Origin of the sequence: Ekhidna sp. (genome assembly GCF_965227465.1) — a bacterium.
GTDB lineage: Bacteria > Bacteroidota > Bacteroidia > Cytophagales > Cyclobacteriaceae > Ekhidna.
This window is the reverse complement of record NZ_OZ245746.1, coordinates 3,478,448-3,709,133: the sequence shown is the minus strand read 5'-3', so window position 1 is coordinate 3,709,133 and position 230,686 is coordinate 3,478,448. Positions and strand designations below refer to the sequence as shown.

The following is a 230,686-nucleotide window of genomic DNA, read 5'->3' as shown; positions in this document are numbered from 1 at the left end:
ACGAAGATGATGCTCAAAGTGAATTGAGCTACAATTAAGCCCTTTCGGAAATTGATTCCTGACAATGTTTTCAACATCTTTCCAGAGCGTAAGGCGTTGAGCGAGCTAAGTCTGGAAAAGAAAAATGAAGGACTCAGTCCGGCAATTAATCCCGTGATGATTGCGAATACTACAAATAAACCGATCAGCTCTGCTGACAGCTCCAGTCTCACCATTTCTTCAGCCCTTGGCAGCAATCCAATAAAACCAGCACGTAAAAAGCGAAAAAATACAATGCCTAGTCCTAATGAAAAGAGCGAAAGGATGATCGCTTCAACTGTGAATTGACCAAAAATGGATGATCGACTGGCTCCATTAAGTTTTCTCACGCCCACTTCTCTAGCTCTGCGAAGCGAGCGAGCCATGGACAAATTGGTATAATTGAAGATGGCTGATAATAGAATAGCTGCTGCTATGACAGATAAGATAATGATCGGCAAATAGATCATTTTAGGACCAATCGAGTCGCTGATATCTGGTCCTGGCACAATTTCATTAATAGGTTGAAGCTCGAAAGAAGCTGTGAAGTTATTCTGGTCGTAAAAGAAGGTAGGAGCGGTTGATTTCAGCCAGGACTCTACACTGGTTTTTTGCGCATTGTCAGGGATGTAGATGTAATTGTAATAGCGGTCGAGATTTTCCCACTGATCATGACTCTTAGCCAAAAGACCCTGATTTGCCAGCAGAGGTGTGGTGCTAATTGATACAATCGCCTCAAATTGAAGGTGAGAAAATTGGGGAGGATCTGCAACAATACCAGTCACCATTAAAGTCCCCACCCCTTCAATTTCAATTGTTTCTCCCACAGGATCTACGTCTTTGAATGTTTTTTCAACAAAGCTCTCTGAAAGCAGAACCGAAAAGGGCTCTCTTAAGGCCGTGTTTTTATTGCCCTGGATTAGCTCAAAAGTCAGAAAATCGAAGAAGTGCTCATCGGCATAAATGCCCTTTATGAATAGATTCTTTTCATTGGCGGTAGCAGTTCCCTGCATTCTCCTGCCAAGGTTTGTTACTTGTATTCCGGAAATGTGTTGCATCATTTCCTGACCTAAATACCGAGGAGACGAAGCTTGAACATCCAGCTTTCTTGATTGGTAAACGGGAGATGAAATAACCCGATAGATCTCATGCTTGTGCTCGTGAAACTCATCAAACTTGAGCAAATCCGTGATCATACCAATAACCAGGAGCCCGGCAGACATGGCCACTGAAAGGCTGAAAATATTGATAAAAGAAAACAGCTTGTTGCGCTTCAGATTTCTCAATGAAATGGTGACGTAACTTCCTAGCAAAGCTGTCTGATATCCCGGTCCGGAGGTTGGTTTACTCATCACAGAAGGACGAATCATTTTTAGGACTTCCCGAGTGTAAATCCTGCGAGCTTTGTTTAATCCATACTTTTCCTTATTTCTAAGAAAAGTCTCTTCAAGATCCCCTTCCAGCTCTTCAAAAAGAGGGTCTTTGCAAAACCACTTGAAGAGTCGATAGGCGAATGATGGTATCTCCGGATGTTTCATACTATTTGGGTTGCAGTCCTTTTGATTGATTAGGTGAGTTTTGGAATGAGGCCCCACATACCTTCTCGTAACTGTTTAGCCTCCTGTAATGTGGCTAGTCCCTTTTTGGTTACTTCGTAAAATCGTTTGCGTCTACCACCTCGCTCAGAGGTAGGCTCTCCATATCCGGAAGTAATAAATCCTTTTTCTTCCAGCCGGGTCAGTGCGGTATGTAAAGCTCCTCTACTTATTGATCGACCCATTCGTCGATCTATTTCTTCTTGGATTGTCACACCGTAAGCGTTCTTTTCGAGTATGAGGATACTCAGCATTACGATCTCTTGAAATTCTCCCAGATGTGTTCCTTTCATGGGGTTGATTTTTATTAGTTACTTAAATGGAGACGTAATAATAACATATATGTTACTTAAATGGAGAAAAAATTTAATTGTAAGATTAAAGTAGCTAACCATATCCTTGTAAAGGATTTGTTTTGTTAGGCTTAGAATGGTTTAATGTTATTTGTATCGCAGATTGTTAACAAAAGAGAATTTATTTTAAACACCTGAATATGAATCCGGGACAATTATATACGGGAATCTACCTCTGCATACTGGTTCAGATATGCTTCGTGTCCTTGATCAACTTTTACCAAAAGAAGCTACAAAATCGCATACTTGGGATCATTTGTTTTTTGTTTGCCATCTCAATTGTGAAGATTGCCTATTGGGAACCGATACAAGGAACCATGTTCTCCATGATCTTTGGCGGGCCTCATTTGTTCTTATTTCCACCAATCCTTTATGTCTACCTGCGTTCATTAACTAAGGAAAGGAACAAGGAATTATTGATTCACTTATTCGTTCCAATAGTCGCATATCTTATAATTCGACCGATCAGAATAGCAATCCTTGGCTGGCCATCCGATTCCTTTAGTGAGGTTATTTACCATGAATTGATCCTCATTGCGATCATGATTTTTTATCACTGGAAATGTAAAAAGATTATAAAATATGATTTGAACAGGCAATTAAAATCGCATTTGGTCGGTCGATTTAAACGCTTTTACTATTCAATGTATCTTTATTTAATAGCCAGCACATTATTTCTTCTTCCGCTTTCATTTAATTATCATTATCAGCTCCCGACACTTACAGATTTAAACTATAACTATGTTTTTCCTGCCTATTTGTTCTCGTTCAGGTATCTATTCATGATTCCCTGCATGTTCTTCATTTTTTACTCTTTGACCGAAGTTTCGTGGATGAAGCGCTTGTTTATTTCAGCAGCTATTGAGGAAAAACGAATGGATAATGATGTAGAATTCTTAGAGCTTCATCGCCTTTTAAAGGCATCCGATTTTTACACCAATCCCAATTTGAATGTGGAAATGTTTCTGAAGGATAGTAACATTCCGAGAGCCACACTAAAAGCCTTTCTTTCAGAGAATGGGTATTCCAATTTTAATGAAATGATCAATACACTTCGTGTGAATGCATTCAAACGGATGGTCTCTCAAGCTGAGAATCAGAAGTACGATCTTTTTAGTTTAGCCCGGGAAGCAGGATTCAATTCCAAAGCTTCATTTTTCAGGGTCTTTAAACAGCTGGAAGGTGTCACACCTAATCAGTATCATAGAAGCAATATCAATAAGTCCTGATTTGTCTCAAAAATTAAAAATGAGACTTGTGTGTGCTTTTGAGAGTCTAAATCCGTGTATCCCGGCGATAGTTTTACCTAGGACTAAATGAAGCCTGATTAAATAATGGCTGGTAAGACTAATGAAAGAATTAATAAAACTCACTTGCATCCTGGGGATGCTATTTGCACACATATCAAGTGCTCAAAAATCAACCTCACCTCTTTGGTTGAATTTAATACCTGGTAAATACGATGTTGGGTTCAAAGCAGAATTTTTGGTTGACACAACCCGAATGTTCCCATCATCAGATTCTTTACCGCATGCATTGAAAGGAAGACCCATCAGGGTCAAAGTGTATTATCCGGGAACGAAGCAAAACTCGAGCTTACAAATGAGTTTCGAAGATCAAATACGTCTATATCCTTCTAATCCACAGTTTGCGAATTACAATGCAGTGCTAGGGTTGAGAGACATAAATCTTCAGGGACAGTTCGGCCCTCGCTCCGACTCACTCATGAGAGTATTATTTAGAATGGAGACCATGGCATATTCTGAAATCCCTGTAAATGAAGGTACGTTCCCTATGCTGATTTATAATCTGGGATTAGACGATCATCAAATGGAAAATTCAGTGCTTTGGGAGTACCTCGCTAGTCATGGTTACATCGTGGTTGTGATTCCATGCCTGGGAAACAGCCTTGAAAATAAATATGTGAACTACAATAGCAAAGGACTTGAAGGCTTGTATTTGGATGCATTATTTGCATTAAACACTTACAGAAAGAAGGACTATATTGACAAAGAGCGGATAGGAGCCATTGGCCACAGTTTTGGAGGAGCTGTTGCAGCATTGCTGGCGTGCAGAAATTCAGATGTTAAAGCAGTAGCCTCCCTGGATGGCACGATAAATAACCCGAGATCTCAAAATTTCCTTGATTCGCTTGATATCAATGCCAATACGATGCAGGTACCACTATTAAACTTATATACGAAAGCTCATGACAAAGACCTCACTATAGTCGAATCACTAGAAACACCCGTTTATGACGTTGGCTTTCATCGTGCGTCTCATTTTGATTTTCAAAATTTTGGCCTTTTTGCTCATGTGATAGGAGTTGATGATTCGCGAGTTGTAAGAAGAAGGAGTTCCGAAGAAGGAAAAGACGTTGTATTAGGTACAATAACTTTGACAAAAAGCTTTTTTGACTATTATTTTTTCGACGATCTGAAAGGTCTTTCGGTTATCAAAGGAGAAGGCCCTGGCTCAGAAAGATTAAATGAACTTGGAGAATTTAAAAACTGATAAAGATGAACTTTAATAAAGCTGATGCACGATCCAAGCTATTCTTCGTCCTTGTGACATTTATGTTTCAGGGGCTAAGTCAGGAAGTAGTTGGAAAAGCAGAGGTTTACCTTCCTGGGATCGTTTCTTTAGAAACTACCTGGGATGAATACCTTTCCTTTTCTCCGGACGGTAATCTTTTGACATTCACTCGTTCCGGATCTGATTTGCCTCATTTTGATCGGAGAATCTACTTTTCATACAAGGTAGATGGAAATTGGTCAGAACCTGTTTTGGCTCCTTTCTCCGGTGATTTCTTTGATAGGGGATCTTCTTTCTCTCCAGATGGAAACAGGATCTACTTTGGGTCGAATAGGCCTGGTGATAGAGGGTTTGACTATGATAGCGATATCTGGTATTCATCAAAAGCGGAGGACGGGTCATGGAGTGAAGCCAAACGAATGCCGGATGTGATTAACTCGGACGAGTTCAACGAAGGACATCCCTATGTAGCCAAAAGTGGTAATCTGTATTTTGTCAGGTACAAACGGGGAGTTGAGACGGACATATATGTGAGTAAGTGGGAGAATGGGGTCTTTCAAGAACCGTACAAGCTCAATGACAACATAAACACCGATGGGCCAGATTCACACTGTTACATTGATCCGGATGAGCGCTTTTTGATATTTACGCCTACAGATCGTGAAGGAGGCATTGGTGCAGGTGATGTTTATATCAGCTACTTTGAGGATGGAGACTGGCAAGCACCCGTCTGTCTGGGAAAAGAACTCAGCACTGAATTATATGAATACAGTGCCAAACCGGGACCTGGAGGAAGACTGTATTTCACTCGCGCAAAATTCGGATCAGACGGAATCCCTGCTGATATCTACTCAATTAAGGTAATGCTGGACTGAGCTGAAATCAGAAGTAGCATTATAAAGCAGGCAAATATAAATTCAGATATCTGGTCATTAGTATGAGGATACTCAGCATGACGATCTCTTGAAATTCTCCCAGATGTGTTCCTTTCATGGGGTTGATTTTTATTAGTTACTTAAATGGAGACGTAATAATAAACGATATGTTTCATAAATGGAGATAAAATAAGTCAGAACCTTAACTATTCGGAAATTGTTTGCTACTCAAACACGCAGAATATGAATCCGTATTGCGATCCTGAAACGGGCATTTGCACGCCATCAAGCTTTGAAGACCTTCAGTCGATTGGTCAGAAAAAGCTGACTGAGAAAACAGAAATCATTTATGTTGGAGATCCTATGTGTTCATGGTGCTGGGGCATTTCACCCGACCTCATCAAGCTTCGAGATTATTATCGAGACAAGGAAGTAGGCTATCGAGTAGTAGTAGGCGGGTTACGCCCCGGAGGAGGAGATGCCTGGGATGATAAAATGAAAGATTTTCTTAAAGAACACTGGGGGCATGTCAATGAGATGAGTGGTCAACCGTTTGGATATAAATTGATGGAGCTGGAAGATTTCAATTACGATACAGAGCCTGCTTGTAGGGGGGTAGTGGCTGCCCGACCATTGGTTGGGGATAGCGAAATGGAATTCTTTGAAGAGGTTCAGCGAAAGTTCTATGTAGATTCCGAGGATCCGGGTAAAATAGAATTCTATCAAAGCATCTGCGAAAAATTTGAAATTGATTACCAAAAATTCACAACTCGATTTCAAGATGAAGAAGTTCGCTATGAAACCAGAAATGAATTTGCACTGAATCGCCAGTGGGGTGTTCAGGGCTATCCAACCATTGTTCTGCTTCATCAGGATCAACTATTCATGGTAGCTCACGGGTATGCAACATTCGATCAAATGAAATCCCAAATCACTAAAACCATGCTGGAGGTCGCAAAAGACTAATTTTAGAAAAAGTGACTTAGGCAGTCGAAAACATTACCTCCCCCAAGCCACAAGACTTTATTTTCACATTTAGTTAGATCCCTTAGGGGGTCACATATCTGGTCAGTACTTAGCACCAACCAATAAATACTGCCCCGCATGAAAATTCTTCTTTCGCTCATAACCATCTTAATTTTTCAGCTAGGAGTTGCTCAAAAAGTGGTTTACTTTCCCGGCTTTGAATTAATCAATATGGAGCCTTCCAATGGGCTGCAGTACTCTACCTCTAAACTGATCAAATCCTACATTGAAGACAATCATGACTATACCATTTTGTTGGATGAACGCATTGGGGCAAATGTCTACCTTGGACGAGAGTTACTTTCTAATTCGATAGCCAAAGCAACAGAATTAGATGCACGTTATTTCATGACGGGTGAAATCCATTACCTACAAGGGGTTTATATCATCTCATTAGGAGTTTATGAAACGGCCACTCGCGAGCAGGTATGGCATGACATGGCAAAAGGTGCTGCTGAGCAGGATCTTGATCCATTGCTTTCACGGTTGGGTCGGTCTTTTTTTACCAGCAGAACAGCGAAAACCGATATTGAGATCGATGAGGTGACGGAGTATGATCAGATGGGAGTTGAGCTGGCCCAAATAAAAGTGAATCACTTTGTTGGGGTGATGTTAGGAGGCAAAGTCATTCCGAATGAAAGCACGATTTCAGGATTTGGTCTTGCATATACCTATGATGCATCTACGGTGTTGTTCAATTTTGATTTTGAGTTGTTTCCTTCATCTACCTTATCCATTAGTCATCATTCCGGCAAACGAAAACTACAAACCGGAAACATAAGCCTGGGAGTCACTTATCCGTTGACCCGAAAACGTACCACGCTTTATGTAAATGGAGGGATGGAGTATGGTTATACCACGCTGAAAGACCGAGTGTATGATGCAGACTACTCTACAACAGAAGCAGGCATTGGAGCTTTTGCCGGAGGCGGTGTGATGATCAATCGAAACTCTACCGTCAACCTGCGGATATTTACCGCTATCTCGGTTCCTTTTTATCGGGTAGATGACACGAGTGTTACCGGGTTTAAATTTGGAATCGTGACATCCTTTGCAAGAAAAAACTGAATCAATTATCAATAACTTTTGGCCAGTTTATCTCCGCTTGCTTGATAAAATTTGTCTGGTCTGCTTCCCACTTCTTTTGGATGCCCTTGCTGTAGTTGAGGTAGAGTTTGCCTCCTACTATTTTCCATGCGTCAGGTTCTATCTTGTAAAGGCTACCTTTTGAAACACCGAAGGCACAGAATCCACCAAACTGAGGCGCATACTTTTCCGGGTTCGCTTTAAAGGTTTCTAGGTTTTCTTGTGAACTGAAATACCAGTCGGCTTCCTTCCATTTCAAAGTATATGCTGCTATTCCCTTAACAGGTTCACCCTTCACGAAATAGGCTACAGGGTCGTATCCCTTTATCGCTCCATCTTTTGTGGAGTAGATGGGACTTTTCTGTGCGAATGCAATGATACTGGCAAGAAATAGAAATGTGGATGCGAATGTTTTCATATCAGCTATTACGATCTTTTTTAAAGAAGGATTGTGTAGGCAATGCCGTTTGTCAGCTGGAAGTCACCGGTTTTGTGAGAGATGCTTCGTTCCTCAGCATGACAGAATTGAAATGTCATCTTGAGCTACAGCGAAGGATCTCTTTATCTTTAGTTAGTGAAGAACCACAACTATTTCGTTTACATAACTACCAACAAATCGAAGAAAGTCCTATATACGGGAATGACTAATGATTTAAGAGCAAGACTTGGACAACATCTTGAAGATGCAATGAATAAAAAGAAAACTTTCGCGGGTAAATACAATTGCCATTTCCTGGTTTATTGGGAAAGGCATCAATATGTAAATCATGCCATTGAGAGAGAGAAAGAGATTAAAGGGTGGAAGCGCTTTAAGAAAGAAGATTTGATCAATTCAATAAATCCCGATTGGAGATTCTTAAATGATGAGGTTGATTGAGATGCTTCCTGCGTCAGCATGACAGCACGGAACCCAGATAATAGCGATTTATTAATCATTAGCACTGAATTTAAATCGAAGTGTCATCCTGAGCCACAGCGAAGGATCTATTCCAAAAAACGGGAATTGGGTATATTTAACTATGAAAGTTCCTACCGATTTACAGATTCTTTCTGAGATTTATTCATCTTATTACGATGAATTTAGGAGCTACAAAGAAGAAAGTAGAAGAAATAAAATTCATGTTCCTATCGATGTAGAGAAGATTGCAAATAAGCTTGGGGTTGATGAAGACATTGTATTCGGAAGACTGTATTACCATCTTAATCAGAAGTATGGGTATAAGCAAGATAATGGAGTGAGAGTGGATTTTTTTCTATTGGGACTTGGAAATGAAAGGCATTGTGTTCAGTTTCCGCTCATGGCCTCTGTTTTGGCGGATCTAAAAAAGGAAAATAGAAAGTTCAAAATAGCTACCACTATTGCAATTATTTCACTCATCATTTCTCTGATATCACTCTCCATTTCGATAATGAGAGGCTGATTAACTCAACACCCTCGCCGGCAGCATAAACAGCGCCCTTATAAATGCGAACACTCCCTCAACTGCAAAACCGAGAATTCGGAATGGAAGTAACACCAACCAAATAATCGGATAGAATAAAAGGATTGCCAGTGCTAATGGCCAGCAAATCACCAACAGGATAAACCAAAGTAGTAGTTTCATACAGGGTTTTACGTTTAGGCTAACAGGGTGGTTATCTGATCGAATGTGAACAATATCACGTGCAAAATCGTCCGTTTTAGTACGAAAAAGCCTCTTTATCTTTTGTATATTTAGTACATGAAGCTACCAATCTATCAAGTCGACGCGTTTACTGATCATCTATTTGCCGGGAACCCGGCAGCCATAGTTCCAATTGGAGATGAGTGGCCGATGGATGATGTCCTACAAAAAATCGCTATTGAAAACAACCTTTCGGAAACTGCCTTTTTTCAGAATCAGGGAGATTTTTTTGAGCTGAGATGGTTTACACCGGAATTTGAAATTGACCTCTGTGGACATGCAACGCTTGCTTCCGCTCATGTGATATATAATCACCTGGGGTATACAAAAGATCAAATTGATTTTGAGACCATGAGTGGACCTTTGATCGTGAAAAGAAAAGATCACCTACTTCAATTGGATTTTCCATCAAGAAATCCAGAGAAGGCGGAAATGAAAGAGGGATTGATGGAGGCGTTTTCTTTGACACCCAAAGAGGTGCTTAAATCCAGAGATTGGGTACTCGTGTATGATAGTGAGGCAGATGTGCGCGCGCTTAAAGTAAATGAAACGTTGTTGAGTCCTGAGCACTTTGAGAAAGGTGGAGTCATTTGCACGGCGAAGGGCGATGGAGTAGACTTTGTTTCACGATTCTTCTTTCCGGGAGGAGCATTATTCGAAGATCCTGTAACTGGTTCCTCGCATTGTTCACTCATTCCATACTGGTCAGAAAAACTAGGTAAAAAGGAAATGATTGCATATCAGCTATCAGAACGTAAAGGATATCTGCACTGTACTGATCTTGGCGAAAGGGTACTTATTGCAGGGAATGCTGTGACCTACATGAAAGGAGAGATCGAAATTTAGCAAGTGATTTTACCGTCACAACGAACCTGCCCAAAGGCAGGTGAAGCGATCTTTTTTCATGAACTGCTTCGTGATCTCGTCATAACGTATGAACTACTCTACTATAAACTCAAATTGGAAAGTCTGGATTTTCAAGCACTTCATCCAGCTGCTTTATGTGTCTTTGCGTATGCGCACTGATAAATATTAGCCAGTGATATCCACTGATTTCTCCCAGTGGACCAAAATCCTTATAATATCCTTTTAGGGGCTTTTCCACCTCATTGACATAAGTAATGGATTCCCCACGCTTCTGTTTGAATTCACTAATGAACGCTTTAGGTGTGCTGAATTGGCTTTCCGGCTGCAGTCGTTCCGGGGCATTGAATTTACGCTCACGGTTTTGAAGAAAGTCTATAACGTATTGAACCTTCTCCTGTACATAATCTTCTCCTCTAGGGCTCCAGATGGTGGTGTCCATTGCATCAGCTCTGCTGATGAGGCTACTCTCCGCTTTAAAGATGTGTTCACAGATTTCTGCTGGCGACCAGGACGTTTCCGTTGCTTTGAAGGTCCATTGTTCTTGACTCAGGTTTTTAATTCTGGTGAAAAGCTCTTTCTGTGATTGCTTTAAGTAGTCGTTAATGTACTTGCGGTCTTCCTTTGTCAGATCACCCTCCTTTAATGTAAAGGACGACCCTATTACCCAAATGGCCATCAGTATGGTTGTGCTTAATAATTTTTTCATAGTATTTGATTTTTAGCCAATCCTAACGACAAGCTGATTGGTGAGACTATGAAAACTGTATCAAGAAAGTTGAATGGTCAGAGTTTTCAGGCTGAATGGTCAGCATTAAACCAGGTTTTTAACTCGCGGCTTTTGTAGCGACTGACAGTAATGCAATCCTGAATGTGGGTCAATTGCACCCTGAGTTTATTGTTTACATCCTTCTGTAAGGATTGTATCGCCGATCTTGAAATAATGGTTTGCCGATTGGCTCGAAAAAATAAGTGAGACAGTTTTTCTTCCACTTCACTGAGTGATTCATATTGGGTGATGAGTTTATTGCCTTCTTTATCAATCAGGAATACACATCCGTTTTGATGAACAAAACATGAGATTTCCTCCTCAGCTATCGTTCGTAATTCTCCATTACGAACAATTGAGAGACTTTTTGCTGAAGAGGCAAGCTTATTAAAGGTGAGCGTGCCATTGCCTCTTGCATAGCCTCGTAAAACAAATACACCCGTTTCGATTAATGATATCATCATACAAACACCAAGCAATCCAACAAATCGGAATGGGTTCATCACGTATTGAAAGATCAGCATTTGCAACAGACTAAGAATCGTGAATATAAATGTGCAATAAAGCAGGTTTGTTCTGATGATCAGTAGCACAGAATTGAGATCATAGCCAAGTTTGACTTTTTTTGAAAGCCTCCTATAGTTCCAGGTATTGGTCTCGCAGATAAACAATCCATAAATCAGGAATATAGAGAATGGAATAATAGGAAATCGGTAGTCGGGCGAGAATGGGAGCTTCTGATAAGTAATGAGATGTGTCATGATGAACGCTAAGAGCACCATCAAACTCCTTCTGACCGCATTATCGCTAACCTTGATTTTCTGATTTGAAATGGCAATCGTCATAATATGAATTTAACCATTATTTGAGGCTGCCAACTATGATTTTTACATGAGTGGATTATGCATCACTCAAGTTCCTCGGTGAGGACATATCCAAAATCTCCAATTTTGAATATTGGCATACTTTTCATTTCGATTTGTTGCAGTGAATTTGTAGGGGTCAAAGCTATTTTGTCATTACTTAGAGTCGCCACAACTTTGAAAGGAAAATTATCCGGAAATCCGGTTTTCCATTTAAAACTTAGAGTCGATTGAGTTGAATCATATGAGTACAAAAGAACCGGAGGAGATTTTTCCTCTAAATAAACCTCAAACAATGGACTATAGTCTTTTTTTGACATTTCATTGAAATAGTTAATGAAGGTACCTGTTGTGATGTTTTGTTTCGCGAATGTGGTTAACGCACCTTTTAAAATCGAGAAAAAAGCTTCATCATCACCTATTTGCATTCTCAAAGTATGAAGCAAAAGTGCCCCTTTATAGTAAATATCCCCATCTTTAGGACTTACCCAGCTATTGTACCGAACGCCACATGGTTTTAAAATTGGACGTTCATTTGCCACATTTAAGGAAAGCAGCCACATGTAATGTCCATAATAGTTGGGTTGGTATAGCTGCTCTATGACCAAAGCCTCTGCATATGTAGCCAAACCCTCATGTAACCACATATCGCAGTAGTCATTTCCAGTGAGTAGGTTGCCCCACCATTCATGGGCTAGTTCATGAATCAATGTCGTATTAACTTTTAATGAATATTTGGGTGGTGCATAATCATTGTAAAAATAGGAGCCCATGGAGATTGCTGACTGATGCTCCATTGCTGATCCCCCGAGCGTGGTTTGCACGATTTTACAACCGTCTCTCCACCAAGGGAAGGAGCCGTATAACTTTTCAAGTTCTTTTACATGCAGAGGGGCTTGCGAGTAGAAAGACCGTGCCGTATCTATTTGATGACTAAGGGCAAAGACCTGAATTTCCTGTTCCTCACCATTGATGTCTGTATAAGGGAATGTTATTTTTTCATAATCGCCAATGTTGAACGAAATGTTATAAATGTTGATGGGGTTAAGCACCGAATGATGATAAACCCGATTTTCTCCTTTGGTGGTAACACTATCGAGTGTGCCATTTGCCGCTACAACCAGTGAGCCTGGAACTTCCACGCGTATGAAGCACTGCTCCGGTTCGTCATATAATAGTTCTTTACACGGCATCATATAATGTGCTCCGATTCCCTCAGTTTGTGTAGATATCCAAGGATTGCCATTGCTGTCGGTGCGCCATTGAATAGGCCCCTCATTTGATATGTTTGCAGGCTTGCCATGGTAGGCTATATTAATGGAACCGGTGACTCCTTTTTCGACCGGTTCTGAGTAGACGATGTAGAGCAAGTCTTTTCTGTGCTTCCAGTTTTTTATTGGAAAGGAGCTTTCAATGTTGTCTACTTTCAGTTTACTGTGCAAATCTATCAGGATGGAATCCTGTTGCATTTCCATCTCAAACTCAATTGTCATAAGTCCTGCAATTCGCTCCTTTTCTGGGTCTACTTTGACATACCAATCATAAGTGGTAATATCGTAGGCCCTTAAGTTATTGGTCTCGCCTTGGAGGTAGTCAAGCTTCGAAAATCTTGGAAAACCTTCTTTCTTATTGGGGAAATAATACTTAACAAAGGGTTTGTATCTACATGAACCGGCGATCAAGGATACAATTATTAGAAGAAGTAGCTTTTTCATTTTGGCCCTATGGTTCAAATCAAGCAATTTACTGTTTCTCGAAATAAGTGCTCACATTAAGAGCAAGCATATCACCTACAAAACCTCCACAATGTGCCTCGCAACCTTCCCGGTACCATCCCAAATCTGGTGACGACAGGATGTACCTGATGCCAGAATGATGGTGTCTTCATCTGCCTTTCGAACTCTAGGAAAAAGTACCAGTTCACCAATTTTCATTGAGACATCAAAATGTTCTTTTTCATAGCCAAATGAACCGGCCATGCCACAGCATCCACTTGGAATCATTTGCACATCAAAACCTTCGGAAGCCTTTAAAATTTTCATGGTAGGTGTCATGGATGAAAGCGCTTTTTGGTGGCAATGGCCATGCACCAGCACCTTTTGTTTCTTGCGTGGAAAGTCTTCAGATTTCAGATTACCAGCATCAAGTTCTTTGGCTAAAAACTCTTCAATGGTGAAAGTTTTGTCAGCCACCTTCTCTGCCTTTTCTTTTTCCTTGCCTCTCAGCAAGTCCGGATATTCATCCCGAAATGTCAGGATAGCGGAGGGTTCTATTCCCACCAGGCAGATATCTTTTTTCAACAAACTGTGGAATAGATTCACGTTTTCCTGAGCCAGTGCTTTCGCCTCCTCTAACATTCCTTTCGATAAATAAGCTCGTCCGCTGATGGCATGATTAGCCGCTCTCACTTCATACCCCATCCGGTCCAGGAGCATGATTGCCTTTTTGCCAATTTCTACATCCAGGTAATTGGTGAATTCATCAAAAAAGAAGTAAACCGTCTTTTTTGATTCCCTGTGAAGCGAATGAAATTTGGTATCAAACCAGGAGCGGAGGGTTTGATTGGCCATCTTAGGGATTGATCGCTTGGATGCAAATCCCAACACTGGTTTTGAAAGATTACGTGTCAGGTTATACGCCCAGGGTGCTATCTCAAAGCGTTCCATGCTTTTCGCATAGTTTGCAATCATCTTCGTTCGAAACGATACACCCTTTTCCTTCATCGATTGATATTGCCACTCCGCTTTGAGTTTGCCCATGTCTACATTGGATGGGCACTCTCGCTTACAGCCTTTGCATGATAAACAAAGATCCATCACCTCTTGGATTTCAGGTTGTGTGAATGGGTTAGTTTTCTTGGATTGAGTGAGCATCTCGCGAAGAATGTTGGCTCGTGCTCGTGTAGTGTCCTTTTCATCTCGTGTGCCTTGATAGCTCGGACACATCGTTCCTCCAGTAAGTTCTGACTTTCGGCAATCCCCAGACCCGTTACAAAGTTCTGCCGAACGTACAATGCCTTCATCCTTTGAGAAGTCCAACAAAGTTCCAAAATCAGGCGTGTCCTGATTCTTCTCGTATCTTAATGAAGTGTCCATGGGAGCGGTATCTACTATTTTACCCGGATTGAAGATATTATCCGGGTCCCATGCTTTTTTTACCTTCTTAAGAAGCTGATAATTTTCATCTCCAATCATTCGAGGAATAAACTCGCCTCGTAAACGACCATCACCATGCTCCCCGGAAAGCGAGCCGTTGTATTTCTTAACCAAATCAGCGATTTCCTCTGCGACGGTCCGGAAAAGCTTGATACCTTCTTCGGTTTTAAGGTTCAGGTACGGGCGAAGGTGCAATTCGCCGGAACCGGCATGTGCATAATGAACACTATACAACCCATGCGTGTGCAAGATTTTGTTGAAATCTCCTATGTAATTTGGAAGATCCTTTACATCTACCGCCGTATCTTCAATAACCGGAGCAGGCTTAGTATCGCCCGGGATATTGGACAAGAGGCCAAGACCAGCCTTTCGCAAAGACCAGACTTTTGAGATATTGTCTCCTTTAATAATTGGAAAAGCATATCCCAGCCGCTGCTTGCCCAGCTCTGTGAGAAAATTAAGTATCCGGATGTCGACCTCCTTTTCCGTATCGCCAATCAACTCAATTACCAAAATGGCTTTTGGCTCACCTTCAACAAAGAATCTATTTGCAGCCTGTTCTTTATTCCGGGCTGTAGCTTCCAAAATGTAATGATCCATTAGCTCACAGGCGTAAGGCTGATAATTTAAAGCGATCAGATTTGCTTTTAGCGCATCATCAATGGTTTTAGTATGGACACAAACAAGCCTTTTATGTCCTTCAGGTATTTTGGTGATCTTCAGCTTGGCAGCTGTAACAAACGCAAGGGTGCCTTCAGACCCAGCAATCAGCGAACAGAAATTGAAAGGTTTTCCGTCGGGATTAAATGGTTGCATGCGCGCTAACATGTCTAGGGCATAGCCTGTGTTTCTTCTGGGAATGTTAGGTTTGGGAAATTCTTTTTTGATCCGCTCAACATGTTCTTTATCATGGAGAATTTCAGATATGTTTTTATAAACCTGAGTTTCATGTTCAGAGGAACCACTTAGATTATCAGTTTCTTTAAAATGAGCATGCGATCCATCAGATAACAAAGCCTTCACTTCCAGCAGGTGTTCTCGGGTACTTCCATAGACGACTGAGTTAGAACCACAGCTATTATTCCCAATCATTCCTCCAATCATGGCCCGATTGGCAGTGGAGGTTTCCGGAGCAAAGAAGTAGCCATGCTTTGATAGCTCCCGGTTTAGTTCATCGCGTACAATTCCCGGCTGTACCCAAACGTATTCTTCCTCAAGACTGACTTCCAGAATTTTAGTGAAATGTTTAGACACATCTACTACAATACCTCCTCCTACTACCTGCCCGGCAAGGGAGGTGCCTGCAGTACGGGGTATAAGTGAGGTTTGATTTTCTCTTGCGAAGTGAATCAACTTTTTCAGGTCATCATCATTTTTTGGAAGAGCCACGGCTACCGGAACTTCACGATAAGCAGATGCATCGGTAGCATAGATGCGTCGAATGGCTTCTCCGGTATGGAGGTCCCCATCTAACCCCTTTTTTAAAGCAGTGAAGTTCATGGTTCAAACCTAGCTGAGATTTTCTAATTTCTAGCGTCATTCCTGACGTAGTAGAACGGAGTTCAGGAATCTTTATCAAAAGATTCCGGTATTTCTCATGCCTCGAAAACCGGAATGACGATTCTAAAGAAAATTTCCGATCCAAATGTAACCTTCCGAAATTACCTCAGTTTCCCCGATAGAATGCACCGAATGAACCTACTGGAAGACCACAGTTTGATGTTGAAAGTAAAAGAGGGCGAGGTAGAAAAACTCAACCTGCTTTATAAGCGATATAGTCGAAGATTTTTTGGTTTCTTCTACGGAATGACCAATGATGGGGCTACCAGTGAAGATCTGGTTCAAAACGTGTTTATGCGGATTTTGAAGTATAAGCACACCTATAAAGAAAGTGGTGATTTTGAAGTGTGGGCCTTTCAGATGGCACGAAATGTTCATCACGATCACTACAGAAAAAATAAGCGATATGCCTTTCATGAAGACATGAATCCTTATGAAGAACGATTGAGTGAAAACAAAAATCAGGAAGTTGAAATGGAACGATCAGATGAATTGAATTACCTGAAGAAAGCTTTGGCCAGCCTTTCAGATGAAAAGAGAGAACTCATTGAACTGGTGCGGTTTCAAAAGGTGAAATACGCCAAGGTGGCGGAGATGCTTGGAGTGACTGAAAGTGCAATCAAAGTTCGTGTGCATCGAATATTAAAAGAATTACGGGAATCCTATATAAAAATGGATGTGTGAATTTCCCCTTTGAAGGCGGTCCGACGATTCGGAGGTGCGAAGGACTTGAGGAGGCAAGGGGATGTTTGAAGAAGTAAATTTTAAATCTCAAAAAAGAGATAGAAATGAAGATAAATAAGAAAAAAGCGGAGGAGTTGTGGCAGGATAAAGTAGCCGGAAACATCAGCGAGAATGAGGAAAAAGCTTTGATGCAGTTCCTTGAAGCAAACCCTGAGATGGCTTCAGAGCTATCGGATCTTCAACAAACCTGGGATTTGTTCGAGGAAATAGAACGGCCGGAACCTTCAGCATCGATGGATGCAAGGTTTGAAGGAATGATGGCCGCTTACACAGAGAAGCAGAATGAGGTTCGACCGAATGTCCTTGATTGGATTGTAGAGCGAATGACCAGGAGCTGGCAGGTAGGATTAGCGTCTTTAGTAATGGGACTTTTTATTGGATGGTGGATGCTACCATCACAAAATCAGAAAGAAGACATAGCTCAACTAAGCAATGAAATCCAGAGCATGAAGGAAATGATGATGCTGACACTCATTGAACAGCCAAAAGCGCAGGAACGAATTCGGGCGGTGAATATGGCAGCTGAACTTCCGAAGGCGGACGAAAAAGTGATTAGTGCCTTGATTTCAACCCTAAATCACGATGATAATCTAAACGTGCGATTAGCATCTCTGGAGTCTCTGGTTAGATACGCAGATCTACCAGAGGTTAGGCATGCACTCGTGGATGCCCTCAAAATACAGGAGTCTCCTTTGATTTTGGTTGCCATAGCGGATGTATTGGTTGCGATACAGGAGGATTCATCGGTAGAAGCAATGGAGGATTTGAAAGAGACTACCAAGGATGAAATAGTGAAGGAAAAGCTTCAGGAAAGCATTCAAACACTCAAAAACACATAAACTCAAACAACGGACTAATGAACTTATTATTTATACTCATAATGCTGATCAATCCCGACCTCAAGGAGGGCAAGGTAGAGATCAATAAAGAATACACCATAGAGAATCCAAGCCAAATGGCTGTAATTGTCAACAACATTAATGGTGATGTAGAGATAGAGGCATCAGGTGACAACAAAGTATATCTCAGCTTAGTCATCGAAATGTCTGCGGGTACGGATGAATTATTGGCGGAAGCTAAAAGTGAACTCGAACTCGGCGAATTGTTCGCACATGATTCTCTGGTGTTTTATACCAAAGCGCCATTCATTAAAAAATACCGGTGGGGAAATCACACGGGTTATGATATGCACGACTACCCAAAATATGCTTTCAAATATCAGTACAAACTCAAAGTACCCAAAGCTGTCAGTCTCGAGGCAAAAACAATCAACAATGGAGATGTTTTTGTGAAAGACATTGATGGACCGGTCAAAACGTGCAATGTCAATGGCGAGGTTGAGATCAAAAACGCTCGTCAGGTACTTCAGGCATCAACAGTAAATGGAGATGTAACCATAAATTTTTTAGAAAGTCCAAAAAATCCTGTTGATTTTCATACTGTAAACGGCGATTTCAATTTTGAACTACCTGAAAACTTTAGTGCTAAAGTTTATTTCAACTCCATGCATGGAGACTTATATACCTCTTTTGACTACCAGCGCATGAGCCCTAAAGTCGAAAAAAGTGAAAGCAATGGAAAATTTAAGATAGGGACAAAAACCGGAGTTGAAATAGGTTCCGGAGCATCAATGGAAATGTGTATTTAAAAAAAACTGAATAACCGCACATAAGTGTGCAACTAAATATAGAAACAATGAAAAAGCTATTAATTATATTATTTCTTGTAGCCTCAGCAAGTGTTTGGGCGCAGGATTTCAACGAACGTATTGCAATTCCACTCAGTTCTCCTGGCAACAAAGGGAAACTGGAAGTGGGCCTTGTCAGAGGTGACATCATGGTTGAGGCCTATGATGGCAAGGAAGTAATCATTGAGGCCGAAGCGAGTACTAAATCAAAAGATGATGATTGCGCAAGCTGTGATGATGATGACAGAGATGATAGATCTGTTCCATCCGGAATGAAAAGGATCGCTTCAAGCCCAATTGAGCTAAGTGCTTCTGAAAACAATAACCGGGTGAAAGTAGAAACCAACTCATGGAAAAAGCCTATCAATTTGACCATCAAAGTACCTGCAAATTTTGATCTGGAGATTTCCACAGTACATGGCCAGGTAGATGTGACCGGAGTAAGTGGAACCCATGAGATTTCAGCTGTACATGGCCCCCTGATGTTAAAAAACATGAGTGGATCTATCGTATCGAATACGGTTCATGGAGACATCATTGTCAATTTCCTAAAAGTGACACCTAATGAGCCAATGTCATTTGTTACACTCCATGGAAATGTGGATGTAACGTTTCCTCCAGGCATAAAAGCCACTGCTAAAATGAGATCTGATCGTGGAGAAATATTTACTGACTATGACATGACTGTAGACCGGTCCAAACCAGAGGTTAAGTCTGACGATGGTAAGTACAAAGTATCCATTAACTCCTGGGTCTTTGGAGCCATTAATGGAGGAGGCCCTGAGTATACGTTTAAGAATATGCATGGTGATATTATTATAAGAAAGAAGTAATTCTAACGTCCCCACCTTCCTGGTGGGGAATTCTTTTTTTTCAAAGCCCTATATGACCTAACTGCTTGGTTTTCCTTTAATTTGAGGATTATTACAAACCAAGTATGAAGAGAATTACCCTAATCACAACAATCTTTTTGTTGGCATACCAGCTGTGTGCCCAGCAAAAGAGCATTGAATTTGTAGAATATGATCTGGACAATGGACTCCATGTGATTCTACACCAGAAAAACAAAACCCCAGTTGTGGCAGTGACCATGCTATATCATGTGGGTTCGAAAAACGAAGATCCAAAACGCACGGGCTTTGCACACTTTTTTGAACACCTTTTATTTGAAGGGAGCGAAAACATAGAGCGTGGAGAATTTGCCAAGTATGTTCAAAATGCAGGAGGAACGTATAACGCAAATACATCAGCGGATCGCACGTTTTACTACGAGCTACTACCATCCAATCAACTTGAAATGGGCCTTTGGTTAGAGTCGGAAAGACTTTTGCATGCCAAGATCGATGATGAAGGAATCGAAACACAAAGAGAAGTAGTCAAGGAAGAAAGAAGGCAAAGAGTAGATAACACTCCTTATGGAAGCATTTTAGAAGAAGTATTAAAAAGAGCCTATAAAGATCATCCATATCAATGGACCACAATTGGATCACTTTCGCACTTAAATTCTGCTAAGAAGGAAGAGTTCGCCGAATTTTATAAAACATTCTATGTACCGAATAATGCAACGCTTTCGATTGCTGGTGATATTGACATAGAGAATACGAAAAAGCTGATTCAGCAGTATTTTGGTGAAATACCACGAGGAGGAGATATTCCAAGGCCAACTATTGAGGAAGCCTCATTGAATAAAGAAGTAAAGGCCACAGTAAATGATAAAATCTTTTTACCAGCTGTTGTCCATGCTTTCAGAATTCCTGAACAGGGATCAGAAGACTATTATGCTGTAGAGATGCTTACCAACTTGTTGTCTAATGGAAAGAGCTCACGTATTTATAGATCTGTTGTTGAGGAGCAGGAAAAATCTGTGCAAGCTCAGGTAATTCCACTATCCTTTGAAGACCCTGGTCTATCGATTACGTTTTGTATTGCGTCAAGAGGGGTAGATGTAGATGATCTGAATGATGCTGTAGATGCCGAATATGAGAAGGTGAGAAAGCAATTGATTTCGGAAAAGGAATTTCAAAAATTAAGAAATCAGATTGAAAATCAGAAGCTGAGTTCATTCAGCACGGTAGCGGGGATTGCGGAGGCTTTGGCCAATTACCATACCTACTATGGTGATGCAAACCTCATCAATACAGAGATAGATAGGTACATGAGTGTGACTCGAGAAGACCTTATGCGTGTTGCAAACAAATATTTTGTGCCGGACAATAGAGTGCGATTGTACTATGTACCGGGATACTAAAAACGCAATGGTCTCATTTCACCAAAAAAATCAAACATTATGAAAAATATTTTAAGCATAATCGTACTTATAGGATTTGCTGCGACCTCTTTTGCGCAAAATCCGGAACAAACAATTAAAGTCTTTGATCGGAGCAAAGCCCCCGATCCAGCCCCGGCTAAAAAAATAGAAATAGGATCCTATGATTCTTTCACCTTACCCAATGGCCTGGAAGTCTTCGTCGTAGAAGATAAGGATGCCGTAAGAGTTTCCTTTCAGCTTTCCCTACTCAAGAACGGGCCCCTAATGGAGGGTGATTTAGCAGGAGTTGGAGCCATAACCGGAGAACTATTGGAAAATGGCACGAAAAGCAGAAGCGCAACAGACATAGAAGATGAAATTGACTTCATTGGAGCAAACTTACAAAGCTATGATGGCGGAATTTTTGGAAGTTCTTTGAAGAAGTATCAGGATAACCTACTAGAAATTATGTCGGATGTTTTATTGAACCCAAGCTTTCCGACCGATAAGCTGGATAAAATAAAAAAGAGGAGAATGTCTAATCTATTAGCCAACTCGGATGATCCTAATGTGATTTCAAATAAGGTAGTTAGAAGTGCAAATTACACGCGGGAGCATCCTTACGGGGAGCAGACGACAGCTACTACTATTAGTAATATTGACAAAGAAAAATGTGTAGAACATTACCAAAAATACTATAAGCCAAACGCTGGCTATCTGGTAATGGTAGGAAATATTTCATTGGATGAAGCCAAGGAAGCGGCGAACAAATACTTTGCAGACTGGGAAAAAGGTGAGTTGAATAGCAATACGGACGTTGATGGTGGAGTAGTACCGTCTGAAAATAAGATTTTACTTGTAGATAGAGAGCAATCTGAACAATCAGTTATTGATATCACCTATCCGATAAATGACCTAAAACCAGGTACAGATGAAGCATTAACTGCAAGCGTTATGAACTCAATTCTAGGAGGAGGAAACGCCAGACTCTTTAATAACTTGAGGGAAGATAAAGGCTATACTTACGGTGCATACTCCAGGTTGAGTAGCGATGAGTATGTAGGATCTTTCAGCGCGTCAGCAAGTGTAAGAAACGAAGTGACCACAGAAGCGCTTACTGAATTCTTTAATGAGATGGAAAAAATTAGAGATGAACCTGTACCGCAGGAAGAACTTGATTTTACCATCAATAAAGTAGCAGGAAGTTTTGCCCGATCGCTCGAAAGCCCGCAGACCATTGCCAACTTTGCAATAAACACAGCCAGATATGATCTGCCGGATGACTATTATCAAACCTATCTTCAACGACTGAAAGATATCACGGTCGATGATATCCAGGCTTCAGCACAGAAATATATTAAGCCTGAGCAGGCAAATATTGTAATTGTTGGTAAAGGAGAAGAGATTGCTGATGGCTTGACGGAATTTGGTGAAATAGTCAATTATGACAAAGAAGGAGAAGTTATTGAAACGGTGGATCTTTCAACCCTTTCTGTTGATGATACCACTCCTGAAGAAGTTATTGCCAATTACATCAAAGCCATTGGAGGGAGTGACAAAGTTAGAGCCATTAATACTTTGGTGATGAAATGTTCTTCTTCAAGTGGCGAATTCAATTTGATTAGAAAGGGCCCCAATAAGGCTACCAATTCATTGATCAATGGAGAAAAGATGGTCTTTAGAACCATAATTAATGGTGAAAAGGCTTCTATGGTTACGCAAGATGGTCCTCGTCCACTGGATCTTACTACAATTACTAAGATGAGGTATGCTAGCAGAATACATGAGGAAGTATTCTACGGCGATCCGGGATGGAAATTTAAGACTAAGCTCAAGGATGTAGAAGAAGTGAATGGAAAAGCCTGTTACAAAGTACAAATACTGACACCATCCGGTGATCGAGTTACAAAGTATTATGACGCACAAAGCGGATTACTCATTAAGGAAAAATCACCTTTTAAGGGAACAATTACCTATGAAAACTATAAGAAAGTAGAAGGAATCATGTTTCCACATAAAATCTCTGTTGAGAAATCGATGCTTTATGGGACATACAGCACAGTCGTTACCAGCATAGAGATTAATATAGAGGTAACAGACTTCTTTTTCCGAATCTTTTAGTGCCGGATTCATAAAATAAGAACAAGCCTGGCCATGCGTTGTGACCAGGCTTGTTTATTTCTATCTTGCTTGTGCATGGAAGCAATTGATCAAGTCCGGCTCAATTTTAGTGAAGCGAACCTCTTCTACCTAAACCTTAGCCTTGGGTTCATCATGTTTGGAGTGGCCATTAATCTTCGCGTTGAAGATTTCATTCGAGTCATTAAAAATCCAAAATCTGCTATTGCAGGTATTCTTTCACAATTCCTAATACTTCCGGCATTAACATATCTTCTTATTCTTGTTATTGAGCCTCGTCCCAGTTTTGCTCTGGGTATGATGCTGGTGGCGGCTTGTCCCGGAGGCAATATTTCAAACTTTATGACAGCCATGGCACGAGGCAATACAGCCTTATCCGTGAGCCTTACTGCCGTATCCAGCACGCTCGCCATTTTTATGACACCTATCAACCTGACTTTTTGGGCAGGGGTGTATGCACCTACTGCAGAGATCTTAACTGAAGTGAGCTTGGATTTCTGGCAATTGTTGAAAACCATAACCACACTATTACTTATTCCAATAGTTGCCGGTATGCTTTTGCGGAAATGGAAACCTGCTTTAGCTGATAAGTTGCATCCATTCATGCATTATGGATCGATTGCCATCTTTGCAGCCATAGTTATCATGGCTTTTAGTGCCAATTTTGATTTATTTCTACAATACATCCATCTGGTTATTTTTCTGGTATTGCTTCACAATGCAACCGCGCTTACTGCAGGGTATCAAATAGCTAAACTTTTTGGTTTAGATCAGCAGGACAGAAGGTCAATCGCGGTTGAAACCGGCATTCAGAACTCTGGTCTGGGTCTGATTTTAATATTTAGTTTTTTTCAAGGACTCGGAGGGATGGCCATCGTCGCAGCATGGTGGGGAATCTGGCACATTCTTTCAGGGCTCAGTCTGGCCTACTTTTGGAACAGAAATGCCCAATTATCACCATCTGCAGTCGTAGATTCCAATGGTTGATTAAGTTATATGATAATCAAGACATTAAGTGGATTTGCTGAATATTTCTTGCGAATAGCCAATAGCAAATTATTTCCTTATTTTTGCCGACCTTATTTAAAGAGCATTTAGAAGAATATGGCACTAATAGGAATTTTGAGAAACAAGATGGGTAAGATCGTGGTGGGAGCAATCATGGTCACCATGGTAGCATTCATTGGCACGGATTTAATTGGAAACTCATCTATTTTGGGAGGAGGCGATAACCCGGACATAGGAGAGATAGCAGGACAAAGTATTTCCAACGCCCAGTTTCAAAATAAAGTAGATGAGTTGTCTTACAACTTTGCAATTAATACTGGAAGAAATCCTTTACAGCAAGAAACTGACCAGATCAGAAATCAAGCCTGGAACGGATTGATCCTTCAATATGCTTACGAGCAGCAGTTTGATGAATTGGGAATCGTAGTTACCAATTCAGAACTTGTTGACATGGTTCAGGGGAGTAATATCAGCCCTCAAATACAACAGTTTTTTGCAGATCCTCAAACCGGCATTTTCCAAAAAGAAAATGTGACCGCATTTCTTGGAAGCCTTCAGCAGGCACAACCACAACAACGAAATTCGTGGATCGCATTCGAGCAGTCGCTCGTACCTAGCAGAAAGCTGGAGAAATATGCGAACCTATTCACCAAAACAAACTACGTAACGAAATACGAGGCGAAAGATGAGTACGTAAGTCAGAATGCAAGTGCTTCTGTTGATTACATGTATGTACCATTTCTTAGCATAAGCGATTCTTCGATCACGGTTACCGATAGCGAGCTACAAGCCTATTTAGATAGCCATGAGTCTGAATTTCAGCGTGACGAAACTCGAAATATGGAATATGTGGTCTTTAACATAGTTCCATCGAGTGTTGACTCTGCAGTAGTTGCTGATGAGGTAGTAGCGTTTAAGCAATCGCTTGCTCAGGCATCAAACGATTCCAGCTTCGTTAGCATTAATTCTGATGATCCATACCCATTCATTACCTATTATGAAGATAATCTACCTGCTTCTTTGCAAGGTCAGGAGGTTGGATTTGTATCTGAACCTGAAATTGTAAACGGATCTTACGAATTCTACAAGCTGTCAAGAAAAGACGAAATCACCGCTGATAGCGTGCTTTACCGAGTGGCTAAAATGAAGAAAGAATTCTTCACATCTGACGAGACAATCAATGAAGTATACCGTCAGGCAGATCTTTTTGCAGCATCAGCCGGAAACGTGGAAGAATTCAGAAGGCTTGCAGAAGAGCAGAGCCTGAATGTTAGACAAGCTAACCGAATTGGGAAAAATGCACAGCGAGTTGGTTCAATGGTTGAGGCAAGAAGTCTGGTGCTCTGGTTGTACAATGATGCGTCGACTGGTGCGGTTTCTGAAGTGAAAGAAATCGGAGACCTATATGTAGTTGCTGCCATGACTGCAGAGCAGGAAGAAGGAGTAGCAAATCTTGATGAAGTGAAAAATCAGGTTGAGCGAAAAGTAAGAAACGAAAAGAAAGCTGAGACTATCATGAATGCACTTGGTGGACTCGACGCTTCTGATGTAGAATCCATGGCGATTGCCTACGGTGATGGTGCGAAAACCGGATCTGCAGACTTTCAGCTGTTTTCAAATAGTATTACGGGTGTTGGTTATGCACCGGAAGCCATCGGCTTAGCATTTGCTCTAGAAGAAGAAGAAATGACTAACGCATTTGGCCTTCAGGATGGTGTCATTGTTGTGAAGCTTCTCACAAAAGATATTCCGGCTGATGTGGCTGATTATTCGTCATATGCGTTGCAAGTGTCACGTCAGCGATTAGGTCAAAATGCAATGGTGGCTGACTTCCCGCTTTCGTACTTTAGATTATTTGTACCGAGAAAAATTGATCAGGCAATTAAAGAATTTGCTGAGATCGAGGATATGAGATACAAGTTTTTCTAAACAAAAGATTTTAAAAATTAAGAGCCATTCTGAACGATCAGGATGGCTTTTTTTTTATATGACTGTACACTTTAATTAAATTGTAGCTATGAGCTGGGATGAGAAATCATTTTTAGAGAAGTTGGAGGGGACGCATCAATTCCCCGAAAATTATACGTTCAAATTCATTGTGAAACCTGAGCATCAATCAAAAGTAGAATCCCTTGTGCCTGATGCAGACATAAAGCTCAAGCCGAGCTCCGGAAATAAGTATGTGAGTGTGACTTTGACCAGGAAAATGGAGAGTAGCCAGGACGTAGTGGAAGTCTACAAGGAGGCGAACAAGATCGAGGGAATAATTGCACTATAAATTCAAAAGTTATGAGCTGGAAAGAAGAAAATAACATACTGAAAAAGACGTTCGAGTTTAAAGATTTTGTAGAAGCATTTGGCTTTATGAGTCGGGTAGCGATCATCGCTGAAAAGCAAAATCATCATCCCAATTGGAGCAATGTTTACAATAGGGTGAGTTTCGAACTCAATACCCATGATGCCGGAGATATAGTGACCGAGAAAGATCATAAACTGGCAGAAGCGATTGATGGGTTGGTTTCTTAAACAATTAAATTTAATGTCATTTCGAGGGAAGTGCAACGACGAGAAATCCTTAAACCTGAATGCAAAGATTTCTCCCTCCTATGTCGGTTCGAAATGACAAAGGAAGGCTTAGATCTTACTATAAGGTCTCTTTGATAGCGTCTCTTTATGTCCTTTGTGGTTAAAAATCTAACTTAGCCCTATGACCATCGAACCCGGAAAGCTGTACCTTGTCCCTACTCCAATTGGGAACCTGGCAGATATGACCTATCGGGCAGTGGAAGTACTTAAAAATGTGGACCTCATTCTGGCTGAGGATACGCGAACGTCCGGATTCCTACTCAAGCATTATCAGATAGGCACACCAGCGCAAAGTTTCCACGCTCACAATGAACATAAGAAAGTGGAGGAAGCTATCGCAAAGCTGAAAGAAGGCAAGTCGATTGCTCAGATATCGGATGCAGGAACACCCGGGATTTCGGATCCGGGGTTTTTGTTGGTTCGGGAAGCACTCGCAAATGAGATCCTTGTTGATTCATTGCCCGGAGCTACAGCGTTTGTCCCGGCATTGATAAAGTCAGGGTTTTCATGTGAGCGATTCGTTTTTGAAGGATTCCTACCTCATAAAAAAGGGAGACAGACACGAATAGAGACAATGAAGGAGGAAAGCAGGACTGCCGTCTACTATGAATCTCCGCATCGGCTGTTAAAGACACTCCAACAATTCAAAGAAATTTTGGGGGATCGAAACGTTTCAGTTTCCAGAGAGTTAACAAAGAAGTTTGAAGAGACAGTTACCGGCAGCATCAGTGATGTACTTACCTATTTTAGTACAAAGAGCATCAAAGGAGAGTTCGTAATTGTACTGGAAGGAGCAAAATGAACCTTGAAAAAATTACCGAGAAAGTAGCCCAAATTGCGTTGGAAACCGGTGCGTTTATTCGGCAGGAACGGAAACGATTTTCCTATGATGAGGTGGAATTTAAAGGGGATAGTGACCTGGTCTCTTACGTGGATAAAGAGTCTGAAAAACAGATTATTTCAGGACTGGAAAAGGTACTGCCCGAAGCAGGGTTTATTACAGAAGAAGAAACCACCAAACAGGGACAAAAAGAGTTTACCTGGATCATTGATCCACTTGATGGTACAACGAACTTTGTGCATGGAATCCCCAATTATTGCGTGAGTATTGGCTTAATGCACGAAGGTAAGATTGTCTCAGGGGTAGTTTACGAGGTTGCAAATGATGAATGCTTCTATGCATGGAAAAATGGTGGTGCCTACCTGAATAAGCAGCCGATTCGGGTATCTCAAGCCAAATCATTTTCCGATACCGTTCTGGCTACCGGATTTCCATATTACGAATTTGAACGATTGGATGAGTACTTAAAAATTCTTCATCAGTTGATGGAATCTACTCAGGGTCTCCGACGAATGGGAAGTGCAGCAGCTGACATGGCGTACGTTGCATGTGGAAGGTATGGTGGGTATTTCGAGTACAACCTTAACTCATACGATATCGCCGGAGGAGTTATTCTTGTGCAGGAGGCTGGCGGTAAAGTCACTGACTTCAAAGGTGGAGATGACTACATTTTCGGCCGAGAGATTGTTGCCGGTGGGGCGGTGCACCCCCAGCTTTTGCATGTAATTAAGAAATACTGGTAAGATTCTTGTTGATTAGATGAGCTAAATTTAATCCTATGAAGACTCTCACTATTCTCATGATATTCCTTATGGCTGCATGTGGTGGCAATGGGGGATCCAGTTCTACGATAGCAGATATGGAAGCAGCTCCAATTATGGAGATGTCAGAATCCGATGCAAGTACTTCTAGTTTGCGAAAAGTATCTAATCAGTCACAGCAAGATTCTGAAATAGAAAAGAAAGTCATCAAAACTGGTGGTCTCTCCTACAGTGTGGAAAGCACTAAAAAGGAGTACCAGCGTATCAACAAGCTGCTCGATCAGTACGATGCTTATATCTCCTCGGAAAACGAAAACAAAGGATACGATCGGATCAACTACAATGTGAGCATCAAAGTGCCCCCTCAAAATTTTGATCCGTTGATCAATGATCTTACCAAAGACAGAAAGCTGGATAACCGATGGGTAAACACTGACGATGTGACCGATCGGTATGATGATTTGCAATCCCGGATTGCAAACAAGAAGAAATTGGAAGAACGCTATCAGGAAATCCTCCAGAAAGCTAATAATGTTCGGGATATACTGGAAGTGGAAAGAAATCTCAATCAGGTTCGCGGTGAAATAGAATCACTTCAGGGGCAGTTTAAATTACTGAGTCACCGCATCAATTTTAGCACTATAGATGTTTCATTCTACGAATTGATCCCGTATGAATTGGATCAGGAGCAGCGACCTGGCTTTGGCACTCGTTTGGTTAACTCCATTACCGCCGGGTGGCAAGGATTCCTCACCTTCCTGGTTTACACATTAGCTCTTTGGCCCTTTGGCTTACTGGCAATAGGAGTCGTTTGGGTGGTGAGAAAGGTTAGAGCTCGTAAGAAATAGTAAAACACCCCCCTGCCTTCACACATTCAGCACCCCCCCGAAACGTCGGACCGCCTTCAAAGGGGGAATATCCCCTTGAGGGGATTATAGGGGTGTTATTCAGAATGTATCTACTTTTGTTGGATGAGCAAACCCAACATACGCGTCGGTTACGGATACGATGTACACGCCCTGGCTGAAGGCGTGGATTTCTGGATTGGAGGAATCAAGATACCCCATACCCATGGAGCCTATGGACACTCCGATGCGGATGTCCTAATTCATGTCATTTGTGATGCACTATTAGGCGCTGCTAATATGCGAGACATTGGCTTTCATTTTTCAGATAAAGACCCCAAATACAAAGGGATCGATAGCAAAATTTTACTGAAGGATGTCATCAAAATCATCGGTGAAAAAGATTATAAAGTAGGAAACATCGATTCTACCGTTTGCCTTGAGATGCCCAAACTGAATCCTCACATCCCTGAAATGAAGCAAGTACTTTCTGAGGTAATGGGAATCGAGGAAGAGGACATCTCTATTAAAGCTACAACCACAGAAAAGCTCGGGTTTGTGGGAAAAGAAGACGGTGTTGCGGCCCATGCTACCGTATTGATTTATAAAGAACCCGATGGGAAAGGTACACCAACGTATCAAGGCTTATAAGAGGTATTAATCTGACACTCACACTGACCTTGAAATGACCTCCTCGGATGTAAGCCCATAAAGTGGGGGAGTTTTTATTCCTAATATGGCCAGGTACATATAAAGCTGTCCTCGATGATGAACCTCGTGCTCAATCAAAGCTCGCAACCATTTCCAAACAGTAATCTCAACACCACCAGGGGTTTTGCACTTCTTGAGCATGTCTTCATGCCTCAAGCGTTCAAATACGGTTCTCGATTCCTTTTGCATTTGAATGTAGAATTGAACAGCTGCTTCCTTTCCATCAGCTAAATCAATTCCACATCCCTGATATTTTGAAGGCTTTAGTTGGACATTCTCTACATACATGAAGCGTTCAATTGCTGCAAGGTGCCTTATCTGATCCCCAATGGTGAATTTTCCATTCTGATAAGTCCACTCTATCTTATCTTCAGGTATAAAGTCAAACAATCTTGAGGTTCTTGCTTTTACTTTGTCCAGGTATTTGACAAAGGACTGACCATCATATATTTCCATTGCATCAATTTTAATTATTAAGATAGGACATGATCAAGATAATCACTACGGAAGACGGTTCGCATAGTTTGTTTGATGATGAACTAAATGAGACCTACCACTCCACAAGAGGAGCGAAGGGTGAGTCCCTCCATGTCTTTATCAAAGAAGGACTGGAGCATTGGTTATCTCATAATGAATCACAGGAAGTCAGAATTTTGGAAGTTGGGCTTGGTACCGGATTAAATGCTTTTTTGACTGCACAATTTGCAGATGCTAAAGAGTTCAAAGTCCATTTCACTTCATTGGAACCTATTCCAATCGGGAAGGATATTTATGAAAACCTGAATTTTTATCAATCAGATGCGGAACGAGAATTGCTTTTAAGTATTCATGACGCTAAATGGGAAGAAGAGGTAAATCTATCTCCTAATTTCACGCTAGTAAAAAGTGCTACTAAACTGGAAGACTTTAGCGCTTCAAATCCCTACGACATTATCTATTTTGATGCATTTGCACCCAGCAAACAGCCGGATGTCTGGTCATTGGAGAACCTTAAGAAATGTTTCTCGCTGCTTGAAAAAGGAGGAGTGCTCACCACCTACTGTGCTCAAGGGCAATTCAAGCGTAATCTTTTGGTAGCAGGGTTTGAAGTAGAAACGCTTCAGGGAGCGATGGGGAAGAAGGAGATGGTGCGAGGTTTGAAGTCTAATTAGAACAATAGACATGTCTTGGCTAAGCCCTCTTCATCCTTAACACGGTCTGATTAGCTTCTTCCATGTAATATTCATTGATGATTGTAAAACCAGATTTTTCATAAAAAGGTCTACCTATCTTATTTTCCTGAAAAACCTCCACCTCCAGGCTTTTATGAAACTGCTCCATGTAATTGACCAAGGAAGTGCCGACCCCTTTAGATTGGTAGGTTGGATCTACAAATAGGCCACCAATTTCATTGCCCATCATAGAAATGAAGCCTCTGATTTTATCAGATTCCTCATAAACCCAGGTGTCCGAATCAGGGAGGTATTTTTCAGTCATCATCAGCTTTATCATGGCACTGAATTCATCACTTAGAAATGGATGGGCAAGTGAAGTTGCCTCTTCCCAAATAGTCATTAATGTTGGGATTTCGGGTTCTTTATATTTTCTAATCATTTTTAAATACTCTGATATTTTGATATTAATTTTTGTTTGATTGCTTCGAGCGGGTAGTCTTCAAAGACTGATAAATAATCAATTGCTACACCATCCAATTCAGCGATGAACATAAAGCTCAATGTGGTGCTGTTTTCACCGTCGACTTGATCAAAGACTTCTTTGATCGATCCAAACAGGGCATCCGATCGCTCCTTTAATTGGGAACTAAGTAGCTCCCTCGTGGATGGTTGAAACATGATGTTCAGGTTGAACTTAAAAGTAGACTTGTCTTTTTCCAATTGAGTAAAAATTGTGTCAATTAAAGTGACTAGTCGTTCTGAAGGAGTAATGTTGAGATTTGAGGAGCTCATGTTTTTCATCCGTTGAGTAGTCATCTGAAAAATCTCCACCAATATTTCGTTTTTCGAGGCGAAGTGATGGTACACTAACCCTTTGGAGACATTTGCCAAAAGACAAATGTCATTCATGGAGGTCTTTTCAAATCCTTTTTCACTGAACAAAGTAGTTGCAGCGTTAATTACCTGTTGTCTTTTATTCATAAACCGACCGTTCGGTTTGTAAATATAAACAAAAAATTTAATTAAAAAGAGAATAGCAGCTTTTCATCGGGATTCAATCATTCTATATGAAAGAGTTAGGCTTTCAGGTGGAAGCTCCAGGGTGCAATGGGTAAGAAGGAGATGGTGCGGGGAGTGAGTAAGTAAAGCATTGACTCAAGAATCAGTTAAAAATTGTATCTTTAGTAGGTTCACCATTAACCTATTTTCATGAACACTTTCCAAACACCCCTAGATGCCTTTCAGTATTGGTTAAATAAAGATCCCAACTTCATATTTCTAAGACAACCCATCAACCGAAAGTTTATTGAGTATTCCCGTCAGGATGCTTACAATCAAGCGATTGCTATGGCGGCATCTCTTCACAGCATGGGATTAAAAAGGGGAGATCATGTAGCCTTGCTATCCAAAAATTGCGCACATTGGTTTATGGCGGATCTTGCTATTATGCTTGGCGGATTCGTTTCTGTTCCCCTCTATCCTACGCTTGACAAGGATTCCATCAATGAGATCCTGGTACATAGTGAGTCCAAAGCGGTTATTGTTGGCAAATTAGACGATTACTCAAGGCAAAAAACAGGTATTCCTGAGGATATTCAACGAATCGGAGTTGAACTATACGGTGTGGAAGAACAGCACTCGTGGGAAACACTGATCAAAGACGATCATAGCAGTTTTGATCCACCAGGCCTGAATCCGGATGACTTAATTACTATTATGTACACTTCCGGGACCACAGGAAACCCCAAAGGTGTAATGCATAAAGTGAGTTCATTCAATCTCATGGGAAATACCACCATACCTACCTTGAAGATTCCTGAAAATTGCACCTATTTTTCCTATCTGCCTTTATCACATATTGCAGAGCGAATAGGTATTGAAATCGTCTCTTTCTATTGCGGAGGTCGGGTGAGTTTCCCTGAGTCATTGGAGACTTTTGCTGAGGATTTAGCAAGCGTAAAACCCATATTTTTTATTGCGGTACCAAGAATCTGGCAAAAATTTCAAGAAAAAATTCTAGAGAAGTTTACGCAAAAGAAACTTGATACACTTACCTCACTGCCAATCTTAGGAGCTATAGTGAAAAAGAAGATCCAACAAAAATTAGGATTGAATAATGCAAAGCTATGCTATACAGGAGCTGCGCCAATAGCTGTGAGTCTCTTAGAGTGGTATGACAAACTCGGAATAAATATTTTGCAGGGCTATGGAATGACAGAGGATTGCATTCTCTCCCATTTTAACATCATCGGTTCGAATAGATTTGGTTCAGTAGGAAGACCAATGCCTGGCGCTACTGCCAGGCTTTCACCAGAAGGCGAAATACAGGTAAAAAGTGATGCGCTCATGGTTGGGTACTACAAAGAGCAAGCAAAAACAGATGAAGTTTTTACCGAAGATGGATTTATTAAAACCGGGGATATTGGCGAGTATGATCACGATGGCTACCTTTCTATTACCGGAAGGATTAAAGATCAATTTAAGACAGATAAGGGGAAGTATGTCACGCCATCGCAAATAGAGCTAAAGCTTTCGAAAAATACAGATATTGAGCAAGTATGTGTGGTGGGCATGGGTATTGCTCAGCCGATCGCACTGATTGTTCCTTCAGAAACAGGCGAAGCAAAGGAAAAACAAGCATTTGAAGATTCCTTATTGCAAACATTGGATGAGGTAAATCCTACTTTGGCCAGTCATGAGAAACTGGCCAAGGCAGTAATCATGAAGGAACAGTGGACAGTAGACAATGGATTGATGACACCCTCACTCAAGGTAAGAAGACCAAGGGTAGAGTCCATTCATCAAGAAATGTACAAGTCGTGGTTCGACAGAGAAGAGCGACTGATTTATGAAGAAAAAAACAATGGGGGTGATTAATTGTCTAAATTTTCCAAAAGCGTTTCTGCTTCTTCCTTTAAAAAACCAATAGTACCCTTATGCGAATGGTAAAGATTTCGAGTGGCTAGAATTAGTGCCTGGATGTCTCGAATCGTATTCGAATTTTTATCTTTCAACCACGGATATCTTTCAACTGAAATAGGCTGATCGCCACGTAGTGTGTTGGAGATAACCCAATAGTCATTATATATTGGACTCACCATCATTGTTCGAAGTTGTTGATTGTCTCTTTCGATATATGTGCTCCACTTACTTACATCTCGATAGTAATTGATTATTCGTGTTCTGAGCTGTTTATCATCCATGGAATAAAGTCTGCCCGTATTTAACATCTCCTCATAGGTAGTGAGGTTGGACTCAACCAAAAAGAAGTTAATTAAGTGCACCGAGATCATGGAAAGTCGATCTTCTTCGGTATTTAAATTGTTAAATAATTCAAGCACAGAGTCACATTTTACTACCCGATCTCCGAGTCGATAATCCAGATATTCAAACCTTTTGATATCACTTTTGACGTCCTCGATCAACCGATTAATTGTCAGCTTTCGAGTGTTGGAAGCGATTCTGTTTTCGTTCCAATTGTTCAGAAGGAAAGCTCCTAGTATACCAAAAGTAATTACCAGTATTTCAAGAAGATACTCTGCCCATTTTTCCTTGAGTGTTGATAAAAGCTTTTTCATATACCATAAGTTGTATTTCTAAAATAAGCAAAACCAACCGAATCAAAACAGCAGGCTGATGCAACTTTTATTTACAAACATGAGTATTATACTGAATGTAATATTTACATTTATGAGGAATAATCTCATTTTTAAGTATGAAAGGAAATAATCTCGGCGAATTCGAAGAACTCATTTTACTAACGGTCGCGTCTCTTGAAACTGAAGCGTATGCTGTTTCAGTAAAGGAAGAATTGGAAAAACGCGCCAATAGAAAAGCCAATATTAGTGCTATACACTCCTCACTATACAGACTGGAAGACAAAGGCTTTCTCATCTCTGAATTTGGTGGAGCGACACAAAAGCGGGGAGGAAAGAAAAAGCGATACTTTCAGGTGACGAATTCGGGGTTTGCGGTCTTGAAAGAAGCCAAAGAGTTAAAGGAAAATTTCTACAAAACGATTCCACAGCTAGCAATCATTAGCATCTAATTTGTCGGAAGCGCATCACGATATTACCCCGCCAAAAGCAGCTGTGAAACTCATCCGCTTCATTTACGAAGATGAGTTACTCGATGATATCCTGGGGGACTTGCAGGAAATGTTTCAGGATCGTGTAGAAAGTAAAGGGTTATTCAAAGCTCGAATGCACTATTTCAAAGATGCGTTTTTATCCATTCGCAATTATGATTTAAAAAGGAGAAAGGTCAATCAAAATAACTCAATACCCATGTTAAAGAATTACATCAAAACTACCTTCCGAACTCTGGCAAAAAACAGGGTTTATTCGGCGCTTAATATTTTCGGTTTAGCTCTGGGCATTGCGGCGTGCTTATTCATTTCACAGTATGTGAGCTATGAATACAGCTACGATAGATTCCACTCAAATCACGAAAACCTCTATCGGGTCAAGTACATGGTCTACCGTGGAGAAGACCTTCAAATTAACTGTGCAGCAGCGGTTCCGCGGGTTGGGCCATTCATGAAAGAAAACATGCCTGAGGTGGTGGATTTCGCCAGGGCATATCCCATGTCCGGTGTTATTGAACGAGACAACATTCAGTTTCGTGAAAACCGTATACAAATTGCCGATCCCGCTTTTTTGAAAATCTTTGATTATCCATTAATCCATGGTGATTTGGAGACGGCACTAAGTGAACCAAATACGGTCGTTATTACTGAAAGCATTGCCAATAAATACTTTGGGCGAACAGACGTAGTTGGCGAAACATTAAATCTATATACCTGGATTGAAAAAACTCTAGAAATTACGGGAGTAACAGCTGATGTTCCGGAAAACTCACATCTCAAATACAATTTTCTCATATCCTACGAAACTCTAAACAACCAAACGCGAAATGATGATGGAACAGCATCTTCTGAGACGGCCTGGGGCTGGTACGATTTCAACACCTATGTTTTGCTGGAGGATGGTGCTGACCCTAAAGCATTTGATGAAAAATTTGAGCAGGTGTTATATGCAGAAAGAGGAGAGGATTTTGAAAAGTACAACTTCAGGTCAGATTTCCCGCTGCAACCGATCACTGATATTCACCTGTATTCAAACTTGTTGCAGGAATCCGAACCTATAGAGCAGGGAGATGGAGATACGGTATTCTTTCTTGCCATTATAGCGGTATTCATTCTGATCATCGCCTGGATCAATTACATCAATCTTTCAACCGCCAAATCTTTAGAAAGAGCTAAAGAAGTCGGCGTACGAAAATCCATGGGGGCCTATAAAAGACAGCTTGTGAATCAGTTTTTGACTGAATCTTTTGTGCTGAACTTTCTCGCATTATCACTCGCAGTTATAGTTGTGGTCATCACAACCCCATTTTTTAATCAGCTGATCGATGCTGATCTAAGTAGAGCGTTCTTTTTAGAACCCAATTTTTGGCTGGCCGTGCTTGGTGTTTATGTGCTTGGGTCCTTCTTGTCCGGATTGTATCCGGCTTTTATTCTTTCTTCTTTCCGTCCTATTCAGGTCCTAAAAGGAAAGATGACGACAAACAAGTCAGGGATTCTACTTCGGAGAGCCTTGGTTGTATTCCAGTTTGCCGCGTCTGTTACATTAATTGCAGGAACCATTATCGTCTATCAGCAGCTGAGTCACATGAAAAAACTGGATGTAGGATTCGATATGTCAGATACCATGGTCATGCGTGGACCGGAGGTTTTTGCGGTAGATTCACTTTTCGGAAATGCACTAGACGCATTTGAAAATGAAATCATAAGCAATCCAAATATTGAGGCCGTTACGAATAGCTCCAACGTTCCAGGCGATGAAATTTTCTGGACAAGAGGAATGAGGAAGCAAGAAGACACACGTGACAAAAATTTTACAGTCTATCTCGTAGGCGTTGATCAGGACTATTTTCCTACTTATGACATTGAATTTTTGGCAGGGAGGAACTATGACAAATCATTCTCTACGGACACTTCCAATGTGATAATCAACAAGGCAACCATGGAATATTTAGGTATTCAAACTCCAGATGAAGCTATTGGTCAAAGAGTTCTGATTGGTGGAAGTGACAAGCGAACCATTATTGGGGTGGTTGATAACTATCGCCAGCAATCTGTCAAAAACAGCATCAATCCGCTGGTGTTTCCATTAACGGAGAATTCTGCTTCTTACATCTCAGTAAAGCTCAATACGGATGATTTTCAATCTGCTTATGAGGAAAGTAAGGCAATATTTGATCAATTCTTTCCAGGCAATCCATTCGATACGTTCTTTCTGGATGAGTTTTACAATAAGCAATATGCCAACGAACAGAACTTCAGCCGGGCCTTTACACTCTTTGCCTTCTTTGCCATTATCGTAGCATGCCTTGGTTTATTTGGATTGACGTCTTTTACCGCTCTTCAGCGAACGAAAGAGATCGGAATTCGCAAAGTCCTAGGAGCTGATATTTCTCAAATTGTAATTATCCTCTCCAAAGAGTTTTTAATCCTTGTGGGAATTGCAAACATGATCTCATGGCCCATTGTGTATTTCCTTATGGATGGTTGGCTGGATAATTTTACTAGCCGCATCACAATTGGTGTTTCAGTATTCCTAATTGCGGCAGTCATGGTTGTGATAATTGCTTTAATTGCTGTTGGAAACAAAACGTTTTCTATAGCAAAAACCAACCCGGTGAAAGCGTTGAGGTACGAGTAAAAAGAGGATGTAGTATGAGTCAAGGCTGAGTGGCCATGAAATAATTTAGAAGTGAATAGTGAAATATTAATTAGCTATTCAACCAATCACTAAATTTACCTCATGTCTGAAAAGAAACTCTTCCTACTCGATGCGTTTGCATTGATATATCGTGCCCATTTTGCCATGAGTCAAAACCCGAGACTCACTACTAATGGTATAAATACAGGAGCAATACTTGGGTTTACCAACGCTCTTTTGGAAATCATTACCAAAGAAAAACCCTCACATATCGGAGTAGCATTTGACACACATGCACCCACTTTCAGGCATGAGGATTATAAAGAGTATAAGGCTACTCGACAAGAACAGCCCGAAGAAATAAAGGTAGCAATTCCCTATTGTCTAAAAATTGTAGAAGGGTTCAATATCCCTATACTCATGAAAGATGGCTATGAGGCAGATGATCTGATTGGAACCATTGCAAAGAAAGCCAGCAAAGAAGGCTACAAGGTTTACATGATGACCCCAGATAAAGATTTTGCTCAATTGGTAGATGAAAATATCTGTTTGTTCAAGCCCAGAAGAATGGGGAATGGAGTAGATATCATGGGTATCCCTGAAGTGCTGGAAAAGTTTGACATTGACAAAGTGGATCAAGTCAGAGATGTGCTTGGACTAAAAGGAGATGCGGTAGATAACATCCCGGGTATCCCGGGTATTGGGGACAAAACGGCTTCCAAACTGTTGAAAGAATACGGGTCTGTAGAAGGAATTATCGCACATGTAGATGAACTCAAAGGAGCGCTGCAAAAACGGGTTCAGGAACATGGACAACAGGGCATCATGTCTAAGGAGTTAGCCACAATCAAAATCGACTCTCCGATTGAGTTTAGCAAAGAAGACCTAAAATACGGTGACCCGAACGCAGATATCCTGAAACCTATTTTTGATGAACTGGAATTTAAGACCATAGCCCGTCGGGTGTTCCAGGAAGAAAATGAAATAAAAAAAGGAGACACTCAACAGCTGGGATTATTTGATGGTGGTGGTGCATCGCCTGATCCGGTGGATGACAAAGAGTCCATTGATACATCACAGCATAAATATCACCTGGTTCAGGGAACTGATGCAATCGAAACGTTGGTAAATAACCTTAAATCACAAAAATCTTTCTGTTTCGATACGGAAACCACCAGTCTCGAAACACGAGAAGCAAAATTGGTAGGGATTGCATTCGCAATCGAAAAAGGAGAAGCATGGTACGTGCCATGCTTTGAAAACGCTCAGGAAGTAGCAGATGCTTTTAAGGGGGTTTTAGAAGATGAAGGCATCCGGAAAATCGGGCAGAACCTCAAATATGATATTCAGGTCATGCGTAACTACGGCGTAGGAGTCAAGGGGGAAATCTTTGACACCATGCTCGCTCATTTTTTGCTGGATCCGGAATCCAATAATAGTATGGACTGGTTAGCCGACAAGTTTCTGAACTATAAAACCATCTCTTACGAAAGTATAGTTGGGCCAAAAGGGAAGAATCAAAAAACCATTGATCAGGTCGAGGTGGATAAGGTCAAGGACTATGCATGTGAGGATGCAGATATTACACTACAGTTGAAAGAAATGCTGGAGAAGGACATTGCCGAGAGGAAGTTGGAAAAGCTGCTCCACGATGTAGAGGAACCGCTTTCATTTGTACTGGCAGACATGGAATATCAAGGAGTAAAAGTAGATACTTCCACACTTGAAAAAATGTCCAAAGAGCTGGACGAAGAGACACGAAGGGTGCAAAAAGCTATTTTTGATACGGCTGGAGTTGAGTTCAACATTGGATCTCCAAAGCAACTTGGCGAGATCCTTTTTGAGAAGCTTAAGTTGGTAGAAAAGCCGAAAAAAACGAAAACAGGTCAATACGCAACAGGTGAAGATATCTTATCTAAGCTCGCAGATGAACATACGATCGCTGCACAGATTTTAGAATTCCGCGAGTATCAAAAACTAAAGTCCACGTATGTGGACGCACTACCGAAACTGATTAGTAAAACAGACAATCGCATCCATACCGATTACAGACAGACAGTGGCAGCTACAGGCAGATTGAGTTCGAATAATCCCAATCTTCAAAACATTCCAATACGAACAGAGAAGGGACGCGAGATCAGAAAAGCGTTTGTACCAAAAGATGATGAGCACTTAATCATGGCAGCTGACTATTCACAGATAGAGCTTCGCATTATGGCTGCATTCTCAAAAGACGAAAGCATGATGCAGGCATTTAAGGATGGCAGAGATATTCATGCTACTACAGCTGCAAAAGTATTTGGGGTAGATATTGATAATGTAGAGCCAAACATGCGACGAAAGGCCAAGGAGGTCAACTTTGGCATTATTTATGGAATTTCCGCATACGGACTTTCGCAAAACCTGAATATTTCTCGGGGAGAAGCTCAGGAGATCATTGATTCGTATTTCAAAGAGTTTCCTAATGTGAAAAGCTACATGGATGAAACCATTGAAAAGGCGAAAAAGGATGAGTATGTGGAAACGATACTGGGTCGCAGGCGTTTCTTAAGAAATATCAATTCGCGAAACTTCACCATGCGAGGCTTTGACGAGCGAAATGCAATCAATGCTCCTATTCAGGGAAGTGCAGCGGACATTATCAAGATTGCTATGATTGATATCCACCGATGGATGCAGAAAGAAAAGCTGGAGTCTAAAATGATCATGCAGGTACATGATGAATTGGTCTTCGATATGCATAAAGATGAACAGGAGCTTTTGATGAAAAAAGTAGAAGAATTTATGAAAGAGGCACACCCACTTGAAGTGCCGATGGAAATTGGCATGGGAGTAGGGGAAAACTGGTTGCAGGCGCATTAGTTGTACTCTTCCTTCTTCGCCCCCTCAAGGGGGAAATCGATTTTCGATCAGATTTTGATTCGCTTAATTTAGCCATGTCTCCTAAATATTTTGAACTCAAATGCTAACAAACATCCCCTCATTCTCAGACATCAAGCGTGCTCATCAGCGTATCTCAAAATATATCTATAATACGCCGGTGATGACATCAGCCAATTTGGATGTTTTTTCCGGATGCCAGATGTTTTTTAAATGTGAGAATTTTCAGAAAGTAGGCGCCTTTAAAATGCGTGGCGCAGCAAATGCCATATTCAGCTATCGACCAGAAGACCGAACCAATGGATTTGCATGCCATTCTTCAGGAAATCATGGACAGGCGGTTGCCATGGCTGCAAAACTCGCCGGAGCAAAGGCCTATATTGTGATGCCAAAAAACGCTTCCACTGTGAAAATAAACGCTGTTAAAGGATATGATGCTGAAGTCATCTTTTGCGAACCAAATGATGCTTCCAGAACAAAAACCTGTGAAGAAGTGGTGGCGAAAACAGGAGCGACTTTAATTCATCCATTCAATGACTACAACATCATTGCTGGTCAGGCTACTGCAGCCAAAGAACTAATCGAAGAATTAGATGATCTGGATGCCATTATCACACCGGTTGGTGGAGGAGGGCTTGCTGCAGGGACTTCATTAGTTGCTCATTTTCTCGATCCAAACATGGAGGTTTATCTTGGGGAACCGGAACTGGTTGATGATGCTTATCAATCGTTAAAGGCAGGAAAAATTATCCCAAACAAAACCTCGGAAACCATCGCAGATGGATTAAAAACCACCATTGGACAAAAGAACTTTGATATTCTCAAAGAACATGTCAAAGAAGTATTTACTGTTTCTGAAGAAGAAATTATCCAAGCTATGAAATTGATTTGGGAGCGAATGAAAATTGTCATAGAGCCTTCCTGCGCTGTTCCATTTGCTGCTATTCTTAAAAACCCGAAAGTCTTTTCGGACAAGCGGGTAGGAATTATCCTGACGGGCGGAAATGTAGACTTAACAAAACTTCCATTTTAATGGAACGCAAAATTTTCGTCATCTGGAATCCATTCGCAGGAGGAAAAGCGCTAAAAATATGCAAAACTCTCACGGAAAAATTATCTCAGGAAGACCTTGAATATCAGGTATTTGATACCAATGAGAGTAAAAGTGCAACCAAAACAGTCTCCGAATTTTTGGATGATACGTTTACCGACCTCATCATAATTGGTGGAGATGGGACTATAAATGAATCGATTAACGGATTAACGCATGACATCCCAGTGTCAGTTATTCCAGCCGGAACAGGAGATGATTTCATTAAAAATGTGGAGATTGGAAAATCACTGGAACAGCAAATACAAACAGCAATCAGTGGTACAATTATTCGAATTGATTTAGGTCGGTGTAATAATCGCAAGTTTGTAAATGGCGTTGGTATTGGGTTTGACGGACAGATTGTGGAGGACATGGCATCCAAACGGGTACCCTTGCTAACAGGACATGTGGCCTACTATTACCATGTGCTTCGAATTTTGGGAGGTTATCGAGAACGTTCGTTCGAATTTGAGATTGATGGAGTCAGCTTCAACAAAGAGTTAATCCTCCTTACAATAGGAAATGGGACAACTTTTGGAGGAGGCTTTAAACTAATGCCCGATGCAAAGGTAGATGACGGGTTACTTGAGGTTTGCGAGATTGGAAAAGTATCGGGATTACGAAGGTTCCTCAATATCAATAAGCTCTCAAGCGGGACACACGGTTCATTGAGAGAGGTAAATTTCCATCAGGCAAAGAAGGTCACTATCAAGGCAAATAAAAATCTGTTTGCACATATTGATGGTGAACGAATGGGCCAGCCACCCTATGAGATTGAAATTATACCTAAAAATTTGACACTTAGAGTGCTAAAGCAGTAAAGAATCAGGTACAATTTTTGTTGGTAATTGGATATGAAAAGCTTGTTTAGCCTGTTATTTATTTTAGTCTTACTTGCCGGATGTAGCAACGAAGTAGAGCCTGACGAAACAGGCGATTTGTTGATCAGGATTCAAAATGGGAGTGCAGTCATCTACAGCGATATTGTGGTGAATGCAGATGGTGTGGAGAAGCATTTTGGTTCCTTAAATGCTTTTCAATATTCAAGCTATAAGAGTTTCGAATATGCCTATAGATATGCTTTTGTCGAGCTAAAAATCAACGGTCAAACGTTTACAATACAACCGTTTGATTATGTGGGAGAGGAGGTGATTGAAGAAGGAAAATTTACGTACATCATCAACACCATTAACAATAATGACCGATATTCAAAGCTGACCATTGAAATGAAGGAGGACTGAGGAGCTATTTTTTAAAGCTCGCCTTCTTCTTAAATCTCAGATACATCCAGATAGTAACAGCAATTACTCCCAGGCTGATAAACTGCGAATGAGACAGCACGCCATCAACAATGTACCCTCGTTCCTCATCCCCTCTCACTATTTCAATAATTCCTCTACCAAAAGCATACAGGATGATATAGATAAAGAAAAGCTGGCCCTCAAACCGTTTATGTCTTTTGAACATAAACAGGATAAGTAGGATCGAAAAAATCAATACTGCTGAGTAAAGCTGCGTGGGGTGCAATGGCGTATGTAAGGGCTCTGCTTGTGATACGGGATCTGTAAATGTCACCCCCCATGGCAAATCAGTAGGAATCCCGTGACAGCAACCCGCAAAGAAGCACCCAATTCTTCCAAGTCCATGAATAATACATGCAGTTATAGCCAGCCTATCCATAAGTGGCCATAAAGGCCATTTTTCACTCCGGAAGTACCACACAATAATCGGAATAGCAAAAAGTAGTGAGCCATAAAAGACAAAGCCGGTCCTAAAATTACGTTTCATGTTTGCCCACGAACTGAAATAGTACCCCGGGTCTTCTAAATAGAAAAAAAGCTTACCTCCTATAAAAGCCGAAAAGATGACCAGGATAGCAAGATTCTGAATTTTGTCTCGCTCGATTCCCAGGTCTTTTTTTACCGTGTAAGACATGTAGAAAAAGCCAAGAGTGGCCCCTAGCATGATCATGAAGCCGTAAGTGTGGATGGTGAAATCGCCTATTGAGAATAATTCCGGATGCATTTCTTCAGTTTCAGTTAATGGAAAATAGGGGAAAATACGGACACAATTTATTGACACTCTGGCACACTTTTGCAAGCTTTAATAAAAATGACCACATGAGACTCTTTGATCTACTGTATCGCCAACTACAAGAAAACCCAATTTCAGATGCCTTTGCTCACAAAGTGCTCGGTTTTTGGAAAAAGTACAGCACCAGCGACTCTTTAAAGATTGTCAATCAGTTAGCACAAGGGCTTATTGAATTGGGGATTAAGCCAGGAGATAAGATATCAATTGTATCTGAAGGAAGGCCTGAGTGGTGTTTCGTAGATATGGCTTGCCAACATGTGGGTGCCGTTTTGGTGCCTTTGTATCCGACACTGAGTACAGCTGAATATGAGACAATCCTAAAGGAAGCCGAGGTAAAGATGATCTTCGTTTCGAATGGAACAACCCTTAAAAGTGTTGCGGCAGCAGCTAAAACCCTCTCGATTGATGGCATCTATGCTTTCAATAAGATTGGGGGTGTCAAGAGTTGGTTGGATGTGATGCGAGAAGGAAAGGGGAAAAACAAAGAAGAGCTAGAGGTACGAATGAAGACAGTAAAGGCTGATGATGTCTGTACCATCATTTATACCTCAGGTACCTCAGGTGCGCCAAAGGGAGTGATGCTCACACATACCAACATAGTATGTAATGTGATTGAATCTTCCAAAGTGAGTACGTTAGATAAAGGAAAGGACCGGGCCCTGAGTTTCTTGCCACTAAATCACATCTACGAAAAAACCGGGATTTATATCTATATCTATACGGGAACAGCTGTCTACTTTGCTGAAAACCTGGAGACGATAGCAGACAACCTAAGGGAAGTAAAACCTCACACGTTCAATACTGTTCCAAGACTGTTGGAGAAAGTCTATGATAAGATATTGAAGAAGGGAAGTGCACTGTCGACAGTAAAGCGCGGAATCTTTAATCGGGCTATTACACTTGGATTGAAATTCGATCCAAACAAAAACCAGGGAGCTCTTTACAACCGACAATTATCTGTTGCTAATAAGCTCGTTTTTAGTAAATGGAGAGAAGCACTAGGGGGCAATATCAAACAGATTCAATGTGGTGCTTCAGCATTACAACCACGACTGGCACGCGTTTTCTGGGCTGCTGGTATTCACGTCCTAGAGGGATATGGACTAACTGAAACTTCGCCTGTAATTTCTGCAAACAGAATGGACGCCATTAAGATTGGATCTGTTGGGAAAGTGTATGATAATCTGGAAGTAAAGCTTGGCGAGGAAAATGAAATAATAGTTAAAGGGCCAAGCGTCATGAAAGGCTATTACAAGAATGATGAGTTGACCCGTGAGGTGCTTTCAGAGGATGGCTGGTTTAAGACCGGAGATGTTGGAAAACTTGTAGATGGCTTTCTTCACATTACAGATAGGAAAAAAGAACTTTTCAAGACTTCAGGAGGATTGTACATTGCTCCTCAGCAAGTGGAGAATAAACTAAATGAAGCGATCATCATCGAGCAATCAATGGTTGTTGGCGAAGGAGAGAAGTTTCCAGCCGTACTCATTGTACCAAACATGGATGAAGTACTGACCCAATTAAGCGGAACATACTCTTTGATGGACTTTGAGGATATGCGTAAAGATCCGAAGGTGAGGAAGCTATTTCAGTCGGAACTGGATAGAGTAAATGAAGCACTCGGTAACTGGGCAAAGATCAAAGAATTTCGACTGATCAATAAAACCTGGTCGCCGGAGACTGGTGAGTTGACACCAACTATGAAACTCAAGCGCCGAGTTATTTTGGAAAAATACAAGCTAATTCTTGATACGATTTATACTACTCAGTCGGATTTTGACTTATCCAAGTTTGAAAACATGCAAATAGAAGACATGTCACTGGAAGAGTTGGAGCAATTCGAAAAAATGGAGGCGCTTTAGTATTTGATGTGGCATGAGATTTGATGCATTTATTCAAATTTTAATGCCATGAATATCTTGAGAGTCTTGGTCGTTTGCCTGGCTTTTACAGCATGTAAAAATGAAGGAGTCGCCACCAATGAAAATGAGATCACGCTAAGTTTCAACGAATCAATAGTTAAAACAATCAAGGATAAATCATGGGTTGTAACCTTCTCTGAGATAAATGAAAATTCCCTTTGCCCGGAGAACTCCGTATGTGTTTGGCAGGGAAGAATCGTAGTATCAATTGAGGTGAATGGTCGATTTATAAATCTTGGCTATGGCGACTTAACGGTAGCAGAAGGAGAAGAGGAACTATCAAATACTGCAATCATTGAAAATACCATTATTACTTTTATTCAGGCAATCGGAACGGAAGAGCCTTCAACAACCGAGATTAAGTTACGTTTTGGTTAACTCTTAAAAACGGTTTCTTTATTCTCACTACCATCAAAAACACGAATAGCAACCACATCAGCTTCTGCGGTTTTTTCACCATTAGCTGAATAAAAGTCACATTTAAGCACTGTTTTCCTTCCTTTTACTTCAATCACGCTTGCACGAAGCTCAATTTCTGTATTTGGTGTAGGTTTTAGATATTTTACTGTAAGGGTGCCTGTAGCATATCGATACTCAGGATCTGTATCCAGTGATCTTCCCTCTCGTTGATAGGCATCTGCCATTGCTGTCCCCATACAATGACAATCAATCAAAGTAGCCATAATACCTCCGTTCATGAGGTTGCTCCACCCATGATATTTTTCCTGTGAAGACCACTTGCAAACAGATTCATTCCCTTCCCAGTAACTTTTTATTTGTAATCCCTCATGATTATGTCCGCACCCAAAGCAAACATTTTCAGGCATATGATCTTGAAAATATTTTGACTCTTTCATTTTAGTAACTTTACTTCTAAACGTTAAATCAAATCAAAATACTTGTCTTTTCGACTTTAGGAGAAATATTTATAATAAAGTGGTTTTGATGAAATGTTTTGAAGTCCTTCTAGAATTAAGGGGAGATATTTCATTCATTCAATATGACAAGTTTCTTGATTTGATTTCTTCAAATTAAAAATTATGTATCACACCCTCGATCTACATTTTCAAAATTTAAATCATGCAATCGCTGCTTTCTTGATCGAAACAGAAGACGGACCCGTGATTGTGGAATCAGGGCCTTACAGTACGTTTCCAAGCATGGAAAAAGGACTTGCTGATCATGGATATAAGGTCAGTGATGTAAAGCATGTGCTGTTATCTCACATCCATTTTGATCATGCAGGTGCAGCTTGGGCGTTTGCTGAACAGGGAGCTACTGTTTATTTGCACCCATTTGGTGCAGATCATATGCACGACCCTACAAAACTGGTTGCCTCAGCTACCATGATCTATGGGGATCAAATGGATACCTTGTGGGGAAAGATGGAGGGTATCCCGAGGAAGAAATTAAGAACAGTAGCGCATGAGGAAGTACTTGAAATTGGCGGAGAGAGCTTTAGAGCTTTGCATACTCCGGGGCATGCGAAGCATCACATTGCGTGGCACTGGAAAGACACCATATTTACCGGAGATGTAGCAGGGGTGAAGATCGATGGAGGGCCGGTAGTACCTCCATGTCCACCACCGGATATCAATCTGGAAGATTGGTTGCATTCCATTGATTTAGTCCTTTCCAAGAACCCGAATAAACTTGCACTGACTCATTTCGGGGAGGAAATAAATCCCAATATCCATATGAAAGAGTTGAAAGAAATTCTGAAAGATTGGAGTTTATGGATCAAGGATAAGTGGGAAGCAGGTATGAGCAATGAGGAAATAACTCCCGAGTTTATGTCTTATACCGCTCAGCAATTGAGAGATCGGGGTGTTTCAGAAAATGGTGTCAAACAATACGAAGCGGCAAACCCATCCTGGATGAGTGTTGCCGGATTGGTTCGGTATTGGAAGAAAAAGCAGATATAAAAAAAGGCCTCATTTGAGGCCTTTCTATTTTCTAGTTGCACAATCCGGGACTTGCGTCACACTCGGACTGAGGAATTGGTAATATCAAGTCTGGGTCCAGCGGATTTATTACAGGATTCGCTCTTCCGCCTACTAAAATGCCCGTGGAATAGCCATTGACAAATTGTCTTCTTATATCATGAAGGACATGTCCCTCATAGATTAGTTCTCGATTTCTTTCCTGAATCAAGCTATCATAAAACTGATCAGGGTTACCACTTAAGTCTGCTACTGTAAGCGCACCAATGCCAGCTCTTTGCCTGATCATATTTAGATCGTTTAACGCAGTTGCATCGATTATCCCGGTGTTTTGTTCATAGATACACTCAGCTCTATTGAGGTAGACCTCAGCTAATCTTATTACTGGAACCACATCCGTATTTCTTAAAAACTTTGCAGAGCTAACAATAGCGGTGTTGATTGGATCTCTGTAATAAGCGGTACTTACATCAGTTGTCGAAGTTGTAGTGTTAAGATCTACAGTTGCACGTAGATCAGCTTCACTAAATCTTGGATTGTTGTAGAGCACATCAGAGGATATTGCGTCCTGACTGATTCTAAAAGCCGATAGTCCTTCTCCGGTAAGAGATGAATATAGTGTTGCAAGCCCTGATCCTGAGCCTGGTGTCCCGGTGTTATTACCAGGCGTTTGTTGAATAGCCAGGATATCTTCTGTGCTATTGGCCGCATTGTTGAATGCATCCATTGGTTCATTTGCTAGAGAAAACGTTCCATCCAAAATATTTTCCAAATGAGTTTGTGCTACACCATATTGGTTTTTTTGCATATTTAATCTAGCTAAGTAGGCCTGGCAGGCATAGTAGGATATCCTTGTCCCATTCGTTCCCAGCGATTGCAAATCAGTAGATGCATTAGTTAAGTCTTGCTCCGCTCTATCATAGATATCACCCAGACTTGACTTTGCTGGTAATCCAATTTCATCAACCGAAATAATAGGTTCTGTCAGAATTGGCAGCACTAAAGTTGAAGCCGAAGAAGTCGTATACTGGGGACCCCATAATCTAGCCATTTCAAAATACAATATGCCTCTCATTGCAGTCGCTTCTCCTTGTATTCTGCTTCTGGCACTGGCATTTTCTACATTGTCAATATTGGCTAAAATATTATTAACCAGATTTATGGTTTCGTATGCTCTCCTCCAGTTGGATTCAACTCTTAAATTAGTTGGGATAATACTTTTATTCACAAAGTTCTCATAGGAGGGTGCTGCAGATTCATCCCAGAATATTTCCTGAGGGATTACCTCGCTGCTCTGTGGATCAAAGCCAAACTGATCATTCCTGACCATCAGTTCTGCCATAACCTGAAAATCACCTCCTAACAATTCACCACCATCACCACCATCCGATATTCCCATCAGGTTAAAATAGGCTCCATTAAGTGCCAGCTGAATAGATTCCTCGTCTACCAATTGATCTCCGCTCAGAGAGTTCGATGCTTCAATGTCTAATAAGTCATCACATGAGATACTTACCAGTGCCAAAACCAAGGTCGACAATAGGACATTTTTCATTTTCGTAGGATTTAGTTTTATGTATCGCATGATTAAAATCCAATTTTAATACCAGTTAAAAAAATTCTCGGTTGAGGTGCTGTGAAATTGTCTATGCCTCTACTAATGTTTTGTCCGATGATTCCATCAAGTGGATCAAAGTAGCTCACATCCGGGTCGTACCCGGTATATCCTGTGATGGTGAATAGGTTCGTAGCTCCGACGTAAATGCTTAGGTTATCTAATCCCATATTACTCAGCACTGTTTGGTCAAAATTGTAAGTGATAGTAATGTTTTTCAGCCGGATATAACTTCCATCTTGAAGCCATCTTGTGGATGGGTTTGGGTCGATCTGATCAGGATTTAAAACCGGGTTGGATACCTCATCTCCCGGCTGGTACCATCTGTCAACTTGGTCTTCTGTTTGGTTGATTAATAAAATTCCACTGTTAGAAAGGAACTCACCGGTCGCATTGTAGATGTCTACACCACTGACAAATTGGAAAAGGGCAGATGCCTCCCAATTTTTATATGTCAGGGAGTTTGTAATCCCTCCAAATAGTTGAGGGTTGGGGTCTCCTACTGGTTTTCTCAGATCAAGTGACCATTCTGTGGTTCCCTCTGTGGTTCCGTCATCGTACAGCGCACGACCTGTGCTGGGGTCAACTCCAAGGTATTCTACCAGATAAAATACTCCAGCAGAATGTCCCTTTAAAAACGCATTGGTTCCAACAATTGCCTGCTCGCCAGCAAGGTCTGTAATGGTATTGGTATTGGTAGATATATTAAAGTCTGTTGTCCATACCAATCCATCTTGATCAATGTTGGTTGAGCTAATCAAAAATTCAAACCCTTTGTTTTCCATTGAGCCAACATTGTCAATGATTGAGCTTTGTCCTGAGGTTTGAGAAACCGGTACTGGGAATAAGAGGTCTTCTGTTTTTTTAATGTAATAATCTACGGAACCAGAAATTCTATTATTAGCAAAAGCAAAATCTAAGCCAACGTTAAATTGAGAGGTGGTTTCCCATTTCAAGCCCGGATTTTCCAGGTTGATGATCTCAATGCCATCTTCATCATCGTATTGAGAAATGATGTAATTCAAACGGTATAAGAAATCATCAGTAGGGGTATTTCCCACAAGTCCATAACTAGTTCTCAATTTCAAAGAGCTAAATGAATTGGAGTTGAAGAAGTCTTCGTTGTGGATATTCCATCCTGCTGAAACCGCAGGAAAGTAACCAAATCTATTTTCTTCGCTAAACTTTGAGCTTCCATCTACCCTTCCACTTACTTCAAATGAATATTTGTTATCTATTGAATAGCCAACCCTTGTATAGGCAGATAAAAACGAATTGGCAGCACCTGGAATTGGATTTTCTGGAATCGTTGTTCCTGCTTGAGATTCCAAGGTGGAAACGCTGTTAACAAGTCCTCTGATATATCTAAAATCTGCTTTGGAATCTTGATATGAACCTCCTAAAACGACTGATAAATCATCCTTGTCATAGGTGAACCAGCCATTGAAAACATGGTTCTTAATATCAGAGGTCTCAAGTTGTGAAAGTCCTGTACCCTCCCCATCAAGCGTCTGTGGACCTTGTCTTCTTTCTACCCTCACATCACTGTAATCAATCCCTCCATTTACATCAAAACTCAAATTACTAGTCAGTTGATATTTCAATCCCAGGCTTCCAATAATTGAATTATTGGTGGCATCATAATCTGCAAAGTTGATCTCTGTTAATGGATTATAAAGCAAACTGAATGTATTGAGCCGGTAATTATTTGATGGATCATACGTATCAGATGGTGGAAGTGCTATCGCTTGCATTGGGTTACCCAAATCCTGATCTTCATTCAAACGATCATCATCTGTATAGATGTAGTTCAAATTCATATTTGCTGAAAGCTTCGAACTGATTTTACTGTTCAGCGTAAGTGTTCCATTCAGCCGATCAAACTTGTTTCCAACTAATATTCCTTCTTGAGTAGTAAACCCTAGAGAGGCGAAGTAGCCTAACGCCTCTGTGCCACCTTGAAAATCTACGTTTGCCCTATGAGATGGAGCTGATCTGAAAACCTCATCTTGCCAATCTGTATTCTGACCACCGTTTAGACCAAGGTACGCTGCTGGCAAGGTTATCGAACTGTTGTTGGGAAAATTGATGACCAATTCGCTTGGGTCAGTTACCCCTTGGAATGATTCTTCCCACATTTCCAGGTTTTCTTTTGTAATGAATTGAGACAAACCAAGAATTGGATTTCTAAGTGTACTCTCAATAAACATTTGATTGAATTGAGATGGAGACATTAAATCTAGCGTTTTTGGAGTTTGGCTTAAACCAAATTGGTAATCAACGTTCACTTTTAATCCGCCAGTATTTCCACTTTTCGTTGTGATGATTATTACACCATTGGCTGCTCTCGTTCCATATATAGCAGTAGCTGCTGCGTCTTTCAATATTTCTATGGATTCAATATTGCTTGGGTTAATATTGGATTGGTTTCCGGAAACAAGAGGAACACCATCTACCACATAAAGTGGCTGATTAGAAGCCGTCAATGATGATCCTCCGCGTATTCTTACGGTAGTTCCCTGACCCAACTTACCACTTGAGTTTTGAACAAACAGGCCCGCTGTGACTCCCTGATTAGCTTGCTCAAGATTAATAAGGGGAGCTGGACTAACATCTGCCGTATTGATGCTGGAGACACTGCTTGTCAATTCATCCCTGCTTTGAGAACCTATTCCCATATTAATGGTATTGATTCCAAGTGATTTCATTTTCACATCAATATTCGTGCGTCCATTTACATAAACGCTTTGAACCTGATATCCTTCAGCACTTATGATCAATGTTTCAAATTGATAGTCAAGGTCAATTGTAAATTCTCCATTTTCGTTGGTGTAAACAGTTGTTACCGCTCCATCAACTTTAATTGTAGCACCGGCAATGCCTTGATTGTTTTGGTCTGTCACTATTCCACGGACTGTGATTTGTGCCGATAATGAAAATACCAATAGCAAGGAGGCCAGGCAGGTTAGTGTTAGTTTCATGTGGTAGTTGATTATAGTTCTTTAAAAATAGGCAGATTACTTTTTAGCAGAACTAAAAAAGGGCAGTAATCGATGATTCTGCCCTCTGATTCGATTTCCTTAGTTCAACTATTCGTATCTCAGCGAGTCTACTGGATTTTTAATAGCAGTTGCAAATATTCTTGCAGAAGCAAAAATCACAGCAATTAAAACCAGAATGAAGAATGGCAAGAAGTAAGTTATTGGTGTTCCGGGCTGATAAATATCAAAGATTGAACCCATGAGTAAATCTAGCGAAAAGTATGCCCCAAGAGCACCCATTGCAGAAGCTATCATCAGCAGCCAGAAAAACTGGTGATTAATCATTATGATAATATTGCGAATGGATGCCCCTAATACTTTTCTTACCCCTATCTCTTTGATTCGTTTTATGATATTCAGTGAAACCAATGTATATAACCCGATCAATGAAAGCACTAAAGAAATAAATGCCATGAACTCAAAAATGAGCATAATATTGGTGTTCACTTCATTTGCTGACTCTACCTCACTGTCATATTCCGCATTAAATGGTTTGTTTGGAGCCACTTTAAACCACTCAGCCTGCAATTGATCGTAAAGCTCTATTGGGTTCTTACTACTCTTTACCATTAAATAGTACATCTGGTTTGGATCAGCCATTCGGATACCTGTCGGTTCAATATCATTGAAAAACCCTTCGTCATAAAAATCATTCACAACTCCAATGACACTCAGGCGTGTTGTATCATCAATCTGTACTACTTGCCCAACAGGATCTGCCCATCCAAATTCTTTAACCAATTGCTCGTTCACAACGATTGAGTTTATGCGATCATGCTCACGCATGTTGTCATCAAAGAATCTCCCCTCGATCATCTCTAAATTCATGAGATCAAAATATTCGGTTGAGAAATCCATCATTTCTGTTTCGAGCTCGGTCTGCCCGGACTTAAGTGTTCTTGTATAGCTCCAATCCCCGATTCGATTGTAGGTAGCCGCCAATTGCTCTATTCCAGAAACCTGCTCAACCACAGGCCTGAAATTTTTATATTCTGTATGACTGTCGAACCCAATAGAAAGCAGAGGCTCTTTACTGAATCCTAAATCATAATTGGACTGGAACTCAGCATTATTATAAAATGCATAAGCTGAAACAAGTGACATGGTGGTCAGAAGGTATTGCATCCCCAATAGTCCTCTTGAAAGCCGACTGCTACTGCCGATGCGTAAATTCCCACGAAGAATTTTTACTGGCTGATACTTGCTGATGTGCAGAGAAGGATAAGCTCCTGCTATCAACGCAGTTGCCAATAACAATCCGGCTAGAAAAAGATAAATCTCCGGGTCAGAAGCGAGGCTCAATTCTATATCAATGAATCGCCATAGTGAGCTATATGCTGGAACAAGTATATCGGCAATAGCTAGTCCTACCAAAAGTGCCGCAAAACAGAGGATTATGTTTTCACCCATGAACTGAAAGATCAGTTGTCTTCTTTGGCTGCCCATGACCTTTCTTATTCCAATTTCTTTCAAGCGTTTGCTGGAAATGGCAAGAGACGTATTGGTAAAGTTGAAGCAAGCTATGAGTAAGATCATAATAGCCATGATACCCGGACCAATAATTGCCGAAGATGGCGGTGCCTCATTCAACCAGTTTGAACGGATCTTATCAGAATTTCTAGCCAGACTTGTTAGGGGCTCAAGATAATAGCCTGCCAATTGAAAATTGTCACGTGCTTTGTTTTGAACCTCGATACAGTTCTGATTAACATAGTCTAGCAGATTCTGGGGAAATTGCCCTTCTGTCATCACAAAGGTGGCTGCATTGAAATACTCCCACGAATCTTTCTTAAAATCACGTAGCTTTAAGTAGTTATCGTAATGTGTGATTGCGCCAAAAGTCATGGAAGAATTTCGAGGTATATCTTTCAATACTCCTCCGACCCGCATCGAAACTTCTTTGTCCCCTAAGTCTATTAATGTGATCATTTTGCCTGTTGGGTCTCCCTCCCCAAAATATATCTCCGCTATTTTTTCAGTTAGAATCACATTGCTTTTGTCTTTGAAAGCTTCTTTGCTCCCGTATTTAAAAGGGAATGTAAACATTTCAAAATAGTCATCTTCGGCATATCCAATATGCTGCTTCAAAACTTTATCTTCCTTCTTAAAGACCAAGTGCATGGATTCATATCGGGAGTATCGGGTAATACCTGGAATTTTTTCTTTAATCTGTTCCCCAAGTCCAATGGGTGTAATCCCATATTTTATCTGCTCTCCCTGAACCGATTTGTATGAATGTATCTTATAGATTTTATCATGATTAAGGTGATTATGATCAAAAGTTGCATCATACTTCCAATTTAGATAGCCAACTATGCAGCATGCCAAGGAGAGTCCTAATCCAATTAGATTGATTAGCACGTAGCTTTTGTTTTTTTGAAAATTGCGGAAGGTGATCTTGAAGAAATTACGAAACATGGTTAGGTTTTTTGCTTTGGCGTGAAAACACCAACAAATGTGCCACTGGATGTATACTATTGTAAATCAGAAAGTTATGACTTTATTAGTATTATAAGCTGTTCGAAAATGAACCCCTTAATCGGACACAATGAAAATAAAAGGGCAGTAATCGATGATTCTGCCCTATGATTCGATGTTATCTCTTTTTTCTACTCGTCTCGAAGTGATTCAACCGGATTTCTTACAGCCGAATTTGCAATGCGAACCGAAGCAATTGTAACCGCAACCATCAATAGGCCAAATAATGGAACTAAAACAGCAAAGTAGCTTGCTGCCTGATATACCGAGAATATAGATGCCATTAGCATGTCGATGAGAAAGTAAGACCCTAAAGCACCAATAGTAGAGAATATTAATAGGAGCCAGAAAAACTGATGATTCATCATCACCACAATTTGTTGTACAGATGCCCCCAACACTTTTCGGACGCCTATTTCTTTGATTCGCTTAATTACATTGAGTGAAACCAAGGTATATAACCCAATGGAAGAAAGAACCAATGCCAGCAGGCCAAGAAATCGGAACATTGTTTCGATGTTTTTATTAACATAATCTGTTCCGGCTAGTGACTCATCCTGAAACTGCGAGTTGAATGGCGTATTAGGAGCGACTTCATACCACTTTTCTTCCATTAATTCACGTAGCTCGGTTGACCGCATGTTACTTTTCATCACAACAAAATTCATCTCATCGTCATTTGAGAGTCGAAAAGCTGCCGGCTCTACCGGATCGAAGAACCCATACATGTAGAAGTCCATCACTACTCCGACTACAGACAACCGGGTACTGTCGTCTATTTGAACCACTTGACCAACGGGCTCATCCCACCCCATTTCCTTCACCATTGACTCGTTGACCAAAATGGAATTCTCCCGGTCAAACTCTTTTAATTCCCGGTCAAAATACCTACCCTTCAAGATGTTTAGATCCATAATGTCTTTGTAATCAACCGAAAAATTCATCATGCTGGCTTCCGCCTCATTTTCTCCAGCTCTGAGTGTTCTGCTATAGGTCCACCAACCAATATGATGGGTAGTGCCACTGACCATATCAAGCTCCGGCATCTGACTAACCAGATTGAAATACCTTTCATATTCAGATTGATTTTCTACTCTGACAGCAAGGATGTTTTCTTTTCTGAATCCTACGTCCATTTCAGATTGGTATTTGGCATTGTTACCAAAAGCCAGTGAGAATATCAAAGCAATAATGGTAAACAGATATTGCAGTCCTAAAAGTGTTTTTGAGAACCAGTTTGTCCCACCTAAAGACAGGTTTCCTCTCAGAATCTTAACCGGCTGATAGCTGCTAATGTAAAGCGACGGATAAGCGCCCGCTACAATTGATGTAAAGAGTAAAAGTCCAACTAAAAAATAAAATATTTCCGGATTGGCCATGAAATCTAGTTCCAGGTTGATGAAATCCCACATGGCGCTATAAGCTGGTACCAGAAAGTATGCGATTCCGAGTGCGACCAATAAGGCACCAAATGATAGCATGAGGTTTTCACCCATAAACTGGAAAATCAATTGTTTTCGATCACTGCCCATCACTTTTCGGATACCGATTTCCTTCAGACGCTTGCTGGATATGGCTATCGAAGTATTCGTAAAATTGAAACAGGCGATGAGTAGCATCAATCCGGCCATTATAAGAGGAGTGATTACTGCGGGGGTAGGTGGTGGCTCACTTAACCAATTAGATCGGATTTCCATTGAGTTTTGCCCCAGGTTAGTCAACTGCTCTAAATAGTAGCTGCTGATCTGAAAATCGTCTCTGGCTTCATTCTGTATAGCTATGTAATTTTCGTTAATGTTTTCTAATAGGTTAGCAGGATAGTTTTTGCCTTCTGTCATCACAAATGTTGCAGATACAAAACGGGTCCAATCATTCTGCTCAAGCTCTCGTATTTTCAGGTAATTATCCCAATGGGTAATGGCATTAAAATGAATGGAAGAATTCATTGGAATCTCTTCCAAAACACCACCGACCGTCATGGAAAGAGGTGTTCCATCCTCCTTTATAATCGTTATTAGCTCGCCGGTTGGATCTGTATCTCCAAAATATACCTTAGCAGTGTTCTCGCTTAAAATAATCTGGCTCTGATCAAGGAGTGCCTCCTTATTTCCATATTTAAATGGGAAAGTGAACATATCAAAGAAGTCGTCTTCGGCAAACCCTATTCCCTGATTGAAAACTTTTAAATCTCTTTTTAAAACCAATCCATTGTCTACATATCGGGAGTAATGAGTAATTCCTGCAATTTTACCTTTTAATTGTTCACCCAAAGGGAGTGGTGTGATACCGTAGGGAACATTATGATCTTGTACCGACTTGTTGATATGAACTTTGAATATCCGCTCATGATTAACATGGTTTTTATCGTAATCTGCTGCAAACTTCCAGTTGAGATAGCCGACAATGCAACATGCTAATGATAGCCCCAGCCCAATCAAATTGATGAAAACATAAGACTTATTTTTTCGGAAATTCCGAAACGTGATTTTGAAGAAGTTCTTGAGCATAGTCCTTTGAGTTAGTTGATTTAATAGGCACTAAGAACATGCTAAATCAACTAAACCGACTGATTAACAGGGTATTACGAGTTCTATAGTCTTGTCAGTTTGTACGATTTCGCATGACTTCATGAACACTTGTAGGTGCTCATACTATATAAGAGATTCAAAAAATACCAATAGGTTGCTTTTAGGTGAAAGAATATGCCCACCAGATCAACAGAAATTGCAATGGTAGCCTTAATGCCAGTACCCATACCATTCTCTTTTTCTTAAATCCTTTCATGAAGTGGTAAATGTTTGCAGGGTACACGGCAATGAGGAGGGCAATGACTCCCCATGCAGCCATTGAGGTGTATGAGGGAATTAGTAACAAGAAACCTAAAATAACTTCGGCAATTCCGCTCAACCAGTTGATCAGTTTTTTATTTCCCAGGAATGGAGGAATGATCTTCTCATAAAACTGGGGCATCACAAAGTGATTGATTCCAGCAATGATGTATAGAATTGCCATGATCCACAGGTTTATTGTTTCAATTGTCATAATGAGTAGGGTTATTCTGAATTTATTTCAGAATCTTTTCCGAAAAGTACATAGATCCTGAAACAAGTTCAGGATGACCAAAAATATATTGGTCGTATTTGTTAATATATTTGATAAACATCAAATTCAACCCATTTAACCTATGTACAGAATTCTCACCCTCCTTTTCATTTTATTTATTGCCTGCACCCCTGAAACTTCAAACCCGGAAGTTGAAAAATGGGAATCACAAGCCGAAAATATCACCATCATCCGAGATGATTTTGGGGTCCCCCATGTGTATGGTAAAACCGACGCAGATGCAGTTTTCGGGTTGCTGTATGCACAATGTGAAGACGACTTCAGAAGAGTGGAACGAAACTTTACCTGGGCCATTGGTCGGTTGGCAGAAGTAGAAGGAGAGAATGTGCTGTACAGTGACCTCCGGGCTCGACTTTTCATGACAGAAGAAGAGGCGAAGGAATATTACGAGTCTGCTCCGGATTGGCTCAAAAAATTATGTGTAGCATGGGCAGACGGTATTAACTATTACCTGCACACACACCCTGAGGTCAAACCTTACGTGATCAAAAAGTATGAACCCTGGATGACCATGTATTTTACCGAAGGATCGATCGGGGGAGATATCGAGCGTGTGTCAACTCGGAAGATCAAGGCGTTTTATGAAGCATTGAATGCCAATGAGATAAGCACTTTGAAGAGGTCCTCTCCCTACCCCTCTCCTAAAGAGGGATATAAGGCCACTCATCTCAATGGCAAGGAGGCAAACAACTCCCCCTTTGGAGGGGGTCAGGTGGGAGGATTTTTGGAAAATGAACTCCTCCTCGAAGAACCACAAGGATCTAATGGCTTTGCAATTTCAGGCGATCTCACCGAGTCAGGAAAAGCAATGCTGCTTATTAATCCTCATACTTCATTTTATTTCAGAGGGGAAGTTCATACAGTGAGTGAAGAGGGCCTCAATGCTTATGGGGCTGTTACCTGGGGACAATTTTTTGTTTACCAGGGGTTCAATGAAAATACCGGTTGGATGCATACTTCCACATACACTGATGTTATAGATGAGTTTAAGGAAACCATCATCGAAAAAGAAGATGGATTGTATTATCAATACGGGGAAGAAGAGCGAGCGGTAGAAGTGAAAGAGGTTACCTTGAAATATAAGAATGAAGATGGGATGAAAGAAGAAACCTTTCCAATCTACCGGACACATCACGGACCTATCACCCATAAAATTGATGATCAGTGGGTAGCCACTTCAATGATGTGGGAACCGGTAAAAGCTTTAGAGCAATCATATATCCGTTCGAAAAAGAAAAACCTGGAGGAGTTTAACGAAATGATGGATATCAGAACGAACTCTTCCAACAACACCGTCTTTGCTGATTCCGAGGGAAACATTGCCTACTATCATGGAAACTTTATTCCCATTAGAGATGAGCAATTTGATTATACGCAACCCGTCGATGGTAGTGATCCGGCCACTGACTGGCAAGGGTTACATCCGGTAGCAGAGGCAATCACTGTTTTTAATCCATCGAATGGATGGATACAGAATTGTAATTCCACGCCTTTCACTTCTGCTGCTGAAAACAGCCCCAAAAAGGAAAATTACCCACAGTACATGTACAATGCGCCCGAAAATTTCAGGGGAGTAAATGCAATAAGACTGTTATCCGGGGTAAATAGCATCGATCTGGATGGCTTAATCAGCCTTGGTTATAATCCTTATTTACCAGCCTTTGAAAAAGTGATACCGGGTTTAGTGGAGGCTTATGATGCGCTTGGCGATGAGTCCTTAAATGAGGAAATTGATTTACTAAGAAATTGGGATTTTAAAACAAGCATTGAATCGAAAGCCATGAGTTTAGCCCATTTTTATGGTATGATGCTCTATCGTCACGGCGAAATTCCTGCCAATTTGAAGGGGATAGAACGTTTCGAATATTTTGGAACGGATATGCCAATGGGAGAAAGAATTAAGATATTTCAATTAGCCATTGATGAAATGAACGAACGATACAGCACTTCAATTATTCCTTGGGGTGAGATCAATCGCTTTCAGCGGATATCTGGTGCAATTGATGCGTCTTTTGATGACTTTGCACCAAGTATTCCAGTAGGTTTTACGACAGCAATGTGGGGTCATTTGGCAGCCTTTGGAATGAGAGGCAGCCACGATGTAAATAAAATCTATGGCACAAGAGGCAATAGCTTTGTTGCTGCAGTTGAGTTTGGTGAAAAGGTTCGGGCTAAAACCATACTTGCAGGAGGACAGAGTAGCGATCCTAACTCACCACACTTTAATGATCAGGCACAAATGTATGCTGATGGCCAGTTTAAGGATGCCGCATTTTATAGAGAAGATGTTGATGCCAGAGCAGAAGAAACGTATCAGCCGGGTAAACGTTAAAAAGTATTATTATGAAGTTTTTCAAACTAGTTTCAGCCTTTTCGTCCCTGCTTTTATTGGCAAGTTGTGCCAATGAAAAGGGGCCTACTCCTATTTCTGAAATGCAGACTTATGAGGTAATTCAGACACAGATTTGGGATACTCAATGTATTAGTTGCCATGCTGCAGGGTCATCGTTCGCCAGGCAATCGGACCTTGTTCTTACGACCGGAGAATCCTACGATCAGCTGGTGGGTAGGGCTCCCAATAACAAAGCAGCGTTGGAAGATGGATTAGAATTGGTAGGTAATGAGGGACTTCCCAGTTTATTTAAAAGTTATTTGTGGGAAAAGCTCAACGCCAATGACCAGGAACATTTTTACTCGGATCATCCGCTTTACGGAGCGATTATGCCTTTGGGTGCTGATTTTTTAACCAATGGAGAGTTAGAGTTTATTATAGAATGGATCATAAATGGAGCGCCTAAAACAGGTCAGGTCGCTGATGTAGCAATACTAAATGATGAGACAAGATTTGAAGCTCTGCCTTTTGAACCACTTGCCAAACCCGAAAGTGGATTTCAATTCCACTTGGGCCCTTTTGAAATTGATCCGCAAACAGATCGCGAGTTTTTCTATTACGAACCTCCAGTCTCTGATGAAGATATCTACATCAATCAAATCGAAATAACAATGAGACAGGGCAGTCATCATTTTATTTTTTATGCTTTTGAAGATGAGACTCCTTCGGTTGCCATTCCTGAACCTTTGGAGATCCGAGATTTATACGATGAAAACCAGCAGCCAATTACAAAAAATCTTATCCCTCTTTTATATCATGAATTCATTGCGGGTACCCAGTGGCCTAGAATGAACTATCATTATCCTGAAGGTGTGGCACTAAAGTTTAATGCTGGAAAAGGACTAGACTTAAATGCGCATTATGCAAACAGAACTGATAATGTAATGATTGGTGAAGTATATGGGAATTTACACACCATTCCATTTTCAGAAGTGGAGCATGTGGCAGAAATTCTCAACCTCAATAATCAAAATTTTACGCTTCCAGCGGGAAAAGTAACAACCATTACCAAAGATTATTTTTTCAATGAACGAATAAATATTTTCCAGCTTTTCTCTCATGCACATGAGCACATGACTGAATTTAAAGTATATCATGTAGGAGGGCCAAAAGACGGGGAACTAATCTATATTTCCTATGATTGGGAGCACCCTCCTATCTTGGAGTTCGACCCGCCACATGTATTGGAACCAGGGGAGGCGTTAAGACTTGAAGCTACCTATGATAATTGGGAAAACAGAGATCTCAAATTTGGACTGAGAAGCTCAGATGAGATGATGATACTGTTTGGTGCGTATTACGTAGATTAATTTCCGTTTATTGATTCACTTTTCTCAATGTTATCGCATTTGGCTTGATCAAGCCACCTCGACCGCTTGGAACAAGGTCTTTGATATAATTCCCTCCTGAATTATACATTTTGACGGAAGCAGTCCCACCATTCCCGATAATAAAGTTCCCATTATCAAAGATGGCGATTCCTTCCACCTGACTTAGACCGGAAACGATGTTACCCTGAAAGTTGCCACTGTTGTCATACCTTCGAATAGCACCGCCAGACCAATCATTAACAATCAGATCATCCGCGGCAAACCAGATGTTGGTGGGCCCGGTCAAACCAGAAGATATAAATAAACCCATGTCACTCCCGGATGAGTCAAATTTTCTCACAGTAGCTCCATCAAATGAAGAAACGTAAAGGTTCCCTTCAGTGTCCCAGTCAAGCCCAATGCTTTGGGTAATGCCAACGGAGGTAAAATCGTCAACGAAGGTTCCGTTGAGTTCATACCTTTTAACCAGCCCGTTACCACTCCACTGAAGCACATAGAGTAAGTTGTCAGGCCCGATTTTCATTCGGGTAGGGCCTCCGATTCCTGATGCAAAGTTAGAGATGAAGTCACCACTATTTACATCATATTTTGTAATTGTTCCTGTATTTAAATTGGAAACTAAAACCACCTCCTGATCCTCCAGAATGAGAATGTCCTGAGGCCAGGCGACTCGGTCATTCGTAAATACCCGAGGGTTTGCACCATTCTCATCATAGATAAGTATTTGCCAGGGCGGACTGTCAAAGTTCCCAGCATCACTAACGTAAATATCCGTACGAGGGGCTGAGCTGTCCCACACAGAAATATCGAAAGTAGTTTCCAGCCCTTCTGCAGCTGCGGTAATCACTGAAGCACCCACTGCCAGTGCTGATACTTTACCATCTGCATCAATACTGACATTTGAGTTGTTTACGCTCCATTCTATGGAAGAGTTGATACCAATACTGTTGCCTGATTGATCCTGCCCAACCACCGTGAGTACTGTGGTTTCGTCACTTACGATATCCAACCTATTTCCATTTGTCGAGGAAATGTTCAACTGTGTTAACGTGGGTGTTTCTCTGGAATCATCTGATTCACAGCCTGATGTAGGAGCTGTTAATAGAGCAAGAAATAGAATGAATAATTGAGAAGAGAGCTTTTTCATTTTGTAGTAGGTTATGTGCATAAAACAGTCTTGCCAGTCTTATTCCCTTACTCAAGCCCATTTTGGATTTCGATCTGCATCTTTAATTCAGTAGCTTAGAGGAGGAACATTAGATCAAAGAATATGAAAAAGACATTACTTCTATCCTTGTTGTTTTTAGTCAGTCAGATTTGCTTTTCACAAAGTTTGGTGGGTGCCTGGGAGTGGTTGGAAACAGACGAAGAAGGAAAAAAAATAAAGGGAGTCGTTACGTTTTCAGAAAGTTATCAGGCGGCTGCATGGTTTGATGCTGAGACAGGAGCATTTGTAAAAACCAATGGTGGAACCTGGAAGCTGGATGGAAATAACATGACTGAAGTGGCTGAGTTTAATACAGCTGAACCTGATAAAGTAGGAGAAACGGCCTCCTTCGAGATTGAGTGGGATGGATCCGACAAAATGCGAAGAGTGGGCATGGACGCCTGGGCAACCAGGGTAGATGATGGAACACCTGGAGATCTCAATGGCGCATGGCTGATGTCCGGAAGGAAGCGTAATGGAGAGGTCCAGCAACGGGATACGGACCGCCCAAGAAAAACGATGAAGATATTGTCTGGCACTCGATTCCACTGGATTGCCTATAACACAGAGACCAAACAATTCATGGGAACAGGAGGTGGAACTTACACCACCATTGATGGCAAATACACGGAGAATATTGAATTTTTCTCCAGAGACGACAGCCGTGTAGGTGCTAGTCTGGAATTCAACTATGAACTCAAAGACGGCAAGTGGCACCACTCTGGTAAGAGTAGCAAAGGTGAACCACTGTATGAGGTTTGGAGTATGAGAGATTAGTTTTTGACGACCACAACTTCATCCCCGACATTTATCTGTCCATTTTCTAAAGAAAGTGTGTTCACACCGAAAATGACATCATTGCCTTCTCTTCGATAAGTCGCAAGTGTTTTTAAGGGCTCAGCCCCTTTCTTACCGGTTTCCTGATCAACCGTAGTGAATACGCATCTCTTACACGGATGTGTTACATGGAATTTCAATGCTCCGATTTGAATATCATTCCAATGGTCCTCTTCATAGGCTTCACTTCCTTCAACGACAATGTTGGGTCTGAACCGATTCATAGGCAGCTTCACTTCCATCCTTGAATTGAGGTCATCCAGGGAGGCCTGGCCAATGATCAGATATGGATAGCCATCAGCAAAACTCACATTTTCATTATTAAATGCACGGTCAGGATCTACTGGTCTGGTAGCGTTCTCCGGCATAAAGACGAGCTTGCAGTCTTCCCCTGCAATCTTAGAAAACCACTCATTGATATGAGGTGCCGCTTCAATAGCTTGAACCTCATCACCCCATACTGTTACCTGAATGTTGGTTTCGCTTTCTAAGACTAGTGGAAACACCAAATCAGGCAGGTCCAAATGCGAGACAATGATGTTTTGATCCTGCAACCGGATTCCCACCTGAGAAAGCTGTGGGTGTGTCCGCTGGGTCACATGACCATGATCTTTATTAACCAGCATCCAGCGCCGGTCATACCTAAAACCCCTTTCCAAAACCTCTACCTCCGAAAGCGAAATGCCTTGTAGTGATTTAATCGGATAGATATATAGATCGGATACTTTCATAAACACTACTTTTTGGCCCAGTTGTCTCTAAGTGTGATTGTTCGGTTGAAAACCAGATTTTCATCCGTAGAATCCTCATCTACTCGGAAATAACCAATGCGCTCAAACTGCATTTGGTCACCCACTTTCGCGTTTTTCAATGAGGGTTCAAGTACCGCATCAGTATTGATGTTTAGCGATTCCGGGTTCAGGTGATTTTTAAAGTCATCGTCGATTGCATTCAGATTTTCTGTTCTAAAAAGTCGGTCGTATTCTCTTATTTCTGCTTTTACAGCATGAGGAACGGAGACCCAACCAAGAGTTCCTTTTACTTTCTTTCCACTGGTATCCTGACCACTTCGTGTTTCCGGGTCGTACTCAGCATACAATTCCTCAACGGTACCATCCTCTGCTTTTTTGTATCCTGTGCACTTAATGATGTAAGCAAACTTTAAACGAACCTCACGATCAGGGCCCAGGCGATACCACTTTTTTGGGCTTGGAGGATCCTCCATGAAATCAGACTGATCGACATAAATCTCACGGGTGAACGGCATCTCACGGGTACCCGCAGATTCATCACCAGGATTGTTGACTGCTGTCATCATTTCGGTCTTATCCTCGGGCCAATTAGTAATGATGACCTTCAGCGGATTCATTATACCAAAGACTCGATTGGTCGTTGCATTCAGGTCTTCGCGAACTGCATGTTCCAGTACCGCAATGTCCGTGATCCCGTTTCTTCTAGCAACACCAATGGTATCGGCAAACTTGCGTATGGAAGCAGGAGTAAAACCACGTCTTCGGATTCCTGAGATGGTGGGCATCCTTGGATCGTCCCATCCATTTACATGACCAAGTTCTACAAGCTCTCGCAGGTTTCGCTTACTGACGATGGTATAACTGAGATTTAATCGGGCAAATTCGGTTTGCTTTGAAGGGTATATTTCTAGTTCATTGATCAGCCACTCATATAAGGGCCTGTGTACTTCAAATTCCAGCGTACACAATGAGTGAGTTACTTTCTCAATGGAATCAGATTGACCGTGCGCGAAATCATAGGTGGGATAGATGCACCATTGATAGCCGGTTCGGTGATGCGGAAGTTGTTTGATTCGATACAGAATCGGGTCTCGCATGTGCATGTTAGGAGAACTCATATTGATCTTTGCACGAAGCACCCGCTCTCCATTTTTGAATTCTCCAGCACGCATACGAGCAAAAAGATCCAGATTTTCTTCAACTGATCGGTTCCTAAATGGACTATGCTTTCCATTTTTTGTTGGAGTACCTTTTATTTCATTTTGCCACCATACTTTTCTGCGAGCCCAAAGTTTAGGCAAATGGACTTGGCATGGCCGATGTGCAAGTAGCCATTAGGTTCCGGAGGAAAGCGGGTGACAATTGCGTCATGCTTACCTTCTTGCAGATCTTTTTCGATCATTTGCTCGATGAAATTCAAAGATTTTTTTGCCTCGTCCATAATTTGAAATTAGGGTGCAAAAGTAGGGGAATGATTAGTTAAAATCTATCCATACTAAATCACTTCATTACAGAGTGGAGGGTTTTTGGAGATCACACCGTCTAAGATTGATGTTAACCATTAATTACTAGATTCAAATGATTAGATTTTTTAGAAAGCCAAACATTTCATCCCTTCAAAGACAGTATGATAAATTGATGCATGAAGCATATATTCTGTCAAAAGCCAATCCGGAACAGAGTATGGAAAAGCAAAAGCAGGCATTGGAAATCCAAAGAGAGATTGTTGCTAAAAGATAAATTACAACTATAATTATAGTAATAAAACTATTTTTATAGTTATAATTGCAATCATGAGAATGACTGTAATTTTTCTTGCTTTAGCGGTATCACAAATCGTTTTTGCTCAACAAAAAAGAATGTGTGTAACTGTTGATGACCTCCCACTAGTCAAATATGGAATAAAAACCGAAGGACATGAAGAGGCAATCACAGAAGGACTGTTAGCTGCCTTTAAGAAGCATGAAGTTCCGGCGATTGGTTATGTCAATGAAAATAAAGTTCGTCCAAATGGGCAACCGGATGAGCGTAGGGTTAAGCTACTAGAGCGCTGGTTGGAGGAAGGATACGAGTTGGGGAACCATACCTATTCTCATAAAAACTTTAATAGGGTTGCGTTTGAAGAGTATACCGAAGATGTGATAAAAGGGGAGAAAATTATCAAGGAGTTAGCATTAAAGTACGAGAGTAAAGTGGAATATTTTCGTCACCCATATCTCAGGATTGGCGAACGAAAAAGTCAGGCAGATTCGCTCAATCAATTTCTTGCTGACAATGGATACACGCCTGCACCGGTTACCATTGATAATGAGGAATACCTTTTCGCAAAGGCATATGCAGTAGCCTATAAAAATAAGGATATAGAGATGATGAAAAGAGTCGGAGAAGCTTATTTGGAGTATATGGAAAACCAACTGTTATACTTCGAAAAAGCATCTATGGACCTATTAGATCGAAACATGGACCATACGCTACTTATCCATGCAAACTATCTCAATTCAGTATACCTTGATGCACTTCTGACGATATTTGAAAATCATGGCTACATGTTCATCTCTCAATCTGAGGTCTTAAAAGATCCGGCATATGAACGGGAAATCACTAAGTACAGTGATTGGGGTATTTCATGGATCCAATGGTGGGGGATCAGCCAGGGATTAAAAGGTGAATTCTTTGAAGGCGAAGCACAAACCCCGGAGTTTGTCAAAAACTTATCCAACTAAAGAATCAGCTCCCAATAGCCCACATCTATCCATTGGTTAAACTTAAAGCCGACCTCTTTGAACTCCGCGATTTTTATAAATCCAATTTTTTCATGAAGTGCCTGACTGGCTTCATTGGGCAATGACATTCCCCCAATGATGGCATGATAGCCAAGTAGTTTCAATTGGCTCATGAGTTCGTTATACAAGGGTTTTCCATACCCTTTTCCTCCTTGATCTTTATGTAGATAAATAGAGGTCTCTACAGTTTTTGAATAAGCTACTCTTGCCTTCCACTGCGTTGCGTAAGCATAGCCTACAATTTCTTTATCTATTTCCATTACGAGCCAGGGCAGATTGAATTCCTTTTGAACTTTGTGAATTCTGCTTATCATTTCATCAGTATCAATCTCTGTCAATTCAAATGTTGCATGTGAGTGGAGGATGTAATGGTTGTAAATAGCAACAATGGATTGAGCATCTTCAGATTTAGCGAACCGAATCATAATCAAGGAAATATAGGATTTCAAGTTAAGCACGAATTCTATAAAAACTTGACTTCCATTCATTCAAGTAACGCATTTAGTAAATGACGCACTAACGTCACCTCAATTATTTGAACCACATTTGTGACTCAGGTAGCATTGTGGCAAACAATGATAAAAACATGATCGAACAACCAACGCTGGGAAGCAAACTTCTGGAACTGAGAACTCAACAAGGAATAACGCAGCATGAGCTAAGAGAAAAATGTCATGTGAGTGTTCGCACCATTCAACGAATAGAAGCAGGAGCGGTGACTCCTAGAGCTTCTACTGTAAAAATCTTGTTGGAGGCCTTGGGGGAGAATCAGGCGGATTGGTATTCTTCATCGGATGTGATTGTTGAAAATCAATTTTCAATTAAAACATTAAAACAAATGCTACTCATTAATTCTACGGAACAGCAATTGAAAAACGCAATTACTCCTGCATGGATCGGAGGTATTGTTTTCTTTCTTTTCAGCATCATCGAAATTGCAGTGGAGTCAATTCTTATGGAGGAGGTTTCTACATATCTAATAACTACTCTTGTTGCAATCAAGCTGGTCATCATTATTTCATTTTTTCTTTTTACCCGAGGGTTTCTATCACTTAGCACATTATTTGAAAACCGACTTCTTAAAATAGCATCCTATTTATCTATTGGTGTCATTACGGTTATCTATTGTTTTGATATCATCGTTTTACTTTCATCCAAAATTGAATACTTAAACAGTGCATTTGCTGTAGTTCCATTGGGAGTTATTTCAATCATTTTTGGACTCGGGTTATTGGAGTTACAAGATGGAATGGGTCGTATTGCTAAGATTGCGGGTCGTTTGGAAGTAGCCTTTGGAATTTCTTACATCACATTGATTTTCTCTTTTGTCGGATTGGTGTTGCTTGCCCCCTTACTTATTGTAGAGATTGTATTGTTATCGAAGGCAGATCAGCTAATCAAAGAGGGGCAGCTATGATAGGGATATTGATTGCCCTGGTTATTAGCTGGGTTCTGGTTTACCTGATCGAAGGAAAGCATTTGGAGGTTATCGGGATCTTTCCCAAAGCCAAAAGACTAAATCAGTTTTTTATTGGATTCATCATTACAGCAACACTTTGCTGTCTTGCACAAGGGATAGAGGTTGTTTTGGGAACAGCAGGTTGGACATTGAATCCAGGGTTTTCAGCACTGCAAATCGTTGAGGGTTTATGGTGGAATGTAAAATCAGTCTTAACCGAGGAGCTGATTTATCGAGGAGCACTTCTTTATTTACTTGTCAGATTCTTAAGTCCTAAAAAGGCAATGCTGATTTCTGCCTCAGCATTTGGTATTTATCATTGGTTTTCGTTTGGTGTCTTTGGCAATCTAGTGCCTATGATTTTGATCTTTATTGGAACAGGACTGATGGGTTATGCATGGGCCCTGAGTTTTTATAAAACCAAATCCATTTACCTCGCATTTGGGCTTCACCTGGGTTGGAACTTTACTTTGAATTCTATCTTCTCAAAAGGTCCTTTGGGAGATCAATTGCTGATTCATCGTGGTGGAGAAATGGTAGGAGATGTGGTTTCCTTAATAAACTTTCTTATTTCCATGATTCTCATTCCGCTCATTGTTTTTATCTGGGTGAAATACGTGGTAGTTCAGGAAGAATGGGAAACCAAACTTAATGGATCAGAATGAGTTCATTAATGAATGAGAATTCAGATTAGAACAAAGGTTGGTGCATCATTGAAAGAAATAAAGAAGGGGTTTACCGAGGATTTGTTTCTTTCTTTAAATCCCCCGTTTCCCCCGGTAAAGCTGAAACAATTTGATGGTTGTAGTGCAGGAGATGAGGTAATCCTTGAATTGAACTTTCTATTGTTTAAGCAAGTATGGAAGAGCGAGATAGTCGAAGAGACTGAAACAGAAGTAAGCTGGCATTTCATCGATGTAGGAGTAAAGCTTCCTTTTTTTCTGAAAAAATGGAAGCATCATCATGGGGTGGAGCATGAAGAATCCGGGTCCACCATCATTGACGACATAACCTTTAGCACGGGCACTATTTTAAGTGATCTAGTGATGTACCCTTTGTTGTACGGTCAATTCCTATATCGCAAGCCGATTTATAAGAAAACATTCGAAAAGACATAATCGCTTTCTGTGAAGGGTTAGCAAATGGTTAGCAACGCTGTTTCATGGCGTTTTCCATCGAATTATTACCCCATTTCGTGGAATGGCCATTGTTTGAGGTCAGGCATATCCTAATCTTCGCTTTGTACAAAAAAATCAATAATTCACAAAGCCAATTATGTTGAATCTATTCAAAAGAAACAGTGCTACATCACTTCAAAAGAAATACGATAAATTAATGAAAGAAGCTTATGTGCTTTCTAAATCAAATCCGGAGGAGAGCAAGAAAAAGCAAGTTGAGGCGCAGGAGATACAGAAGCAAATTATAGCGCTTCAGGCAGCCTGAGTTTAGGAGGAAAGCTTAGTAGCCGAGATCATGTGATGACGAATTAAGTTTATTGCTAACTTCAACACTTTCTAAGAGAATACAAGATGAAAGCGGCATCACTGGCAGAGATAAAAAGAGAGCTTAAGCACAGGAATCCTGAAGAGGTACTGGCTATATGCTTAAGGCTGGGAAGATTTAAAAAGGACAATAAAGAACTTCTCACATACTTGCTCTTTGAAGCGGGCGATGAACAGAGCTACATCAAGTTGTTGAAGGAGGATATAGATGACCTGATGGATGAGATCAATACGAATCACCTCTATTATGTTAAGAAGGGGCTCCAAAAAATTGTACGATCCCTGAATAAATCGCTAAGATATTCCGGTCAAAAGCAAACCGAGGTAGAGGTCCGCTTATATTTTTGTCAGCAAATCAAGGCTTCAGGTATTGCAATAAGCAGACACAACACAATCAACAACCTGTATCACCGAGAAATTAAACGAATTGAAAAGGCATTATCAAGTCTACATGAAGACCTACAGGCCGATTATCGGTTTGAACTAGAGCAGCTTTAATAACTCTGGCAATAAGTCTAATTGAACAAGAAAGAGTTGAATGGGTTATCAAACTAGAGTCCGCATAATCAGCATTCAGTCATTCTCTTTATAAATTGCAGATTATTCCCAAAACATTATCCGTTACGATAAAGCATTAAAATGAAAAAATTCAACGCCTTTATTCTTTCTTTTCTGATTACCTGCATGGTTGTTACTGTCTCATGTGACAAAAATGGAGATATCGTTTTATTCAGTATCAACAACGACATTTCACTGGGACAACAGGTAGCTGCTGAAATTGAAAGTATGCCAGAGCAATTTCCGATTTTAGATCGATCTTCAAACATAGAGGCATACACGTACCTGGAGGGTATGATGAATTCCATTTTAGCTTCAAGCAGTGTCACCTATCGTACAGAGTTTCCATGGAAGGTCAACATCATCGATGATCCTGAAACGTTAAATGCATTTGCTACTCCCGGTGGTCAGATCTATGTGTATACGGGTTTGATTTTCTTCCTGGACACGGAAGATCATCTTGCAGGGGTCATGGGGCACGAAATTGCTCATGCAGATCAACGTCACAGTTCAAAGCAGCTTCAAAGACAATATGGTGTAAGTGTTCTTCTTAGTATAATTACCGGAGGAGACCCAGGGCTTCTTACACAAATAGCGTCATCACTCGGAAGCTTAAAATTTAGTAGAGATGCGGAAGCTGAAGCAGACGATTTCTCTGTACTTTATCTGGCGGATGTAAATGATTATGCTTGCAACGGAGCAGCTGGCTTTTTTCAAAAGCTTTTGGATAGCGACGCACAAACTCAGCCGGAGTTTTTGAGCACTCACCCCAGCCCAGATAATCGTGTAGCAGACATCAATGCGAAGGCAGCTGACGAAGGTTGCGATACTACGATGGGAGCAGATGCGGTCTCTGACTATGATGAATTTAAAGCGGCGCTATCCAACTAGTAGGCATTGTCTACTCATCCTTTAGAGACTTTACTGGATTTTGACTCGCTGCTTTTATGGTCTGTGACCCAACCGTAATCCACGCAATTAGGATGGCGGTGAAAGCTGCTATAGCAAATGACCACACGGAAAGTGATACACTTTCGGCATAGCTTTCCAACCACCTCAAGCCAAAATAATAGCTAATAGGAAGTGCGATTATTATCGACAGGATTACTGCTTTTGTGAAATCATAAGTCATTGAAACGGCCAGCTTCCAGCTTTCACAACCAAGTACTTTCTTGATACCTATTTCCTTGACTTTTCGCTGAACCTGGAAAATGGTTAGGCCGAATAAACCCATACAGGAAATAATAATCGCTAAACCAGAAAATATGCTGGATAGGTTGGCAACTCTCATTTCAGAATCATACATGGCTTGATAATCCTGATCAATAAATTTTGGCTCAAATGGATAACCGGGATTGAATTTTTCATAAAGTGATTCTAGTTGTTCTATGGTTTCAAGCTCTTTGCCACTTTCGATTTTCACCATGACATAATGTGCTCGTTCGGGACGGTAGAAGAACATAGCGGGCTCCACGGGGTTGTGCAGAGATTCGGTTGTAAAATCCTTTACAATTCCTATGATTTCTTTTTTGCCAGTGTAGTGCTCCACCTTTTTACCAATGGGATCTTCAAGCCCTATCATTCGAATAGCAGTTTCGTTGAAAATGACACTTTCTTTTTCGTTGTTAAGCTCTTCCCGAAAGGTTCTTCCGGCTACTAATTCCAATCCTAAGATGTCGACAGAATTGGCATCCCCATTATTTTCCCAAACATTAACCTGCTGACCTTCCCCTTTACCAACCCAGTCCAACCCGCCGGTTCGGTTTTGCATATCAGGACTGACAGAAAAACCTGTTTGAGAAACCTGTAAAACTCCCGTGGTATTTTCAAGTTCTGAAATGAACGCTTTACCATTTTCAAAAAGCTGTCCTTCTCTTAAAAAGTAAAGCAGGTTGTCTCTATCATATCCCAGATTTTTGTTGAGTGCAAAATCCATTTGCCTGCTTACAATCAAAGTTCCAACAATGAGTATGATGGAAAGTGAAAATTGAACCAAGACAAGTGCCTGTCTGCCCCAGGTTCGTTGGTTGCCAGAAAACTTTGCTTTAAGAGCCGAAATAACCTCTAACCGTGATAGATGAATGGCGGGGTATAGACCTGCAATAATTCCGATTAGTGGGATAAATAGGAGAAAGTAACCAATCATCGAAATATCAAGATCGAGCTGTTTTCCGGTTAGTTGATTAAAGGGTTCGAGCAGGGCAAAAACCAACCCTATAGCAGTTACAGTTGCAAGAGTTGAAAGCAATAGTGACTCGAAAAAGAACTGGAAAGCCAGCTTCCCTTTCGTTGCGCCAAAAGATTTCTTTACTCCTATTTCTTTTGTTTTGAGTGAAGCAAATGCTGTAGATAAGTTGATGAAATTGATACAGGCAATAAGCAAAATGAAGGCAGCAACCATGATGGTCATGTTTACATACTCGATTCTACCTCCGGCTTGCTCACCATTTTCGTATTTTCCGTGTAGATAGCGGTCTGCATAACCCGTAAGAAATAGCTCTACACTTTCATTCGCCTGGTTGGCCTGAAAAATTGCATTCAATTTTTCTTCCACTAAACTTTTTTGATGCAGGTCATCCAGCTTCACTAATACTCTGCCGTAGAAATTACCCCAGCCCTTATAGTTGATGAGTTCGTCATGATAAAAGGTCCACGGAAGGATAAATTCGAATCGCTCTGAAGTGGCAGGTGTAACATCCTCTAATATTCCCGCAATCTGAAATGTTTTTTCAGTGCTCCAGAAATGCCAGTTTAAGGTTTCTCCGACTACATCTTCTTTTCCAAACATCTTAGTGGCCAGAGATTTTGTGATAAGAATATTCGTAGGGTCTGATAGTGCCTGAATATTCCCCTTCCAAAGGGGAAAGTCCAATAATTTTAAGTAATCAGCATCTGCAAAACGGCCTTGTACTTTGAATCCTTTTTCATCAACGCTTAGGGTATATTCATGCACATCTGTAGAAACGGCCGATTCGTTTGCTTGTGGAATCTGGGCCTCAATCTCTGGTTCTAATAGTCCACTTACACCTCTGGAGATACTAATCCCATTAACGTTGTTGAATTTGGAATACACCTGAAATAATTTGTCAGAATCAGCATGAAACCGATCTTTATTCACCTCATCAGTGACCCAAAGAACACTAAATAGCACACAGGTCAAACTGGCGACAAGGCCAATGAGATTGATTCCAAAGACCGTCTTGTGTCTTTTGAATCCACGAAGAGAGATAAGTAGATTATGTTTAAACATGCCGTAATAGTTGAATTTTTGAGCACCACTGGCGGGCTTAATAATGTCCTTTCTAAAGAATCGAATCACCGTCCAGGCGAATCTCCTCCTTGCTTTTTTTAGTCCGTATATTTGAATGTCTTCATCGAATTGCTCTTCCAGATCTCCCAGGATGGACTCCTGCAATCGGGGATTGCAATACCACTTGAAAAACCGAGTGAATAATTTTGGTGTTTGGGGAGCCTTCATGCTGAAAAATTGAGCTGTGGAGCCAATTTCCACAGGTTAGTCCTCGCATCTTTCATTTCCTGAAGGAGTGCTTTGCCGGTGTTAGTGATCTTAAAAAATCGCTTTTTTCTACCACCTCTAACGTTGGTGGCGCCTCCCATGTAGGATTCTAGAAATCCTTTTTCTTCTAGCCTATATAGAGTTATATGAACGGAACTTAGATTCACTTCACGGCCCTGATGTTCCTTGATGGCCTTAACAACCGTGTTGCCGTATGCCTCGTCCTCCAGGATTAAAACCATGGTCAGAATAAGTTCTTCAAACTCACCTAAAAAATTTGTTCTACCCATTATTATTGAATTTGTAAAACAAATATACGGATGATTTCTATTTAAGTTGTAAAACAAATAAAATCTTAACCTTTTTAGTTAGCCTTCATCATTATTAAAGTGGCATTTCGAGTGTGAGTGTACTATTCTCCAGACGCTTCTCAAGGCCAAGGTTAAATTTCAGATGCTTGGCAAGCTTGTAGCTTACGATTAAGCCAAGAGCCACGCCCTTTTCATTTTGTGACTTTATTTCATGTATTTCAGTCACATTATTAAAGAGCTCATTTATGTCTTTTTTATCCAGTACCTCACCATGGTATGTAATGGTCATTTGAAGTGCCGTTTGATCGCGAACTAACGCTACTTTTATTTGGCTATCAGGTTTGCTGAATTTGATAGAATTAAATAATTGATTTTGAATGATTAGCGACAGCATTCGTCGATCGGTAGCCACTTGATGATTACTGGGGGTAAACAAAATTGACACATCATGCAGCTTGAATGTTTTATTAAATTTTTTAATGTTTTCATCAATTAAAGAAGATACGTCGAACGTTTCTTCATAGATCATTAGTTTATCAAACTGAATGAGAGACCAGTAAAATGCATTGTCTAGTGAAAGCAGAGATTCTGTCACCCGTTGACTAGAATCACTAATAAACCTTTCAAAATCTGATTTAGGTAGTTCGTCGGAATTTTTAAGAAGTGCAACAAGTGTAGTTAGCGGAGATCTCACATTGTGGGAAAGAATATAAAAAACCTGATCCTTTTTTTTGTTTTCATTGATGAGATATTGTTCAGATTGGGTAAGGAGCTTATTCTGTTCTGAAATCTCCTTAGTGTGTTCTTTTATTTTTGTTTCAAGGTATTTCTTGCGTCGCTCCACCTTATTAATCCTTCTGTACACCAGAAGAGCTACAATGGAAGACCCTACAAGCAAGCCAAATATTCTAAACCACAAAGTTTGCCAAATACTAGGCTCTATGGTTATAAAGAGAGAGGACGCTTGTTCATTCCATTTTCCATCGCCATTGGAGGCTTTCATCATAAAAGTGTATTCACCGGGGTTCAGATTAGTGTATGTAACATTTCGCTTATCCGCATCAGTAAAAATCCAATCTTCATCAAAGCCTACAAGCTGATAGGCATATTTTGAATCTTCTGGATTACTATAATCCAGTGACGCAAATTCAATGGAAAAAGAATTGTGAAAATGTGCAAGAGTTACCTGTGAGGAATCAGATACTCTTTCCATCAATGGAGGCTTTCCATCTATAAGAATCTGACCAGGACGCACCGTTTCATTAAAAATTTTCAGATCCGTAAAGGCAAGCCGGGGTTTCTTTGAATTGTATTTGATGCTGTCAGGGAAAAAATATGTGAGTCCGTTTACCCCACCAAAAAAGAGCTCGCCCGTATAGCACTGGAAAAAAGAATTTGTATTGAATTCATTACTTTGGATTCCATCATTCTCATTGAAGCTTAGAAAGGTATTGACATTTCTATCATATTTATTTAATCCATAGTTTGTACTAATCCATACATCATTTCCATCCGGAACTGCCGCATAGACGACATCATTACTAAGGCCATTTTCAGTCGTAAATTGTTGATATTGATTGGTTTTGGGGTCGAATTGATAAAAACCATCTCCATATGTGCCGATCCAGAGTATATCATCATCGCTTTGGTGGATGCTTGTTAGTAAATGAGGAAGATTGGAATCGGGAAGTACCTTTTCGAAAACATCAACTCTTTTATTAAGTTGATACAAACCGTCACCATAGGTAGCAGCATATATTTCTTTCGATTTTGTTTCGAAGATGTTCATGACGTTATCATCACCGATACCTCCATTTTTGGTATTGTAACTTCGGATATGCTTTCTGTTCGCACTATTTATGACCGATATACCTCCGCCTAACGTGCCTATCCAGATTGAGCTGTTTTTCATTGATTTCACAGCTCTTATTTTGTTATTAGATATGATAGGATTGTCATCCTCGGCAAAATACCTTTCAAAGGTTCCGGTTTTAGGATCTAGACGATTAAGGCCAACATTTGTACCTACCCAAACCGCTCCATCTGTGGAGTAGTCCATGATCTTCACATCGTTGCTACTTATAGACTCGGAATCATTTTCGTTGTAAACAAACTTTTGATTCTTAGCTGTTTTCCTATTGAATAAATTAAGACCTCTCGATGTTCCGATCCACAACCTATGGTCTATTTTTAAAAGCCCTCTCACGATATTGCTAGTCAGTCCATTGGCATCACTTGTTTCAGTTCTAATCAGTCTGAAATTCTTATTGGAAATATTTATTCGGTATAGCCCGGCTTCTACTGTTCCAACCCACAAACAATGAGTATAATCTTCATAGATTTTATTTACAGATGAATACTTGAATAGCTCGGATTTGAAATTAGACTCAACAAGTGCTGATCTCTTCTCGTCAACCTCAAAAATTCCTTTCGTTTCTGTCCCAACCCAGATGCTATTTCTATGATCTTTGAATACACTTATGGCATGATAATCCATGTTTGGCATTCGATATTTAGTTAGCCCAGAGATTGAGGCAGTTTTGTCGGAGTTGACATTTACAGAATCGGGATCAAATGAAAAAAGCCCTTTATCAGATCCTATCCATATTTTTTGGTTTATAAGAATTAGAGATCTTACAGGTGTACTGTTGAGAAATTCAAAATTGTACAGCTTGTTCGATCCGGGCGAGAGCATGTAGAGGCCAGTATCCTTGCCTATCCATATTTTACCATTTTTATCTAGTGAAAGGGATTTAATAGGATTTTCGCTAATTGTGGATTCAATTAGTTTAAACTCAGCATTAGTAAGGCTAGACGCTTTTAATAAACCTTTTTCTGTACCAATTATGATCTTCTCATCGTCTATAAAGATGTTATTTATCTCTTTGAATATAGTTGTTGGTACATTTTGAAATCTGTCTGTTTTATATACATATTTCGAAAGACCAGTTTGTGTACCGATCCATAGATTGCCTTGCTTATCCTTTGCAATACACTTTATGAAGTTATTTGGAATTGAATTTGAGTTTTGTGGATCGGACTTGTAGACTTTGAATGTGTACCCGTCATATTTATTTAGCCCGTCTTGTGTCCCAATCCATAGGAATCCGTCATCGTCTTGTAGGATGTCTTGAATGGTGTTTTGGGATAAACCGTTTTTTACAGAAATATTGGAGATGTTGGTATTATACTCCTGGCAAAAGCTTTGTACAGTAAATAGGCACAGTATGCCAATTAATACAAGTGAGTATGTATTGGCTTGTCGATGATTCATCTTAGTTAAAGATAACATCCATGAAACAAACAGTTCAGCTAAAAGTTTACATTACTTCCATTTGCATAAAGCTTGTTTTTTAAAAATGAACATGTGCTACCATCTTTAAAAGACTTGACCGGATTTTAAGAGTTCTTACCTCCTTGTATGAAGACCTAGAGACAGATTATCAATTTGAATTAAATAAGCGTTAATTACTCATCTCTAAGTGTAAAGAATTAAAAAGCCTCTCTATTGCTTAGTGAGGCTGAAATCTATGTTTGGCTTTTTCACTCGTATTTAAGGGACTCCACCGGATTTGCTTGCACTGCTTTGAAAACAAAAATATAGATCGTTCCCAATGCCAATATCAAGATAATCCCTAAACCCATAGATATAGTGTAAAATGAAATTTCTGGGGCATTGTATACTTTACTTGTCCAGGCTATATTGATAAGCACAGCCAATGGTGTGGATAGTGCGATGGCAATGACAATAACCCATATGAATCCTTTGGATAGGCCGAACATTAGGCTAGCCAGTTTACAACCCAATACTTTTCTAATCCCAATTTCTTTTGTCTTAAGCTCTACATGGTGAATAACCATACTAAATTGACCGAGGCATGCAACTAGAATTGCAATGAAACCAACAATACCAATGATATTTACAAGCTCAGAGAATTCTGAATTTATATCTTCCATTTCGTACGAATATGTTTCATAATCCATTCTGCGATTATTGTCAAATTTGTTCCAAACGGATTCAATTATTTCTGCACCCTGCTTCGGAGAAATTCCTGCAATCTTTATATTGACAGTAGAAAGTGATTCTGGCTCGTACTGCATAATTAGGGCCCCACTTTCGACGAAGATAAATTGATAACTGAAGTCTTTCACCACTCCAATCACTCTCTTTTTTTCAGAGGTTATTTTACGTGTGTCTTTATCGACAGAATGTATTTCAACAATTGTGTTTAATGCACCAAGTGCATTCTCATGTCCCAGAGCGCGCATGGCTTTTTCATTAATAATAACATTGCTGCTCTCATTTTGTGGACGAGTAGAAAAATTCTTTCCTGCAATTATTTCAATACCTAAGTTATCGAGTGCGTACGCATCTATGGAAAAAATAGAAGACTTAATATTTCTATCTGTGGAATAGCGATTAGTTATTTCTACATCTTCAAAGGAAGAGATAACTGGAAGGTTTGAGACCGCAGAAACGCCAGCTACTTGTGGGTTCTTCAACAATTCGATACGAAATGTTTCGTAAGGAATATTATTTGTTTTGGGTACGTTTATAATATTGGTATGATCAAAACCGTAATCAGTGGTGATAAAAACCCTAGCCTGCTGATACAGTATGATGGTGGTTATAATAAATATTACCGAAAAGGAATACTGAAAAAATACCAGAACCTTTCTGAATACGAATGAGGGAGATTTTCTTGAGCCGGTAGATCCTTTCAAAACTGAAATAGATTTGAAAGAAGAAAGGTATAGTGCCGGATACACACCAGACACAAAACCTACGGTAATTGCAAAAAAAATGAATGAAATATAGATTTTGAAGTTGCTATTGAAATTCATGGTAATAGCTCCATCAATATCACGCAAAATCTTCAGGTCATTAAAGATTGGAACCAAAACCTGAAGTAATAAGAAGGCACAGATAAGTGATATGAAAATGACAATTTGGGCTTCCATTAAAAACTGAGTAATAACTTGTCTTCTGCCAGCACCAAGCACTTTTCTTACACCAACTTCTCTTGCTCGTTTTAAGCCTCTAGCAATAGCCATATTCATGTAATTAAAACTGGCGGAGAGGATCAAAACCAGACCGAGAATACCAAAAAAATAGGCAACAAAACTAGGCGTTGTAATTCCAATTTCATTTCGGATCAACGAACCCAGGTTTATTTGATCGAGTCTTTGCGTTTCAAAATGATATAGGCCTTTTTTCTCTTCAGGTATTTTAATATCCAAACTGGCAAAGTAGTTTTCAAGAATTTGATCAGAAGTTTCCTCTTTTAACCTGAAATAGTTGTAAAACACCTTTGAACCTTCTTCCCAGTCTGTAAGTAACCTTTTGTTTTCCTCCTTATTTGAAAATGTGCTGATTGGTATGACTATATCATAAGAAAGATGAGTTTTATACTCAGTCCTATCGATCACTCCCGACACAATGAAATCACCTAAATCTTGAATGGTAATCGTTTTTCCAATCGCAGTGCTTTCACCAAATATTTTGTTTGCCATTTCTTTCGAGATAATCACATTGGTGTCATTGTCTAATGCACTAACCTTATTTCCTTTCACCAAATCGAAATGAAAGAAGTTTAGAAAATTGCGAGATGCGTATAATCCGTTAAATTGAAATTCATCTTGATCGATTGTCAAAAGCCCTGTTTTTTTGATAATTTGTGTTGATGCTTTAACTGACTCTACATTAAGTGAAACAAGCTGGTTAACTTCATAAGGAGAAGTTCCGTAAGAATGATTTATATCTTTAGCAACATCGTGAATTACTGTGATGGTACGGTAGGTGTTGACCGCATTTGGGTTGTGTTCATCTTGAGTGTCCTGATCAAAAATGAATAGTATGATAAGCATTGCTATTGCCATGCTTACTGTCAAGCCAAACACATTTATTGCTGTAAAGCCTTTTTGCTTTAAAAGGTTTCTAAGTGAGATTTTAAAGTGATTTTTTAACATGCCGTAATAGTTGAGTTTTTGAGTGCCCTTAGAAGGCTTAATTATGTCCTTTCGAAATAGCAGAATTACGTCCTTTATAAATTTTCTATCTGCTTGTTTTTTACCCAGTTCTTGTATTCGCTCCTCGTATAGTTCCATCAGGTCTCCTTCGATAGGTCTGACCAAATCTGGATGGCAATACCACCGAAAGAAGCGAAGGGGATATTTAGGAGGTGTTTTATTCATCTTTCAATGTTTCTACTGGATTTTTAAATGCGGTCTTAAATGCCTGCTGGCTGATTGTCAAAAGCGTTATGAAAATGGCGATTGCACATGCTGCGCCCAAAACCCACCAACTGATCTCTGTTCTGAATGTGTATCCCTGTAACCAGTTGTTTAAGAAATAGTAGGATAACGGAATAGCTATGCTGCTGGCAGTGACCACAAGCAATAGAAAATCCTTTGAGAGCATTTTCCAAAGTGTGAAAACCGATGCTCCAAGTACTTTTCGAATGCCAACCTCCTTGGATCTTTTTTCTACTACGAAAGATGAAAGACCGAAAAGGCCAAGGCAACTAATCAATATTGCCAGCATGGCCAATATAGCTGCTAATCTACCTATTGACTCTTCCGCCTGGAATAATCGATTGTATTCATCATCAACAAATTGATAATCAAATGGAGCCGATGGAACAACCTTCTCAAATACTTCCGCTAAAACCGGAAGCGCCTCTTTGGCAGAGACATTTTCTTTTATCCTAAGATAAAAATTTTGCATCCCACCGTCAGAGAGGAACATGATTGATGGAAACGTTGGCTCATATGGCGAACCTTTTATCATATCTTTTACTACACCAATGATCTGGAAACTAGGATGCCCAAACCAATCTTCTCTGAATTGTATTGATTTACCAATGGGGTCTTGGAAACCCATTATTCTAAGAGCAGACTCATTGATAATCACATTTGCACTTTCATTGGCAAATTCAGCGTTAAAATCTCTGCCCTGCACAAACTCTAATCCAATGGTCTTTCCATAATCATGAGAGATTCTAATGGTATTGAATGCTGGATTTGAGTCAGTGTTCTTACCGTCCCAGTCAAACCCTGTGTTCCAACCTAGAGTACTCAGAACCGAATAGTTGGCACTTCCGGTATTCTCAACCAGCCCCGTATTTTTCAATTCGTCTTTAAGCACATCGTACTTTTGATAATATTCAGGAGACCTGGGGATTAAAGAGACCAACTTAGCCTGATTATAACCTACTGGTAAGCTTTTGGCAAGCAATATTTGCTTGTAAACAATGGTGGTTCCTATAATCAAGGAAATAGAGATGGTAAACTGAAAGACTACCAGCACTTTTCTTGGAAGCTCTGTCAGGAGAGTGGAAGCGTTCGATTTTCCTTTTAAAGAGTTCACCGGATTAAATGAGGAAAGAAACAATGCTGGATATCCTCCTGCTAACAGACCGGTGAAAAAAATGAATGCCAGAATACTTAACCAAAACCGATAATCATCCCACATGATCGTCATTTCTTTGGCCGCTATGTCATTAAAGTATGGAAGAAGCGATGAAACAAGTAGTAGCGAGAGAGTAACAGCAATTGTGACTAAAAGCATTGATTCAGTCAAAAATTGGGCAATTAATTGTTTTCTGTGGGAGCCCATAGTTTTTCGAATACCAATTTCTTTTGCCCTTTGCTCAGAGCTGGCCGTGCTTAGGTTCACGAAATTGATACAAGCAATACCAAGGATGAACACTCCAATGATTCCAAAAAACCAAACGAACTTTAGTTGTTTGCTTGAGACAAGTTCTCCCTTGTCAAACTGAGCGTACAAATGCCACTCTTTCATTGGCATAAGGAAAAGTGTGGGTTCAAGACGCGCTGTATTTTCATCAACGTGGGGTAGCATTGCCTTTTCAATTAATGATGAAACCATGCGCTCATCTACTCCATCTTTCATTTGCACATAAATGCGCATGTTGTAGTTGTCCCAAACATTCAACGAGGACCATCCCTCCAGATACCTATTCAGTGGAGCAAAATAGGTAGCGTCAGCAAATTCAGAATTTCTGGGAAGGTCTTCATAAACACCTTTGACGGTGAGCCGCCACCTTGCATCCATTATCACTTCCTTCCCGAAAGGATTTTCTTTCCCGAACAATTTTTCAGAAAGTGACCGTGAAAGAAAAATACTACTTAACCCGTCCAAGTCCTGTACTCTTCCATGAACCATTTTTAGAGAAAACATTTCCGGAAACGCTTGCTGTACGAAATAACCACCCTGAGTGAATATCTTGTCATCAACAGCAATAACTCGATTCTCAATTCTCTGCCGCACCAATGCAATTGACTCAAAATAATCGCCATATTCATTCTCAAGTAAGGTACCCAAACCTGTAGGGTGAACTTGACTCACCTCTACTTTGGAACCGGACTCTATGCAATAGAGCTTTGCTATGGAATCGTAATTGTCATGGTTCTTATTGAAAGAAAGCTCATCAAAAATCCAAATGCTAATTAGAATCGCAACTGTCATACCTATGGCCAATCCTCCAATATTGATTATGGAGTGCGCCTTATTCCTAGTCAAGGTGCGATACCCTATTTTAAAATTATGTTTTAACATGCCGTAGTAGTTGAGTTTTTGAGTGCCCTCAGTGGGCTTAATTATGTCCTTTCGAAATAGCAGAATTACATCCTTTATAAATTTCCAATCTGCTTGTTTTTTCCCCAGCTTTTGTATTCGCTCCTCGTATAGTTCCATCAGGTCTCCTTCGATAGGTCTGACCAAATCAGGATGGCAAAACCATCGAAAGAAACGAAGAAAGAGTTTTGGGGGATTATGCATTGAAGAGTTTTGCAAATTTCACATCTAAAGAAATGGATGGTATGGCATCCCAAAGTGAGTTTCTGGTCTCTTTGGTGTACTCCATGGCTTCTTTACCAAGTGCTGTTATTTTGTAATAACGCTTAGGTCTCCCGGCCCGCTCTTGTGTGGCATTTTTGTCATGCGATTCCAAATAATCTTTATCCTCTAGCCTTTTTAAGGCAGACTGTAAAGCCCCGACACTTACGCCGCGGTTCAATCGGTTTTCTATTTCTTTTTTGATAGAAACGCCATATGCATCATCATAAAGAATGGCGACCGTGAGCATTACGATCTCTTCGAATTCACCTAGTTGAAATTTTTTCATTTGTCTAAAAGTTGAATAATGAGCGATTTACTGCCCCTTTTGATTAGTTCGATTCGTGTTCTCAATAATTGGATTAAGCCTGTCTGCCGATAGGCAGGTGGCACGCTTATAATTAATTCCTATTTGTAGAGTTTACGAATAAAGGAAATTTTAGTTATAAATTCCTAATTGTAGTAAAATTATTTTCCAATATGATTTGTAATATTGGATATGGATCTACTCATCCTTCAGCGTTTCAACCGGATTTCTATTTGCTGACCTCATAGCCTGAAAACTGATGGTTGAAATAGCTATAAATAATGCAGCAGCAATTGCTGACACAAATACCCAAATTTCAATAGGTGTGCTATAGGCAAAGCCTTGCAACCATTGCCTTACAAAATACCAGGCAATAGGACAAGCCAATAAAATAGCTAAAACCACCAGTCTTGTGAATTCTTTTGAGAAAGAAGCGGCAAGTTCTGCAACGCTTGCACCCAATACTTTTCGTATTCCAAGCTCTTTGGTGTGTTGTTCTGCTGAAAAAGCAGCTAGACCAAAGAGTCCAAGGCATGCAATGATCATGGCCATGACGGTAAATAGATTAAGTATGGTAGCCATTTTTTGTTCAGAGCGAAAGGTGGCATCAAATTCCTGATCCAAAAAGCTGTATTCAAATGGGATAGAAGGATCGATTTGCTTCATTTCTTCTTCCAATAAAATCAATAGCTTATTCAGATCTTCTTTGGTAGGAATGGCATCCGGGTTTAATCGCATTGAATAAAAGGACAGTCCCGCTCCATATTCCCAAACATGATCATTTTGATGATGGATGAGTATCAAAGGATCAATTTCTGATTTGACACTTTGAAAATTGAAGTTTTTGACCACTCCAACTACCTCATGTGCTTCTTCGCCACCAGATGCCAGAGCTACAGATTTGCCAACAGCCTCTTCAATCGTCCAACCTAGCTTATTAACGGCCTCTTCATTCAGGATGACTTTGTACTTGTCATTTTCGCGATCAGCCTCAAAATTCCTTCCTCGCAAAAATTCTAAACCGAGAACGTCGAGGTAGTCTTCATCCACTCTAAGGTTACTCAGTTGAACGACCGGACTTTCCGGATCATCCGCTCGGTATCGATCTCCGGTTGACACATAAGGGGGTATTCCAAAGGATTTTCCCACCGCAGTGAATTGTGGATTTGAGGCGAGTCTATTCTTTACTTTTTCGGTATCAAATCCCAATTCTTGCACATTGTGTAGCTGCAAAATATGCTCTTTAGCAAATCCAACATCTACGTTTGATGTGTATGAAAGCTGTTTTTGAACAAAAAATGTACAAATTATGAGAGTGATTGAGATCGTAAACTGAAATACAACCAGCCCGTTTCTAAAACCTTTTCCCTTAAATCCGGCCTTCATTTTCCCTTTGATTGACTCAATAGGCATAAAAGCTGATAAGTAGAATGCGGGATAGCTTCCTGCCAGTAAGCCCATGATTAGTATGAAGGCGATTGTTGTTGCATATAATATTGGATTGCTTACGTACGGCAGCAATTCAATTTGCTTGTCCGCTAAATGATTGAATGGTTCTATTGCCATTTTGACCAGAATGAACGCTAGCATGGTCCCTGCACTTACAAATAGTATGGACTCCAAAATGAACTGTCGAATGATTGATGATCGCCTCGATCCCATTACTTTCCTCATGCCTACTTCTTTCGATCGGTTTGTTGCTCGAGCTGTTGACAAGTTCATGAAATTGATTGCGGACAGAATGAGTACCAGTAGACCGATAGCTCCGAATAGTTGAACGAAGAGTGGGTTGCCCATAGGTCCGAAAGCATTGGTTGTCGGAGTTCCTGAAATGTAGATATCTCCTAGAGGTTGTAGATCCAGTTTCCATGGATTGCCAGCAGTAAACTCCTCGTAGCTTTGATTGAAAATACGTTCAGTAGTTGGGGGAGCCCATTTTGGAGGTATCGCTTGTAAATCATGTTCCAATGAAGCGATGTTCACTCCTTCGTTGACCAACCCGTAGGTAGAGAAGGCTGTCCATATCCACTTCCAGCCATGCGCCTGCATCATTTCGGACTCACTTTTTATGGAGACTAGCGCATCAAATTGAATGTGTGAACGAGAAGGAACATCTTGAAGAATACCTTTGACGACAAAGGATTTCCACGAGCCATCGTATTGTTTGATCTCCACGGTACGTCCCATGGCGTCTGAAGGAGTTACGTGCAGACCAAAATATCTCTTCATTGTTTTCTTTGTCAGCAAGATGGCTAGAGGGTCTTGTAGTGCGGTTTTGGAATCTCCAATCATCAAAGGGAAGGTGAAAACTTTAAAGAAATTTTCTTCTGCAGCATATAGCCTGTTTTCCTTAAAGGCATTATCCTGATTTCCATTGGCAGATGTGGTAACGGTCATTGATCCAAGAGACATTAGACGAGTTACCTCTTCAAATTCTGAAGCATCTTCCCTTAAGGCTGTTGCGACATTGGGCCCTGTAGTGGACATGGTACTAGCCCAGTCGCCCCAAATAAAAGGTTGATTTACACGATAGATTCGATCTCCTTTTTCATGAAAAGCATCGTATGATAGTTCATCATGAATATAAAGACCAATGAGGAGGCTGGTACTTATACCTATGGTGAGCCCTAGTAGATTGAGAACAGTAAATTGCTTTTGTCTCAGCGCATTACGACAGGCGATTTTGAAATTGTTCTTAAACATTCCGTAGTTATTGAGTTTTGTAGTTCCTTCGAAATTTTTGATAAGGGATGGCCGTAGAAGCTTTAATACCTCCCCAAAAAATATCCAGTTGGCCTTCCATCTATTTTTAGTCCTTGTGTTGTATTGATAGAGTTCGATTAGGTCGCCTTCCACGAAGCTCACCAGTTCCGGGTCACAAAACCATCGGAAAAAACGCATAAGTAATTTGGGAGGGTATTGAACGCTCACGATTGAGTGAATTTAAGATCTAGCGCTACCTTGGGAATTTCGTTATAAAGCTGATTGCGAACTTCTCTGGCATGCTCAATGGCACCCTTTCCAGATGAAGTCAATTGAAAATAGCGTTTTGGCCTACCACCTCGCTCGCCAGTAGACTCTCCCTCTTTGGAAGAAATATAGCCTTTTTGCTCTAGTCTCTTTAATGCAGATTGAAGCGCGCCAACACTGACGGATCGCTTTAATTTTTCTTCAATTGATAGTTTGATGGAAACGCCGTATGCATCTCCAAACAACACTCCAACCGTCAATAAAACGATCTCTTCAAATTCACCTAATTGATATTTTCCCATAGTTGTTTCCTAATTGCAGTGTTGCAATTCTAGAACATTATTGAGTTAATTCCTAATTGTAGTGTTGGTTTAAACTCAAATTAAAATTCGACTTCCCCCAAGTCGGATTTAAAAAATGGCTTTTGAGTCTGTCAAGGTTGATTATTCATCCTTCAATATCTCAGCGGGGTTTTGATGTGCGGCTTTTAGGATTTGGAAGCCCATGGTGATACAAGCCAGCAAAACGGTGAGAATGCCAGAGATTGCAAAAACCCACCAATGAATTGCATCATGATACGTGTAGTTTTCTAACCAACGATCAATGACAATCCAGGCAAAAGGAGATGCAATAAGAAAACCTAACCCGATAAGCTTTATGAAATTCACGGAGACAAGGGAAACAATACTTTCCACTGATGCTCCCAAGACTTTTCTCACGCCTATCTCTTTGATCCGGAGGTGAATGGAGTAGGTAGTTAGACCAAAGAGTCCGAGCGACGCAATGATAATACCCAATACAGTAAAGAAACTGAAAATTTGACTTTGCCTTAGTTCATCTTTATATAGTTCATTGTATGTATCTGATAGAAACTGAGCCTCGAAGGGATAGGTTGAAAACTCTCGTGTAGTCTCATCCAGAAAGGCAATCGTCTCAGCTAGGTTATTTGCATCTGTTTCGAAAGATAAAAAGCGATAATTGTCAGGATTTGTTCTCACGATCATCAGGGGTTCAATTTCAAAGTGTGCGGAATGAATGTTAAAATCCTTCACAACTCCTATGACCTCACGATATGGGATATTCCAGTCTTCTGTAAAACGCTTCCCAATAGCCTCTTCAGGTGTCCACCCTGCTGCTCTGGCAGCTGTCTCATTGATTATACAGACATTGAGAGAGTCTTTAAAATCACGTGAAAAATTCCTGCCGGTCAGTATTTCCATTTCATACAGATCAATAAAATCATAATCGATACTCATTTCATAAACGGGAAGGTCATCACCCGGATCTCCTCCAATATCGTCGTTGACTATCGTTGATTGAATGATGTCTATCGGAAGGTTTTGTGATCCGGCCACACTCAGTATCCCAGGGTTACTTAACCATCGATTTCTTAAGGATTCGTAGTGATTTTTTACTTCGTTGCTTCGAACTCTTAAAGTGATAATGTTCTCCTTCTGAAATCCAAGGTCTTTCGATTTCATAAATTGAAATTGTTGATTCGCCTCCATGGCACAAATAATCATGGCTATTGAAATAGCATATTGACCTACGATTAGCACCTTCTGAGTGATTCCTCCCTGAGCTTTAGATTTTCCTTTTAATGCTTTTACTGGTTTTTGTTTAGAGATAATAAGGGCCGGATAGTATCCGGAAAGAATCCCTAACACAAGCATGAGCCCTATTAAAGCAGGCAGAATTGAAAGGAAAAGATCGGTATCAAAATACAGTTGCCGATCAAGCAACTGACTGAAAACAGGGGCTATACCCCATGCTAGAAAGCAGGCGACTAAAAGTGCGAGAAATGTTAGTGTAACAGACTCAAGTAGAAACTGAAAAATGAGCTGTGACCTGCTGGCACCAATGGTTTTTCTCAAACCCACTTCTTTGAATCTGCTGATAGATCGCGCAATGGCAAGGTTGGTATAATTTACTGCGGCAAGCAGCAAAATGATGCCTGCAATAATGGAGAAAAGTCTTAATTGTGCTTTATCTCCTTTCAGTCCAACGTCAAAATTCAGATCTGTTTGAAGGTGAATATTTGCGAGCGATTCAAATCGGTAATTCTGAGGATATTTTTCTGTGTCAATCCAGTACTTCTCAAGAAGGCCTGGCATTTTATTTTCAAGCTGCGTTACATCAATACCTTTTCCAATACTGAAGAAAGTATAATAGCCATTGCTGCGCCACCTTTCACGCTGCATTCGTTCCTTATACCAATCCCTACCTTCAACATTGACAACAAAATCAAATTGAATGGAGGATGTGATCGGAGGATCGTTTATGACGCCAGTTACCTGGCATAACTGATCTCCCTGCATAAGCTGTTGACCAACTGGATTTATTTCATTGAAAAGTTTTTTGGCTAATGATCGGGTAATCACAATGCTGGATGGATCATCAAGGGCTGTTTCAACATCACCGTCGAGAAAAGTGTATCTGAATACATCCAAGAAACTTCGATCTGAGAAAACACCCTTTTGCCAATAAAGGGACTCTTCACTTTTTCCAAGCAGCCCGTTGAAATTGGTAAAAGCCGTAGCGGCATCAACTTCTGAGAATTCTGAAGACATTGTGGATGCTAGCTGCAGAGGAGTCACAGCATAAGTGTCTCCATCTACCAAATAATTTCCCGGTTGATGATTATATACCCGATAAATCCTGTCTGCATTTGGAAGAAATTGATCGTAGGAATATTCATGCTTGATGTAGGAAATGATAAGTATCAAACAAGTTATACTAGCAGAAAGACCACCAATATTTACTGCTGCATAAAGTGGTTGCCGTCTGAGATTTCTAATGGTTGTTTTAAAATAATTTTTGACCATGCCATACTGATTGAGTTGCTGAGTTTCTTCAAAATTTTTGATGATACCAGGCCGAAACAGCCTCATGACATCCTGTGTGAACAGCCATTTAGCCGCTTTATTTCCATTAGTCCGTTTTTCAAAGCGTTCCAACAGATCACCTTCTATGTCCTCTACATAGTCCGGATGGCAGAACCAGCGGAAGAAGCGGAGTGGATATTTTGGTGGACGCTTATTCATCTTTTAGAGATTCAACCGGATTGACAGTTGCTGCTTTGATTGTTTTCGTGCTTATGATCAGCCATGCGATCGCGAGAGCGAGCAAAGCCCCGATAGCGAAATACCACCACTCCAAATCGATGTGATACGCAAAATTTTGAAGCCATTCTTGTGCACCTAAGTAGCTGAGTGGTATGGCGATCAGGATTGCTAATAAAACCAATTTTGTAAAGTCCGTAGACAAAAGCATCACGATTCTGGTAACCGAACAGCCAAGCACTTTTCTGATTCCAATCTCTTTTATTCGTCTCTCGGTAGTGAAGGTGACCAATCCCAATAAGCCTAGTGAGGAAATAATAATAGCGAAGACCGCAAAATATCCGGACAAACTACCGATGCGTTGCTCTGAGGCATAAAGTGCCTCATATTCATCCTCCAGAAATTGCGATTCGAATGAAAAATTCGGATGGACTTCTTTATACAATTTTTCGATCTCCTCAATTACTCTCATTTCTGATCCGGCATCAATACGGACCATGTAGTTTTGGCCCCAGTCCCTGAATCGAAAAATAAGTGGCTCAATCGGCTGATGCAGTGAGCCGTATTGAAAATCTTCAACAACACCTATGATCTCCCGGTATTCATCATCGCCGTATTTCAATTTGAAACCAATCGGTTCTTCCAGTCCCATCATTTGAAGGGCAGATTCATTAATGATTACTTTGGTTCTGTCATCATTGAAGGCACGATTGTAGGACCTCCCAGCTACTAGCTTTAGCTCCAAGGTTTCAAGGGTGTTGTAACCAATTTTTGGTGACTTAAATAAGTGATTTCGGTTCGCTTGATCGCCGTTCCAATGGAACCCACTTCCATTGTCATTTCCCCATAAAAATGGACCAGCCATACTGGTAGCGTTCTTTACTCCCGGAATTTTCTCAATTTCTGAAATAAGGATGTTGGGGTCTACTCTATCCGATCCTTTTCCTTCGAAGGTTAGCAGATTAGCACGATTATAACCCAATGGTTTATTCTGGATAAAGCTTAGTTGCCCATTGACAACCAACATTCCTATAATGAATATGACTGAGAGACTGAACTGGGTAATTACGAGTCCCTGTCTCATCCATTTTTCTCCAGACATGGAAGGAAGTTTCCCCTTCATGATGGAGATTGGTCTAAACGAAGAAAGGTAAAATGCCGGATACAATCCTGCGATTAGACCCAGGCTGATAGCTGCAATTAATATGGTAGGGATGATATCAAGAAGTGCAAAAGTGAGCGACTGATCTATCAGCTGGTTAAAATAAGGGAGCAACGAATATACTAGAACAACAGCACCTATCATTGAAAAAAGGGACATGAGGGTAGATTCTGTTAAAAACTGAAAAACCAGCTGTTTTTTGTTTCCGCCCATCGCTTTTTTCACCCCTATTTGCTTCAGCTTCATAGATGCCTGCGCAGTAGATAGATTAATAAAGTTTATCGCTGCAATCAGAATAATTAATAAAGCGATATAGCTGAACAGCCTCACATTTGCAATACGCCCGCCTACCAGCTCACCATCCTCAAACTGACCAAACAGGTATCGATCAGAGTACTTCTGAAGGAAAATGGTAAACTTCTTATTGTGTACCTTATCGTTATAATGATCAGCGATCTTTTTACTAAATGAGTATGGGTCTACCCATTCAGCTAGTTCTATGTATGTTTCCGCATACCCACCATTCCAATGATCGGCCCAAGGGTCCGCATCAATTAAATTTTCATAGCTGACCATTAGCTCAAACTGTCGTGTAGCATTTTTTGGGGGAGGATTGAAAACGCCGGTCACAACGAAGGGCTTATCAAAGAATTCACAATTCCAATTAAAATTTTGTCCCATGGCTGCTTTTGGATCACCAAAAAGCTTTTCTGCAAGAGGTATAGAGATTATAACAGCATTTTTATCAATCAAGGCAGTTTTGGGATCCCCACTAATGAGATCATAAGACATAATCGAAAAGATGGTTGGATCTGCAAACTGTCCGGTCACCTCCAGGTGTTGGCTACCATTTGTTATCACGCCCTTAGGGATGAAAAACTTGTTATTCACTCGTGTGCTTTTCACCACTTCAGAATGAGCCTCTTTTAGGGAGTTTGCCATTCTTCCGGAAGTATATTCCCATGTCACCTTGTTGTTAGGAAGTTGGAAATGACTCATTACCCTGTAGAGCCTTTCATCGTTGGAATTAAAATGGTCAACAGCTTTTTCATTATTGATCCAGAGAAAGATCAGAAATGCAGAGGCCAAGCCTGTGGCCAGACCCGTGAGGTTTATTAAAAATGAAGCTTTGTGTTTTTTAAACCCTCTAATTGAAATAAGTAGATTGTGTTTAAACATGCCGTAATAGTTGAGTTTTTGCCCGCTACTGGCGGGTTTAATAATTCCAGGGCGCAAGAGCTTCAGAACCTCCCATGTAAAAAGCCATCCGGATGGTCGTTTTTCAAACCGCTCCAGGAGGTCTCCCTCTATGTCTTCTACATAGTCCGGATGACAGAACCAGTGAAAGAAGCGAAGGGGATATTTTGGTGGTTGCTTATTCATCCCTCAATGATTCTACCGGATTGGCTAGAGCTGCACTGACCGTCTTAAAGCTCATGGTAACAAATGCCACGATGAGCGTAATGACTGCTGAGATAGCAAACACTTCATAGCCTAGTGGTATGCGATAAGCAAACCCATCCAACCAATTATTCATCAGGTACCATGAAAAAGGAATGGCAATGGTCAGTGCTATGATATATAACCTGATAAAGTCTTTCGATAGCAGGGCTATTATGCGACCGGTGGAAGCACCTAGTACTTTGCGTACGCCGATTTCCTTGTTGCGTTGAGCGGTGCTGTAGATTGTCAGCCCAAATAGACCAAGACACGCGACAAATATGGCCAGCGTAGAGAACACGGAGAAGATCATCCCAAATCGCTCGTCCGCTTCATATTGTGCATCAAAATTTTGATTGGCAAATCGAGTATCAAATGGCCGGTGTGGAACTATTTCTGTCCAAATAGACTCAAGCTCTGATAAGGTTTTGGAATAATCCTGGCTGTTTAGTTTGAGGGAGACAACCGAGACATTAAACTGTGTTCCGAATCGAATGGAGAGTGGTTCCACTTCTTCATGTAAAGAGACATAGTTGAAGTCTTCCACCACACCAATCACCTTACCTTCTCTTCCCCACTGTTCAAAAGACTGACCAATGATGTCTTGTGTGTTCGGATACCCATAAAGTTTGGCAGCTGATTCATTTAAAATCAGGGCATTGGCAGAGTCCAATGGAAAGTCACCGGAAAAGTTTCTTCCTGCGACCATGGTCATCTGATAGGTAGGGATAAAATCTTCATCTACTTCATAGATAGCTGGACCTTTATAGGTGATTTCACCTGTTTCGGGATCAGCAACTCCCGTTCCTGCATTAGGGAAGAAGTCACCCGGAGTAGCCCTGGAAATGGAGACCATTTCCACATCTTTATGATTTAAAAATTGTTGTTTTAGGTACTCCCGCTTTCGCTGTACTTCACCATCATAGCCAAAATCAATAACGAGCACTTGTTCAGAGTTAAAACCTAAATCCTGTCTTTGGAGGAAGTCCAATTGTGAGGAAACCACAGTGGCACCTGCCAATAAAATGATGGACAAAGAAAACTGCAGAACCACCAATGATTTTCTAAGCCAGATACCCTTGGATGAGGACTTGAATGCACCTTTCAGCACCGTAATTGGTTTGAAGGTGGAAAGCACAAAAGCCGGATAGCTACCAGCTACAATTCCGATGAACAGTATGGCACCTAGAGCGATGAATGCATTTTGAGCGCTGAACAACCATTTAATTGGTAAAGTTTTACCTGAAATCTGTTCAAGAAGAGAATGACCAAAAAACACTAAAATGGCAGCCATCATGGAGGCAATAAATGTCACCAGGATGGCCTCTACCAAGAATTGGTAAATCAATGCACCCCGGTGTGAACCAATGGTCTTACGAATGGCCACTTCTTTGGCACGCTCTACTGATCGAGCAGTTGAGAGATTCATGAAGTTGATACAGGCAATTAATAAGATGAAAATGGCTACCGATGTGAAAATGTAGATATTTCCCATACTACCCACTGGCCCAGGCTGACGCCCCGCATCTGAGTGAAGATATGCATCTGAAAGAGGTTCATATTTAATATGATAGAAAAAGTCGCTTGTAAAATTCTTGTCAAGAAAGTCTTCTGTCTTTTCTCGCAATTGCTCAATACTGGCGCCTGGCTTAAGGGTGAAGTAGGTGTAAAAATCCACATAACCCCATGAATCGAAAATTTGTGGACGTGAATTTCTAAAGGTGCTCATGGAGATGAGAGCATTGAAGGAGAAATGGGAGTTGGTTGGTACTTCGATTACACTTGTTATTTCATAAGGATCTTGATTGTCCATGATAATGGACTTACCAATGGGGTTTTCGTTTCCAAAGTATTTCTCGGCAAGTCGCTTAGTTAAGACCATCGTATTTGGTCTTTCCAGTGCAGTTTTAGGATTTCCCGCTAGTACTTTCCAGTCAAATATGTCAAATGCGGTAGAGTCAGCAAAGAGAACATCTGACTCTGAATAGGTGACTCCATTGTAGGAAAAGAGCCAAGGCGCATCACTCGTAAAACGAAAAACCTTGTCTACTTCAGGGAAAAATTGCTGCATGGCAGATGCTATCGGGGCATTTCCCCATACCTGATATTCACTCGTTGGTAATGAATCCCAATCTTCAGGTTTTTCATCATCAGAGCCAAAATTATGAATCACCCGATAGATATTCTCATACTTACTGTTGTACGTGTCATATGATAGCTCATTATTCACGTATATCAGAATCAGGAGACAACTGGCAATCCCAACACTTAGTCCGGAGATGTTGAGGAAAGAGAATGTCTTGTTGCGGAGTATGTTTCGAATACTCACTTTGTAGTAGTTAGAAATCATGTCGTAGTTATTTAGTTTTTGACCGCTTTTGACTGGTCTGATTATTCCTGGACGAAAGAGTTTTAGTACGTCCAGAGTGAATAGCCATTTTGCAGCTTTATTTTCATTAGTCCTTTTTTCAAAACGCTCCAAAAGATCACCTTCTATGTCTTCCACATAGTCCGGCTTGCAGAACCATTGAAAAAAGCGAAGTGACCATTTAGGTGGAGGAGTATTATCCCTGTTTGTCATTAATGACTGAATTTCACTACAAACTCAGGAACCGCATTCCAAAGCCCTAGTCGCTGTTCTTTGGTTTCTTGCAGAATGTTCTTCCCTGCCGATGTGAGATGAAAGAAACGCTTTCGCTTACCACCACGAACGGCAGTCGCTTCTCCCATTTCCGAAGACAGATAGCCTTTCTTTTCCAATCTTCGTAGGACCGTTTGCAATGCACCAATGCTCACCTTTCTGTTGAGGCGCTGCTCCATCTCTTCGATGATGGCGAACCCGTACGCTTCATCGGTGAGAATGGCTACCGTTAACATGACCACTTCTTCAAATTCTCCCAATTGATGTTTTCCCATGATTTTACATTTTTACCTTAAATGTAGTAATAATAAATACCTTATACCTTAATTGTAGTTTTAATGTTTCATTTTAGTATTAATTATTGAATGTAGTCCAGCTTACTTATTCATGTAAAACAAGTTTTATAGGTCTTGACAGCCTTTTTTATACGCTACATTTGAAAAAAATATTTTTTATGAAGAATCTCACTTATTTAGTTTTATCTGTATTTATAGTCGCTTGTCAATCAGGGAAACAAGACCAGGAACAACAAAAATCAGAGGCTACTTACAAAGCTCCTGATCATCACTCAGAATCGCTTACTAGCGTGTTGGATGCGCATGGTGGCTATGAGCAATGGTCAAAAATGAAATCACTTTCTTATATGAAAGGAGAGGAGTCAACGATCACTAATCTTCAAAACAGAAAAATCCGTTTGGAGTCACCCAAGCAGACCATTGGCTTTGATGGTGAAAACGTCTGGGTAACTCCTGACACGGTTGATGCCAGCAGATCCAGATTCTACCACAACTTATATTTCTATTTTTATGCTATGCCTTTCGTTGTTGGAGATCCGGGAGCATTTTACGAAGATGTTGAACCTCGAGAATTACAAGGCAAAACATATAATGGGATCAAAGTATCCTACGGTGATGGGGTTGGTGATGCTCCGGATGACAACTACATCATTTGGATGGATTCAGAAACGAATCAAATGGAATGGCTAATGTATACGGTGACCTACCGAAGTGGAGAGCCGAGTGAAAACTACAAGCTGATCAAGTATAATCAATGGGATAAGTTTGAAGGCTTGGTGCTTCCAACTACGCTGCAATGGTATGAATACGATGGAGAAACTGTTGGCGAACCTAGAGGAGACGCAGCGGTCTTCAAGAATATTGAAATTTCAACTGAGTCACCAAATGCAGGACTATTCGTAATGCCGGAGGGTGCACAAATAGCTCCGTTAAACAACAACTGATTTTTGAATTCCTTTTAGAAGAGGGAGAGTGGTTAGATTTGAAGAATCAAATCACCCATATCATGAAAAAATTGTTTGCTCTCCTTCTTCTTTTCTGTTTCGGAAATCTTTCTGCTCAAAGCGACAGGTCTCCAATGGAGGATCTACCTGATTACATTTCACAGCTGACTCAGTTTGGTCAGCGGGCGGATTGGTCGCACGACGGAGAACGAATCCTATTCATTGAAAAAACTTTTGGGGACGTATTTGAAGTAGAGGTGGCAACTGGAAAAATCATTCCCATGACCCATCATTTTTTTCATGAGGGATTTGTTAGGGCCCTTTATTTGGCTAATGGAGACATCCTTCTTTCAGGGGCTAAAAATTTCAATTCAGAGGACCCCTGGAAGAGCAGGGACGCCAGAAACACAGAGCTCTGGGTGCTAAAAAAAGACTTAAAATCTGCCCCTTTTGCTTTAGGTGTGCACTGCAAGGAAGGTCCTGCTGTTTCAAGATCTAAAATGAATATCGCCTGGGCACTCGGGACAACAATATATCAGGGGGAAATTGACTATGAAAATGGCAAGCCTAAACTTAAAAACTGGAAGCCCCTTTTTACTTCCGGAGACCTCCCCTCTCCAGCCAAGGGCTGGGATTTAGAGACTCAAAACTTCAATCCGAAGAATGAAAAGGAGTTATTCTTCTATGCTTTTGGAGGTCAATTTGGTTTTCAGGCAGAGGTGTTTAGTTACAACACGGAGGAGAAAAAGTTTGTAAACTTTTCCAAAAGTAAAGGCACCTATGATGAAGCGGAAGGAATATTTCCGGACGGGCTGAGCATGCTTATTGAAAGCAATCGTCACAGGGTGAATTATAAAGGGATGAAAGAATTTTTGACGTTAGATCTTTATAAAATGAAACTGGATGAGACCGGAGATGTGGAGCGAATTACTTTTTTTAATGATAATCCTGAGTATAAAGCATCAAACGGAGTGGTAAGTGATGATGGTCGGTATATGGCGTTTCAGTATGCGCATGCGGAAGATCCGGCAGGAAAGGGAAGAGGAATCCTTATTCTTGATCTTCAAAAATGGGAAAAGAAAAAGGGAAAGCGGTAAGCCTTCCCTTTTTTTAGTCTTACTGATTTTCTTATTCGCCAATCATTACAAAAGCACCCCAGTAATAGGGCTTTTTATATTTTTCTCTCAATTTTTTCTGTGCTGTATTAAATGCCAATTGCTTATCTCCATGAGAAAGCCATTCTTGATAAAATGTAGTCATTAGCTCTTGGGTAGCATCATCATCAACAGTCCACATAGACATAATTATCGCATCAGCACCGGCAATTTGAAAAGCTCTTTGGAGGCCGTAGACGCCTTCTCCATTTTTAATTTCTCCTAATCCTGTTTCACAGGCAGAGAGCACTACCACATCAGTTTTGTCCAGGTTCATGTTCATGGCTTCAAAGGCAGTGAGAATTCCATCATTTCCGTCAGACTCATCAACCGTTCCTGTCTGGATAAAGTTGTTGGCACCTGCTAAAATAAGACCTGATCTCAGTAATGGATTTTGAACATATGCATCATCTGATTGTGCATCAGGATCCTGCTCCAGGAAAAATCCGTGAGTAGCAATGTGTAGGATATTCGGATTATCAACACCCTTTACAGTCCCCTCAAGTGCATCATTTAGAAAATAGGTGTCTCTATTTCTGTTGTTGGCTGCATATAAGCTATCAATGAGTTCTACTTCCTTTTTCGTACCGGGGAGCATTCCTAAACCATTAAACGACTGCATGTATCTAACTAAGTTTCCACGCACGCCTCTAGGGATCCCTCTGGATAGTTCTTCTTTACTGGTCTTGCCACGAGATCCTCTTGCACCTCTAACTCCTCTTACGCCACGATCTTCTGCGCTTTTGTCATCAGATAAATTGGCACCCATTGAGTACTGCGGATAGCCAAAAAACACACTTCTACCACCATCTTCAAACGGCTGACTTTCTTCTAATAAATCTTTGGTATTAGTAACTAATGCAAGATCAATTTCATTCAAAAGATAATCCTTCGTTCCGGGGTTTTGGAGGGTGTATATGCTGATTTGATTGTATACTCCGTCAGGGGCGAAATAAATTTTATTGATCCCCTCAAGCCGACGGGCAATTGGTTCCCAAAACAGTCGGTAGCTGTAGTTTTCCGAAATCTTGTATTTAATAGCGTTTCTATAATTGGCTAGAAACTTATTCTCCATTTGGGCGCCATTTCGTAAGATGACCATTTCAGGATAATCTTCAGTGTCATGCCTAACGATCATTGCTGCATAGTGAACTTCGTCTGTAAATACACCGGCAGAATCTGTTGAAAAATTACGGTATCGCACCATTTCAACAGCTGCTTCTCCGGGCTTCAGGACATTCTTTATGTCCTTCCATGAAATAGACTTATTGGCAAAGTTTTCACCGAATGCCTGCGACACTTTGCTTAGTTCTTCTTCAAGTTTGTCTGATGATGAAGTAAGAGAATCAATTTTTAGATTTCTTACCTGAATGTCCATGTCAGTAGCGCTAAAGAGCTTTGCCAATTGTTCCTTTTGACTTATCCATGTTTCAAACTTTTCAATAAGGATATCATCACCACTTGAAAGAATACTCTCTCTAACTTTTGAGGTGGCATACATGATCAGGCCCTTTAAAGAAAGCTGATAGTCATAGATTTCACCTAGTAGTTCTTTCTCTTCACTGGACGTCTCTTCTATAAAGGAAACATACTGCTCAAAAGCAGGTCTCAGGTTGGTATAATAAAAAGTAGCTTTTTCTTCCTCCGTGAGCACCGGGAAGAATGTGTTGATCTGATTAAAATAGTTATTAAATGTTTCTTTATAGTAGCCTAACGCTTCATTTGTATTTCCTTGCTTCCAATTGAGAATGGCTAATTGGTTTGTGCTTCGAGCATAGTAAGGATGCCTATCACCAAGCGATTTTTTACGAATGTCATAAGCCCTTTTTGCTAATGGAATTGCTTTATCTACTTCCTCATATCCAAGGTGAGCGTTTGCCAGGTTAAAGTATGGAAATGCCGTCTCCGGATGATCCTTGCCCAGCGAAGATTCATACGTCTTTATGGCTTTTTTTCCGTACTCAATTGCATCATCAATGTTGCCTCGCTTCGAGTTGAGTAACGCCAGATTATTTTGTACCCTGCCGTAATCTATACTTTCAATTCCAGCACTGGCTTCAAAGACATCCAGTGCTTCCATGTGAAGTTTTTCTGACTCGGTATATTGACCATCATAAAGCAAGGTAAGCCCCAAATTGAGAAGGTCAAGACCATAAGTGAATGAATCCTCACCGAAGTACTCTTTGTCTTGAGAAAGAATTTTTCTTTGTAGCTTAGATGCTCTTTCATAGTTGCCTAAGTTGAAATAGACAATTGCAAGATTGTTTTCCAATCCAGATACCGCATCATCATTCTCCCCTTGCATCCTATTTACGATGCTTAGTGCTTGCTGGAAAATTTCCTCGGCCTCCGGTAGTTTTCCCTTATCCATGTAGAGTACACCCAGACTGTTTAGTGTAGATACATACTCAAATGTTGATTCAAGCCCATTCTCTTCAAAGGTACTAATGCCCCTGAGTATATTTCTTTCAGCCTTTTTAAACGAACCTTCAATCGCATAAGCGTCTCCGATCCATTTATAAGAGACACCCTCTTCAATACTATTCTTATCAACTTCTTTTTTTATTTCTTCGGCTACATCAAGACCTTTTTCTACTTGCTCAGTTTGGAGATACAATTCGATGAGAGCTCTCGAAGAATCAAAATATTCTTCACTTTTCTTGCCAAACTGGTTTTCATCAGATTTACGAATCGTAGTTAAAAACTGCTCTGCTTCTGAATAATACCCTAGCTCTGTTTGAAGGGTTGCCATATTATATAAAAGATCTTTTCTATCTCCAGTCGGATCGATTTTTTCTCTGAGTTGAAGCTCTAATTGATAAAAGTCAAGCGCTTTTTGATAGTCACCCATCTCATAGTCATAGGCTTCAGCCAGGTAGCTATAGACGTTTGCTGCAACTGAATCTTCTTTAATCAGGAATGCCTCCTTGGCAGCTTCCTCATTATCCAGTATGGTTTCGTAATCATAATCCAGATAAGCATCATCCAGCTTGTAATAAAGCTTCTCCGCTTTTTTGCTCTCAAAAGTGTATTGAGAGAAAACAGGAGCCGAAATGAGTAGTAAAAGAAGAAGTTGTAGCAGTTTCATGGTAGTGTGTTTACAACAAATAAAATAAGTGCTGAGACAATTGAAAAATCGTATAGCGAAATAAAGACTAAAGATAGCATATCCCATTGCTCAAAAATTAACAGTTCGTAGCACGATCAGGAATGTTGATCGAAATAATAAATGGTAAAAAATATTAATGAAGCATATCAATGTATTTTAGTAGTTTGTTCGTATTGAAATACCGTTTTTAGGGTATTTCAAACCATTGAATTATCTAATTACTTTGACCTCTAAGATTTAATCGCTTTAGTCATGCATACTACCACCTGTTTTAGAAAGTCACTTTTTCTCACTTTTATATTATTATCTAGTTTTTCGCTTTTTGCCCAGAATCAAGCCCTCGACTTGTCAGGAGCGGGTAATGAAGTGAATGTCACCTATAATCTTAATACGGTTAGTGGTTATACCGTTGAGCAGTGGATCTACTTGCCTTCGTTATCAGCTGGCACTTCCCTTCTAAACCAGACCTCATCCAATGTTGCGGCTCCATTAGATCTTTATGTAAATCCGAATGGAAGCGTCTCATTCTGGCTGGGAAATGGTACTTTATCCAATGATACTACTACAGCACCCGGTGTTATATCAGCTGGAGTCTGGCACCACGTTGCGGCAGTATATGATCCAGCCTCAACGGGCTCGGAAGGTAAGCTATATATAGATGGGTCGTCCACTCCTGTGGCCACCATGGCAGAGCCAGCGGGCTTTCTAAATATTGGACCTATTAGAATTGGAAGAAGAGCTGATGGTTTTGAGGGAGATGATGTTTATTTAGATGAAGTTAGAATATGGAACGTAGCAAGGCCAGGGACGGCAATAAATACTGACTTTGATGCCAAGCTTCACGGAGGTGAGACCAACCTGGAGGTTTATGTCCAATTTGAAGGAAATCTTTTAGACGATGCATTAAACAACGGTAGTCAGGATGGCTCTATTGGTGCAGGATCAATTGGTTATGTGAATGGCGCTCCACTACAAAACAATGCACTGAATTTTGATGGGACTGATGACCGTGTTGTGTTGCCAAGAAACAGTCTGCCAACTGGATTGACATTTGAGGCCTGGGTGAATACAGTATCGGGAGATGCTGCTTCCGGATATGCAGGAAATGCGGCATTATCGGTAATTGGAGATGTAAATAACAATATTAGAGGTTCATTTGGGATCAATGGTGGTGAAGTTTGGTATTTGCACTGGACTGGAACCTCGACGGATTTTGATACCATAAAATCTGTTCAAACGGTAAATGACGGTAACTGGCACCACATTGCCGTTACTCATAATCAAGGGACGAACGAGGTTCAAATCTATATAGATGGACAGCTAGATGGTCAGGGCTTCACCACAACCTATCATACCAATATGTCCTTCAACAGAATTGGATCCTCTTATGTTGCAACAGTGGATGGTGACTTTTTTGATGGATCGATTGACGAGGTTCGGGTTTGGGATAACGTACGCACACAGGAGCAAATCAATGCGGATGCTTATAATACACTAACTGCAGGTCCAGGACTGATAGCATCCTATGATTTCAATCAGGGAGTGGCAAATGGAGATAATGGGAGCTATACTACACTACCTGATCTAACAGTAAATGGGAACGATGGAACACTAAATGGACCGTTTGCTTTAAATTTCGCTGCATCCAACTGGATAACCTCAACCGCTTTCAGTAACGATATTTTTGATCCACTATTTCTTACGGGTTATCCACTCATTGATAACCTTGGAACAACAGGTTTTGATATCACTGTCCAGCTAAACGAACCTGGAACCTACTTCTATGTAGTAGTTCCGGATGGAGCTACACCTCCATCTGTAGATGATGTAAGAGGCGGAACAGGTTTCGGGGGCACAGGTCAAGTTGCAGCAGGTAACATTGCGGTTACAACACCAGCGACTGATTTTGTATTGAGTCCAACAGGACTTATACCAAACACTTTTTATGATTTGTACATCGTAGCTCAGGATGATGAAGGCTCGCCAAATGTGCAGAACACAAATACGTTTTTTAATGTAACAACAGAAGCCGGTTTCGTCACCAGATGGATAACCTCTGATGGTCAAATTACCATTCCAACAACAGGAGGAGGGTATAACTATTCTGTCGAGTGGAACAACATTACAAACGCGGGCATAAATGAAGGATTTATTGATGGAAGAACTGGTGACTACACCATCACTGGAATGGAAAATGGTTCTACCTATGAGGTGATTATTCGGGGTGCTTTCCCTCGAATCTATTTCAATAACACAGGAGACAAGGACAAAATTCAATCGATCGAGCAATGGGGAAATATCTCATGGACATTCTTTCAGAGTGCTTTTTATGGCTGCACGAACTTAACGTATAATGCAACGGATGCTCCGGATCTAACAGGAGTATCAGGTCTGGGCAGCATGTTTAGAAATGCCAGTTCTTTCAATGCTACGGACCTAACTAGTTGGGATGTTTCAGGCATCAACGATATGGGCTTAATGTTCAGTGGGGCAACAGCTTTTGCAGGAGATGTATCCTCATGGGACGTCAGCAACGTGGTGACCATGACCGAATTGTTTAGGGACTTACCATCATTCAATTCCGATATCAGCGGTTGGGTGACTACCAGTGCCTCGAATATGTTAGGTATGTTCCAAGGTTCATCATCTTTTAACAGGGACTTGAGCGGATGGGATCTTAATGGAGTGGGCAACACCAGCTTTATGTTCTTCAATGCATCGAGTTTTGATCAGGACCTGAGTCTTTGGGATGTGACTACCATTTCCAATATGACAAACATGCTGAGCAATACCGCTACGTCAGTGGCAAATTACGATGCAATCTTAAATGGCTGGGCTTCCCAGTCTGCAAGCTTGCAGGTAGGTGTGACACTGGGAGTAACGGGCTTGGGGTACTCCTCAGCTGGAGCTCCTGGTAGAGATACCTTAACAACTGCTCCAAGTTCATGGACGATATCAGGAGATCAATTGGTCACCCCAGCAGCACCGACAAACCTCATTGCCTATGCTAGCTCCGCAACCGATATTACGCTTGAATGGTCAGACAATGCGACTAATGAGACAAATTATCAAGTTGAAAGGGCGGATGATTATGCCTTCGCGACCAACGTGATCACCATCACCTCGGCCATTGCAGCGAATGCAACATCCCATGTATTCAACGCTGGCACGGATCAGCCTTATTATTATAGAGTAACACCACTTAATGGATTTGAAGATGCTTCCAGCCAGTCCTCTATTGAATTTGCAACGACAGAGGCATTTGCCGGGCATGCACTTAGCTTTGATGGAACCGATGATTCAGTTGTGGTGCAGCATGATCCTCAATTGAACTTAGTGAGTGGTGACTTTGCCATTGAGTCCTGGGTGTATTTAAATGCCTCCGGTATTCAAACCATCGCGAGCAAAGGAGACGGCAATGGAATAGCAACCGATGATGTCTGGATTTTTCAGATACAAGGAGATAAAATTGCCTTACAACTTGTGGATGGTGTGTCAACATCAGAATGGGGATTAAGTACCACCAACGTTCCACTGAACGAATGGGTACATGTGGCAGTATCCTTTACAGGGACTACAGCTTCTTTCTATTTAAATGGAGTAGCGGATGGCACGCACAATTATGGTTTTAGTCCATCAGATAATGGAGATTCCCAATCCATGTATATGGCACGCCAGGGCTCAGTCTGTGATTGTAATTATTTAAATGGTGATTTAGATGAACTTAAAATTTGGAGTGCAGTAAAATCTGATTTCTCAGACCGATATAGTCTGGTAGACCTATCAATACCGCAACCGAATCTAGTGGCGTATTACTCATTTGATGAGGGAGTGGGTGCAACAAATACGGTTGATGCATCGGCGAATATTAATGATGGATCGATTGGTGGTGCTACCTCAATACCTTCAACTGTAGTTCAGGATGGAGTTGTTTCCAATACCAATGATTCAGGACCTGGCTCACTTCGCGAAGCAATCAATTATGCAAATGCAAACTCACCAACAACGATTACCTTCAACATTCCAGGAGGCGGACCTTACACGATTGGTGTAACAACCACGCTTCCGGATATTACAGCGGCCGGAACTATCATAGATGGAACTTCTCAACCAGGATGGACTTTTGGAGATGTGAATAACATGGTTTCCATTGATGGATCTGGAATTGGATCCAATTCCAGCGGCTTGAATATTAACGAAGCTCCGGATGTAGAAATTTATGGTTTAATCATTACCGGATTTAGCGGGCTGGAATCACATGCAGCCATTGAATTAACAGGAGATGGAGCTGATAATGCATTCATTGGAGCTCCGACAATGGGTAATATTATCCATGGAGGAGGAACATCTGGCATTTACATTACTAACGCAGATTCGACAGTCATTAGAGGAAATTGGATTGGAACATTAGATGGATCAACAGCTTCTGGTAACAATCATCATGGCATATCTGCTACAGGGACGGTAGACGATCTAATCATAGGTGGAAATTTCTTGAGTGGAGAAGGAAATGTTATTGCAGGAGCAGGAAATGGTAAATATGGCATTACAACAAACATTACTGGAACCAACCTTTCAATAAAAGGTAACTATATAGGAACAGATGCATCTGGTAATAATCCCATGAACAACGAAGCAGGGGGTGTCGATGTTGGAGGAGCAGTCACATTTGTAGTCGGAGGTGTTGGTCCGGGTGAAAGGAATATAATTTCTGGAAATAATACGGACACCAATGCTGACGGTATCAATGTTGGAAATGGTTCATCAGGGAGCATCTTAAACAATTACATTGGAGTTGGTGCTGATGGTATAACCCCACTTGGAAATGGTGGGTACGGAATCCTTTTTGCTAATTCAGCGAGCAATGTACTCGTTGATGGAAATACCATTTCTGACAATGGGACGGATGGCCTTTATCTGGGTAATGGAAGCGTCTCACTTACGGTTTCTAATAACATTATCGGATTAACACCCGATGGACTGGATACGCTTGGAAATACGAATGATGGAATAAGAATAACTAACGGAACAAACATTACCATTTCAGGCAACACGATTTCAGCAAATGGAAGTAATGGAATCGCGATAAATGGAGACCAAACCAATCTGGATATTAACACCAATGTTATTGGGTTGGATGTTAACGGTCAAGGGGACATGGTGCTCTTAGGTGATGGAGTTACTGTCTCAAGCGATAACACGTTTGGAAACCTGGCAAATGGAATTGTCTTAAATCTTGTCGATGGAGCAAGCTCAGGGAATTCAATTACAGGAAACCTCATTTCAGGAAATGGGGTGTTTGCAGACGAAAATACGGGTGCAGTAGGTATAGGAATTTACATCAATGCTGATACGAGAGGTTTCACCATTCAGGACAATGTGATTGGCCTTGAAGGGGATGAAGTGACACCTCAGAAAAACATCAATTCTGGTATCTATATCAGTGGACTATCCAACTCCGTCATTGGAGGGACTGGCGCAAACGAAGCAAACCTAATAGGTCACAATGGAGATTATGGAATAGAAAAGCTAGGGACTAATATGAACGGTGTTGATGTTCATGCGAATGAGTTTGACTGTAATGAAAAAGGAGGGATTAGTTTTACATCCGTTCCAGACATTGATGCACCTATCATAGATTTAGTTTCTCCATCTTCAATTTCGGGATCAACAACTGCGGAAGACAATTCGAATATCTTTATTTATGAAGCTGATTCATGCGCATCCGATCAAGGCCTTGTTCTTGTCACAGAGGCCATTGATGCTGTTTCAGGCGGAGTATGGTCGGTTTCCGGTTCCTTCGATCCAACGAAAAGCTATGTATCGCTAGTTGTTGATGATACAACAACTGTAAATGCAACATTAAGTACCTCTGAGTTTTCGGCTCCAGCAATGGTACCCGCTAGTGTTGTTTCTAATGTTAATGATACCGGAACCGGATCTTTGCGTGAAGCAATCAATTTTGCGAATGCGAATCCTGGAACTACAATTACATTTGATATTGCAGGAGGCGGCCCATGGGTGATTAACCTTTCTACAGCTCTTCCTCAAATCACTGCAAATAATATCATCATTGATGGTTTTACTCAACCAGGGTGGGTATTCGGAGATCCGAATGCGATGGTTCAAATCAATGGATCTGGTATTGGAGGAAATGCGAACGGTATTAATATCGCTGCAGCAAATGCAGAAGTGTATGGATTGATTTTCACAGGATTCAGCGGTAATGCAACCAATGGCAACATTTATCTGGCATCAGATGCAGCAGACAATGCATTTATTGGTAGCGCAACTAAAGGGAACATTTTCCATTCATCAGGGGGAAATGCAATCTACATTGTTGATGGAGACAGTGCCGTTATCCAGGGCAATAGAATCGGTACGCTTGATGGTAGTACTGCATCTGCCATGGGAGATCACGGTATTTCCACCACGGGTGAAATAACCGATTTAATTATAGGTGGCGATTTCTTTACCGGTGACGGAAACTTAATTTCCGCAGCACCTTCCAATAGATATGGGCTAAATCTTTTTGGCTCAGGAGGAGGCTCAGGTCTCACAAACGTAAAAATTACCGGAAATAAAATTGGCACAAACGATGCAGCAGACGGTGCGATACCAAATACACTGGGCGGCATCAATATTCTTGGAACAATAGCAGCAGTTGAGATTGGAGGACCTTCTCCTAGCGACTTGAATATCATATCCGGAAACGGAGATCATGGTATCATCATTCAGGCTGGAAATACGTTCGATATTGACGGAAACTACATCGGTCTTCAGTCAGATGGATCTACCGCCTTAGGTAATGCTGGATCTGGAATAAGGATAAATCCGGCAGCAGTCAATGTTAATGTCGGAACAAATAGTCAAAACATTATATCAGAGAATACGGGTCACGGAATTCTGTTTGATGGGAATACTTCTTCAAATACTGCGCTAGGGACCAATATATTCAGTTGTAATGCAAGTGGAGGAATTGGCTATGGCTCAGGCCCGCTGACTCCTGGAGCTACTATTGATGATGTCAACTTTAATACTGCTTTTGTAACAACCGGCGCTGCAGACGGTAGCAGCGTATACATTTACTACGCGGATGATGGATGTAGTAATGATCAAGGAATAGCCTTTGCAGGCTCTGGTGTTGTCGCAAGTGGTGAGGCAGTTATTAGTGGAGGTTTCGCTCCCAATTCTCATTATGTGGCATTAGTTGAAGATGTGAACGGTTTCTCAACTTTTTCATCTCCATTCTTTGCAAATTTTGTGATGGTAACCAACACAAATGACACAGGAACCGGTTCTTTAAGAGCAGCAATAGACTCAGCCAATACATACCCGGGAGCCAGTATTTATTTTAATATACCTGGTGGTGCACCATGGGAAATTAATTTGGCATCTGATTTACCTACTATAACCGCAGCAGGGACCATTATTGATGCTACTACTCAGCTGGGCTGGAATATTGCTACGGGAGATATTCCACAAATATCCGGTGGAGGATCTGCAAGTATCGGACTGAATGCTTCAAATAATTTCTTCGAGGTTTATGGGCTTCACATTAGAGATTTCACTGTAAGTGGTATTCGTTTTAACACCACAGGGACAGCAGCAAATGGCTATCAAATCGGTGGCCCATTTTATGGTAATATCATCACCAATTGTGGAACCTCAGGAATTAACATCATTAGCTATACCGGCGGAGGTTCCATTCAAGGAAACTTCATTGGATTAATGCCGAATGGAACTACAATAGGAAGTACAACAAATGGGATAAGTCTAGGAACCAACGCAGATAATGTTCTAATTGGCGGGCCAGGATCAGGCGAAGGCAATGTCATCTCCAATAGTGCTACTTCAGAGATAACCCTTTCTAGTGCAGACTCAGTAATCATAAGAAACAATATCATTGGACTCACTCCGGACGAATCTACTGCAGCTGCAGGAGGAGCAAATGGAATTAACCTAAATGGCGCTGATGGATCTACTATTGAAGATAATGTCATTGCTGCTCACACATCTGGTATTAGGTTAAACAATGCAAGTGGACATACAATAAGAAGAAACTTCTTAGGCGTGTCTTCAGATGGCACTACACCATTCCCAAATACGAATGGAATTCATATGATCAATAATTTGAATTCCGACAATAACATCATTGGATCTAACACAAACACTGGAGATGGTAACACAATTGCAGAAAATACCGGTAACGCTATTTTGATAGAAGGTTCTGGCAATAATGGAAACCAAATTCAGCGAAACTCGATTTTTAATAATGCTGCTGGAATAACCTTGGGAAGTGGAGCACATAACGGAATTTTGCCACCGGGCATTGATCCTATAGTTGTCGGAAGTACGGTGACAGGGACAGGTACAAATGGAGATGAAATTGATTTGTATTACGATGATTCGAATGGGCAAGGAAACGTTTATTTAGGTTCAGCTATCGTTTCCGGGGGAACCTGGAGTATTGGTTCCTTAGGATTAACCAACGGGGATCAGGTGGTAGCTACAGCCACTAATGCTACTGATGGTACATCCGAATTCAGTGCTGCTGCAAGCTATACCTTTAATTACCCGGTAGCAGAAGGAGCAGGCGAAGCACTTTCATTTGATGGAACGGATGATTTAGTTGTCATTACTAACGATCCTTCTTTTGAAAATCCAACGTATACCCTGGAAACCTGGGTAACTATTATCTCTAATCCTGGAAATGGACATACCGATGCATTTGTCAATAAAGGAACACTTGATGGTTCATTGGATGGCAATGGGTATACCATGGGCTACACGTATGATGGAGCCAACTATCAGGTTTTCTTAGGCCATGTGAATGGATCAAATACAGTTCAACCGCTAATAGTTAATTACACACTAAACCTTGGAGAGTGGTATCATGTGGCTGGTGTCTATGACGGCACTGATATGATCTTATATGTAAACGGAGAGGAAATTGGTAGAACAACAGCAGATGCCCCTGATTATATAGGAGACGCAACCGACATCAGAATTGGTGGATATCATTCACTTGGAGGGGTTTCGGCAAGCGATTTTCTTAACGCCGAACTGGATGAAATCAGAATATGGGATTTCGCTAAAAATGAAGGAGAAATTAGAGGAGGCCTGACTCAGAAAATCACTGGTAACCCTTCCGGGCTTGTCGGCTATTACCGAATGGATGACAGTGGAGATACAGGCAACTTGTTGGATTATCAGGGGGTGCACAATGGGGTCATTAGTGGAGGTGCTACTTATGGACTATCAGGTGCTCACCTGGGTGATTACAGTACGTTTGAATATTCGTATACCGCAGGATCAGGAAGAAATTTAGATGTATTTAGAGTGGAAAACCTGGGTGTAGCAAACCTACCACTTCATATCTATCGGGTTAGTGGAACGCCGGCAAATAATGTTGTTTCCGGTTTTGATAACATAGCAGATACGGCATACTATGGTGTTTTCGCTCCAGGTCAAACCTATGATGTCGTCGATAGTATTGGCTCATTGACTGCTGACCGTAGGATGCTATACCGTGCAGATGGAGCTGATACTACGTGGACAAGCATTAGCGGTGTATTGGGTATAAGGCTTGAAGACGATCAAATTTATGCTTACGGACAGTCGGGTAGTGGCCAATTTGTTACCGCAATCGATCAAAACCCATATCCAACTCCGGTAGATGCAGGCTTTGCTATGAGCTTTGACGGGACAGCAGATTATATCACTGTTCCACATAGTCCCTCCATTGATTTCTCCGGAAACTTTACAGTAGAGGCTTGGATTAATCCGGATGGATCGGCGACACCACAGGGAATAGTGTCAAAGTTTAATAACGAAATGGTCTTATGGCTAGATGGCTCAACTCTTCGCTATGAGATTGGTGGCGGTTTGCAAGCAAACTGTGGCACAATTCCATCTGGAGAATGGACACATGTAGCATTAACATACGATGGCGTAAATGCATCAGTATTTGTAAATGGGGTTCAGGTATTCACAAATCCGGAAGCTCAGCCAGCCACTAGCACTAGAAATTTGTTTATTGGTAGTTGGGATCAAAATGAGTTTACCACAAGAAATTTTGTTGGTGATATCGATGAGGTGAGAATTTGGGACGTATCACTTTCCCAGACCAATATTCGAGATCACATGATCCAAAAAATTGATGCGGACTTTGATAGTCTGAATCACTTGCAAGCATATTGGAGGTTTGATGAAAACAATGCTTCAACGGCAATCAATATTGCTGGAGACAATAATGGAACCATCACGGGAGCAACACCGATAATTTCCGGTGCACCACAGGCTCAGGGTGTCATTTATTCATATGATGGAACTCCGGGCGTACTGAACACGGCGCAGTTTGGTGAGGATATTAATATTTATTATGATGACGCTACCGGAGGGATTCATGGATATCTGGTAGGTGGTCCACCGAATCAGATACAGGCGGCAGGTTTTAATAATCTGGACCAGCCCAAGTATTATGGGGTATTCGCACCTTCAGGTCAGAAAGTTGACATTCACATGGATTACAATACTGGCAATGACACGAACAGACGGATAGTTTATAGAAAAGATGCTTTAGACACTGCAGCCGTAGGCGGTTGGGAACGTTTGTCTGGGTTATTAAATACAAGCGATCTGGTTGATTCTGTCTATGCTTTTAATGTTCCAGCTGGAGAAGTAACAACAGCTGTTTTAAATCCACCAAGCTCTTACCCAATGCTTGGATCGACAGATGCTGGAGATGCATTAAGTTTTGATGGTGTGGACGGTTACGTTGATGTAACTCATGATTCGGATCTCAGCATAGCAACCTCAATTACCATAGAGGCTTGGGTAAGACGAACTAGACTTGATGACGTTGATGTGATCCTTGAAAAGGGTGGAGATTGGACCAACGGACAAACTAACTACGGAATTGGTTTGAATAATAATGCCAATGGTAATATGTTCTTTTTTACATGGAATGGAGGAGGAAGAGGAACTAATGGGGTTACAGACTTTGATTGGCATCATTATGCCGCGGTAGCACGGGAGGGTGATACAGATCCAAAACTGTATATTGATGGAGTACTTCAAACAATCGATAACACATTTGGAAATGCAACAATTGATTTAGATGAAACGACAACAAAGAACCTTCATATAGGAGCTCAGGTTGATCCTGGTCTTGACTATTTCAGTGCTAATGAAATTGATGAAGTGCGAATTTGGAGAGATACTTTATCAGCAGCTACTTTAAATACCTATGCAAACATAAATAGTGTTTTATTTCATCCTAATTATACAGAATTAGTTGCTTACTACAGGTTTGACGATGGCAATGGGTCTACGATTTTAGAAGATGTGTTCTCCAACAATGATGGAACACTTACCAACATGGATGAGAATACGGACTGGGCTGCATCTGGCGCGTTAGCCGGAGCTCCTCTTCAGAATGCATTAGCTCTAGACGGGACAGGCGATTTCACTAATTCTGGCAACATTGCGGCAGTAAATTTTGATAGACTTGATCCATTCACTATTGAAGCATGGATTCAGACCTTAGGTACAGGACTTCAAACAGTCGTTGGTATGCAAGAAGAAATTGGTGGAGGAACAGGATACAGAATGTTCTTAAATGATAGTCTGCTTAGAATGTCTTTTAACAATACCTCTGGAACAAATCAACTTGCCGTAAATGCACAAGGAAGTAATATAAATGACGGACAATGGCATCATATTGCTGTAACACATGACGGTACAGGAACCGCGGCAGGAATAAGTTTATTCATAGATGGTGAAAAATATCCAAACCAAATTGTCCAAGACAATCTGGTATCGTCAACCATAAGCACTGCCAATTTCAGTATTGGAAGTAGAAATGGGGTAGAACAATTTTTCAATGGTCTTATCGATCAGGTAAGGATATGGGATATTGAACGAACTCCTGATGAAATTTACAATAGTGCTGACTCCTCAATCACTTCCGATGCTAATTTAATATTGTCTTTTGAGTTCGATCAAGCATCTGGTGCGGCTGTTGATGCTGCAAATGGAAACGATGGGACATTAGCTGGAGACGCAAATTATGTAAGTTCGACAGCATTTGATAATGATGTGTTCCCTCCTTTATTCTCTGGAGGATTTCCATTCATTGATGACATTACCACCAATGATTTTCAAATTAATAGCGCTGCTAATGAATCAGGATTATTAGCAGTCGCAGTATACGCTGACGGCACACCTACGCCTTCTTCTAGCGATGTTGTCAGTGGAACAGGTGCAATCACATTTGCGTCAGCACTAAGTGAATCTGCAGTTACACGAATTGGTGGCTCATTGTCTGATAGTACTGATTATGATGTTTATTTTGTTCTTGAAGATTTAAATAGCAATCGTCAAATAATACCAACTTTAGTAGAAATAACTACATCAGGAGTTTCCAATTATGCACTAGAATTTGACGGGTCCGCACAGTATGTTGCTGTTTCGGACGCACCACAATTTGATATTGATACAGATTGGACCATTGAGGCATGGATTAAGACCCCTACGACCGGGCAGCAAAACATTGTCACTCAGGTTTCGGGTAATACCGGATATTCATTCTTTAAAATTGGTGGAACACTTTACCTTCAATACTATAGCTCAGGCGGTTTCCAAAATGGTGGAACTTCGCTTTCTATTGCCGCTGGAATTGATGATGATCAGTGGCACCATGTTGCAGTTTCACAAAATGGAGCAAATGGCAAGATTTATGTGGATGGCTCGCCAGTACTCGACGTAAATGTTTTGCTACCTATCGATGAAACTATGGGTGATGTTCGATTTGGCCAGGATCCATTTGTGGGTGGTTATACCGGAGTTTTAGATGAAGTCAGATTCTGGGATTATCAACGATCTGACACTGAGATAGCTGATCACTTTGATAGTGAATTGAATGGAGACGAAGCAGGTTTAGTTGCATATTATCCATTCACGGATGGACCAGGAAATACTACTGTCACAGATTTAACCGGAAATGGAAATGTTGGTACACTATTTTCAATGGATGAAAACAGCGATTGGGTGGAAGGTCCTACTTTAAATTCACCAACAGGTGGAGTTCCTCTAGGCGAAGACTTTGACTCAGACTTACCAACAACCACTGATCGGGCTCTTGACCTTGGCTCAGGCTTATGGGAAGGTCTAGGAGTTAAATCTGCTGAAGATTCAACCAAAGCGAATGGTGGTGTTGGCGATGCTGCATTGATGTTGGCTGGAGCTGGAAATTACCTAACTACACCAACCCTAGATGGAGTAAATCAGTTTACCTTCTACTATAGGGCTGATAATGCGGGAGGTAGTGGATTTGTCTTTGACGTATTTACCTCCAGTGATGGTGGAATTACTTTCGATCAGGAGATTGCTAGCGATAGTTCAAACAACACAACCACTTACAAAGAATTCAATTACAATTTTGGTAGTGCTTACACGGGTCCAATTAGAATCGTTTACGATGCTGCCGGAAGTGAAAATGGTTTGATAGATGACTTCTTCGCAGATGTGTCTGCGATAAGGCCTGAGGTTACTGTAACTACCTTACTTGAAGGTGATACTACAGTGAACATCGGGGATCAGGATATATTGATTTATAAGGTTCAGGTTGATGTTGCTAATTCGGCAGCTGCTGCAGAAGGGCTTTACCTAACCATTTTAGGTGCTGACTCAACCGATTTCGAGTTGGATGGTTTCAAGTTTTATGAGAACGTAGGTCTCGATGATTTCGGTAGTGCTACTTTGATTGATAGTAGCTCATGGAGCCCGGGAGCACCTGTTCCAAATGGTTCAATTGGCCAGCTCTTTTCCAACTTCCATACAATAGGAACTCCAATTTACTATTATGTAACTGCGGACATTAGTCCATCTGCAAATCCAGGAAGCTTCAGCGTAAGTATTCCTGATATTGATCAGTTTGGGTTTGGTGATAGCGATAAATTGGATGGGGGTTTATCCGCAGGTGATAACATCACTATTCAAAATGTAACAATTCCGGATGCCACTTTCACTACTATTCCAGTTGCAGGCGCATCCTTAACTCAGGGCTCGGTTGATAACCTTGTTTATCAATTCACGATTGCAGCAACGGGTGGTGATGTCACAAAGGAGGGCATGATCGTTGCGGTTGGAGGAGATGCTACGACTGCTGACTTTAGTGCAAGTGGATGGAAACTTTATGAAAGTATAAATTCTGATACCGGTATAGGAGGAGCTTCATTAGTCGGATCAACGAATATAGGCGATGCAGCTCCGGATAGTGTCGGATTTGCCATGAGCGGCGATATTCTGGATAGTGATATTCATTATTTCTATATCGCAGTAGATATAGATCCTGGAGCTACTGTAGGAAATTCATTCAACGTAGTTCTATGGAACGGTGATCCTACAGAAAGTGTGGGAATTAGTGATCCGAAGAATAAAGTTGATGGGGGCTTTGTTGATGGTGATACTTTCACTGTCCAAAGTAGTGATAGTACCTCTCCAACTCCACTAATAAGTAGTTCAGAGAGCAGTCCTACCAATGCCAACCCAATTCCAATTGCAGTAGATTTTGGTGAAGTAGTAGTAGGGTTTGACAGTACTGACCTGGTGATAGGTAATGGAACGGCACAAAACTTTGTGGATGTCGATGGGCAGAGTTTCACATTTGATATTGTACCTACTGCAGATGGAGCCGTAACCGTTGATATTGCAGATTCGGTTGCTCAGGATTTAGCTGGAAACGAAAATCTAGTTGCGACTCAATTCTCCATTGATTACGACGGTACTGGTCCTTCCATCACTCTTGATCAGGATGGATTGACAATCAATGACACAAATCTTACTGGAACAATTAGCGACCCAACGGATGCAATACAGTTCTCAGTAGATGGAGGAACAACGTTAACAGGAGCTACTAACAATGGTGATGGTACTTGGTCGTATGAGCTAAGTTCTGATCCAAATTATGCTGGTGATGGTCTTTACAATATATATTTGGATGTTTCTGATACGCTGGGCAATCAAACGATAAGCTCAGCAGAAACTGTAACAATTGATCTAACCGGACCAGTAATTGCATTTGATCAGGACGGTCAAACAACCAATGACATTAACCTTTCTGGTACCACAAGCGATGCGTCGGATGTAGTTCAACTATCATTGGATGGAGGAACAACGTTAACGGGAGTAACAGTTAATGGAGACGCTACCTGGACGTATGATTTAAGTTCTGATCTAAATTATGCTGGTGATGGTCTCTACAATATATATTTAGATGCTTCTGATGCTCTTGGAAATCAAACCATTTCCTCATCAGGAACTGTAACAATAGATCAAACAGCCCCGGTAGTAGAGGTAGATATCTATGGTACATCGATAACGAGTCCTCAAATAACTGGAATCATAGATGACCTTAGTGCCACCGTAGAAGTAACTGTGAATGGAGAAACAAATCCGGCGACAAATGTAGGAGACGGAACATGGTCACTTGCAGCTGGAATTTTAACAGATCTGGCAGATGGCACTTATGATGTGCAAGTGAGCGCCACGGACTTAGCAGGGAACGTAGGTGCTGATCAAACTTCAGATGAACTAGTGATCAGTCAGGACATATTTGCTCTGGTGGCGACACAAATAACTCCTACAAGCTTTAGGGCAAATTGGAGTGAAGGATTGGACGTTCAATCATATGAGCTGGACGTGTCGACTGTGAGTGACTTCTCTACCTTCTTACCTGGTTTTGAAAGTCTTTCAGTACCAAATACTAGTCGATTTGCGATCGTTACTGGGCTTGATTTCTCTACTAATTATTACTATCGAGTGAGATTGGTAAACACAGCGAGTCAGGTATCAGCTAATTCGAATACCCGAGTTGCTAAAACAACAGTTGGTCTGGCAACATTGGCAGATTCACTTGCATTGGCACAAATCCATGATGCAATCCAACCTCAGGGGCTTAATTGGGGAACGGAGAGATTAAGAAACTGGGATGGAGTAACACTTGGGTCCGATAGGACACGTGTAGAAATTGTAAATATAAGTGGCACTCAATCTATCGGAGATATGCCGAATCCTTTCGTTGGTGATGCTTTCACAAATGGTGGGCTAAGCAATCTTACGGGTATGGATGTTTCTGACAACCAAATTACCGGCCTGATGGATTTTTCTTCTACGTCGATTTCCACGCTTTTCGTAAATGACAACAGCTTGCAATTTGATGATCTCGAGCCTGTAGTGGGTATCACTACGCTGGATTACGCTAATCAGGCAAGTGTACAGTATAATGAAACGACCGATGGTAGCCCAATTGAGGTGAGATACACAAGCGATTACTTGCTATCAATTGGTGTGAATGGGACAGGTATTGGTGGAAGTGCCAATACGTATAGCTGGTTTAGAAATGAAGCAGCAATCTCTTCAAATACAGATTTTGCGATTACTGACGCTGAAGGAGTGATCCTGGATATTGATTATGATAATATGGGAGTATTCAGAACGGAAGTGACAAGCTCACTTGTTCCTGGATTAGTAATCGATGTGGATTCTCAGACCGTTTGGGCTATAGCGGATATGGAGGTATCAGTAGCGGACATAGATGGAAATCCATTAAGTGCACCATTCAATGCATACATGCTTGAAACAACACGTATAGCCACTGGTTTCAGAGTTCTTGAAACATTAGAGAATCAAACTTCATCTACGTTTACATTCCCTGATGTCGTACTTGGAGATTATATCACTTTTGTAGAATCTGATCTGGAATTATACATACCTACTTATTTTGGAAACGTATTTGAATGGACAGAGGCTGATACATTGTTCTTCAGAAGTGATGATGTAATTAGTATGATAATGACCGAAGTACCTCGTGAGCTTACTGCGGCGGATGGAAATGGTAGTCTTGATGTCTTGATTGAAGAGGATTTTGAAGAAGAAGGAGGTAGAATAGACGCCAGGAGGAGAGCTGCTAAGCGAAAATGTGGATTGAGAAGAAAACGATCCGGTGGACGTATTGGTCAAGATGACGATGATTTTGAACTGATTGCTTATGGAGAGACAGATGATAATGGAGAATTCCAGTTTGGATTCTTACCTCAAGGCACGTACAGATTCTTTGTAGAATACCCCGGAATTCCATTGGATGAGTCCTCATTTGTTGAGTTCGAGGTTGGAGAAGAAGGTGTTAGTGATACGGACTTTAAACTTCAGGCATTCGCTACAGAAGATGGAATTCAGGTGGAGATTGAAGCAGTATTGGGTGTTATTTTGGAATACTTTAAGGATCTACGGATTTATCCAAACCCTTCCAGCGAATACCTTAACATTGGATATAGGCATCTAAAATCAAGAGACGTTACAGCGGAACTAATGGACCTGTCTGGCAATAGAAAGTGGTCTACAGATTTACGAAATGGATTTGACGGAGAATTAAGGATTGATGTAACTGATTTTGAAGCCGGAATCTACATTTTAAGATTCTATGACCGTGAGAGTCCAAGAGATAATGTTGTAAGCTTCAGAGTAATTGTAAAATGATAGCTTAAGTGAATACACAAAAAAGGGTAATGCAAGGAAATGCATTATCCTTTTTTTATATAACTCGTCTAAGTCGGAAACGAAATTTCATTTTTTCACCGTCTCGATAAATCTTGCATTTTATTCTTCTGCCATCTCTAGATTGAAGAAGATTATAGATATCTGATAATGTATGATATCTTAAGCTCTTCCCATTTATTGAGTGGATGATATCGCCCTTTCTTATGTCTGCATTATAGGCTGGGCTTCCTTTATCCACATTCACCACTTTAATTGTGTCAAGATTTTCACCAGTAGCATTAAGTGCCATTCCGCTCATGTCATATTCGAAAGCTTCATAATAATTATCACCTTTCGAAAGATATATTTTACCGTGAGGATAATCGAATGTGACGTTAAATCTGTTTAGCAATTCTCCTCCAAAGGTTCCAACTCTGGCACCCCTTTTAATCACCTTGTTATACGCCCCGTCAAAGGGTGCAGAAACCAGCATCTTGCTAAAATCGAAACTCTTAATTTTTACTGAGTCCATTCGACCAACATATCCGGGTATTTCCCCTGCAATACCTCTTCCCAATCTTGTTTCAATTGTTTTTTCTGGTAAACTAACACCATCCAGATAGTTATAGTCAATAAGTGCCGCATGACTAGCTCCCGTATCGATCATGATATCTAAAGTAGCTTCCTGATCATCCTGTTTAATCGTGGCATTTATGAATGGTTTTGTACCCTTGATGGCTATAGGCACTTCGACGGATCGTCTGCTTTTCTTGTACCTATCGGGATCATGAAGGGTGAGTATACTGTTATCATAATCAATAGCAACCACAAAGCGAGAGAAAATATCGTACCCAATAATGCCATGTACATCATCTCCAATATTCTCTGAAAGCTGCAAATAATCCTCTTTTAGGACTAGCATATTCATATTTTGACCAATGATTCCCCCGGGTAGACCGAATGTAACCTGGTTTGCAATAAGTGCCTCAACTGAGTCGACAAGGCCCGGACCATCTATTACAATTTCTCTGATATAATTCACATCGAGAATATCAGCATAGAGTTTTTCTGTAAGGATTGCGCTTTCTACTCCAGTATCGAGAATGAACTTTAAGGTAAGAAACCTATTGATCGTTACAGGTATGATGATCAGATTGTTGTGCTGTTCAAAAGGGATTTCAATCTTCTTAGCTTTTCCAGGTAATTTGAAGCCAAACTCTTTCTGACCAGATGCACTCGAACAAAGGCACGTGTTAATTACTAAGATGAAAGTAATCAGACTTATTATCGGATTTCTCATAGGAAAGTCTCTTATGTAGTGAATTACACTCATCTAACAACACGGATAAAATCCAACCCTTATTTGAATGATAAAAATTAATCAAAGAGGTCCTTAATGTCGCTTTGTGAGAGGCTTTTTATGAAACTTTCTTCAACGGTGATCAAATCGGAAGCTAATTTTTGTTTATGCTCCTGTAGCTTGATAATTTTTTCTTCGATGGTATCCTTACTGACAAATTTATACGCAAAAACTTTTTTAGTTTGTCCAATTCGATGGGCCCGATCTATTGCCTGTGCTTCTACAGCCGGATTCCACCATGGGTCCAACAAGAACACATAATCTGCCTTGGTTAGGTTTAAACCAGTACCCCCTGCCTTTAACGAAATCAAAAAGATGGATACCGCCGGATCATTTTGGAATCGTTCGACTTGATTTTGTCTGTCTTTAGTAGATCCGTCAAGGTATGCGAAGGGTAATTTTTGAGTTTCTAAATAATCCGAAACGATCTTTAGGTGTTTTACGAACTGACTAAAAATCAAAACTTTATGCCCTTTTGAAATGGAATTTTCGATCATATAAGTGACCTCTTCCAATTTACCAGACCCATCACCATACTCCGGTTCAACCATTTTCGGGTGGTTAGCAATTTGGCGCAGTTGCGTAAGCCCTTGCAAAAGCACCATGTGAGATTTGTTGATCCCATCGGATTCGATCACATCCAGTATTTTACTTCTGAAGGCATTTTTTTCCTTCTCATAATATTCTCGTTGCTCATCAGACATATTGCAGTATCTGATGTTCACTACCTTTTCTGGTAGGTCATCTGCTACCTGACTTTTGTCTCTTCTCAACAGAAATGGTTTAATTAATGAATTGAGTTTTTTGGTTTTCTCTGCATCATTCTTCTTTTCAATGGGGATCAGGTAGTTCTTTTTGAAATACGATTCATTGCCAAGAAGTCCCGGGTTGACAAAACTCATTTGTGACCATAAGTCAAGTGTACTATTTTCAATGGGTGTTCCTGTCAATATCAGCTTTCGGCGAGACTTTAGTTCTTTGACTTTTTTGGAGATAAGTGAACCTGGGTTTTTAATGGCTTGCGATTCATCCAAAATGATATAGTTGAAATAAAATTCAGATAATATTTCTACATCGACTCGGGTGGTCCCATAACTGGTTATCACCAAATCATATTTTGCAAAAGCGCTAGTATCCTTTACACGATTGATTCCGGTATAATTAAGAATCTTAAGTTTTGGAGTAAACTTTTTTGATTCCATCTCCCAATTGTATAGCAAGGAGGTTGGCATTATCAATAGACTGGGACTATTAGGATTCTCATTTTTTTGATGTTGAAGAAGGGCTAATGCTTGAATGGTCTTCCCAAGCCCCATATCGTCAGCAAGACACCCACCAAAGCTGTAATCTTCTAAAAACCTAAGCCAATTATATCCGGCAAGCTGATAGGGACGCAGATGGCCTGTAAAATTTTCCGGAACGGAATAATCTTCCATCTGATCAAAGGATAGCAGCTTCTCAAGCTTTCGATCCATCGTGACCTTTGCGAGCTCTCCCTCTTTTAGCTCTTGTACAAGAGAGACATGAATTTTATCTAAAGTAATTCCACCGGTAGTCTCCGATGAGAACGCAAATAGGTCTTTATACCTCGTAATCCATGATTCAGGAATAACTCCAATTTCACCATTTGGTAATTGTATTTCCGTCTTTCCATTAAGGATACATTTTCGTATTTCTTCAAAAGGAATTTCAAATTCACCGAAACGGATTTTTGCTTTTAAATCAAACCAGTCCACGCCCTCACTTACCTCAAGGTCTATGACTGACTCTCCCACAAAAAATTTCTTTCCTTTTTGATTTTGTTTGATAATAAAATCTTCAAGCAAGTCACTGTTTTGACCAATCCAATCAAAAGCGGTTGTTTTTGGGAGTGTGGCTCTTGAATTCCTAAGTTGCAGGCCATTAGTTGCTAATTGTTCGATAATTCCCTTTTCGCCCTCATGATCTCTGCTTATTCTATGAAAAGTATAATTATCATTCTGCTTTTCCAGCGAAACACTCACCCGACTAAGTTTATCAGCATTGAAATTGTGACTTCCGTAATCAAAAGAGAGCTCCAATAAAAGCTTATCATTTTCGGCAATATTGCTATTTCCATCATCGTCGAAAAGAGAAGTATTGTGAGCAGTTTGTACTTCGCTGACCGTAAGCTTGGGTGTTGGCTTTGGTTTGTGAGTGACTATATCGAAACCTTTCGCATAGACGTCAAATTCGGAAATAAGCGGACCTACAAACTTTTGGTAATAGGTCTCTTCGATATCCTTTGGTATAAGAATGAATTTTTTCTTAAGAAAAGGTTTGAACTTCCCACCACTAACTGGTTTTTTAAACGTAAAAAGTTGATCATTTGCAACTAACCAAGCAGGCTCTTTGCATAGTAAATAGCTGCCGTTATTGAGAAAATCTACCTTTTCACCTTTTAGTTTGATTGTTGGGAAGTAATGCGTGTTGTCTTCGTTTTTGCGGAAATGGAATAGTACGGTGGCTTTTTCATCTACCACCTCGATTTCCTTCCAGGTAGGTTCACCGTCTTTACCCATTTCGAAAAGTCGTTTCCCATGAATCAGCGCAAGGATTTGGGATCTTCTCCGCTCTATATATCCCTCTATTTCATTTTGGAGTACTTTATCACCTGTTTGTTCATCGTAAACCTTCAGAAAAAACTCTTCGGGTTTTTGCCGTTTCTTTTGAAAATGATTGGCAACCTGATCTTGTTGGATTTGATCCATGACCTTGATGATCTTATAATCATTCTCATCTAAACCTTTGCTAAACTCCTGAGCATTCTTAGCTGAAATATTTTGGTGTGAATAGGTCAATTCACCCTTATCATTCAGTTGCACAACAAATGATTCAATAAGGTACCCTAGATATTCATGATCATAAAGGGAATAGATAAGTTCAAACGGCTCGTCTGGAGATACTTTCACAGATTTTTAGAATCAGGTAAACTTCGAAAATAGTAAAAATTCGGTACCTAACAGGTAAGAAACTGAGAAGAGTTATGAGTTTATTGTAAAGTTTGAATCGAAAAAGATTTACTCGCCTTTATTGCAGGTTTGATAGAGGCAAGAATGGTAATAATAATAATGGCTATTACGGAGAAAATCACATCACTGATTACGATCTCAACCGGGTAGCTATTTAACACGGCAGAGTCCATTCCCATTCCTATTAGGCCAAAGTGTTGCTGAATTAAACTTATTCCAATACCTAAAAACAGTCCTACTCCAGCTCCGGTAAAGGCCACAATGCAACCTTCATAAAGAAAAATATTCCGAATCAAATTAGTCGATGCTCCCTGGGCAAATAGCACGGAAATATCCTTTTTCTTTTCAATAACAAGCATTGTGAGTGAAAAGAAAATATTGATAGAGGCAATACCAATGATGGCTACCATGATGATGAAAACAAATAGTTTTTCAATTTTTAAAACTTTAAATAGATCCGTATGTAACTCTTCTCCTAATCTGACTTGAAACCGGTTGCCTAGCACAGACTGTAGATCATTTTTGATTGCTGTCGGATTACTATTAGGATGTAAATAAATATCATATCCGGTTAGTCGATTGCCATAGTCCAATAAATCCCGAGCGAATTCTACTGGTACGAAAATGTAATTATCGTCATACGATTTTTCAATAGCGAATATTCCTCCTGGTATAATGTTGAGTAGGTTATACATCCGTGTTGGGTTAACAACGCCCGGTCCAATCTCTTTAGGGTAATACATCTGAAGTGTATAAAAATCATTCTTTAAGCTCATAGATAAATCATACTGAACTCCTCGTCCAACCAAAGCATATCCAATGCTGTCTCTGACTAGCGGAAAATCACCAGCTACCATTACGTTTCTTATCCCGCTATACTCGTCAAAGTCACGACTGACCCCTTTCATTCTTACAAGTCGTTGGGCTTCTTTGTATTCCACTAATACATTGTCTTCAATTACTTCAGAAACACCCACAACACCATCCACTGAACGAATTTTTCTTATATCCAAGGAGTCTAATTGGAATGATTTTCCGGTAGTGGGAGTCACCACAATGTCAGGATCGAAGTTTCCATACATACCACGTAGGAGTCCTTCTAAACCATTGAAAACCGAGAGTGCAATAATCAGGCACATGGTACCAATGGCAACCACAATCATAGAGATAATAGAAATTACATTAATGAAATTTTTCTTTTTCCCAGATAGAAAATACTTTCTTGCTATAAAAAATGAGAAATTCATTCTTCCTCAGGCGGGATATTTAATTTATTAATTAATCCGTCAATTTTCGAAGCTTTTTCTTCTGTATCATCGTGAAAAAACGCTAACTCCGGGACAATTCGAGCCCTGTCGCCAATCTTTTTACCAAGTTTTAATCGGATTTCACTTTTGATATCATTTAGGTGTTCGAATACCTTATCGGCCATGGTAATGGGAAAAATACTCAACTGAATACGAGCTAAGCCAAGATCGGGTGAAACAGAGACTCCAGTTATGGTTCCCAAAGAAGATTTGAAATAATAGGATGGATCTTTCTGAAATATTTCAGCAATATCTTTTTGGAGTTGTTTGCCGTATTTTATCTGCCTCTTACTTTCCATGTTGCAAATATCCTAAGATATTCCTTAAGCGGTTTAAGCAAATACTCTAATTTCGAATTTAATCAGATAATAGTTTTTAAAACACGCTACCATTGTTACGTTTCTTTAGAATCAATGATCCATACAGACTTGTCATAATTTTTGTGATTATGATCTTAATACGTTTGGTTCAAGGCTATTTTATTGAAGCTCCGTCCTATTATGAGTTAAAATGGCTTCTCCTCGGGGAGTGGCTAAACAATGGATTTAAAATGTATAGTGAAACATTCGACTATACGGGACCAATTGCTGCCTTTGTTTACAAATACTTGGACTTAATCTTAGGTCGCACATCATTTGCTCAGTATGGGATCAGCTCTATTGTAATCATATTTCAAGCAGCGATTTTTAATCAAATCTTACTCAAGAATAAGGCCTACGACGAAAACAGCTACTTACCTGGGTTTCTTTACATGATTTTAATGGTTTCTATTCCTGATTTTATGACACTCTCTCCTCAGCTCATGAGCTTAACCTTTATTCTTCTCGCATTGAGAAACGTTCTAAGGAGGATTGATAATCAAGTGACTGATGAGCTTTTTTTGAATTCGGGAATTTTGATAGGAGTAGCGACTATGATTTACCTTCCGTCAGTCGTTTTCTTTTTGGTCTTTCTTTTTGCCCTAATTCTATTCTCTAGTGCGGTTACCCGCAGATTGTTACTCTATTTATTTAGCTTTCTCCTGGTGTTTGCACTCTGTGGTCTTTATTTCTTTTGGAGGGGTGATTTTTGGTTATTTTTTGATAGTTACATTATTCAAAATTTAGTTTTAAGCAATGGGTCTCCATTAGATATTGTAGATGCTTTGACCATATGTGCTGGTTTTATTTTTGTATTTCTACTGGCTGTTTTCAAAACCTGGAGTTCTGCTCGCCTCACCAATTTTCAACAAAAAATTCAGCAAGTTATTTGGCTAATGTTTCTAGGGGCGGTTGCCACTTTTTTCTTATCCAATGAAAAATCATTACATGAACTAGTATTTCTGATACCGGTAATTACTTATTTCTGGGTGCATTATTTTGTACTGATTAGAAGGAAGTTTTTTAAAATGGTAATGCCGGGAATACTGATTTTAGGATTAATTGGCTTTAGCATTTTTACTTACAGCGCATTGGTCTCAAAACTGATTGCAAAAGAGCCAATGCTGGTGAAGCCTAAAACAATGTTGATTGGAGAAGATGCAGCATATTATATGCAGCATGAAATGCTCACCCCTTGCTTTAATACTCACTTATGTGAGAAAGCATTTCAGGGTTTGGACTTTTATACTTCTGCAACCAGACTATACCAAATTTTTGAAAAAACAGATGCTGAGATCATCATTGACGAAATGGGTATTATGCCTGCTGTGTTTAATAGATTTCCCAACCTGGAACGAAAATACAATGCAAGGAAAGGGGATGAGTATGCTAAAATCAGCAATTGATCTTATCTACTCTGCGTTCATGTCTTCCTCCCTCAAATGATGTCTCAATAAAGGTATCAGTTAAACTTTCTGCGTATTCGTAGGCGATAAACCGGGCAGCTAAGCAGATAATATTGGCATCATTATGTTGTCTGGCCAGTGCAGCCAATTCAGTATTCCAGCACAATGCGGCTCTCACATTCTCATGCTTGTTGGCTGTCATGGCTACTCCGTTACCACTTCCGCAGATGAGTATTCCCAGCTCAAAGTCCTCAGCGGAAATAGCTGAGGCCAATGGATGAACATGATCAGGATAATCTACAGAGTCATCAGAATGAGGTCCAAAGTCCTTGACCTCATGTCCGTTATCTTCAAGGTGTGATATTAATCTATTTTTGTACTGGAAACCGGCATGATCGCCACCTATTGCAATTTTCATTTTTCTTTATTTTCTCGTGCCTCTCTTTTTTCAATCCGCTTAGCTATTAAAATACTCATTTGATACAGCATCATCAATGGTAGCGCAATAAGTACTTGACTGAACGGATCTGGAGGAGTCACTATAGCTCCTAATATCAAAATTACTATGATTGCATGTTTTCTATAAGATTTCATCAGAGATGAGCTTACTATTCCCGCTTTGGTAAGAAAATACACAACAACTGGAAGTTGGAATAGCATCCCACAGCCAAACACAATCATGGTGACTGTACTGATATATGAGGAGAGGTCAAATAAATTCTGGAGGGAGGCATCTACCTGATATGCTGAAAAGAACCGAACGGATATTGGGGCTATTAGGAAATAACCAAACATTACACCGAGGGCAAAAAGTACACTGACTGAAAAAGTTGCTCCTCTAGAGGCTTTTCTTTCTTGAGGTCGTAATCCTGGCCGGATAAATCTCCAGATCTCCCAAAATAGATAGGGGAAACCAAGAACTAGCCCGACAAAAAACGATATAGAGACATGGGTCATGAATTGACTACTAAGCTTTCTACTCACAAGCTCAAAACTTAAAGTATCAATACATAGGGCCTGTCTTCCTATCAAGTCAGCGAGTTGACAAAGTTTTTGGTAGGTCCAAAAATCGGTCCTGGAAGGCCCCAAAATAACTGTGCCAATGACAAAATCTTTAGCAACAAAGGCAGCTATGGCAAAAACAATAATTGCAATTATGGAGCGAATGATGTGCCATCTTAGCTCTTCCAGATGATCCAAAAAGGACATCTCTTTTTCGTCTGCTACTTGATCCAGTGGCATTTTAACCCTTAAACAATGGGAATTTTGACATCCATGAATTTATTTCAGATTTTACTTCCCCCACCTTCGCATCATCATCTTTATGTGTTAAAACAGTATCAATCAGGTCTACTATCTTGATCATATCTGCCTCAAGCATACCTCTTGTAGTAACCGCAGGTGTTCCTACGCGCATTCCTGAAGTAACGAATGGACTTTTATCATCGAAAGGGACCATGTTCTTATTGACAGTAATATCTGCCTTTATCAATGAATTCTCAGCATCTTTCCCTGTTATGTCTTTTGATCTTAAATCTATAAGCATCAAGTGGTTGTCAGTTCCACCTGAAATTACGTCATATCCCTTGTTTACAAATGCATCAGCCATAGCAGTGGCGTTTTTCTTTACCTGTAGTAAGTAATTCATGTAATCTTCAGAAAGTGCTTCGCCAAAAGCAACAGCTTTTGCAGCGATGATATGTTCCAAAGGTCCACCTTGTGTCCCTGGGAAAACACCTGAGTCTAATAATGAGCTAAGCTTTCTCACCACACCCTTTGGTGTGGTCAACCCCCATGGATTATCAATATCATCTCGGACCAAAATCATCCCGCCTCTGGGCCCTCTAAGCGTTTTATGCGTGGTTGTGGTAACTATATGACAGAATTCCAACGGATCGTTTAGAAGTCCTCGCGCGATCAACCCGGATGGGTGTGAAACATCAGCAAGTAGTATGGCACCAGCTTCGTCAGCAATAGCTCTGAATCGCTCATAATCCCAATCTCTACTGTAGGCAGAAGCTCCACAAATAATCATTTTGGGACTTTTTTCACGAGCTACCTTTTCAAGCTGATCATAATCGATCAGGCCAGAATCCTTTTCCACCCCATAGAAGTTGGGTTTATAGAGCTTTCCAGAAAAGTTAACTCCTGAACCATGTGTCAAATGACCACCATGTGAAAGGTCAAAACCAAGAATTTCATCGCCTGCGTTAAGGCAAGCAAGCATCACAGCAGCATTTGCCTGAGCTCCTGAGTGTGGTTGCACATTGGCCCATGTAGCTCCAAATAGTTCTTTGGCTCTTTCTCGTGCCAGATCTTCAATTTCATCGACAACTTCACACCCTCCATAATATCTTTTGCCGGGAAGACCTTCTGCGTACTTATTAGTGAGTACACTACCAGCTGCTTCCTGTACTTGAGGTGAAACAATATTTTCTGAGGCTATCAGCTCTATTCCTTCTATCTGTCGCTTTTCTTCAGCCTTGATTAAGTCGAAAACTTTCTGATCTTTTTGCATGCCGTAAAATTAACTGAGACAGTTTATATCTTAGCCGTTATCTCAACTATATATGGCTAAAACTAAATCGATATTTTTTTGTCAGTCTTGTGGAGCAGAATCCGCCAAGTGGGTTGGAAAATGTCCAGCATGTGGGGAGTGGAATACGTATGTAGAAGAGGTCTTTTCAAAAAACACTACTGCTCAAACAAACTTCACAGTAGAAAAAAGTAAACCAGTTAACATAAAAGATGCAGGTGACCACAAGAAGAAAGAGCGGTTGAAGACTGGTATTTCGGAACTGGATCGGGTTTTGGGTGGGGGTATTGTGGATGGTTCTTTGGTTTTGGTCGGCGGTGAACCGGGTATTGGAAAGTCTACGATTATGTTGCAAATGGCTATTCAGCTACCAAAAAAGACCTTGTATGTTTCTGGTGAGGAGAGTGCAGAACAGATTAAGATGCGAGCGGAGCGAATTGGAACAACTTCAGAACATTGCTTTCTGTATGCAGAAACCAGTCTTTCGGAAGTTATTAGGCAGGCAGAGAGTATGGCTCCAGATGTACTGATTATTGATTCAATACAAACCCTACATTCTGAAAGAATTGAAGCCGCGATTGGCTCCATATCCCAAGTGAAGGAGTGCACCGGACAGCTAATGAAATTTGCGAAACAGAAAGGAATCCCAATTTTTTTAATAGGTCATGTGAATAAGGACGGTGCTATTGCCGGGCCAAAGGTGTTGGAGCATATGGTGGACACAGTTTTACAATTTGAGGGAGACCGACATTTATCTTATCGCATTTTGCGAACCATCAAAAACAGATTTGGATCTACCTCTGAGCTGGGAATGTTTGAAATGAATGCAAATGGGCTAAGGGAGGTGACGAATCCTTCGGAAATTTTAATTTCTCCTAGAGAACCAGGGCTTAGCGGAATAGCCCTTGGAGCTACATTAGAAGGGAATAGGCCTCTGATCTTAGAGACGCAGGCTTTGGTGAGCCCTACCAGTTATGGAAATCCGCAGCGTAGCACCACAGGTTACGACTACAAGAGGTTAACAATGCTCTTAGCTGTAATGGAGAAACGTCTGGGAATTAGGCTAAGTACGCAGGACGTATTTCTAAATATTGCAGGTGGGTTAAAAGTGCAGGACACAGCATTAGATTTAGCGATCTGTTCAGCCATATTTTCCTCATTTGAAGATTCCCCAATCGGGGACGATGTTTGCTTTGCTGCTGAGGTAGGCTTAGGAGGAGAAATTCGACCCGTGAGTAGGATTGAGAACAGAATCAATGAAGCAGAGAAACTTGGATTTAAAGAAATTTATATTTCAAAACATAACTTGAAATCAAAAGACCTTGATAAGTTTAAAATAAAAGTTCATTCATTCTCCAAACTGAGTGATGCTTTCAGAAATCTATTTTAGTGAATACTCAAATCAAACCGACCATTTTATGCCTCTTCTCTGGCGGGATAGATTCAACAGGAGTTCTGCATCAACTCATTACTCATAAAAAATACAAAGATGCCAATTTGATTGTCCATCATATCCATATCCATAATCGAGAAAATAGAGCAAAAGCTGAAGCAAAGGCAGTAAAATCGATCATTGAATGCTACAAGAAAAATTATGATCGTCAGTTTTTGGTTACAGAAAGTGTCTTTGATAGTAGGGGGTTTTCAAGTTTAAGATCTAAACGGTACCCATATGATATGGATGTTTGTGCATTTTATGCAGCAAATATTGCTGTAGGAAGAAAGAACATTCGATTTGTCGCATGGGGAAGGACTAAGACCGATGTAAGCTCAGGAGGTAGTTTCGAAGCTAGAATGAAGCGTATGCAGGATGTTTTTGATAGTGTATGGCTTCTGGAAAAAGAGCCTATTCCTAAATTTATTTTTCCATTGATTAAGTACACAAAGGCTGAAATATGGAATAGCATTCCACCAGAGGTGCAGTCAAATGTATGGTGGTGCAGAACACCAATTTATCAGGAAGATAAAATTCTACCTTGTGGAGTCTGCGGGACATGCACCCAAACAAAAGCGTTCATTGATGGATAAGAAAGTGCCAAATCAAACAATCTTGTGTATGTTCTCTGGGGGAATAGATTCAACTGGTGTACTGCATAAGCTCATGACAGACCCGGAGTATAAAGACTTTGAACTAATAGTTCATCACATTCATATTGTCAATCGAGAGAATAGAGCGTTGGCAGAAGCTACTGCGGTTAAATCAATTTTAGCATATTATCAAAAGCAGGATGAGCGTAACTTTACAATTACCGCTAGTACTTTTAATACATCCGGTTTTGCTCCCTTAAAAGCAAATAGATTTCCATTTGATATGGATGTTTGTGCTTTTTTTTCCGCAAATATTTGCGCTTCGCGTAAAGACATTGTGTCTGTAGCTATGGGTAGGACTAAGACAGATGTGGAATCCGGAGGGGAGAACTTCATGATGAGAATGAAAAGAGCCCAAGCTATTTTTAAGAGTGTTTTATCTCTGGAGGAGGAAGTAATTCCTCAATATATTTTCCCTATGGTGAATTATACCAAACAGGAGATTTGGAATTTTTTACCACCTGAAGTTAGATCCAATACGTGGTGGTGTAGAAGACCTATTTATGAAAATAGTATGCCTAAATCATGTGGTAAATGTCAAACTTGTAAGGATGTAACTGATTTTGTTAATGCAGGCATATGAGGAAATTTTTAATCAAAGGGGTAGGTCTTACCATATGGCCATGGAGAAGTACCCTTCTGCTAGAGATGAAGAGTTCAAAACCATTGTAAAAAAACTACGCCAATCCTCGGAAAGTACCATTCTGGATTTGCCTGCTGGCGGAGGCTACCTTCATAATTATCTGAATGAAAATGTGAACTACCTCGCTTACGATTTTTCCGGTGAGTTCAATGATCATCACTTAGGCATTCATAAATGCAAGGAGTCTAAAATAGATCTGGAAGATGAGTCTGTGACTGAAATTGTTAGTCTTGCTGCGCTGCATCATATTGTAGCTCGAAAAGACTTTTATACCGAGATGTACAGGATACTTAAGCCTGGGGGACGGATGATAATTGCTGATGTGAAAGTTGATGACAAGATATCAAGGTTTCTCAACGGATTTGTAGATCAATGGAATAGCATGGGTCATCAGGGAAAATTTATACGCGCTGAAGATCAATTAGAGCTAAGAAACGCAGGGTTTGATGTTAACGTTGAAGACCAATCTTATTTATGGAATTTCCAAACCGAAGCAGAAGCATTAGAATTTTTCAGGTTGCTATTTAGGCTCGATATAAATCCATCAGATACCGAGCTTAAAAATGCACTATCGGAATTAGGGACAAATGATAATAATGGATTTTCGGTCTCCTGGGGGCTTTGTTACTTGATATGCAGCAAGTAATTATTCACTCCCCGTATTTTTCTTACCCGTTCTGCCATTGAGACTTTTCTTTTTCACATCATTGTCTCTCTGCGTGCGTTTGTTCTTCAGATCTCTACGTTTCTGTCGTTTAATAATGGAGTAAATACCATCTCGTTTTTTGGTTTTCACTTTCTTACCGAGGAAAACATTCGTATCCAATCCTTTCGCACCAGCAATAGGTGCTCTTGAAAGACCACTCTCTGGTTCGACAGTTCTGCGTCTGCCAAAAGCAAAACTCATCCCAAAACGAAAATCAAAGGCTTTTGCATCTGGAACAGAAAAATTAATGATCTGATCAGCAGCCAAATACATTTGCACTGGGCCACCCTTGGCGGTGATGGCTGCCCCAATGTTAAAGAATTGTTGAGGAAGCTTTGTTGCACTAGCAGATGCCGTAAAAGCCCTGCCAAATTTGTAAGTCATACCGCCACCGTAGAGCATTTTCAATTGACGTTGCACCAATCTTGAACCAGCAGTTACATAAAAATCCAACTTTGGTGTGTAGTGATAAATCCAGCTTCCTTGAGCCGTTACTGGTAACCAACTACGGTACGGATTGCTGTTTTCTGTTGTTTCGAATTTGTTGAACAGGGAATCTTCCAGGGTTTGTTGAATATCATCTAACTCAGCAAGGTCAACACCACTATACGTAAAGGTTGTGTCCCCCAAAGCATAATTTTTTATGTTTTCTTTCCAGTTTATAAAGCCAATATCCACTATAGATCCTGTCAACGTATAATATCTGTTAAGCCGATAAGTGCCCCCAATATCTAAAGCAAGACCTTTGTTGCCATTGAAAAGTAGATGTGATCCGAGATCACCCTCATCACCTTGATAAATATCAACCCCTGAAGTCCTTAGAGAAGCGTTTTGCCAGTCGGCATCCACTTGGAAAGCTTCGCCATTCGATTCAATGGTGGCTTTAAAATTTGATGGTGTACTAGCATTTATAAATCCTACTAAAAACTTACCTCTTATCCCAACTGTGAGCTGATCATTGACAGGGGCAGCAATTCCTAATCCAAACTCTCTAAAATGTGTGGCCGTTGCTCCAACATTTGAAATTTTTACTGTCTTATTGAGAAAGTTGCTGTTACCGTTGAAAACGTAATTCACCAACTCCTTTGAGTATACAAAGTCAGCTTCGACTCTTTCATTTGCTGTAAAGCTTAATAGCACACCATTGTTGGTCTTGAAGCCTATATGCAAGAGGTTGATGTTTACTTTGCTACTCAGCAAATTTTGTTGTTGAAGATTACCTAGGATTTTGTCTACATCGACAACAATTCGATCTGCCTCCTTGGTGAACACCTCATTGTAACTGACCTTATTATTCACGTGTACATGCACACCCGAGAGCACTGGTAAACCAATGAATAATCGTCCCTTTGGAATAAGAGAAGGATTAACCAAGTTATTTTGGAAAGTCGCATTACCTAAGTGTTGAAACGAAACGCTGGTTTGGGCGTTTGCAACAAAAAATGAGGTTAGGAATAATATGGTGATGGAGAGTTTTCTCATTTATAAATCCAGATTAAACTTTCCTCCAACACCTACTTTCACGGTTAAGGTATAATCAGCCAATACTTTTACATAAATATCCCGAGAAGTTTGGCTTACCGGCGTATTCAAGGTCAATGTGATTAAGATATGAGAACCAACTGCCAGCGCATCAACTCCCTCCTTATTTAGTGGAATATCTGCAGTAACTCCGTTCGGATCAGTCACTTCCCCATTCACGTTTATAAATGGAGCAACCATCACTTGGTTATCTGCGATGGTATATAAGGTCATGCTATCAGCATCTTGAATTTCAAGATCCACTACTGCAGAAAAAGGAAGTTCATTAATTGTAACTACTCGGATAAAAGCAGAATCAACATTATCCAAATCCAGTCCATCTCCAAGTCCGTAAGTCCCACTTTCAGTTAAGTTTTCGAGCTGAATTTCCATGGGAATTTCCATAATTATATTGGCACTTATCTGACTGGTAGGCTGCAAGTAGTTTAATTGATTTGCATCATTTGCATTAGAAACTCCTTGAACGTCAAACACAAGTCGGCTAGGTGATGAGGCAAGTAGATTTCTAAGGTTTGAGTTTGTAGGATTTATCTCAACAGTAGTTTGGGCAGTCTCACCGGGTACATTCGGAGCAGGTGAATTCACATCAGAACCTACAATAGTAGGAGGGTTTCGAACAATATCGCCACTTAATAACACCTGATTTCCACCGTTTCCATCATCTCCGGAAAGTCCGCTAAAATCTAATTGAACAGGTACTCCAAACGAGTTGCCAAATTCAAACGTCATGCTTGGATTTCCAAATGTTATACCTTCTCTAGCTGCTTGACTAAAGAAGTCAATATCAATACTCTGATTGCCTACCTGGATGGTATCCTGTCCAAACTTTCCATATATCAAATTGAAAGTCTGATTTCCATATGTTATGGTGAACATGATTTGTTCATTTCCTACTAAATTATCTGTCGCTGCTAGATCTATGGAGGCATCTAAAATGACAGAAAAGGTATTACTACCACCTGTTAATCTTGTCCGATGATTAATAAGAGATTGAGTTTGAGTATCAGTTCCTGGTCCGTTTATCGTACCAGAGAGCACTATTGGATTATTTGTGGTGATATTGGTTGTATTTGCGATCGTATACGAATAATTGAGTGTTCCTGAGAGTGCGGATATAGTCTCAATAGAAAGATCACCAGTTTCATAAAAAACGGAATCTAACTGCTCATTACTTTGAGGATCATAAGCCAAATCAAATGAAGTGAAGATTGTCACTGTTCTGGCGGTACCGGCAGGGGAGGCAGGAGCGGTAACAGTGCCATTTTGGACAATATTATCTATCTGAATGAAATCATTTGAAGTATTGTAAGAAATTGTGTCAAAATAGAACAGGGTAAGCAGAGATGTACTATCCTCTTGTAAGTTTAGCGAATCACCTGTTTGTTTAGTGACCAGGTCACGCATTATATAGGTAGTTTCCCCCAATGGAAAACTAAACACACCCGTTATTGGCTGCATCTCCACATTATCGAAATCTAAATCTCCGACATTGCATGCTACCATTACAGATGCGGAGATTATTATTAACACAAATTTTTTCACCGCTGACAAATTGATCTAAAATTAAGTCTTATTGAATAATATTTTCATTTTTTCGATTAAAGCCTGAAATACCTTGTAAACCACCTGTGTGTAATAGTACTATTTCAAGATTTTTTTCAAATTTATCAGTTTTAATCATATCCCAAACGGCAAAAAAGCACTTCCCGGTATAAATCGGGTCTAGTAAGATGCCAAAGTTTTCTTTAAACCAATTAATAAAATCGATTAATTCAGGCTTGATTTTACCATATCCTCCAAAATGATAATCAGAAATTAATTCATAATTTGAGTTTATAATGTGGTTTTTTGCTAAAAGTGATTTTATTTCAGAGGTAATAAAATTTCCTTTTAAGGCACTTACTCCTATGACCATTTGAGTAGTTGCTTTAACTAAACCCGCAAAAGTCCCGCCAGTACCTACTGGAGTTACAATGACATCAAATTTCTGTTGAATTTCTGTTGATATCTCTTCGCACCCTTTTATAGCGAGCTCATTGGTACCTCCTTCGGGTAAAAAATAGTGATCTGGGAATTGACTTTGAATTATGCTCGAATCTTCACGGCAGTAGCGGAAGGTCTCTCTATCAACAAATTCCAATTGCATGCCTTTTTCATGGGCCAACTTGAGGGTATGATTGCTGTTGATCCCCAATTCATTCCCTCTAATAATACCTACGGCATTAAACCCGTATTCTTTTGCAGCTGCAGCTGTCGCAGCGATATGGTTGCTGAAAGCTCCCCCCATAGTGACGATAGCTTCTTTGCCCTCTTCTTTCATCTTAAGAAGGTTGTATTTTAGTTTACGCCACTTGTTACCCATTATTTCCGGGTGAATCAAGTCATCCCTTTTTACAAAGAGCTTTATCTTCTTTTCCTCCAACAATGGATGATTGAGTTCTTCTATTGGTGTAGGAAGGTTTACCATCACTTAAATTTACACCCATGACGGATGAACCAAACCAAAATGAGGGAGACTTATATGAACACCACAACATAAAAGTGGATGATGGTCAGGATCTATTGAGAATTGATAAATTTTTGATGGATCGACTACCAAATGTCACTCGAAATAAAGTTCAGGCCGGCATAAAAGATGGATTTGTAAAAGTCAATGGGAGGGAAGTGAAGCCCAACTACAAAGTTCATCCCGGGGATGAGATTTCCGTCATGTTGCCTGAGCCACCCCGTGATGAGGATCTGGTGCCAGAAGATATACCTCTCGATATTGTATTGGAAGATGATCACTTATTGATTGTGAATAAACCCGCAGGGATGGTTGTACATCCAGCTTATCAAAATTGGTCCGGGACTCTTGTAAACGCATTGGCATATCATTTTCAAAACCTACCGGAAATGAAAGGAAATGATGGGCGACCAGGACTGGTCCATCGTATAGACAAGGATACATCTGGTCTTTTAGTAATCGCGAAAACTGAAAATGCAATGACTGGATTGGCAAAACAATTCTTTGATCATAGTATTGAGAGAACTTATTATGCCTTGGTTTGGAGCGTACCGGAAGAAGGTAGTGGAACAATAGATGTGAATGTCGGACGAAGTTTGAAAGATCGGAGAATTACCTCGGCTTTTCCTGATGGCGACTTTGGCAGAAATGCAATAACCCATTATGAACTTATAGAAGACCTTAGATATGTTTCCCTGTTGAAATGCAATCTAGAGACCGGAAGGACTCATCAGATTAGGGCACATATGCGATATCTAGGCCACCCGCTTTTTAATGATGCAACCTATGGTGGGAATGAAATTTTAAAAGGTACCGTATTCACTAAATACAAACAATTTGTACAGAATTGTTTTAAGATAATGCCACGTCAAGCGCTACATGCTAAGACGCTGGGATTCATCCATCCTGTAACCAAAGAAAAGGTTTTTGTAGACTCTGAGTTGCCAGAAGACTTTACGTCTGTTCTCGAAAAATGGAGAGGTTATGTCGACCATAATGAATAAAAAAGGCCTTCAAAATGAAGGCCTTTTAACTTTAAATTTTTTTAGTGACTTTCTTTAGTTTCTTCATTGGGTTATCATGTTCTTTATCTAACCCGATGATATCTAAAGTGATGTTTCTATACTCCGCATTCTTTTTGAAGTCCTCTAAAATTTCCAGTATATCCGGGTGGATGAAATGTGAACGGGAAGCATCTATTGTCACTTCTGAATCATCCGGTATATGAGAAACTGTTTCAATTATGCTTGCCTTATTTAGGAAAGTAAGGTTCTCAGATAATTCTAACCTTAGCTTAGTAGAATCATCTGATTTCGTAGTTTCTACCACGTAAGGTTTTCTAAAATTATTATACAAGATGTGGAAAATACCTACGGTTAACCCTAACAGTATTCCAATCAATAAGTCCGTAAAGATGATTCCCAATATCGTAACCATAAAAGGAACAAACTCTGATCGTCCGGCTGAAAACATTTGCTTAAACAGAGATGGTTTTGCGAGTTTGTATCCAACCAAAATAAGAATTGCTGCTAAGCTTGAAAGAGGAATGAGGTTTAAGATATTTGGAATAAAAATGGCTGAAATCAGCAATAATACCCCATGAAAAATTGCCGACAATTTTGTTCTACCACCTGATTGTATGTTGGCTGAACTTCGTACGATAACCTGTGTAATAGGTAGTCCTCCAATCATTCCAGAGAAAATATTTCCGGTTCCCTGAGCAATCAACTCACGATTGGTAGGGGTTATTCTTTTTTGTGGATCTAGTTTATCTGTTGCTTCTACACAGAGCAACGTTTCTAATGAACCAACCACTGCTATAGTTGCACCAAGTATCAACACATCTTTGCGAAACAATGCTGAGGGATCAAAAAAGGTAAATTGGTTAATGAATTCTGTAAAGGTTGCAGCTACCGGCAAACTTACCATGTGTGTCTCATCTATATACAAGGAAGATCCACTAAACAATTGATTGATGATAATGCCAGCTATGACTACTACGAGAGGCCCCTGCACAATTTGGAAGACCTTGATACTCTTCATAAATTTTGTCTCCCATAGAATGAGAATCACCATGGAAATGACAAAAATGATTACTGCACCTTCCTGAATATAGTCCAACATGGTAAATAATTCAGAGAATGTATTTTCACCATCCGGCTGGAAAAATTCTAAGTCTCCTTCCGGGTCAGCATCGTATCCAAATGCGTGAGGTATTTGCTTCAAGAAAATAATAATTCCAATTGCAGATAGCATACCCTTGATTACGGATGATGGAAAATAGTAGCCTATGATTCCTGCCTTTGCAATCCCTAGCAAAATTTGAATGATACCGCTTACTACTACAGCGGCTAAGAAAACAGGGAAAGATTCAAGGTCTTGAATACCGGCAAGGACGATTACTGCCAGACCTGCTGCCGGGCCACTTACCCCAACTGCGGACCCACTTATGAGGCCGACAAGTATACCACCTATAATGCCTGAAATGATTCCCGCAAATAAAGGAGCTCCTGATGCTAGTGCAATTCCCAAACAAAGAGGAACGGCGACTAAGAAAACCACCAAACTGGCGGATAGGTCTGATTTGAAATTACTGAATAAACCGGTTTTATGAGATTCCATATAGTGTTGTCAAGTTGTGTTATAACAAAAAATAAAAAATTGTGTTCGTCAAATCTTTTAAGACAACTCGGGAGGGGGTGTTTGGAAGTCAATGGACGGAGATTTCCATTTTGGATGTTTAAATGAAATCAAAGTAAGGTTTGAGAAGTAAATGCTTGTTTCAGGTAAATAAGATTCCAATCTTGATGTTGTTTTTTCTTTATTATCTTCTTTTCCTTCTTCATTCTCCGTTTCTGAATCGATCTCAATGGAGATTGCATCCTCTACGTTGAGGGGTACTGCAATTTCGGTCACCATGGAAATGGTTAAAACAGCAGTGAGAATTCGTACAAAAAACAATTTTTTCATTCTGAAATCACATTCAAGTATTTGCGTTTTTAGAAAAAGCATAATACTTACGTAAAGGTATATTTCTCAGTTTTGACTTGAAAATTTACTTCAATATCATCCGTAAGTTTTAAATGCGATCAATTGATCGATGTACTCACGATTATTTGCTAACCTGGGTACTTTATGCTGTCCGCCTAATTTCCCTTTGGATTTCATCCAGTTATAGAATGTATGTTGTGGTACAACATGAACAATTGGCTCCTGCAATGCAATGTCCTTGTAACGCTTGGCATCATAATCTGAATTTACTTCACGAAGTTTTTCATCAAGCAGTTTGGTAAACCTATCCATGTCATTTGGGACTCGGGTAAACTCTATGATCCACTCATGACCTCCCTTGTTGCCATCACCTATATACATTGGACCTGCTGTAAAATTGTCGATAGTTGCGTCAGTTTTTTTACACGCTTCAGCTATAGCCATCTCTGCGTTTTCAATAATCAACTCCTCTCCAAATGCGTTAATAAAATGTTTGGTTCTTCCGGATATTCTGATTCTAAATGGATCAACGCTTGTGAAAGTGACGGTATCACCAATTTTATACCTCCACAGACCCGCATTGGTAGTTATCAAGATGGCATAATTCTTACCAACTTCGACTTCTTCAAGGGTCAGTGTTGTGGGATTGTCGCTATCCAGTTCATTGAAAGGAATAAATTCGTAAAAAATCCCATAATCAAGCATCAACAGCATGTGTTTGCTGTCTGTTTGATCTTGAATACCAAAGAACCCCTCCGAAGCATTGTAAGTCTCCATATACCTCATCGTAGGAGATGGAATCAATTTTTTAAACAACTCCTCATAAGGTGTAAATGAGACAGCTCCATGAAAGAAAACTTCCAGATTGGGCCAAATTTCCAGGATGTTGCTGGCATTGTTCCTTTCCAGCATTTTTTCAATAAGTACAATCATCCAGGTAGGCACTCCTGAAATGTTGGTCACATTTTCATTAGAAGTAATCTCCACCATCCGGTCAATTTTTTCCTCCCACTCATCCATCAATGCAATATCCAGGCTTGGGGTCCGCACCATTTGTGCCCACCAGGGCAAATTCTTCAATAAAACCGCAGAAACATCACCATAATAGGAGTTTGAGTTTTTATCAAATTGATTGAGTTGATGACTCCCTCCAATTACCAGACCTTTTCCTGAAAACATCTTTGCCTCAGGGTAATTATTGAAGTAAATACTGAGGAGATCTTTTCCTCCTTTATAATGGCAGTCATCGAGGGCTTCCTGAGAAACGGGAATGAATTTGCTTCGAGCATTCGTGGTTCCGGATGATTTTGCGAACCATCTTATTTCCGAGGGCCAAAGTATGTTTTGTTCCCCCTTCATTAACCTTTCTATGTAAGGGTATAGCCCTTCATAGTTGACAATTGGAACTTTGTTTTTGAAATGGTCATAGTTTTCGATAGTGCCAAAACCATATTTTTTACCGTATTCTGTTTTAGCAGATTTCTTTATCAGATCCTCAAGAAGCTCATTTTGAACTTCATGTGGATACTTCTTGAATAGCTCAATCTGATGAATACGTTTCTTCATCACCCATGACAATATCGAATTGAGCAGTTCCATTAGTTAAAATTATTAAATCTTACGTTTGAGTTCGAAATGTTTACCCAGATAAACTTTCCTGACCTGCTCATCATTGGCTAGCTCTTCAGCCGTTCCTGCTTTGAGTAATCTACCCTCAAACATTAGGTACGCTCTGTCAGTGATAGATAAGGTCTCATTTACATTGTGGTCAGTAATGAGGATACCAATATTCTTGTTTTTCAACTGTGCTACGATTGTCTGTATTTCTTCTACAGCAATTGGGTCTACACCCGCAAATGGCTCATCCAACAAAACAAAATTGGGATCTACAGCCAGGGCTCTTGCTATTTCTGTTCTCCGTCTCTCACCTCCGGATAATACCTGGCCCAAATTTTTTCTTACATGTGTCAAGCTAAATTCTTCTAAGAGACTCTCACACTTTTCCTTCTGTTCCTGCTTGGTTTTATCAGTCATTTCAAGCACAGCCAGGATATTATCTTCAACACTAAGTTTTCGAAAAACAGAGGCTTCCTGAGCCAGGTAACCAATACCTCTCTTTGCTCTTCTGTACATTGGAAGATCGGTGATATCATCCTCGTCAAGATAAATATGACCTTCATTCGGTTTGATTAGTCCCACTATCATGTAAAATGAAGTGGTTTTACCGGCACCATTTGGACCTAGAAGCCCTACTATTTCGCCGGTTTTTACAGAAACAGAAATGTCATTAACGACTTTTCTTTTCTTGTATTTCTTAATCAGATGTTCTGCGCGTAATTCCATAAAAGAGCTGCAATTTATGCATCAAATCTTATATCCCTAAGATTCAAAATGAGGGACTTATTCCTCATGTAATTATTTTCCTCCAAATGATGGGCAATATGAAATGGCACGCCTGTCTCAATTTGATCCATTTTGTCCGCCATTCCAAACCCGATAAACTCAAAAAGTTTTGTGCTGTTTTCAGCATGCAGAAAGCCTTTAATGTGTTTTTCCTTTAGCACTTTTGGAAGCGTGTCCACTATTACATTTTTTGTGCCAAAGAGTGGTGCCATATTCTGAGGCCCGAAAGGGGCCATCTGATTCATGATGTTGTAGGTTTTATAGGTGATTTCGGAAAGAGGAATTTCCGTATCTATTTCAACCTTCGGGATTAACTGCTCCGGCAGTATCTTTTCACTAACAACCTGCTCGAAACGATCAATAAATTTCCCTACATTTTTTACTGGCATTGTTAAGCCCGCAGCATGAGTGTGACCTCCAAATTGTTCCAATAAGTCAGCACATTCAGATATAGCTTCATGCACATCAAACCCATCCACTGATCTGGCAGAACCAGTGGCCTTTCCTTTCGATTCTGTCAATATAATCGTTGGACGATGATAATGTTCTATGCACCTCGAGGCAACAATTCCTATTACTCCTTTATGCCAGTCTTTTTTAAAGAGAACCGTCGATTTACGTTCTTCTTTGAAAGCACCGATCATTTCCAGAGCCTCTGCAGTTATGGTCTGATCAAATTCCCGACGTTCTTTATTGCGATCATTTAAATTATCTGCAAAAGCACTAGTTTCTGTTTCATCCCCAATCAGGAGATTTACCGATTCCTTTGCGTGGGTAAGTCGACCTGCAGCATTAATCCTTGGACCAATAGAAAAGACCACATCTGAGATTGAAAATTGATTCTTTTTTCCGCTTATTTCAATAAGAGATTTTAACCCGGCGGATGGTGCTTGGTTTAATTTCTTGAGCCCATAAAATGCCAAAATCCTGTTTTCGTCCACAATAGGAACAATATCACTCGCGATACTTACAGCAACCAAATCCAAAAACTCGAACAACTTCTCCTTTTCGATGGTGTTTTGCTGGCAAAATCCCTCCAGCAGTTTGAAACCAACACCACATCCGGAAAGCTCTTTAAACGGGTATTTACAATCCTCTTGTTTAGGATCAAGTAATGCATAAGCGTCCGGCAATTCATCTCCAGGTAGGTGATGATCACATATAATTAGGTCTACACCAGCCGCTTTTGCTTGTGCTGCCCGGTCAATGGCTCTTACACCACAATCGAGAGCAATAATCAGGGTGAAATCATTATTTATGGCATAATCAATTCCCTTTTTCGAGATCCCGTATCCTTCAGTATATCGATCTGGAATATAGAATTCTAACTTATCTGAGAATTGCTTGAGGAACAAGTAGATAAGACTAACCGAGGTGGTTCCATCGACATCATAATCACCATAAATCAAAATCTTTTCTTCACTAAACACCGCCTCTGTCAACCGGTTAACGGCCAGGTCCATGTTTTTCATTAAAAAAGGATCGTGAAGTCGACTAAGTGATGGGCGGAAAAACTCTTTGGCTTCATCAAAAGTCCGAACCCCACGCTGTACCAGAATTTTAGCCAGGTATTCATTGATGTTGATCTCTTTACTCAGCTGCTCTACGATAGCAGCCTCAGGATTTTCTTTATATACCCACCTTTTTTCCATACTTTAGAAGCTTAGCAAATATCTTATTTATATGTTAAAGAAAGTTTTAATAGCTATTTTAATCCTCGCTGCTGAGGTTGTAATCTTTTTGTAATTACATTCAATCAATGCTTAAGATTTTAGATAATATATAAAGAGGCAATAATATGTTATGAAAATCGCTCTGAATGAAATATGGAATTTTTTGAAGATGGTCAACAGCAAAGAACCAGGCTGGTCCTATTCACTCTGTGCTGGAGACGTGAAAGTTGATTCCATTACAACAGAAATGATGCTGGCATTGAAGGATGATGACGATTATGATACGGAGCTTTTACCATCCATTTTCACCTTCAGAGAGATACTATGGCAGCCGGATGTTTTTACAGAGGCAAATATGAGCATCCCTTCGCTCAGGATATTGCAGGCATTCTGTGAGGAGGCGTGCACTGAGATGGAAGAAAAAAACCTGAGTGTAAATCAAATCTATATACCGCTAATCAAGGGCATTGGCAAGTGCTGTGGAAAAGCCATGAAAGCCCTGGAAAAAGAAAAAGCAGATGTGAAGAAAATACTTGGGGATTTTAGAACTTGCGCTTTCCCCGTAATTAAATTCTTCATTTATCACCCTCAGAATAGACAGGATTACTTTCAGGATGCCCAAAACCGCCTTAATTATGCTGTTAAAATCATGCTCACCCAGTTTTATGGACGTTATACTGAACTAGAGGACCCTTTTTGGAAAGTATCGTTCTCTAAAAACAAAACAAAAAAAAATGCAGATCCTAAGCCCGAGGAACAATAAATTCGCATTGCTAGTTTAGCATTTACATGACACCTCGAAACTCAAAAGAACTGCCTGGTAAGCGAAGGTTTTTATTGAAAAATCTTCTGCGAGGATTCGTATGGCTAGCGATAATCGTGATAGCATTTATTTACGCGCGAAAAAACTACAATTTCTCGCTAGAAACTGTACTTGGGCCGGTTTATGATCAGCCTACGATTGTCTATCTTATTTTCCTTGCTTCTGAGGTGATTTTTGGAATTATTCCTCCAGAGTTTTTCATGATTTGGTCGTTACGAAACGAAATGCTGTTAGCCTATATCAACAACATCATTGCCCTATCTGCTATCTCATATGTTGCGGGGATTATTGGTTTTGGCATAGGTGCTTATTTGAAAAACACGCGCTTCTATAGGATCATGAAAATCCGTGTTTTTGGAAAATTTGAAAAACACTTGAACAACTATGGTGGTTTTTTGGTAGTTGTAGCTGCGCTGACACCACTTCCCTTTTCCGGGATAGCCATGTTGGTTGGTTCAGTACATTATTCATTTAAAAAGTATCTATGGTTTTCACTCTTCCGATTTCTCCGGTTTCTCGTGTATGGAATTGTAATTTGGGAAGCCAACATCTTCTAAACTGATGGCGAAAAAGAGAGGAATTTTACTGGTAAACCTGGGGACACCTGATTCAACAGCAGTGTACGATGTGAGGAAATATCTCCGTGAATTTTTGATGGATAAGCGAGTCATTGATATACCAGCTTTGCCAAGATTCTTATTAGTAAATGGAATCATTGCACCATTTCGTGCACCTAAATCCGCAGCTGAGTATCGTAAACTTTTTGACGATCGAGGATCCCCACTTAAATATTACACCGAAGATATCACAGCCCTCCTTTCGAAGAAGCTTTCTGATGATTATTCGGTGAAGTTTGCGATGCGATACCAAAGTCCTTCTTTAAAGTCGGTATTGGAAGAATTTCAAAAAGAGGAGGTTGCCAGCCTCCATGTTATACCTCTTTTTCCACAATACGCTTCCGCTACCACAGGGTCTATTATCGATCGTGTCATGGAGATTACGCGGGATTGGCAGATTATACCGGAAATCAAATTTACCTCTCAGTTTCTAGAAGAGGAACTTTTCATCGAAACCATTGCGGATCAGGGGCGAAAGCTGATGGAAAAAGAACAATACGATCATTATATTTTCAGCTACCATGGTCTGCCGGAGCGACAGATTAGGAAGGGATCTTATGGAGATTACTGTCAGCTAGGAAAGTGTTGTGCTACATTGAACGAGCATAATCGGTATTGCTACCGCGCACAATGTTTTGAAACAACTCGATTGATAGTTGCTAAGCTTGGAATAAAGGAAGACGACTATACCGTTTGTTTTCAGTCCCGACTTGGGAAAGACCCTTGGGTGAAGCCATATACCGAGGATGTGTTAAATGAGCTTGCCAAAAAAGGGAAGAAGAAAGTTTTGGCGTTTTCACCAGCTTTTGTTTCCGATTGCCTTGAGACCACTATTGAAGTGGGCGAGGAATACCATGAGAATTTTATTGAGGCAGGGGGCGAAAAATGGGACCTTGTACCGAGTCTGAATGCCGAAGAAAAATGGGTAGAATGCCTGGCTCAAATGGTGACTAAAGAATAATCAGTCTCTCGTTAAAAACATTGTTGACGCTCTGAATTGTTAAAAAATAGATACCCGGTTGAATGTTATTAAGAACAACATTCTCGGAGCCCCACTCTCCAACCAGCTTACCGTTAATATCAAGTAGTTGACTTCTTACAATTTCTTCTTTAAAGTCTATGGTGATGTCTTCAAATGCCTGAGCCGGATTCGGAAATACCACAGGCTCATCCGCCATTATGCTGACCTGAATAAAATTTTCCATAAACAAGGTATCGTTTCCGGAATCATTTTGACCAATGAGTGTAACATCATAAAAACCAGGCACGGAATAATCAATCGAAATTTCGTTTCCACTTAAACTGAAAGGTGCAGCCCCAGGCACCAACCACTGAAATTGGTCATAGTTGCCGACAGCTCTTAGTGATAATAATTGGTTTACCCTGACTAAAGTGGTATCAGCATTAATAGCCAGTGATTCATTCGTTTCACAATTTTCAATGCTTTGTTCCACTTCCAATCTTATTTCATTGAGAAGAGAATAAACATTTTCACCCGGACATAACGTCGAGCAACCATCTCTGTGACCGATGACGGTCTCTAAATTACCCAGAGGGTGATTATAAGTATCGAATGGATTACGTCCCTGCGAAAGAAGCTGATAGGTTAAAAAGGTGGTTAAAGTATTTATGCTAGCAGAGGTCGGGTTGGCAGTTTCGTAATTACCTAATAGACATACACCCAACGTTCCCGTATTAGAACCACAAAAGTGTGCGCCCCGCACATTATCCTGACTACCACTGCCGGGATCTCTACCTGCGAAGAGTGTTCCATCTTGCGCAATTAGATAATTATACCCGATATCTGACCAGCCATTCACTTCCGTATGATATAAGTAAATGTCCCGTACCACTTGCGTGTAATTGGTGTTGGTATTTGATCCTGCAGCGTGATGCACCACATTATGAAATACCTCATGAAAAGAGCGTGAATAGTTTGGTTCTGGCAGTCCGCCTCTCCAGGTCGATTGAGGGACAGATGGAGGTGGATTACCACATTCATTTATGGAGGCCTCTCGATATCGACTCAAATCAATAGCAGGAGAAGGCCCACTTGAAATAAGAAAAACATCGAAAGTGAGACCACTAGGCGCCTTTAATATAATTGAGCTCTTAGGGTTTTCTAATGAGAGAAAGTAGGTTGGAGTTGAGGTATCCTCATCTCTGGGTATTACTAGTTCATCATTATCTGAAACGATTTCAAAGACTCCAGGCCGAAATGATTTGATGGCTATAGCAGAGATTTCTTTTTCGGACTCTAGATAGATCGTCGTATCCTCGCTCTGATATTGATAGCGATCAATGTATTGATTGCTTCTTAAAAGCGTTTGTCCTGTACTGCTACCGCTAGCGATCAATAAAAAAATATAGATAAGTCTGTGTCTCATTACTTCAATCCTAACGCATGGAAGTAAAAATCATTCTTATGTGAGAGAAATAACTTGCTAAGAAACCATGTAGTCATCCTCATCTTCCCAATTAAGCTCAAAGTTTGAGACTTTTTGCTCCACCCGTTGCATGTTCCAGTAGAGAACAATCCACAATGAACAGAAAATAACGATGATACTCAGAATAAAGAGGGTACCTCCATCGTCATTTACGATGAAACCAAGTTTGGTAAAGTGAAGAAAGTTGGCGGCACTGATAATGCTCAGTGAAATAATGGCTCCAAAAATGTAATAATTGGAGAGGAGGAGAATAGTAGAAACAGTCTCAATGCTGGCGATCAGATATCTGCCCCACGGCTCCCATCCGATTTGTTCAAAAATCCATTTACTCTCTTCGGCACCCGCAAACTTGAATGGAAGTGTCTGAGCCAGAATTAAGGCAACAATCAACCGCGGAATGATGTGAATCAAGTCCTTGGTTTGAAACGAATAGAAAATTGGTTTTACTTTCATGCAGTCTCTGGCTGATAAAGCTTAGCTAGCTTCTCAACCGCATAATCCACTTCCTCTAAAGTATTGTATTTACTAAAAGAAAAGCGAATTGCGCCTCGATTTTGATCCCTATTTAGCTCCGCCAAGACATGTGAGCCAATACTTGAACCGCTACTGCACGCACTGCCTCCGGATGCTGAAACACCTTCTATATCCAAATTGAACAGAAGCATGTCATTGTCATCATTTGGTGGCAGGCAAACATTCAAAACCGTATACAGACTTTGATCTAGATCATCGGATACTCCATTGAAAGCTACTCCTTCAATCGCAGTTTTGAGTTTTTCAATCATCCGGGTCTTTAATCCTTCTATATGCTTTCTGTGAGCATCCATATCTGAATAGGCGATCTCCATCGCTTTAGCCAACCCGACTATTCCGTAAACATTCTCCGTTCCGCCACGCATGTTACGTTCCTGAGCACCACCGTGAATAAATGGATGAATTTTATTTTCATGATTGATGTAAAGGAACCCAATTCCTTTGGGGCCATGAAACTTGTGTGCAGACCCGACAGCAAAATCAAGTTCCAACTTTTGCATGTCATGTGTGTAATGCGCCATGCTCTGTACTGTATCAGAGTGAAAACATGCCTCATGTTCGTTACACAATTCACCTACTTTTTCGATATCCAGTAAGTTGCCTATCTCATTATTTGCATGCATCAAAGTAACAAGCGTATTCGGGTTACTTTTCAATAAACTCTCGAGATGATCATAATCGACTTGAGCCTTATCCGTAAGATTGACATAGCTGATTTTGATCCCGCGCTTTTCCAGTGCTTCTACGGTATGTAGTACCGCATGGTGCTCTATTTTGCTGGTAATTATGTGTTTGATTCCTTTTTCACTCACCGTGCATCGGATCGCGGTATTGTCTGCTTCGGTACCGCCTGATGTAAAGAATATTTCTGCCGGTGAAGCATTTAATAAATCGGCTACCTTTTTCCGTGATCGCTCGATGGCTGTTCGAACTTGTCTTCCGTGCGAGTGAATGGATGACGGGTTTCCAAAATGTTCTAACATGTAAGGCTTCATTGCCTCAAAAACATCCAAATCAATCGCTGTAGTAGCAGCATTATCAAAGTATACTTTCATAATCACGCAGGTTTAACCGGAAATTACTTCCTTGATGTCCATTATCAGCTTTTTAGCCAAATGCTCGGCTGTGCTCTGACTTTCAGACTCTGCAAAAATACGAATAATCGGCTCAGTATTTGATTTTCTGAGTTGAACCCACTCTTTATCAAATTCGATCTTTACTCCATCAATTGTATTGATAGGCTGGCCTCTGTATTTTTCTTTTATTGATTCAAGCACACCATCTACATTAATGTCTGGTGTTAGCTCAATTTTATTTTTTGAAATGTGATAAGTAGGATAGGTAGCTCTGAGCATAGAAGCACTCTTTCCGAATTTTGCCAGATGGGTCAAAAACAATGCAATTCCCGCCAAAGCATCTCTTCCATAGTGCAAATCAGGAACAATCACTCCTCCGTTTCCTTCTCCTCCGATCACTGCATTGGTCTCTTTCATTTTAGCAACAACATGAACTTCTCCTACTGCAGAAGCATTATATTCACAACCATGTTTCTCAGTGATATCTCTAAGTGCTCGTGTTGAGGATAGATTAGAAACGGTATTTCCTTTTTTCTGTGACAACACATAATCTGCTACAGCCACCAGCGTGTATTCTTCACCAAATGGCTCACCGTTTTCACAGATCAACGCCAATCGATCAACATCCGGATCAACTACTACACCCAGGTCAAAGCTTCCGTTTTCAAGTTCACTACAGATTTGTTGCAAGTTTTCAGGAAGAGGTTCAGGGTTGTGAGGAAAATTTCCGGTAGGTTCACAATAAAGCTCTTTTACCTCGACACCCATTTGTCTTAAAAGTGGGACAATAGAAACTCCTCCGGTACTATTGACAGCATCTACAATCACTTTAAAGCCTGCATCTTTAATAGCTTTAACATCCACAAGTGGATGCTTAAGGATTTGTTCGATGTGATGATCAATGTAAAAATCATTGGTAGTAAGCTTTCCAAACTTTTGGGTTTGCGCAAACTCAATGTCTTTTGATTCGGAGTAGTCCAATACCTTTTTGCCCTCCTCCGCAGATATAAATTCTCCTCGATCATTCAGTAGTTTCAGTGCATTCCATCCTGCGGGGTTGTGGCTAGCAGTAAGTATGATACCTCCTTGTGCCTTTTCAGCAAGTACGGCCATCTCAACGGTAGGTGTCGTACTTAGCCCAAGGTCAATCACGTCTATGCCCTGGTTAATCAGAGTATTGGCTACCAGTTGCGTAAATGAAGCTCCTGATGGTCTTGCATCCCTACCGATAATGACTTTGGGTTTTTTGTGTGCGTCTTTGAGCCAGGCACCATAACCTGCGGCAAACTTGACGACATCTAGTGGCGATAGATTATCTCCGGCTTTTCCTCCTATCGTTCCTCGTAGGCCGGATATTGATTTTATTAGTGTCAAAGTGTTCTGTTTTTTTAAGCGGTGCGCAAAGATAGAAATGTAGCTAGAAGTAAAAAGTATTTAGAGAAGTCTCTAAAAATTAGAACTTGGCCAGTACTTTGTTAACCTCAGAATCCGGATTTCCACAATCCTGTCCAGGTGTTACTGTTTTCCCACAAAACCCACAAGACGCACCTTCTTTATTGAGGTAAGGGTTCTGAGAAGCACATGTCCCCTTAAATTCTCCATCTTTTTTTAGCAAAATGCGAATGGACAACCCCACAAAAAACAAAGCGAATATTCCGATTCCTAATAATACTACCTGCATTCGTTCAGATTTTGGTACAAAATTAGCCAATTTGCGACTCTAGAAATAACATCCTGATCGAAGTGATGATTCATATTTTTATGAATTAATTCATTTCGGGGAATTAGAGCGCCTCAAAAAGTTGTCATTTCGACTGAAAGGAGAAATATTTACCAATTTTAATAGCTAAAAATCAGGAATGTAGATTTCTCACTGCGTTCGAAATGACACAAAAATTGTTAAGACGACTTATAGGGATATCTTAACAATCCCAACTATGAATAAACCACTTTCTACTCCCGACCGAAACAGAAAAGCAAAACTTGAGGCGTTTGACCGATTGCTCACCATCATGGATGAGTTACGAGAAAACTGCCCCTGGGACAAAAAGCAGACAATGGAGACGCTGAGACATCTCACGATCGAAGAGACCTATGAGCTTTCTGATGCCATAATCGAGAATGATCTGGAGGAAGTGAAGAAGGAGCTGGGAGATCTCATGCTCCACCTTGTGTTTTATGCAAGAATCGGTAGTGAAAAAAAATCTTTTGATGTCGCGGATGTGTTGAATTCCGTGTGCGAAAAACTGATCAGGCGGCACCCGCATATTTATGGAGATGTGGATGCGGAAGACGAAGAAACCGTCAAGGCTAATTGGGAAAAGATTAAGCTTAAAGAAAAGGGAAATCAGTCGGTTTTGGGTGGTGTGCCAAAGTCACTCCCTGCACTAGTAAAGGCCATGCGTATTCAGGAAAAAGCACGAGGTGTGGGGTTTGACTGGGACAATCAGGATCAGGTGTGGGAAAAGGTGCAGGAAGAAATGAACGAATTTCAGGCAGAAACAGACAAAGAAAGGCAGGCAGGAGAGTTTGGCGATCTGCTATTCTCGCTAATCAACTATGCCCGATTTGTAGATATCAATCCGGAAGAGGCTCTGGAGCGTACGAATAAAAAATTCATCAAACGCTTTCAATACCTGGAATCAGAATCAAAAAAAGACGGAAAGTCTCTGGGTGAGATGACGTTGGAAGAGATGGACGAATATTGGGAGAAGGCGAAGGGGATTTAATTTATTTTTCCGTCGATCTTTCCTCCCCTGAAAGAAAAAGAATCAACCCAGAAATAAGCAAATACATAATTGACATTCCTATTAGAACAAAATCTTCGCCTAAGTCGATAGTTCTAACCTTACTAAACGCAATTGTAGAATTAAATATGAACCATCCAACAAGAATCCATTTTGCCCATTTTATTTGATGATATGTCATGATTGCAAAAACTCCTAGAAAAAAAATCTTTACAATATGAAAGACGATCTTGTCTGAACCAAACTCAGAATAGTACCAAATAGCGATGATTATTTCTGTCGCAATAGCAAATATTAATACTAAAGACAGCTTTGATATTCGCATTTCACTCCTCAAACGCCCACTCAATCTTTTCTTTCATATCCTTCACTACAATGCCTTCTGCTTTTAGTTCGGCACGTAGCTTGTCCACTCGCTCAAAGTCACGGTTGAACTTTGCGTCTTTGTACTCACCTAGTATCGTATCTATGAGTGATTTATAGTCCACATCTGACTCAACCTTTAGACCCAGGACTTCTTCGGCAAAACCCAGAAAAGTTTCTTTCATCCGGTTGAATGTTTCTTCCCCAACCTCGCCAAACTTCAGCTGACCGGTATGCAGCGAGTTGATCTTTTTTACCAGGTTGAAAAGGTGACCGATCGTTAATGCCGTATTAAAGTCATCATTCATCGCATAGTAGCAGTTGTCACACATCTTTTTGATCTGCTCAGCCTGCTTGTCATTTAGTTCTCCATCATCCTTTGTCCATTCCATCTCATGCATGAGGCGCATGCCGTTTGCAAGTCTAACATACCCTTTTCTGGCTGCTTCTAGTGCTTCATTCGAAAAATCGAGGGTGCTGGCGTAGTGAGATTGCATCATGAAAAAACGCACCGTCATTGGGCTGTAACCTCTTTCGAGTAGTTGATGCTCACCAGCCATTAGTTCTCGGGGTAAAAATGAGTTGCCCAGCGACTTACTCATTTTCTGTCCATTAACCGTCAACATATTGGTATGAAGCCAGTATTTAGCACCGCCATGTCCATGGGTACCAGCATTTTGAGCGATCTCACATTCATGATGCGGAAACTTCAAATCCATACCACCCCCATGAATGTCGAATTCCTCACCTAAATATTTTGTACTCATGACCGAACACTCAAGATGCCAACCTGGGAACCCATCACTCCACTCTGTTTTCCACCTCATGATATGCTCTGGAGCTGCTTTTTTCCAAAGGGCAAAATCTAAAGGGCTTCTCTTGTCACTTCCACCATCAAGCTCGCGTGTTTCACTCAGTAAGTCTTCGATCTTTCGACCACTCAAAATGCCGTACGAGTTATCATTCTCTTTATGATACTTTTCTACATCAAAATAAACGGACCCATTTGATTCGTAAGCATATCCATTATTGATCAGCTTTTTGGTCATCTCTATTTGTTCCATAAGGTGACCAATGGCAGAAGGCTCAATATCCGGAGGTATGGCGTTGAAGGTGAGCATGACATCATGAAAATCGTTGGCATACATCTGCACAATTTCCATTGGTTCCAGCTGATCCAGCTTCGCTTTTTTGGAGATTTTGTCTTCGCCGGTATCCGACAAATGACCTACATCGGTAATGTTGCGTACATATCGAACGTTATAGCCAATAAATTGAAGATATCTGTATACAACATCAAAACTCAAAAAGGTACGGACGTTACCTAAGTGAACGTTACTGTAGACCGTGGGCCCGCACACATACATTCCAACATGCGGAGGGTTTAATGGCTTAAATTCCTCCTTTTGTCGAGTTAGTGAATTAAATAATTTGAGTTTGCCGATCATAGGTCTGTTTTTCGTGCCACAAAGAAAGGCATTTACCGAAAAAATCACATCCAGATTGCTCAATCCTTTATTCTTGCAATTAAATCTTGTTTTCGTTCAATACGAAATTTATCATTTGCTAAATATCGTTGTAGCTTAGTGGTAGACTTTTATTTTACCATGAAAAACATACTCGCCTGTATATTATTTTCATTGGTTTTCGGCTTTTCAAGCGCTCAAAATATTAACGGACTAATATCTCAAGCGGAAGAAAATCTTGAAAAAAACCATTGGGAGCAAGCGCTTAACGAATTCAATAACATTATTGAAAAATATGTTGATGATTTAACCTATCACCAGCGTGCCAATATTTATAATGACTTGGGGTATTTAAACCTTCAGCTTCTGGATCCTTTTGAAGCTGAGCGTAACTTAAATCTTTCCATACTGTATCACGAGGAGGCAGGCATTCCAAATCAAATGGATTATGCAGATGCTCTATTAAACATGGGAATTCTTTACATGGATCAGGTGGAATATGACCTATCCAAAAGATACATTCAACAATCCCTCGAAATTTTGGCACAGATTCCGGATGCAAAAACAGAATATTGGATTGCCAGGTCCAAGTTGGCCTATTTATACGAGGAGGCCGGGTCATATACATTGGCTCTTAGCATCTATAATAATTGTTATGACCAATTGGTTGCAAGTGGAAATGATTTATCTCCCGATTTTGCAGAAATATGCATGCATAAAGGGAGGATATTGATTTTGACCGGAGATCCAGTTGAAGGCGAAAAATTTATCAATCTCAGTACTACGATTTACCAATCGCTAGGGCCACTATATGCGGTACAGCAGGCTGAGTCGTTGGAACATTTAGCCATATTCTATGAAAGAATGGGTCGTTTCGGGGAAGCAGAGCAGACTTTACTTAAAGTGCTAGCACTTAAAAGAAGTATCCCGGATGAGGCAGATATACTGATCATTGAGACTTTGAATGATTTAGGGATAATGTACCACCAGATCGGTAACTATGAAAAAGCAGGCGAAATGTTTGCAGAAGTAGTTCGTGAAAGTGAAGAAAACATGGGGACCAATCACCCTTTCTATGCAACTGCAAAGAATAACCTAGGCACATTGGCTCTTGCAAATGGTAATGTCTCAGTTGCCAGGGACATGTTCGTAGATGCTTTGGAAACGTACAAAGTAAAGTTTGGAAGCACGCATCCCTATTATGCGAATACACTCAACAATTTAGCCAGAGTAGAAAGAAGGTTGGGGAATAATAAAATGGCTGAGCGGTACTACATGGAAGTACTTACAATTGACGAAAAGATTTATGGCAAGGACCATCCGGATTATGCAACGACTTTAATTAACGTAGCAGTCTTATTTAGTGCAACCGGCAGAGAGCAAGAGGCCGAGCAATATTACCGAGAAGCAGTCGATATCCGGGAACGTGTTTTAGGAGTAAATCATCCTGCCTATGCAAGCGCCTTAGAGTACATGGGCATGCATAGTTTGGCAGTTGATGATATGCTCAATGCGGAAAAGTACTTTCGAAAATCAATCGAAATACAAATAGGTCAGATTGGAACACTTTTTCCTATTATGTCAGAACAGGAACGCTCATCATTTTTTCAAAATATACGATCGAATGTTGAAAGGTACAATTTCATTGCATTTGAATTACTGACAGAGAAACCTGATTTAGTAAAAACAATTTTTGATTTTCAAACCAAAACCAAACCCGTTCTCTTCAGCACCTCTAACAAAGTAAGAGAAACAGTTCTTGAAAGCCCTGATCAGGAGTTGAAAGAATTATATAGAGGGTGGCAATCAGATAAGCGAATTCTGGCTAGCTATTATCAAATGGGAGTTCAAGAGTTGGATCAGCAAAATATAAACTTGGGATATGAGGAGGCTCAAGTAGAAAGACAAGAAAACGAACTATTACGAAAGCTTGACAGCTTTGAGGGAGCACTCCATAAGGTAGATCATGATTGGAAGTCCGTTCAAGAGTACGTTGGAAAAGGAGAGGCTGTTGTTGAAATAGTAAGAATCAAAGAGTACAAATCTCTTACTAAGTCAGCGAATAAACTTTTTGGGTTTACAGATCAGACTAGATACCTGGCTATAATCTTCAGAGATAATCAAGAGGAACCAAGTTATGCGATACTAGGTGACGAGTTTAGAACAGACGATCAGCACTTTGCTAAATACAAAAATGCAATGATGTTTGAGGTAGAAAAAAATGAGACTTACAAAGAGTTTTGGGCTCCCATTGATGAGATAGTTAAAGATGCGTCCTCAGTAAGGATATCTCCTGATGGTATTTATCACAAAATCAATGCAAACATATGGATGATGCCGAATGGTAAATATGTAATTGATAAATATTACGTGACCTATCTAACAAGTACTAAGGACCTTTTTAAGAAAGAATCTGAAACCTTTAATAAGAAGTCTTATTTATTTGGAAATCCAGCTTATAATCTGAGCAGTGAGGATGATAAGCTGAACCTTTCAAGTTTACAGGGTTCTGAATCTGAGATAAGCCAGATAGGAAGTATCCTAAATGATGAATGGAATGTGAAGACGTATGTAAAAAGTGATGCAAATGAGTTGAGAATACGGTCAGCATATAATCCTACCATTTTGCATTTAGCTACTCATGGTTTTTTTGGAGACAGCTATAATTTTATTGCAACCAAAAGCCCGATTAACGATCCTCTTTTTAAATCGGGTATCTATTTGGCTGGTGCATCCGTTACGTTTTCTAGGTTTATCGATGGTATTCCAACTATATCGGAAAATGATGGAATATTGACCGCATATGAGATAATGAATTTGGATCTTAGTCAAACACGGCTCGTTGTACTTTCTGCGTGTGATGCAGGAATTGGTGATATGGAAAACGGAGAAGGAATTTACGGTTTGAAGAGGGCTTTTATGGTCGCAGGTACAAGAAACATAATAACGAGCCTTCAAAAGGTTGATGATCAGGCGACCAGCGAGTTAATGACATTGTTTTACAAGAAATTTGATGAGTCTAATAAAGTAGATGAATCACTAAAATACGCCCAATTAAAAATGAAAGAGAAATATAATGACCCAAGGGTGTGGGGTGCATTTATTTTAACAGGTAAAGGGTGAAAAATTTGAAGTTATGAGAAAACTAACATTTCTTTTAGGAATTATTATTACGGTTTGCGCTTTTGCACAAGACAATAAGGTACAATCATCGCGTTCTGTTAAACTTGGCGATGAATATTTCAGGGATAAGACCTATATGGGAGCGATAAAACTCTATAAACAGGCATTAACCCTAAACCCAGATAATTCAAAAGCGAAATATCAATTAGCGGAGTGCTACAGGAATATTCAGGATTATGAAAGTGCTGAGTATTATTATGAATCAATTACTGATCAGGGAGTTCGATTTCCTCTTGTGACCTTTTATCATGCTCAAATGCAGAAACTTAAGGGGAGATATGATCAAGCATTGCAAAACTTCAAAGAGTTTAGATCTTTTTTAGAGGATAATGAACTTCATGAATCAGATAAATATAGAACCTATTACAAACAGGCAAAAATTGAAATAGATGGATGTCAGCTGGCTTTAAATCAGATTACTTTGGTTCACCCGGATCACCAATTTGAGGCTCTTGCAGCTCCTTTAAATTCTGAATTCAATGATTATGCAGCATTTAGCTTAGGCTCAGATGATGTGCTAATGCTAACCTCTGCCAGAAGCGAAGGCAAAGGAAGTTTAGTTGATAATCAGTTAGGAGAAACGTTCGTTGATGTATTTCGCTTTGAAAGAAAAAATGGGAACTGGGAAGAATATGATGAGGGAGACAAATTTGAAAAAACAATCAACACAAAGTATGGAGATGGATCTGGTTCTTTCAACAGGGAGCGAACTAAATTTTATTATACAAACTGTGATGAAGATCTGGGCGGGATTTGCCATATCTATGTTTCTAAACTGGTAGGGGGAAAGTGGAGTGAGCCGATAGCGTTAAATACGAACATCAATGAATATGGATTTAACTCAAAACATCCAAACCTCACTCCAGGCGGAGATACACTATTCTACGTGTCCGATATTGAGGGAGGCATTGGAGAGTTTGACTTGTATATGAGCATCAATGCAGGCAATGATAATTGGGGGCCACCAATGAATTTGGGGTCACAAATAAATACCCCATTCAACGAGGTTTCACCTTTCTATGATCCATCAGAGCGCGTACTATTCTTTGCTTCCAATGGGCACAGAGGTTTTGGAGGTTTTGATATTTATGTAGCAAGGGGAAATAAATTTGAAACCGCTGAAATTTATAATGCGGGAATCCCTTTTAATTCATATAGAGATGATGTCTTCTTTTTCCTCGGTAAATCCAAAGGATACCTCTCTTCCAATAGAGAGGATGGAGTCGGGAAATTTGATATATATGGATTTTCTATAAAATCTAAAAGTAGCATAATTTCCGAGGTATCCTCTGAGGGTACCATAGCAGGTAGAAACTCGCTTTTTACTGACGACTACAATTTTGATAGTAGTGAGACAGAAATAATCAATCAAATTATTTCCAGGATGCTGTCTTCCTCAGTTTCAGATGTGGAGCTAATTCTTACAGCCAGACAATTGGATGTATACAATTCACTAAGTGAAGATGATAAAGAAAGAATCCAAAAAATAGTAAATGCGCGAGTGAAGAAAATGACGAGCAACATGATTCGCTCGATACGAACGGAAGATGATTATTACTATCAACAACTTAGCTCAGATAAGAGAAGAAAGGTTGACAACATCGTATCATCTTATTTGGAGCAGCAAGGCATGGGTAATAGCGTAAACCTGACCAATGAAGTATTTAGCTTCTACAGCGGAGTAAGTTCTGACGAACGTGAGAAAATAGATATCTTAATTTCTGATCGCTTAAAGAACGCTCAGGATTTTAGACCAGCTACTCCAACGTACAATTCATTTGATAAGAAGGAACAAAAAAGCCTTGATGGAATAGCTGTCAAATATCTTAAGCAAAAAAGAAACCTCGGTAATATCTCATTGGATATGAATGAGAAGGTATTCCTTCGAGACAATCAAGATGTGACAGAAGATGTAAGTACTGCAGTTCGAGAGCGGTTGATTGGACTTAGCAATGAAGAGAAATATCGATTAGTGAAGGAGGATAGGGATTTCTACGAAACCTTAAATGATGATGAAAAGGAAAAGCTTAAATCCATTGCCACAACTTTTATGCTTTCGGATCTTTCAAACTTTGATCAAAACATTAGCAACTCAGATCTTGATGTCTTTAAAAACAAGAATGCTGCAGATCAAAATAGGTTAGATAAGCTTTTACTGAAGCAGATTTCAAACCTCGCTAACTCTAGCATTTACCTGACTGAAACAACTTTTTCACAAAGTGAATTACAGGCTGCAATAGGAGAGAACTCAGAGGAAACAGTAGATCGTCTACTAGAGATGAGACCAGAACTTAGCGATTCTCAGAAAAAGGCAGTGAGAAGATTTGTAAAGACAGCTTATGATTCATATTTGAGCGAGGCAAAGCCTATTTTCTTCGAAACCACACCTACAGTTGTTACAACTTCTGGTGATTCAAGTGGGGATCCATCCGCTACTTTATCTTCAGGCGACATAAATCAATACGAGTTACTTAGTCCGTCAAAGAAAAGGGTTATTGATAATGTGATTGCGCTTGATTATATCGTCACAGAATATAGTAATAGGCCGGTCAAACTAAGTGATGAGCATAAGCTGACAGAGATTACGAAACAAGAAAAAGTTCACATTGCGGCGCTGGCAAAAAAGGTTTCTGGAGAAGAAATTAAGCCTACAGAAGAGCGTTTTGTGCGCGATGCATTCACTTATTATAACAATCTGGCTCAGGATCGAAAGGCATTTATTTCAAGGGTCGTTTTAGATAAAGGCTTACCTAAGAGAAACGGAAATTATGTGTTGCCGTCCGGAGACGCTCAAGCGAGAGGATCCCTCTCTTCAAGTGAGCAAAGTTTGTTGGAACGAATTAAGAAATTCAGATTTAATAACGATCGAATTCTAACCGAAAATCTAGCACTAGATGCTAAGGATGTGGATGAACCACCAGTCGACATCATTGCGTTGGCTGGCGATATTGCTTCGCAACCAAGTCCTGGGGCTGAAAAGCTAATGGGAACTGAAGATATTCTCGCATCGGAAGAGCTTGATGAAATCAAAATTGCTCTGCCAATAAATAAAATTGAAGGGTATGACGAGATAACGATAACAGGTAGGCTGGTTGGTGCCAATTCAGGAACTCCACTATCTTCTTATGCGATCAACCTGATAGAGTTCGATAATACCAAGACGGTGATCGAAGGATATACCAATGATTTAGGTGAGTTTGAATTCAAAGTTTCTCCAGAAAAATATGACTTAACCTTTAAGAAATCAAGTGCTTCAGAATCAGTTGTCTTAGAAGACTTTAATGTGGAAGGGAGAAGGGAACGAGTTTCAGGCGTGTTTACGAATGCGACAAGAGCTTTCTTCGATGTTAGTTCTTCGGATCTGCGCGCTGAAGTTAAGGTTCTTTTAGACGAGGTAGCCGCATCTTTCATGAAATCCGGTAATAAGATTGAAATTGAATCCCACACGGATAATACAGGGTCAGCTGAATTCAACCTTATTTTAAGTAAAGATCGTGGTTATGCTGCTCGGGATTATCTCATTTCAAAGGGAATAAGTAAATCAGATATTTCAGTCATCTGGCACGGATCTGAAAATCCAATTGCAGATAATAACAATCCATACGGTCGTCAATTAAATAGAAGGATTGATGTGAGATTAATTGGAAAGCGTAAAGAGAATTTTGGTAATTTTTATCTTGTGAGACCAGGGGCAACCATAGCAAAAATTGCCGGTAGCATGGGAGTGACTCCTAATCATATTAAGAGTATCAACGATCTTGGAAGTAGTGATCTAACCGCTTATAAGCCCATACGATTGAAGAAGAAGGGAATAGAGGCAGATTTTAATCTTGTAGTGCCTGCTGATATAAAAAGTGGTAGCGATTTTGTTTATACGGTGCAGCAGGGGGATAATCTTGAAATAGTTGCAAAGAAATTCAACGTGCCGGAGGAACTGATAATGGAACAAAATAATCTTAGCTCGACGAGCTTAGAGCCAGGCACACGCTTAATTATTTATCCTAAGAATTAGAAGAGTGGATTGGAAATTCTTTTAAGGTCAAGACCCTTGGATAGTGAGTATTGTATAGATATCTCCATAGAATGTTGGGCGAGATCGATGTTCTTTTCAGGAACGAATAAGGTACTGTTTAGATCATAGCTAACTCGAACTGCTAATGAGCTAAATTTTATACCGCCTACAAATATGAATGAGTCCCTCAATCGGTACCAGGTTCCAAACAATAATTGTGTTCCTTTTGCTTGGTAATCATTTGCATTGGGTACATACGCAAAATTTACCCCAGCATTGAATTGTTGGTTTTGACGGATATACAAATAAAGTATACTTGGGGTTACAAAAATTTTATTGAATTTCAGTTGAAAACCACCATTATACTTCAATAGAATTGGTTCCATACTTTCATTGTCAGTTGAATATGAGGTGTTTGGACGATTTAAATTTGTTGCGGAAACACCCACAAATGCACTGTACTTATGAAGTAAATAGTTCCTTTCTGGATTATAGTAGTACATAATACCTGCATTCACAACAAGGTTTTGTTGTTGATCATTGAATTCAGTAACCGGGACTGGTAATCTACTGTCAAAACCATAAAAAGAATTGTATTGGGAGCCCCATGCAAGATTGCTGAAATTTAACCTCCTTATTTCGTATCCTACCTGCGCACCTACTGAAATCAGATAGGAGGCGAGCAGCCCAAATTTCATGTTGTGAGCATAGTTTACAAAGACAGAATTCCTTTCATATACTCCCTGAAAGCCACTTTTTTCATTAAAAGCCATTATACCCGCACCCCCAATTGATTGCTCGAATTGGCCATTTGGCTTAATAGGAAAGATGAAAGAGACCTGAGTTAGCTCGTTGATAACGTCAACACTTTGCAATCGTCTCTTATGATTTAAATGAACAGAAGGATCATTGTAAATTCCACTAAATGCAGGGTTTAAATATAGCGAAGCTGCAAAGTACTGAGAGAATTGTGCATCCTGGGCAAAAACTCTTGATGTCAAGCAAAGCGCGAGTATGAGTATGATATTCTTCATTTTACTAAGTAGAATGCACCTTTTTGTTGAACAGGAAGTCGGGTCTCAAACTGAAACCTAACTGTGTAATAATAAACGCCAGCAGGCTCTTGTGCCCCTGTTTTCTGGTTTTCACCATTCCAACCGACTTGGTTGGCTTCTGCAAAAGAGTTTGTTGAGTAAACAATAACTCCATACCTATTGTATATCTGCAGTTCAAATTCTTCCTCTGATATTTTTTCGCCGAATATTCTGAAAGTTTGATTTTGTGGATCACTGGCATTAGGGGAGAAAGCTTCAGGAATATAGTAAAGACCTTCACCTGGGATTTGAGGCCCCAATCCCATTGCGAGATAAAGTTTCTGGCCAAGTGCTGGTTGGAGTTTATTCTTGCTCGTAATTAATCCAAATGTGACAGAGTCAGAGTTAAATAATGTCTCAACACCTAATGTTTCATATATACCACCTGGGCCGTTGGAATATGCTATTACAGGTGAATTAACTCTGTGTCGAATATTATTGACTACTTTAAAATCACTGAGATCTTCTTCATTAAATTCTAACTCTATTTTGGCCGGGTCAATTGATCCATTGAGTAATTCGACTTCCCAAAAAGCACGATCGGAAACGCCCAATAAGCTATCACCTGGGATCGGATCTGATGGATTGTTTCTCTGATAGCTTACAGCTAGCTCCGTATCCACACCCGAGGTTTCAAGAAAAGTTATTGGACTGTATACTCCATCATTACCAAGTGGAAACCTTTTTTCTCCAGTTCCTTTTGAGATTAAAGTACCATCAAAATAGGAAAGGTTTGAACCGCCATCTACTCTTACACCGGGCTCAAGAATAAAACGGGTGTTTTCACCTAACCTAATACTTCCAAATTCAAGATATAGGCGTTCAAGTACCGAATACTCATTTCCTGGAAAATCAACTAACCCTCCACTGTTGACAATAAGCTCTCTGACTCTTAGAGTTGGAATACTTACCATTTGGTTACTTCCACCGAGAAATTCTAATGTCCCATTCAGTCCATTAAAGTTGTTATTCACAGTCCAATCACCATAGATAGCTAGCGTCCCATTATTTTGGAGTATTCCATTATTTTCCAAATTACCTCCCACTTCAAGCGTGGCACCTTCAGAAATATGCAAAATGGAACTTCCAGACATGTAAAGCTCTTGTGAAAACAGCAAGACCGGCAAAAACGTCAATATGAAATTAAGCTTCTTCATTAGTCTTTTTTAACGTTTTGAGATCCTAAGACAATGTCTTTCAACATTTGCACATCATTCTTGATTTCAGAATTTTCAGACTGAAGTTTAGACATAATTTCAACTTGCAGTGTTGAAAGTTTTCTTTGCTCTTCAAGGGCACTTTTCAAATCAGCGGCAGATGCTTTTTCTTCCGTGAGGTCTGCCATCAATTTGTCAATTAGTTTTTGTTGTTCTTTTATTGCTTCAATCAGAATTGGCACAAGTCCTTGATAATTGACTGTCTTAATTCCATTGGAGTGAGTTGTAACAAGCTGAGGATATATTTCTTCAATTTCCTGAGCTATTACTCCAATTTGGGCCGATGAATCACTTTGATACTGTGCGCTTTCCTTTTTCCAGTCATATGAAACACCTCTCATTAGAGGTATTTTGCTAAGAACATTATCTAAATCTTTAATATTTGTTTTTAATCGTTTATCAGAAGTGGCTGTGAAGCCTCCGGCAATCATAGCACCTGTGGATGCTATTTGACCATCTACCATAACATCTCCAGATACCGCAAATTGAGTGTTTGCAGTTGAGAAACTATAGGTTGTTAGTGGTGTAGCATCATTCGTATTTATATTTGTGCCATTAGTCCCTTCAAACATTATTCCCGCGTCATCACCACCTGCGTTATCATCCGTGTAAGAAGTAGGGAAAGCTGAGTATCCAATTGACACTTTACCGTCGGAGTATGCTTTTATTGAGGAATTACCAATATTAATATCTCGAGATCCTCCTGTTCCAATATTGATTGTTTGATTAACAGCATCATTACCAATATTTATTGCTCCAGCAGCTGCGTTTATGTCAACAGTTCCCGCTGTTGAAGCATCAATTGTCACCCCAACAGTTGTTGAAGAGGTTATAGCAACACCATCATCTCCAGTCAATGAAAGAAGCCCGGCCGTAGTGGTCACATCAGATGCGGCCCCTCCCTGAACAGATACTGCTCCACCTGCATCAATGGTTACAGTTCCCGAAGTTGCTCCTGCATCAATGTCGATACCCCCACCAGCATTGGTTGCATTGATATCAATCGCATCTGCGACTGCTTCTGCACCAGAAAGCGTTACCGATCCTGCAGCAGAATTTACGGCAACATCTCCACTAGTATTCGCATCGATGGTTACACCTGTGTTTCCATCAAGATCTAGAATACCAACTGAATTAGCAGCAAGTGTTCCGCTTGTCGTTGTTGACAAAGTAAGATTGGCAGATGTGGTATTCATTGTTGAAGCTGCACCGCCTTGGATGGAGACAGCTCCTCCCGCATCCATGGTAATTGTACCTGTTCCTGTTCCAGCATTAATATCTATTCCACCTCCTGTGTTGTTTGCATTTAGAACAATTGCTGTCGGAGATGCCTGAGATGATGTAAGCGAAACTTGTTCAGTTCCAGAAACAGTCAACGCGTTTCCACCTGATGTCGTGATTGTGTTACCAACATCATAGGCTGCCTGTAAGGATGATGGAGTGGCTGCTTCAACAGCTGTTTCAAGTTGCTGCAATGCAGATTTAACAGTTGCTGTATTATCTGTGATTGTAGATCCGGTGAAAACACCCAAATTCGTACTATTTACTGCTACTCCACTTAGAGTTACTAAATCATTAACATCAGCTTGCACTGCGCTTATATCATCGGTAGTGGCCAGGGTTGCAGCTGCACCTGCATAGTTAGGCAGACTGAAAGTTGTCGCGTCTGTTGTCTGATCGACAGCTGCGAGTGTTGCATCAAAAGTTACCTCATCGAAGACTACATCTCCAGCATTGGTGATGTTTCCTGTGTTGGTAATACCTGCAGTAGTTGTAGCTCCTGTTACTCCGAGTGTTCCACCCACAGTTGCATTGTTGGTAATACCTGCACTGTTTAAAGTAGCAGCTCCAGTGGTAGAGAGAGTACCTGTTCCGACATTACCTGTGTTGGTGATACCTGCGGTAGTTGTAGCTCCAGTCACCCCAAGCGTACCGCCTACGGTTGCGTTGTTGGTTACATCGACTCCATTGGTAGTCGAAACGACCAGTTGCTCGGTACCCGTGATGACGACATCACCTTCAGCGAGTGAAGTGGTGATGGTGTTTCCATCGATGTAGGCTTCTTGCAGATCCTGATTACCTACTTGTGCATCGACATAGGTTTTGACAGCTTGTTCGGTAGGTAGTGCTGTGTTGCTGTTGTCAACCAACGTTCCATCTGTGCTGATCTCGGATACATTCTGACCCGCATCAAACTGCAATCCGTTGGTGCCATTCAGCTGAGTGACTCCACCGACGGTAAGGTTATTGGTAACTCCTGCGCTGTTAAGCGTAGCAGCTCCGGTAGTAGAGAGCGTACCCGTTCCGACATTACCTGTGTTAGTGATACCAGCAGTGGTAGTAGCACCAGTCACTCCAAGAGTACCACCCACAGTTGCATTGTTGGTAATACCTGCGCTGTTAAGCGTAGCAGCTCCAGTGGTTGACAAAGTACCTGTTCCGACATTACCTGTGTTGGTAATACCTGCAGTAGTTGTAGCTCCTGTTACTCCGAGTGTTCCTCCCACAGTTGCATTGTTGGTAATGCCTGCACTGTTTAAAGTAGCAGCCCCTGTAGTAGAGAGAGTACCCGTTCCGACATTACCTGTGTTGGAGAAGTATTTCCCTGTCACCCCAAGCGTACCTCCTACGGTTGCGTTGTTGGTTACATCGACTCCATTGGTAGTCGAAACGACCAATTGCTCGGTACCCGTGATTACTACATCACCTTCAGCGAGTGAAGTGGTGATGGTGTTTCCATCGATGTAGGCTTCTTGCAGATCCTGATTACCTACTTGTGCATCGACATAGGTTTTGACAGCTTGTTCGGTAGGTAGTGCTGTGTTGCTGTTGTCAACCAAAGTTCCATCTGTGCTGATCTCGGATACATTCTGACCCGCATCAAACTGCAATCCGTTGGTGCCATTCAGCTGAGTGACTCCACCGACGGTAAGGTTATTGGTAACTCCTGCGCTGTTAAGCGTAGCAGCTCCTGTAGTAGAGAGAGTACCCGTTCCGACATTACCTGTGTTGGTAATACCTGCAGTAGTTGTAGCTCCTGTTACTCCAAGTGTTCCACCCACAGTTGCATTGTTGGTAATACCTGCACTGTTAAGCGTAGCAGCTCCGGTAGTAGAGAGCGTACCCGTTCCAACATTACCTGTATTAGTGATACCTGCGGTAGTTGTAGCTCCTGTTACTCCGAGTGTTCCACCCACAGTTGCATTGTTGGTAATACCTGCACTGTTAAGCGTAGCAGCTCCAGTGGTTGACAAAGTACCTGTTCCGACATTACCTGTGTTGGTGATACCTGCGGTAGTTGTAGCTCCTGTTACTCCAAGCGTACCGCCTACGGTTGCGTTGTTGGTTACATCGACTCCATTGGTAGTCGAAACGACCAGTTGCTCGGTACCCGTGATGACGACATCACCTTCAGCGAGTGAAGTGGTGATGGTGTTTCCATCGATGTAGGCTTCTTGCAGATCCTGATTACCTACTTGTGCATCGACATAGGTTTTGACAGCTTGTTCGGTAGGTAGTGCTGTGTTGCTGTTGTCAACCAACGTTCCATCTGTGCTGATCTCGGATACATTCTGACCCGCATCAAACTGCAATCCGTTGGTGCCATTCAGCTGAGTGACTCCACCGACGGTAAGGTTATTGGTAACTCCTGCGCTGTTAAGCGTAGCAGCTCCGGTAGTAGAGAGCGTACCCGTTCCGACATTACCTGTGTTAGTGATACCAGCAGTGGTAGTAGCACCAGTCACTCCAAGAGTACCACCCACAGTTGCATTGTTGGTAATACCTGCGCTGTTAAGCGTAGCAGCTCCAGTGGTTGACAAAGTACCTGTTCCGACATTACCTGTGTTGGTAATACCTGCAGTAGTTGTAGCTCCTGTTACTCCGAGTGTTCCTCCCACAGTTGCATTGTTGGTAATGCCTGCACTGTTTAAAGTAGCAGCCCCTGAAGTTGATACGGTACTTAGAGAAGTATTTCCAGTCACCCCAAGCGTACCTCCTACGGTTGCGTTGTTGGTTACATCGACTCCATTGGTAGTCGAAACGACCAATTGCTCGGTACCCGTGATTACTACATCACCTTCAGCGAGTGAAGTGGTGATGGTGTTTCCATCGATGTAGGCTTCTTGCAGATCCTGATTACCTACTTGTGCATCGACATAGGTTTTGACACTTGTTCGGTAGGTAGTGCTGTGTTGCTGTTGTCAACCAAAGTTCCATCTGTGCTGATCTCGGATACATTCTGACCCGCATCAAACTGCAATCCGTTGGTGCCATTCAGCTGAGTGACTCCACCGACGGTAAGGTTATTGGTAACTCCTGCGCTGTTAAGCGTAGCAGCTCCTGTAGTAGAGAGAGTACCCGTTCCGACATTACCTGTGTTGGTAATACCTGCAGTAGTTGTAGCTCCTGTTACTCCAAGTGTTCCACCCACAGTTGCATTGTTGGTAATACCTGCACTGTTAAGCGTAGCAGCTCCGGTAGTAGAGAGCGTACCCGTTCCAACATTACCTGTATTAGTGATACCTGCGGTAGTTGTAGCTCCTGTTACTCCGAGTGTTCCACCCACAGTTGCATTGTTGGTAATACCTGCACTGTTAAGCGTAGCAGCTCCAGTGGTTGACAAAGTACCTGTTCCGACATTACCTGTGTTGGTGATACCTGCGGTAGTTGTAGCTCCTGTTACTCCAAGCGTACCGCCTACGGTTGCGTGTTGGTTACATCGACTCCATTGGTAGTCGAAACGACCAGTTGCTCGGTACCCGTGATGACGACATCACCTTCAGCGAGTGAAGTGGTGATGGTGTTTCCATCGATGTAGGCTTCTTGCAGATCCTGATTACCTACTTGTGCATCGACATAGGTTTTGACAGCTTGCTCGGTAGGGATGGAGTTGTCTGAGTTGTCAACAAGTGTACCATCGATTGAGATGTCATTGACAGTCGTTCCTGTTGCTAATCCGAGTGTCCCACCCACAGTAAGGTTATTGGTAACTCCTGCGCTGTTAAGCGTAGCAGCTCCAGTGGTAGAGAGAGTACCCGTTCCGACATTACCTGTGTTGGTAATACCTGCAGTAGTTGTAGCTCCTGTTACTCCAAGTGTTCCACCCACAGTTGCATTGTTGGTAATACCTGCACTGTTTAAAGTAGCAGCTCCAGTGGTAGAGAGAGTACCCGTTCCGACATTACCTGTGTTGGTGATACCTGCGGTAGTTGTAGCTCCTGTTACTCCAAGCGTACCGCCTACGGTTGCGTTGTTGGTTACATCGACTCCATTGGTAGTCGAAACGACCAGTTGCTCGGTACCCGTGATGACGACATCTCCTTCAGCGAGTGAAGTGGTGATGGTGTTTCCATCGATGTAGGCTTCTTGCAGATCCTGATTACCTACTTGTGCATCGACATAGGTTTTGACAGCTTGTTCGGTAGGTAGTGCTGTGTTGCTGTTGTCAACCAACGTTCCATCTGTGCTGATCTCGGATACATTCTGACCCGCATCAAACTGCAATCCGTTGGTGCCATTCAGCTGAGTGACTCCACCGACGGTAAGGTTATTGGTAACTCCTGCGCTGTTAAGCGTAGCAGCTCCAGTGGTAGAGAGAGTACCCGTTCCGACATTACCTGTGTTAGTGATACCAGCAGTGGTAGTAGCTCCTGTTACTCCGAGTGTTCCACCCACAGTTGCATTGTTGGTTACGTTGAGATTACCACCCAATACATCCACTCCGTTCTGGGCATCTATGTTACCATCAAAGTTTGCAGCTTCGTCTACATCGAGTGTACCCCGAATGTTGGTAGCAACGCCAGTAGCGGCAAGACTTGTAGCTCCAGCTACGTCAAGTGCACCGTTTAAGTCGGTACCATTGGCTACCTGGATGCCTACATCATTATTGAAGTTCACCACATTGGTGCCGGTAACAACCATGGGGTTGTCAGTTGTGTTGATCTGAGTCTCATCTAATTGGGTGAGTCCATCGACATCCAAATTATCCGGAGAGAAAGAACCAGAGATATTGATGTTAGTACCTGTGAGGTTGATGTCATCTGCAGCAGTAAGGTCTATGTTACCAGAAGTGGTGGTAGTTAAAGCGACATTGCTGGCATCCTGGGTTACGGTAACGCCACTGTTACCAGTTACAGCCAAAGGGCCATCGGTGGTATTGATAGCAACCTGATCGAGAGTGGTGGCTCCATCTACATCGAGTGCTCCGGTTACATTGGTGTTGTTGGTTACGTTTAAGTTGCCACCTAAGACATCCACTCCGTTCTGGGCATCTATGTTACCATCAAAGTTCGCTGCTTCGTCTACATCCAAGGTGCCACGCACATTGGTAGCAACGCCAGTAGCGGCCAGACTTGTAGCTCCAGCTACATCTAAAGTTCCATCGACATCTGCATTGTTGGTTACGTTGAGATTACCACCCAATACATCCACTCCGTTCTGGGCATCTATGTTACCATCAAAGTTTGCAGCTTCGTCTACATCGAGTGTACCCCGAATGTTGGTAGCAACGCCAGTAGCGGCAAGACTTGTAGCTCCAGCTACGTCAAGTGCACCGTTTAAGTCGGTACCATTGGCTACCTGGATGCCTACATCATTATTGAAGTTCACCACATTGGTGCCGGTAACAACCATGGGGTTGTCAGTTGTGTTGATCTGAGTCTCATCTAATTGGGTGAGTCCATCCACATCCAAATTATCTGGAGAGAAAGAACCAGAGATGTTGATGTTAGTACCTGTGAGGTTGATGTCATCTGCAGCAGTAAGGTCTATGTTACCAGAAGTGGTGGTAGTTAAAGCGACATTGCTGGCATCCTGGGTTACGGTAACGCCACTGTTACCAGTTACAGCCAAAGGGCCATCGGTGGTATTGATAGCAACCTGATCGAGAGTGGTGGCTCCATCTACATCGAGTGCTCCGGTTACATTGGTGTTGTTGGTTACGTTTAAGTTGCCACCTAAGACATCCACTCCGTTCTGGGCATCTATGTTACCATCAAAGTTCGCTGCTTCGTCTACATCCAAGGTGCCACGCACATTGGTAGCAACGCCAGTAGCGGCAAGACTCGTAGCTCCAGCTACATCTAAAGTTCCATCGACATCTGCATTGTTGGTTACATTGAGATTACCACCCAATACATCCACTCCGTTCTGGGCATCTATGTTACCATCAAAGTTTGCAGCTTCGTCTACATCGAGTGTACCCCGAATGTTGGTAGCAACGCCAGTAGCGGCAAGACTTGTAGCTCCAGCTACATCAAGAGCACCGTTTAAGTCGGTACCATTGGCTACCTGGATGCCTACATCATTATTGAAGTTCACCACATTGGTGCCGGTAACAACCATGGGGTTGTCAGTTGTGTTGATCTGAGTCTCATCTAATTGGGTGAGTCCATCCACATCCAAATTATCTGGAGAGAAAGAACCAGAGATGTTGATGTTAGTACCTGTGAGGTTGATGTCATCTGCAGCAGTAAGGTCTATGTTACCAGAAGTGGTGGTAGTTAAAGCGACATTGCTGGCATCCTGGGTTACGGTAACGCCACTGTTACCAGTTACAGCCAAAGGGCCATCGGTGGTATTGATAGCAACCTGATCGAGAGTGGTGGCTCCATCTACATCGAGTGCTCCGGTTACATTGGTGTTGTTGGTTACGTTTAAGTTGCCACCTAAGACATCCACTCCGTTCTGGGCATCTATGTTACCATCAAAGTTCGCTGCTTCGTCTACATCCAAGGTGCCACGCACATTGGTAGCAACGCCAGTAGCGGCAAGACTCGTAGCTCCAGCTACATCTAAAGTTCCATCGACATCTGCATTGTTGGTTACATTGAGATTACCACCCAATACATCCACTCCGTTCTGGGCATCTATGTTACCATCAAAGTTTGCAGCTTCGTCTACATCGAGTGTACCCCGAATGTTGGTAGCAACGCCAGTAGCGGCAAGACTTGTAGCTCCAGCTACGTCAAGTGCACCGTTTAAGTCGGTACCATTGGCTACCTGGATGCCTACATCATTATTGAAGTTCACCACATTGGTGCCGGTAACAACCATGGGGTTGTCAGTTGTGTTGATCTGAGTCTCATCTAATTGGGTGAGTCCATCCACATCCAAATTATCTGGAGAGAAAGAACCAGAGATATTGATGTTAGTACCTGTGAGGTTGATGTCATCTGCAGCAGTAAGGTCTATGTTACCAGAAGTGGTGGTAGTTAAAGCGACATTGCTGGCATCCTGGGTTACGGTAACGCCACTGTTACCAGTTACAGCCAAAGGGCCATCGGTGGTATTGATAGCAACCTGATCGAGAGTGGTGGCTCCATCTACATCGAGTGCTCCGGTTACATTGGTGTTGTTGGTTACGTTTAAGTTGCCACCTAAGACATCCACTCCGTTCTGGGCATCTATGTTACCATCAAAGTTCGCTGCTTCGTCTACATCCAAGGTGCCACGCACATTGGTAGCAACGCCAGTAGCGGCCAGACTTGTAGCTCCAGCTACATCTAAAGTTCCATCGACATCTGCATTGTTGGTTACGTTGAGATTACCACCCAATACATCCACTCCGTTCTGGGCATCTATGTTACCATCAAAGTTTGCAGCTTCGTCTACATCGAGTGTACCCCGAATGTTGGTAGCAACGCCAGTAGCGGCAAGACTTGTAGCTCCAGCTACGTCCAGTGCACCGTTTAAGTCGGTACCATTGGCTACCTGGATGCCTACATCATTATTGAAGTTCACCACATTGGTGCCGGTAACAACCATGGGGTTGTCAGTTGTGTTGATCTGAGTCTCATCTAATTGGGTGAGTCCATCCACATCCAAATTATCTGGAGAGAAAGAACCAGAGATATTGATGTTAGTACCTGTGAGGTTGATGTCATCTGCAGCAGTAAGGTCTATGTTACCAGAAGTGGTGGTAGTTAAAGCGACATTGCTGGCATCCTGGGTTACGGTAACGCCACTGTTACCAGTTACAGCCAAAGGGCCATCGGTGGTATTGATAGCAACCTGATCGAGAGTGGTGGCTCCATCTACATCGAGTGCTCCGGTTACATTGGTGTTGTTGGTTACGTTTAAGTTGCCACCTAAGACATCCACTCCGTTCTGGGCATCTATGTTACCATCAAAGTTCGCTGCTTCGTCTACATCCAAGGTGCCACGCACATTGGTAGCAACGCCAGTAGCGGCAAGACTCGTAGCTCCAGCTACATCTAAAGTTCCATCGACATCTGCATTGTTGGTTACGTTGAGATTACCACCCAATACATCCACTCCGTTCTGGGCATCTATGTTACCATCAAAGTTTGCAGCTTCGTCTACATCGAGTGTACCCCGAATGTTGGTAGCAACGCCAGTAGCGGCAAGACTTGTAGCTCCAGCTACGTCAAGTGCACCGTTTAAGTCGGTACCATTGGCTACCTGGATGCCTACATCATTATTGAAGTTCACCACATTGGTGCCGGTAACAACCATGGGGTTGTCAGTTGTGTTGATCTGAGTCTCATCTAATTGGGTGAGTCCATCCACATCCAAATTATCTGGAGAGAAAGAACCAGAGATGTTGATGTTAGTACCTGTGAGGTTGATGTCATCTGCAGCAGTAAGGTCTATGTTACCAGAAGTGGTGGTAGTTAAAGCGACATTGCTGGCATCCTGGGTTACGGTAACGCCACTGTTACCAGTTACAGCCAAAGGGCCATCGGTGGTATTGATAGCAACCTGATCGAGAGTGGTGGCTCCATCTACATCGAGTGCTCCGGTTACATTGGTGTTGTTGGTTACGTTTAAGTTGCCACCTAAGACATCCACTCCGTTCTGGGCATCTATGTTACCATCAAAGTTCGCTGCTTCGTCTACATCCAAGGTGCCACGCACATTGGTAGCAACGCCAGTAGCGGCAAGACTCGTAGCTCCAGCTACATCTAAAGTTCCATCGACATCTGCATTGTTGGTTACATTGAGATTACCACCCAATACATCCACTCCGTTCTGGGCATCTATGTTACCATCAAAGTTTGCAGCTTCGTCTACATCGAGTGTACCCCGAATGTTGGTAGCAACGCCAGTAGCGGCAAGACTTGTAGCTCCAGCTACATCAAGAGCACCGTTTAAGTCGGTACCATTGGCTACCTGGATGCCTACATCATTATTGAAGTTCACCACATTGGTGCCGGTAACAACCATGGGGTTGTCAGTTGTGTTGATCTGAGTCTCATCTAATTGGGTGAGTCCATCCACATCCAAATTATCTGGAGAGAAAGAACCAGAGATGTTGATGTTAGTACCTGTGAGGTTGATGTCATCTGCAGCAGTAAGGTCTATGTTACCAGAAGTGGTGGTAGTTAAAGCGACATTGCTGGCATCCTGGGTTACGGTAACGCCACTGTTACCAGTTACAGCCAAAGGGCCATCGGTGGTATTGATAGCAACCTGATCGAGAGTGGTGGCTCCATCTACATCGAGTGCTCCGGTTACATTGGTGTTGTTGGTTACGTTTAAGTTGCCACCTAAGACATCCACTCCGTTCTGGGCATCTATGTTACCATCAAAGTTCGCTGCTTCGTCTACATCCAAGGTGCCACGCACATTGGTAGCAACGCCAGTAGCGGCAAGACTCGTAGCTCCAGCTACATCTAAAGTTCCATCGACATCTGCATTGTTGGTTACATTGAGATTACCACCCAATACATCCACTCCGTTCTGGGCATCTATGTTACCATCAAAGTTTGCAGCTTCGTCTACATCGAGTGTACCCCGAATGTTGGTAGCAACGCCAGTAGCGGCAAGACTTGTAGCTCCAGCTACGTCAAGTGCACCGTTTAAGTCGGTACCATTGGCTACCTGGATGCCTACATCATTATTGAAGTTCACCACATTGGTGCCGGTAACAACCATGGGGTTGTCAGTTGTGTTGATCTGAGTCTCATCTAATTGGGTGAGTCCATCCACATCCAAATTATCTGGAGAGAAAGAACCAGAGATATTGATGTTAGTACCTGTGAGGTTGATGTCATCTGCAGCAGTAAGGTCTATGTTACCAGAAGTGGTGGTAGTTAAAGCGACATTGCTGGCATCCTGGGTTACGGTAACGCCACTGTTACCAGTTACAGCCAAAGGGCCATCGGTGGTATTGATAGCAACCTGATCGAGAGTGGTGGCTCCATCTACATCGAGTGCTCCGGTTACATTGGTGTTGTTGGTTACGTTTAAGTTGCCACCTAAGACATCCACTCCGTTCTGGGCATCTATGTTACCATCAAAGTTCGCTGCTTCGTCTACATCCAAGGTGCCACGCACATTGGTAGCAACGCCAGTAGCGGCCAGACTTGTAGCTCCAGCTACATCTAAAGTTCCATCGACATCTGCATTGTTGGTTACGTTGAGATTACCACCCAATACATCCACTCCGTTCTGGGCATCTATGTTACCATCAAAGTTTGCAGCTTCGTCTACATCGAGTGTACCCCGAATGTTGGTAGCAACGCCAGTAGCGGCAAGACTTGTAGCTCCAGCTACGTCCAGTGCACCGTTTAAGTCGGTACCATTGGCTACCTGGATGCCTACATCATTATTGAAGTTCACCACATTGGTGCCGGTAACAACCATGGGGTTGTCAGTTGTGTTGATCTGAGTCTCATCTAATTGGGTGAGTCCATCCACATCCAAATTATCTGGAGAGAAAGAACCAGAGATATTGATGTTAGTACCTGTGAGGTTGATGTCATCTGCAGCAGTAAGGTCTATGTTACCAGAAGTGGTGGTAGTTAAAGCGACATTGCTGGCATCCTGGGTTACGGTAACGCCACTGTTACCAGTTACAGCCAAAGGGCCATCGGTGGTATTGATAGCAACCTGATCGAGAGTGGTGGCTCCATCTACATCGAGTGCTCCGGTTACATTGGTGTTGTTGGTTACGTTTAAGTTGCCACCTAAGACATCCACTCCGTTCTGGGCATCTATGTTACCATCAAAGTTCGCTGCTTCGTCTACATCCAAGGTGCCACGCACATTGGTAGCAACGCCAGTAGCGGCCAGACTTGTAGCTCCAGCTACATCTAAAGTTCCATCGACATCTGCATTGTTGGTTACGTTGAGATTACCACCCAATACATCCACTCCGTTCTGGGCATCTATGTTACCATCAAAGTTTGCAGCTTCGTCTACATCGAGTGTACCCCGAATGTTGGTAGCAACGCCAGTAGCGGCAAGACTTGTAGCTCCAGCTACATCAAGAGCACCGTTTAAGTCGGTACCATTGGCTACCTGGATGCCTACATCATTATTGAAGTTCACCACATTGGTGCCGGTAACAACCATGGGGTTGTCAGTTGTGTTGATCTGAGTCTCATCTAATTGGGTGAGTCCATCGACATCCAAATTATCCGGAGAGAAAGAACCAGAGATATTGATGTTAGTACCTGTGAGGTTGATGTCATCTGCAGCAGTAAGGTCTATGTTACCAGAAGTGGTGGTAGTTAAAGCGACATTGCTGGCATCCTGGGTTACGGTAACGCCACTGTTACCAGTTACAGCCAAAGGGCCATCGGTGGTATTGATAGCAACCTGATCGAGAGTGGTGGCTCCATCTACATCGAGTGCTCCGGTTACATTGGTGTTGTTGGTTACGTTTAAGTTGCCACCTAAGACATCCACTCCGTTCTGGGCATCTATGTTACCATCAAAGTTCGCTGCTTCGTCTACATCCAAGGTGCCACGCACATTGGTAGCAACGCCAGTAGCGGCCAGACTTGTAGCTCCAGCTACATCTAAAGTTCCATCGACATCTGCATTGTTGGTTACGTTGAGATTACCACCCAATACATCCACTCCGTTCTGGGCATCTATGTTACCATCAAAGTTTGCAGCTTCGTCTACATCGAGTGTACCCCGAATGTTGGTAGCAACGCCAGTAGCGGCAAGACTTGTAGCTCCAGCTACGTCCAGTGCACCGTTTAAGTCGGTACCATTGGCTACCTGGATGCCTACATCATTATTGAAGTTCACCACATTGGTGCCGGTAACAACCATGGGGTTGTCAGTTGTGTTGATCTGAGTCTCATCTAATTGGGTGAGTCCATCCACATCCAAATTATCTGGAGAGAAAGAACCAGAGATATTGATGTTAGTACCTGTGAGGTTGATGTCATCTGCAGCAGTAAGGTCTATGTTACCAGAAGTGGTGGTAGTTAAAGCGACATTGCTGGCATCCTGGGTTACGGTAACGCCACTGTTACCAGTTACAGCCAAAGGGCCATCGGTGGTATTGATAGCAACCTGATCGAGAGTGGTGGCTCCATCTACATCGAGTGCTCCGGTTACATTGGTGTTGTTGGTTACGTTTAAGTTGCCACCTAAGACATCCACTCCGTTCTGGGCATCTATGTTACCATCAAAGTTCGCTGCTTCGTCTACATCCAAGGTGCCACGCACATTGGTAGCAACGCCAGTAGCGGCAAGACTCGTAGCTCCAGCTACATCTAAAGTTCCATCGACATCTGCATTGTTGGTTACATTGAGATTACCACCCAATACATCCACTCCGTTCTGGGCATCTATGTTACCATCAAAGTTTGCAGCTTCGTCTACATCGAGTGTACCCCGAATGTTGGTAGCAACGCCAGTAGCGGCAAGACTTGTAGCTCCAGCTACATCAAGAGCACCGTTTAAGTCGGTACCATTGGCTACCTGGATGCCTACATCATTATTGAAGTTCACCACATTGGTGCCGGTAACAACCATGGGGTTGTCAGTTGTGTTGATCTGAGTCTCATCTAATTGGGTGAGTCCATCGACATCCAAATTATCCGGAGAGAAAGAACCAGAGATATTGATGTTAGTACCTGTGAGGTTGATGTCATCTGCAGCAGTAAGGTCTATGTTACCAGAAGTGGTGGTAGTTAAAGCGACATTGCTGGCATCCTGGGTTACGGTAACGCCACTGTTACCAGTTACAGCCAAAGGGCCATCGGTGGTATTGATAGCAACCTGATCGAGAGTGGTGGCTCCATCTACATCGAGTGCTCCGGTTACATTGGTGTTGTTGGTTACGTTTAAGTTGCCACCTAAGACATCCACTCCGTTCTGGGCATCTATGTTACCATCAAAGTTCGCTGCTTCGTCTACATCCAAGGTGCCACGCACATTGGTAGCAACGCCAGTAGCGGCCAGACTTGTAGCTCCAGCTACATCTAAAGTTCCATCGACATCTGCATTGTTGGTTACGTTGAGATTACCACCCAATACATCCACTCCGTTCTGGGCATCTATGTTACCATCAAAGTTTGCAGCTTCGTCTACATCGAGTGTACCCCGAATGTTGGTAGCAACGCCAGTAGCGGCAAGACTTGTAGCTCCAGCTACGTCCAGTGCACCGTTTAAGTCGGTACCATTGGCTACCTGGATGCCTACATCATTATTGAAGTTCACCACATTGGTGCCGGTAACAACCATGGGGTTGTCAGTTGTGTTGATCTGAGTCTCATCTAATTGGGTGAGTCCATCCACATCCAAATTATCTGGAGAGAAAGAACCAGAGATATTGATGTTAGTACCTGTGAGGTTGATGTCATCTGCAGCAGTAAGGTCTATGTTACCAGAAGTGGTGGTAGTTAAAGCGACATTGCTGGCATCCTGGGTTACGGTAACGCCACTGTTACCAGTTACAGCCAAAGGGCCATCGGTGGTATTGATAGCAACCTGATCGAGAGTGGTGGCTCCATCTACATCGAGTGCTCCGGTTACATTGGTGTTGTTGGTTACGTTTAAGTTGCCACCTAAGACATCCACTCCGTTCTGGGCATCTATGTTACCATCAAAGTTCGCTGCTTCGTCTACATCCAAGGTGCCACGCACATTGGTAGCAACGCCAGTAGCGGCAAGACTCGTAGCTCCAGCTACATCTAAAGTTCCATCGACATCTGCATTGTTGGTTACATTGAGATTACCACCCAATACATCCACTCCGTTCTGGGCATCTATGTTACCATCAAAGTTTGCAGCTTCGTCTACATCGAGTGTACCCCGAATGTTGGTAGCAACGCCAGTAGCGGCAAGACTTGTAGCTCCAGCTACATCAAGAGCACCGTTTAAGTCGGTACCATTGGCTACCTGGATGCCTACATCATTATTGAAGTTCACCACATTGGTGCCGGTAACAACCATGGGGTTGTCAGTTGTGTTGATCTGAGTCTCATCTAATTGGGTGAGTCCATCGACATCCAAATTATCCGGAGAGAAAGAACCAGAGATATTGATGTTAGTACCTGTGAGGTTGATGTCATCTGCAGCAGTAAGGTCTATGTTACCAGAAGTGGTGGTAGTTAAAGCGACATTGCTGGCATCCTGGGTTACGGTAACGCCACTGTTACCAGTTACAGCTAAAGCACCATCGGTGGTATTGATAGCAACCTGATCGAGAGTGGTGGCTCCATCTACATCGAGTGCACCTGATATTGTAGCATCATTATTGACGTTGATTGTTGTGAACGAAGCATCGGCCGGAGTATTTGAACCAATAGAGGATCCGTCGATGGTTGTGTTATCAATATCACCGCCATTAATTGTTAAATCATCATCAACTTCATCATCCTCGACAGCTCCAGCTACCAAATCCGTAAAACCTGCGTTGTTAATTTCAAGATCTCCAGAAACCGGGACACTATTTAAAGTAGTCCCATTTCCAATTAAGATATTTCCATCGGCCGAGGCATCTAATTCACTTTCATTGTTTGTGTTGTCACCGACTAGAATGCTTCCTTCTGTAAGGTCATTTTCGCTATCTATTGAGGTGTCCACATAATTTTTTGTGGCAGCATCTTGAGTTAAAGTTGGATCTGCCAGGTTGTTGATTTGTGAATCTCCTAAGTCAACATTTTGATTAGCAGCATCAAACCCACTGATGGGAATGTTAGCCTTATCGAGATCTTCATTCTGAATAGATCCGTCCAAAATTTCTGAAGTGGTGACAGCACCATCTGAAATCTCGGGCGATCCAACTGCGTCGGTATTGATTTGAAGATCAATTTGAGTTCCTTGATTCTGAGCAGAAATATCACCTCCAACAGGAAGCCCTTCAGCTACATTGCTTGAATTGCCAATGTAGAGATTGTCTTGATTAAGTGATGAAGAGGTGAATTCAGATCTGTCAGACCAGACAGGATTTCCTGAGCCATCTACAGTAAGTACGGAGTTGTCATTCCCTTCGGTATTGATTTTTGAAATGGTAATGGTACCATTTGCGATATCTTCATTTTGAATAGACCCATCAACAATGTTGGCTGATCCTATCTCAATAGTCACCTCAGATATTCCAGTAACTCTTCCCTTTTGGTCGACTACTAGTTCCAAGACATTGAATGCATCAGTGCCGTAAGTGCCTGCCGAAATAGTAGGTACGTTTTCAAGTTTTGCACCGGTTACAGCGAAATCAGAGATCTTTTCAGTTGTAACTGCTCCGCTACTAATCTTATCTGCAACTATAGCCCCATTATTGATTTTTTCTGTGGTAACGCTACTATTCTGAATTTTTGGAGTTGTCACTGCTCCATCGGCAATTCTATTTTCAACCACAGCCCCTAATTTTATCGTTGGATTTGGATAGCTTCCTGTCAGATCCCCACCTGCATTTGCATTATTAATAAGTCCAAGTCCTGCCTTCCAGACACCTTCACTCCAAAAATAAAATAACCTTTCACTGGTGTCAAAAACCATCAAACCATTATCCTGATTTGACAACAAGGCACTCATTGAAATTCTTTGAGTTGTTGTTACCCTCGGCACCAAAAATCCTTGATTGGAATTTGGCGAAACGAGTTCAAGTACAGCATTTCGGTTTGGGTTGGTTGTATTAATACCAACAGAGTTATCCTGGGCATTTGAAATAATGCAGGAGACTATGAGTGCAGTGGTAGCTGCGAGCTTTATAAACTTCATAATGGGGGATAATTTAAAGACTAAGGCTAACCTTAATAAGGATTAGGACTTCTTTGGTTTTATGGTTAAAAAAATAGGGCAGTGAGTCTACTTCAATAACTGGTCGTAAAAGTTATTGTAAGCAGCCATAATTTCCAAAAAATCAGTACGTTAACGGCGCAACTTTAGACGAACGGCTAAATTTCTTTTTTGAATTTTCATTTTGTCGTTCGAATTGGAGTTTTTTTGGTGGATTACTCGTATTTTGACATTAGTTTCATACCTTTGTATCTAATTACATTAAAGTATTCCGAAAGAGGGGACATCAGTCCCCTCTTTTTATTGATAGTAGTGTGTTAGAGAATAAGGTCAAAGCGTTAGCTGAAAAAGCCATTGAAGATGAGCAAGATTTGTTTCTTGTTGATGTAAAGATTAAAGGGAATTCAGGAAATCAAAAAGTCCTGGTCTTTGTTGACGGGAATAACGGAATTTCAATTGATCAGTGTAGTAAAGTGAGTAGGTATATTGGGAATGAAATTGAGGAAGAAGAGCTGATTGAAGGGAAGTATACTTTGGAGGTTTCTTCACCTGGGTTAGATTTCCCACTGACATTGCACCGCCAATACATTAAAAATATTGGAAGAGATTTAACTATAGAGTTAACAGATGGAACGCTACTAGAGGGAGAACTTAAAGTAGTAGATGATGATGAGATCTTGATTAATGGAAAAGATGAAAGATCGATTCAGTTTATAGATATAAAACAATCAAAAGTAAAAGTATCATTCAAGTAAGATGGAAGCGTCAGTATTAATTGATTCGTTTGCGGACTTTGCTAGAGGTAAAAACATTGACCGCCCAACAATGATCAGAATTCTGGAAGATGTATTCAGAACGATGATTCGTAAAAAGTATGAAACAGATGATAATTTCGATATTGTTATAAATGCTGACAATGGAGATCTTGAAATTTGGAGGTTCCGTGAGATTGTTGACGATAATTCGGAAGACATTTGGGATCACGATAAAATAAGTTTGACCGATGCGAGACAAATCGAACCTGATTTTGAGATTGGGGAAGAAGTAGCAGAGGAAATCAAATTAGAAGACTTTGGTAGAAGAGCTGTTATGACGGCACGTCAGACGCTAATTCAGAAAATCAAGGATCTTGAGAAGGATATTTTATTCCAGAAATACAAAGACTTGGTTGGAGAAATTATTCAAGGGGAGGTCTATCAAGTATTAGGCAGAGAAGTATTGCTGACAGACGGTGAGGGCAATGAGCTGACCGTTCCCAAGGGAGAACAAATTCCGAAGGATCGATATAGAAAAGGCGATACAGTAAGAGCGATTGTTCACCGAGCTGAGATGGTAAATGGGAATCCCAAAATTCTTTTATCAAGAACTTCTCCAGTATTCCTTGAGAGGCTTTTTGAAGCAGAAGTGCCTGAGGTTTATGATGGATTAATTACCATTAAAAACGTAGTTAGAGAGCCAGGAGAAAGGGCTAAAGTTGCTGTTGAGTCATACGATGATAGAATTGATCCCGTAGGAGCATGTGTTGGGATGAAAGGGTCCAGAATTCACTCAATTGTGAGAGAATTACAAAACGAGAACATTGATGTCATCAATTTTACCGATAATCTAGAGCTTTATTTAGCTAGGGCATTAAGTCCAGCTAAGATCACTAGTATGAAAATCAGTGAGGAGAAAGATCGGGTTTCTGTATATCTCAAGCCAGATCAAGTATCTTTAGCAATTGGAAAAGGTGGCCAGAACATTAAATTGGCAAGTAAATTAGTTGGGATGGAAATCGATGTTTTCCGTGAGTTAGACGAGTCCTCTGAAGAGGATGTGGATCTAGATGAATTTACTGATGAACTAGAAGATTGGGTGATAGATGAACTTAAGCGAGTTGGGTTAGATACGGCAAAGAGCGTATTGAAGCTCAGTACTGATGATCTAGTAAGAAGAACGGATTTAGAAGAAGAAACTGTACATGAATTAATTCGGGTTCTAAGCCAGGAATTCGAATAAACTTTAATTTTGGAGTGCTTATATGGCAGAATACAGATTAAGTCAAGTAGCTAGAAAGCTAAACGTAGGAAAGAATACTATTCTGGAATTTTTGAAGGAAAAGGGTCATGAAGTTGATTCTAATCCGAACTCAAAAATTCCACAGGATCAGTATGATATGCTTGCGCGTGAGTTTGCGGATTCTGCTCACGATAAAGAAGAAGCGTCCGAACTCACTATCGGCGGAAAAACCGACAATTTGGTTATAAACGCTGATAAGACTCCTGTTCAAGATAAATCTGAAGATGAGCGAATCCTCATAAAAGATAATGTCGCTTCGGATTCACAACCAGAGAAAATTTCAGCAAAAACAAAGCTTGATGGTCCTAAAGTTGTAGGCAAAATTGACCTGAACAAAAAGAAGGAAGAGCCGGCCAAAGAGGAAGCTAAAAAGGAAGAGCCAAAGGTTGAAAAGAAAGAAGAAGTAAAAGAGGCCAAGAAAGTAGAGGAAAAAAAGAAGGAAGAGCCATCTAAAGAGGAGCCTAAAAAAGAGGAGCCAAAGGTTGAGAAGAAAGAAGAAGTAAAAGTGGCACCTAAAGAAGAAAAGCCGAAGGAAGAAGAGAAGGCACCCGTAAAAGAGGTTATAAAAGCAAAAGCAGACTCCTTACGCGGACTTAAGGTTCTTGATAAGATTGAACTACCGAAAGATAAACCGAAACCAGTTGCTTCCTCTGATTCTAATCAGGACAGGAAAAAAAGACCGAGAAAAAGAATTCAGTCTGCAGGTGGGCCTCCGCCTCGGGGTAGAGTGGACAATAGGGGAGGAAGAACTCAGACAGGAAGAAAAACTGAGGAACTTTCAGATAAGGAAATTCAGGATAAGATTAAAGCTACCCTTGCTAAACTAAGCGGAGGAAGTGGAAAAGGTGGATCTCAACGCTCCAAATACAGAAAAGATAAGCGATCTGCCAAAGCAGAAGCAGAAGAAGAAAGACAACTTCAGGCAGAAGAAGCATCAAAAACACTTCATGTAACAGAGTATATCTCTGCTAATGACTTAGCCTCTTTGATGGATGTTACAGCGAATGATGTGATTTCGGCATGTATGTCACTTGGCATGTTTGTGTCAATCAATCAGCGCTTAGATGCAGAGACAATCACTGTAATAGCTGATGAATTTGGTTATGAGGTTGACTTCACTGAAGCCAAGGAAGAAACCGATATTGTAGAAGAGAAGGACGATGAAAAGGAGTTAGTAGATCGAGCACCTATTGTTACAATAATGGGTCACGTAGATCATGGTAAAACTTCATTACTGGACTACATCAGAGATTCAAAAGTAACTGAAGGTGAGGCTGGAGGAATTACTCAACATATTGGAGCTTACGATGTGATGACTGAAAGTGGTAAAAGAGTAGCTTTTCTGGATACCCCAGGTCACGAAGCATTTACTGCGATGAGAGCCAGGGGTGCCAAGATCACAGATGTGGCCATTATTGTGGTTGCTGCTGATGACTCTGTGATGCCCCAAACTAAGGAGGCTATCAATCATGCTCAAGTTGCTGGAGTTCCCATTGTCATTGCCATCAATAAAGTGGATAAGCCAAATGCTAATCCTGAGAAGATCAAGGAAGATTTATCTAATATCAACATTCTGGTTGAGGATTGGGGTGGTAAGTATCAATGTCAGCATGTTTCTGCTAAGACAGGTGAAGGTATTGATGAATTACTAGATAAAGTTTTGCTTGAAGCTGAATTATTGGAATTAAAAGCTAACCCTGATAAGCCAGCGGTTGGTTCTGTTGTAGAGGCGTCACTTGATAAGGGTAGAGGATACGTATCCACGATTATGGTACAAGCGGGTACGCTTCGTGTTGGAGATGTATTACTTGCCGGGCCTTATTTTGGTAAGGTTAAAGCGATGTTTGACCATCGTGGGCATAAACTGGATACAGCTGGGCCATCAACCCCTGTTTTAATGCTAGGACTGGACGGAGCACCTCAGGCAGGTGATAAGTTCAACGTGATGGAAAGTGATCGAGAGGCGAGAGAAGTTGCCAATAAGCGTGAGCAGATCTTGAGAGAACAGTCTATCAGAACCAAGAAGCACATTACGCTTGATGAAATTGGAAGAAGACTGGCAATTGGAAGCTTTAAGGAGCTCAATGTTATTGTCAAAGGTGACGTGGATGGTTCTATAGAAGCATTGGCAGATTCACTTCTGAAACTTTCGACTGAGGAAGTGCAGGTAAATATCCTTCACAAAGCTGTTGGTCAGATTTCAGAATCGGATGTACTACTTGCATCTGCTTCGGATGCGGTAATTGTTGGTTTCCAAGTAAGACCTTCAGGAGGTGCAAGAAGACTTGCTGAAACTGAGGAAATTGAGATTAGACTTTATTCGATCATTTACGATGCAATTAATGATGTAAAAGATGCAATGGAGGGAATGCTCGAGCCTACCAGTGAAGAGGTAATCACTGGAAACATTGAAGTTCGAGATGTTTTCAAGATTTCCAAAGTTGGTACAGTAGCCGGATGTTATGTTACTGATGGAATCGTGAAGCGTTCAAATCAGGTTCGATTGGTAAGAGATGGTATTGTGGTCTACACAGGAGAAATTAATCAGCTTAAGAGGTTCAAAGAGGATGTTTCTGAAGTGAAGAATGGATATGAGTGTGGTTTGAGCATCAAAAATTTCAATGACATTAAAGTTGGAGATATCATCGAAGGCTTTGAAGTAAAAGAAGTGAAACGAACTTTATAGTTTTAATAATGAAATTAATAGCCCATCTACTTCGATAGATGGGCTTTTTTATAGCTTACATTTCTGTTTGATTATATTAGAATCAAAGTCATCTAATTTCATTTATACTTGATCATTATTTAGTACAAAATGCAGATTAAGTTTTTTTAAAAAAGTAAACCTTCAACCGTTTTTTTCGTTACTTTGTTGATTAAGATGAAAATCTTGAGAAGATACCTACACATATGGACTGCTCTCATAACTGTTTTCGCAGTTAACTTAGCACTAGCTAATTCTAGTAGCAATTATCAGGAGCAAGAGCAGGACGGAAGAAGAAAATCGAATCAAACAATGATTCGTCCAGACGGTGAAGTGGGATCCGAATCCGATCAAAACCTACAAATTGAATCTTCTGAAGCTAATTCTTCACAAAATGAAGGTGGCCGAACCAATTCAATAAATATTGAGAATTCTGATGCTAAAGTTGATTCATTGGAAGACGATTCAGTTAGCAAATACAACTTTATTTTCTACTTCCTGTATAAGTTTAAATATGATACAGAGGAGTCTCCCTAGGCTACTATTGCCTGGTAGTTGTCAATATCATCCAGTGATATGGATCCTTCGTAAAATGCCTTTCCAAAAATAACTCCGTATAGTCCAAGGTCACGGAGCTTTTTTATGTCGTCCATTTGTCTCACACCTCCGCTAGCAAATATGCATAGGTCGGGAAATTCAGCTAACAGCTTTTTATAAAGATCAAAAGAAGGTCCTTCCATAGCTCCATCTTTCGATATGTCGGTTGTTTTCAGATATTTCAAACCTCTATCGTAGAAGTAAGAGATATGACTAAAAAGATCTTTGGATGTGGCTTTTTGCCAGCCTCTTATCCTGATTTTTCCTTTAAGACTATCTGCAGCTAACGCCACTTTTTCTCTACCATACGACATCAACCAATTTGCAAATTGTTCTTTATTGGATACGGCTACTGATGCAGCAGTTATACTCTCTGCTCCATACTCAAATGCCTTGAGGACGTCTCCGTCTGTATGTAGGCCTCCTGTAAAATTAATCTTCAAATCTGTGTATGCAGACACCATATGAAGGATGTCATAATTTACTGAAGTACCTTTTCTGGCACCATCTAAATCAATCAAATGAATGCGTGAAATTCCATGATCTTCAAATTGTTTAGCGACATCAATTGGGGTATTCTCATAGACTTTTTCACTTGAGTAGTCTCCTTGAGTGAGGCGAATTGTTCTGCCTTCAATAACGGATATTGATGGTACTAATAGCATAATAAGTTAGAATTGGTCCTTAAATAGAAAAACGCTTCTTCTAAAGTTACTAAATCTTGGTCAGATTTGACTCAATTTACTTCCACTAATTTGAATCCTTCTCCGTGAATTGTAAGTATTTTGAGGCTAGGTTCATCCTGAAGGTATTTTCTGATTTTCGCGATATAGACATCCATGCTTCTTGCATTAAAATAGCTATCATCTTTCCAGATTTTTTTTAATGCTATGCTACGCTCTACTGTCTTGTTTACATTCTCAAAAAATATTTTTAAAAGCTCATTTTCCTTGGTTGTAAGATTGATTTCCCTTTTAGGAGTAATGAGCCTATTTTCCTGATAATAATAGGTGAGATTCGCTATTTCAAAAGGGTTGGGGAAAGGTTCTTCATCCTCCTTTTTTACAGACCTCTTCAACACTGCCTGAATTCTTAAGAGCAATTCTTCCATGCTAAAAGGCTTGGTCATGTAGTCGTCAGCGCCAATGGTAAAACCTTTGATGATGTCTTGTTTCATTGACTTGGCGGTCAAGAAAATAATTGGAGTTTCATCGTCCTGCTGTCTTATTTCTTTGGCCAAAGTGAAGCCATCTTTTTTAGGCATCATCAAATCCAGTATGCAAAGGTCAAAAGTATCCTTTTGAAATGCTACCCCTCCTTCTTCACCATCTCTCTTGAGGGTTGTGTCAAATCCTTTTAGTCCGAGATACTCACTCAAAATTTCTCCAAGATTGGGGTCATCTTCTACTATTAATAATCTAGGCTTCATTTGCTAATGGTAAAGTGATTGAAAATTTACTTCCTTTTCCGGGTTCACTGTCTACATGAATTTTGCCCCCGTGAGCCTCAACAATTCGTTGTACATAGGCAAGACCTAATCCAAATCCCTTGACGTTGTGTAAATCTCCGGTAGGGACCCGATAAAATTTTTCAAAAATATGTTTTTGCTGTTCGCGTGTCATCCCAATCCCTTTATCATGAATAGAAATGATGAAATCTTCCTCATCTGAAGCTGTTCGCAGCGTAATATTCGGGGCTTCCGGAGAATACTTATTCGCATTGTCTAACAGATTAAGTATGATATTGGTGAGATGCATTTCGTCACCTTGAATGACATCCTTCTCTGCTTTTTCAATCATATTAAGCCGCCCTCCTCTTTGCTCTACTTGTATGGCAATATGATCGGCAGCACTCTTCACCATATCGCTCATGCGAATAAGCTCCTGCTTCAAATTATAATCTTTCCGATCAATTGCGGCTATTTGAAGTACTTTCTCTACCTGATCGCCTAACCGTTTATTCTCTTCTCCTATTACTTTGATGTACTTACTTCTAAGCTTACTCTGCTCAATGTCTTTATCGTTCAAAGCTTCCACTGCCAATGAGACGGTAGATATCGGGGTTTTGAGCTCATGAGTCATATTGTTAATGAAATCATTCTTCATCTCAGATAGCTTTTTCTGACGCACAATGGTACGAATGCTATATCCAAAGCAAAACAGGATTACTACTACCAAAAATCCTGAGCTGACCATTGCAGACCATACTTTGCTCATGAGGTAGCCTTGTTTTCCTGGAAAATCAATGATGAGCATGCTATCATTTCCGAATATATCATTTGGAAACAAGGAAGCTCTGAGATCACTTCGTTCCAAATCAGGTTTTTTTTGATTTCGTGTCAAAAGTAAAAACTGATCCGCGTGAGGTTGTAAAACTCCGTAATCATAATCTATATCTATTCCTTTACTGTTTAGCTCATTCTTGAGAAGAGAATCCAGCTGATTTGGATTGAATCTCGAAGAGATCGATCGATTTGGACCCATCAAATCCTTGACAACATCAAATGTAAGCTCATATTTGCGCGAAACCTTCGCCAGCTTATTTTCCAGCTGTTCTATTTTCACATCTCGCTCATCAATCATTTGTTCGATGTTTGTTCCCGGAGGTGGCGGAACTTGCTCGTAAAAATAATTATCAGCGATACTTGAAAAATTCACTACGAATTCAAAGCCACCCTCGTTTACTGTATCTGCAAAAAAGAATATCTGTTGATTCCCCTGTCTGATTATTTCTGTTTTACCTGAAACTCTTCTTTTTTCTTCCTGAATTTGTCTTAAACGGATATTTTCTTCATTCCTTTCATGAATCGGTGAGTTGAGATAGTTTAGTTTCTGTAGCGCTGCATAGGTCTCCTGCTTCTCGAGTTTATTCGCAACTGTATTTAGTGCATCCAGCACGTCCTTTCGGAACCGCTCCTCGTTTGCCGCCACTAACGAATCAATCCAATAGAGTTGAAAGGAGATCAGCCCAATCATGGCGAGCCCCATTAATCCGATTATCCATCTAAGTGTCTTTCGCTGCATATCCCAAAAATACGATGATGCGTCAAGTGTAGTTCATCTTTAACCATTTTTAACAAGGATTAACGACTGATTAACAGCAACATACAAGCTGAGTGCGTACTTTCGATTATCTAAATTTTAGATTCAAAACTCAGAATAATATGAAAACGAAATCTTTAATACTAATGCTGGCCATGGCACTATCGGGTAGTGCAATGGCACAGAAAAATGACGATGGAAAAATCATCGTAGAAATCACCAAGAACATAAACGGTGAAAAAAAAACCTTTAAAGGAGAATATAACAGCACCGAAGAGATGCATGCTGATCCAAATTATCGGGAGTTTGCGGGTGATCAAGAGGATTTCAATTTTTGGTTTGGAGACAATGATGGGGACGATGTGTTTTTACATCTTGACCAAATGCGAGATCATAATAAGTCATTTTTCAAATTCTTTGGCGATGATGCGGATGATGAAAATTTCTTTTTTAGAAGTATTGATGGAGATTCGATTGAAGGCTTTTTTAACCTTCAATTAGATGACATGGACTTAGAGGAATATAAGGAACATATGAAAAGCCTTGGTATTGAACTTGATAAGATGCTCAATAGATTCAAACATTCGGATAGTAAACGCCATGTTCGAGTGATCGAATTAAAACGGATTAAGATTTCTGATGTGGATGATGAGTTTGGAAAAAAGGGGAAGGTTGACAATGGAAATTTGCTGCAATTGGAAGATCTGAGTTTTTATCCAAATCCTTCATCCAATGGCCGGTTTAAGGTTCGATTTAATGTCATGGATGAGGGAGAGCTAAGTATTAAAGTTTCCAGCCTGGAAGGTAAAGAAGTATTTAGCAGATACTTTGAAAGATTTGGTGGCCAATATTCTGAAATGATTGACTTATCTGGTCAAAAGGAAGGAATTTATCTGCTGGAAATAAGTCAGGGAAGAAAGCGACTGACCAAAAAAATCGTAATTAATTAAGCATGTTTATGTGCCGATTCTCAGAGAGGAATCGGCTTTTTTATTTTGCTTTTGCTTAGTCTGAAATAATTAGACAAAATCCAACTCCATGATGATTCCTAATTTCTAACGTACTATCCTCTTTTAAGTACTTTCTGAGACGAGTTATAAAGACATCTAAACTTCTTCCTTTAAAATAATCATTTTCACCCCATATCGTTTCCAGGATTACTTCTCTTTTTAGGAGCTCGTTTTTATTTCGGATAAGGAGGCTCAGGAGGCTACCCTCCATTTGGGTCAGTGATTGTCGGTGATCCTGATAGGTATAAATCAGATTTTTCTCATCAAATGTGGACTGCCCAAAATCCAGTTTTTGAGTTGGCTGGGTTTTATCTTTTGATATATTTCTTCTCAAAAAGACATTGATTCGATACTCAAGTTCTTTCATAGAAAAAGGCTTTGCTACATAATCATCACCACCAACTTCGAACCCTGACAATCGATCTGATTCTTGAGATTTTGCAGTTAGAAACAGTATTGGGATGAAGTTATCAACTTCTCGAATTTTAGCGGCAAGTTCAAATCCATCCATTTTAGGCATCATTACGTCGAGTACGCAGATTTCAAAAGAACCTTTCTGGAATTCCTCGATAGCCTGAATTCCATCTTTGCTCCACCTGACATCATGACCCAACGTTTGAAGGTTATCTTCAATCATAAATCCAAGATTTTCATCATCCTCTGCAAGTAAGATTTTAGCCATTTGGTATCGTTATTTTGAATGTACTCCCAACACCAGGTTTGGATTTAAGTGATATTTTTCCTTTTAACTTTTTAACCTCTGAGGCCACAATATGCAGTCCAAGACCAAACCCTTTCTGATTATGCTGATTGTTGTTTTCAGGTACTCTGAAGAATTTTTTAAATACTTGTTTTTGATATTCCGGAGCTATACCTGATCCATTATCACTTATGGATATTTCCGTTTTTTTATCACTTTGATGAGCTTCAATCGATATCTCTTTTCCTCCATATTTAACCGCATTATCAATCAGGTTGCGTAAAATATTTTCTAATAATTTCAGGTTGGTGTAAATCTGCTTTGAGATACTGATGGTCAATTTCCAATCAATCATTTGATTAGAATATTGCTCTTTAACCTCTTTGATCAATGGATCTAAAAATTGATCAATATCGACCAGCTCTTTTTTTATTGTCGCATCACTTTCAGCAAGTGACGAATGTAGAATATCCTCCACATTTTTTTGAAGTCTGGAAACTTCCTTTTTTATGATTTGAACATACTTATTATTTCCTTCTGTATTTCTTTCAGCTAAAGTCGAGGATGCTAGTGAGAGTGTAGCTAAAGGGGTTTTCAGCTCGTGACTTACGTTATTGATAAAATCTCGTTGGACCTCACTGAGTCTTTTCTGCCTTAATATGACAAAGAGTGCAAACCCAAAGAATATGATCACCACAAGCGATATTGCTGACGTGAATTTCCAGAGATCAAATCCGGCAATCAGACTTCTTGATTTATCGGGAAAATAGATCCCAAAATAGTACTCATCGTTTTTCAGAACTGGCATTATGTCTTGACTTCTTTCTCCTCCAAGCCTGACATTTTCGGCATACACCATACGATCATTAGCACAGTCGTATACCCCATATTCAAAATCCTGTGAAATCGATCTTTTCTTGATTTCTGCAGATATTAAATATTCTAGATTAGTAAGGTCAATTTTGTCATTTGTTCTGACAATAAAGTAATTACCTGATACTTGTTCAATTGGATTAACAGCAGGAAAATCTTTTCCGTTGGCTTCACATAGAGACTCAACCACATTTCTCAGTGCTACCTGCACATTGTAGTTGAACACCTGGTCTTGTTGTGCGATGGCACGGTTGAGCCAAAAAACCTGAGTGCCAACTATGCCCAGAAGTGAGAGAACTGCAAGAATGACTAAAACCCGGATATGTACATTCCTCATAGATCCAAAAGTAACTACTCTTTATGGTTGGAAATTGGGTTTAACAACTCATTAACAATCATTAAGAGGTCATTAACATAGAATTGGTTGTTCACAATCCACATTTGGACAAACTAAATTTTTAAAATATATGAGAAAAGCAACTTTTATCTTAATGCTTGGAATTGCAGTAGCTGTTGTAGCAGGCATGACTCCACTTAAATGGAAAACCACTTCAATCGACCTGGGTCAGGTGTCAAAAGAGGAGGTATCTGAATTGAATTTTGAGTTTACGAACACGAGCGCTTCAGCTATTAAAATTGTAGAGGCAAAAGGTTCATGTGGCTGTACAAAAATTGAATTTCCAGATAGCGAAATAAAAGCGGGTGAAACGGCCTCAATCTCTGCCAATTTCAAGTCCGGTAAATTAGGTGCTTTTAAGAAAAACATCCGAATAAAGACTTCAGATTCTGATGAATATACGTATTTGTACTTTCAGGGAGAGGTAGTAGAATAATAAGGTTATCCCTCTTCATCGGAGGGATTTCTTTTTTTAGAAAAAGAAGCTCATATAAAGGGTTGGTAAATTCTCATCATCTCCAAAAGCATAATTAAAATTGAGGACAACAGAATTAAGCGGACTAACCCATACACCAAACCCTTTTCCCGTGTGCCATTTGTCTGAATTTTCTCCATCAATCCATACCCTGCCCGTATCGTGAAAAGCCAGTAATCCAAACTGTCCGGGGAATATGTAGCTTCTAAATGACGCGATTTTAAGCCTTAAATCTAAATTATGGTAGAAAGAGGTTTGTCCATAAAATCGTGTTCTTCTAAACCCTCTGAGGTTAGTCCTTCCTCCCAAAATATTTGCATTGAAGAAATCAAACTTATTAGAAGCAATGTGAGCTGCACCTACTCTATTAGCAATGACTAATCGAGATGGTAGCCTGGCGGTAAGGTAAAAAGCCCATTCTGCACTAAGTCGTGTGGTGTTTTCTGAAAAGTTTGTAATTGCTTCCAGGTGTTCTATCTCTGCTTTTGCAGTCATTCCTGCCCTCGGGAGCACCTTATTATCTCTGGAGTCAAATGATATCCCACTAACAATTCTTGCAAACTGATTGGTTTTAAAATCATCAACATCATTCGGTTGATCAGATATAAATCGATTAGGAGTATTTTCAACTTCAACAGATTTATATCCGGGAGTTATGTAGAATTTGGCTTTGGGTCCTACGCTTCTTGATATCCCTGCGTTTAGCTCAAATCGATCCATCCGTACTCGATAATAGTCAATGGGGTCATCATCCGGAGCGGTAAATTGATCCATCAAAAATTCGGATTCATTACCGACACCAAAGTAGTTATTTACAAAAAAAGGTTCCTGCCATAAAATGGATGTGTTCAATCCCCACCTTCCAAATACATTGGTATAGTCTCCGGCATAGTTAAACTGGAATGAGCCGGTTTCAAAGGCCCCTATGGCAGTGAAGGTGTGTTTGGCAGCAAAAGGTTCTTTTCTCCATCCATGTTTCGTATAAGCAAAGCCGCCTCCTAAAAACACACCATCATCAGGGTTCAATGCAGCGGTAACCAAAGGCATCAAAATATCATATTTGAAGGCTTTTCTGTCATATCTATTTACTTCCGGATTTTTGCTGAGTTTTAAGATTCCTTTAAGGTTTCCTTGCACTCTGGTGCTCTTGTAGCGATCGTAAACTTTCACTTTTGACAGTTTTTCATCAGCATTTCCATTAATGATTAAGTCTTTGTCTGTACCACCAATGATTCGGACTTTAATTTTTGAGTCTGACCCCTTGATTTCAAAGACATCTTCTCCATCAAAACCGTAAAGACGAATCTCTTTTGTTTCATCAGTTTTAAACAACCGCTCATAGATGACTTGTTCTAGATCTCCATCTTTTTCTCTTTTCCTAACGATCACTTTTGTTTCACTTTCGCTTAAATGTTCAATCAGAAAGTATTCATGCTTATCTGAGCCGGTTATTTCAACCTCTTTAGCCAGAAATAAATACTGTTCCCGTGCATAGGATTCCATGTTCGCCCTTCTGGCTTTCAGACTACTAGCAATTCTTTTTCCTGTAAGCTCCTCAATAGGGTCGGGCCAATTAGTTATCGCATTTTCAATGACATCATCGGTCAGGTTGTTCTTTAGAAACCGGATTTGTTCTTGCCAATCTTCCCAGTCTGGTTCATTCATAAATGTCCGGTCAAAAAAACGTGCATTTTGACTTAACCCTGGAGCCCAATCGACCTCATCATCAAACCCTTCAATCTTAGGTAAAGCCCATTTTCGAGCGGCTATTTTTGGGATGATGCCTTCATTAATGAAAAATACCTGATCACGGTCTCTTGGGATTGGTCGGTATATATTTCCCTTCTCCTTATCAATTTGAGCCCACCTCCACTGATCATCGTGCCGATCCCAATCACCAATCCACATATCGAATATTCGATTTCTAACAACAAAATTTTGATCTACTTCATTGTCATTATCCTCTCTCAAATTTTCAATTACCGTATCTGTCCCATCAATGTCTTCGCCACCTCCAAAATAAGCATCTCTTGATGCTGCTTCATTTGGACGTTCCTCATACAGCGCTAGCGTGCCGGCAAACGTATTTTGAAATTGTCCCAGCCTGGGATCATCCGGGATGAAAACGGGTTTAGGATTGGTATGGTATATGTTCACCGCTTCTGCAAGTGGAGGAACGATGAATGCACCGTAAGGGTGCGATGCGGAGATTTGATCTTCTACAATATCCTGAGCGAACGTTTTTTGAAGAGCTGTTGGAATGGCATTTTCAGGAAACTTTTCGATAGACCTTAGTACATATTCTCGTCCATCCTCGGCAACTAACCGTAGTGATTTAGTTTGCATTCCACCACCCTTTTTGACTACATCCAATCCCCCTTTTTCTGTCCCAATGTCAAACACTTCTACTTCTATGGGAGTGCTCCATACATCTCTGTAGTTTTTTCCAAGCCACCGATACTTTCCTTTGTCTCCCTCATATTTACGACTCGCGGCAACTGTAACAGTGCTGTCCGAAAAATCAAGTGGAGCCAATTCCTGAATGGTTTCCTGAAGCTCTTTTTTATAGAGATCGGTTTCAAATAGTAAACCACCATCTATTCCCCAGTATTTAACTGAGGCGCTTCCTGATTCTTGAAAGTTTATGACGGCAAATCCCTGTTCTTTTTTAGCAAAAAGGCTTCCCTTTCCTTTTTTCACATGTGTGACTTTTGAGCCTGACCCGCTAACGATGAAGTGATGCCCATCTCTTTGAATAAGTTGGAGTGAATGCTCATGACCGCTGGCATAAACGACCTCTTCGGCCTCATCCATTGAAGCTACTATTTCATTCGATATGGCTCTATATTTTGGGTGAGTATTGTCCTGTATGTTTCCGATCAGTCTTCTAAAAAGGGGCTGTAAACTTCCCAAAATGGGAAAGGGTTTCATGTGGTCTTTCAAGCTAAAATTCCCATGGTGTTCACCGTAAGTATAAATGGGGTGATGAGCAGCAATTAGCAGGTGCTTACCCGCATTCCGTTTTATAATGGCATTCAGATCTTCTAATGCTTCAATCGTGGATTTGTTATTACAATTGTCATCCTCATCTGGCTTGTCCCATCTATGGAGAAAATATTGAGTATTTAGGATGATAAGTGTGGACTTTTCTCCCATCGGGATTTCGTATGGACCCGGACAGCCACCAGTTGGAAGAAACACATTCTTGCCATCAAAATAGTCTCGAACAAATTTTTCCATGTTGAGCGCGCGCTCCCACCCGTAGTTTCTTCCCTGAGCCCAATCATGATTTCCTGGGATGATATAAGCTTGGCCGGGAAATTCTTTCATGATTTCCAGCTGAGGAATCAACTTATTTTCCATTTCCACTCTTTTAGGGTGTTCCTTTTCAGGAAGTCCCTTGGGATAGAGGTTATCTCCCAGAAATATGAGAAAATCACTGGAGGTAGCATTTGCTATTTGCTCCCTAAGCAATGTTAGATTGGGATCTGGATTTTTAGGCTCACCGGCATCACCCATCAGATAGATCTTCTGGCTCCAGAGGATCCCGGGAATTAGCGTAATTAGAAATGCTAATTTTCTCACGTGCCTGTTTTTTTCATTTCAAATTCTAAAATATACCCACGGTCGCCCTCACCTTCACTACTAATAAACATGGTACCGTCAGTAGAAAAACAAATACCTTCCGGTTGTCCTAAAATTCTTGGTGATATAGGATATGTTGCTAAAATACTTCCGGTTTTACTTACAACGAGGAGCATCTTTCCTACCGAAGAAAGGATGTAATAATTTCCTGTCAATGGATGAGTTGCTATGGCAGATGGTTTAAACTTTATTCTTTCTTGATCATAATCAAATGCACGGTGAGCTTCCCAGAATGCCTCTAATTCTTTTGGTCCGATTACAAAGTACGGTTCAGTTCCTAGTGTTTTGGTGTCAATGTCAAAGGTGTAAAAACCTCTTCCAGGCATTTTCTTATCGCCCAAGTGTCCATCCTCTTTGCATGCAATCAACAAAATATTCTTAACCGCATCATAGCCCAAACCTTCTGTGTCATTATTGTCGTGTAAGGCTGTTTCATATTTTTTTGATTCTGTTTGCTTTGCTTCAGTGTATTGAAAATGAAAGACATCTCCATCATGCTTCAAAACGTAGATGTCATTTCCAACCAACTCTACTCCTTCGTAATCATCTGCCTTTGCGAAACCGATTGAATGGATGATTTGTTTCTTTTTAATATCATATTCAAAGAGCTTTCCAGACTCATCGTCAATGGCTAATAATTGAGCTGGAGATTTGAAGGATAACCCAGAAACCTCTTCTAGTACGTATGGTAAATAGTGTCTATCCGTCGGGCTTTTTAAATCGTATGTCAGGTTCAGGTTTTCATTTACAAGGAATAAGCTATCTGCATGCTGCCCAAACGTGGAACTTGAGCAACCTTGGTTAAAAAAAATTAGCAAGATGAACAATAAAATAGGGGCTATGTTCTTTATGAAAATCATAGGTTGATCTAAAATGTCAAGGGTACAACACTAAATTGCCTAATTTTTGTTCTATTTTGTGAAGGATTAGAAAGGAAAATGACTGAGAGTTTAATTATTGGTCTCGTAAAGGATTATTCGGTTAAAGTTCTATCTCAGGAACTACCAGAGAATATGACCTACCATTCCATCAATCACACGATGGATGTAGTGGCGTCAGCTCTGGAAATAGCCGAACAGCAGGGCTTGAGTGAGGAGGATACAGAAATAGTCCACATAGCAGCCTGGTTTCATGATTTAGGTTACACCAAAGGGTGTGAAAGTCATGAGAAAAATGGAGCTCAAATGGCGAGAGATTTTTTGAGTGCGCAAGGGTATGCGAGTGAGAAAATTACGAAAGTAGCCGATTGTATAATGGCTACTCAGATGCCTCAGAAGCCAAAAAATTTACTTGAACGTATTATTTGTGATGCTGACATGATGCACTTAGCAGATCACAATTATTTTGCTAAAGCCGACTTGCTTCACAAGGAGATTGAAAAAACGAAGGTTTGTAAAATTTCAGAATCTGAGTGGCTTAAAATGAATCAAGAGTTCTTAGATAAACATTGTTTTTTTACGGATTATGCCCGTAAGAACTACGAGTCAGCGGTGAAAGAAAACCTAAAAAAAGTTAGAGATCGCTTAAAGTCATGGAAGAAAGCGAAAAAGTAGATAAACTTGAGAATAAGGTCTCTAAGCTTAAGAAGCAAATAAAAGAGGCCAAGGAACTGAAACCTACCAGAGGTATTGAAACGATGTTTCGAACCACCTCTAAGAATCATATGGAGCTAAGCGCCATCGCTGATAATAAGGCGAACATTATGATTTCTATTAATTCGATTATTTTATCCGTTCTTGTTTCTGTTTTAATCAGGAAGTTGGAAGAATATCCACATATGACAATTCCTGCCGTTTTATTAACCCTGGTTTGTTTAACCACAATTGTATTTGCGGTATTAGCAACACGCCCAAACGTCACTTCAGGTAAGTTTAAGCATGAAGATATCATTGACAAGAAGGCAAATCTTCTATTTTTTGGGAACTTTCATCGAATGACATTAAAAGATTATAAATGGGGGATGACAGAGATGTTAAAGGATGCTGACTACCTGTATGGTAGCATGATTAAAGACATTTATTTTCTAGGGGCTGTTCTTGGAAAAAAGTATCGACTGCTCCGAATAAGTTATACGATCTTTATGTTTGGATTTGTTTTGGCGATCCTGGGGTTCATAATAGCCGAACTCTTTTTCAAATCTCCTTATCCATATTGATTTTCAGATATTCATAAGTAGCTGACTGAGCTCTGACACCATACTCACTTTTTGGCCTTTCATTTCTCATTTGAGGGGAGAGCCATACGCCTTTCACATCATCTTGCCATTGAAATTTGAGTATCGAGAGAATCTCTTGCTTCATCGGATCATTTGTAATAGGAAAACAGACTTCAATACGACGATGAAGGTTGCGATTCATCCAATCCGCTGAGCCCAAATATATTTCTTGGTTGCCTTTATTGTGAAAGTAAAAGACCCTTCCATGCTCCAAGTTTCGATCTACAATTCTCTTCACCTTCAAGTTGTCATTTGGAATTAGGCAACAAATACTCCTCACTATCAATTTCACATCTACTCCTTTTTCACTTGCCTCATAAAGTTTATTGATCAATTCAGATTCCTGAAGGTTATTGACCTTAACAATAATTCGAGCTTCTTTTCCAGCTTCCGTGTGAAGAATTTCTCGGTCAATTTTACTCATAAAATGCTCATAAGCTCCAAATTGTGAAACAATTAAATGCTTAAATGGAGGTGGAGTATATTTTGTGAGGAGGTGTTGAAATAGATTTGAGAGTTCTGAAGTCATACCTTCATGGATAGTGAATAGTCCATGATCGCAATAAATTTCTGAAGTTTTTTCATTCAGATTTCCCGTGCCGAAAAAACCATACATTTTATGGCTCTTTTTCACCAAAGCTACTTTGGCATGAACTTTTAAGCCTGGCAAACTATAGATGATTTTTACCCCGGCTCCTCTCATTTTTCTTGCCCATTCCAGGTTGTTTTCTTCATCAAATCGTGCTTTCACTTCCATGAAAACAGATACTTTTTTACCATTCTTAGCCGCGCTTATTAATGATTCTCCTATTAAAGAATCTTTCGCCATTCTGTAGAAAGTTACGTTTATCTCCGTAACCTCAGGGTCAACAGAGGCTTCATTGAAAAACTGTAATACATAGTCGTAAGATTGATAAGGGAAATGCAATAAATAGTCCTCTTGCTCGATACATTTTAATATAGATCTACTTTCATCCAAACCAGCCACTGAAATAGGTTTTCGATTTTCATAAATCAACTCATCTTCATTGATCTGGATTTGAAAGAAGTCATCCAAATTATGATACCTTCCACCCGTAACTATATCTTCGGGGGAGAGGTCCAGTTTAGTGGTAAGTTTTGACAATAGCTCATTATCCATTGCCAGATCAAATAGGAATCTGGAAGGAACACCCAGATTTCTTTTTTGAATTTGCTTCTCAATCTTTCGAACGAGATTCCCTTCAAATTCATCATCTATCTGAAGGTCAGCATCTTTATTAAGCTTGATGGAGTAAGCTTGATTGACATCCAGATCAGGGAATAAAACATCCAAGTGTAGCCTTATCACATCATCCAGAAATATGTAATACGTCTTGTTTTCTAATTGATGTCTGGAAAACCGACCGAGCTTGTCGGATGGAATCTTTAGCACAAACGCCTTATTCGATTGTGCTGTCACTACAAGATAAATTGCACGATTGTCCAGGAATAAATTCTCAGCACGGTCTAATGAAATTGGGTGTAGAAAAGCAGAGACTTTGGTTTTAAAATAGTGCAGTAGTTCAGGAAGAAGCTCTGGAGGAATTTGATCGATATGCGTGCATATAAAATGTTTTTTTGCTTTGAGATTTTGGATTATTTCATCCATAGCATTACCATACTCATTCAACTGGTGACTTACTTCCCTGTGAATTTCACCCAGTAATTCATCTGCATTGAAATCAACACGCCTATTGATCTTCTTCTTATCTATCTGCTTGATATTCCGGATGTTTGCTACTCGTACCCTAAAGAATTCATCCAGATTAGATGAGTAAATTGCTATAAATCTTAATCTTTCTAACAATGGTACTGATTTGTCCATTGCTTCCATGAGAACCCGATAATTGAATGAGAGCCAGCTTAGATCTCTATCGAATAACTTCACTTTATGCCAGTTTAATAATTTCCATCTCTTGATCTATCCCCTTTAGTTTTACCGCACCCAAAGATGTACCATTTTTCGCAAGGTGTTTGACTTCTTCATAAAAGTTAGCAGACACCAACCATGAGCATTGATAGTCCTTGGTCATTTGTTCTAAGCGTGCTGCTGTAATTACTGGAACCCCTGAAATGGAAAACTGTTGTCGAGTGCTATTTCCAATATTACCCGCTATAATTTCACCATTGTGAATGCCGATTCCTACTTTTATTTCGTCGTTCCAATCAGATTTATTCATCTGACTTATCTTAGACAAGATGTCTCTGGCTGCTTTAAAAGCATTTTCTGGTGTATCACCATCCTGAGATGCGAATGAGGCCATAAGACCATCGCCCATGATCTGGTTGATCATTCCTTGATTGTCATGAATACAATCCATGATCGGTCCAAAAAACTTGTTTTGGAATTTATTAACCTCTTCAGGAGACAAACTCTGCACTCTTTTTGTGAAATCTCGAATATCCAGAAACAGAACTGAGGCTTTTATTTTGAAGCTGGCACCCCCTGCCTCTGTGAGTGCCTGTACAACTTCTTTTGATACTTGTCTACTAAAAAGTAATTCAATTTGATCCCGCTCTTCCTGCGACTTTATAGCTACGGTAAGTCTTTTATTTATTTCTTTAGCTACTAGTCCCGCACATGTTCCTGCAAGTAAAAACATGATTGCTTTTGTATAATAAACGATTGATGGCAACATGGAGGAGGTATCGTAATTTTCAAAAGTCCAGTATATAATAACAATGTACGTAATCGCTATAAGTACTCCATTAAGAAAGCTTATCCAGAAGTTAAGGTAAAGGGCTGAAACGATAATTATGGGGACAAAAATGAAAATCAACGGGGAGTCCAGAAATATTCCGTTTCCTTCCCATTTAATAATAAAAAAAAGCCAGATAAAGGGTACAATTGAATCTGAAATAACAGAATAGTATTTATACCATATGGGCAATGGTTTTTCGCAATCAGCTATTTTCCCAACCATCCAACGGGATATTAGTAGAATAACTACAAATGCCGCTGATGTGTAGATGCCAAGCTTGATGCTACGATCATCAATAAAGGTATCCGAGATTGCTGTGGGAAAAAATAAAATATTTGTTACTAAAAGGGCCAAACCAATAATAAGAATGCCCAGGAAGATTTCTAATCGTCTTTTTTCGGTTTTTACGATCTCCAGATCAATACATTTTTCTAATTCGTCTAGTTGCATCAGGATCTAAGTTTTCCTTTTGGTCAGATAAGCTTAATTTTAATAAGCGCCGCAAGTAATAAGACAATTTACTGCCTTGTTGGTTCCCATGACTAAGGATTTGTTTGGATGAATATACGATTGATATCGGAAGGGGATTTTGAAAAGCTGTTTGATACCTTCAAAGCAGCCTTCACGGATAATGAAGTAAGATTCCAACCTTCATCTCAGGATTTTTCTTATCGGTTACATAAAAAGCTTCTCTTCAATAGAGATATTTCAGCGGCATTTTTTGATGGAGATCAAATGACAGGATTTATCTTGCATAGTTCTAATCTGTATCAAGGGATTCCTACAGCGTACAATGGTGGAACAGGAGTTTTACCGGGCTTCAGAAATCAGAAAACCGCTGAGAGCATGTATGAGTTTTTGATCCCTAAAATTCAACAAAAATTCTTAGCCCGGATCCTTTTGGAGGTAGTGGAAAACAATCAAAAAGCGATTTCTCTGTATGAGAAAATTGGATTCAACTTTAAGAGGAGGTTCCATTGCTATAAAATGACTGAGGCGTTTGAAAGCCATGTAAAGTTCGACATTATAGAAGGATCTATAACAGACGTAAATTTTAATTTTAATGATTTTGAGCCATCATTTATTGATAGTTCAGAGCATCTAAAAAGAGGGTACGAGAAAGTTCTTCTAGCCAAAGAGGAAAATGAAACCGTTGGTTATGTGATTTTTCAACCACATATCGGGCGAATTTCACAACTTGCAGTAGATAGGATACATAGGCAAAAAGGCATTGGAGAGGCACTACTAATGCAAACACAAAAACAATCTGAAAAGCGATTGACCATTATGAATATACCGGAAGATGAGGTTGGGTTTGATGTTTTCTTAAAACGTTGCGGTTTTCAAAATCAAGTGAATCAATATGAAATGGAATTGATAATTTAGGTCATGCTTTTCTCGCACTTACCTAATATTATCAAGGGCCGGCTTAACCTAAACTCGGATATAGTAGTCTCTGGAATCTCGACGGACACTCGAATAATTTCTGGGAGTTCGAATGAAGTTTTCGTAGCACTTAAGGGAAAACGAGACGGCCATGATTATGCAAAAACAGCATGGGATAAAGGTGTTCGGAATTTCATCCTCGAAAAAGAATTAGCATTACCAAATTCAAATATTCTTTTGGTAAACAACTGCCTTGACGCGCTGCAAAAGATTGGTGAATATCATCGTAAACACTTCGACATTCCAATAATTGGCATCACAGGAAGCAATGGAAAAACAACTGTGAAAGAGTGGTTATCTACCATTCTCGCAAAGAAGTTTTATGTTGTAAAAAGCCCTAAAAGCTATAATTCTCAAATTGGTGTGCCATTGTCGCTACTTGAAATTGAAAACATGCATGACATTGGTGTTTTTGAGGCGGGAATATCACAAAAAGGAGAGATGAGAAATCTTGCCCGGATGATTAGTCCAACCTTCGGAATTTTTACCAACATTGGCCAGGCACATAGTCATGGCTTTTCTTCAACGAGGGAAAAGCTGCAAGAAAAGCTGCAGCTATTTGCTTCGGCTGGTAAAGTCCTTTTTAGAAAGGACACCCAATATTTTGAGCTAATTGAAGAAGAGCTGGGAAATAAGAAGATTAGCTGGAGTCTACAAGGAAATGCCGATTATAATGTCGAATGGGAAGATGAAACTATTCGAGTAGGTAAGCTCAATTTCAATGTCGAGTTTCAAAGCAAAACACATCTTGAGAATTTGACGCATTCCATTATTGCAGCATTGGAGATGGGACTCAATCAGCAGCAAATTCAAAGAGGCATAGATCTTATCGAGATAGTTCCTATGAGGCTTGAATTAAAGAAGGGAATAAATGGATCCTATATACTAGATGATTCTTACAACAATGATGAGGTAGGTTTAAAGGTAGCACTAGATTATTTGGAGTCACACAAACAGAATGAAAATCGGACACTGATTTTATCAGATATTCTCCAGTCAGGAAAACCAGATGATGAGCTCTATCAGGATATTGCGAAAATGCTAAGAGAAAAAAAAATCAACCGACTGATAGGAGTAGGGCCGCTGATCAGTGCTGCCAACGCCAATTTTCCAGACAATTCTCTTTTTTTTAAAAACACAGATAATTTACTTGAAAACTTACCAGCTTTTCAAGATGAGATGATTGTAGTAAAAGGAGCGCGGGATTTTGAATTAGAAAAAGTGGTAAAACGACTTGAGCAGACAAGTCATGGAACTGTTCTGGAGGTCAATTTTGAATCATTGCAGCATAATTTAAGTCAATATCAAGTACGCTTAAAGCCGGAGACCAAGCTGATGGTGATGGTTAAAGCTAACGCGTATGGAAGTGGAATTTTAGAGGTGGCTAACTTTCTACAACATCAGCGTGTGGATATGCTTGGTGTAGCTTATGTCGATGAAGCGATTCAGCTTAGAAAGAATGGGATTAACATTCCAATTATGATCATGAATCCTCACACTGAAAGTTTTGAGCAATTCGAGAGGTATGATCTTCAAGCTGAGGTATTCAGCTTAGCACACCTGGATAGACTGCTCAAGGATACCAAACACCATCCAAAAATTCACCTAAAGATAGATACAGGAATGCATCGACTTGGGTTTAGCTATGAAACGATCAATGAACTTATTGAGAAATTAGAAATGAATCCCAATGTAAAAGTAGAAGGTATTTTCACCCATTTTTCAAGTGCAGATTCATCAATTCAGGACGATTTTACAATTAAACAAGCACAGGTGTTTGAAGAGGTTTATGAGCGATTAACAAACGCATTAGGGTATCAACCGATTAAGCATGCCTGTAACTCAGCGGGAATTGTGCGATGGCCGCAATACCATTTTGATATGGTTCGGCTAGGTATAGGCTTACATGGATTTGATCCAACAAACAAATTACAATTACGGCAATCCAGCCAACTTAAGTCAATCGTTTCTCAGATTCAGGAAGTTAAAGCAGGTGAAGCTGTAGGGTATGGAAGGAATGGGAAGGTAGAAAGAGCGAGTAAAATTGCGATTATACCGATTGGATACGAAGATGGCTACCTTCGAATTTTTGGAAACGGTAATGCCAAAATGAGTATCAATAAAAGTCTTTGCCCAACCATTGGGAATATATGTATGGATATGACCATGCTGGATGTTACGGATGCCAATGTAAAAGAGGGTGATGAAGTAATAGTCTTTGGTTCCGAACCAAGCATAGAGGATTTAGCAAAATGGGCCGGTACAATACCTTATGAAATTCTTACCAACGTAAGTAATAGAGTTAAACGCATATTTATTTCTGAATAATTATGAAAACAAGCGCAGCAGTTAAGTTCCGAAATGGTATATATGGTTTTCTCTGTATCGGCGTAGCTCTATACGCATTATCTCATCTTTTCAGAGATGACTTTTATTCTTTTAAAACAAATGGGGTTTCTGATTTTCTGATATGGAGGATTGCCTTTCACATGCATTTTATCGGCGGGGCAGTGGCATTGGGTCTTGGCTGGACTCAGTTTCTTAAAAACTTCAGGACCAAACAATTGAATTTGCATCGAAGGTTAGGCTATCTATATATCATAGCAATAGTTTTGGTAAGTTCACCGGCTGCATTTTATATGGCACTCTATGCCAATGGTGGGTTTAACAATGTCGTAGGTTTTGGGATGATGGCGTTGTGCTGGTTTACGTTCACTCTTGCAGCTTTTGTTAAAATTAAGGGTAAAGATATTGAGGCCCACGAAAGGTGGATGATCAGGAGCTTTGCAGTTACGCTGGGAGCCGTTACCCTTCGCATCTTTATGCCTCTCATGATTATTGGAGGAGTATCGCCATCGGAGGCATATCAGGTGATCGCATGGTTTTGTTGGGTTCCAAACCTGTTTGTTGCCGAGTGGATCATTCAGCGTAAATATTTACCCTCCGCATCCTAAAAATTTTTTAAAATCAACATCTTCAGGAAAGCCAGGCTTTACTTCTTTCTCTGTCTCTTCAACAGGCTCTTCCTTTTTCTTCTTTTTTAATTTCTTGGTTTTTTTATCCATTTCTTAAAGGTAGTACGAAAAGTTACCAGTTGCGTTTTGTACAGTTATCTTTGCCTCATGCCTACACAAGACATTACGGATATTAAAATTGGCGTGCTTGGAGGCGGTCAGCTTGGCCGAATGATGATCCAGTCCGCAATCAATTACAATCTTGATATTTCAATTTTAGATCCAGATGAAAATGCTCCATGCGCTCATCTGGTGAAGCATTTTTCTGTTGGAAAATTAACAGATGAACAAGCTGTTTACAATTGGGGGAAACAATTTGACCTCATTACGATAGAAATAGAAAATGTAAGTGTGTCTGCCTTGAAAAAATTGCAGGATGAAGGAATACAAGTATTTCCACAGCCTGAAATCATTGAGCTGATTCAGGACAAGCGAAAGCAAAAAACCTTTTATAAAGCGAATCGAATCCCCACTTCCGATTTTGTACTTACTGAAGGCAAAGAAGATGTGGCAAACCACAAAGAAATGTTACCGGCGGTAAACAAACTGGGGACTGAAGGATATGATGGCAGAGGCGTGCAAATGATTCGAACAGCAAATGATTTGGAAAAAGCTTTTACTAAGCCCGGCTTGCTTGAAAGACTAGTGGATTTTGAAAAAGAGCTCAGTGTAGTCGTTGCTAGAAATGAATCCGGCGAGATGCAATGCTTTCCGGTAGTTGAGCTGTCCTATCATCCGGAACATAATCTCGTCGAGTTTCTCTTTGCACCCGCTCAGATCTCAAATGATATTGAAGAAAAGGCTTACCAGCTCGCTAAAGATGTCATCAAAAAACTAGACATGATCGGCTTGCTTGCGGTTGAAATGTTTCTGACTAAAGATGGAGATCTGTTGGTAAACGAAGTTGCACCTCGAACACATAATTCAGGCCATCACACGATTGAAGCAAATTTCACCTCTCAATTTGAACAGCATTTAAGGGCGATCCTGAACCTTCCTTTAGGGTCAACCGAGTTAATATCTCCAGCTGCGATGGTAAACTTATTGGGGGAGGATAATTTTACAGGAAATGCCATGTATGAGGGAATGTCTGACTGCATGGCAATGAAAGGAGTTTATGTGCATCTTTATGGAAAGAAATTGACTAAGCCTTTTCGAAAAATGGGTCATGTAACGATCACTGATGACTCCATATCAGATCTAAAACTAAAGGCGAGGAAAGTAAAGGAAACATTAAAAGTAAAAGCGTAATGGCATCACCGAAAGTTGGAATAATCATGGGAAGCAAATCTGACCTTCCTGTTATGCAGCAAGCAGCTGATATACTTAAAGAACTTGGGGTTGAATTTGAACTGACAATCGTTTCAGCTCACAGAACTCCACACCGAATGCTTGAATATGCAGAAGGAGCAAGAGGTAAAGGTCTTCAGGTGATTATTGCCGGGGCTGGTGGAGCTGCGCATCTTCCTGGGATGGTAGCTTCTTTGACCACCCTTCCTGTTATCGGTGTTCCTGTCAAATCAAGTAATTCCATTGATGGTTGGGATTCGATCTTATCCATTTTACAAATGCCTGGAGGTATACCTGTCGCTACAGTTGCGCTGGATGGGGCCAAAAATGCAGGTATTTTGGCCGCTGAAATAGTAGGTGCTACTGATAATGCGATTGCCAGCAACCTTCAGAAATATAAAGACTCATTGCGAGACAAAGTGATGGAAAGTGTTAAAAGCCTTGAAAAATAAGGTTATTCAGCAGGGAGCTACTCTTCAATAGCGTCCGGTTCATCCTCATCTCTTGGAAACATAAGCGAGAGGCCTATGGCCAACACGAGCGCTCCTATGATGATACCAAATGATAGGTAAATAGGGACATGAATCTCGAAAATTTCGGCTAGCATTTTAGCTCCTATGAAAATTAGAACAATAGAAAGCCCTTTTTGAAGCAGGTAAAATTTATCTAAGACATTGGCGAGAAGGAAAAACATTGCCCTTAGTCCCATCACAGCAAAAATATTTGAAGTATAGATCACAAATTCATTTTGTGAAATCGCAAATGCGGCAGGAATAGAATCAACTGCAAAAATTAAATCTGTCGACTCAATAAGGATGATTACCAGGAATAACGGAGTAAACAACAACTTACCTTTTTCTCTAATCCAAAATTTACCACCCTTATCTGTGGTACTCATTGGAAGTACTTTTTTTGCGGCCTTTAAAAGCGGATTCTTTTCAGGCTCAAGCTCCATGTCATCTTCTTCACTAAACAATTTGATGCCTGAATAAACAAGGAATACACCAAAAACATAAAGAATCCAATGAAATTCTGCGATGAGTAGAGCACCTACAAAAATGAATACTGCTCTAAAAACAATGGCGCCCAGAATTCCCCAGAATAGGATGTTGTGATAGTATTCTTCCTTAACCTTAAAGTATCGAAGAATAAGCAGGATTACGAAAATGTTGTCAACCGAGAGAGCTTTTTCGGTAACATAGGCTGAGAAGAACTCTAAAGTAGCTCCCGATCCCTCACCATAGAAATAGATCAATGTACCATATCCAACAGAAACAAGAACCCAAAAAATTGATTGCTGAAGCGCCTCTTTTTGAGAGACTTTTTGATGTTTCTTATGAAAAACACCTAAGTCTACAATCAGAAACAGAACGATGATAACACCGAACACTCCAAATAGGATTCCCTCGTTCTGACCTGAAAATAAATTAAGCAGCATTTTTTATGGGTGACTGTGATATAGGCCTTTATCCAAATTAATCATTTCAGCACAAATAAAGAAAATTTAAAGGATATACGAACTTACTTTCTTTTGAGACGTCAGTGCCCCATAAAAAAGATTAACCAGATTATTATCAAAATAGGTAATAGGATAGGTATGGAAAATTTAATGATATAAGAAAAGAATGATGGCATTTTGATACCTACTTGCTCAGCAATTGACTTTACCATAAAGTTTGGTCCATTACCAATGTAGGTAAATGCACCAAAAAAGACTGCACCAAGCGAAATAGCCATCAAGTCAAGTAATGAATCCGCATACTCATTATTCGAAAAGGCAATGACTTCACTAATTTTATTCACATCGGCACCTACACTTGCCATAGAGGCAGTCAGGAAATTGACATATGTAGGAGCATTATCCAGGAATCCACTGAGTATACCTGTTCCCCAATATAATGTACTTGGCCGAATCAATTTTTCGCCTTCAGGAGATTGAGCAAACTCACTCACTAATTCTAATGCAGGCATCATGGTAAAAAATATTCCAATGAAAAGAAAAGCCACTTCCCGAATAGGCTCGAAACTGAATTCATTCCCCTGAATAGCTTGAAGGTCTGCAAACCTGAACGATCCAAATGCAGCTAAAAGCATTATTATTTCACGGATATATGAAAATTTTTGTCCCATATATTCAATGCCTGGCACCCAATCAAATACATTAGGGTCAAGAAAAACTGCACCAACTACGACTGCTAGCCAGAGGAAGTTTCTTTTTCCTACTAAAGATATTTTACCGGTCGGTATGACGTCCTCTTCTACTTCACCGCGCATCAGCGCATAGTTTGTTTTATTTCGAATATCGAAGAAGTAGAAAAAGACGAGTAGAAGTACACATGCAATCGCCCATGGGACCAAATTGTGGATGATTGTCCACTCAAATGGTATTCCTTTTAGAAACCCTAAGAAAAGGGGAGGATCACCTATTGGAGTTAATGAGCCGCCTACGTTACTCACTATGAAAATGAAGAACACAATGTGATATGGCTTAATTCGATTCTTGTTTAGTCTAATAAAAGGCCTTATAAGCAGCATGGAGGCTCCAGTGGTTCCAATGATGTTTGCAATAACAGCTCCTATTGCCAAAATAATTACGTTAGTCAATGGCCTGGCGGCCTTGTCAACATTGATCAGTATTCCGCCAGAAGCTACAAAAAGACCAGCCAGCAATGCGATGAACTGGATGTACTCTGCTGCCGAATGAACAGGGCTATGATCATTATGTAAATAGAAGAGGTAGTAGGTGCATACCAGAAAGGCCAGTATAATAGATATTACAGGATAACTCTTATGCCAGAAATGAGGGTAAAACAATGGCCCTGTTGCTATCATCAAAAGAAGCAACACAAAAGGTATCACGCTCCAGAGTGCCGGTTTCTTTGATGCGTGAGCATTTTCATCTCCAGTATCATGCTCCAACGTTTGATGCGACTCTTGTTCTTCTTGCACAGGATTATAGTCGCTAGCATTGGCTAGCATAATCGCGCACATGAAAAACAGCACAACAAGAATTCGTTGAATCATACTTAGGCGTTACAGATTAATACTAAAGATATCATTAGCAAAGACAAAAACAAACCTAGTCTTCTTAAACAAGCTTATTTAATGAAATTGTAAAGGCGGTTTCAGCGAGGTTTGCACGGGTGCTATTTTCGTTATGAACTGCCTTCAAAGCATCTCCTATTGTTTTTGAACAATCATTGAAAATATCCGCATCTGTCAGCACATCATCATTATTTGGATCCATTAAGAATGCAAATGTTCTCGCCATCCCACAATTAGCAATGAAATCAGGCAATAGAGAAACTTTCTTATCTACAAACTCAGCGATTGGCCCATAAAAGATCTCCTGATCATTGAACGGGACATTGGCCCCACACGAAACAACTTCAAGATCATTATTGATCATAGCATCAGCTTGCTCCTTCGAAACAAGCCGTGAAGCTGCCGCAGGAATAAATATCTCCGCACCCATGGACCAGATCTCATCATTGATTTTTTCAAATGGGATCAGATCATCCGCAACAAGCTTATTGCCCTCTTTATCATGGAAAAATCTCTTGATATCATCTAATGAAAACCCATCAGGATTCATGAGACCTCCAACCCGGTCAATGATTCCGACAACTTTTACCCCATACTTTGCCAGATAAAGAGCGGCAGTCGAACCTACGTTACCCCACCCTTGAATAATCGCTCTCTTCTCTCCAATATTTCCATTCCAAATTTCGTAATAATGACGCACAGCTTCGGCTACTCCATAACCTGTGATCATATCGGCGACCACATATTTTTTGGGAGAGTTTGGGACGTATTCTTGATCCTCCAAGACTTTAGAGACTCCTTGTCTCAATCTACCAAGCATATGAATTTTCGTAGGCTTACGTGGATTGTAGTGCCCATTTACGATACCTTCTTGTGGGTGCCACAGTCCAAAATCTTCCGTAATTGGAATTACTTCATGTATTTCATCGACGTTTAAATCACCCCCCGTTCCGTAATAATTTTTCAAGAGAGGGTAAACGGCATGGTACCATCTTTTAAGAACACCTTCTTTTCTTGGATCATTCGGATCAAAATTGATTCCGGATTTTGCACCTCCAATTTGCGGGCCGGACACAGTGAACTTAATTTCCATGGTCTTGGCCAACGATTCAACTTCACGCTTATCCAATCCTTTTCTCATTCGTGTGCCTCCGCCTGCCGCACCGCCTCTAAGGGAATTAATTACCACCCATCCCTCAGCATCCGTTTCAGGATCTGACCACTCAAAAACGATTTCAGGCTGCTTGTTTTCAAATTTTTTAAGGAGTTCTTTCATTTGTGTAATTAATTTTTGAGGGCGCAAATCTAATCATTACGGAAGATGAATCACACCGGAAGATGAGTCTTTAGATGCTCCAGTTACAGAAGACAATATATTCGGCTCTCCTCTTAACTTTTTCATTCCCAAAAAACCGAAAATAATTGCTTCTTTAAATTCAATAATTTTTTCATCGGGTATAGTGATAGCGCAGTTGTTAATCTCTGATTTAATCTGCTCTATTAGAAATGTGTTGTGTGCTCCTCCTCCGGTTATCAATATTTTTAAATTCTCCGATTGAGAAATGTTGGAAGCAATTTGCTTCGCGATGAAATGGCAGTAGGTATGCAATCCATCATATGGATCTATTTGATTCAGGTGTTCTTGTTCAAAATACTGATTGGGCAAAGATTTTGGTGGCGATTTTAAAAAAAAATCATATGCAGAAAGTCGATTGTAGAATTCTTGATTAAATGCTCCTTTTCTTCCAAGCTCCCCACCTTCATCAAAAGGACATCCCAGTTTTTTAGCGAAAAAATTTAGTACTTGATTACATGGGCAAATATCCCATGCTGTTTGCGAGGCTTTTAGTGAAATGTTTGAGATTCCACCAAGATTAATGCACGCATCATATTTTTCGAACAGAGTAAAATCTCCAAACGGTACCAGTGGAGCTCCTTGACCTCCGAGCCTAATGTCCTCAGATCTGAAATCAGTGATCGTCAAAGTCTTACATTTTTCAGCAATTATTTCCCCATTACCCAATTGCCAACTTATTCCTTCGTTTGGTTTATGAATTACTGTATGACCATGTATAGCAATTAGGTCGATGTGATCACAATTTTCCTTGAAATTGTTTATTTGTTCGGCTATCCAAATACCAAAATCATCATCCAATTTGTTTTGAGTAGTTTTTGATTCGTTGGGAGATTCAGTCAACCTGATTTTTATTTCTTCATTATATGGAAACGTGTTCCCATCTATCAAGCGAAACCCCCAGGTTTCGTTTTTGTAAAACTCAATGCAGGCAATATCTAATCCATCCATGGATGATCCTGCCATAGCTCCAATGACTTGATAGGAGTTTTTTTTCATTTCCTTTGCGCTATTGTGAAAGAAATAGAAGTAATATTAGTTGATATAGGTAACAGCTCAATCAAAATTACCGAAGTAATACAAGGTGAATTTGGAGAAACCCAAAAGTTGGATAACCTCCTGGAATTAGCTAATTCTTATGATCAAATTCCTTTGATGATTTCATCTGTCACAAACATTGATTTAAAGGTATTCGGGAGCAGGGATGTAAAGCTACTTTCATATAACTCACCCATGCCAATTACACTGGATTATGAAACACCGGAAACGTTGGGGCCGGATAGGATTGCGGCAGCAGTTGGCGCAAACGAACTATTCCCCAAAAACAATAATCTCATTGTTGATCTGGGTACATGTATGACCATAGATTTAGTTGATAAGTCGGCGGTGTTTAGGGGAGGAATTATTTCTCCTGGGCTAAAAATGCGCATGACTGCTATGGCTAAATTCACAGATAAACTTCCGGATATTTCATCTGAGTTTGGAGAAATCAACTTTAACGTATTAGGTAAGTCTACGAAGGAATGTCTTTACAGTGGCAGCTTGGGGGGAATTTTAAACGAAATAAATGGCGTTGTAAGGACATTAAGTAAAGATTTCACAAGTCTTAACACCATTATCACCGGTGGTGATGCACATTTCTTTGAATCCAAACTAAAAGCACACATCTTTGCAGGCTCAAAAATTGTGCAGAAAGGGCTATACCGAATTTGGAAGTATCATTAATGAAAAGGATTTTTATTGGACTTGTCTGTGTTTTGCTGATTGGGCATCTCGTTCAATCACAGTCAATTTACTCGTTTCAAGGACTGGGCAGTCTTAATCATCAAGGCATGCCCAACAATGTTGGAAATGGGGAGGTAGGCATAGGTTCTCCAACCATCTGGCACATCAATACGCAAAATCCTGCAAATCTCATTTACAACACTTTTAGTACTTTCCAACTCGGAATTGTTGTGGATAGGAGACAGTTTTCCGGCGAAGACCTCTCAGGAGAGGCTACAGAAGGAGGGTTGAGATTTCTAGGCTATGCATTCCCGATTTTACCAGGCAAATGGTCTTCTTCGTTTGGAATTTTGCCATACAGCTCAGTTAGTTACAATACCTTTTCTGAAGGTGAAGTAGCTGGATCCGGTGGCACAGTCAATCAAATTTCGGATAATAGAGGTGAGGGTGGACTGACTAATTTCTATTGGTCAAATGGATTTAAAATAATGGATAAGCTTCTTGTTGGTGTTAGAACGAATTATACGTTCGGCTCGATTCTGAAGACATCAACGATATCTATCGGGGGTGAAGACTTGCCAACAAGCAATGTTACTTATGAAGAACTGGAGGCATACTCGGATGTAAACTTTTTATTTGGTATTGGTTATCGACATACTTTAACTGAAAAGTCATTTGTGAATTTTGGAGCTACATTCTCACCGAGAAGTCCATTAAATGGTACCTCTGAGTTGTCCTTGATTAGATTGTCTAGTTCAGGATCTGAGCTGGAAACCATTGAAGTGGGCTCGACAGATATCACATTTGATTTGCCTAGAACTTATGGTATAGGGGTTTCCTATCAAAAATTGAATCATTATATGATTGGGATGGATATGGAAGCACAAGCTTGGGGAAACGCAGGAAGTGGCAACACATTATACAATAATTCATTAAAAATATCACTGGGAGGAGAGCTTACTCCCGACTTTGATAACGTCAATTCCTATTGGAAGCGTGTCAAGTATTCTGGGGGTTTAAACTATCATAAACTTCCATACATCGTAAATAATCAGGCACTTACTGATTTTGGTATTAATTTTGGTGCCTCTTTACCAGTAAGTGGCTATTCAAGTTTGGACCTGGCATTTAAATGGGGACAGCTTGGAGAAACGACTAACGGATTAATTAAGGAAACCTATTATAAGGTTGTTATAGGAGCAACCATCAATGACAGGTGGTTCATTAAAAGAAAGTATGACTAGCAAAATGTGAGTTATGAAGACGATTACTAAAATACTCGGAGCAGCTTTTTTTCTATCTCTAGCTATAGGGGCAAGCGCTCAAAACGGATGGAACTGGGGAGAGCAAGTGGACATTGCAAAAGAAAAAAATGTATTGTACACAGATGCCAAGAAAGCCAAAAACTATAAGGCCGCTCTTGAACCATTAAAGTGGTTGCTGGAAAACACCCCTGACCTAAACCCTTCTATCTATATCAATGGTATAGACATATATGAATCCCTCGCCAAGAAGGAGAAAGATCCTGCAAAGAAGGATGAGTATATCCAAAAGGGCTTGGAGCTTTTCGATACAAGAATTAAGTACTACCCTGAGGATGAATCTGATATTCAGGAAAGAAAGGCAATCTATGGATACAGTTTCTATAAGAAAGAAAAGGATCAGTATTTCAATGTTTATGAATATTTTAAGAAAGCCTATGAATTAAATGGAGCTGATCTTAGAAGAGGTTCTTTAGTTGCTTACATGGATATGGTTTATAAAAACTATCTCTATAAAAGATTGACTGATGAAATAGTAATCGATACATACTCAGAAATATCTGAAGCGCTTGCGGAGCAAAGAAAGAATGCCAGTGAGTCTGAGCGTAAAAAAATCGATAACTCATCAGATTTGGTTGACAGACTTTTAACTGCGACAAAGGTTGAGATTAGCTGTGATTTTGTTGAAGAAAAACTTGGTCCAAAGCTGGAGTCAGGAGATGATGTCAATATGGCTAAACAAATATTCAGGCTAATGTTGAAAGGAAAATGTCTGGACAGCCCGCTAGCGTTAAAGGCTGCAGGAATTATTCAGAGTGATGAGCCTACTTATGGAGTTGCTAAATTTTTGGCTCAGAAAAATGGTCAAGATGGAAATGACGCAAAAGCCATCGAATACTTTCAGGAAGCTGCAGGTCTAACAGACGATAACTCAGAAAAGGCTGAGATGTATATTAATATTGCTCGAATCCAGATGAAAAACGGTCAGAAGTCAACTGCAAGAAATAGCGCAAGACGGGCTCTATCATTCGATCCCTCGTATAAAGACGCATTTAAGTTGATTGGAGACCTTTACATGACTAGTTTTGATGATTGTAAAAAAGAACAAAGCCAGGTACAGGATAGAGCTGTTTTTATAGCTGCATATAACGAATATCGAAAAGCTGGAAATAGCGCATCGATGGCAGCTGCTAAAGCCCAATTCCCTTCAATTGAGGACATTTTTAACGAAGGAAAAGAAGAGGGTGAGTCCATTACAATAGGTTGTTGGATCAACGTGACAGTTGCACTTGAAAGAAGACCAGCTAATTAATATCAAGACCACAAGAAAAATTGATACGACCTGGAAGTTATTTCCGGGTCGTTTTTTCATTTTGACCCTTTGGGTTTTATTACTTGCGTGTAATCAACGAAAGGACCTGATAGACGCTCCTCTATATGAAGGTCCCTTATCCTCCATGGATAGCGCAATTACTCAAATGAGTGATTCCGGCATTGTGGTTATGCAACTGGAAACAGCGCTTCAAAACAATTTTGAAAATGGTGATCGTGAATGGCCCAGTGGTTTTAAAATCAAATGGTATAACAGCAGAGGAAAAGTTACGAGCTATTTTTCAGCTAACTACGTATTTTACACTGAGGCTGACAAGATCTATCATGCAGAAGGGAATGTCATTGTCAGAAGCAATATTAAAAATGATGAATTAAATACGGAGGAATTATTCTGGAATCAGTCAGAAGAAAAATTCTACACGGAGAAATTCGTGACCATTAAGTCTGAAGATGAAGTCCACACGGGCGAAGGAATGGAGTCAAATCAGGATTTTACTGAATATAGGATTTTAAAGCCTAGTGGTACATTTACACTAGAGGATGATCCTAATCGACCCAATCAACGAGACGTTCCCCTGAACCCTGGAAACAGTAATTAATGAAATTATTTGATATCATTTTATTTGTATTGATATTCTGTACCTTCATAATTGGAGTGGATCAGGCGATAGTAATAGGGTTTTCTGAGTCCTATTGGATTTTTATGTTTAGTCTGGCCCTCTTATTTTTATATGGATATCGGAAAGGCCAAAGGCAATCCCGAGAAAAGGAAGCGTTAAAACCTTCGCAAAAACAAAAGAAAAAGAAGCGCAAGCATGGATGATCCGCTCCCCTATTTGATCATACTTCTAAGTTTATTGTTCTCAGCGTTTTTTTCCGGAATGGAAATAGCGTTTGTTTCAGCTGATAAGCTACATATTGAGGTACTTAAAAAGAAGGGCACCTTTACCGGGAGAATACTTGCTCTATTTACGAGCAATCAATCTCAATTTCTTGCTACCATGTTGGTAGGAAACAATATAGCTCTGGTGCTTTATGGTATCTATATGGCAGGCTTACTTGAGCCAATTGTTATTTCATTTTTGCCGGCCTCTTTGGCTACCGGCGTAGTTGTATTAATTATCCAATCCGTCATTTCTACAGCTATCGTCTTATTGACCGCTGAATTTCTTCCAAAAAGTTTATTCTTAATAAATCCTGATTTCTCCCTCAGCTTGTTTGCAATACCTATGGGTATCGTTTATTTCTTAATGCATCCCATTGTTTTTCTAGTGGTGAAAGTCTCAGCAGGATTTATCTGGGCTGCTGGGTATAAACTTTCTGATGAGAAGCCGGTATTCGGTCTAACAGATCTTAATAATTACATCAAGAATAATATCCTGAATATCAAGGATGAAGAGGAGGCAGAAATAGATGCTAAGATCTTCAATAATGCCATTGAGTTTAAGACCATTAAGGTTCGGGAGTGTATGATCCCTCGAACGGAAATTGTTGCGGTGGATGTTAATGACCCAATTGATGAATTAAAAAAGCACTTTGTGGAAAGTGGGCATTCGAAAATTTTGGTATATAAAGATTCAATTGATGAAGTCATTGGGTATTGTCATGTACTTGAACTTTTCAAGAAACCTGAGGACATCAAGACTATTCTTACCGAGATACCGATTGTGCCGGAAACCATGTTGGCTAATGAGCTTCTCATTCAGTTCATCACTGACAGAAAAAGTCTGGCGTTAGTTGTTGATGAGTACGGAGGAACATCGGGATTGGTGAGTATCGAGGATGTCATAGAGGAAATTTTTGGAGAGATCAGAGATGAACATGATGATGAGTACCTAACCGAACAAAAGCTGGATGAGCATAATTTTATTTTCAGCGCCAGACACGAAATCGATTATCTCAATGATGAATATAAACTATCACTACCTGAAGGAGAATATGATACCTTGGGAGGGTTAATTTTTGCTTATCATGAGGACATTCCGGAAGTGAATGAAGTGATCGAAATTCCTCCTTTTATCATTACAATTTTCACCATGGAGGAGAATCGAATTGATAAGGTAAAGCTGACGTTGATAAACACCGAAGAGCTCGTTTAATATGACATTCTTCTACGCATGCTTCAGAGGTTTTATGAGGTTCATGCTGCGACTTTTCTACTATAAAATAAAAGTAGAAGGATTGGAAAATGTTCCAAGAAATACGCCACTCATTGTCACCCCCAACCATCAGAATGCTTTGTTAGATCCCCTTTTAGTGGGTTCGTTTATCCAGATCCCCTTGCATTACTTAACCCGGTCAGACGTTTTTACCAGCTGGACCAAACCTATTCTAAAGTTATTCAATATGCTTCCGATCTATCGAATCAGGGATGGGTATGCTAAGCTGTCATTGAATGATGGCATCTTTGGTTCTTGCCAGGAGATATTTAGGCAGAAGGGTTCTGTATTAATCTTTGCAGAAGGCAATCATGGAAAAGAATACTATCTGAGACCCTTAACAAAAGGAGCAGCGCGACTGGCCTTACAGTCACAAAAGCAATTAGATGAGGAGCTGATGGTATTACCTGTAGGGTTAAATTTCTGGTCACATCGAGAGCCCAAGTCGACGGTGTTGATAAAATTTGGTAAACCATTCTCAGTAAAAAACTACCTCGATCAATACGAAAGAAACAGCACGAAGGGGCTCATTGAAATGAGAGATGCGATTAGTGATGGAATGAAAGAAACGTTGATTATTCAAGACGAAACTGATGATTACGAGCTTAGAAAAAGATTCACCTTTCAGCAAAAGCACGAGGCATTCACTTTTCAAGACCTAAAATCCATTGAACTTTCTGATGAGGATGTAGACGTGAAACCTTCAAAAGGACACTGGATTGCAAAATTTTTAAACCCAATTCCTTTCTTACTAATTCGTCATTTTATACAAAAAGTGGACGATGTTGTCTTCCATGCAACCCTAAAGTTTACCATAGGTTTAATTGCTTTTCCGATATGGTGGGTGAGTGTTTTTTTGATTCTTTTTTTCACCCTGGGAATTAAAATTGCCGTATTAGCGGTTATAGTTATGGTTTTCGGACTTTTCTATAGCTACCAACGATGATCGAAATAGTAAACTACCTGCCCAGCCATGCAACTGCTTTTAAGGAGCTAAATGAAGCATGGATCAATCAGTATTTTGAAATGGAGGACTCAGATAGAAACATGCTGGGAGATCCACAGGGTTACATCCTGGACAAGGGGGGAGCAATTTTAATCGCTGAAATGAATGGTCAACCCGTCGGAACCTGTGCTCTAGTCAAAATGAAGGACAAGACTTTTGAATTGGCTAAAATGGCTGTATCACCTGAAGCCAGAGGCAAAAAAATCGGGTGGGAGATAGGCCTTGCAACTATTGAAAAAGCAAAAGAACTAGGAGCAGACCAGATATACCTGGAAACAAACAGTGTACTACAACCTGCTATCAGTTTATATAAAAAGTTAGGCTTTAAGGATACGGAAGGGTATTGCTCACCATACGCTCGCTGCAATGTTCAGATGGAATTAAAACTCTAATTCCTTCCTTTCAGAAATTTGCTTCGATCGTAAATCAGGGTTCCTTTACTATCCCACTCTTTTGCGATATACGGATTGAATTTAAAATCGAAAGGATCTTCAGGATATACCACCTCACGTTTGACCCTCCCTCCATCATAGTATTCTCTCCAGAGACTGACTTTATGGCCAAACTTATAATTTCCCCGAACGGCTACTGAGCCATCAGGGTGAAACGCCCAATACTCACCGTCGCGTTCTCCGTAATGAACAGGAATGACTTCTTTTAGCCGGGTTTTTTTAAAGTCATAGTAGGCTAGTTTGGATTCTTGCGGCCAGCCCTTCCACCAATAAGATTTGTCTTGCAAAATATCATGACGATTGAACCTCACCCACCTGCGATGTTTAAGGCCTTTATAATACCAGCCTTCTTCGATGACCTGCTCCCCAAGCATTTTTTTGTAAGGCCCGTGTAAAACTCCTGCGTTTCTTTTATCAATACGCAATGAGTTCATGACTTTCTTTTTTTTGTAGTCATACCAATAAAAGTCGGAGGCATATTCCGGTGGACCTTCATACTCTTTTAGTACGTTGAAGATTTCATAAATCACATCATTCCCTCGGATTGTTCTGGCGAAAGATTTACGGGTTTTTATCCCAAAAAATACGTTCCGCTTTTTCTTTTTTTTCTTCTGCTTTACCGGCTCGATTCCGGCTTCCTCACCTTCCTCAGCGGCTAAGTCTAAAGTCAAAGGAGTCTCATAATCAACCTTGAATAACTCATCAAGTGACTCGCCTTCTTGAGAAAATGCAGAAAGCCCCATTAAAATGAGGCTAGCTGTACATATTATTTTGATCTGAATTCTCATCCAGTATTTCTTTTTTTATTCTCCAGCACCACGACTAATTGCTTCACCAAAAAACAACGCATTGATAAAGATTTTATTGGTTCCATACCAAAATGCTCTGAAGTTTGGATTATCTGCCAAGGTAATTACTTTTCCTCGTCCTACATTGGAAACGGTCACGGCAGGAGAATTTTTAAACTTAGCCAGGTTTTCTTCCGATACATAACCTGAGAGAAGTGGATTTTCAGTATACACAAGTGGGTTAGCATATACATTCTTAGACTTCTCCATCACCAGATTGTGGTTTCTAAAGAGTGCCATTCGATCACTTTCCATACCGTACGCAAGCGGATGTGTGAGATCTACAAGAGCTTCGAATATGGAGCCACCTGTTACTTGTGCTCCTCGCTCTTCATCTAGATTTTCATATGCCTTGAAAGCTGGCTTCTTTTCGTCTTCATCATCGCTACCGGAAGCGTATTTAACACCGGTGATTTCTGCATCTGATAACCACTTACCTCCATTTTTCCAAGCAATTACTACTCCACCTTGAGAGATCCATTCTTTAAGATTTTTCTTCTGCGAATCACTCACCGATCCCCACATGTTTGGTATAATGATTCGGTTGTATCTGGATAAATCACGTCCCAACCTATCCACTGGAAGTAAGGTTACTTTCATTTTATATCGCTGATCCAATAGGTGCCATACTTCACCGGCTTCATAACTGCTTACCCCGCCTTCTACCAATACCGCAATTTTTGGTTCTTTCATGGTGGTGTTACTTCGGCTTCCCAGATCCACGCCAGACTTTGCCAGACCGGTGGTTAAGGCGTAGACATTAATCCCATCCTCTTTGTTGATTTTATCAATGGTTTGTTCAATCCAGGCGCGCTTATGCTCTTGTACACCGACTGGTATAATCATAGTGCCTCTTGGATAGGTCTTGTTGCCGTCAGTGTGGGTTTCATTCAACATCTGAACCACTACTTTTTTGCTTAACAATCGATTGATCGATTTGAATGACAAGTATCCATACGGTTCGATGGCATATGCATAGGCTCCCTTGTCACCCATTAATTCACCTTTAGGCATACTTACATATTCGAGAGGTTCGTCGAAGCTGATTCCGCTTAGATCTTTACTGCCAAGCTCGGCATAAGGAAGATTAAAAGCCAATGGCATAGTCCAGGTGGACACATCGTAAAACAGGCTATCATTAAAAGAAGTACGCGTTTCAAATATCGCTTTTGCCAAACGGTATTGGTCTTGACTCATTGGCACCACATACGCACCGTTTGCTTCAAATGTCTTTCCACTTTTACTGACATTCCTGTTTAATGGATAAACATCTATCTCATGTTGGATGAGCATTTTAGCTAACTCATAGTTTCTGTATGGATCTTTTGCGGATCCAAAAACATAGGCTTTTACAGGGTCTTTAGCTGCCAGACTGGAAGCTCCATTATAGAAATCTCGTTGGTAATCTAAAAATTCTTTTCTGTGTGCAATTCCAGAAGCCATGGTTGAAAGAGAGGCTGTGAAATGATTTCTTACTGCCATAGGGAATGTAAGAATACCATAGTCATTCTCCTGGGCGTGCCCTCTGGAGCTGGCTTGTTCGAATAAGATTCCAACACTGCCATTCACATCAGGATAGGTAGATCCCTTCCCGATGTAGAAATCATCAAAGCTCTCTTCGCTGTAATACAGAGATCCTATGTTGTCCAAATACTTGGCGTGGAATGCTGCCATTTTGTGTGTAAGATCTACGTTCTTATCTGGTGTCCACGGAAATTTCCTAGCCGGAATACCTGGTTGGAAGAAGAATGTGGAATTGGTACCCATCTCGTGATGGTCTGTGAGGATGTTTGGTTTCCATTCATGGAACCTCGTGATACGGCCCCTTGATTCAGGGTGCTGCAACGGCAACCAGTCTCTGTTAAGGTCAAACCAGTAATGATTGGTTCTTCCTCCGGGCCATACTTCATCATATTCTCGGTCATTAGGATCCGGATTGATGACATGCGATCGGTGCATGTTTACCCATGTAGAAAAGCGATGAAGGCCGTCCGGATTGAATGAAGGATCGATTATGATAATCGAATTTTCAAGCATTTCATCTATCTCAGGACCAATTGCTGCGGCCAGATAGTATGCGGTCAATAAAGATGCGTTAGATCCGCTGGCTTCATTACCGTGGACTGAGTATCCAAGCCACATAACAATAGGCATGTCTTCTGTATTTAGAGACGCTGAGGAAGAAGGGTCCGTTAATTTTTTATGATCGGCTTTAATTTGATCAAGGTTTGCAAGGTTTGCCGGGCTGGAGACCGTCAGTTGAACCAAAGGGCGACCTTCATAGGTTCGTGCAATCTCCTGCATGACCATACGGTCAGAAGCGGCTGACACTTCTCGCATGTAGTAGAGCAGTTGGTCATGGCTCACGTGCCATTCTCCGGGATGATACCCCAAAACTTCCTTCGGAGTAGGTATGTCCGGGTTGTACGATAAGCCTTCCGGTAGATAGTAAGTCATATCTACCTGTGCAAATGACCAAAAAGACAAAATGGTTAAAAGTAAGGTGAGGTGCTTCTTCATTTCTTAGATTTTTAGAGTGACTAATCTAACCAAATGAATAGGGAGAAAAAAGTATGGTTTGATGGGTGGTAATAACACAGAAAAACCCACTCAAAAGAGTGGGTTTTAAAATGATTTTGTCAGTACAAAAACTTATGCCAAACTCAGCTCAACGCTTCGGTTCACAAAGTCTGTCAGGTCTTTGCCTTGAAGCATGCCTTGGGATAAGAGTGCAAGGTCATACGCTTGCTTTGCAAGCTTTTGCTTTGCCTCATCAGAGTCCGCTTCAAGAATTTTTTTCGTCATCGCATGATTAGCATTTACAGCTACGGATAATGTCATTGGCATGTCGCCAAACATCATTGGTCCACCACCGGTTGCCTGCATGTCTTTCATTCTTCTGATAAATTCAGGAAGCGTGATAGTGACAGGCAGATCATCGGTAGCCATTGGCTGCACAGTGACACTGTTGTTTTTATCATTAATTGCCTTATCGAAGATCTCTTTTAAGCTTTCCTGCTCTTTTTCAGAAAGCACAGATTCCTTCTTCTCATCTTTATCTATCAACTTGTCGATCACATCGGCATCTACGCGCTGCAGCTGGAATTTTTCATTCTTCTGCTCCAGGTGATTGATGAAGTGAGGATCAATTGGACCGGTCAATTCAATCACATCATAGCTGCGTTTCTGAGCCGTGTCGATATAACCATGCTGCTTGTCTCTGTTTGTGGTGTATAGTGCTACCACATTTCCATCTTTGTTGGTCTGATTGGGCTCAATGTGTTTCTTATACTCCTCAATAGTGAAGTGTTTCTCCTCCATGTTTTTCACGAGCGTGAAGTCTTTCGCCTTCTCATCAAACTTCTCCTCGGAGATCATACCGTACTTTACAAAGACTCCAATGTCTTCCCACTTCTCCTCATAACTCTTGCGATCATTTTTGAAAAGTTCCGCAAGCTTATCTGCCACTTTCTTGGTGATGTACCCGTTGATCTTCTTCACATTCGAATCTGACTGCAAGTAGCTTCTGGATACATTTAATGGAATATCCGGAGAATCAATTACCCCGTGTAGGAGCTGCAAGAACTCTGGTACGATATCTTTTACCTCATCGGTGATAAACACCTGACGAGAGTAGAGTTGGATTTTATTCTTCTGCAGATCAAAATCCTTTTTCAGTTTAGGGAAGTAAAGAACCCCGGTAAGATTGAAAGGGTAATCCACATTCAGGTGAATCCAGAAAAGCGGCTCTTCGCTGAATGGATAGAGCGTCTTGTAAAAATCCAGGTAATCCTGATCTTTCAGGTCGCTTGGCGACTTGGTCCAGATTGGATCGGTATCATTGATGATATTGTCTTTCTTGACCGTTTTGTATTTTGGCTTGTCATCCTTGTCTTTGCCGTCTTCAACCTGCTCTTCTTTTTGACCAAACTTGATTGGGATTGGTAAGAACTTAGAATATTTATCCAGAATGCCTTGCAATCTGTGCTCATTCAGGAATTCCTCCGAATCATCCGCAATGTGCAGGATGATATCTGTTCCACGCTTTTTGCGTGTTCCTTTCTTGATCTCAAAATCGGTTTCGCCGGAACAGATCCATTTAGCTGACTCAGCACCTTCCTGATGAGATAGCGTATTGATTTCTACTTTTTTAGCCACCATAAATGCCGAGTAGAATCCAAGCCCAAAGTGACCGATGATCTGTTGGTTGTCTGCTTTGTCTTTGTACTTTTCTACAAACTCGGTAGCTCCGGAGAATGCAATCTGGTTGATGTATTTTTTGATTTCATCAGCCGTCATACCAATACCATTATCAGAAATGGTGATGGTTTTTTTCTTCTCATCGAATGACACTTCGACAGTCAGATCACCTAGCTCACCAGTGTATTCACCAAGTGAGGCCAGCTGCTTTATTTTTTGTGACGCATCTACCGCGTTGGATACCAATTCACGAAGAAAGATCTCGTGATCGGAATAGAGGAATTTTTTAATGATCGGAAATATATTTTCCGTGTGTATTGAGATTGTACCTTTCTCTGCCATTGTCTGATTACAATTTTTGTTGTTACTCAGACCCCCTAAACTCAAATACTATTCCAGAGAAGTAAAACTGACAGGTTGGCAGGGCATTTTAGCAATTCAATTGAATAACTTTCTTGTATTGATATCTAAAAAGGTAGATTCTATCAAATACGGAGTTAAACTTTTCCTTTGTTGCTTCAGACACACTTGCAAATGAAGAAGCAATACCCCCAAGTTCACACAGGATTAGCCATACTTCATCAGAATTATTTTTATATCTATCTAGTTTGCCTTCTTTCCTTTTTATGGCATCTCGTATGATATCTGATTTAAGATTAGGAATCCAGTCAAGTGCTATTGGGCTGAATGTGTGCTTAATTATATGTTTGTTAACGAGTATTGAAAAATGGTTAAGATTTATATTCTGATCTTGATTAAAGTATTCAAATTTCTTCCAATCTTCTGTTGGAGTTACATCTTTTAAGATTTCAATTATTATTTCTGAAATTATTTTAGGCAGGTTTTTTACATCATGATCTGAAATCTCATTTCGCTGAAATAAGACAATTAAATCAAATGGCCATTTTATTTTTTTTTGAACTTCTGTAATAGTTAACTCAAGAATTTTTTCTCTTGTGAGTTCATTTTTAGCTCGCTTTGATCCACGTTTTGCACCTATACTGTCAGGATAGATTTCAGTAATTTCAATTCCAATTTTTCTATTGTATATATCTGCAACAATATCTGGAGGATCTGGTTGCTGTAAGTTTTCTGCTTTTAGATTAAGTATCTTAATAAAATGATCGAAGATATTCCTCTCTTTTTCTTTTTGTGATAGAGGATGTAGCTGCATGACTTACCTTATCCGATCAGCACTCTTCACCAGCTGCTCGTCTTTTCGGATGAATCGGTTCGCCAGGAAGTTGTTAAGCATGGCCACTATTGGCAAATAGAACCCAACCAGAAACGTGCCCTGCACCTCTGGATCAAATAGCTGATTGGCCTTGCTGATATATACGTACGTACCCACCAATACGCCTGCGGTAATCAATGAGAATAGCGCATTTAACTTTACCTGTGTCATTCGGTTTTTGTATCGGGTAACAGAGAACAACATAACCAGAGCGGCCAGAATAGCACCTCCGGCAATTGGAAATGTAATCTGTGTGCCCAGAAGAGCTTCTTGTGCATCTGAATCTATTTGCTTGTATTTCAGGTAAAAAGCATCCATGATGGCATACTCTCTTTTTTCTGCTTCATAGTTACTGTCGGATTTTTCCCAAATGGGGAAGAATAACATCAGTACCATCGCAAGTGCTGCGATTGTCATGAAGATGGTCTGTACTCGTTGTAGCATATTAATTCTGGTTTGGTTGGGCAAATATGAGACGTTTTATGTTTCAATGTGAAGGAATGAACGCAAATTTGTCGCTGTGAGGTATTTCATGGACATTACATACCGAGGCACTCATTTCAATGGTTGGCAGATTCAACCTAATGGGGTAACTGTGCAGGAGGAGATTGAGAAGGCACTTTCAACGATTCTCAAATCAAAAATTTCCATCCTGGGGAGTGGGCGAACAGATACCGGTGTTCATGCCAGGCAACAGATTGCACATTTTGATGCTGAAGAAATTGATCCCAGGAAATTGGTTTTTAAGTTGAATTCTTTTTTGAATCAGGACATAGCCATCAATGCAATTCGGCCGGTAAAGAATGATGTCAGCGCCAGGTTTGAAGCTACCTCCAGGAAATATCACTACCACCTGCACCAGGCAAAAGACCCTTTTCGAGTAGTCACGTCCTACTACTTTAATCCCGTGCTGAATGTGGACCTGATCAATGAAGGGTGTGAAATAATTAAGAACTGGAAGAACTTTGAGTGCTTCAGCAAGGTTCATACCGAGGTGAATAACTTCAATTGTGATATTTTTCAAGCAAAATGGATTCAGGAAGGACCAAATCATTTGTTTGAAATTTCAGCTAATCGTTTCTTAAGGGGGATGGTACGTGCAATAGTAGGAACGTTGATAGATGTTGGGTTAACCAAAACTTCCATAGCGGAATTGAAGTTAATCCTTGAGAGCGACGACAGAAGCAGAGCGGGTAGGGCAGTCCCTGCAGAAGGTTTGTTCTTACAAGAAGTCATTTACCCATCAGATATTTATCTAGACTAATACATTGGAAAAAGAAAAGGCAGCCGGAAATATTGTAGACTTGAACGTTTTGAGGAGGCTTTTTGCCTTTGCCAAGCCGTATATCGGCGTGTTCTACTTTTTGGTTTTCCTGACCATCGCACTCAGCATCGCCGGCCCACTTCGCCCCTTGCTTATCCAGCAAGCGATAGACAACAACGTGGCTAAAGGAGATTATCCCGGGCTGGTCAACATGATCATGCTTTTAGTTGGGTTGTTGGTGATTCAGGCAATCGTACAATACCTGCACACCTATTATTCCGGGTGGCTGGGACAGAACATCATCAAGGATATTCGAATCAAATTATATCGCCACATCCAAAGCCTTAAGCTTTCATTTTTTGATAAGACGCCCATTGGCAGACTCGTAACACGAAATATTTCTGATATTGAAACACTGGCGGAGGTGTTTAGTACGGGTATCGCCGGTATCATAGCCGATGTAATGCAATTGCTGGTGATCCTCGGTTTCATGTTTTGGATGGACTGGTCATTGACGCTGGTGAGTTTGTCATTGTTACCCATCCTGCTTTTTGCGACCTACATCTTCAAAGAGAAGGTAAAAGTGGCATTTAAAGAAGTAAGAGCGGCCGTCTCTAACCTGAATTCATTTGTACAAGAGCACATCACGGGGATGAACATTGTGCAGATCTTCAACAGTGAAAAGCGCGAGTTTGAAAAGTTTAAGGAAATCAATAAAGAGCACCGGAAAGCCAACATCCGGTCGGTTCTTTATTACGCCACTTATTTCCCGGTTGCGGAGGTGATACAGGCAGCAGGGATTGGACTGATTGTCTGGTACGGCGGTGGACAGATGTTGCAAGGCAATATGGAATTTGGAATGCTCATCGCATTCATTCTGTACTTACAAATGTTTTTCCGCCCGATACGGATGATTGCCGATCGTTTTAATACCCTTCAAATGGGGATTGTATCTTCCAATCGTATTCTCGATTTGCTGGATAACAATGATCACATTCAGGACAATGGGGACTTTGCACCGGACCATGTCAACGGTAAAGTGAAATTTGATAAAGTTTGGTTTGCCTATGTAGAAGAAGATTACGTGCTGAAAGACATTTCCTTTGATGTGGATCAGGGAGAAATGATTGCTTTGGTTGGCGCAACAGGAGCCGGAAAATCTTCTGTGATTAATCTGCTGAGCAGGTTTTATGAGATAAATAAAGGAAACATTTATGTAGATGGCACAGATGTACGAGAATACGATCTTGATAATCTGCGCGATCACATTGCAGTGGTGCTTCAGGATGTTTTTCTTTTCTCTGACTCGATTTACAACAACATTACTTTACGTAATCCGGACATTTCCAGAGAAAAAGTAAGAGAAGCTGCCGAGATGGTAGGAGCACTTTCTTTCATTGAAAAACTACCGGGTGGTTTTGATTACAATGTGATGGAGCGAGGCGCTACACTTTCAGTTGGTCAGCGTCAGTTGATCTCATTTGTAAGGGCGATGGTGTATGATCCGAAGATCATTGTGTTGGATGAAGCTACTTCATCCGTTGATACGGAAACGGAGGAGCTGATTCAAACAGCGATTCAGAAAATGATGCATGGCAGAACCTCAATTGTTATTGCGCATCGATTATCCACCATTCAGAATGCGAAGCAGATTTTGGTTATGGATAAGGGTGAGATTGTGGAACGAGGCAATCATGATCAACTTCTTGAAAAGGATGGATTCTACGCACAACTCCATCAGATGCAATACAAAGAAGTAGCAAAAGCTGTCTGATTTCAACCCTATATTTGACTTATGAAGCGAGCCAAGCAGTTCTATTTAGCCGTTATTGTTGTTTGCATTGTCATCATTGTGTGGAGTGTTTACTATACCCTTGGTGGATTTGATCCTGTGGAAGTTTTCGTGATGGAGGGGAAAGAGCGCACAGTCATTGGCAAAGAATACATTGAAAGGTATGATCGAGAGGAGTGGGGTTCCCACATCCTTGAAACAAAAGCTGCCATTGACTCAGGGAAGCTCAAGGGGCAATTGACGATTGTGTATTTCGATAATAAAAACATCGGGAAAGACTCCCTGCATTATTTCGTTGGTGCATCCGTAGAAGAAATCCGAGACGTGCTTAGGTTGCCTGCCGGATACGATTATCGGGAATTTAGAACAGGTAAAGTGTTCAAAGTATTCCTGACGCAGCATGACTTAGTAAAACCTTCAAGGGATGAAGTGATGTCGCTAATGGAAGTCAAAGCAATTGAGGAGGGAGCAGTCTTACAGCCTTTGTCTTTTGATTTGTATTACAGCGACGGGTCGCTGAGTTCGGAAGCGTGGGCCAGGTAGCCTAAGCCACTTCCTCACCAGCAAGTTGCTTATCATGTAGTTCTCTGTAGGCGCCTCCTTTGGATAGCAGCTCATCGTGGGTGCCTTGTTCTACCACCTTTCCGTCATCCAGCATGACCACCTTGTCCGCAAGTTTGGCAGAGGAAACCCTATGCGAAATAATGATTGAAGTACGCCCTTTCATGATGCGTTGCATGGCGTTGAGGATGGCATTTTCAGTTTTGGTATCAACCGCAGATAAAGCATCATCCAGGATCAATATTTTTGGTTCTCTGGCAATCGCTCGTGCGATGGATACGCGTTGCTTTTGACCTCCGGAGAGCGTAATGCCTCTTTCACCCAAGCGTGTTTGAAAACCATCTTTGAAGTCTGAAATGTTATTCAACAGATCCGCATCTTCTGCGGCTTTTTCGATCTCTGATTTGCTCATCTTCCGATTCCCGAATGAGATATTATTCTCAATGGTATCAGAAAATAGAAAGACATCCTGAGGGACATAACCAACCTGACTTCTAAGCGAAGAGATATTGAAATCCTTCACATCAATTTCATCGATTTTTAGCTTACCGCCATCAATATCATACAATCGACATACCATATTTGCGATGGTACTCTTACCAGATCCGGTAGTGCCCACGATCGCGATGGATTCACCTGGATGAACTTCAAAAGAAATATTTTTGAGTGCCTCGATCCCTGAATCGGGATATGTAAAGCTGACGTCATCAAAAACGATGTGGCCATCGATTTCTTTTTCAAGCTCTTTTTGCGAAATGATATCTGTTTTGGTGTCCAGAAACTCATTGATTCTTTTTTGTGAAGCTGCCGCCCGTTGGATGATTGAAGTAATCCAGCCAAGTGCTGTCACCGGCCAGGTCAACATGTTTACATAGATGATAAACTCAGCAATATTACCAGTACTAACTTCTCCATTAAATACCTGAACAGACCCAACCCAGATAGTCAGGATCACACTCAGGCCGATAAGCCCCATAATTAACGGCATGAACAGTGCCTGAACAAACGAAAGCTTTAGTGATTTGTCCCGATAATCAACGCTTTCAGCTTCAAAGTTCTTAGCAAGCTCTTCTTCTCTAACAAATGCTTTTATCACTCTGATACCGGAAAAAGCTTCCTGTACATAGGTAGATAAACCGGAAAGACTCTCCTGAATTTCTGTTGATCGTTTGTTGATGATGTTGCTTACAAAATAGATGCTGACAGAGAGTATAGGCAGTGGCAGCAACGAATAGAAGGTCAGCGTTGGATTAATGGAGATCATGTAGGGGATCACCATTAAAAACAGGGTGAAGAGATTGATTCCGTACATGATGGCAGGACCAATGTACATTCTAACCTTGCTGACATCCTCGGAGATCCTGGCCATCAAATCTCCCGTGTTGTTCTTACGATAGAAGCTGAGTGGGAGTGTTTGATAGTGCTCGTAAATTTCATTTTTCAGGTCGTACTCCACATGCCGCGACACGACGATGATGGTTTGCCGCATGAAGAATAAAAAGACGCCCCTCAAAAGAGCAGATACCAGAATCAAAACAGCCAGGATGATGATGCTTGAGCCAATTATTCCAACCGTGTTATTCTGTAAGTCAAACCCCTCGAAAGATGAGAAAATACCGTAGCTACGACCCAAAATATCGAATGCATATCGAACAATTACTGCAGGAACAATTGCAAAGAAATTTGCAATAATGATAAATAAGGCACCAAATATTAGGTGAAACTTATATTTAAGTAGGTATTTATTGAGGTGTCCTAGGTCTTTCACAGAATTTTATAACGTGCTGATATCCAGTTGTTTTAGTGAAAAAGAGATATTTTTGCAGCCCCCTTTTCAATGATAGTGCAACTGCACTCGAGAAAGAAGGTTTAAAAATAGAATAAAGTTCATTACAATGATAGATACACAACCCGAAGTAAAATCGACAAGCGTGTTTGATCAGATGGCAAATCTTGAACACGAGCAAGTGGTTTTTTGTAGAGATGAGGCAACCGGTCTCAAAGCAATCATCGCTATTCACAATACCGTATTGGGACCATCGATGGGTGGGACCCGGATGTGGAACTACGCTTCGGACGAAGAAGCACTGAAAGATGTGCTACGATTATCAAGGGGAATGACCTTCAAATCCGCTTTGGCCGGACTGAATATCGGTGGAGGAAAAGCAGTGATCATTGGAGATGCACGAAAGATGAAGAACGAGCCGTTGATGCGACGATTCGGAAAATTTGTCAATAGCCTGAACGGAAAATATTATACAGCTGAAGATATGAATATCACCATGCGTGATATTGAGTATATGAGCATGGAAACTCCATATGTAGTTGGTAAGCCGGAATACATGGGCGGATCTGGAGATCCAAGCCCAATGACCGCATACGGTGTTTATATGGGCATGAAGGCCGGAGCTAAAAAGGCATACGGACTTGATTCTTTGGGAGGCAAAAACATTTTGGTGCAGGGAGCGGGTCAGGTAGGAAAATACCTGGTTGATCATTTGATAGAAGAAAACGCCAATGTATTCGTTGCTGATATTTTCGAGGACAAGATCAAGGCAATTACGGATAAGCATTCAAAAGTTTCAGTCGTAGATCCAAACAAGGTTTTCCAAATGGAGATGGATATCTACGCACCATGTGCCATGGGCGCAACCCTTAATGATGAGACAATCTCAGAGCTTAAATGTGCGGTGGTAGCAGGAGCTGCAAATAATCAATTGGCGACAGAAGAAAAGCATAGTGCAATGCTGAATGATCACGGCATCATCTATTGCCCTGATTTCCTAATCAACTCAGGCGGAATTGCAAATGTTTATCATGAGTATCTGGGCAACTACAATAAGGACAGAGTAATAGCATCAACAGAACATATCTATGAGGTATGTCTTGACGTGCTAAACCATGCGGACGATCATAAGATTGGATCTCATGAAGCTGCTTTAGAGCTTGCTTTAAAGCGCATTGAGACCGTAGGGAAGGTAAAACTTGGAGAATAAGGATTAAACCCGGATCTTCAGTTTCCAAAAGAGGAAGACTGTTATATTTTTGAAATACGAAGAGGTAAGAGGCAAAAGTGCCCAATTAAC

167 protein-coding genes (1 of these 167 only partly in view) are annotated in these 230,686 nt (G+C 40.6%); 84 read left to right on the top strand and 83 right to left on the bottom strand.

Going from position 1 to position 230,686, the window contains the following annotated elements:
- Nucleotides 1–1,556, bottom strand: the 5' portion of a protein-coding gene (locus ACO05G_RS16290) for an ABC transporter permease (RefSeq protein WP_421763703.1). 1,057 nt of this gene lie to the left of the window's left edge; 1,556 of the gene's 2,613 nt are visible here — the first part of the coding sequence; its start codon is at nucleotides 1,554–1,556; its stop codon lies beyond the left edge, outside the window.
- Nucleotides 1,557–1,585: 29 nt separating this feature from the next.
- Complete coding sequence (locus ACO05G_RS16285) at nucleotides 1,586–1,906, bottom strand: PadR family transcriptional regulator (protein ID WP_421763702.1); 321 nt, start codon at nucleotides 1,904–1,906, stop codon at nucleotides 1,586–1,588.
- Nucleotides 1,907–2,610: 704 nt separating this feature from the next.
- On the opposite strand from ACO05G_RS16285, the gene ACO05G_RS16280 reads away from it, so the two are divergent.
- From ACO05G_RS16280 to ACO05G_RS16260, 5 genes are all read left to right on the top strand, one after another.
- Nucleotides 2,611–3,195: a helix-turn-helix domain-containing protein gene (locus tag ACO05G_RS16280; RefSeq protein WP_421763701.1), complete on the top strand. Its 585-nt coding sequence runs from the start codon at nucleotides 2,611–2,613 to the stop codon at nucleotides 3,193–3,195.
- A 121-nt stretch (nucleotides 3,196–3,316) separates the two neighbouring features.
- Complete coding sequence (locus ACO05G_RS16275) at nucleotides 3,317–4,480, top strand: alpha/beta hydrolase family protein (protein WP_421763700.1); 1,164 nt, start codon at nucleotides 3,317–3,319, stop codon at nucleotides 4,478–4,480.
- Between the two features lie 5 nt (nucleotides 4,481–4,485).
- Complete coding sequence (locus tag ACO05G_RS16270; protein WP_421763699.1) at nucleotides 4,486–5,376, top strand: hypothetical protein; 891 nt, start codon at nucleotides 4,486–4,488, stop codon at nucleotides 5,374–5,376.
- A 243-nt stretch (nucleotides 5,377–5,619) separates the two neighbouring features.
- Nucleotides 5,620–6,342 carry a DsbA family protein gene (locus tag ACO05G_RS16265; protein WP_421763698.1) on the top strand — a complete coding sequence of 241 codons (723 nt, stop codon included), beginning with the start codon at nucleotides 5,620–5,622 and terminating at the stop codon, nucleotides 6,340–6,342.
- 138 nt (nucleotides 6,343–6,480) lie between these two features.
- A complete protein-coding gene (locus tag ACO05G_RS16260; RefSeq protein ID WP_421763697.1) occupies nucleotides 6,481–7,470 on the top strand; it encodes a hypothetical protein in 990 nt (329 codons plus the stop codon).
- Between the two features lies 1 nt (nucleotide 7,471).
- On the opposite strand, the gene ACO05G_RS16255 is transcribed toward ACO05G_RS16260, so the two are convergent.
- On the bottom strand, nucleotides 7,472–7,906 hold the full coding sequence (locus ACO05G_RS16255; RefSeq protein ID WP_421763696.1) for a YHS domain-containing (seleno)protein: 435 nt from the start codon (nucleotides 7,904–7,906) through the stop codon (nucleotides 7,472–7,474).
- Nucleotides 7,907–8,062: 156 nt separating this feature from the next.
- Between ACO05G_RS16255 and ACO05G_RS16250 the strand changes: the two genes are divergently transcribed.
- The gene (locus ACO05G_RS16250; RefSeq protein ID WP_421763695.1) at nucleotides 8,063–8,365 is read left to right on the top strand and encodes a GIY-YIG nuclease family protein; all 303 of its coding nucleotides are present in this window, start codon (nucleotides 8,063–8,065) and stop codon (nucleotides 8,363–8,365) included.
- A gap of 142 nt (nucleotides 8,366–8,507) precedes the next feature.
- Entirely contained in the window at nucleotides 8,508–8,909 is a 402-nt protein-coding gene (locus ACO05G_RS16245; protein WP_421763694.1) for a hypothetical protein, read from the top strand.
- Here ACO05G_RS16245 and ACO05G_RS16240 read toward each other — a convergent pair whose 3' ends face one another.
- The gene (locus tag ACO05G_RS16240; protein ID WP_421763693.1) at nucleotides 8,910–9,092 is read right to left on the bottom strand and encodes a hypothetical protein; all 183 of its coding nucleotides are present in this window, start codon (nucleotides 9,090–9,092) and stop codon (nucleotides 8,910–8,912) included. It lies immediately after the preceding gene.
- 117 nt (nucleotides 9,093–9,209) lie between these two features.
- Between ACO05G_RS16240 and ACO05G_RS16235 the strand changes: the two genes are divergently transcribed.
- A complete protein-coding gene (locus ACO05G_RS16235) occupies nucleotides 9,210–9,998 on the top strand; it encodes a PhzF family phenazine biosynthesis protein (RefSeq protein ID WP_421763692.1) in 789 nt (262 codons plus the stop codon).
- A gap of 109 nt (nucleotides 9,999–10,107) precedes the next feature.
- Here the strand turns inward: ACO05G_RS16235 and ACO05G_RS16230 are convergent, their stop codons facing one another.
- The 4 genes from ACO05G_RS16230 to ACO05G_RS16215 form a co-directional block, all read right to left on the bottom strand.
- Nucleotides 10,108–10,725 carry a DinB family protein gene (locus ACO05G_RS16230; protein ID WP_421763691.1) on the bottom strand — a complete coding sequence of 206 codons (618 nt, stop codon included), beginning with the start codon at nucleotides 10,723–10,725 and terminating at the stop codon, nucleotides 10,108–10,110.
- 86 nt (nucleotides 10,726–10,811) lie between these two features.
- The gene (locus tag ACO05G_RS16225) at nucleotides 10,812–11,630 is read right to left on the bottom strand and encodes a LytTR family transcriptional regulator DNA-binding domain-containing protein (RefSeq protein WP_421763690.1); all 819 of its coding nucleotides are present in this window, start codon (nucleotides 11,628–11,630) and stop codon (nucleotides 10,812–10,814) included.
- 62 nt (nucleotides 11,631–11,692) lie between these two features.
- Nucleotides 11,693–13,363 (bottom strand): M1 family metallopeptidase, encoded by a 1,671-nt coding sequence (locus ACO05G_RS16220; protein WP_421763689.1) that lies wholly within the window; start codon nucleotides 13,361–13,363, stop codon nucleotides 11,693–11,695.
- Nucleotides 13,364–13,438: 75 nt separating this feature from the next.
- Entirely contained in the window at nucleotides 13,439–16,303 is a 2,865-nt protein-coding gene (locus ACO05G_RS16215; protein WP_421763688.1) for an FAD-binding and (Fe-S)-binding domain-containing protein, read from the bottom strand.
- Nucleotides 16,304–16,417: 114 nt separating this feature from the next.
- On the opposite strand from ACO05G_RS16215, the gene ACO05G_RS16210 reads away from it, so the two are divergent.
- From ACO05G_RS16210 to ispF, 14 genes are all read left to right on the top strand, one after another.
- On the top strand, nucleotides 16,418–17,047 hold the full coding sequence (locus ACO05G_RS16210) for an RNA polymerase sigma factor (RefSeq protein ID WP_421763687.1): 630 nt from the start codon (nucleotides 16,418–16,420) through the stop codon (nucleotides 17,045–17,047).
- 104 nt (nucleotides 17,048–17,151) lie between these two features.
- Nucleotides 17,152–17,946, top strand: a complete 795-nt coding sequence (locus tag ACO05G_RS16205) for a HEAT repeat domain-containing protein (protein WP_421763686.1) — start codon at nucleotides 17,152–17,154, stop codon at nucleotides 17,944–17,946.
- 17 nt (nucleotides 17,947–17,963) lie between these two features.
- A complete protein-coding gene (locus tag ACO05G_RS16200; protein ID WP_421763685.1) occupies nucleotides 17,964–18,755 on the top strand; it encodes a DUF4097 family beta strand repeat-containing protein in 792 nt (263 codons plus the stop codon).
- Nucleotides 18,756–18,802: 47 nt separating this feature from the next.
- Nucleotides 18,803–19,627 (top strand): hypothetical protein, encoded by an 825-nt coding sequence (locus tag ACO05G_RS16195; protein WP_421763684.1) that lies wholly within the window; start codon nucleotides 18,803–18,805, stop codon nucleotides 19,625–19,627.
- 104 nt (nucleotides 19,628–19,731) lie between these two features.
- Nucleotides 19,732–21,042 carry a M16 family metallopeptidase gene (locus tag ACO05G_RS16190; protein WP_421763683.1) on the top strand — a complete coding sequence of 437 codons (1,311 nt, stop codon included), beginning with the start codon at nucleotides 19,732–19,734 and terminating at the stop codon, nucleotides 21,040–21,042.
- 39 nt (nucleotides 21,043–21,081) lie between these two features.
- Complete coding sequence (locus ACO05G_RS16185) at nucleotides 21,082–23,163, top strand: insulinase family protein (protein ID WP_421763682.1); 2,082 nt, start codon at nucleotides 21,082–21,084, stop codon at nucleotides 23,161–23,163.
- Nucleotides 23,164–23,238: 75 nt separating this feature from the next.
- Nucleotides 23,239–24,168 (top strand): bile acid:sodium symporter family protein, encoded by a 930-nt coding sequence (locus tag ACO05G_RS16180; protein ID WP_421763681.1) that lies wholly within the window; start codon nucleotides 23,239–23,241, stop codon nucleotides 24,166–24,168.
- Nucleotides 24,169–24,285: 117 nt separating this feature from the next.
- A complete protein-coding gene (locus ACO05G_RS16175) occupies nucleotides 24,286–26,118 on the top strand; it encodes a SurA N-terminal domain-containing protein (protein WP_421763680.1) in 1,833 nt (610 codons plus the stop codon).
- 88 nt (nucleotides 26,119–26,206) lie between these two features.
- Complete coding sequence (locus ACO05G_RS16170) at nucleotides 26,207–26,467, top strand: DUF493 family protein (protein WP_421763679.1); 261 nt, start codon at nucleotides 26,207–26,209, stop codon at nucleotides 26,465–26,467.
- 11 nt (nucleotides 26,468–26,478) lie between these two features.
- Nucleotides 26,479–26,715, top strand: coding sequence for a 4a-hydroxytetrahydrobiopterin dehydratase (locus tag ACO05G_RS16165; RefSeq protein WP_421763678.1), 237 nt, complete (start codon nucleotides 26,479–26,481; stop codon nucleotides 26,713–26,715).
- Nucleotides 26,716–26,896: 181 nt separating this feature from the next.
- Complete coding sequence (rsmI, locus tag ACO05G_RS16160; RefSeq protein WP_421763677.1) at nucleotides 26,897–27,577, top strand: 16S rRNA (cytidine(1402)-2'-O)-methyltransferase; 681 nt, start codon at nucleotides 26,897–26,899, stop codon at nucleotides 27,575–27,577.
- Nucleotides 27,574–28,359, top strand: a complete 786-nt coding sequence (locus tag ACO05G_RS16155) for an inositol monophosphatase family protein (protein WP_421763676.1) — start codon at nucleotides 27,574–27,576, stop codon at nucleotides 28,357–28,359. The genes rsmI and ACO05G_RS16155 overlap by 4 nt, the downstream gene beginning before the upstream one ends.
- 35 nt (nucleotides 28,360–28,394) lie before the next feature.
- Nucleotides 28,395–29,225, top strand: coding sequence for a DUF4349 domain-containing protein (locus ACO05G_RS16150; protein WP_421763675.1), 831 nt, complete (start codon nucleotides 28,395–28,397; stop codon nucleotides 29,223–29,225).
- Nucleotides 29,226–29,348: 123 nt separating this feature from the next.
- Nucleotides 29,349–29,873, top strand: coding sequence for a 2-C-methyl-D-erythritol 2,4-cyclodiphosphate synthase (gene ispF / locus ACO05G_RS16145; protein WP_421763674.1), 525 nt, complete (start codon nucleotides 29,349–29,351; stop codon nucleotides 29,871–29,873).
- 18 nt (nucleotides 29,874–29,891) lie between these two features.
- Here ispF and ACO05G_RS16140 read toward each other — a convergent pair whose 3' ends face one another.
- Nucleotides 29,892–30,389 (bottom strand): DinB family protein, encoded by a 498-nt coding sequence (locus tag ACO05G_RS16140; protein WP_421763673.1) that lies wholly within the window; start codon nucleotides 30,387–30,389, stop codon nucleotides 29,892–29,894.
- A 29-nt stretch (nucleotides 30,390–30,418) separates the two neighbouring features.
- Here ACO05G_RS16140 and mnmD point away from each other — a divergent pair, with 29 nt between their 5' ends.
- Nucleotides 30,419–31,084 carry a tRNA (5-methylaminomethyl-2-thiouridine)(34)-methyltransferase MnmD gene (mnmD, locus tag ACO05G_RS16135; protein WP_421763672.1) on the top strand — a complete coding sequence of 222 codons (666 nt, stop codon included), beginning with the start codon at nucleotides 30,419–30,421 and terminating at the stop codon, nucleotides 31,082–31,084.
- 19 nt (nucleotides 31,085–31,103) lie between these two features.
- Here mnmD and ACO05G_RS16130 read toward each other — a convergent pair whose 3' ends face one another.
- Both ACO05G_RS16130 and ACO05G_RS16125 read right to left on the bottom strand, forming a co-directional pair.
- Nucleotides 31,104–31,526, bottom strand: a complete 423-nt coding sequence (locus tag ACO05G_RS16130; RefSeq protein ID WP_421763671.1) for a GNAT family N-acetyltransferase — start codon at nucleotides 31,524–31,526, stop codon at nucleotides 31,104–31,106.
- A gap of 2 nt (nucleotides 31,527–31,528) precedes the next feature.
- Complete coding sequence (locus ACO05G_RS16125; protein WP_421763670.1) at nucleotides 31,529–32,068, bottom strand: TetR/AcrR family transcriptional regulator; 540 nt, start codon at nucleotides 32,066–32,068, stop codon at nucleotides 31,529–31,531.
- Nucleotides 32,069–32,296: 228 nt separating this feature from the next.
- On the opposite strand from ACO05G_RS16125, the gene ACO05G_RS16120 reads away from it, so the two are divergent.
- Nucleotides 32,297–33,964 carry an AMP-binding protein gene (locus tag ACO05G_RS16120; RefSeq protein ID WP_421763669.1) on the top strand — a complete coding sequence of 556 codons (1,668 nt, stop codon included), beginning with the start codon at nucleotides 32,297–32,299 and terminating at the stop codon, nucleotides 33,962–33,964.
- Here the strand turns inward: ACO05G_RS16120 and ACO05G_RS16115 are convergent.
- Nucleotides 33,961–34,665, bottom strand: a complete 705-nt coding sequence (locus tag ACO05G_RS16115) for a hypothetical protein (protein ID WP_421763668.1) — start codon at nucleotides 34,663–34,665, stop codon at nucleotides 33,961–33,963. The genes ACO05G_RS16120 and ACO05G_RS16115 overlap by 4 nt on opposite strands.
- A gap of 137 nt (nucleotides 34,666–34,802) precedes the next feature.
- On the opposite strand from ACO05G_RS16115, the gene ACO05G_RS16110 reads away from it, so the two are divergent.
- From ACO05G_RS16110 to ACO05G_RS16085, 6 genes are all read left to right on the top strand, one after another.
- Nucleotides 34,803–35,135, top strand: a complete 333-nt coding sequence (locus ACO05G_RS16110; protein ID WP_348282928.1) for a PadR family transcriptional regulator — start codon at nucleotides 34,803–34,805, stop codon at nucleotides 35,133–35,135.
- A 1-nt stretch (nucleotide 35,136) separates the two neighbouring features.
- Nucleotides 35,137–37,812 carry an ABC transporter permease gene (locus ACO05G_RS16105; RefSeq protein WP_421763667.1) on the top strand — a complete coding sequence of 892 codons (2,676 nt, stop codon included), beginning with the start codon at nucleotides 35,137–35,139 and terminating at the stop codon, nucleotides 37,810–37,812.
- A gap of 102 nt (nucleotides 37,813–37,914) precedes the next feature.
- Nucleotides 37,915–40,674, top strand: a complete 2,760-nt coding sequence (gene polA, locus ACO05G_RS16100) for a DNA polymerase I (RefSeq protein WP_421763666.1) — start codon at nucleotides 37,915–37,917, stop codon at nucleotides 40,672–40,674.
- A gap of 100 nt (nucleotides 40,675–40,774) precedes the next feature.
- Nucleotides 40,775–41,725, top strand: coding sequence for a threonine ammonia-lyase (locus ACO05G_RS16095; protein WP_421763665.1), 951 nt, complete (start codon nucleotides 40,775–40,777; stop codon nucleotides 41,723–41,725).
- On the top strand, nucleotides 41,725–42,606 hold the full coding sequence (locus tag ACO05G_RS16090) for a diacylglycerol/lipid kinase family protein (RefSeq protein ID WP_421763664.1): 882 nt from the start codon (nucleotides 41,725–41,727) through the stop codon (nucleotides 42,604–42,606). Before ACO05G_RS16095 ends, ACO05G_RS16090 begins: the two co-directional genes overlap by 1 nt.
- Nucleotides 42,607–42,639: 33 nt before the next feature.
- The gene (locus tag ACO05G_RS16085; protein WP_421763663.1) at nucleotides 42,640–43,026 is read left to right on the top strand and encodes a hypothetical protein; all 387 of its coding nucleotides are present in this window, start codon (nucleotides 42,640–42,642) and stop codon (nucleotides 43,024–43,026) included.
- Nucleotides 43,027–43,030: 4 nt separating this feature from the next.
- Here ACO05G_RS16085 and lgt read toward each other — a convergent pair whose 3' ends face one another.
- Nucleotides 43,031–43,867: a prolipoprotein diacylglyceryl transferase gene (lgt, locus tag ACO05G_RS16080; RefSeq protein ID WP_421763662.1), complete on the bottom strand. Its 837-nt coding sequence runs from the start codon at nucleotides 43,865–43,867 to the stop codon at nucleotides 43,031–43,033.
- 38 nt (nucleotides 43,868–43,905) lie between these two features.
- On the opposite strand from lgt, the gene ACO05G_RS16075 reads away from it, so the two are divergent.
- Nucleotides 43,906–45,741, top strand: a complete 1,836-nt coding sequence (locus ACO05G_RS16075) for an AMP-dependent synthetase/ligase (RefSeq protein ID WP_421763661.1) — start codon at nucleotides 43,906–43,908, stop codon at nucleotides 45,739–45,741.
- A 48-nt stretch (nucleotides 45,742–45,789) separates the two neighbouring features.
- Nucleotides 45,790–46,179 carry a hypothetical protein gene (locus tag ACO05G_RS16070; RefSeq protein ID WP_421763660.1) on the top strand — a complete coding sequence of 130 codons (390 nt, stop codon included), beginning with the start codon at nucleotides 45,790–45,792 and terminating at the stop codon, nucleotides 46,177–46,179.
- Here the strand turns inward: ACO05G_RS16070 and ACO05G_RS16065 are convergent.
- Nucleotides 46,176–46,658 carry a PaaI family thioesterase gene (locus ACO05G_RS16065; RefSeq protein ID WP_421763659.1) on the bottom strand — a complete coding sequence of 161 codons (483 nt, stop codon included), beginning with the start codon at nucleotides 46,656–46,658 and terminating at the stop codon, nucleotides 46,176–46,178. The genes ACO05G_RS16070 and ACO05G_RS16065 overlap by 4 nt on opposite strands.
- 183 nt (nucleotides 46,659–46,841) lie before the next feature.
- On the opposite strand from ACO05G_RS16065, the gene ACO05G_RS16060 reads away from it, so the two are divergent.
- Nucleotides 46,842–47,726, top strand: a complete 885-nt coding sequence (locus ACO05G_RS16060; protein WP_421763658.1) for an MBL fold metallo-hydrolase — start codon at nucleotides 46,842–46,844, stop codon at nucleotides 47,724–47,726.
- A 31-nt stretch (nucleotides 47,727–47,757) separates the two neighbouring features.
- On the opposite strand, the gene ACO05G_RS16055 is transcribed toward ACO05G_RS16060, so the two are convergent.
- The 5 genes from ACO05G_RS16055 to ACO05G_RS16035 form a co-directional block, all read right to left on the bottom strand.
- Entirely contained in the window at nucleotides 47,758–49,299 is a 1,542-nt protein-coding gene (locus ACO05G_RS16055) for a RagB/SusD family nutrient uptake outer membrane protein (protein ID WP_421763657.1), read from the bottom strand.
- 32 nt (nucleotides 49,300–49,331) lie between these two features.
- Nucleotides 49,332–52,340 carry a SusC/RagA family TonB-linked outer membrane protein gene (locus tag ACO05G_RS16050; RefSeq protein WP_421763656.1) on the bottom strand — a complete coding sequence of 1,003 codons (3,009 nt, stop codon included), beginning with the start codon at nucleotides 52,338–52,340 and terminating at the stop codon, nucleotides 49,332–49,334.
- 108 nt (nucleotides 52,341–52,448) lie between these two features.
- Nucleotides 52,449–54,761, bottom strand: a complete 2,313-nt coding sequence (locus ACO05G_RS16045; protein ID WP_421763655.1) for an ABC transporter permease — start codon at nucleotides 54,759–54,761, stop codon at nucleotides 52,449–52,451.
- A 248-nt stretch (nucleotides 54,762–55,009) separates the two neighbouring features.
- On the bottom strand, nucleotides 55,010–57,385 hold the full coding sequence (locus ACO05G_RS16040) for an FtsX-like permease family protein (protein ID WP_421763654.1): 2,376 nt from the start codon (nucleotides 57,383–57,385) through the stop codon (nucleotides 55,010–55,012).
- A gap of 181 nt (nucleotides 57,386–57,566) precedes the next feature.
- Complete coding sequence (locus ACO05G_RS16035) at nucleotides 57,567–57,890, bottom strand: DoxX family protein (protein ID WP_421763653.1); 324 nt, start codon at nucleotides 57,888–57,890, stop codon at nucleotides 57,567–57,569.
- A 172-nt stretch (nucleotides 57,891–58,062) separates the two neighbouring features.
- On the opposite strand from ACO05G_RS16035, the gene ACO05G_RS16030 reads away from it, so the two are divergent.
- Both ACO05G_RS16030 and ACO05G_RS16025 read left to right on the top strand, forming a co-directional pair.
- Complete coding sequence (locus ACO05G_RS16030; RefSeq protein ID WP_421763652.1) at nucleotides 58,063–60,333, top strand: acylase; 2,271 nt, start codon at nucleotides 58,063–58,065, stop codon at nucleotides 60,331–60,333.
- 11 nt (nucleotides 60,334–60,344) lie between these two features.
- On the top strand, nucleotides 60,345–61,703 hold the full coding sequence (locus ACO05G_RS16025; RefSeq protein WP_421763651.1) for a hypothetical protein: 1,359 nt from the start codon (nucleotides 60,345–60,347) through the stop codon (nucleotides 61,701–61,703).
- Nucleotides 61,704–61,710: 7 nt separating this feature from the next.
- On the opposite strand, the gene ACO05G_RS16020 is transcribed toward ACO05G_RS16025, so the two are convergent.
- Nucleotides 61,711–62,871: a hypothetical protein gene (locus ACO05G_RS16020; protein ID WP_421763650.1), complete on the bottom strand. Its 1,161-nt coding sequence runs from the start codon at nucleotides 62,869–62,871 to the stop codon at nucleotides 61,711–61,713.
- Nucleotides 62,872–62,994: 123 nt separating this feature from the next.
- Here ACO05G_RS16020 and ACO05G_RS16015 point away from each other — a divergent pair, with 123 nt between their 5' ends.
- Nucleotides 62,995–63,708 carry a membrane or secreted protein gene (locus ACO05G_RS16015; protein WP_421763649.1) on the top strand — a complete coding sequence of 238 codons (714 nt, stop codon included), beginning with the start codon at nucleotides 62,995–62,997 and terminating at the stop codon, nucleotides 63,706–63,708.
- On the opposite strand, the gene ACO05G_RS16010 is transcribed toward ACO05G_RS16015, so the two are convergent.
- Genes ACO05G_RS16010 through ACO05G_RS16000 form a run of 3 tightly spaced genes read right to left on the bottom strand, consistent with a single transcriptional unit; the run spans nucleotide 63,705 to nucleotide 65,961 of the window.
- Nucleotides 63,705–64,499: an MOSC domain-containing protein gene (locus ACO05G_RS16010; RefSeq protein WP_421763648.1), complete on the bottom strand. Its 795-nt coding sequence runs from the start codon at nucleotides 64,497–64,499 to the stop codon at nucleotides 63,705–63,707. The genes ACO05G_RS16015 and ACO05G_RS16010 overlap by 4 nt on opposite strands.
- Before the next feature lie 5 nt (nucleotides 64,500–64,504).
- Nucleotides 64,505–65,821 carry a glutamine--tRNA ligase gene (glnS, locus tag ACO05G_RS16005; protein WP_421763647.1) on the bottom strand — a complete coding sequence of 439 codons (1,317 nt, stop codon included), beginning with the start codon at nucleotides 65,819–65,821 and terminating at the stop codon, nucleotides 64,505–64,507.
- Entirely contained in the window at nucleotides 65,773–65,961 is a 189-nt protein-coding gene (locus ACO05G_RS16000) for a glutamate--tRNA ligase family protein (protein WP_421763646.1), read from the bottom strand. Before ACO05G_RS16000 ends, glnS begins: the two co-directional genes overlap by 49 nt.
- A gap of 137 nt (nucleotides 65,962–66,098) precedes the next feature.
- On the opposite strand from ACO05G_RS16000, the gene ACO05G_RS15995 reads away from it, so the two are divergent.
- On the top strand, nucleotides 66,099–66,260 hold the full coding sequence (locus tag ACO05G_RS15995) for a Lacal_2735 family protein (RefSeq protein WP_421763645.1): 162 nt from the start codon (nucleotides 66,099–66,101) through the stop codon (nucleotides 66,258–66,260).
- 53 nt (nucleotides 66,261–66,313) lie between these two features.
- On the top strand, nucleotides 66,314–67,243 hold the full coding sequence (locus tag ACO05G_RS15990) for a polysaccharide deacetylase family protein (protein ID WP_421763644.1): 930 nt from the start codon (nucleotides 66,314–66,316) through the stop codon (nucleotides 67,241–67,243).
- On the opposite strand, the gene ACO05G_RS15985 is transcribed toward ACO05G_RS15990, so the two are convergent.
- A complete protein-coding gene (locus ACO05G_RS15985; RefSeq protein ID WP_421763643.1) occupies nucleotides 67,240–67,728 on the bottom strand; it encodes a GNAT family N-acetyltransferase in 489 nt (162 codons plus the stop codon). The genes ACO05G_RS15990 and ACO05G_RS15985 overlap by 4 nt on opposite strands.
- A 161-nt stretch (nucleotides 67,729–67,889) precedes the next feature.
- On the opposite strand from ACO05G_RS15985, the gene ACO05G_RS15980 reads away from it, so the two are divergent.
- The 6 genes from ACO05G_RS15980 (at nucleotide 67,890) to ACO05G_RS15955 (ending at nucleotide 71,713) form a co-directional block, all read left to right on the top strand.
- Nucleotides 67,890–68,720, top strand: a complete 831-nt coding sequence (locus ACO05G_RS15980; RefSeq protein ID WP_421763642.1) for a helix-turn-helix domain-containing protein — start codon at nucleotides 67,890–67,892, stop codon at nucleotides 68,718–68,720.
- Complete coding sequence (locus ACO05G_RS15975) at nucleotides 68,717–69,427, top strand: CPBP family intramembrane glutamic endopeptidase (RefSeq protein WP_421763641.1); 711 nt, start codon at nucleotides 68,717–68,719, stop codon at nucleotides 69,425–69,427. Before ACO05G_RS15980 ends, ACO05G_RS15975 begins: the two co-directional genes overlap by 4 nt.
- 12 nt (nucleotides 69,428–69,439) lie before the next feature.
- Nucleotides 69,440–69,880, top strand: a complete 441-nt coding sequence (locus ACO05G_RS15970) for an SRPBCC family protein (protein ID WP_421763640.1) — start codon at nucleotides 69,440–69,442, stop codon at nucleotides 69,878–69,880.
- Between the two features lie 157 nt (nucleotides 69,881–70,037).
- The gene (locus ACO05G_RS15965) at nucleotides 70,038–70,205 is read left to right on the top strand and encodes a Lacal_2735 family protein (RefSeq protein ID WP_421763639.1); all 168 of its coding nucleotides are present in this window, start codon (nucleotides 70,038–70,040) and stop codon (nucleotides 70,203–70,205) included.
- A gap of 86 nt (nucleotides 70,206–70,291) precedes the next feature.
- Nucleotides 70,292–70,762, top strand: coding sequence for a hypothetical protein (locus ACO05G_RS15960; RefSeq protein WP_348282895.1), 471 nt, complete (start codon nucleotides 70,292–70,294; stop codon nucleotides 70,760–70,762).
- Nucleotides 70,763–70,903: 141 nt separating this feature from the next.
- The gene (locus ACO05G_RS15955) at nucleotides 70,904–71,713 is read left to right on the top strand and encodes a M48 family metalloprotease (RefSeq protein WP_421763638.1); all 810 of its coding nucleotides are present in this window, start codon (nucleotides 70,904–70,906) and stop codon (nucleotides 71,711–71,713) included.
- Between the two features lie 10 nt (nucleotides 71,714–71,723).
- Here the strand turns inward: ACO05G_RS15955 and ACO05G_RS15950 are convergent, their stop codons facing one another.
- The 12 genes from ACO05G_RS15950 to ACO05G_RS15895 all read right to left on the bottom strand — a co-directional run bounded on the left by ACO05G_RS15950 (nucleotide 71,724) and on the right by ACO05G_RS15895 (nucleotide 95,367).
- Nucleotides 71,724–74,300 (bottom strand): FtsX-like permease family protein, encoded by a 2,577-nt coding sequence (locus ACO05G_RS15950; protein ID WP_421763637.1) that lies wholly within the window; start codon nucleotides 74,298–74,300, stop codon nucleotides 71,724–71,726.
- Nucleotides 74,297–74,629, bottom strand: coding sequence for a PadR family transcriptional regulator (locus tag ACO05G_RS15945; protein ID WP_421763636.1), 333 nt, complete (start codon nucleotides 74,627–74,629; stop codon nucleotides 74,297–74,299). The genes ACO05G_RS15950 and ACO05G_RS15945 overlap by 4 nt, the downstream gene beginning before the upstream one ends.
- 94 nt (nucleotides 74,630–74,723) lie before the next feature.
- Nucleotides 74,724–77,924 carry a ligand-binding sensor domain-containing protein gene (locus tag ACO05G_RS15940; protein WP_421763635.1) on the bottom strand — a complete coding sequence of 1,067 codons (3,201 nt, stop codon included), beginning with the start codon at nucleotides 77,922–77,924 and terminating at the stop codon, nucleotides 74,724–74,726.
- A 269-nt stretch (nucleotides 77,925–78,193) separates the two neighbouring features.
- A complete protein-coding gene (locus tag ACO05G_RS15935; protein WP_421763634.1) occupies nucleotides 78,194–80,845 on the bottom strand; it encodes an ABC transporter permease in 2,652 nt (883 codons plus the stop codon).
- Complete coding sequence (locus tag ACO05G_RS15930) at nucleotides 80,838–83,453, bottom strand: FtsX-like permease family protein (protein ID WP_421763633.1); 2,616 nt, start codon at nucleotides 83,451–83,453, stop codon at nucleotides 80,838–80,840. Before ACO05G_RS15930 ends, ACO05G_RS15935 begins: the two co-directional genes overlap by 8 nt.
- A complete protein-coding gene (locus ACO05G_RS15925) occupies nucleotides 83,446–83,799 on the bottom strand; it encodes a PadR family transcriptional regulator (RefSeq protein ID WP_421763632.1) in 354 nt (117 codons plus the stop codon). Before ACO05G_RS15925 ends, ACO05G_RS15930 begins: the two co-directional genes overlap by 8 nt.
- A gap of 216 nt (nucleotides 83,800–84,015) precedes the next feature.
- Nucleotides 84,016–86,748, bottom strand: a complete 2,733-nt coding sequence (locus ACO05G_RS15920) for an ABC transporter permease (RefSeq protein WP_421763631.1) — start codon at nucleotides 86,746–86,748, stop codon at nucleotides 84,016–84,018.
- Nucleotides 86,745–87,089 (bottom strand): PadR family transcriptional regulator, encoded by a 345-nt coding sequence (locus ACO05G_RS15915; protein WP_421763630.1) that lies wholly within the window; start codon nucleotides 87,087–87,089, stop codon nucleotides 86,745–86,747. Before ACO05G_RS15915 ends, ACO05G_RS15920 begins: the two co-directional genes overlap by 4 nt.
- Nucleotides 87,090–87,230: 141 nt before the next feature.
- Nucleotides 87,231–89,831, bottom strand: coding sequence for an ABC transporter permease (locus ACO05G_RS15910; protein ID WP_421763629.1), 2,601 nt, complete (start codon nucleotides 89,829–89,831; stop codon nucleotides 87,231–87,233).
- Nucleotides 89,824–92,394 carry an ABC transporter permease gene (locus tag ACO05G_RS15905; RefSeq protein WP_421763628.1) on the bottom strand — a complete coding sequence of 857 codons (2,571 nt, stop codon included), beginning with the start codon at nucleotides 92,392–92,394 and terminating at the stop codon, nucleotides 89,824–89,826. Before ACO05G_RS15905 ends, ACO05G_RS15910 begins: the two co-directional genes overlap by 8 nt.
- Nucleotides 92,387–95,032, bottom strand: coding sequence for an ABC transporter permease (locus ACO05G_RS15900; RefSeq protein ID WP_421763627.1), 2,646 nt, complete (start codon nucleotides 95,030–95,032; stop codon nucleotides 92,387–92,389). The genes ACO05G_RS15905 and ACO05G_RS15900 overlap by 8 nt, the downstream gene beginning before the upstream one ends.
- On the bottom strand, nucleotides 95,032–95,367 hold the full coding sequence (locus tag ACO05G_RS15895; protein WP_348282882.1) for a PadR family transcriptional regulator: 336 nt from the start codon (nucleotides 95,365–95,367) through the stop codon (nucleotides 95,032–95,034). The genes ACO05G_RS15900 and ACO05G_RS15895 overlap by 1 nt, the downstream gene beginning before the upstream one ends.
- A 179-nt stretch (nucleotides 95,368–95,546) precedes the next feature.
- Here ACO05G_RS15895 and ACO05G_RS15890 point away from each other — a divergent pair, with 179 nt between their 5' ends.
- Together ACO05G_RS15890 and ACO05G_RS15885 are read left to right on the top strand one after the other, a co-directional pair.
- Nucleotides 95,547–96,332, top strand: coding sequence for a DUF6503 family protein (locus ACO05G_RS15890; RefSeq protein ID WP_421763626.1), 786 nt, complete (start codon nucleotides 95,547–95,549; stop codon nucleotides 96,330–96,332).
- 62 nt (nucleotides 96,333–96,394) lie between these two features.
- Nucleotides 96,395–97,429: a hypothetical protein gene (locus ACO05G_RS15885; RefSeq protein ID WP_421763625.1), complete on the top strand. Its 1,035-nt coding sequence runs from the start codon at nucleotides 96,395–96,397 to the stop codon at nucleotides 97,427–97,429.
- A gap of 31 nt (nucleotides 97,430–97,460) precedes the next feature.
- Here the strand turns inward: ACO05G_RS15885 and ACO05G_RS15880 are convergent, their stop codons facing one another.
- The gene (locus tag ACO05G_RS15880; RefSeq protein WP_421763624.1) at nucleotides 97,461–100,574 is read right to left on the bottom strand and encodes a tetratricopeptide repeat protein; all 3,114 of its coding nucleotides are present in this window, start codon (nucleotides 100,572–100,574) and stop codon (nucleotides 97,461–97,463) included.
- Between the two features lie 273 nt (nucleotides 100,575–100,847).
- Here ACO05G_RS15880 and ACO05G_RS15875 point away from each other — a divergent pair, with 273 nt between their 5' ends.
- Entirely contained in the window at nucleotides 100,848–118,136 is a 17,289-nt protein-coding gene (locus tag ACO05G_RS15875) for a LamG-like jellyroll fold domain-containing protein (RefSeq protein WP_421763623.1), read from the top strand.
- A 55-nt stretch (nucleotides 118,137–118,191) separates the two neighbouring features.
- Here the strand turns inward: ACO05G_RS15875 and ACO05G_RS15870 are convergent, their stop codons facing one another.
- From ACO05G_RS15870 to ACO05G_RS15855, 4 genes are all read right to left on the bottom strand, one after another.
- Nucleotides 118,192–119,469, bottom strand: a complete 1,278-nt coding sequence (locus ACO05G_RS15870; RefSeq protein ID WP_421763622.1) for a PDZ domain-containing protein — start codon at nucleotides 119,467–119,469, stop codon at nucleotides 118,192–118,194.
- 44 nt (nucleotides 119,470–119,513) lie between these two features.
- Nucleotides 119,514–122,426 carry a DEAD/DEAH box helicase gene (locus tag ACO05G_RS15865; RefSeq protein ID WP_421763621.1) on the bottom strand — a complete coding sequence of 971 codons (2,913 nt, stop codon included), beginning with the start codon at nucleotides 122,424–122,426 and terminating at the stop codon, nucleotides 119,514–119,516.
- Nucleotides 122,427–122,506: 80 nt separating this feature from the next.
- Nucleotides 122,507–123,733 (bottom strand): FtsX-like permease family protein, encoded by a 1,227-nt coding sequence (locus ACO05G_RS15860; RefSeq protein WP_421763620.1) that lies wholly within the window; start codon nucleotides 123,731–123,733, stop codon nucleotides 122,507–122,509.
- Nucleotides 123,730–124,092 (bottom strand): ribosome-binding factor A, encoded by a 363-nt coding sequence (locus tag ACO05G_RS15855; protein WP_421763619.1) that lies wholly within the window; start codon nucleotides 124,090–124,092, stop codon nucleotides 123,730–123,732. The genes ACO05G_RS15860 and ACO05G_RS15855 overlap by 4 nt, the downstream gene beginning before the upstream one ends.
- A gap of 149 nt (nucleotides 124,093–124,241) precedes the next feature.
- Between ACO05G_RS15855 and ACO05G_RS15850 the strand changes: the two genes are divergently transcribed.
- Complete coding sequence (locus tag ACO05G_RS15850; protein WP_421763618.1) at nucleotides 124,242–125,558, top strand: hypothetical protein; 1,317 nt, start codon at nucleotides 124,242–124,244, stop codon at nucleotides 125,556–125,558.
- On the opposite strand, the gene rpiB is transcribed toward ACO05G_RS15850, so the two are convergent.
- From rpiB to glyA, 3 genes are read right to left on the bottom strand one after another with little or no spacing between them, the layout of a single operon-like run.
- A complete protein-coding gene (gene rpiB / locus ACO05G_RS15845; RefSeq protein ID WP_421763617.1) occupies nucleotides 125,548–125,976 on the bottom strand; it encodes a ribose 5-phosphate isomerase B in 429 nt (142 codons plus the stop codon). The genes ACO05G_RS15850 and rpiB overlap by 11 nt on opposite strands.
- Nucleotides 125,973–126,800, bottom strand: coding sequence for a twin-arginine translocase subunit TatC (gene tatC, locus ACO05G_RS15840; RefSeq protein ID WP_421763616.1), 828 nt, complete (start codon nucleotides 126,798–126,800; stop codon nucleotides 125,973–125,975). The genes rpiB and tatC overlap by 4 nt, the downstream gene beginning before the upstream one ends.
- 1 nt (nucleotide 126,801) lies before the next feature.
- On the bottom strand, nucleotides 126,802–128,076 hold the full coding sequence (gene glyA / locus ACO05G_RS15835) for a serine hydroxymethyltransferase (RefSeq protein WP_421763615.1): 1,275 nt from the start codon (nucleotides 128,074–128,076) through the stop codon (nucleotides 126,802–126,804).
- A gap of 52 nt (nucleotides 128,077–128,128) precedes the next feature.
- Here glyA and radA point away from each other — a divergent pair, with 52 nt between their 5' ends.
- The 4 genes from radA to ACO05G_RS15815 are packed head-to-tail and all read left to right on the top strand — an operon-like array spanning nucleotide 128,129 to nucleotide 131,471.
- The gene (radA, locus tag ACO05G_RS15830) at nucleotides 128,129–129,484 is read left to right on the top strand and encodes a DNA repair protein RadA (protein ID WP_421763614.1); all 1,356 of its coding nucleotides are present in this window, start codon (nucleotides 128,129–128,131) and stop codon (nucleotides 129,482–129,484) included.
- Nucleotides 129,484–130,122 (top strand): ATP-binding protein, encoded by a 639-nt coding sequence (locus ACO05G_RS15825; protein WP_421763613.1) that lies wholly within the window; start codon nucleotides 129,484–129,486, stop codon nucleotides 130,120–130,122. Before radA ends, ACO05G_RS15825 begins: the two co-directional genes overlap by 1 nt.
- Nucleotides 130,115–130,765 carry a hypothetical protein gene (locus ACO05G_RS15820; protein WP_421763612.1) on the top strand — a complete coding sequence of 217 codons (651 nt, stop codon included), beginning with the start codon at nucleotides 130,115–130,117 and terminating at the stop codon, nucleotides 130,763–130,765. The genes ACO05G_RS15825 and ACO05G_RS15820 overlap by 8 nt, the downstream gene beginning before the upstream one ends.
- On the top strand, nucleotides 130,752–131,471 hold the full coding sequence (locus ACO05G_RS15815; protein WP_421763611.1) for a methyltransferase domain-containing protein: 720 nt from the start codon (nucleotides 130,752–130,754) through the stop codon (nucleotides 131,469–131,471). The genes ACO05G_RS15820 and ACO05G_RS15815 overlap by 14 nt, the downstream gene beginning before the upstream one ends.
- Here ACO05G_RS15815 and ACO05G_RS15810 read toward each other — a convergent pair whose 3' ends face one another.
- Genes ACO05G_RS15810 through ACO05G_RS15800 form a run of 3 tightly spaced genes read right to left on the bottom strand, consistent with a single transcriptional unit; the run spans nucleotide 131,472 to nucleotide 135,540 of the window.
- On the bottom strand, nucleotides 131,472–133,013 hold the full coding sequence (locus ACO05G_RS15810) for a DUF5723 family protein (protein WP_421763610.1): 1,542 nt from the start codon (nucleotides 133,011–133,013) through the stop codon (nucleotides 131,472–131,474).
- Nucleotides 133,014–134,615 (bottom strand): hypothetical protein, encoded by a 1,602-nt coding sequence (locus tag ACO05G_RS15805; RefSeq protein WP_421763609.1) that lies wholly within the window; start codon nucleotides 134,613–134,615, stop codon nucleotides 133,014–133,016.
- Nucleotides 134,616–134,643: 28 nt separating this feature from the next.
- Nucleotides 134,644–135,540 carry a 1-aminocyclopropane-1-carboxylate deaminase/D-cysteine desulfhydrase gene (locus ACO05G_RS15800; protein ID WP_421763608.1) on the bottom strand — a complete coding sequence of 299 codons (897 nt, stop codon included), beginning with the start codon at nucleotides 135,538–135,540 and terminating at the stop codon, nucleotides 134,644–134,646.
- Between the two features lie 17 nt (nucleotides 135,541–135,557).
- Between ACO05G_RS15800 and ACO05G_RS15795 the strand changes: the two genes are divergently transcribed.
- Nucleotides 135,558–136,583, top strand: a complete 1,026-nt coding sequence (locus tag ACO05G_RS15795; protein ID WP_421763607.1) for an RluA family pseudouridine synthase — start codon at nucleotides 135,558–135,560, stop codon at nucleotides 136,581–136,583.
- 31 nt (nucleotides 136,584–136,614) lie between these two features.
- Here the strand turns inward: ACO05G_RS15795 and ACO05G_RS15790 are convergent, their stop codons facing one another.
- From ACO05G_RS15790 to recJ, 5 genes are all read right to left on the bottom strand, one after another.
- Nucleotides 136,615–138,201, bottom strand: a complete 1,587-nt coding sequence (locus tag ACO05G_RS15790; RefSeq protein WP_348283591.1) for a SulP family inorganic anion transporter — start codon at nucleotides 138,199–138,201, stop codon at nucleotides 136,615–136,617.
- 57 nt (nucleotides 138,202–138,258) lie between these two features.
- Nucleotides 138,259–138,549: a hypothetical protein gene (locus tag ACO05G_RS15785; protein WP_348283590.1), complete on the bottom strand. Its 291-nt coding sequence runs from the start codon at nucleotides 138,547–138,549 to the stop codon at nucleotides 138,259–138,261.
- 96 nt (nucleotides 138,550–138,645) lie between these two features.
- On the bottom strand, nucleotides 138,646–140,169 hold the full coding sequence (locus ACO05G_RS15780; protein ID WP_421763606.1) for a GH3 auxin-responsive promoter family protein: 1,524 nt from the start codon (nucleotides 140,167–140,169) through the stop codon (nucleotides 138,646–138,648).
- Nucleotides 140,170–140,181: 12 nt separating this feature from the next.
- Nucleotides 140,182–140,913 carry an LPS export ABC transporter ATP-binding protein gene (lptB, locus tag ACO05G_RS15775; RefSeq protein WP_348283588.1) on the bottom strand — a complete coding sequence of 244 codons (732 nt, stop codon included), beginning with the start codon at nucleotides 140,911–140,913 and terminating at the stop codon, nucleotides 140,182–140,184.
- A gap of 14 nt (nucleotides 140,914–140,927) precedes the next feature.
- A complete protein-coding gene (gene recJ, locus ACO05G_RS15770) occupies nucleotides 140,928–142,625 on the bottom strand; it encodes a single-stranded-DNA-specific exonuclease RecJ (RefSeq protein ID WP_421763605.1) in 1,698 nt (565 codons plus the stop codon).
- Nucleotides 142,626–142,776: 151 nt separating this feature from the next.
- Between recJ and ACO05G_RS15765 the strand changes: the two genes are divergently transcribed.
- From ACO05G_RS15765 to hemH, 3 genes are read left to right on the top strand one after another with little or no spacing between them, the layout of a single operon-like run.
- Nucleotides 142,777–143,409 carry a hypothetical protein gene (locus tag ACO05G_RS15765; protein WP_421763604.1) on the top strand — a complete coding sequence of 211 codons (633 nt, stop codon included), beginning with the start codon at nucleotides 142,777–142,779 and terminating at the stop codon, nucleotides 143,407–143,409.
- Nucleotides 143,410–143,435: 26 nt separating this feature from the next.
- Entirely contained in the window at nucleotides 143,436–144,026 is a 591-nt protein-coding gene (locus ACO05G_RS15760) for a VTT domain-containing protein (protein ID WP_348283585.1), read from the top strand.
- Between the two features lie 4 nt (nucleotides 144,027–144,030).
- On the top strand, nucleotides 144,031–145,047 hold the full coding sequence (hemH, locus tag ACO05G_RS15755) for a ferrochelatase (protein WP_421763603.1): 1,017 nt from the start codon (nucleotides 144,031–144,033) through the stop codon (nucleotides 145,045–145,047).
- Here hemH and ACO05G_RS15750 read toward each other — a convergent pair.
- The 5 genes from ACO05G_RS15750 to ACO05G_RS15730 all read right to left on the bottom strand — a co-directional run bounded on the left by ACO05G_RS15750 (nucleotide 145,037) and on the right by ACO05G_RS15730 (nucleotide 149,824).
- Nucleotides 145,037–146,473, bottom strand: a complete 1,437-nt coding sequence (locus ACO05G_RS15750; protein ID WP_421763602.1) for an N-acetylmuramoyl-L-alanine amidase — start codon at nucleotides 146,471–146,473, stop codon at nucleotides 145,037–145,039. The two genes, hemH and ACO05G_RS15750, sit on opposite strands and share 11 nt — an antisense overlap.
- 57 nt (nucleotides 146,474–146,530) lie before the next feature.
- Complete coding sequence (locus tag ACO05G_RS15745; protein WP_421763601.1) at nucleotides 146,531–146,986, bottom strand: DoxX family protein; 456 nt, start codon at nucleotides 146,984–146,986, stop codon at nucleotides 146,531–146,533.
- On the bottom strand, nucleotides 146,983–148,122 hold the full coding sequence (locus ACO05G_RS15740) for a cysteine desulfurase family protein (RefSeq protein WP_421763600.1): 1,140 nt from the start codon (nucleotides 148,120–148,122) through the stop codon (nucleotides 146,983–146,985). The genes ACO05G_RS15745 and ACO05G_RS15740 overlap by 4 nt, the downstream gene beginning before the upstream one ends.
- Nucleotides 148,123–148,134: 12 nt before the next feature.
- Nucleotides 148,135–149,517: a phosphoglucosamine mutase gene (gene glmM / locus ACO05G_RS15735; RefSeq protein WP_421763599.1), complete on the bottom strand. Its 1,383-nt coding sequence runs from the start codon at nucleotides 149,515–149,517 to the stop codon at nucleotides 148,135–148,137.
- Nucleotides 149,518–149,596: 79 nt separating this feature from the next.
- Nucleotides 149,597–149,824, bottom strand: coding sequence for a hypothetical protein (locus ACO05G_RS15730; protein WP_348283579.1), 228 nt, complete (start codon nucleotides 149,822–149,824; stop codon nucleotides 149,597–149,599).
- A gap of 256 nt (nucleotides 149,825–150,080) precedes the next feature.
- Here ACO05G_RS15730 and mazG point away from each other — a divergent pair, with 256 nt between their 5' ends.
- Nucleotides 150,081–150,872 carry a nucleoside triphosphate pyrophosphohydrolase gene (gene mazG, locus ACO05G_RS15725; RefSeq protein ID WP_421763598.1) on the top strand — a complete coding sequence of 264 codons (792 nt, stop codon included), beginning with the start codon at nucleotides 150,081–150,083 and terminating at the stop codon, nucleotides 150,870–150,872.
- Nucleotides 150,873–151,216: 344 nt separating this feature from the next.
- Here mazG and cysS read toward each other — a convergent pair whose 3' ends face one another.
- Complete coding sequence (gene cysS / locus ACO05G_RS15720) at nucleotides 151,217–152,701, bottom strand: cysteine--tRNA ligase (protein WP_421763597.1); 1,485 nt, start codon at nucleotides 152,699–152,701, stop codon at nucleotides 151,217–151,219.
- A gap of 159 nt (nucleotides 152,702–152,860) precedes the next feature.
- Between cysS and ACO05G_RS15715 the strand changes: the two genes are divergently transcribed.
- Both ACO05G_RS15715 and ACO05G_RS15710 read left to right on the top strand, forming a co-directional pair.
- Nucleotides 152,861–155,842 carry a CHAT domain-containing protein gene (locus tag ACO05G_RS15715; protein WP_421763596.1) on the top strand — a complete coding sequence of 994 codons (2,982 nt, stop codon included), beginning with the start codon at nucleotides 152,861–152,863 and terminating at the stop codon, nucleotides 155,840–155,842.
- A 13-nt stretch (nucleotides 155,843–155,855) separates the two neighbouring features.
- Nucleotides 155,856–159,914 (top strand): OmpA family protein, encoded by a 4,059-nt coding sequence (locus ACO05G_RS15710; RefSeq protein WP_421763595.1) that lies wholly within the window; start codon nucleotides 155,856–155,858, stop codon nucleotides 159,912–159,914.
- Here ACO05G_RS15710 and ACO05G_RS15705 read toward each other — a convergent pair.
- The 5 genes from ACO05G_RS15705 to ACO05G_RS15685 form a co-directional block, all read right to left on the bottom strand.
- Entirely contained in the window at nucleotides 159,911–160,948 is a 1,038-nt protein-coding gene (locus ACO05G_RS15705; protein ID WP_421763594.1) for a PorP/SprF family type IX secretion system membrane protein, read from the bottom strand. The two genes, ACO05G_RS15710 and ACO05G_RS15705, sit on opposite strands and share 4 nt — an antisense overlap.
- The gene (locus tag ACO05G_RS15700) at nucleotides 160,945–162,165 is read right to left on the bottom strand and encodes a gliding motility-associated C-terminal domain-containing protein (protein WP_421763593.1); all 1,221 of its coding nucleotides are present in this window, start codon (nucleotides 162,163–162,165) and stop codon (nucleotides 160,945–160,947) included. Before ACO05G_RS15700 ends, ACO05G_RS15705 begins: the two co-directional genes overlap by 4 nt.
- Complete coding sequence (locus tag ACO05G_RS15695) at nucleotides 162,165–166,274, bottom strand: tail fiber domain-containing protein (protein WP_421763592.1); 4,110 nt, start codon at nucleotides 166,272–166,274, stop codon at nucleotides 162,165–162,167. Before ACO05G_RS15695 ends, ACO05G_RS15700 begins: the two co-directional genes overlap by 1 nt.
- Before the next feature lie 92 nt (nucleotides 166,275–166,366).
- The gene (locus ACO05G_RS15690) at nucleotides 166,367–166,849 is read right to left on the bottom strand and encodes a hypothetical protein (protein ID WP_421763591.1); all 483 of its coding nucleotides are present in this window, start codon (nucleotides 166,847–166,849) and stop codon (nucleotides 166,367–166,369) included.
- 74 nt (nucleotides 166,850–166,923) lie between these two features.
- Nucleotides 166,924–179,160 (bottom strand): hypothetical protein, encoded by a 12,237-nt coding sequence (locus ACO05G_RS15685; protein WP_421763590.1) that lies wholly within the window; start codon nucleotides 179,158–179,160, stop codon nucleotides 166,924–166,926.
- A gap of 332 nt (nucleotides 179,161–179,492) precedes the next feature.
- Between ACO05G_RS15685 and rimP the strand changes: the two genes are divergently transcribed.
- The 4 genes from rimP to ACO05G_RS15665 all read left to right on the top strand — a co-directional run bounded on the left by rimP (nucleotide 179,493) and on the right by ACO05G_RS15665 (nucleotide 184,477).
- Nucleotides 179,493–179,933 carry a ribosome maturation factor RimP gene (rimP, locus tag ACO05G_RS15680; protein ID WP_348281687.1) on the top strand — a complete coding sequence of 147 codons (441 nt, stop codon included), beginning with the start codon at nucleotides 179,493–179,495 and terminating at the stop codon, nucleotides 179,931–179,933.
- A 1-nt stretch (nucleotide 179,934) separates the two neighbouring features.
- Nucleotides 179,935–181,176, top strand: a complete 1,242-nt coding sequence (nusA, locus tag ACO05G_RS15675; protein ID WP_348281688.1) for a transcription termination factor NusA — start codon at nucleotides 179,935–179,937, stop codon at nucleotides 181,174–181,176.
- Between the two features lie 22 nt (nucleotides 181,177–181,198).
- Nucleotides 181,199–183,922 (top strand): translation initiation factor IF-2, encoded by a 2,724-nt coding sequence (infB, locus tag ACO05G_RS15670; RefSeq protein ID WP_421763589.1) that lies wholly within the window; start codon nucleotides 181,199–181,201, stop codon nucleotides 183,920–183,922.
- A 204-nt stretch (nucleotides 183,923–184,126) separates the two neighbouring features.
- Nucleotides 184,127–184,477, top strand: coding sequence for a hypothetical protein (locus ACO05G_RS15665; RefSeq protein WP_421763588.1), 351 nt, complete (start codon nucleotides 184,127–184,129; stop codon nucleotides 184,475–184,477).
- Here ACO05G_RS15665 and ACO05G_RS15660 read toward each other — a convergent pair.
- From ACO05G_RS15660 to ACO05G_RS15650, 3 genes are all read right to left on the bottom strand, one after another.
- Complete coding sequence (locus tag ACO05G_RS15660; protein WP_421763587.1) at nucleotides 184,474–185,202, bottom strand: HisA/HisF-related TIM barrel protein; 729 nt, start codon at nucleotides 185,200–185,202, stop codon at nucleotides 184,474–184,476. The genes ACO05G_RS15665 and ACO05G_RS15660 overlap by 4 nt on opposite strands.
- A 71-nt stretch (nucleotides 185,203–185,273) precedes the next feature.
- A complete protein-coding gene (locus ACO05G_RS15655; RefSeq protein WP_421763586.1) occupies nucleotides 185,274–185,966 on the bottom strand; it encodes a response regulator transcription factor in 693 nt (230 codons plus the stop codon).
- The gene (locus tag ACO05G_RS15650) at nucleotides 185,956–187,560 is read right to left on the bottom strand and encodes a sensor histidine kinase (RefSeq protein ID WP_421763585.1); all 1,605 of its coding nucleotides are present in this window, start codon (nucleotides 187,558–187,560) and stop codon (nucleotides 185,956–185,958) included. The genes ACO05G_RS15655 and ACO05G_RS15650 overlap by 11 nt, the downstream gene beginning before the upstream one ends.
- 140 nt (nucleotides 187,561–187,700) lie before the next feature.
- On the opposite strand from ACO05G_RS15650, the gene ACO05G_RS15645 reads away from it, so the two are divergent.
- Entirely contained in the window at nucleotides 187,701–188,528 is an 828-nt protein-coding gene (locus ACO05G_RS15645) for a T9SS type A sorting domain-containing protein (protein ID WP_421763584.1), read from the top strand.
- 55 nt (nucleotides 188,529–188,583) lie between these two features.
- Here the strand turns inward: ACO05G_RS15645 and ACO05G_RS15640 are convergent, their stop codons facing one another.
- Together ACO05G_RS15640 and ACO05G_RS15635 are read right to left on the bottom strand one after the other, a co-directional pair.
- Complete coding sequence (locus ACO05G_RS15640) at nucleotides 188,584–189,270, bottom strand: response regulator transcription factor (RefSeq protein WP_421763583.1); 687 nt, start codon at nucleotides 189,268–189,270, stop codon at nucleotides 188,584–188,586.
- A complete protein-coding gene (locus ACO05G_RS15635) occupies nucleotides 189,263–190,498 on the bottom strand; it encodes a sensor histidine kinase (protein ID WP_421763582.1) in 1,236 nt (411 codons plus the stop codon). Before ACO05G_RS15635 ends, ACO05G_RS15640 begins: the two co-directional genes overlap by 8 nt.
- Nucleotides 190,499–190,628: 130 nt before the next feature.
- Between ACO05G_RS15635 and ACO05G_RS15630 the strand changes: the two genes are divergently transcribed.
- Nucleotides 190,629–190,994: a DUF1573 domain-containing protein gene (locus ACO05G_RS15630; protein ID WP_348281697.1), complete on the top strand. Its 366-nt coding sequence runs from the start codon at nucleotides 190,629–190,631 to the stop codon at nucleotides 190,992–190,994.
- A gap of 36 nt (nucleotides 190,995–191,030) precedes the next feature.
- On the opposite strand, the gene ACO05G_RS15625 is transcribed toward ACO05G_RS15630, so the two are convergent.
- The gene (locus ACO05G_RS15625; protein WP_421763581.1) at nucleotides 191,031–194,618 is read right to left on the bottom strand and encodes a BamA/TamA family outer membrane protein; all 3,588 of its coding nucleotides are present in this window, start codon (nucleotides 194,616–194,618) and stop codon (nucleotides 191,031–191,033) included.
- Complete coding sequence (locus ACO05G_RS15620; RefSeq protein WP_421763580.1) at nucleotides 194,615–195,538, bottom strand: SdiA-regulated domain-containing protein; 924 nt, start codon at nucleotides 195,536–195,538, stop codon at nucleotides 194,615–194,617. The genes ACO05G_RS15625 and ACO05G_RS15620 overlap by 4 nt, the downstream gene beginning before the upstream one ends.
- Nucleotides 195,539–195,616: 78 nt before the next feature.
- On the opposite strand from ACO05G_RS15620, the gene ACO05G_RS15615 reads away from it, so the two are divergent.
- Both ACO05G_RS15615 and ACO05G_RS15610 read left to right on the top strand, forming a co-directional pair.
- Nucleotides 195,617–196,231, top strand: a complete 615-nt coding sequence (locus ACO05G_RS15615; protein ID WP_421763579.1) for an HD domain-containing protein — start codon at nucleotides 195,617–195,619, stop codon at nucleotides 196,229–196,231.
- A complete protein-coding gene (locus ACO05G_RS15610) occupies nucleotides 196,210–196,833 on the top strand; it encodes a Pycsar system effector family protein (RefSeq protein ID WP_348281701.1) in 624 nt (207 codons plus the stop codon). Before ACO05G_RS15615 ends, ACO05G_RS15610 begins: the two co-directional genes overlap by 22 nt.
- On the opposite strand, the gene ppk1 is transcribed toward ACO05G_RS15610, so the two are convergent.
- Nucleotides 196,811–198,802, bottom strand: coding sequence for a polyphosphate kinase 1 (gene ppk1, locus ACO05G_RS15605; protein WP_421763578.1), 1,992 nt, complete (start codon nucleotides 198,800–198,802; stop codon nucleotides 196,811–196,813). The two genes, ACO05G_RS15610 and ppk1, sit on opposite strands and share 23 nt — an antisense overlap.
- Nucleotide 198,803: 1 nt before the next feature.
- Nucleotides 198,804–200,066 (bottom strand): adenylate/guanylate cyclase domain-containing protein, encoded by a 1,263-nt coding sequence (locus tag ACO05G_RS15600; RefSeq protein WP_348281703.1) that lies wholly within the window; start codon nucleotides 200,064–200,066, stop codon nucleotides 198,804–198,806.
- Between the two features lie 108 nt (nucleotides 200,067–200,174).
- On the opposite strand from ACO05G_RS15600, the gene ACO05G_RS15595 reads away from it, so the two are divergent.
- From ACO05G_RS15595 to ACO05G_RS15585, 3 genes are read left to right on the top strand one after another with little or no spacing between them, the layout of a single operon-like run.
- Nucleotides 200,175–201,002, top strand: a complete 828-nt coding sequence (locus ACO05G_RS15595) for a GNAT family N-acetyltransferase (RefSeq protein ID WP_421763577.1) — start codon at nucleotides 200,175–200,177, stop codon at nucleotides 201,000–201,002.
- Nucleotides 201,003–201,005: 3 nt separating this feature from the next.
- Nucleotides 201,006–203,390, top strand: a complete 2,385-nt coding sequence (locus tag ACO05G_RS15590; protein ID WP_421763576.1) for a bifunctional UDP-N-acetylmuramoyl-tripeptide:D-alanyl-D-alanine ligase/alanine racemase — start codon at nucleotides 201,006–201,008, stop codon at nucleotides 203,388–203,390.
- A 2-nt stretch (nucleotides 203,391–203,392) separates the two neighbouring features.
- The gene (locus ACO05G_RS15585) at nucleotides 203,393–204,016 is read left to right on the top strand and encodes a DUF2306 domain-containing protein (protein WP_421763575.1); all 624 of its coding nucleotides are present in this window, start codon (nucleotides 203,393–203,395) and stop codon (nucleotides 204,014–204,016) included.
- Here ACO05G_RS15585 and ACO05G_RS15580 read toward each other — a convergent pair.
- Nucleotides 203,999–204,127, bottom strand: a complete 129-nt coding sequence (locus tag ACO05G_RS15580; RefSeq protein ID WP_348281707.1) for a hypothetical protein — start codon at nucleotides 204,125–204,127, stop codon at nucleotides 203,999–204,001. The two genes, ACO05G_RS15585 and ACO05G_RS15580, sit on opposite strands and share 18 nt — an antisense overlap.
- A gap of 57 nt (nucleotides 204,128–204,184) precedes the next feature.
- On the opposite strand from ACO05G_RS15580, the gene ACO05G_RS15575 reads away from it, so the two are divergent.
- Entirely contained in the window at nucleotides 204,185–205,327 is a 1,143-nt protein-coding gene (locus ACO05G_RS15575; protein ID WP_421763574.1) for a 5-(carboxyamino)imidazole ribonucleotide synthase, read from the top strand.
- Entirely contained in the window at nucleotides 205,327–205,818 is a 492-nt protein-coding gene (purE, locus tag ACO05G_RS15570; protein WP_421763573.1) for a 5-(carboxyamino)imidazole ribonucleotide mutase, read from the top strand. Before ACO05G_RS15575 ends, purE begins: the two co-directional genes overlap by 1 nt.
- Before the next feature lie 17 nt (nucleotides 205,819–205,835).
- On the opposite strand, the gene ACO05G_RS15565 is transcribed toward purE, so the two are convergent.
- The 4 genes from ACO05G_RS15565 to ACO05G_RS15550 form a co-directional block, all read right to left on the bottom strand.
- The gene (locus ACO05G_RS15565; protein WP_421763572.1) at nucleotides 205,836–206,804 is read right to left on the bottom strand and encodes a TerC family protein; all 969 of its coding nucleotides are present in this window, start codon (nucleotides 206,802–206,804) and stop codon (nucleotides 205,836–205,838) included.
- Between the two features lie 101 nt (nucleotides 206,805–206,905).
- The gene (locus ACO05G_RS15560; RefSeq protein ID WP_421763571.1) at nucleotides 206,906–208,390 is read right to left on the bottom strand and encodes a sodium:proton antiporter; all 1,485 of its coding nucleotides are present in this window, start codon (nucleotides 208,388–208,390) and stop codon (nucleotides 206,906–206,908) included.
- 64 nt (nucleotides 208,391–208,454) lie between these two features.
- Entirely contained in the window at nucleotides 208,455–209,687 is a 1,233-nt protein-coding gene (locus ACO05G_RS15555; RefSeq protein WP_421763570.1) for a Glu/Leu/Phe/Val dehydrogenase dimerization domain-containing protein, read from the bottom strand.
- Nucleotides 209,688–209,723: 36 nt separating this feature from the next.
- Nucleotides 209,724–210,764, bottom strand: coding sequence for an anhydro-N-acetylmuramic acid kinase (locus ACO05G_RS15550; protein WP_421763569.1), 1,041 nt, complete (start codon nucleotides 210,762–210,764; stop codon nucleotides 209,724–209,726).
- Nucleotides 210,765–210,779: 15 nt separating this feature from the next.
- Between ACO05G_RS15550 and ACO05G_RS15545 the strand changes: the two genes are divergently transcribed.
- The 8 genes from ACO05G_RS15545 to ACO05G_RS15510 are packed head-to-tail and all read left to right on the top strand — an operon-like array spanning nucleotide 210,780 to nucleotide 217,641.
- Nucleotides 210,780–211,490 carry a type III pantothenate kinase gene (locus ACO05G_RS15545; protein WP_421763568.1) on the top strand — a complete coding sequence of 237 codons (711 nt, stop codon included), beginning with the start codon at nucleotides 210,780–210,782 and terminating at the stop codon, nucleotides 211,488–211,490.
- The gene (locus ACO05G_RS15540; protein ID WP_421763567.1) at nucleotides 211,490–212,734 is read left to right on the top strand and encodes a hypothetical protein; all 1,245 of its coding nucleotides are present in this window, start codon (nucleotides 211,490–211,492) and stop codon (nucleotides 212,732–212,734) included. Before ACO05G_RS15545 ends, ACO05G_RS15540 begins: the two co-directional genes overlap by 1 nt.
- A 13-nt stretch (nucleotides 212,735–212,747) precedes the next feature.
- Nucleotides 212,748–214,064, top strand: a complete 1,317-nt coding sequence (locus ACO05G_RS15535) for a tetratricopeptide repeat protein (RefSeq protein ID WP_421763566.1) — start codon at nucleotides 212,748–212,750, stop codon at nucleotides 214,062–214,064.
- The gene (gene lptC, locus ACO05G_RS15530; protein WP_421763565.1) at nucleotides 214,042–214,683 is read left to right on the top strand and encodes an LPS export ABC transporter periplasmic protein LptC; all 642 of its coding nucleotides are present in this window, start codon (nucleotides 214,042–214,044) and stop codon (nucleotides 214,681–214,683) included. Before ACO05G_RS15535 ends, lptC begins: the two co-directional genes overlap by 23 nt.
- Nucleotides 214,683–214,907 (top strand): hypothetical protein, encoded by a 225-nt coding sequence (locus ACO05G_RS15525; protein ID WP_348281718.1) that lies wholly within the window; start codon nucleotides 214,683–214,685, stop codon nucleotides 214,905–214,907. Before lptC ends, ACO05G_RS15525 begins: the two co-directional genes overlap by 1 nt.
- Entirely contained in the window at nucleotides 214,900–216,183 is a 1,284-nt protein-coding gene (locus ACO05G_RS15520; protein ID WP_421763564.1) for a hemolysin family protein, read from the top strand. The genes ACO05G_RS15525 and ACO05G_RS15520 overlap by 8 nt, the downstream gene beginning before the upstream one ends.
- A gap of 43 nt (nucleotides 216,184–216,226) precedes the next feature.
- Nucleotides 216,227–217,189, top strand: coding sequence for a 1-acyl-sn-glycerol-3-phosphate acyltransferase (locus tag ACO05G_RS15515; RefSeq protein WP_421763563.1), 963 nt, complete (start codon nucleotides 216,227–216,229; stop codon nucleotides 217,187–217,189).
- The gene (locus ACO05G_RS15510; RefSeq protein ID WP_348281721.1) at nucleotides 217,186–217,641 is read left to right on the top strand and encodes a GNAT family N-acetyltransferase; all 456 of its coding nucleotides are present in this window, start codon (nucleotides 217,186–217,188) and stop codon (nucleotides 217,639–217,641) included. The genes ACO05G_RS15515 and ACO05G_RS15510 overlap by 4 nt, the downstream gene beginning before the upstream one ends.
- On the opposite strand, the gene ACO05G_RS15505 is transcribed toward ACO05G_RS15510, so the two are convergent.
- The 5 genes from ACO05G_RS15505 to ACO05G_RS15485 form a co-directional block, all read right to left on the bottom strand.
- Nucleotides 217,638–218,489 carry a toxin-antitoxin system YwqK family antitoxin gene (locus ACO05G_RS15505; protein ID WP_421763562.1) on the bottom strand — a complete coding sequence of 284 codons (852 nt, stop codon included), beginning with the start codon at nucleotides 218,487–218,489 and terminating at the stop codon, nucleotides 217,638–217,640. The genes ACO05G_RS15510 and ACO05G_RS15505 overlap by 4 nt on opposite strands.
- Nucleotides 218,490–218,504: 15 nt before the next feature.
- Nucleotides 218,505–221,069 carry a M14 family metallopeptidase gene (locus ACO05G_RS15500; protein ID WP_421763561.1) on the bottom strand — a complete coding sequence of 855 codons (2,565 nt, stop codon included), beginning with the start codon at nucleotides 221,067–221,069 and terminating at the stop codon, nucleotides 218,505–218,507.
- A gap of 132 nt (nucleotides 221,070–221,201) precedes the next feature.
- Nucleotides 221,202–223,091, bottom strand: a complete 1,890-nt coding sequence (gene htpG / locus ACO05G_RS15495) for a molecular chaperone HtpG (RefSeq protein ID WP_421763560.1) — start codon at nucleotides 223,089–223,091, stop codon at nucleotides 221,202–221,204.
- A gap of 88 nt (nucleotides 223,092–223,179) precedes the next feature.
- Complete coding sequence (locus tag ACO05G_RS15490; RefSeq protein WP_421763559.1) at nucleotides 223,180–223,923, bottom strand: hypothetical protein; 744 nt, start codon at nucleotides 223,921–223,923, stop codon at nucleotides 223,180–223,182.
- 3 nt (nucleotides 223,924–223,926) lie between these two features.
- A complete protein-coding gene (locus ACO05G_RS15485; protein ID WP_421763558.1) occupies nucleotides 223,927–224,427 on the bottom strand; it encodes a DUF4293 domain-containing protein in 501 nt (166 codons plus the stop codon).
- A 76-nt stretch (nucleotides 224,428–224,503) separates the two neighbouring features.
- Between ACO05G_RS15485 and truA the strand changes: the two genes are divergently transcribed.
- The 3 genes from truA to ACO05G_RS15470 are packed head-to-tail and all read left to right on the top strand — an operon-like array spanning nucleotide 224,504 to nucleotide 227,582.
- On the top strand, nucleotides 224,504–225,247 hold the full coding sequence (truA, locus tag ACO05G_RS15480; protein WP_421763557.1) for a tRNA pseudouridine(38-40) synthase TruA: 744 nt from the start codon (nucleotides 224,504–224,506) through the stop codon (nucleotides 225,245–225,247).
- Between the two features lie 4 nt (nucleotides 225,248–225,251).
- On the top strand, nucleotides 225,252–227,021 hold the full coding sequence (locus ACO05G_RS15475) for an ABC transporter ATP-binding protein (RefSeq protein WP_421763556.1): 1,770 nt from the start codon (nucleotides 225,252–225,254) through the stop codon (nucleotides 227,019–227,021).
- Nucleotides 227,022–227,042: 21 nt separating this feature from the next.
- Nucleotides 227,043–227,582: a hypothetical protein gene (locus tag ACO05G_RS15470; RefSeq protein WP_421763555.1), complete on the top strand. Its 540-nt coding sequence runs from the start codon at nucleotides 227,043–227,045 to the stop codon at nucleotides 227,580–227,582.
- Nucleotide 227,583: 1 nt separating this feature from the next.
- Here the strand turns inward: ACO05G_RS15470 and ACO05G_RS15465 are convergent, their stop codons facing one another.
- Nucleotides 227,584–229,368: an ABC transporter ATP-binding protein gene (locus ACO05G_RS15465; RefSeq protein ID WP_421763554.1), complete on the bottom strand. Its 1,785-nt coding sequence runs from the start codon at nucleotides 229,366–229,368 to the stop codon at nucleotides 227,584–227,586.
- Between the two features lie 127 nt (nucleotides 229,369–229,495).
- On the opposite strand from ACO05G_RS15465, the gene ACO05G_RS15460 reads away from it, so the two are divergent.
- Complete coding sequence (locus tag ACO05G_RS15460) at nucleotides 229,496–230,596, top strand: Glu/Leu/Phe/Val family dehydrogenase (protein ID WP_421763553.1); 1,101 nt, start codon at nucleotides 229,496–229,498, stop codon at nucleotides 230,594–230,596.
- Nucleotides 230,597–230,686: the final 90 nt, after the last annotated feature.

Coding starts and splice junctions, on each gene's coding strand:
- ACO05G_RS15510 (WP_348281721.1), top strand. CDS start 217,186: ATGATCGAAATAGTAAACTACCTGCCCAGCCATGCAACTGCTTTTAAG.
- ACO05G_RS15895 (WP_348282882.1), bottom strand. CDS start 95,367: ATGGGAAAACATCAATTGGGAGAATTTGAAGAAGTGGTCATGTTAACG.
- rpiB (WP_421763617.1), bottom strand. CDS start 125,976: ATGAAAATTGCAATAGGTGGCGATCATGCCGGTTTCCAGTACAAAAAT.
- polA (WP_421763666.1), top strand. CDS start 37,915: ATGTCTGAAAAGAAACTCTTCCTACTCGATGCGTTTGCATTGATATAT.
- ACO05G_RS15485 (WP_421763558.1), bottom strand. CDS start 224,427: ATGCTACAACGAGTACAGACCATCTTCATGACAATCGCAGCACTTGCG.
- nusA (WP_348281688.1), top strand. CDS start 179,935: ATGGAAGCGTCAGTATTAATTGATTCGTTTGCGGACTTTGCTAGAGGT.
- ACO05G_RS15560 (WP_421763571.1), bottom strand. CDS start 208,390: ATGATTCAACGAATTCTTGTTGTGCTGTTTTTCATGTGCGCGATTATG.
- ACO05G_RS15995 (WP_421763645.1), top strand. CDS start 66,099: ATGATTAGATTTTTTAGAAAGCCAAACATTTCATCCCTTCAAAGACAG.
- ACO05G_RS15925 (WP_421763632.1), bottom strand. CDS start 83,799: ATGAAAAAATTTCAACTAGGTGAATTCGAAGAGATCGTAATGCTCACG.
- ACO05G_RS16275 (WP_421763700.1), top strand. CDS start 3,317: ATGAAAGAATTAATAAAACTCACTTGCATCCTGGGGATGCTATTTGCA.
- ACO05G_RS16150 (WP_421763675.1), top strand. CDS start 28,395: ATGAAGACTCTCACTATTCTCATGATATTCCTTATGGCTGCATGTGGT.
- ACO05G_RS16035 (WP_421763653.1), bottom strand. CDS start 57,890: ATGGCAATTCTATACATCATTGCTGGAATCAATCACTTTGTGATGCCC.
- mnmD (WP_421763672.1), top strand. CDS start 30,419: ATGATCAAGATAATCACTACGGAAGACGGTTCGCATAGTTTGTTTGAT.
- ACO05G_RS15710 (WP_421763595.1), top strand. CDS start 155,856: ATGAGAAAACTAACATTTCTTTTAGGAATTATTATTACGGTTTGCGCT.
- ACO05G_RS15810 (WP_421763610.1), bottom strand. CDS start 133,013: ATGAGAAAACTCTCCATCACCATATTATTCCTAACCTCATTTTTTGTT.
- ACO05G_RS16120 (WP_421763669.1), top strand. CDS start 32,297: ATGAACACTTTCCAAACACCCCTAGATGCCTTTCAGTATTGGTTAAAT.
- ACO05G_RS15875 (WP_421763623.1), top strand. CDS start 100,848: ATGCATACTACCACCTGTTTTAGAAAGTCACTTTTTCTCACTTTTATA.
- glyA (WP_421763615.1), bottom strand. CDS start 128,076: ATGCAAAAAGATCAGAAAGTTTTCGACTTAATCAAGGCTGAAGAAAAG.
- ACO05G_RS15655 (WP_421763586.1), bottom strand. CDS start 185,966: ATGAAGCCTAGATTATTAATAGTAGAAGATGACCCCAATCTTGGAGAA.
- ACO05G_RS16020 (WP_421763650.1), bottom strand. CDS start 62,871: ATGAAAAAGCTCTCTTCTCAATTATTCATTCTATTTCTTGCTCTATTA.
- cysS (WP_421763597.1), bottom strand. CDS start 152,701: ATGATCGGCAAACTCAAATTATTTAATTCACTAACTCGACAAAAGGAG.
- ispF (WP_421763674.1), top strand. CDS start 29,349: ATGAGCAAACCCAACATACGCGTCGGTTACGGATACGATGTACACGCC.
- ACO05G_RS15600 (WP_348281703.1), bottom strand. CDS start 200,066: ATGCAACTAGACGAATTAGAAAAATGTATTGATCTGGAGATCGTAAAA.
- ACO05G_RS15685 (WP_421763590.1), bottom strand. CDS start 179,160: ATGAAGTTTATAAAGCTCGCAGCTACCACTGCACTCATAGTCTCCTGC.
- ACO05G_RS16265 (WP_421763698.1), top strand. CDS start 5,620: ATGAATCCGTATTGCGATCCTGAAACGGGCATTTGCACGCCATCAAGC.
- ACO05G_RS15525 (WP_348281718.1), top strand. CDS start 214,683: ATGAAATTATTTGATATCATTTTATTTGTATTGATATTCTGTACCTTC.
- ACO05G_RS15470 (WP_421763555.1), top strand. CDS start 227,043: ATGAAGCGAGCCAAGCAGTTCTATTTAGCCGTTATTGTTGTTTGCATT.
- ACO05G_RS15740 (WP_421763600.1), bottom strand. CDS start 148,122: ATGAAAGTATACTTTGATAATGCTGCTACTACAGCGATTGATTTGGAT.
- ACO05G_RS15760 (WP_348283585.1), top strand. CDS start 143,436: ATGACACCTCGAAACTCAAAAGAACTGCCTGGTAAGCGAAGGTTTTTA.
- rsmI (WP_421763677.1), top strand. CDS start 26,897: ATGACCATCGAACCCGGAAAGCTGTACCTTGTCCCTACTCCAATTGGG.
- ACO05G_RS15715 (WP_421763596.1), top strand. CDS start 152,861: ATGAAAAACATACTCGCCTGTATATTATTTTCATTGGTTTTCGGCTTT.
- ACO05G_RS16130 (WP_421763671.1), bottom strand. CDS start 31,526: ATGATTAGAAAATATAAAGAACCCGAAATCCCAACATTAATGACTATT.
- ACO05G_RS15785 (WP_348283590.1), bottom strand. CDS start 138,549: ATGAAAAAATTGTTTTTTGTACGAATTCTCACTGCTGTTTTAACCATT.
- ACO05G_RS15900 (WP_421763627.1), bottom strand. CDS start 95,032: ATGACAAACAGGGATAATACTCCTCCACCTAAATGGTCACTTCGCTTT.
- ACO05G_RS16215 (WP_421763688.1), bottom strand. CDS start 16,303: ATGAACTTCACTGCTTTAAAAAAGGGGTTAGATGGGGACCTCCATACC.
- ACO05G_RS15960 (WP_348282895.1), top strand. CDS start 70,292: ATGAAAGCGGCATCACTGGCAGAGATAAAAAGAGAGCTTAAGCACAGG.
- ACO05G_RS15970 (WP_421763640.1), top strand. CDS start 69,440: ATGAGAATTCAGATTAGAACAAAGGTTGGTGCATCATTGAAAGAAATA.
- ACO05G_RS16070 (WP_421763660.1), top strand. CDS start 45,790: ATGAATATCTTGAGAGTCTTGGTCGTTTGCCTGGCTTTTACAGCATGT.
- ACO05G_RS15585 (WP_421763575.1), top strand. CDS start 203,393: ATGAAAACAAGCGCAGCAGTTAAGTTCCGAAATGGTATATATGGTTTT.
- ACO05G_RS15540 (WP_421763567.1), top strand. CDS start 211,490: ATGAAAAGGATTTTTATTGGACTTGTCTGTGTTTTGCTGATTGGGCAT.
- ACO05G_RS16095 (WP_421763665.1), top strand. CDS start 40,775: ATGCTAACAAACATCCCCTCATTCTCAGACATCAAGCGTGCTCATCAG.
- radA (WP_421763614.1), top strand. CDS start 128,129: ATGGCTAAAACTAAATCGATATTTTTTTGTCAGTCTTGTGGAGCAGAA.
- ACO05G_RS15790 (WP_348283591.1), bottom strand. CDS start 138,201: ATGGAATCTCATAAAACCGGTTTATTCAGTAATTTCAAATCAGACCTA.
- ACO05G_RS15910 (WP_421763629.1), bottom strand. CDS start 89,831: ATGAATAAGCGTCCACCAAAATATCCACTCCGCTTCTTCCGCTGGTTC.
- ACO05G_RS15880 (WP_421763624.1), bottom strand. CDS start 100,574: ATGAAACTGCTACAACTTCTTCTTTTACTACTCATTTCGGCTCCTGTT.
- ACO05G_RS15855 (WP_421763619.1), bottom strand. CDS start 124,092: ATGGAAAGTAAGAGGCAGATAAAATACGGCAAACAACTCCAAAAAGAT.
- ACO05G_RS15820 (WP_421763612.1), top strand. CDS start 130,115: ATGGATAAGAAAGTGCCAAATCAAACAATCTTGTGTATGTTCTCTGGG.
- ACO05G_RS15750 (WP_421763602.1), bottom strand. CDS start 146,473: ATGAGACACAGACTTATCTATATTTTTTTATTGATCGCTAGCGGTAGC.
- lptB (WP_348283588.1), bottom strand. CDS start 140,913: ATGGAATTACGCGCAGAACATCTGATTAAGAAATACAAGAAAAGAAAA.
- ACO05G_RS16195 (WP_421763684.1), top strand. CDS start 18,803: ATGAAAAAGCTATTAATTATATTATTTCTTGTAGCCTCAGCAAGTGTT.
- ACO05G_RS16225 (WP_421763690.1), bottom strand. CDS start 11,630: ATGACGATTGCCATTTCAAATCAGAAAATCAAGGTTAGCGATAATGCG.
- htpG (WP_421763560.1), bottom strand. CDS start 223,091: ATGGCAGAGAAAGGTACAATCTCAATACACACGGAAAATATATTTCCG.
- ACO05G_RS16125 (WP_421763670.1), bottom strand. CDS start 32,068: ATGAATAAAAGACAACAGGTAATTAACGCTGCAACTACTTTGTTCAGT.
- ACO05G_RS16110 (WP_348282928.1), top strand. CDS start 34,803: ATGAAAGGAAATAATCTCGGCGAATTCGAAGAACTCATTTTACTAACG.
- ACO05G_RS15640 (WP_421763583.1), bottom strand. CDS start 189,270: ATGGCTAAAATCTTACTTGCAGAGGATGATGAAAATCTTGGATTTATG.
- ACO05G_RS15870 (WP_421763622.1), bottom strand. CDS start 119,469: ATGAGTGTAATTCACTACATAAGAGACTTTCCTATGAGAAATCCGATA.
- ACO05G_RS16175 (WP_421763680.1), top strand. CDS start 24,286: ATGGCACTAATAGGAATTTTGAGAAACAAGATGGGTAAGATCGTGGTG.
- ACO05G_RS16205 (WP_421763686.1), top strand. CDS start 17,152: ATGAAGATAAATAAGAAAAAAGCGGAGGAGTTGTGGCAGGATAAAGTA.
- ACO05G_RS15580 (WP_348281707.1), bottom strand. CDS start 204,127: ATGGATAAAAAAACCAAGAAATTAAAAAAGAAGAAAAAGGAAGAGCCT.
- ACO05G_RS15645 (WP_421763584.1), top strand. CDS start 187,701: ATGAAAACGAAATCTTTAATACTAATGCTGGCCATGGCACTATCGGGT.
- ACO05G_RS16065 (WP_421763659.1), bottom strand. CDS start 46,658: ATGAAAGAGTCAAAATATTTTCAAGATCATATGCCTGAAAATGTTTGC.
- ACO05G_RS15535 (WP_421763566.1), top strand. CDS start 212,748: ATGAAGACGATTACTAAAATACTCGGAGCAGCTTTTTTTCTATCTCTA.
- ACO05G_RS16075 (WP_421763661.1), top strand. CDS start 43,906: ATGAGACTCTTTGATCTACTGTATCGCCAACTACAAGAAAACCCAATT.
- ACO05G_RS15490 (WP_421763559.1), bottom strand. CDS start 223,923: ATGCAGCTACATCCTCTATCACAAAAAGAAAAAGAGAGGAATATCTTC.
- ACO05G_RS15630 (WP_348281697.1), top strand. CDS start 190,629: ATGAGAAAAGCAACTTTTATCTTAATGCTTGGAATTGCAGTAGCTGTT.
- ACO05G_RS16025 (WP_421763651.1), top strand. CDS start 60,345: ATGAAGTTTTTCAAACTAGTTTCAGCCTTTTCGTCCCTGCTTTTATTG.
- ACO05G_RS15945 (WP_421763636.1), bottom strand. CDS start 74,629: ATGGGTAGAACAAATTTTTTAGGTGAGTTTGAAGAACTTATTCTGACC.
- ACO05G_RS15730 (WP_348283579.1), bottom strand. CDS start 149,824: ATGCAGGTAGTATTATTAGGAATCGGAATATTCGCTTTGTTTTTTGTG.
- ACO05G_RS15800 (WP_421763608.1), bottom strand. CDS start 135,540: ATGGTAAACCTTCCTACACCAATAGAAGAACTCAATCATCCATTGTTG.
- ACO05G_RS16015 (WP_421763649.1), top strand. CDS start 62,995: ATGAAAAAGACATTACTTCTATCCTTGTTGTTTTTAGTCAGTCAGATT.
- ACO05G_RS15905 (WP_421763628.1), bottom strand. CDS start 92,394: ATGAATAAGCAACCACCAAAATATCCCCTTCGCTTCTTTCACTGGTTC.
- ACO05G_RS15460 (WP_421763553.1), top strand. CDS start 229,496: ATGATAGATACACAACCCGAAGTAAAATCGACAAGCGTGTTTGATCAG.
- ACO05G_RS15700 (WP_421763593.1), bottom strand. CDS start 162,165: ATGAAGAAGCTTAATTTCATATTGACGTTTTTGCCGGTCTTGCTGTTT.
- ACO05G_RS16245 (WP_421763694.1), top strand. CDS start 8,508: ATGAAAGTTCCTACCGATTTACAGATTCTTTCTGAGATTTATTCATCT.
- ACO05G_RS15550 (WP_421763569.1), bottom strand. CDS start 210,764: ATGAAAAAAAACTCCTATCAAGTCATTGGAGCTATGGCAGGATCATCC.
- ACO05G_RS16180 (WP_421763681.1), top strand. CDS start 23,239: ATGGAAGCAATTGATCAAGTCCGGCTCAATTTTAGTGAAGCGAACCTC.
- ACO05G_RS15985 (WP_421763643.1), bottom strand. CDS start 67,728: ATGATTCGGTTCGCTAAATCTGAAGATGCTCAATCCATTGTTGCTATT.
- ACO05G_RS15555 (WP_421763570.1), bottom strand. CDS start 209,687: ATGAAAGAACTCCTTAAAAAATTTGAAAACAAGCAGCCTGAAATCGTT.
- ACO05G_RS16185 (WP_421763682.1), top strand. CDS start 21,082: ATGAAAAATATTTTAAGCATAATCGTACTTATAGGATTTGCTGCGACC.
- ACO05G_RS16280 (WP_421763701.1), top strand. CDS start 2,611: ATGTATCTTTATTTAATAGCCAGCACATTATTTCTTCTTCCGCTTTCA.
- ACO05G_RS16210 (WP_421763687.1), top strand. CDS start 16,418: ATGACGATTCTAAAGAAAATTTCCGATCCAAATGTAACCTTCCGAAAT.
- ACO05G_RS16060 (WP_421763658.1), top strand. CDS start 46,842: ATGTATCACACCCTCGATCTACATTTTCAAAATTTAAATCATGCAATC.
- ACO05G_RS15745 (WP_421763601.1), bottom strand. CDS start 146,986: ATGAAAGTAAAACCAATTTTCTATTCGTTTCAAACCAAGGACTTGATT.
- ACO05G_RS16270 (WP_421763699.1), top strand. CDS start 4,486: ATGAACTTTAATAAAGCTGATGCACGATCCAAGCTATTCTTCGTCCTT.
- ACO05G_RS15575 (WP_421763574.1), top strand. CDS start 204,185: ATGCCTACACAAGACATTACGGATATTAAAATTGGCGTGCTTGGAGGC.
- ACO05G_RS15955 (WP_421763638.1), top strand. CDS start 70,904: ATGAAAAAATTCAACGCCTTTATTCTTTCTTTTCTGATTACCTGCATG.
- ACO05G_RS16190 (WP_421763683.1), top strand. CDS start 19,732: ATGAAGAGAATTACCCTAATCACAACAATCTTTTTGTTGGCATACCAG.
- ACO05G_RS15595 (WP_421763577.1), top strand. CDS start 200,175: ATGAATATACGATTGATATCGGAAGGGGATTTTGAAAAGCTGTTTGAT.
- ACO05G_RS15590 (WP_421763576.1), top strand. CDS start 201,006: ATGCTTTTCTCGCACTTACCTAATATTATCAAGGGCCGGCTTAACCTA.
- mazG (WP_421763598.1), top strand. CDS start 150,081: ATGAATAAACCACTTTCTACTCCCGACCGAAACAGAAAAGCAAAACTT.
- ACO05G_RS15635 (WP_421763582.1), bottom strand. CDS start 190,498: ATGAGGAATGTACATATCCGGGTTTTAGTCATTCTTGCAGTTCTCTCA.
- ACO05G_RS15915 (WP_421763630.1), bottom strand. CDS start 87,089: ATGGGAAAATATCAATTAGGTGAATTTGAAGAGATCGTTTTATTGACG.
- ACO05G_RS15650 (WP_421763585.1), bottom strand. CDS start 187,560: ATGCAGCGAAAGACACTTAGATGGATAATCGGATTAATGGGGCTCGCC.
- infB (WP_421763589.1), top strand. CDS start 181,199: ATGGCAGAATACAGATTAAGTCAAGTAGCTAGAAAGCTAAACGTAGGA.
- ACO05G_RS15705 (WP_421763594.1), bottom strand. CDS start 160,948: ATGAAGAATATCATACTCATACTCGCGCTTTGCTTGACATCAAGAGTT.
- ACO05G_RS15815 (WP_421763611.1), top strand. CDS start 130,752: ATGCAGGCATATGAGGAAATTTTTAATCAAAGGGGTAGGTCTTACCAT.
- ACO05G_RS16285 (WP_421763702.1), bottom strand. CDS start 1,906: ATGAAAGGAACACATCTGGGAGAATTTCAAGAGATCGTAATGCTGAGT.
- ACO05G_RS16220 (WP_421763689.1), bottom strand. CDS start 13,363: ATGAAAAAGCTACTTCTTCTAATAATTGTATCCTTGATCGCCGGTTCA.
- ACO05G_RS15515 (WP_421763563.1), top strand. CDS start 216,227: ATGCTGCGACTTTTCTACTATAAAATAAAAGTAGAAGGATTGGAAAAT.
- ACO05G_RS16050 (WP_421763656.1), bottom strand. CDS start 52,340: ATGAAACTAACACTAACCTGCCTGGCCTCCTTGCTATTGGTATTTTCA.
- ACO05G_RS15765 (WP_421763604.1), top strand. CDS start 142,777: ATGAAAATCGCTCTGAATGAAATATGGAATTTTTTGAAGATGGTCAAC.
- ACO05G_RS16170 (WP_421763679.1), top strand. CDS start 26,207: ATGAGCTGGGATGAGAAATCATTTTTAGAGAAGTTGGAGGGGACGCAT.
- ACO05G_RS16090 (WP_421763664.1), top strand. CDS start 41,725: ATGGAACGCAAAATTTTCGTCATCTGGAATCCATTCGCAGGAGGAAAA.
- ACO05G_RS15890 (WP_421763626.1), top strand. CDS start 95,547: ATGAAGAATCTCACTTATTTAGTTTTATCTGTATTTATAGTCGCTTGT.
- ACO05G_RS16240 (WP_421763693.1), bottom strand. CDS start 9,092: ATGAAACTACTACTTTGGTTTATCCTGTTGGTGATTTGCTGGCCATTA.
- ACO05G_RS16055 (WP_421763657.1), bottom strand. CDS start 49,299: ATGAAAAATGTCCTATTGTCGACCTTGGTTTTGGCACTGGTAAGTATC.
- ACO05G_RS15990 (WP_421763644.1), top strand. CDS start 66,314: ATGAGAATGACTGTAATTTTTCTTGCTTTAGCGGTATCACAAATCGTT.
- ACO05G_RS15935 (WP_421763634.1), bottom strand. CDS start 80,845: ATGAATAAAACACCTCCTAAATATCCCCTTCGCTTCTTTCGGTGGTAT.
- ACO05G_RS16140 (WP_421763673.1), bottom strand. CDS start 30,389: ATGGAAATATATGATGGTCAGTCCTTTGTCAAATACCTGGACAAAGTA.
- ACO05G_RS16230 (WP_421763691.1), bottom strand. CDS start 10,725: ATGAAAAAATTATTAAGCACAACCATACTGATGGCCATTTGGGTAATA.
- ACO05G_RS15520 (WP_421763564.1), top strand. CDS start 214,900: ATGGATGATCCGCTCCCCTATTTGATCATACTTCTAAGTTTATTGTTC.
- ACO05G_RS16010 (WP_421763648.1), bottom strand. CDS start 64,499: ATGAAAGTATCCGATCTATATATCTATCCGATTAAATCACTACAAGGC.
- ACO05G_RS16200 (WP_421763685.1), top strand. CDS start 17,964: ATGAACTTATTATTTATACTCATAATGCTGATCAATCCCGACCTCAAG.
- tatC (WP_421763616.1), bottom strand. CDS start 126,800: ATGCCACTGGATCAAGTAGCAGACGAAAAAGAGATGTCCTTTTTGGAT.
- ACO05G_RS15940 (WP_421763635.1), bottom strand. CDS start 77,924: ATGAATCATCGACAAGCCAATACATACTCACTTGTATTAATTGGCATA.
- ACO05G_RS15610 (WP_348281701.1), top strand. CDS start 196,210: ATGGAAGAAAGCGAAAAAGTAGATAAACTTGAGAATAAGGTCTCTAAG.
- ACO05G_RS15930 (WP_421763633.1), bottom strand. CDS start 83,453: ATGCATAATCCCCCAAAACTCTTTCTTCGTTTCTTTCGATGGTTTTGC.
- ACO05G_RS15975 (WP_421763641.1), top strand. CDS start 68,717: ATGATAGGGATATTGATTGCCCTGGTTATTAGCTGGGTTCTGGTTTAC.
- ACO05G_RS16085 (WP_421763663.1), top strand. CDS start 42,640: ATGAAAAGCTTGTTTAGCCTGTTATTTATTTTAGTCTTACTTGCCGGA.
- purE (WP_421763573.1), top strand. CDS start 205,327: ATGGCATCACCGAAAGTTGGAATAATCATGGGAAGCAAATCTGACCTT.
- ACO05G_RS16260 (WP_421763697.1), top strand. CDS start 6,481: ATGAAAATTCTTCTTTCGCTCATAACCATCTTAATTTTTCAGCTAGGA.
- ACO05G_RS15885 (WP_421763625.1), top strand. CDS start 96,395: ATGAAAAAATTGTTTGCTCTCCTTCTTCTTTTCTGTTTCGGAAATCTT.
- ACO05G_RS15965 (WP_421763639.1), top strand. CDS start 70,038: ATGTTGAATCTATTCAAAAGAAACAGTGCTACATCACTTCAAAAGAAA.
- ACO05G_RS16165 (WP_421763678.1), top strand. CDS start 26,479: ATGAGCTGGAAAGAAGAAAATAACATACTGAAAAAGACGTTCGAGTTT.
- ACO05G_RS15850 (WP_421763618.1), top strand. CDS start 124,242: ATGATCTTAATACGTTTGGTTCAAGGCTATTTTATTGAAGCTCCGTCC.
- ACO05G_RS16030 (WP_421763652.1), top strand. CDS start 58,063: ATGTACAGAATTCTCACCCTCCTTTTCATTTTATTTATTGCCTGCACC.
- ACO05G_RS15660 (WP_421763587.1), bottom strand. CDS start 185,202: ATGCTATTAGTACCATCAATATCCGTTATTGAAGGCAGAACAATTCGC.
- ACO05G_RS16115 (WP_421763668.1), bottom strand. CDS start 34,665: ATGAAAAAGCTTTTATCAACACTCAAGGAAAAATGGGCAGAGTATCTT.
- ACO05G_RS15780 (WP_421763606.1), bottom strand. CDS start 140,169: ATGGAACTGCTCAATTCGATATTGTCATGGGTGATGAAGAAACGTATT.
- ACO05G_RS15860 (WP_421763620.1), bottom strand. CDS start 123,733: ATGAATTTCTCATTTTTTATAGCAAGAAAGTATTTTCTATCTGGGAAA.
- hemH (WP_421763603.1), top strand. CDS start 144,031: ATGGCGAAAAAGAGAGGAATTTTACTGGTAAACCTGGGGACACCTGAT.
- ACO05G_RS16155 (WP_421763676.1), top strand. CDS start 27,574: ATGAACCTTGAAAAAATTACCGAGAAAGTAGCCCAAATTGCGTTGGAA.
- ACO05G_RS15950 (WP_421763637.1), bottom strand. CDS start 74,300: ATGAAGGCTCCCCAAACACCAAAATTATTCACTCGGTTTTTCAAGTGG.
- ACO05G_RS15500 (WP_421763561.1), bottom strand. CDS start 221,069: ATGAAGAAGCACCTCACCTTACTTTTAACCATTTTGTCTTTTTGGTCA.
- ACO05G_RS15615 (WP_421763579.1), top strand. CDS start 195,617: ATGACTGAGAGTTTAATTATTGGTCTCGTAAAGGATTATTCGGTTAAA.
- recJ (WP_421763605.1), bottom strand. CDS start 142,625: ATGGAAAAAAGGTGGGTATATAAAGAAAATCCTGAGGCTGCTATCGTA.
- ACO05G_RS16000 (WP_421763646.1), bottom strand. CDS start 65,961: ATGGACGAGGCAAAAAAATCTTTGAATTTCATCGAGCAAATGATCGAA.
- ACO05G_RS16255 (WP_421763696.1), bottom strand. CDS start 7,906: ATGAAAACATTCGCATCCACATTTCTATTTCTTGCCAGTATCATTGCA.
- ACO05G_RS16235 (WP_421763692.1), top strand. CDS start 9,210: ATGAAGCTACCAATCTATCAAGTCGACGCGTTTACTGATCATCTATTT.
- ACO05G_RS15565 (WP_421763572.1), bottom strand. CDS start 206,804: ATGCTGCTTAATTTATTTTCAGGTCAGAACGAGGGAATCCTATTTGGA.
- ACO05G_RS15980 (WP_421763642.1), top strand. CDS start 67,890: ATGATCGAACAACCAACGCTGGGAAGCAAACTTCTGGAACTGAGAACT.
- ACO05G_RS15620 (WP_421763580.1), bottom strand. CDS start 195,538: ATGATTTTCATAAAGAACATAGCCCCTATTTTATTGTTCATCTTGCTA.
- ACO05G_RS15795 (WP_421763607.1), top strand. CDS start 135,558: ATGACGGATGAACCAAACCAAAATGAGGGAGACTTATATGAACACCAC.
- ACO05G_RS15505 (WP_421763562.1), bottom strand. CDS start 218,489: ATGAGAATTCAGATCAAAATAATATGTACAGCTAGCCTCATTTTAATG.
- ACO05G_RS16040 (WP_421763654.1), bottom strand. CDS start 57,385: ATGCTCAAGAACTTCTTCAAAATCACGTTTCGGAATTTCCGAAAAAAT.